This is a genomic window from Nonomuraea sp. NPDC050022 (genome assembly GCF_044460705.1).
Lineage (GTDB): Bacteria > Actinomycetota > Actinomycetes > Streptosporangiales > Streptosporangiaceae > Nonomuraea.
Genome location: NZ_JBITKE010000009.1, coordinates 56574 through 283916, shown reverse-complemented (window position 1 = coordinate 283916; position 227343 = coordinate 56574). Strand labels below are relative to the sequence as shown.

Annotated in this window: 208 protein-coding genes, 2 tRNA genes, 5 pseudogenes and 1 riboswitch (2 of these 216 running past the window's edge); of the genes and pseudogenes, 85 read left to right on the top strand and 130 right to left on the bottom strand. The window is 69.6% G+C overall.

Going from position 1 to position 227343, the window contains the following annotated elements:
• The 3 genes from ACIBO2_RS36515 to ACIBO2_RS36505 all read right to left on the bottom strand — a co-directional run.
• Positions 1 to 2197, bottom strand: partial view of an AAA family ATPase gene (locus ACIBO2_RS36515; protein ID WP_358544968.1) — the 5' portion only. 146 nt of this gene lie to the left of the window's left edge; the window shows 2197 of its 2343 coding nt (coding positions 1-2197); it begins with the start codon at positions 2195 to 2197; its stop codon lies off the left edge, out of view.
• Between the two features lie 64 nt (positions 2198 to 2261).
• Entirely contained in the window at positions 2262 to 3158 is an 897-nt protein-coding gene (locus ACIBO2_RS36510; RefSeq protein WP_358544967.1) for a haloalkane dehalogenase, read from the bottom strand.
• Positions 3159 to 3173: 15 nt separating this feature from the next.
• Positions 3174 to 4895, bottom strand: coding sequence for a hypothetical protein (locus ACIBO2_RS36505; protein ID WP_397302910.1), 1722 nt, complete (start codon positions 4893 to 4895; stop codon positions 3174 to 3176).
• Between the two features lie 186 nt (positions 4896 to 5081).
• Between ACIBO2_RS36505 and ACIBO2_RS36500 the strand changes: the two genes are divergently transcribed.
• Both ACIBO2_RS36500 and ACIBO2_RS36495 read left to right on the top strand, forming a co-directional pair.
• On the top strand, positions 5082 to 6611 hold the full coding sequence (locus tag ACIBO2_RS36500; protein WP_397302908.1) for an MFS transporter: 1530 nt from the start codon (positions 5082 to 5084) through the stop codon (positions 6609 to 6611).
• A 35-nt stretch (positions 6612 to 6646) separates the two neighbouring features.
• Entirely contained in the window at positions 6647 to 7396 is a 750-nt protein-coding gene (locus ACIBO2_RS36495) for a DoxX family protein (protein WP_397302906.1), read from the top strand.
• A 25-nt stretch (positions 7397 to 7421) separates the two neighbouring features.
• On the opposite strand, the gene sthA is transcribed toward ACIBO2_RS36495, so the two are convergent.
• Genes sthA through ACIBO2_RS36480 form a run of 3 tightly spaced genes read right to left on the bottom strand, consistent with a single transcriptional unit; the run spans position 7422 to position 10259 of the window.
• Positions 7422 to 8834: a Si-specific NAD(P)(+) transhydrogenase gene (sthA, locus tag ACIBO2_RS36490; protein ID WP_358544960.1), complete on the bottom strand. Its 1413-nt coding sequence runs from the start codon at positions 8832 to 8834 to the stop codon at positions 7422 to 7424.
• Positions 8835 to 8852: 18 nt separating this feature from the next.
• On the bottom strand, positions 8853 to 9101 hold the full coding sequence (locus tag ACIBO2_RS36485; RefSeq protein WP_358544959.1) for a hypothetical protein: 249 nt from the start codon (positions 9099 to 9101) through the stop codon (positions 8853 to 8855).
• Between the two features lie 27 nt (positions 9102 to 9128).
• Positions 9129 to 10259, bottom strand: coding sequence for a hypothetical protein (locus ACIBO2_RS36480; RefSeq protein ID WP_358544957.1), 1131 nt, complete (start codon positions 10257 to 10259; stop codon positions 9129 to 9131).
• A gap of 81 nt (positions 10260 to 10340) precedes the next feature.
• Here ACIBO2_RS36480 and ACIBO2_RS36475 point away from each other — a divergent pair, with 81 nt between their 5' ends.
• From ACIBO2_RS36475 to ACIBO2_RS36465, 3 genes are all read left to right on the top strand, one after another.
• On the top strand, positions 10341 to 10826 hold the full coding sequence (locus ACIBO2_RS36475) for a hypothetical protein (protein WP_358544955.1): 486 nt from the start codon (positions 10341 to 10343) through the stop codon (positions 10824 to 10826).
• A 251-nt stretch (positions 10827 to 11077) separates the two neighbouring features.
• Entirely contained in the window at positions 11078 to 11521 is a 444-nt protein-coding gene (locus ACIBO2_RS36470) for a carboxymuconolactone decarboxylase family protein (protein WP_397302902.1), read from the top strand.
• 347 nt (positions 11522 to 11868) lie between these two features.
• Entirely contained in the window at positions 11869 to 12045 is a 177-nt protein-coding gene (locus ACIBO2_RS36465) for a hypothetical protein (protein WP_358544953.1), read from the top strand.
• 10 nt (positions 12046 to 12055) lie between these two features.
• Here the strand turns inward: ACIBO2_RS36465 and ACIBO2_RS36460 are convergent, their stop codons facing one another.
• On the bottom strand, positions 12056 to 12676 hold the full coding sequence (locus ACIBO2_RS36460) for a pyridoxamine 5'-phosphate oxidase family protein (protein WP_358544951.1): 621 nt from the start codon (positions 12674 to 12676) through the stop codon (positions 12056 to 12058).
• Between the two features lie 32 nt (positions 12677 to 12708).
• A complete protein-coding gene (locus ACIBO2_RS36455; protein WP_358544949.1) occupies positions 12709 to 13227 on the bottom strand; it encodes a helix-turn-helix domain-containing protein in 519 nt (172 codons plus the stop codon).
• 45 nt (positions 13228 to 13272) lie between these two features.
• Here ACIBO2_RS36455 and ACIBO2_RS36450 point away from each other — a divergent pair, with 45 nt between their 5' ends.
• Positions 13273 to 14625: an MFS transporter gene (locus ACIBO2_RS36450; RefSeq protein WP_358544947.1), complete on the top strand. Its 1353-nt coding sequence runs from the start codon at positions 13273 to 13275 to the stop codon at positions 14623 to 14625.
• A 53-nt stretch (positions 14626 to 14678) separates the two neighbouring features.
• On the opposite strand, the gene ACIBO2_RS36445 is transcribed toward ACIBO2_RS36450, so the two are convergent.
• Together ACIBO2_RS36445 and ACIBO2_RS36440 are read right to left on the bottom strand one after the other, a co-directional pair.
• Positions 14679 to 15776, bottom strand: coding sequence for a PrsW family intramembrane metalloprotease (locus ACIBO2_RS36445; protein ID WP_358544945.1), 1098 nt, complete (start codon positions 15774 to 15776; stop codon positions 14679 to 14681).
• Between the two features lie 80 nt (positions 15777 to 15856).
• Entirely contained in the window at positions 15857 to 17056 is a 1200-nt protein-coding gene (locus ACIBO2_RS36440) for an amidohydrolase (protein WP_397302897.1), read from the bottom strand.
• A 105-nt stretch (positions 17057 to 17161) separates the two neighbouring features.
• Here ACIBO2_RS36440 and ACIBO2_RS36435 point away from each other — a divergent pair, with 105 nt between their 5' ends.
• Complete coding sequence (locus ACIBO2_RS36435; RefSeq protein WP_358544942.1) at positions 17162 to 17653, top strand: TIGR03618 family F420-dependent PPOX class oxidoreductase; 492 nt, start codon at positions 17162 to 17164, stop codon at positions 17651 to 17653.
• Here the strand turns inward: ACIBO2_RS36435 and ACIBO2_RS36430 are convergent.
• The gene (locus ACIBO2_RS36430; RefSeq protein WP_397302893.1) at positions 17595 to 19007 is read right to left on the bottom strand and encodes an MFS transporter; all 1413 of its coding nucleotides are present in this window, start codon (positions 19005 to 19007) and stop codon (positions 17595 to 17597) included. The genes ACIBO2_RS36435 and ACIBO2_RS36430 overlap by 59 nt on opposite strands.
• 306 nt (positions 19008 to 19313) lie before the next feature.
• Between ACIBO2_RS36430 and ACIBO2_RS36425 the strand changes: the two genes are divergently transcribed.
• Positions 19314 to 20165, top strand: coding sequence for a maleylpyruvate isomerase family mycothiol-dependent enzyme (locus ACIBO2_RS36425; RefSeq protein ID WP_358544938.1), 852 nt, complete (start codon positions 19314 to 19316; stop codon positions 20163 to 20165).
• Positions 20166 to 20194: 29 nt separating this feature from the next.
• Here the strand turns inward: ACIBO2_RS36425 and ACIBO2_RS36420 are convergent, their stop codons facing one another.
• Positions 20195 to 20686 (bottom strand): MarR family winged helix-turn-helix transcriptional regulator, encoded by a 492-nt coding sequence (locus ACIBO2_RS36420; protein ID WP_397302890.1) that lies wholly within the window; start codon positions 20684 to 20686, stop codon positions 20195 to 20197.
• Positions 20687 to 20758: 72 nt separating this feature from the next.
• Here ACIBO2_RS36420 and ACIBO2_RS36415 point away from each other — a divergent pair, with 72 nt between their 5' ends.
• Together ACIBO2_RS36415 and ACIBO2_RS36410 are read left to right on the top strand one after the other, a co-directional pair.
• The gene (locus ACIBO2_RS36415) at positions 20759 to 21694 is read left to right on the top strand and encodes an EamA family transporter (protein ID WP_397303249.1); all 936 of its coding nucleotides are present in this window, start codon (positions 20759 to 20761) and stop codon (positions 21692 to 21694) included.
• 49 nt (positions 21695 to 21743) lie between these two features.
• Complete coding sequence (locus ACIBO2_RS36410) at positions 21744 to 22385, top strand: NAD(P)H-binding protein (protein WP_358544933.1); 642 nt, start codon at positions 21744 to 21746, stop codon at positions 22383 to 22385.
• 110 nt (positions 22386 to 22495) lie between these two features.
• On the opposite strand, the gene ACIBO2_RS36405 is transcribed toward ACIBO2_RS36410, so the two are convergent.
• Entirely contained in the window at positions 22496 to 23323 is an 828-nt protein-coding gene (locus ACIBO2_RS36405) for a helix-turn-helix domain-containing protein (protein ID WP_397302888.1), read from the bottom strand.
• Between the two features lie 58 nt (positions 23324 to 23381).
• A riboswitch (cyclic di-AMP (ydaO/yuaA leader) is annotated at positions 23382 to 23518 on the top strand.
• A gap of 3 nt (positions 23519 to 23521) precedes the next feature.
• Here ACIBO2_RS36405 and ACIBO2_RS36400 point away from each other — a divergent pair.
• Positions 23522 to 24139, top strand: coding sequence for a C40 family peptidase (locus tag ACIBO2_RS36400; protein WP_358544931.1), 618 nt, complete (start codon positions 23522 to 23524; stop codon positions 24137 to 24139).
• Positions 24140 to 24164: 25 nt separating this feature from the next.
• Here ACIBO2_RS36400 and ACIBO2_RS36395 read toward each other — a convergent pair whose 3' ends face one another.
• Positions 24165 to 24860 (bottom strand): GNAT family N-acetyltransferase, encoded by a 696-nt coding sequence (locus tag ACIBO2_RS36395; protein ID WP_397302884.1) that lies wholly within the window; start codon positions 24858 to 24860, stop codon positions 24165 to 24167.
• Positions 24861 to 25062: 202 nt separating this feature from the next.
• On the opposite strand from ACIBO2_RS36395, the gene ACIBO2_RS36390 reads away from it, so the two are divergent.
• Positions 25063 to 25425: a nuclear transport factor 2 family protein gene (locus tag ACIBO2_RS36390; protein ID WP_358544927.1), complete on the top strand. Its 363-nt coding sequence runs from the start codon at positions 25063 to 25065 to the stop codon at positions 25423 to 25425.
• 47 nt (positions 25426 to 25472) lie between these two features.
• Here ACIBO2_RS36390 and ACIBO2_RS36385 read toward each other — a convergent pair whose 3' ends face one another.
• Entirely contained in the window at positions 25473 to 25724 is a 252-nt protein-coding gene (locus ACIBO2_RS36385) for a LuxR C-terminal-related transcriptional regulator (RefSeq protein WP_358544926.1), read from the bottom strand.
• Positions 25725 to 25836: 112 nt separating this feature from the next.
• Complete coding sequence (locus ACIBO2_RS36380) at positions 25837 to 27684, bottom strand: BTAD domain-containing putative transcriptional regulator (RefSeq protein ID WP_397302881.1); 1848 nt, start codon at positions 27682 to 27684, stop codon at positions 25837 to 25839.
• A gap of 188 nt (positions 27685 to 27872) precedes the next feature.
• On the opposite strand from ACIBO2_RS36380, the gene ACIBO2_RS36375 reads away from it, so the two are divergent.
• The 7 genes from ACIBO2_RS36375 to ACIBO2_RS36345 all read left to right on the top strand — a co-directional run bounded on the left by ACIBO2_RS36375 (position 27873) and on the right by ACIBO2_RS36345 (position 35412).
• A complete protein-coding gene (locus ACIBO2_RS36375) occupies positions 27873 to 28814 on the top strand; it encodes an ABC transporter ATP-binding protein (protein WP_358544924.1) in 942 nt (313 codons plus the stop codon).
• Positions 28815 to 28899: 85 nt separating this feature from the next.
• Positions 28900 to 29712: an ABC transporter permease gene (locus ACIBO2_RS36370; RefSeq protein WP_357648416.1), complete on the top strand. Its 813-nt coding sequence runs from the start codon at positions 28900 to 28902 to the stop codon at positions 29710 to 29712.
• Positions 29713 to 29733: 21 nt separating this feature from the next.
• A complete protein-coding gene (locus tag ACIBO2_RS36365) occupies positions 29734 to 30891 on the top strand; it encodes a YcaO-like family protein (RefSeq protein ID WP_358544923.1) in 1158 nt (385 codons plus the stop codon).
• Between the two features lie 28 nt (positions 30892 to 30919).
• Positions 30920 to 32254: a TfuA-like protein gene (locus ACIBO2_RS36360; protein WP_397302876.1), complete on the top strand. Its 1335-nt coding sequence runs from the start codon at positions 30920 to 30922 to the stop codon at positions 32252 to 32254.
• Positions 32251 to 33465 (top strand): cytochrome P450, encoded by a 1215-nt coding sequence (locus ACIBO2_RS36355; protein WP_397302874.1) that lies wholly within the window; start codon positions 32251 to 32253, stop codon positions 33463 to 33465. Before ACIBO2_RS36360 ends, ACIBO2_RS36355 begins: the two co-directional genes overlap by 4 nt.
• Positions 33462 to 34478 carry a methyltransferase gene (locus tag ACIBO2_RS36350; RefSeq protein ID WP_397302872.1) on the top strand — a complete coding sequence of 339 codons (1017 nt, stop codon included), beginning with the start codon at positions 33462 to 33464 and terminating at the stop codon, positions 34476 to 34478. Before ACIBO2_RS36355 ends, ACIBO2_RS36350 begins: the two co-directional genes overlap by 4 nt.
• 214 nt (positions 34479 to 34692) lie before the next feature.
• Complete coding sequence (locus ACIBO2_RS36345) at positions 34693 to 35412, top strand: response regulator transcription factor (RefSeq protein ID WP_358544919.1); 720 nt, start codon at positions 34693 to 34695, stop codon at positions 35410 to 35412.
• Here ACIBO2_RS36345 and ACIBO2_RS36340 read toward each other — a convergent pair.
• The 4 genes from ACIBO2_RS36340 to ACIBO2_RS36325 all read right to left on the bottom strand — a co-directional run bounded on the left by ACIBO2_RS36340 (position 35372) and on the right by ACIBO2_RS36325 (position 38937).
• The gene (locus ACIBO2_RS36340; protein ID WP_397302869.1) at positions 35372 to 36838 is read right to left on the bottom strand and encodes an NAD(P)/FAD-dependent oxidoreductase; all 1467 of its coding nucleotides are present in this window, start codon (positions 36836 to 36838) and stop codon (positions 35372 to 35374) included. The two genes, ACIBO2_RS36345 and ACIBO2_RS36340, sit on opposite strands and share 41 nt — an antisense overlap.
• Positions 36835 to 37113: a PqqD family protein gene (locus ACIBO2_RS36335; RefSeq protein ID WP_225288903.1), complete on the bottom strand. Its 279-nt coding sequence runs from the start codon at positions 37111 to 37113 to the stop codon at positions 36835 to 36837. Before ACIBO2_RS36335 ends, ACIBO2_RS36340 begins: the two co-directional genes overlap by 4 nt.
• A gap of 12 nt (positions 37114 to 37125) precedes the next feature.
• Complete coding sequence (stsB, locus tag ACIBO2_RS36330) at positions 37126 to 38568, bottom strand: StsB family radical SAM/SPASM domain sactipeptide maturase (RefSeq protein WP_358544916.1); 1443 nt, start codon at positions 38566 to 38568, stop codon at positions 37126 to 37128.
• Positions 38569 to 38655: 87 nt separating this feature from the next.
• Complete coding sequence (locus tag ACIBO2_RS36325; protein WP_358544915.1) at positions 38656 to 38937, bottom strand: StsA-related sactipeptide RiPP; 282 nt, start codon at positions 38935 to 38937, stop codon at positions 38656 to 38658.
• Positions 38938 to 39118: 181 nt separating this feature from the next.
• On the opposite strand from ACIBO2_RS36325, the gene ACIBO2_RS36320 reads away from it, so the two are divergent.
• The 6 genes from ACIBO2_RS36320 to ACIBO2_RS36295 all read left to right on the top strand — a co-directional run bounded on the left by ACIBO2_RS36320 (position 39119) and on the right by ACIBO2_RS36295 (position 47365).
• Positions 39119 to 39319 (top strand): aroma-sacti cluster domain-containing protein, encoded by a 201-nt coding sequence (locus tag ACIBO2_RS36320; protein ID WP_225288900.1) that lies wholly within the window; start codon positions 39119 to 39121, stop codon positions 39317 to 39319.
• Positions 39316 to 42336, top strand: a complete 3021-nt coding sequence (locus ACIBO2_RS36315) for an AAA family ATPase (protein WP_358544914.1) — start codon at positions 39316 to 39318, stop codon at positions 42334 to 42336. Before ACIBO2_RS36320 ends, ACIBO2_RS36315 begins: the two co-directional genes overlap by 4 nt.
• Positions 42333 to 43205 (top strand): S8 family serine peptidase, encoded by an 873-nt coding sequence (locus ACIBO2_RS36310; RefSeq protein ID WP_358544913.1) that lies wholly within the window; start codon positions 42333 to 42335, stop codon positions 43203 to 43205. Before ACIBO2_RS36315 ends, ACIBO2_RS36310 begins: the two co-directional genes overlap by 4 nt.
• On the top strand, positions 43195 to 43815 hold the full coding sequence (locus tag ACIBO2_RS36305; protein WP_397302863.1) for a GAF domain-containing protein: 621 nt from the start codon (positions 43195 to 43197) through the stop codon (positions 43813 to 43815). The genes ACIBO2_RS36310 and ACIBO2_RS36305 overlap by 11 nt, the downstream gene beginning before the upstream one ends.
• Before the next feature lie 267 nt (positions 43816 to 44082).
• A complete protein-coding gene (locus ACIBO2_RS36300; protein WP_397302860.1) occupies positions 44083 to 46761 on the top strand; it encodes a LuxR C-terminal-related transcriptional regulator in 2679 nt (892 codons plus the stop codon).
• Between the two features lie 136 nt (positions 46762 to 46897).
• The gene (locus ACIBO2_RS36295) at positions 46898 to 47365 is read left to right on the top strand and encodes a GNAT family N-acetyltransferase (protein WP_358544908.1); all 468 of its coding nucleotides are present in this window, start codon (positions 46898 to 46900) and stop codon (positions 47363 to 47365) included.
• Positions 47366 to 47666: 301 nt separating this feature from the next.
• Here the strand turns inward: ACIBO2_RS36295 and ACIBO2_RS36290 are convergent, their stop codons facing one another.
• The 3 genes from ACIBO2_RS36290 to ACIBO2_RS36280 all read right to left on the bottom strand — a co-directional run bounded on the left by ACIBO2_RS36290 (position 47667) and on the right by ACIBO2_RS36280 (position 51820).
• Positions 47667 to 50504, bottom strand: coding sequence for a vitamin B12-dependent ribonucleotide reductase (locus ACIBO2_RS36290; RefSeq protein ID WP_358544906.1), 2838 nt, complete (start codon positions 50502 to 50504; stop codon positions 47667 to 47669).
• Positions 50501 to 50956 carry a transcriptional regulator NrdR gene (gene nrdR / locus ACIBO2_RS36285; protein ID WP_214636146.1) on the bottom strand — a complete coding sequence of 152 codons (456 nt, stop codon included), beginning with the start codon at positions 50954 to 50956 and terminating at the stop codon, positions 50501 to 50503. Before nrdR ends, ACIBO2_RS36290 begins: the two co-directional genes overlap by 4 nt.
• A gap of 594 nt (positions 50957 to 51550) precedes the next feature.
• A complete protein-coding gene (locus tag ACIBO2_RS36280; protein ID WP_358544904.1) occupies positions 51551 to 51820 on the bottom strand; it encodes a LysM peptidoglycan-binding domain-containing protein in 270 nt (89 codons plus the stop codon).
• A gap of 1642 nt (positions 51821 to 53462) precedes the next feature.
• Here ACIBO2_RS36280 and ACIBO2_RS36275 point away from each other — a divergent pair.
• From ACIBO2_RS36275 to ACIBO2_RS36265, 3 genes are all read left to right on the top strand, one after another.
• On the top strand, positions 53463 to 53717 hold the full coding sequence (locus ACIBO2_RS36275; RefSeq protein WP_358544902.1) for a hypothetical protein: 255 nt from the start codon (positions 53463 to 53465) through the stop codon (positions 53715 to 53717).
• A gap of 28 nt (positions 53718 to 53745) precedes the next feature.
• On the top strand, positions 53746 to 54456 hold the full coding sequence (gene lexA / locus ACIBO2_RS36270; protein WP_357940151.1) for a transcriptional repressor LexA: 711 nt from the start codon (positions 53746 to 53748) through the stop codon (positions 54454 to 54456).
• 822 nt (positions 54457 to 55278) lie between these two features.
• The gene (locus ACIBO2_RS36265) at positions 55279 to 56388 is read left to right on the top strand and encodes a MalY/PatB family protein (RefSeq protein ID WP_397302854.1); all 1110 of its coding nucleotides are present in this window, start codon (positions 55279 to 55281) and stop codon (positions 56386 to 56388) included.
• Between the two features lie 124 nt (positions 56389 to 56512).
• Here ACIBO2_RS36265 and ACIBO2_RS36260 read toward each other — a convergent pair whose 3' ends face one another.
• Both ACIBO2_RS36260 and ACIBO2_RS36255 read right to left on the bottom strand, forming a co-directional pair.
• Positions 56513 to 57586, bottom strand: a complete 1074-nt coding sequence (locus ACIBO2_RS36260; protein ID WP_397302852.1) for a hypothetical protein — start codon at positions 57584 to 57586, stop codon at positions 56513 to 56515.
• A 234-nt stretch (positions 57587 to 57820) separates the two neighbouring features.
• On the bottom strand, positions 57821 to 61003 hold the full coding sequence (locus ACIBO2_RS36255; protein ID WP_358544899.1) for a PDZ domain-containing protein: 3183 nt from the start codon (positions 61001 to 61003) through the stop codon (positions 57821 to 57823).
• Between the two features lie 128 nt (positions 61004 to 61131).
• Between ACIBO2_RS36255 and ACIBO2_RS36250 the strand changes: the two genes are divergently transcribed.
• Both ACIBO2_RS36250 and ACIBO2_RS36245 read left to right on the top strand, forming a co-directional pair.
• A complete protein-coding gene (locus tag ACIBO2_RS36250; RefSeq protein WP_358544898.1) occupies positions 61132 to 61551 on the top strand; it encodes a hypothetical protein in 420 nt (139 codons plus the stop codon).
• Between the two features lie 50 nt (positions 61552 to 61601).
• Complete coding sequence (locus tag ACIBO2_RS36245; RefSeq protein WP_358544897.1) at positions 61602 to 62567, top strand: TIGR03557 family F420-dependent LLM class oxidoreductase; 966 nt, start codon at positions 61602 to 61604, stop codon at positions 62565 to 62567.
• Positions 62568 to 62616: 49 nt separating this feature from the next.
• Here the strand turns inward: ACIBO2_RS36245 and leuS are convergent, their stop codons facing one another.
• Positions 62617 to 65097, bottom strand: a complete 2481-nt coding sequence (gene leuS / locus ACIBO2_RS36240) for a leucine--tRNA ligase (RefSeq protein ID WP_397302847.1) — start codon at positions 65095 to 65097, stop codon at positions 62617 to 62619.
• Between the two features lie 404 nt (positions 65098 to 65501).
• On the opposite strand from leuS, the gene ACIBO2_RS36235 reads away from it, so the two are divergent.
• Positions 65502 to 67442 (top strand): hypothetical protein, encoded by a 1941-nt coding sequence (locus ACIBO2_RS36235; RefSeq protein ID WP_397302844.1) that lies wholly within the window; start codon positions 65502 to 65504, stop codon positions 67440 to 67442.
• A gap of 45 nt (positions 67443 to 67487) precedes the next feature.
• Here ACIBO2_RS36235 and ACIBO2_RS36230 read toward each other — a convergent pair whose 3' ends face one another.
• A complete protein-coding gene (locus tag ACIBO2_RS36230; RefSeq protein ID WP_358544892.1) occupies positions 67488 to 68729 on the bottom strand; it encodes a cytochrome P450 in 1242 nt (413 codons plus the stop codon).
• A 245-nt stretch (positions 68730 to 68974) separates the two neighbouring features.
• Here ACIBO2_RS36230 and ACIBO2_RS36225 point away from each other — a divergent pair, with 245 nt between their 5' ends.
• Positions 68975 to 70123 carry a TRM11 family SAM-dependent methyltransferase gene (locus tag ACIBO2_RS36225; protein WP_397302841.1) on the top strand — a complete coding sequence of 383 codons (1149 nt, stop codon included), beginning with the start codon at positions 68975 to 68977 and terminating at the stop codon, positions 70121 to 70123.
• On the opposite strand, the gene ACIBO2_RS36220 is transcribed toward ACIBO2_RS36225, so the two are convergent.
• Both ACIBO2_RS36220 and ACIBO2_RS36215 read right to left on the bottom strand, forming a co-directional pair.
• On the bottom strand, positions 70098 to 70931 hold the full coding sequence (locus tag ACIBO2_RS36220) for an alpha/beta hydrolase (protein WP_358544890.1): 834 nt from the start codon (positions 70929 to 70931) through the stop codon (positions 70098 to 70100). The genes ACIBO2_RS36225 and ACIBO2_RS36220 overlap by 26 nt on opposite strands.
• 114 nt (positions 70932 to 71045) lie before the next feature.
• On the bottom strand, positions 71046 to 71732 hold the full coding sequence (locus tag ACIBO2_RS36215; protein WP_397302837.1) for a TetR/AcrR family transcriptional regulator: 687 nt from the start codon (positions 71730 to 71732) through the stop codon (positions 71046 to 71048).
• Positions 71733 to 71767: 35 nt separating this feature from the next.
• On the opposite strand from ACIBO2_RS36215, the gene ACIBO2_RS36210 reads away from it, so the two are divergent.
• The gene (locus ACIBO2_RS36210) at positions 71768 to 73183 is read left to right on the top strand and encodes an FAD-dependent monooxygenase (protein ID WP_358544888.1); all 1416 of its coding nucleotides are present in this window, start codon (positions 71768 to 71770) and stop codon (positions 73181 to 73183) included.
• Here the strand turns inward: ACIBO2_RS36210 and ACIBO2_RS36205 are convergent.
• Positions 73158 to 74411, bottom strand: a complete 1254-nt coding sequence (locus ACIBO2_RS36205) for a cytochrome P450 (protein WP_358544886.1) — start codon at positions 74409 to 74411, stop codon at positions 73158 to 73160. The genes ACIBO2_RS36210 and ACIBO2_RS36205 overlap by 26 nt on opposite strands.
• Before the next feature lie 33 nt (positions 74412 to 74444).
• A complete protein-coding gene (locus ACIBO2_RS36200) occupies positions 74445 to 75989 on the bottom strand; it encodes a GMC family oxidoreductase N-terminal domain-containing protein (protein WP_358544885.1) in 1545 nt (514 codons plus the stop codon).
• A 225-nt stretch (positions 75990 to 76214) separates the two neighbouring features.
• Here ACIBO2_RS36200 and ACIBO2_RS36195 point away from each other — a divergent pair, with 225 nt between their 5' ends.
• Positions 76215 to 77750, top strand: coding sequence for a long-chain fatty acid--CoA ligase (locus tag ACIBO2_RS36195; RefSeq protein ID WP_358545306.1), 1536 nt, complete (start codon positions 76215 to 76217; stop codon positions 77748 to 77750).
• 71 nt (positions 77751 to 77821) lie between these two features.
• Here ACIBO2_RS36195 and ACIBO2_RS36190 read toward each other — a convergent pair whose 3' ends face one another.
• Both ACIBO2_RS36190 and ACIBO2_RS36185 read right to left on the bottom strand, forming a co-directional pair.
• The gene (locus tag ACIBO2_RS36190) at positions 77822 to 80509 is read right to left on the bottom strand and encodes an FtsX-like permease family protein (protein WP_397302832.1); all 2688 of its coding nucleotides are present in this window, start codon (positions 80507 to 80509) and stop codon (positions 77822 to 77824) included.
• Between the two features lie 4 nt (positions 80510 to 80513).
• Positions 80514 to 81254 (bottom strand): ABC transporter ATP-binding protein, encoded by a 741-nt coding sequence (locus tag ACIBO2_RS36185; RefSeq protein WP_358557232.1) that lies wholly within the window; start codon positions 81252 to 81254, stop codon positions 80514 to 80516.
• A 92-nt stretch (positions 81255 to 81346) separates the two neighbouring features.
• Here ACIBO2_RS36185 and ACIBO2_RS36180 point away from each other — a divergent pair, with 92 nt between their 5' ends.
• Positions 81347 to 81991, top strand: coding sequence for a response regulator (locus tag ACIBO2_RS36180; protein ID WP_397302829.1), 645 nt, complete (start codon positions 81347 to 81349; stop codon positions 81989 to 81991).
• Between the two features lie 19 nt (positions 81992 to 82010).
• Here ACIBO2_RS36180 and ACIBO2_RS36175 read toward each other — a convergent pair whose 3' ends face one another.
• Positions 82011 to 83717, bottom strand: coding sequence for a sensor histidine kinase (locus ACIBO2_RS36175; RefSeq protein WP_358557226.1), 1707 nt, complete (start codon positions 83715 to 83717; stop codon positions 82011 to 82013).
• 84 nt (positions 83718 to 83801) lie between these two features.
• Positions 83802 to 84893, bottom strand: coding sequence for a glycerophosphodiester phosphodiesterase (locus ACIBO2_RS36170; protein WP_397302826.1), 1092 nt, complete (start codon positions 84891 to 84893; stop codon positions 83802 to 83804).
• 117 nt (positions 84894 to 85010) lie between these two features.
• Here ACIBO2_RS36170 and ACIBO2_RS36165 point away from each other — a divergent pair, with 117 nt between their 5' ends.
• Positions 85011 to 85655, top strand: a complete 645-nt coding sequence (locus ACIBO2_RS36165; protein WP_358557221.1) for an HAD family hydrolase — start codon at positions 85011 to 85013, stop codon at positions 85653 to 85655.
• 51 nt (positions 85656 to 85706) lie between these two features.
• Positions 85707 to 87410: a hypothetical protein gene (locus tag ACIBO2_RS36160; RefSeq protein ID WP_397302822.1), complete on the top strand. Its 1704-nt coding sequence runs from the start codon at positions 85707 to 85709 to the stop codon at positions 87408 to 87410.
• A 399-nt stretch (positions 87411 to 87809) separates the two neighbouring features.
• On the opposite strand, the gene ACIBO2_RS36155 is transcribed toward ACIBO2_RS36160, so the two are convergent.
• The gene (locus tag ACIBO2_RS36155) at positions 87810 to 88001 is read right to left on the bottom strand and encodes a hypothetical protein (RefSeq protein ID WP_358557215.1); all 192 of its coding nucleotides are present in this window, start codon (positions 87999 to 88001) and stop codon (positions 87810 to 87812) included.
• Positions 88002 to 88083: 82 nt separating this feature from the next.
• Here ACIBO2_RS36155 and ACIBO2_RS36150 point away from each other — a divergent pair, with 82 nt between their 5' ends.
• Positions 88084 to 88386 (top strand): GntR family transcriptional regulator, encoded by a 303-nt coding sequence (locus ACIBO2_RS36150; RefSeq protein WP_358557213.1) that lies wholly within the window; start codon positions 88084 to 88086, stop codon positions 88384 to 88386.
• A gap of 91 nt (positions 88387 to 88477) precedes the next feature.
• Here ACIBO2_RS36150 and ACIBO2_RS36145 read toward each other — a convergent pair whose 3' ends face one another.
• The 7 genes and pseudogenes from ACIBO2_RS36145 to ACIBO2_RS36115 form a co-directional block, all read right to left on the bottom strand.
• Entirely contained in the window at positions 88478 to 88819 is a 342-nt protein-coding gene (locus ACIBO2_RS36145) for a hypothetical protein (protein ID WP_358557211.1), read from the bottom strand.
• Between the two features lie 333 nt (positions 88820 to 89152).
• Positions 89153 to 89797, bottom strand: a complete 645-nt coding sequence (locus tag ACIBO2_RS36140) for a hypothetical protein (RefSeq protein WP_358557209.1) — start codon at positions 89795 to 89797, stop codon at positions 89153 to 89155.
• Between the two features lie 251 nt (positions 89798 to 90048).
• Positions 90049 to 91122: pseudogene (locus ACIBO2_RS36135) on the bottom strand (glycoside hydrolase family 1 protein); the annotation flags it as partial.
• Positions 91123 to 91192: 70 nt separating this feature from the next.
• Positions 91193 to 94618: a DNRLRE domain-containing protein gene (locus ACIBO2_RS36130; RefSeq protein ID WP_397302817.1), complete on the bottom strand. Its 3426-nt coding sequence runs from the start codon at positions 94616 to 94618 to the stop codon at positions 91193 to 91195.
• 46 nt (positions 94619 to 94664) lie between these two features.
• Complete coding sequence (locus ACIBO2_RS36125; RefSeq protein ID WP_397302814.1) at positions 94665 to 96308, bottom strand: extracellular solute-binding protein; 1644 nt, start codon at positions 96306 to 96308, stop codon at positions 94665 to 94667.
• Positions 96309 to 96388: 80 nt separating this feature from the next.
• Positions 96389 to 97273 carry a carbohydrate ABC transporter permease gene (locus tag ACIBO2_RS36120; protein WP_358557203.1) on the bottom strand — a complete coding sequence of 295 codons (885 nt, stop codon included), beginning with the start codon at positions 97271 to 97273 and terminating at the stop codon, positions 96389 to 96391.
• The gene (locus ACIBO2_RS36115) at positions 97270 to 98127 is read right to left on the bottom strand and encodes an ABC transporter permease (protein WP_397302811.1); all 858 of its coding nucleotides are present in this window, start codon (positions 98125 to 98127) and stop codon (positions 97270 to 97272) included. The genes ACIBO2_RS36120 and ACIBO2_RS36115 overlap by 4 nt, the downstream gene beginning before the upstream one ends.
• 267 nt (positions 98128 to 98394) lie before the next feature.
• Between ACIBO2_RS36115 and ACIBO2_RS36110 the strand changes: the two genes are divergently transcribed.
• Together ACIBO2_RS36110 and ACIBO2_RS36105 are read left to right on the top strand one after the other, a co-directional pair.
• Positions 98395 to 99474 (top strand): LacI family DNA-binding transcriptional regulator, encoded by a 1080-nt coding sequence (locus ACIBO2_RS36110; protein WP_397302808.1) that lies wholly within the window; start codon positions 98395 to 98397, stop codon positions 99472 to 99474.
• 89 nt (positions 99475 to 99563) lie between these two features.
• On the top strand, positions 99564 to 100547 hold the full coding sequence (locus ACIBO2_RS36105) for a hydroxyacid dehydrogenase (RefSeq protein WP_358557197.1): 984 nt from the start codon (positions 99564 to 99566) through the stop codon (positions 100545 to 100547).
• Between the two features lie 179 nt (positions 100548 to 100726).
• On the opposite strand, the gene ACIBO2_RS36100 is transcribed toward ACIBO2_RS36105, so the two are convergent.
• Positions 100727 to 100900, bottom strand: coding sequence for a hypothetical protein (locus ACIBO2_RS36100; protein ID WP_397302805.1), 174 nt, complete (start codon positions 100898 to 100900; stop codon positions 100727 to 100729).
• A gap of 43 nt (positions 100901 to 100943) precedes the next feature.
• Between ACIBO2_RS36100 and ACIBO2_RS36095 the strand changes: the two genes are divergently transcribed.
• Positions 100944 to 102854 (top strand): S8 family serine peptidase, encoded by a 1911-nt coding sequence (locus tag ACIBO2_RS36095; RefSeq protein WP_397302802.1) that lies wholly within the window; start codon positions 100944 to 100946, stop codon positions 102852 to 102854.
• 53 nt (positions 102855 to 102907) lie between these two features.
• Here ACIBO2_RS36095 and ACIBO2_RS36090 read toward each other — a convergent pair whose 3' ends face one another.
• From ACIBO2_RS36090 to ACIBO2_RS36075, 4 genes are all read right to left on the bottom strand, one after another.
• Positions 102908 to 104167 carry a cyclopropane-fatty-acyl-phospholipid synthase family protein gene (locus tag ACIBO2_RS36090; RefSeq protein ID WP_358557190.1) on the bottom strand — a complete coding sequence of 420 codons (1260 nt, stop codon included), beginning with the start codon at positions 104165 to 104167 and terminating at the stop codon, positions 102908 to 102910.
• Positions 104168 to 104171: 4 nt separating this feature from the next.
• Positions 104172 to 105521 (bottom strand): FAD-binding oxidoreductase, encoded by a 1350-nt coding sequence (locus tag ACIBO2_RS36085; RefSeq protein WP_358557238.1) that lies wholly within the window; start codon positions 105519 to 105521, stop codon positions 104172 to 104174.
• Positions 105522 to 105651: 130 nt separating this feature from the next.
• A complete protein-coding gene (locus tag ACIBO2_RS36080) occupies positions 105652 to 106635 on the bottom strand; it encodes an NAD(P)-dependent oxidoreductase (protein WP_397302797.1) in 984 nt (327 codons plus the stop codon).
• Positions 106636 to 106734: 99 nt separating this feature from the next.
• Positions 106735 to 108270, bottom strand: coding sequence for a serine/threonine-protein kinase (locus ACIBO2_RS36075; protein WP_397302795.1), 1536 nt, complete (start codon positions 108268 to 108270; stop codon positions 106735 to 106737).
• A gap of 140 nt (positions 108271 to 108410) precedes the next feature.
• Here ACIBO2_RS36075 and ACIBO2_RS36070 point away from each other — a divergent pair, with 140 nt between their 5' ends.
• Positions 108411 to 109532, top strand: a complete 1122-nt coding sequence (locus ACIBO2_RS36070; protein ID WP_397302792.1) for a CaiB/BaiF CoA transferase family protein — start codon at positions 108411 to 108413, stop codon at positions 109530 to 109532.
• 1 nt (position 109533) lies between these two features.
• A complete protein-coding gene (locus ACIBO2_RS36065) occupies positions 109534 to 110691 on the top strand; it encodes a cytochrome P450 (RefSeq protein ID WP_397302789.1) in 1158 nt (385 codons plus the stop codon).
• On the opposite strand, the gene ACIBO2_RS36060 is transcribed toward ACIBO2_RS36065, so the two are convergent.
• The 7 genes from ACIBO2_RS36060 to ACIBO2_RS36030 all read right to left on the bottom strand — a co-directional run bounded on the left by ACIBO2_RS36060 (position 110654) and on the right by ACIBO2_RS36030 (position 116803).
• Positions 110654 to 111454: a hypothetical protein gene (locus tag ACIBO2_RS36060; RefSeq protein WP_397302786.1), complete on the bottom strand. Its 801-nt coding sequence runs from the start codon at positions 111452 to 111454 to the stop codon at positions 110654 to 110656. The two genes, ACIBO2_RS36065 and ACIBO2_RS36060, sit on opposite strands and share 38 nt — an antisense overlap.
• Positions 111451 to 112638 (bottom strand): glycosyltransferase family 4 protein, encoded by a 1188-nt coding sequence (locus ACIBO2_RS36055; protein ID WP_397302784.1) that lies wholly within the window; start codon positions 112636 to 112638, stop codon positions 111451 to 111453. The genes ACIBO2_RS36060 and ACIBO2_RS36055 overlap by 4 nt, the downstream gene beginning before the upstream one ends.
• Positions 112638 to 112982, bottom strand: coding sequence for a hypothetical protein (locus ACIBO2_RS36050; RefSeq protein WP_358557169.1), 345 nt, complete (start codon positions 112980 to 112982; stop codon positions 112638 to 112640). Before ACIBO2_RS36050 ends, ACIBO2_RS36055 begins: the two co-directional genes overlap by 1 nt.
• Positions 112979 to 113689, bottom strand: coding sequence for a hypothetical protein (locus ACIBO2_RS36045; protein WP_397302780.1), 711 nt, complete (start codon positions 113687 to 113689; stop codon positions 112979 to 112981). Before ACIBO2_RS36045 ends, ACIBO2_RS36050 begins: the two co-directional genes overlap by 4 nt.
• 11 nt (positions 113690 to 113700) lie before the next feature.
• Positions 113701 to 114861 (bottom strand): glycosyltransferase, encoded by a 1161-nt coding sequence (locus tag ACIBO2_RS36040; RefSeq protein WP_397302777.1) that lies wholly within the window; start codon positions 114859 to 114861, stop codon positions 113701 to 113703.
• 109 nt (positions 114862 to 114970) lie between these two features.
• Entirely contained in the window at positions 114971 to 116218 is a 1248-nt protein-coding gene (locus tag ACIBO2_RS36035; RefSeq protein ID WP_358557160.1) for an FAD-dependent monooxygenase, read from the bottom strand.
• 129 nt (positions 116219 to 116347) lie between these two features.
• A complete protein-coding gene (locus ACIBO2_RS36030) occupies positions 116348 to 116803 on the bottom strand; it encodes a GyrI-like domain-containing protein (protein ID WP_358557157.1) in 456 nt (151 codons plus the stop codon).
• 95 nt (positions 116804 to 116898) lie between these two features.
• Here ACIBO2_RS36030 and ACIBO2_RS36025 point away from each other — a divergent pair, with 95 nt between their 5' ends.
• Positions 116899 to 118338, top strand: a complete 1440-nt coding sequence (locus ACIBO2_RS36025; RefSeq protein WP_358557155.1) for a GuaB1 family IMP dehydrogenase-related protein — start codon at positions 116899 to 116901, stop codon at positions 118336 to 118338.
• Positions 118339 to 118408: 70 nt separating this feature from the next.
• Here ACIBO2_RS36025 and ACIBO2_RS36020 read toward each other — a convergent pair whose 3' ends face one another.
• Positions 118409 to 119164, bottom strand: coding sequence for an SDR family oxidoreductase (locus tag ACIBO2_RS36020; RefSeq protein WP_358181470.1), 756 nt, complete (start codon positions 119162 to 119164; stop codon positions 118409 to 118411).
• A 77-nt stretch (positions 119165 to 119241) separates the two neighbouring features.
• On the opposite strand from ACIBO2_RS36020, the gene ACIBO2_RS36015 reads away from it, so the two are divergent.
• From ACIBO2_RS36015 to ACIBO2_RS35995, 5 genes are all read left to right on the top strand, one after another.
• The gene (locus ACIBO2_RS36015; RefSeq protein ID WP_358441976.1) at positions 119242 to 119616 is read left to right on the top strand and encodes an FKBP-type peptidyl-prolyl cis-trans isomerase; all 375 of its coding nucleotides are present in this window, start codon (positions 119242 to 119244) and stop codon (positions 119614 to 119616) included.
• A gap of 111 nt (positions 119617 to 119727) precedes the next feature.
• Entirely contained in the window at positions 119728 to 121254 is a 1527-nt protein-coding gene (locus tag ACIBO2_RS36010; protein WP_397302770.1) for an ATP-dependent DNA ligase, read from the top strand.
• 303 nt (positions 121255 to 121557) lie between these two features.
• Positions 121558 to 122259 (top strand): septal ring lytic transglycosylase RlpA family protein, encoded by a 702-nt coding sequence (locus tag ACIBO2_RS36005; RefSeq protein ID WP_397302767.1) that lies wholly within the window; start codon positions 121558 to 121560, stop codon positions 122257 to 122259.
• Between the two features lie 158 nt (positions 122260 to 122417).
• The gene (locus tag ACIBO2_RS36000; protein WP_397302764.1) at positions 122418 to 123698 is read left to right on the top strand and encodes an MFS transporter; all 1281 of its coding nucleotides are present in this window, start codon (positions 122418 to 122420) and stop codon (positions 123696 to 123698) included.
• 194 nt (positions 123699 to 123892) lie between these two features.
• Entirely contained in the window at positions 123893 to 124330 is a 438-nt protein-coding gene (locus ACIBO2_RS35995) for a cupin domain-containing protein (RefSeq protein WP_358557143.1), read from the top strand.
• Positions 124331 to 124395: 65 nt separating this feature from the next.
• Here the strand turns inward: ACIBO2_RS35995 and ACIBO2_RS35990 are convergent, their stop codons facing one another.
• The 6 genes from ACIBO2_RS35990 to ACIBO2_RS35965 all read right to left on the bottom strand — a co-directional run bounded on the left by ACIBO2_RS35990 (position 124396) and on the right by ACIBO2_RS35965 (position 129629).
• Complete coding sequence (locus tag ACIBO2_RS35990) at positions 124396 to 124881, bottom strand: Ohr family peroxiredoxin (RefSeq protein WP_358557140.1); 486 nt, start codon at positions 124879 to 124881, stop codon at positions 124396 to 124398.
• 50 nt (positions 124882 to 124931) lie between these two features.
• On the bottom strand, positions 124932 to 125678 hold the full coding sequence (locus ACIBO2_RS35985; RefSeq protein ID WP_358557137.1) for a hypothetical protein: 747 nt from the start codon (positions 125676 to 125678) through the stop codon (positions 124932 to 124934).
• Positions 125679 to 125781: 103 nt separating this feature from the next.
• Positions 125782 to 126687 carry an RNA polymerase sigma-70 factor gene (locus tag ACIBO2_RS35980; RefSeq protein ID WP_358557134.1) on the bottom strand — a complete coding sequence of 302 codons (906 nt, stop codon included), beginning with the start codon at positions 126685 to 126687 and terminating at the stop codon, positions 125782 to 125784.
• A gap of 30 nt (positions 126688 to 126717) precedes the next feature.
• Positions 126718 to 126948 (bottom strand): hypothetical protein, encoded by a 231-nt coding sequence (locus tag ACIBO2_RS35975; RefSeq protein WP_397302761.1) that lies wholly within the window; start codon positions 126946 to 126948, stop codon positions 126718 to 126720.
• A gap of 32 nt (positions 126949 to 126980) precedes the next feature.
• Positions 126981 to 127733 (bottom strand): SDR family oxidoreductase, encoded by a 753-nt coding sequence (locus ACIBO2_RS35970; protein ID WP_358557128.1) that lies wholly within the window; start codon positions 127731 to 127733, stop codon positions 126981 to 126983.
• A 165-nt stretch (positions 127734 to 127898) separates the two neighbouring features.
• The gene (locus ACIBO2_RS35965; protein ID WP_397302759.1) at positions 127899 to 129629 is read right to left on the bottom strand and encodes an L-aspartate oxidase; all 1731 of its coding nucleotides are present in this window, start codon (positions 129627 to 129629) and stop codon (positions 127899 to 127901) included.
• Between the two features lie 185 nt (positions 129630 to 129814).
• On the opposite strand from ACIBO2_RS35965, the gene ACIBO2_RS35960 reads away from it, so the two are divergent.
• Complete coding sequence (locus ACIBO2_RS35960) at positions 129815 to 130612, top strand: sigma-70 family RNA polymerase sigma factor (RefSeq protein WP_397302756.1); 798 nt, start codon at positions 129815 to 129817, stop codon at positions 130610 to 130612.
• On the opposite strand, the pseudogene ACIBO2_RS35955 reads toward ACIBO2_RS35960, so the two are convergent.
• The 4 genes and pseudogenes from ACIBO2_RS35955 to ACIBO2_RS35940 form a co-directional block, all read right to left on the bottom strand.
• Positions 130604 to 131662 (bottom strand): annotated as a pseudogene (locus tag ACIBO2_RS35955) (low temperature requirement protein A); the annotation flags it as partial. The gene ACIBO2_RS35960 and the pseudogene ACIBO2_RS35955 sit on opposite strands and share 9 nt — an antisense overlap.
• 195 nt (positions 131663 to 131857) lie before the next feature.
• Positions 131858 to 132532 (bottom strand): nitroreductase, encoded by a 675-nt coding sequence (locus ACIBO2_RS35950; RefSeq protein WP_358557120.1) that lies wholly within the window; start codon positions 132530 to 132532, stop codon positions 131858 to 131860.
• A gap of 271 nt (positions 132533 to 132803) precedes the next feature.
• On the bottom strand, positions 132804 to 133370 hold the full coding sequence (locus ACIBO2_RS35945) for an NADPH-dependent FMN reductase (RefSeq protein WP_358557117.1): 567 nt from the start codon (positions 133368 to 133370) through the stop codon (positions 132804 to 132806).
• 116 nt (positions 133371 to 133486) lie between these two features.
• Positions 133487 to 134152: a nitroreductase gene (locus ACIBO2_RS35940; RefSeq protein WP_358557114.1), complete on the bottom strand. Its 666-nt coding sequence runs from the start codon at positions 134150 to 134152 to the stop codon at positions 133487 to 133489.
• A 142-nt stretch (positions 134153 to 134294) separates the two neighbouring features.
• Between ACIBO2_RS35940 and ACIBO2_RS35935 the strand changes: the two genes are divergently transcribed.
• Positions 134295 to 134456 (top strand): hypothetical protein, encoded by a 162-nt coding sequence (locus tag ACIBO2_RS35935; protein WP_397302751.1) that lies wholly within the window; start codon positions 134295 to 134297, stop codon positions 134454 to 134456.
• 147 nt (positions 134457 to 134603) lie between these two features.
• Here the strand turns inward: ACIBO2_RS35935 and ACIBO2_RS35930 are convergent, their stop codons facing one another.
• The 3 genes from ACIBO2_RS35930 to ACIBO2_RS35920 all read right to left on the bottom strand — a co-directional run bounded on the left by ACIBO2_RS35930 (position 134604) and on the right by ACIBO2_RS35920 (position 136273).
• Positions 134604 to 135089: a MarR family winged helix-turn-helix transcriptional regulator gene (locus tag ACIBO2_RS35930; RefSeq protein WP_358557108.1), complete on the bottom strand. Its 486-nt coding sequence runs from the start codon at positions 135087 to 135089 to the stop codon at positions 134604 to 134606.
• Between the two features lie 76 nt (positions 135090 to 135165).
• Positions 135166 to 135498 carry a putative quinol monooxygenase gene (locus tag ACIBO2_RS35925; RefSeq protein ID WP_225288839.1) on the bottom strand — a complete coding sequence of 111 codons (333 nt, stop codon included), beginning with the start codon at positions 135496 to 135498 and terminating at the stop codon, positions 135166 to 135168.
• 190 nt (positions 135499 to 135688) lie between these two features.
• Positions 135689 to 136273, bottom strand: a complete 585-nt coding sequence (locus ACIBO2_RS35920) for a DUF1707 and DUF4870 domain-containing protein (RefSeq protein ID WP_358555297.1) — start codon at positions 136271 to 136273, stop codon at positions 135689 to 135691.
• Positions 136274 to 136414: 141 nt separating this feature from the next.
• Here ACIBO2_RS35920 and ACIBO2_RS35915 point away from each other — a divergent pair, with 141 nt between their 5' ends.
• The gene (locus ACIBO2_RS35915; RefSeq protein WP_357940043.1) at positions 136415 to 136756 is read left to right on the top strand and encodes a hypothetical protein; all 342 of its coding nucleotides are present in this window, start codon (positions 136415 to 136417) and stop codon (positions 136754 to 136756) included.
• 19 nt (positions 136757 to 136775) lie between these two features.
• On the opposite strand, the gene ACIBO2_RS35910 is transcribed toward ACIBO2_RS35915, so the two are convergent.
• The 12 genes from ACIBO2_RS35910 to ACIBO2_RS35855 form a co-directional block, all read right to left on the bottom strand.
• Entirely contained in the window at positions 136776 to 137906 is a 1131-nt protein-coding gene (locus ACIBO2_RS35910; protein WP_397302747.1) for a Gfo/Idh/MocA family protein, read from the bottom strand.
• Positions 137903 to 138682 (bottom strand): ThuA domain-containing protein, encoded by a 780-nt coding sequence (locus ACIBO2_RS35905; protein WP_358555286.1) that lies wholly within the window; start codon positions 138680 to 138682, stop codon positions 137903 to 137905. The genes ACIBO2_RS35910 and ACIBO2_RS35905 overlap by 4 nt, the downstream gene beginning before the upstream one ends.
• A gap of 24 nt (positions 138683 to 138706) precedes the next feature.
• Positions 138707 to 139531, bottom strand: a complete 825-nt coding sequence (locus tag ACIBO2_RS35900) for a carbohydrate ABC transporter permease (RefSeq protein WP_358555283.1) — start codon at positions 139529 to 139531, stop codon at positions 138707 to 138709.
• A gap of 7 nt (positions 139532 to 139538) precedes the next feature.
• A complete protein-coding gene (locus ACIBO2_RS35895) occupies positions 139539 to 140504 on the bottom strand; it encodes a sugar ABC transporter permease (RefSeq protein WP_358555280.1) in 966 nt (321 codons plus the stop codon).
• Positions 140505 to 140523: 19 nt separating this feature from the next.
• Positions 140524 to 141774: an extracellular solute-binding protein gene (locus tag ACIBO2_RS35890; RefSeq protein ID WP_397302744.1), complete on the bottom strand. Its 1251-nt coding sequence runs from the start codon at positions 141772 to 141774 to the stop codon at positions 140524 to 140526.
• Between the two features lie 132 nt (positions 141775 to 141906).
• Positions 141907 to 143106 carry a LacI family DNA-binding transcriptional regulator gene (locus ACIBO2_RS35885; protein ID WP_397302741.1) on the bottom strand — a complete coding sequence of 400 codons (1200 nt, stop codon included), beginning with the start codon at positions 143104 to 143106 and terminating at the stop codon, positions 141907 to 141909.
• A 148-nt stretch (positions 143107 to 143254) separates the two neighbouring features.
• Positions 143255 to 144325 (bottom strand): DUF4192 domain-containing protein, encoded by a 1071-nt coding sequence (locus ACIBO2_RS35880; RefSeq protein WP_397302738.1) that lies wholly within the window; start codon positions 144323 to 144325, stop codon positions 143255 to 143257.
• Between the two features lie 69 nt (positions 144326 to 144394).
• Positions 144395 to 145135: an EI24 domain-containing protein gene (locus tag ACIBO2_RS35875; protein WP_397302735.1), complete on the bottom strand. Its 741-nt coding sequence runs from the start codon at positions 145133 to 145135 to the stop codon at positions 144395 to 144397.
• A 10-nt stretch (positions 145136 to 145145) separates the two neighbouring features.
• A complete protein-coding gene (locus ACIBO2_RS35870; protein WP_358555258.1) occupies positions 145146 to 145727 on the bottom strand; it encodes a nucleoside triphosphate pyrophosphatase in 582 nt (193 codons plus the stop codon).
• Between the two features lie 16 nt (positions 145728 to 145743).
• Positions 145744 to 146286, bottom strand: coding sequence for a DUF937 domain-containing protein (locus ACIBO2_RS35865; protein ID WP_358555256.1), 543 nt, complete (start codon positions 146284 to 146286; stop codon positions 145744 to 145746).
• Between the two features lie 29 nt (positions 146287 to 146315).
• A complete protein-coding gene (ftsH, locus tag ACIBO2_RS35860; RefSeq protein ID WP_358555253.1) occupies positions 146316 to 148277 on the bottom strand; it encodes an ATP-dependent zinc metalloprotease FtsH in 1962 nt (653 codons plus the stop codon).
• Positions 148278 to 148311: 34 nt separating this feature from the next.
• Positions 148312 to 149103 (bottom strand): hypothetical protein, encoded by a 792-nt coding sequence (locus tag ACIBO2_RS35855; protein WP_358555250.1) that lies wholly within the window; start codon positions 149101 to 149103, stop codon positions 148312 to 148314.
• 171 nt (positions 149104 to 149274) lie between these two features.
• On the opposite strand from ACIBO2_RS35855, the gene ACIBO2_RS35850 reads away from it, so the two are divergent.
• Entirely contained in the window at positions 149275 to 150243 is a 969-nt protein-coding gene (locus ACIBO2_RS35850; RefSeq protein WP_397302731.1) for a DUF3616 domain-containing protein, read from the top strand.
• 51 nt (positions 150244 to 150294) lie between these two features.
• Here ACIBO2_RS35850 and ACIBO2_RS35845 read toward each other — a convergent pair whose 3' ends face one another.
• On the bottom strand, positions 150295 to 150954 hold the full coding sequence (locus ACIBO2_RS35845; protein WP_358555244.1) for a peptidyl-tRNA hydrolase: 660 nt from the start codon (positions 150952 to 150954) through the stop codon (positions 150295 to 150297).
• On the bottom strand, positions 150951 to 152213 hold the full coding sequence (locus ACIBO2_RS35840; protein WP_358555241.1) for an MFS transporter: 1263 nt from the start codon (positions 152211 to 152213) through the stop codon (positions 150951 to 150953). The genes ACIBO2_RS35845 and ACIBO2_RS35840 overlap by 4 nt, the downstream gene beginning before the upstream one ends.
• Positions 152214 to 152284: 71 nt before the next feature.
• Between ACIBO2_RS35840 and ACIBO2_RS35835 the strand changes: the two genes are divergently transcribed.
• Positions 152285 to 153232, top strand: coding sequence for a DJ-1/PfpI family protein (locus ACIBO2_RS35835; RefSeq protein ID WP_358555238.1), 948 nt, complete (start codon positions 152285 to 152287; stop codon positions 153230 to 153232).
• A gap of 495 nt (positions 153233 to 153727) precedes the next feature.
• On the opposite strand, the gene ACIBO2_RS35830 is transcribed toward ACIBO2_RS35835, so the two are convergent.
• The 4 genes from ACIBO2_RS35830 to ACIBO2_RS35815 form a co-directional block, all read right to left on the bottom strand.
• A complete protein-coding gene (locus tag ACIBO2_RS35830; protein WP_358555235.1) occupies positions 153728 to 154492 on the bottom strand; it encodes a class II aldolase/adducin family protein in 765 nt (254 codons plus the stop codon).
• Positions 154493 to 154519: 27 nt separating this feature from the next.
• Positions 154520 to 156004 carry an FAD-dependent monooxygenase gene (locus ACIBO2_RS35825; protein ID WP_397302726.1) on the bottom strand — a complete coding sequence of 495 codons (1485 nt, stop codon included), beginning with the start codon at positions 156002 to 156004 and terminating at the stop codon, positions 154520 to 154522.
• Positions 156001 to 156672, bottom strand: a complete 672-nt coding sequence (locus ACIBO2_RS35820) for a TetR family transcriptional regulator (RefSeq protein WP_358555229.1) — start codon at positions 156670 to 156672, stop codon at positions 156001 to 156003. The genes ACIBO2_RS35825 and ACIBO2_RS35820 overlap by 4 nt, the downstream gene beginning before the upstream one ends.
• 534 nt (positions 156673 to 157206) lie before the next feature.
• On the bottom strand, positions 157207 to 159216 hold the full coding sequence (locus tag ACIBO2_RS35815; protein ID WP_397302724.1) for a zinc ribbon domain-containing protein: 2010 nt from the start codon (positions 159214 to 159216) through the stop codon (positions 157207 to 157209).
• A gap of 150 nt (positions 159217 to 159366) precedes the next feature.
• On the opposite strand from ACIBO2_RS35815, the gene ACIBO2_RS35810 reads away from it, so the two are divergent.
• A complete protein-coding gene (locus tag ACIBO2_RS35810) occupies positions 159367 to 159645 on the top strand; it encodes a hypothetical protein (protein ID WP_397302722.1) in 279 nt (92 codons plus the stop codon).
• 14 nt (positions 159646 to 159659) lie between these two features.
• Here ACIBO2_RS35810 and ACIBO2_RS35805 read toward each other — a convergent pair whose 3' ends face one another.
• The 5 genes from ACIBO2_RS35805 to ACIBO2_RS35785 form a co-directional block, all read right to left on the bottom strand.
• Positions 159660 to 160136: a group II truncated hemoglobin gene (locus ACIBO2_RS35805; RefSeq protein ID WP_358555220.1), complete on the bottom strand. Its 477-nt coding sequence runs from the start codon at positions 160134 to 160136 to the stop codon at positions 159660 to 159662.
• A gap of 35 nt (positions 160137 to 160171) precedes the next feature.
• Positions 160172 to 160696, bottom strand: a complete 525-nt coding sequence (locus ACIBO2_RS35800) for a flavin reductase (protein WP_358555217.1) — start codon at positions 160694 to 160696, stop codon at positions 160172 to 160174.
• A 131-nt stretch (positions 160697 to 160827) separates the two neighbouring features.
• Entirely contained in the window at positions 160828 to 161604 is a 777-nt protein-coding gene (locus ACIBO2_RS35795) for an SDR family NAD(P)-dependent oxidoreductase (protein ID WP_358555214.1), read from the bottom strand.
• Positions 161605 to 161665: 61 nt separating this feature from the next.
• Complete coding sequence (locus ACIBO2_RS35790; protein WP_358555211.1) at positions 161666 to 162052, bottom strand: hypothetical protein; 387 nt, start codon at positions 162050 to 162052, stop codon at positions 161666 to 161668.
• A gap of 9 nt (positions 162053 to 162061) precedes the next feature.
• Positions 162062 to 163141 (bottom strand): acyl-CoA dehydrogenase family protein, encoded by a 1080-nt coding sequence (locus tag ACIBO2_RS35785; protein WP_358555208.1) that lies wholly within the window; start codon positions 163139 to 163141, stop codon positions 162062 to 162064.
• Positions 163142 to 163489: 348 nt separating this feature from the next.
• Here ACIBO2_RS35785 and ACIBO2_RS35780 point away from each other — a divergent pair, with 348 nt between their 5' ends.
• Together ACIBO2_RS35780 and ACIBO2_RS35775 are read left to right on the top strand one after the other, a co-directional pair.
• Positions 163490 to 164689, top strand: coding sequence for an FAD-dependent oxidoreductase (locus tag ACIBO2_RS35780; RefSeq protein WP_358555205.1), 1200 nt, complete (start codon positions 163490 to 163492; stop codon positions 164687 to 164689).
• Positions 164690 to 164707: 18 nt separating this feature from the next.
• Positions 164708 to 165664 carry a sigma-70 family RNA polymerase sigma factor gene (locus tag ACIBO2_RS35775; protein ID WP_358555202.1) on the top strand — a complete coding sequence of 319 codons (957 nt, stop codon included), beginning with the start codon at positions 164708 to 164710 and terminating at the stop codon, positions 165662 to 165664.
• 69 nt (positions 165665 to 165733) lie between these two features.
• Here ACIBO2_RS35775 and ACIBO2_RS35770 read toward each other — a convergent pair whose 3' ends face one another.
• From ACIBO2_RS35770 to ACIBO2_RS35755, 4 genes are all read right to left on the bottom strand, one after another.
• Positions 165734 to 165931 (bottom strand): (4Fe-4S)-binding protein, encoded by a 198-nt coding sequence (locus ACIBO2_RS35770; RefSeq protein WP_358555199.1) that lies wholly within the window; start codon positions 165929 to 165931, stop codon positions 165734 to 165736.
• Positions 165932 to 165939: 8 nt separating this feature from the next.
• Entirely contained in the window at positions 165940 to 167163 is a 1224-nt protein-coding gene (locus ACIBO2_RS35765; RefSeq protein WP_358555196.1) for a cytochrome P450, read from the bottom strand.
• Between the two features lie 255 nt (positions 167164 to 167418).
• The gene (locus ACIBO2_RS35760) at positions 167419 to 168915 is read right to left on the bottom strand and encodes an ATP-binding protein (RefSeq protein ID WP_358555193.1); all 1497 of its coding nucleotides are present in this window, start codon (positions 168913 to 168915) and stop codon (positions 167419 to 167421) included.
• A 56-nt stretch (positions 168916 to 168971) separates the two neighbouring features.
• Positions 168972 to 169610 carry a response regulator gene (locus ACIBO2_RS35755; protein ID WP_358555190.1) on the bottom strand — a complete coding sequence of 213 codons (639 nt, stop codon included), beginning with the start codon at positions 169608 to 169610 and terminating at the stop codon, positions 168972 to 168974.
• A gap of 196 nt (positions 169611 to 169806) precedes the next feature.
• Here ACIBO2_RS35755 and ACIBO2_RS35750 point away from each other — a divergent pair, with 196 nt between their 5' ends.
• The 8 genes and pseudogenes from ACIBO2_RS35750 to ACIBO2_RS35715 all read left to right on the top strand — a co-directional run bounded on the left by ACIBO2_RS35750 (position 169807) and on the right by ACIBO2_RS35715 (position 175560).
• On the top strand, positions 169807 to 170397 hold the full coding sequence (locus ACIBO2_RS35750; RefSeq protein WP_397302714.1) for an alpha/beta hydrolase: 591 nt from the start codon (positions 169807 to 169809) through the stop codon (positions 170395 to 170397).
• 244 nt (positions 170398 to 170641) lie between these two features.
• Complete coding sequence (locus ACIBO2_RS35745) at positions 170642 to 170818, top strand: hypothetical protein (RefSeq protein WP_397302711.1); 177 nt, start codon at positions 170642 to 170644, stop codon at positions 170816 to 170818.
• A gap of 286 nt (positions 170819 to 171104) precedes the next feature.
• A complete protein-coding gene (locus ACIBO2_RS35740) occupies positions 171105 to 172082 on the top strand; it encodes an ankyrin repeat domain-containing protein (protein ID WP_397302709.1) in 978 nt (325 codons plus the stop codon).
• A gap of 2 nt (positions 172083 to 172084) precedes the next feature.
• Positions 172085 to 173176, top strand: a complete 1092-nt coding sequence (locus tag ACIBO2_RS35735; protein WP_397302706.1) for a DUF6461 domain-containing protein — start codon at positions 172085 to 172087, stop codon at positions 173174 to 173176.
• Positions 173177 to 173357: 181 nt separating this feature from the next.
• Positions 173358 to 173675: pseudogene (locus ACIBO2_RS35730) on the top strand (helix-turn-helix domain-containing protein); the annotation flags it as partial.
• Between the two features lie 133 nt (positions 173676 to 173808).
• A pseudogene (locus ACIBO2_RS35725) lies at positions 173809 to 174021 on the top strand (transposase); the annotation flags it as partial.
• A 16-nt stretch (positions 174022 to 174037) separates the two neighbouring features.
• Positions 174038 to 174559, top strand: a complete 522-nt coding sequence (locus ACIBO2_RS35720; protein WP_397302703.1) for a hypothetical protein — start codon at positions 174038 to 174040, stop codon at positions 174557 to 174559.
• Between the two features lie 527 nt (positions 174560 to 175086).
• Positions 175087 to 175560, top strand: coding sequence for a hypothetical protein (locus tag ACIBO2_RS35715; protein ID WP_397302701.1), 474 nt, complete (start codon positions 175087 to 175089; stop codon positions 175558 to 175560).
• A gap of 664 nt (positions 175561 to 176224) precedes the next feature.
• Here the strand turns inward: ACIBO2_RS35715 and ACIBO2_RS35710 are convergent.
• From ACIBO2_RS35710 to ACIBO2_RS35675, 8 genes are all read right to left on the bottom strand, one after another.
• Complete coding sequence (locus tag ACIBO2_RS35710) at positions 176225 to 176872, bottom strand: 2'-5' RNA ligase family protein (RefSeq protein WP_397302698.1); 648 nt, start codon at positions 176870 to 176872, stop codon at positions 176225 to 176227.
• Positions 176873 to 176881: 9 nt separating this feature from the next.
• Positions 176882 to 177079, bottom strand: coding sequence for a hypothetical protein (locus ACIBO2_RS35705; RefSeq protein WP_358555169.1), 198 nt, complete (start codon positions 177077 to 177079; stop codon positions 176882 to 176884).
• Positions 177080 to 177688: 609 nt separating this feature from the next.
• Positions 177689 to 177761, bottom strand: a tRNA-Ala gene (locus ACIBO2_RS35700).
• Positions 177762 to 177867: 106 nt separating this feature from the next.
• Positions 177868 to 179382 (bottom strand): von Willebrand factor type A domain-containing protein, encoded by a 1515-nt coding sequence (locus ACIBO2_RS35695; protein ID WP_358555166.1) that lies wholly within the window; start codon positions 179380 to 179382, stop codon positions 177868 to 177870.
• 94 nt (positions 179383 to 179476) lie between these two features.
• Entirely contained in the window at positions 179477 to 180010 is a 534-nt protein-coding gene (locus ACIBO2_RS35690; RefSeq protein WP_397302695.1) for an isoprenylcysteine carboxyl methyltransferase family protein, read from the bottom strand.
• A 5-nt stretch (positions 180011 to 180015) separates the two neighbouring features.
• Complete coding sequence (locus tag ACIBO2_RS35685) at positions 180016 to 181008, bottom strand: type III polyketide synthase (RefSeq protein WP_397302692.1); 993 nt, start codon at positions 181006 to 181008, stop codon at positions 180016 to 180018.
• 168 nt (positions 181009 to 181176) lie between these two features.
• The gene (locus ACIBO2_RS35680; RefSeq protein ID WP_397302690.1) at positions 181177 to 182223 is read right to left on the bottom strand and encodes a methyltransferase; all 1047 of its coding nucleotides are present in this window, start codon (positions 182221 to 182223) and stop codon (positions 181177 to 181179) included.
• Between the two features lie 22 nt (positions 182224 to 182245).
• Positions 182246 to 182944 (bottom strand): helix-turn-helix domain-containing protein, encoded by a 699-nt coding sequence (locus tag ACIBO2_RS35675; RefSeq protein ID WP_358555155.1) that lies wholly within the window; start codon positions 182942 to 182944, stop codon positions 182246 to 182248.
• Between the two features lie 54 nt (positions 182945 to 182998).
• Between ACIBO2_RS35675 and ACIBO2_RS35670 the strand changes: the two genes are divergently transcribed.
• Positions 182999 to 183409 (top strand): hemerythrin domain-containing protein, encoded by a 411-nt coding sequence (locus ACIBO2_RS35670; protein WP_358555152.1) that lies wholly within the window; start codon positions 182999 to 183001, stop codon positions 183407 to 183409.
• Between the two features lie 15 nt (positions 183410 to 183424).
• On the opposite strand, the gene ACIBO2_RS35665 is transcribed toward ACIBO2_RS35670, so the two are convergent.
• The gene (locus ACIBO2_RS35665; RefSeq protein ID WP_397302686.1) at positions 183425 to 184312 is read right to left on the bottom strand and encodes a carboxyl transferase domain-containing protein; all 888 of its coding nucleotides are present in this window, start codon (positions 184310 to 184312) and stop codon (positions 183425 to 183427) included.
• A gap of 59 nt (positions 184313 to 184371) precedes the next feature.
• Here ACIBO2_RS35665 and ACIBO2_RS35660 point away from each other — a divergent pair, with 59 nt between their 5' ends.
• A complete protein-coding gene (locus ACIBO2_RS35660; protein WP_358555146.1) occupies positions 184372 to 185400 on the top strand; it encodes a hypothetical protein in 1029 nt (342 codons plus the stop codon).
• On the opposite strand, the gene ACIBO2_RS35655 is transcribed toward ACIBO2_RS35660, so the two are convergent.
• Complete coding sequence (locus tag ACIBO2_RS35655; RefSeq protein ID WP_358555143.1) at positions 185388 to 185780, bottom strand: DUF3224 domain-containing protein; 393 nt, start codon at positions 185778 to 185780, stop codon at positions 185388 to 185390. The genes ACIBO2_RS35660 and ACIBO2_RS35655 overlap by 13 nt on opposite strands.
• A gap of 36 nt (positions 185781 to 185816) precedes the next feature.
• Complete coding sequence (locus ACIBO2_RS35650; protein ID WP_358555140.1) at positions 185817 to 186980, bottom strand: FAD-binding protein; 1164 nt, start codon at positions 186978 to 186980, stop codon at positions 185817 to 185819.
• A gap of 151 nt (positions 186981 to 187131) precedes the next feature.
• Between ACIBO2_RS35650 and ACIBO2_RS35645 the strand changes: the two genes are divergently transcribed.
• Positions 187132 to 187485 (top strand): PLD nuclease N-terminal domain-containing protein, encoded by a 354-nt coding sequence (locus ACIBO2_RS35645; RefSeq protein ID WP_358555137.1) that lies wholly within the window; start codon positions 187132 to 187134, stop codon positions 187483 to 187485.
• Here ACIBO2_RS35645 and araA read toward each other — a convergent pair.
• From araA to ACIBO2_RS35600, 9 genes are all read right to left on the bottom strand, one after another.
• On the bottom strand, positions 187482 to 188936 hold the full coding sequence (gene araA / locus ACIBO2_RS35640) for an L-arabinose isomerase (RefSeq protein WP_358555134.1): 1455 nt from the start codon (positions 188934 to 188936) through the stop codon (positions 187482 to 187484). The genes ACIBO2_RS35645 and araA overlap by 4 nt on opposite strands.
• Positions 188933 to 189595, bottom strand: coding sequence for an L-ribulose-5-phosphate 4-epimerase (locus ACIBO2_RS35635; protein ID WP_397302681.1), 663 nt, complete (start codon positions 189593 to 189595; stop codon positions 188933 to 188935). The genes araA and ACIBO2_RS35635 overlap by 4 nt, the downstream gene beginning before the upstream one ends.
• Entirely contained in the window at positions 189592 to 191241 is a 1650-nt protein-coding gene (araB, locus tag ACIBO2_RS35630; RefSeq protein WP_397302678.1) for a ribulokinase, read from the bottom strand. The genes ACIBO2_RS35635 and araB overlap by 4 nt, the downstream gene beginning before the upstream one ends.
• 42 nt (positions 191242 to 191283) lie before the next feature.
• Positions 191284 to 192267, bottom strand: coding sequence for a galactofuranose ABC transporter, permease protein YjfF (gene yjfF / locus ACIBO2_RS35625; RefSeq protein ID WP_363994780.1), 984 nt, complete (start codon positions 192265 to 192267; stop codon positions 191284 to 191286).
• Positions 192264 to 193277 carry an ABC transporter permease gene (locus ACIBO2_RS35620; protein WP_358555123.1) on the bottom strand — a complete coding sequence of 338 codons (1014 nt, stop codon included), beginning with the start codon at positions 193275 to 193277 and terminating at the stop codon, positions 192264 to 192266. Before ACIBO2_RS35620 ends, yjfF begins: the two co-directional genes overlap by 4 nt.
• Positions 193274 to 194845, bottom strand: a complete 1572-nt coding sequence (locus ACIBO2_RS35615) for a sugar ABC transporter ATP-binding protein (RefSeq protein WP_397302674.1) — start codon at positions 194843 to 194845, stop codon at positions 193274 to 193276. Before ACIBO2_RS35615 ends, ACIBO2_RS35620 begins: the two co-directional genes overlap by 4 nt.
• A 53-nt stretch (positions 194846 to 194898) precedes the next feature.
• On the bottom strand, positions 194899 to 195870 hold the full coding sequence (locus ACIBO2_RS35610) for an ABC transporter substrate-binding protein (protein ID WP_358555117.1): 972 nt from the start codon (positions 195868 to 195870) through the stop codon (positions 194899 to 194901).
• Between the two features lie 70 nt (positions 195871 to 195940).
• A complete protein-coding gene (locus tag ACIBO2_RS35605) occupies positions 195941 to 196924 on the bottom strand; it encodes a LacI family DNA-binding transcriptional regulator (protein WP_358555292.1) in 984 nt (327 codons plus the stop codon).
• Positions 196925 to 197150: 226 nt separating this feature from the next.
• Complete coding sequence (locus ACIBO2_RS35600; protein WP_358555114.1) at positions 197151 to 198158, bottom strand: LacI family DNA-binding transcriptional regulator; 1008 nt, start codon at positions 198156 to 198158, stop codon at positions 197151 to 197153.
• Between the two features lie 125 nt (positions 198159 to 198283).
• On the opposite strand from ACIBO2_RS35600, the gene ACIBO2_RS35595 reads away from it, so the two are divergent.
• From ACIBO2_RS35595 to ACIBO2_RS35565, 7 genes are all read left to right on the top strand, one after another.
• Positions 198284 to 199558 (top strand): sugar ABC transporter substrate-binding protein, encoded by a 1275-nt coding sequence (locus tag ACIBO2_RS35595; protein ID WP_358555112.1) that lies wholly within the window; start codon positions 198284 to 198286, stop codon positions 199556 to 199558.
• Positions 199559 to 199662: 104 nt separating this feature from the next.
• Positions 199663 to 200532: a sugar ABC transporter permease gene (locus tag ACIBO2_RS35590; protein ID WP_358555109.1), complete on the top strand. Its 870-nt coding sequence runs from the start codon at positions 199663 to 199665 to the stop codon at positions 200530 to 200532.
• Entirely contained in the window at positions 200529 to 201293 is a 765-nt protein-coding gene (locus ACIBO2_RS35585; RefSeq protein WP_357648178.1) for a carbohydrate ABC transporter permease, read from the top strand. The genes ACIBO2_RS35590 and ACIBO2_RS35585 overlap by 4 nt, the downstream gene beginning before the upstream one ends.
• Positions 201286 to 203319, top strand: coding sequence for a glycoside hydrolase family 127 protein (locus ACIBO2_RS35580; protein ID WP_397302668.1), 2034 nt, complete (start codon positions 201286 to 201288; stop codon positions 203317 to 203319). The genes ACIBO2_RS35585 and ACIBO2_RS35580 overlap by 8 nt, the downstream gene beginning before the upstream one ends.
• Before the next feature lie 20 nt (positions 203320 to 203339).
• Positions 203340 to 207341 carry an Ig-like domain-containing protein gene (locus tag ACIBO2_RS35575; RefSeq protein WP_397302665.1) on the top strand — a complete coding sequence of 1334 codons (4002 nt, stop codon included), beginning with the start codon at positions 203340 to 203342 and terminating at the stop codon, positions 207339 to 207341.
• A 60-nt stretch (positions 207342 to 207401) separates the two neighbouring features.
• Positions 207402 to 207602, top strand: coding sequence for a DUF4236 domain-containing protein (locus tag ACIBO2_RS35570; protein ID WP_357939902.1), 201 nt, complete (start codon positions 207402 to 207404; stop codon positions 207600 to 207602).
• A gap of 166 nt (positions 207603 to 207768) precedes the next feature.
• The gene (locus ACIBO2_RS35565; RefSeq protein ID WP_358555100.1) at positions 207769 to 209151 is read left to right on the top strand and encodes an amidase; all 1383 of its coding nucleotides are present in this window, start codon (positions 207769 to 207771) and stop codon (positions 209149 to 209151) included.
• Positions 209152 to 209177: 26 nt separating this feature from the next.
• Here ACIBO2_RS35565 and ACIBO2_RS35560 read toward each other — a convergent pair whose 3' ends face one another.
• Complete coding sequence (locus tag ACIBO2_RS35560) at positions 209178 to 209897, bottom strand: phytanoyl-CoA dioxygenase family protein (RefSeq protein ID WP_358555097.1); 720 nt, start codon at positions 209895 to 209897, stop codon at positions 209178 to 209180.
• A 94-nt stretch (positions 209898 to 209991) separates the two neighbouring features.
• On the opposite strand from ACIBO2_RS35560, the gene ACIBO2_RS35555 reads away from it, so the two are divergent.
• Positions 209992 to 210522: a type II toxin-antitoxin system Phd/YefM family antitoxin gene (locus tag ACIBO2_RS35555; RefSeq protein ID WP_358555094.1), complete on the top strand. Its 531-nt coding sequence runs from the start codon at positions 209992 to 209994 to the stop codon at positions 210520 to 210522.
• Here ACIBO2_RS35555 and ACIBO2_RS35550 read toward each other — a convergent pair whose 3' ends face one another.
• Positions 210523 to 211383 (bottom strand): intradiol ring-cleavage dioxygenase, encoded by an 861-nt coding sequence (locus ACIBO2_RS35550; RefSeq protein ID WP_358555091.1) that lies wholly within the window; start codon positions 211381 to 211383, stop codon positions 210523 to 210525. It abuts the gene before it with no gap.
• A 183-nt stretch (positions 211384 to 211566) separates the two neighbouring features.
• Here ACIBO2_RS35550 and ACIBO2_RS35545 point away from each other — a divergent pair, with 183 nt between their 5' ends.
• Positions 211567 to 212373, top strand: a complete 807-nt coding sequence (locus tag ACIBO2_RS35545) for an SAM-dependent methyltransferase (RefSeq protein ID WP_358555088.1) — start codon at positions 211567 to 211569, stop codon at positions 212371 to 212373.
• Between the two features lie 4 nt (positions 212374 to 212377).
• On the opposite strand, the gene ACIBO2_RS35540 is transcribed toward ACIBO2_RS35545, so the two are convergent.
• Positions 212378 to 212992 (bottom strand): hypothetical protein, encoded by a 615-nt coding sequence (locus ACIBO2_RS35540; RefSeq protein ID WP_397302659.1) that lies wholly within the window; start codon positions 212990 to 212992, stop codon positions 212378 to 212380.
• On the bottom strand, positions 212989 to 213801 hold the full coding sequence (locus ACIBO2_RS35535; RefSeq protein ID WP_358555082.1) for a hypothetical protein: 813 nt from the start codon (positions 213799 to 213801) through the stop codon (positions 212989 to 212991). The genes ACIBO2_RS35540 and ACIBO2_RS35535 overlap by 4 nt, the downstream gene beginning before the upstream one ends.
• Before the next feature lie 452 nt (positions 213802 to 214253).
• On the opposite strand from ACIBO2_RS35535, the gene ACIBO2_RS35530 reads away from it, so the two are divergent.
• The 3 genes and pseudogenes from ACIBO2_RS35530 to ACIBO2_RS35520 form a co-directional block, all read left to right on the top strand.
• Positions 214254 to 215081: a trypsin-like serine protease gene (locus ACIBO2_RS35530; RefSeq protein ID WP_358555079.1), complete on the top strand. Its 828-nt coding sequence runs from the start codon at positions 214254 to 214256 to the stop codon at positions 215079 to 215081.
• Positions 215082 to 215212: 131 nt separating this feature from the next.
• Positions 215213 to 215788 (top strand): dihydrofolate reductase family protein, encoded by a 576-nt coding sequence (locus tag ACIBO2_RS35525; RefSeq protein ID WP_358555076.1) that lies wholly within the window; start codon positions 215213 to 215215, stop codon positions 215786 to 215788.
• 157 nt (positions 215789 to 215945) lie between these two features.
• Positions 215946 to 216086: pseudogene (locus ACIBO2_RS35520) on the top strand (ISL3 family transposase); the annotation flags it as partial.
• 823 nt (positions 216087 to 216909) lie between these two features.
• Here the strand turns inward: ACIBO2_RS35520 and ACIBO2_RS35515 are convergent.
• Positions 216910 to 216982 (bottom strand) — tRNA-Ala (locus ACIBO2_RS35515).
• Between the two features lie 76 nt (positions 216983 to 217058).
• Here ACIBO2_RS35515 and sigJ point away from each other — a divergent pair.
• Positions 217059 to 217952: an RNA polymerase sigma factor SigJ gene (sigJ, locus tag ACIBO2_RS35510; RefSeq protein WP_358555073.1), complete on the top strand. Its 894-nt coding sequence runs from the start codon at positions 217059 to 217061 to the stop codon at positions 217950 to 217952.
• A 7-nt stretch (positions 217953 to 217959) separates the two neighbouring features.
• Here the strand turns inward: sigJ and ACIBO2_RS35505 are convergent, their stop codons facing one another.
• Entirely contained in the window at positions 217960 to 218490 is a 531-nt protein-coding gene (locus tag ACIBO2_RS35505) for a Clp protease N-terminal domain-containing protein (RefSeq protein WP_358555070.1), read from the bottom strand.
• A gap of 4 nt (positions 218491 to 218494) precedes the next feature.
• The gene (locus ACIBO2_RS35500; protein WP_357648152.1) at positions 218495 to 218710 is read right to left on the bottom strand and encodes a helix-turn-helix domain-containing protein; all 216 of its coding nucleotides are present in this window, start codon (positions 218708 to 218710) and stop codon (positions 218495 to 218497) included.
• An 81-nt stretch (positions 218711 to 218791) separates the two neighbouring features.
• Here ACIBO2_RS35500 and ACIBO2_RS35495 point away from each other — a divergent pair, with 81 nt between their 5' ends.
• The gene (locus ACIBO2_RS35495; protein WP_358555067.1) at positions 218792 to 219529 is read left to right on the top strand and encodes a dienelactone hydrolase family protein; all 738 of its coding nucleotides are present in this window, start codon (positions 218792 to 218794) and stop codon (positions 219527 to 219529) included.
• Positions 219530 to 219532: 3 nt separating this feature from the next.
• Here ACIBO2_RS35495 and ACIBO2_RS35490 read toward each other — a convergent pair whose 3' ends face one another.
• The 6 genes from ACIBO2_RS35490 to ACIBO2_RS35465 all read right to left on the bottom strand — a co-directional run bounded on the left by ACIBO2_RS35490 (position 219533) and on the right by ACIBO2_RS35465 (position 223878).
• The gene (locus ACIBO2_RS35490; protein ID WP_358555064.1) at positions 219533 to 220354 is read right to left on the bottom strand and encodes a metal-dependent hydrolase; all 822 of its coding nucleotides are present in this window, start codon (positions 220352 to 220354) and stop codon (positions 219533 to 219535) included.
• Complete coding sequence (locus ACIBO2_RS35485) at positions 220351 to 221598, bottom strand: CynX/NimT family MFS transporter (protein WP_397302652.1); 1248 nt, start codon at positions 221596 to 221598, stop codon at positions 220351 to 220353. The genes ACIBO2_RS35490 and ACIBO2_RS35485 overlap by 4 nt, the downstream gene beginning before the upstream one ends.
• Positions 221599 to 221722: 124 nt before the next feature.
• Complete coding sequence (locus ACIBO2_RS35480; RefSeq protein ID WP_358555058.1) at positions 221723 to 222409, bottom strand: SRPBCC family protein; 687 nt, start codon at positions 222407 to 222409, stop codon at positions 221723 to 221725.
• Between the two features lie 29 nt (positions 222410 to 222438).
• Positions 222439 to 222819, bottom strand: coding sequence for a hypothetical protein (locus ACIBO2_RS35475; RefSeq protein WP_357939863.1), 381 nt, complete (start codon positions 222817 to 222819; stop codon positions 222439 to 222441).
• A complete protein-coding gene (locus ACIBO2_RS35470) occupies positions 222816 to 223178 on the bottom strand; it encodes a hypothetical protein (protein WP_358555055.1) in 363 nt (120 codons plus the stop codon). The genes ACIBO2_RS35475 and ACIBO2_RS35470 overlap by 4 nt, the downstream gene beginning before the upstream one ends.
• Before the next feature lie 10 nt (positions 223179 to 223188).
• On the bottom strand, positions 223189 to 223878 hold the full coding sequence (locus tag ACIBO2_RS35465) for a TetR/AcrR family transcriptional regulator (protein ID WP_358555052.1): 690 nt from the start codon (positions 223876 to 223878) through the stop codon (positions 223189 to 223191).
• A 54-nt stretch (positions 223879 to 223932) separates the two neighbouring features.
• Between ACIBO2_RS35465 and ACIBO2_RS35460 the strand changes: the two genes are divergently transcribed.
• Both ACIBO2_RS35460 and ACIBO2_RS35455 read left to right on the top strand, forming a co-directional pair.
• Positions 223933 to 225288, top strand: a complete 1356-nt coding sequence (locus tag ACIBO2_RS35460) for a DHA2 family efflux MFS transporter permease subunit (RefSeq protein ID WP_397302648.1) — start codon at positions 223933 to 223935, stop codon at positions 225286 to 225288.
• A complete protein-coding gene (locus ACIBO2_RS35455; protein ID WP_358555047.1) occupies positions 225258 to 225752 on the top strand; it encodes a DUF523 domain-containing protein in 495 nt (164 codons plus the stop codon). Before ACIBO2_RS35460 ends, ACIBO2_RS35455 begins: the two co-directional genes overlap by 31 nt.
• 33 nt (positions 225753 to 225785) lie before the next feature.
• On the opposite strand, the gene ACIBO2_RS35450 is transcribed toward ACIBO2_RS35455, so the two are convergent.
• Positions 225786 to 227051, bottom strand: a complete 1266-nt coding sequence (locus tag ACIBO2_RS35450) for an RNA-guided endonuclease InsQ/TnpB family protein (protein WP_397302644.1) — start codon at positions 227049 to 227051, stop codon at positions 225786 to 225788.
• Positions 227052 to 227074: 23 nt separating this feature from the next.
• Here ACIBO2_RS35450 and tnpA point away from each other — a divergent pair, with 23 nt between their 5' ends.
• On the top strand, positions 227075 to 227343 hold the 5' portion of the coding sequence (tnpA, locus tag ACIBO2_RS35445; protein ID WP_397302641.1) for an IS200/IS605 family transposase. The gene runs 148 nt beyond the window's last position; the window shows 269 of its 417 coding nt (coding positions 1-269); its start codon is at positions 227075 to 227077; the stop codon falls past the right edge of the window.

Below are 227343 nucleotides of genomic sequence, written 5' to 3'. Positions count from 1 at the left end.
TGGCGAAGCGCCCGTTGCCGAGCCCGTCGATCAGCCGCTCGTCGCAGACCCAGGCGAAGACCTCGTCGAGGTCGCGCAGTGCCGCCTCGTCGAAGCGGTCGCCCGATTTGTCGGCCAGCAGCACGGCGATCTCGGACAGCTCCCGCGCGGAGTAGCTGGGGAAGGCGACCCGCTGGTTGAACCGGCTGGCCAGGCCGGGGTTGGTGGCCAGGAAGGTGTCCATCTCGCGCTGGTAGCCGGCCAGCACGATGACGAGCCGGTCGCGGTCGTCCTCGGCGCGCTTGAGCAGCGTCTGCACGGCCTCGGCGCCGAACGCGTCGCCGCCGGAGTAGCCGGGGTTGACCAGGCTGTAGGCCTCGTCGACGAACAGTACGCCGCCCAGCGCCCGGTCGACCAGCTCGTTGGTCTTGATCGCGGTGGCGCCGAGATGCTGGCCGACCAGGTCGGCCCGCTGCGCCTCGACCACGTCGGGCCTGGCCAGCAGGCCGAGCGCGGCGAAGATGCGGCCGATGACCCTGGCCACCGTGGTCTTGCCGGTGCCCGGCGGGCCCGCGAACACGAAGTGGCGCGTCTGCGGCGGCGTGGGCAGCCCGCGCTCCTGCCGCATCCGGGCGACCTGGAGCTGGGCGGCGATGGCGTGCACCTGCCGCTTGACCGGCTCGAGCCCGGCCATCCGGTCGAGGTCGGCCAGCGCCTCCTCGATGGTGGGGGTGTCCTCGTAGCCGCGGAAGCGGGCGGTCAGCTCGTCGAACGCCTTGGTCACGTCGGCGGTCGTGGTGGTGACGAGGTCCTCGGTGGTCGGTGTCCCGCCCGCGCCCACGACGCGTACGTCACGGGCCGTCGCGGCGGCCTCGACGAGGCTGCGGACGAACCTGGCGTTGCCCAGCTCGTCGACCAGCCCGCGCCGCTGGACGTCCTCGAACAGGCCGAGCAGCGCGGCGCGCGCGTCGGGCGCCATCGTGTCGCCCCGGTGCCGCTGGAGCACCTCGGTGATCTCCGCCAGCTCACCGGGCGAGTAGCTCGGAAAGCGCACCCGGGTGGCGAACCTGCTGGCCAGCCCGGGGTTGCTGGACAGGAACGAGGTCATCTCCTGCTCGTAGCCGGCCAGGATGATGATCAGCCGGTCGCGGTCGTCCTCGGCCCGCTTGAGCAGCGTCTGCACGGCCTCGGCGCCGAACCTGTCGGGCTGGCCGTCGGAGGAGTTGATCAGTCCGTACGCCTCGTCGATGAACAGCACGCCGCCCAGCGCCCGGTCGACCAGCTCGTTGGTCTTGATCGCGGTCGCGCCCAGGAACTCCCCCACCAGGTCGGCCCGCTGGGCCTCGACCACGAAGGGCGTCTCGAGCAGGCCGAACGCGTAGAAGATCTTCGCCACCGTGCGGGCCACGCTGGTCTTGCCCGTGCCGGGCGGGCCGAGGAAGACCAGGTGCCTGGTCGGTCGGCCGGCCTTGTAGCCGGCCTCGGCCCGCAGCCGGGACGCCTCGATGGAGGCGGCGATCGAGCGGACCTGCTCCTTGACCGGAGCGAGCCCGATCATGCCTTCCAGCTCGGCCAGCGCCTCCTCGACCGAGATGTCGGGCAGCCCGCCGGCCTTCTCGGGCGGCGCCTCCGGCCGGCCGTCGCGGGCCCTGACCCGGACCTGCTCCTCGGCGCTCAGCGCGTTCCTGGCCCGGCGGGCGGCGATGAAGCGCTGGATGAGGACGGCGGTGGCCGCGCCGTAGGCGACCCAGACCGCGGCGGCGTCGGAGACGAAGGAAATGGCCGCGGCGAGCGCCCCGGCGGGGACGAGCGCCATCAGCACGCTCAGCCACGGCGTCACCCAGCGGATCAGGTGCGCGGCGGCGGCGACGGGCACGGCCAGCATCATCAGCAGCGTGGGGGCCAGTGAGGGCGGCGGGAGGAGCGCGTAGAACACCGGCAGCAGCGCGCACCAGCCGATGAGCACCAGCACGGTCGCGGCGGCCCGCGGGAAGCGCAGCGTCAGCGCGAGGAACGCGAGCACCAGCAGGGTGATGAGAAAGGTCTTGAACAGGTCCCAGCCGAGCGCGGCGGCCACGCCGACGGTGGCGATGAGCACGACCACGTGCATCACCCGGCGCATGGCCGGGGGAAGATGGAAATAGCGCAGCCGCACCTGTTCAAACAGATCCCGCGCCGCGGTCCGCCCTGCGGTCTGGGCCCTGCCGGACTCACGCATCACGCCTCCCCGGTCCGCCCCTGGTTATACCGCACCAGACCGACGATTGGGCGGACCTGACACGCTAGGTGCCGGTGACGAACCGTGCGATGTGGCGGCCGAGTTCGCCGCCCGCGTCCTCCTGGAGGAAGTGGCCGGCGCCCTTGATCACCGGATGAGCGCGTCCCGCGGCGCCCGCCATCGACTTCTTGAGGATCGGTCCCATACCTCCAGTTATCGGGTCTCCGTCGGAGAAGGCCACCAAAAACGGGCGATCGAGCGTGGTGAGGACCTGCCAGGCGGCGCGGTTGGCGGGCGCGGCGGGGTCGTCGGGGGTGATCGGGACGAGTCCCGGCATGGCCTTCGCGGCGGCTTTGTACGACTCGTCGGGGAAGGGGGCGTCGTAGGCGGCGCGCACGGCCGCGGGGAGTTCGCTCTTGCAGCCCGACTGGACGAATCTGGCGATGTCCAGCATGGGAGCGTTCATCACCGCGTCTTTGAAGCGATGCCACAACTCGGGCATGGGAATGTCACCCGTCGGCAAGCCCGTGTTGGCCGCGACGATCCTGGCGACGTGCTCCGGATGCTCACCGGCGATCCGCAACCCGATCAGGCCGCCCCAGTCCTGCCCGACCATGGTGACGCCGCTCAGCCCGAGCGCGTCGAACAGCAGCGCGCGGGTCCACTCGACGTGCCTGGCGTAGGTGTGGTCGGCCCGTTCGGCCGGCTTGTCGGAGCGGCCGAAGCCCACCAGATCGACGGCGATGGCCCGCAGCCCGGCCGCCGCCAGCTCGCGCATGACGTGCCGGTAGAGGAAGGACCAGGTCGGCTCGCCGTGCAGCAGCACCACCGGCGGCCCGTCGGCGCGGCCCGTCTCGACGTAGGCCATGCGCAGGCCGTCGGCCACCTCGGCGTAGCGCGGCTCGTAGGGGAAGTCGGGCAGGTCGGCGAAACGCTCTTCGGGGGTACGGAGAGTCCGCATAGAACGATATTCTAGCTAGCGCCGCTGGTGCCGCCCGGGGAACTCCCCCATGAGCACCTGTTTGGGAGTGACCCGCAGCAGGTCCGAATCGGCCACGGCGATGCCGCGCACCTCCACCCAATACCTGCGCTGCAGCGGATCGGCGGCGAACACCGCCACCCGTGGATCCGCCTCGACGGCCGCCCGCGCCTGCGTCTCGGCGACCAGCCTGAGCTCTCCCGACGGGGTGACGGTCGCCGCCGTGCCGACGACGCGCGGGCCGAGGGAGTCGCCGAAGGACAGCACGACGCTCCTGGCGTACGCGAACGCCTGGCGTACCTCCGGAGTGAGCGCGACGGACGGGGCGTCGCCGGTGGGCAGGTCGCACATGATCAGTGAGGCTCGCCATGGCCCCGGCCCGCCGCGCCACCAGGCGCGCGCGGCGCGCAGCGCGAACAGCGCCACCGCCGCGCAGAGCGCGCCGAGCCCGGCCCGCCAGGCCCAGACCAGCCCCAGCAGGCCGCCCGCCGCGCAGGCCACGGACGTCAGCACGACCAGCCCGGTCGCGACCGGCAGCCATCTGTCCTCGCGATGGCGAACCCGCCGGTAGGAGACCAGCAGCGGGTAGGGCACCGCCACCGCGAGCACGGCGGCCCGCGGCTCCACGGCCAGCGCCCCGCACACCAGGGGCACCAGCACCGACCATGTCCTGCCGAGCATGATCCACAGCGTGACCCCCGTGTTCCGCCTGGCCGTGCGCTCGGCGGGCACCCGGGCGAACTGGGCCAGGGCCCGCATCGGGCTGCCGCGCCAGAGCTCGGCCAGCGCGCGCATGCCCTCCGTCACCGGCCAGCCGAGCACCACCACGCCCGCCAGAGCGGCCCAGACCGGGTCGAACGCCGTCGGCAGGTCCGGCAGCGCGCCCATCGTCAGCCAGCCCGCGAACGCGGCCACCGACGCGACGGCCGAGGCCAGGGCGGCGCCCAGCCAGGGGTCACGGCCGAGCATGGCGGGGACGTAGGACCACACCCCTACTCTGCGCACCTGCCTGAGCGTGATCGGGACGAGCAGGACCAGCACCAGGAGGCCGCCGAGCCGGCCCTCGCGGCCCCGGTCGAAGCCCAGGGCGGCCACGACGATGGCGATCGTCGCGAGCGCGACCAGCAGGCGGGATTGGCGTGACCAGACCTCCAGCGCCCGCATGGCCCGGCCGCTCTCGCGCGGGTCGATCGGCCAGGCGGGGTCGCGGTGCGCGGGGAGGCGGTCCCAGCGCAGCAGCGTCAGTCCGAGGTTGACGCGGGCCTGCGGATGCGCGGGATCCCGGTCGAGCGCGGTCAGATAGGCGCGCCGGGCGGGCGCGTGCTCGGCGCGGAGCAGCGCCTGGTCGCCGCGGAGCACGTGAGGGGCGGCCTCCTCGGGGGCGTACGCGCGGGCCAGCGCCGCCTGCTCGACGGACTCGTCCCAGTGGCCGGGGACGCGGCGCAGCGCGGTGCCCAGCCGCAGCCGGGCCGGCCAGGATCCCAGAGCGAGGCGCACCGCGTGCTCGGCGGGCGCGACCGCGTCGGCGTCGCGGCCCTGACGTTCCAGCGCGAGGCTGATCAGGCGGTAGGCCCACTCGTTGGCCGGATCCATGTCGGCGGCCGTGCGAGCGGCCTCCAGCGCGGCCTCGGGGCGGCCCGCCTGGAGTCTGGTGACCGCCTCTTCACACCATTCGCGGGGGGATCTGTCGGTCCTGTCGGCACTTTCGGCGGTCCCCACGGACCCCATGATCGGCTGACCGGACAGAGATGGATAGGCCGGGACATATGGCTGTGTCTCTCTAGAGAGGTGCCGCAGGCCGTGGATCGGCCGATACCGCTGTCCCCAGTGGATGGCATGGCCTAAGCTGCCACGCAAGTTCATGTGGGCCTTGCGTGAGATCGGATCGGCCTGCAAGGAGGCCCCATGACCGTCACTCAGGCCGCCCCGGTCCTCCGGCGCGCGGTTCAGCGACATCAGGACAACCGCTGGTCCATCCTGGTGCTGCTCTGCCTGAGTCTGCTCCTGATCACCGTGGACGCGACCGTCCTGCACATCGCCGTGCCCACCCTCACCGCGGCGCTGGAGCCGACGGCGGTGCAGCTGCTCTGGATCATCGACATCTACTCGCTGGTCGTGGCGCCGCTGCTGCTCCTGTTCGGCACGCTCGGCGACCGCTACGGGCGAAAGCGGCTGGTGCTGGCGGGTTACGTGCTGTTCGGCGTGGCCTCGGCCGTCGCCGCCTTCTCTCCCACTCCGCTGGTCCTCATCCTGGCCAGGGCGCTGCTCGGGGTGGGCGGCGCGATGATCATGCCGGCCACGCTGTCACTGATCCGCCAGGTCTTCCCCGACCGGCGTGAGCGGGCCATCGCGCTGGGCGTCTGGAGCGCGGTGGCCGCGGCGGGAGCCGCCGTGGGGCCGCTGATCGGCGGGGTGCTCGTCGGCATCTGGTGGGGCGCGGTCTTCCTGATCAACGTGCCCATCCTGCTCGTGCTGCTGCCCGCCGCCGCCCGGCTGCTGCCGGAGTCGCGGCACCGTGGCGGGCAGCCGTGGGACCGTCTCAGCGCCGCGCTGTCCGTGTTCGGCATCCTGGCGGTGGCCTTCGGGCTGAAGGAGGCGGGAGCGGGCAGCCTGATCCCGTTCGGGGCCTCCGTCCTGGTCTTCCTCACCGGAGTGGGGCTGCTCGTCTGGTTCGTCCGGCGGCAGCTGCGGCTGGCCTCGCCGCTGCTGGAGGTCGGGCTGTTCCGGCGCCGTGAGTTCGGCACCGGCGTCGCCGGGGTGCTGCTGGGCGTGTTCGCGCTGGTGGGGCTGCAGCTGATGCTGGCGCAATACCTGCAGCTCGTGCTCGGCGACAGCCCGCTGCTGGCGGCCGTACGGATGCTGCCGCTGGTGATCTCGGCGATCTGCGGCGGGCTGGCCGCGGCGCACCTGCTGCCCCGGATCGGCCTGCGCGCCACCATGAGCGGCGGGCTCGGCCTCGTCGCGCTCGCCCTCACCCCCACGCTCACCTGGGGCGTCGAGGCGCATCCCGTGATGCTCTCGGTCTGCTTCGTGGGCGTCGGGTTCGGCGTGCAGGTGGCGCTGCTCGCCGCCTCTGACACGATCATGTCCTCGGCCCCCGAGGCCCAGGCGGGCGGGGCGGCGGCCATCGAGGAGACCGCCTACGAGCTCGGCGCCGGGCTCGGGGTCGCCGTGCTCGGCACGATCACCACGATCGCCTACGCGCCCGCGTTGCCCGCCGTTCCCGGAGTGTCCGGCGGTGGCATGGACGAGGCCAGGCAGTCTCTCGCCAGCGCCGCGCACGTCGCCGACAAGGTCGGCGGCGGCCCCGGCGGTGCGCTGCTCGACGCCGCCCGGTGGGCCTTCGTCAATGCCCTGCACACGACCGTCGTCGTGAGCGTCGTCCTGCTCAGCCTGACCGCCGTCGCCGTGGCCACGCTGCTGCGCCGTGATTGAGGTGTGTGATGTCCCGCTTAGGGCAGACAACAACCGTGAGACAGTCCCTCCATGATCTCGCTTCCCTGGTCGCCCGCATCGGCGTGGGCGGCATCTGCTTCGCCAACGGCTGGACCAAGCTCGAAGACGGCCTGAACGCCACGGGGGCGAAATTCCTCGCGCAGGGCGCCCCCGCGCCGCGCGCCTGGGCCACGGTCACCATGCTCACCGAGCTGATCGGCGGGGCACTGCTCATCGCCGGACTGATCGTGTCGGTGATGGGGCTGATCCTCTTCGCCGAGTCCCTGGCCGTCTTCCTGATCGCGCCGCCGCTCAACCCGATCACCACGAACGAACTGATCCTGCTGGGCGTGGCCGCGCTGCTGCTGGCCGTGGTGGGGGCCGGGCGGGTCTCCGTGGACCACCTGGTGGTGATCCGGCGCAGGGAATCGGCGGCGGCGAACGAGTTCGCCGCCGAGACGGAGGCCGACGAGGTCATCGCGGCGCTGCGCGACCCCGACGCGCCCGGCTTCCGCCCGCCCGCCCGGCCCAAGTCCTCAGGGTCCTCGAGCTCTGGTGGCCCGTCGAGCGGCAAGTCGTCAGGAACGCGGTCGTCGTCGGGTTCGCGCTCCGAGAGCGAGCCGGAGAGCTCCGCGCTGGAGGACACGGCACCACACGCCCGGCCGCGCCGGCCGTCGAGCGAGCCCGGGGACGAGCCCACCTCCTCGCCCGCGTCGGGCGACACGCTCGTGGCCGGGCGCAAGAAGCCCCCGGCCCGCAACCGCCGCACGACCACCGACGAGTGATCCCCGCCGGGAGCCGGTCACCGCGTCACAGCTCGGCCGTCAGCCGGGCGATCACCCGCATCTTGTTCATCGCGTCCAGGGCGGCGACCTTGTAGGACTCGGCGAGCGTCGGATAGTTGAACACGGCGTTGACCAGGTAGTCGACCGTGCCGCCGCAGCCCATGACGGTCTGCCCGATGTGGACGAGTTCGGTGGCGCCCGTGCCGAACACGTGGACGCCCAGCAGCCGCCGGTCCTCGGAGGAGACCAGCAGCTTGAGCATCCCGTAGGAGTCGCCGATGATCTGCCCGCGAGCCAGCTCCCGGTAGCGCGAGATGCCCACCTCGAAGGGGATCTTGTCCCGGGTCAGGTCGTCCTCGGACTTCCCGACGAAGCTGATCTCCGGGATGGTGTAGATGCCGATCGGCGGCAGCTCGTTCGTCTCCTCGACCGGCTCGCCGCAGGCGTGCTGCGCGGCCAGCCGACCCTGCTCCATCGAGGTGGCGGCCAGCGCGGGGAAGCCGATGACGTCGCCGACGGCGTAGATGTGCGAGACGGGCGTGGCGTAGTTCTCGTCCACCTTGATCCGGCCCCGGTCGTCGGCGGCCAGCCCGGCCGCCTCCAGGCACAGCTCCTCGGTCTTTCCCTGACGGCCGGCCGAGTACATGACGCAGTCGGCGGGGATCTTCTTCCCGCTCTCCAGTACGGTCAGCGCCCCACGGGGCCGCCGCTCGACCGCGGCGACGTTCTCCCCGAACCTGAAGGTGACGGCCAGGTCCCGCAGGTGGTACTTCAGCGCCTCCACGATCTCCAGATCGCAGAACTCCAGCATCCGGTCGCGCCGCTCGACCACGGTCACCTTGGTGCCCAGCGCCGCGAACATCGAGGCGTACTCGATGCCGATCACCCCCGCCCCGACGACGACCAGAGTCTCGGGCACCCGGTCGAGGTGCAGGATCGCGTCGGAGTCGATGACCGTCTTGTCGTCGAACTCCACACTGGACGGACGGGCCGGCGAGGTGCCCGTGGCGATCACGATCTTGTCGGCCGTGACCTTCTTCTCCTCCACGTCACCAGTGATCCCGATGGTGTGCGGGTCGAGGAACCGGCCGGTTCCCTGCAGCATCGTCACGTGGTTGCGGCCGAGCTGGCTGCGGATCACCTGGATCTCGCGGCCGATCACATGCTGGGTGCGCATGCCGAGGTCGGCGACCGTGATCTCTTCCTTCACCCGGTAGCTCGCCCCGTACAGCTCCCGCTGGTTGAGGCCCGTGAGATAGAGGACCGCCTCGCGCAGGGTCTTGGAGGGGATGGTCCCGGTGTTGATGCACACGCCACCGAGCATGTGCATCTTCTCTACGACCGCGACCCGCTTGCCGAGCTTCGCCGCGGCGATCGCTGCCTTCTGCCCGCCGGGGCCGGTCCCGAGTACGAGGACATCAAAATCAAAAGGGGCCACACATCAAGTGTCCACCTATCAGGACATCGCCGCCATGACACGATCGACGATTCCCTGACTGCCCTCCTGGCGGGCGCAGTGGGCACAGCAGTACCAGTGCTCACCCGACTGAACTCCGTGCCCGATCACCCGGGTGCCGCAGTGCTCGCAGATGGGCGCCATGGACTGGATGGCGCATTGGAAGGAGTCGAACGTGTGCACCGCCCCCTGGGCATGCACCTCGAAGGACATGTCGTAATCGTTGCCACACGCTTCGCAGACAGCCATGGCCGGGGGATACCCGCTTCCCCCTCCTCATTGCCTCAACGGACGGCAATTTTCCGTCCGTACACCGAAGTAGCCGATCACCAGGGGCACCGCCAGCAGTCCCAGCGCGGCGAGCGCGCCCGGCAGGCCGACCCGGGCCGTCAGGGCGGCCACGAGCAGCGGGCTGATGACGAACCCGGTGTAGGAGATCGCGGAGACCATGGACACCAGCGCCCCGCTCGCGTCGTCGGCCGCCGCGCGGCTGAGCACGGCGGGCACCAGCGGCCCGAGCGCGAGCCCGGTCAGCGCGAACCCCGCCATCGAGGCCGGGACCGAGCCGCCGAGCCCCGCCAGCGCCATGCCCGCGACGCCGCCCACCCCGCTCACCAGGTAGAACGTCCGTAGCGTGAGCCGGGGCAGCGCGTGCGCGATGATCCGGCCCAGTGTGAGCGCCGCCATGTAGACGGCCGGGGCCGCGCTCGCCACCAGTGCCGAGGCTCCCCGGTGGTCTTCGAGCAGCAGCACCGACCACTGTTCGACCGAGTTCTCGATGATCAGCACGCACGCGGCCAGCGCGCCGAGCACGATGGCGACCCTCCACCGCCGCCTGCCACCCGCTCCCCCGACGGCGGGCAGTCCCCGGCCCATGCGCAGGGCGCTCAGGGACAGCGACGAGGCGAGTACGAGGACCGCCGCCGTCACCAGCACCGCGCCGGTGCCCATGCCCAGCGACCTGGCCAGCCCGGTGGCGGGAGCGGCGACGATCACGGCGACCGGGAAGGCGGCGTGCACCGCCTGGAACAGCCGGCGCCCGCCCTCCCGCTCGGCCCGGCCGGTGGCCATGTTCAGGGCGATGTCGAGCGCCCCGCTGGCCATGCCGACCAGGAGCAGCGTCAGCCCGAGCGCCACCGGCGAGCCGACGGGCGCGATGGCCGCCACGCTCAGCGCGAAGGCCACGGTGACCGCGATCAGCGCCGTACGCTCCCTGCCGCCGGCCAGCCGCCCGGCCACCGCCATGGCCGGAATGGCCCCCACCGGCACCGCGCTCAGTGCCAGCCCGAGGTCGGCCGTGGACGCGCCGAGTTGCTCCTTGATCGCCGGTAGCAGCGCTGACCAGGAGCCCCAGAACCCGCCCCAGGCCGCGCTGACCGCGATGAGCGGTATGCCGCGTTCCTTCACCAACCCCCCTCGCCGTGCATTACGGTTGTGTGCCAGTAAAGATCGTCAATGTCCTAAATATCCTCTATCGAAGGGTTCATCGTGCTCACGCGAACGGTCATCGCGGCCACTCTGGCCGCCGCCGGGATCGCCGCTACCCCCGCAGCCGCCACTGCCGCCCCCACCGCTCCGGTCAGCGCCGCCGCCTCCGCGAGCGCCGCCCCATACTCGCCGGAGCGAGTGTGCGGCTCTGGTTTCCGCCGGGTCAAGGACGGTCACCGCGCGATGAGGACGCGCGAGGGCGCGGTGTTCGGACACGTGTACCTCATGTATAACAAGCGCTCCGGGAAGAACTGCGTGGCCGCCATCAAGACGGCCTACCTCAACACCAAGACCACCACGGGCGCCAGCATCGAGGTGCGGGGCGGCGGCCGGTCCGAGGACGTGCAGAAGTACCGCTTCTACGCCGAGACCGGTCACGTCGACGGCAGCTGGAAGTGCGTGAAGTACTGGGGCTGGACCCGCGACCCCAGCGGCCGCGTCGAGGCGCGCGGCGGCCGCAACTCCTGGGGCAACTGCGCCGGGTGATCCTCACCGGCCCGTCCGCGCCGGCCGCGCGGACGGGCCCGTCTGCGGGCGTCCCGGCCCCCGGTGAACACCTCGGGCGCCATCTAGCCCGCTGCCCGGTGAACACCTCGGGCGCCATGTAGCCGGGCGTCCCTGCCACCTCCCCGGTCTTGGTCAGCGACATGTCGTGCGTACGGGCGATGCCGAAGTTGTCACACATCGGCCCCCTGTCGCGTCTTCCTCATGTCACGACTAACCCGATGGAGGTCCCCATGTCTCAGCGGCTCGATGTCATGAAGCTCGCTCCCGAGGCCTACCAGGCGTTCTTCGCCGTGGAGAAGTATCTGCACGCGTGCGGGCTGCCGGTCGGCACGATTGAGCTGGTCAAGCTGCGGGCCAGCCAGATCAACGGCTGCGGCTACTGTGCCGACATGCACAGCCGTGCCATGAAGAAGGCCGGTGAGAGCGACGAGCGGCTCTGGTCCGTGGCCACCTGGCGCGAGGCGACGGTCTACACCCCGGCGGAGAGGGCCGCGCTCGCACTGACCGAGGAGGCGACCAGGCTGGCCGACCGGGCCGCCGTCCCTGACGAGGTGTGGCAGGAGGCAGCCGAACACTACGACGAGCAGCAGCTCGCCTCGCTGGTCGTGGCGATCGCGATGATCAACGCCTGGAACCGGATCGGCGTCACGGCCCGGCTCACGCCCGGCGCCTGAGTAATTCTGCCGGGGGGAGGCGGCTCCCCCCGGTAGAAATGCATGGAACGACCGGACGCCCCCGGTTAAGTTGTGGCACATGGCGGCTGCAACTCGCCGCCAAGCCACCGTCAAGCGGTGGCGCGCACAGTGCACGTAGAGGCTGTCGAAGGCGAGCGCGAGAGGGGGCGGATCATGAGACGCGTGCGGATCGTCAAGTCGGCGAAGCGGCGACAGGACCGGAACGCGGGCCTGGACCTGCGGTCCCCATCGGGCCGCCGACTCCCTTACTGAATCGCTACTTACACCTATCTTACCGAGGCAGCTGTAGATAACATAGGTAACAAGAACGTCACGGGGGGCTCACGATGAAGAGACTAGTGGTGGTGCCGCCACACGTCGCCCGGCACAAGATCCGCGACATCCGGTCGGGAGAGCACCGCAGGCCCGTCGTGCGCGAGCACGACCCCAAGGTCGTCGATCTCCAAGCCTACAGTGGCCGCAACGTCATCCGGCTCCCCGACGGCCCCACCCCCGCCGCCTGATCCCCGAGGGTCAGCCGTAGAGCTTCTTGGCGTAGGTCTCGCCGTAGTAGCTCTCCAGTTGCTCGAGTGTCTCCTCGACCTTCTGCACGTCCTTGACCAGGGTCGCGTGCGAGGGCAGCGCGTCGGACTCCCAGCTGTCGGGCTTCCACAGCGCCGAGCGCAGGAACGCCTTGGCGCAGTGGAAGAAGATCTGCTCGATCTCGACCACGAGCGCCAGGTGCGGGCGGTGACCCTTGACGATCATTTCGTCGAAGAACGGCGCCTCGCTGATCAGCCGGGCGCGGCCGTTGATCCGCAGTGTCTCGTTGCGCCCAGGGATCAGGTAAATCAACCCCACGTGCGGATTTTTCAGGACATTGCGGAAGCCGTCCGCCCGGCGGTTGCCCGGCCGGTCGGGGATGGCGATCGTGGTGTCGTCGATGACATACGTGAACCCGGCCGGGTCGCCCTTGGGCGAAACGTCACAGGTGCCGTCGGTGTCGGAGGTGGCGATCAGGCAGAACGGCGAGCTCTCCAGCCACTGCCTGTCTCGCTCGTGCAGCTTCGGCCGGTCCTTGGTGGCCGCGCGCGGCATCACCTCGCCCAGTAGTTCGCGCAGTTCCGCTTCTGACTCGATCTCCACCCAGCTCATGCCATCTCCCTTCGGGGGTTTCGCCAATTCTCTCAGGGAATCGGGTGGAGCATCCGATGCGGGGTACGCAAGGCGACGCTGACCGGATCGTTCCTGATGCCCTTCAGACCCGGGCCGGGGCGTACCTCCACTTCCTCGATCGACACCTGCACGTCGCAGGCGGCGCAGCGGGCGGCGCCGTCGATGCGAGAGCCGCAGGTCAGGTGGTGGAAGACGCGGCGCGGTTCGGTCCCGGACAGGTGGCGCTCGCCCCATTCGCCCAGGGCCAGGATTGGCGGCCAGAGCTCGTGGCCGACGGGAGTCAGGACGTACTCATCGCGCGGCGGCGAGTCCTGGTAGCGGCGCTTGTCGAGGACGCCCGCCTCGACAAGCGTGGCCAGCCGCTGCGAGAGCACCGCGCGGGGGATGTCCAGGTGGGCGAGGAAGTCGCCGAAGCGCCGTACGCCGTACATCGCGTCGCGCACCACCAGCAGCGTCCAGCGCTCGCCGATCACCTCCAGCGCCCTGGCCAGCGAGCAGTCCTGAGCGTCGTAGTTCTTACCCAGCGCCATGAGACTCCCTCGGTTCGTTCATTGAACTATGGTAGCTTGCCCGGCATGAGTTCAATCACTGAACCAACACCGGTGATCGCACCCGGCCGGCGAACGCTCGCCGTGGCCTCGTCGGCGCCCCTGCTCGTGCTGACGAACTTCACGGTGCCGACGGTCACGCTGCCCTTGACCGCGCACGAGCTCGGCGCGGGCCCTACCGGACCGGTGTGGATCCTGGGCTCGATCTCGCTCGGCCTGTCGGCACTGCTGCTGGTCTCCGGTGGGCTGGCCGACGACTACGGCCGCAAGCGGGTGCTGGTGGCGGGCACGGCCGTGCTCGCGGGCGCCAGTGTGGTGGCCGCGCTTAGCACGGCGGTGGTGGTGTTCGTGGCGGCCCGGCTGGTGCAGGGCGGCGCGAGCGCGGCGATGCTGGCGGCGAGCCTCGGCATCGTGGGCCACGCCTTCCCCTCGGGGACGGAGCGGGTGCGGGCCACCGGCCGCTACGGCGCGATGATCGGGCTGGGCACCATGGTGGGGCCGCTTTTGTCCGGGGTGCTGGCCGAGGCGATCGGCTGGCGGGCGGCGTACTGGCTGATGGCGGCGTGCGCGCTGGCCCTGGCCGTGGTGTCGGCGCGCACGCTGGAGGAGTCGCGCTCCCCCACGCCCCGGCGGTTCGACGTGCCCGGTGTGGTGCTGCTCAGCCTGGGCGTCGCCGCGCTGCTCACGGGCGTGACCGAGGGCCGTCTCGGCTGGTCGCGGCCGGTGGTGCTGGTGGCGTTCGCGGTGGCGGCCCTGCTGGTGACGGCCTTCGTGCTGGCCGAGCGGCGGCGGGCGGAGCCGCTGATCGATCTGGAGCTGTTCCGGCGGCCGGTGTTCCTGGTGGCGACGGGTGGGGCGCTGGTGGTCGGCGCGGCGGTGGTCGGGCTGCTCACCTACCTGCCGACCGTGCTGCAGACGGCGCACGGCATGACGCCGCTGGGGACCGCGCTGCTGTTCGTCCTGTGGTCCGGGCTGTCGTTCGTGGCCTCGCTGCTGTCGCGATACCTGCGGCTGCCCACGGCCGCGCGGCTGGCGCTCGGGCTGGCGCTGACGGCGCTGGGCTTCGCCGGGCTGCTGGGCCTGGGCGGGGAGTTCGTACCCGCGCTCGTGGTCGGCGGGCTGGCGGTGAGCGGGGTCGGGGCCGGGGTGATCAACTCCTCGATCACCCATCTGGCGATCGAGAGCGTGCCCTCGCATCGGGTCGGCATGGGGTCGGGCGCCAACAACACCGCCCGGTACGTGGGCAGCTCACTGGGGGCGGCCGGGGTGGCGGGGGTCATCGGCGGGCTCGGGGCGCAGCAGGGGGTGGTGGTCGCGGTGGCGGCGTGCATCGCGCTGACGGCGGCCACGGCCGTGGCCGCACTCGTCACCCGCCACTGAGCCACGCCTCTGAGCCACGCCTCTGAGCCATGCCTCCAACTGGAGGACAGTGGCTACCAGCGCCGGGCCCGGCTCAAGGCGTCGAGCAGCACGTCGCGCTCGGCGGCGAACCCTGCCGGGTCCACGCCTTCGCGTTCGGCGCGCAGATGCAGCATGGTCAGCTCGGTCGCCGCCTGCTGGTAGTCGCCCATCGCCTGACCGAGCCCCGCGCCCTTGGCCCACTTGCGCGCCGACCGGCGGGCGGACAGCGTGCTCAGCATCTTGATGTCCGGCGGGGTGATGAGCCCGGTGGGCTGGTACGCGGGCAGGTAGGTGCCTATCTTGGCCACCAGCTGCCTGCGCTCGCGTACGGTCACCAGGACGAGCCCGATGAGCGCTCCCATGATCACCAGGTAGGCCGCGCCCAGCCAGCCGAGCGACTGGAGCGTGGCGGTGCCGTTCCAGAGCCCGTGCAGGAGGACCGCGCCGAGGTAGCCGAGCGGGATGGCCGCGAACCGCGCGGGGCCGCGGCGGGTGAGCGCGTACGCGACGCCGAGCCCGGTCATCGCGGTGTAGACGGGATGACCGAGCGGGTCGATCAGCCCCCTGATCACGAACAGCTGTACGGTCCCGCCCGCACCGTCCTCGGTGAAGGCGTTCACGTAGTAGCCCACGTTCTCGACGGTCGCGAAGCCCAGGCCGGCCATCGAGCCGTAGACGATGCCGTCGGTGAGCCCGTCGATCTCCCGCCTTCTGACCAGGAGCAGCAGCAGCGCCGAGCCCTTGAGCGCCTCCTCGATCACCGGGGCCAGGTAGACCGTCCCCAGCACGTCGACGGTCTGCTCGCCGTAGCCGGCCCTGGCGAACATGGCCTGGCCGGCGAGGGTCAGCACGATGCCCAGCACGATCGCCACGCCCGCGCCCCACGCGAACGCGAAGCCCAGGTGCAGCCCCGGCTCGGGCTCCAGCCGGTCGAGCGAGAGCACCGCCGCGAGCAGGAGCGGCAGGGGCGCCAGCGCCAGCAGCATCGCCAGGCCGAACCCGATCGGGCCGCCGTCCAGCAGGATGCCGACCAGCACGATCACCGCCAGGACGCTCGAGATCACCAGGCAGATCAACAGCGCCTTGCTGGGCCGCTGCGGGAGCGAGGAAGGTCGGGTCCGCAGTGTCATCGCCATACCTCTTTTCGGACGGGCTCCCACTATGTATCGGGCCCGTCGACAGACGCTTGACGATTACTTGCCGACCTTGATCACCTCGCGGCTTCCCGGTAGTAGGGATCGGCGACCCCGTCCGCGTACGAGTACACCTCGCGGCCGTCGACGAAGACCCGCAGCGCCCGGCTCATGATGTCCAGCGGGTCGCCGGACCAGATCACCACGTCGCCGTCGAGCCCCGGACGCAGGGCGCCCACCCGGTCGTCGAGGCCCATGATGCAGGCCGGGTTGACGGTGATGGACCGCAGCGCCACGTCCCGGTCCAGCCCCTCCTTGACCGCCAGCGTCGCCTGGTGGACCAGGAAGTGGATCGGCACCACCGGATGGTCGGTGGTGATCGCCAGCTCGACCCCGGCGCGCGCGAGGATGCCCGGATTGCGCAGCGAGCGGTGCCGGAGCTCAACCTTGGAACGGCTGGTGAAGAGCGGTCCGATGATGACCGGAACGCCGCGCTCGGCCAGCACGTCGGCGATCAGGTGCCCCTCCGTACCGTGGTTGATCACCACCCGGTAGCCGAACTCGTCCGCCAGCCGCAGCGCGGTCGCGATGTCATCGGCCCGATGCGTGTGCTGGCACCAGGGCAGCTCGCCGTCGAGGACCCGTACGAGGATCTCCTGCGTGGCGTCGCGCTCGAACGGCTTGCCCTCGTCGTCGGCCGCGGCCCGCCTGGCCCGGTAGTCCTGCGCCTTCATGAACGCGTCGCGGATCACCGCCGCCACGCCCTGGCGGGTGGCGGGCAGCCGGTTCTGGTCGCCGTAGACGCGCTTGGGGTTCTCGCCGAGGGCGCTCTTCACGCTCACCGGCTCCCGGACCAGCATCTCATCGACGGTACGGCCCCAGCACTTGACCGCCACCGTCTGGCCGCCGATGGGGTTGGCTGATCCCGGCTTGATCACCGCGGTAGTGACGCCGCCGGAGAGCGCGTCGGCGAAGCCCAGGTCGGCCGGGTTGATGGCGTCGAGGGCGCGCAGGCGGGCGCCGTTGGGGTCGGTCTTCTCGTTGGTGTCCTGGCCGGCCCAGCCCTCGGCCTCCTCGTGCACGCCCAGGTGGCCGTGCGCCTCGACGAAGCCCGGCAGCACCCAGCCACCGGCCGCGTCGACGACAGGGGTCCCCGGTGGTATCTCGACCTCGCGGCCGACCGCGGCTATCTTCCCGTCCTGGATCAGCACGGTGCCGCCCTCGATCGGGTCGCCATCGACTGGCACGACATATCCGCTGGTGATCGCGAGATTCATAACAGCAACCTACATTGGCCGATATTTCGACATATAGCAGACAGGGCGCTTCGCTCCTTGACCAGGGCTTGGGTAGGGTTTCGACAACAGGAAAAGGAGAATGAATTGGCCGAGGATCAGGCCGCCTACGAGCCCGGCCCCAGCAGCCTGCCGGACGAGGACCTGTCCCACCTGCTCAGCCAGCAGCGCTTCGGCGCGCTGGCCACGCTGGACGCCAACGGCCGCCCGCACCTGTCGACCGTCGTGTACGACTGGGACTCCGACCAGCGGGTGGTGCGCGTCGCGACGGTCGACGGCCGGCTCAAAGTACGCCAGCTGCACAAGGACCCGCGCGCCGCCCTGTACGTGGCCAGCGACGACTTCTGGTCCTACGCCGTGGCCGAGGGCCTGGCCGAGCTGTCGCCGGTGAGCGTCGAGCCCGGCGACGAGGTGGGCCGGGAACTACTGGCCATGCGGTCGGGACGTCCGGCGGGCCTCGAAGACCCGGTCGGCGCGGCCGCGTTCCTGGGTCAGGCGGTCGCGGACCGGCGGCTGGTGATCAGGCTCCGGGTGTCCCGGCTGTACGGAACGTCGCTGCCGGCGCCGCCCGCCGAATAGCCCGGCGCCTGTTGTAGGCCACCACCGCGACCACGGCGAGGATGAGCGCCAGATCAATGGCGGCCGACCAGCGCATGGCACCGGTGTGGTCGCCGCCGGCCGAGGCCGCGAAGAAGACCGCCCCGATCACCGCGACCCCGCCCGAGCCGCCGAACTGCTGGGCCGTACTGAGGAAGCCCGAGCCGATGCCCGCCTGGTGCGGCGCGACCTCCACCAGCGCCGCCCCGATGAGCTGCGGGATCACCAGGCCGTTGCCGAGTCCCACGAGCACCAGCGCGGCCATGATCCACGGCAGCCCGGCCCCCGCCATGCCCAGCAGCAGCGCCAGGCCCGACGCGGTCACGAGTCCGCCGATCATGACGACGATCAGGCCGTACCTCCCGACCAGGCGGGTCCCCAGCAGCGAGGTGATCGTGAACAGCACGCCCATCGGCGCGAACGCCAGCCCGGCCTGGAACGCGGTGAGCCGCAGCCAGCCCTGGAGCAGCAGCGTCAGTGTGAACATGAACGAGGCGAAGTAGGCCATGAACGCGGTGATCGCGCCGACGCCCGCCAGGTAGGAGTGCACCTTGAGCAGCGCCAGGTCCAGCACCGGCTGACCGCCGCGCCTGCCCAGCACGTACTGCCAGCGCAGCGTCAGGCCCAGGAGGGGCAGGCTCGCGCCGATGCAGATCCACGTCCAGGCGGCCCAGCCCGCGCCGTTGCCGAGGCCGAGCGGCACCAGGACCAGCGCCAGGCCGACGGCCAGTCCGGCCGCGCCGAGCAGGTCCAGCCGCGCGCGCCCGGCCGGCTCGACCCTGGGCAGCAGCCAGGCGGCCAGCGGCACCACGACCAGGCCGACGGGCAGGTTGATCAGGAAGATGACCCGCCAGCCGAGCCCGAACAGGTCGGCCGACAGCAGCAGCCCGCCCAGCACCTGGCCGGCGATCGAGCCGAGACCGCCGGCCGCGCCGTACCAGCCCACGGCGCGGCGGCGCTCGTGCGGCGGGAAGACCGCGGAGATCATGGCGAGCACCTGCGGCACCATCGCCGCACCGGCCAGCCCCTGCAGCAGGCGGGCGGCGACGAGCTGGGCCGGATTCAGCGCGATCCCGCACAGCAGCGACGCGATCGTGAACGCGACCACGCCGCCGATGAACATCCGCCGGTAGCCGTACCGGTCACCGAGCCGCCCGCCGGTGATCATGCCCGCCGCGTAGGTGAAGGCGTAGCCGCCCACGATCAGCTCCAGGGCGGCGGGGCTCGCGTGCAGCTCGCGTTCGAAGGACGGCGCGGCGACGTTGACCACGAAGAAGTCGAACTGGGCCATGAACCAGGCGGACAGAAGCACGGCCAGCGTCCCGCCGAATCTCATTCCAACCACGCTAGTGGGGTGGCCCCCATGGGTTTCCCGGGGGTTCGTCCCACGACCGTCTCGATCCTTGTGACGGTTTGTTGTGGCTGGGGTCCTTAGGAGGGATAGCTCCTCCGGAGGAGAAGAGGAACCGACCCGTGGTGGCTGGGGTCTTTTGGGAGGGATATCTCTTTCGGGGGAGAAGGGAACCGGCCCGTGGTGGCTGGAGTCTCTCGGGCGGGATACCCCGTCCGGACGGATGTCCGTGGGCGCCGCGTCAGGGCCTTGCCGCTGGTGGGGATCGGGTGGGGCGGGCAGAGTGAAGGCATGGATCATCTTTCCCACTTCGGCCGTGAGATCCGCGCGTTCGAGGCGGCGTGCCGGGACGCTGACTCCGGTCTGGTGCCTTCCTGTCCGGGCTGGGGCGTGCCCGATCTTGTCATGCATCTGGGCGGCGTGCACCGCTACCTGGTGTGGGTCATCGGCGACCGTCTCACCGAGCAGCCGGACCCCGCGGACCTGTCCTTCCTCGGTCTGCCGGCCGATCCGGTGGGCTGGCCGGATCCGGCGGGGGCACCGGCGACCGGGCCGCTGGCGGCCGGGCTGCTCGACTGGTTCGCGGAGGGCGCCGTCAAGCTGGAGGCCGCGTTCGCCACGACGGATCCGGACGTGCCGGTGTGGACGTGGTCGGGTGAGCAGAGCGTCGGGTTCTGGTTGCGGATGCAGACGATCGAGGCGGCCATCCACCGCTGGGACGCCGAAATGGTGGCGGGGATCGCCGGGCCGATGGACGCGGAGCTGGCGGCCGACGCGGTGGGGCAGACGTTCGAGGTGATGGCCCCGGCCCGGCGGGCCTGGACGGCGGCGCCGCCCGGAGCGGGAGAGACGTACGGCTTCCGGCAGAGCGACGGGCCGGGGCGGTGGACGGTCCGCTTCGACGGGGCGGACGTGAGCCTCGTGGACGAGACCGACATGAGCCTCACAGAAGGGCCCGACGTGAGCCTCATAGAAGGCGCCGACGTGAGTCTTGTGGAATCGGGCGGCTGCGACGTGGAGGTGGTCGGGACCGCGTCGGACCTCATGCTGTTCCTGTGGCACCGCATCCCGTACGAGCGGCTCGATGTGCACGGTGACCGGGCCGTGCTCGACCGATACTTCACCCTCGTCCCGCCCGTCTGAGCGATCCTCCGGCAGGTGGCGTACGCCGTTCAGTCCAAGGTGTCGCCCAGTGATTCCAGGAGCTCCTTGAGCTCGCCGGCCAGGGCGGCGCGCCGGGGCTCGGAGAGCGCGGCGAGCAGCCGGCGCTCGGTCTCGACGTGATCGGGCAGCGCCCGATCGATCAGCTCCCGTCCCTCCTCGGTGAGGGCGACATACACGACTCGGCCGTCCTTCTCGCTGGGCGTACGGGAAACCAGGCCCCGGGACTGGAGACGGTCGAGGCGCTGGGTGATCGCCCCCGAGGTGACCATGGCCGACTTCATGAGCTCGGCCGGGGTCAACGACCGTCCATTGCGCCGCAGCGTGGCGAGCACGTCGAACGACGCCGAGTCGAGTCCGTGAGCGCTGAACGTACGGGTCAGCTCCGCGCCGATCAGCCGCGACAACCGTGACAGCCGCCCGATGATCGCCATCGGCGACACATCCAGGTCAGGCCGCTGCTCGGCCCACTGCTCCAGCACCCGGTCAACATGATCAGTCACAATCTCACCCTATCGGATGTCTTAGCGGTGAGATACATTGTCTTAGTGCTAAGAAATCGACTTGCCCTGATCATGGTGACCGCGCTGGCCCCGGCCATCTGGGGGACCACCTACCTCGTCACCACCGAACTGCTACCGCCCGGCCGCCCGCTCCTGGCCGCGGTCGTCCGGGCCCTGCCCGCCGGGCTGCTCCTCCTCCTGCTCACCCGGCGCCTGCCGCAAGGGGTGTGGTGGTGGCGCGCGTTCGCGCTCGGCGCGCTCAACATCGGGCTGTTCTTCGCGCTGCTGTTCATCGGCGCGTACCGGCTGCCCGGCGGCGTGGCCGCGACCATCGGCGCGGTGCAGCCCCTCCTGGTCGCCGGTCTGTCCTCCGGTCTGCTCGGCGAGCGCCTGTCCGCGCGTACGGCGATCGCCGCCGTGGCGGGTGTGGCCGGTGTCAGCCTCCTCGTGCTGCGGGCCGACGCCCGGTTGGACGCCGTCGGCATCGCCGCGGCGGCCGGGGGCGCGATCGTCATGGCCACCGGAGTCGTCCTCAGCAAGCGGTGGACCTCACCGGCGCCCCTGCTCGCGACCACCGGCTGGCAGTTGGTGGCCGGCGGCCTGCTGCTGCTCCCGGTGGCCCTCCTCGTCGAGGGGCCGCCGCCCGCCACTCTGACCCCGGCGAACCTGACCGGGTACGCCTACCTCGCCGTCATCGGCTCGGCCGTCGCCTACTCCCTGTGGTTCCGCGGGATCCGCGCCCTCTCCCCCACCCACGTCACCTTCCTCGGCCTGCTCAGCCCGTTGGTCGCCACCGCCCTGGGCTGGCTCGCCCTCGGCCAGTCGCTCACCGTGGCCCAGATCGTGGGCGGGCTCGTCGTCGTGGCGGCCCTCATCGCGGCCCAGACCAGCCGCCCTCGTCGCGGCCCAGACCCCCGCAACGACCCAGCCCCTCGTAACAGCCCAGAGCAGAAGCCGCCAGGTCAGGCGGACGCGCCCGCTCGTGATCGTCTGATCCCCGCACCCTGACCGTCCGATCCCCACCCCCTCATCTCCCGCTGCTTCTCAAGGAGAAATCATGCGCATCACCGTGTTCGGAGCGGCGGGCGGCGTCGGCGCTCGTGTGGTCGCCGAGGCGCTGTCCCGTGGCCACGAGGTCACCGCCGTCGTACGCGACCCGGCCCGCTTCCCGTCACTGCACCCCGGCGCCCATCCCCAGGTCGGCGACGCCGCCCATGTCGAGGACGTGACCAGGCTCGGCACCGGTCAGGACCTCGTGATCAGCGCGACCCGCCCGCCCACCGGCCGCGAGCACGATCTCGTCACGGCCGCCAAGGCGCTGCTGACGGGGCTCGCGGGGACCGGCGTCCGGCTGCTGCTCGTCGGCGGGGCGGCCGGGCTGACCGTTCCCGGGTCCGGCGGGCGTACCGTGCTCGACGACCCGCGCTTCATGTCCGACGCCTACCGAGACATCGCGCTGGCCTGCAACGATCAGCTCGAAGTCTGCCGCGCGGAGACCGGCGTGGACTGGGCCTACCTGAGTCCGGCCGCGGTGCTGGCGCCGGGCGAACGTACCGGCGTCTACCGGCTGGGCGCCGACGAGCTGCTCATGGATGCCGAGGGGAACTCGGCGATCTCCATGGAGGACCTCGCGGTCGTGCTGCTGGACGAGGCGGAACGGCCCAGGCACCACCGGGTCAGGTTCACCGCCGCGTACTGACGCCACCCGGCGGCAAACGGCTCTTCATGAGCCGCAGTCCGGTCAAGACGCACCACGTGTACGCGAAACTGGGTGTCGCGAACCGTACCGAACTGGCCAAATCAGCAGCATCAGCGGTTCCCGACCAGCCGTGTGGTCTCGTCATCGGCGGGGAAGTACGCCTCGACGGCGACCCCTTCGAGCGTGATGTCGAACGCCGCGCCGAACGTCGTGATCGTACTGAAGAAGCAGAGCTCGTCCCCCCGATGCGTGATCCGTACGGGCAGCGCGATGTCGGCGGGGTCGGGCAACGGCGCCTCGCCATCGTCTCCATAGGTCAGCAGCTCCTCGTAGAGCGCGCTCAGCCCCGGGTCCCCCGCACGGGCGACCTGCCTGGCAAGCCGGGGCAGCAGGAACCCGCGGACCTGCGCCAGGTTCCGCACGCGCGGCGCGAACCCGTCCGGATGCAGGCCGAGCCGCATCATGTTCACCGGCGACTCCAGGAGGGCCGGGTCCACGTCGTCGAGGAAGACGTTCATGGCGTCGTTGGCCAGCAGCAGGTTCCACCGGTGGTCCAGGGCCATCGCCGGATACGGCTCGTGCCCGCGCAGGATCCGCTGGAGCGCCTCGTGCGCCTTGCCCAGGTCGGGGTCGTCAAGCGGGCGCTCGGGGTAGATGGGCGCGTACCCGGCCGCGAGCAGCATCCGGTTGCGCGCGCGCAGCGGCACATCGAGTTGCTCGGCCAGCCGCAGCACCATGGACCGGCTGGGGATCGTCCGCCCGGTCTCGACGAAGCTGACGTGGCGCGCGGACACCTCGGCCTGGAGGGCCAGGTCGAGCTGCGTGAGGCCGCGCCGGCGCCGCCAGTCCCGCAGCAGCTCCCCTATCGGCTGATCCATGTGCATAGTGGCCGGTTCTACCTGGTCTGCCGGGGTGGTGTCGATTACCTGCCATGTCATGCCCCGTCCCGTTGACGCCCGATTTTAGACAGTTTACAAGTCTTTGACCGTTTTGTTAGTGTTCGTCCCGCCTAATCCACTCACCTGCGTGGAGCCGGGGACCCAAGTTCCCTCTGGGGCGAATCGGCATTGCCGTAGGGCCACTTCCAGGCCCGAGCCCGTCAGCTAACCCGGTAGGCCGTATGGAAGGACACAGCAGTGGCTCCCCTCGCCATCTGCCTGGCGACCGCCGTCGCCGGGCTCACTCTGGCCGCTCCAGCTCACGCCGACCCCACCACCCCTACCGGCCCCACCACCACTGTCGGCCCCACCACCTCTACCGGCACCGAGAGCAAGCCCGTCCAGCAGACGAGCCAGACCACTCCGGCCTGGAAGGTCGCCCTCAAGTTCGCCATGAAGAAGCGCGGTATCCCGTACGTCTGGGGCGGGACCAGCGACAGCGGCTACGACTGCTCCGGGCTCATGCTCAAGGCGTACAAACACGCCGGGATCGAGCTGCCGCGCACCACGACGGAACAGTACGCCGCGTTCTCCAAGAAGATCTCCTGGGCCCACCTCAAGCCAGGTGACCTGGTCTTCTTCCACGGACTCGGGCACGTGGGGATGATCTCGAAGCCCGGATACATGGTGCACGCGCCGCACACCGGAGACGTGGTCAAGGAGGAGAAGCTCTCCGACTGGCGCAGGGACTCCTTCGCGGGCGCCGTACGGCCGGACCCCAAGGGCGTACGGCTCTCCATCGAGCAACGCAAGACCACCATGCTCACCGCCGGCCTGCGGCCAACGGCGGAGTCCCTGCAGATCAAGGTCCGGTAGCGCCCCGGCTCAGTGACGGAAGCCGTCACGGCGTGCGGAACCCCCGGAAGGTCACGGGCTTGCGGGTCTCGAAGCCGAGCCGCTCGTAGAGGGCGATCGCGCCGGTGTTCGCCTCGGCTACGTGGATGAAGGGCCGTTCGTCACGAGCCACGATCCGCGCGACGAGCGCACTGACCAGGCGGGCGGCATGGCCTCGCCCGCGTGCCTCGGGGGCGGTGCAGACGGCGCTGATCTCGGTCCACCCCGGTGGCCGGAGTCGCTCACCCGCCATCGCCACCAGGGTGCCGTTGTCGCGGACGCCGAGATAGGTGCCGAGTTCGCGGGTACGCGGCCAGAACGGCCCCGGCTTGGCCCGCGCGACGAGGTCGAGCATCTCGGGCACACTGTCCCTGCCGAGTTCGACCACCTCGGTGCCGGTCTCGGCAGGGCGGCGGCCGCCGCCGGACCAGGTCATCTGGCGGCCTTCGAGGACGAAGACCGGCTCCCAGCCCGGTGGTGGCACCGATGCGCGGCTGAACATGTCGGCGAGCTCGCCTCGGCCGAGCAGCCGGGCGAGGTCGGCCCACTCCTGCGGATCCGGGTCGGCGGACACCGCGGAGAAAGTCGCGACATCCGGCTGGTAAGTGGCCGCGCTGCCGAGCCGACGGGCATGGTGCGCGTGGTGACCGCGCAGAGATGCGCCCACCGGGTCATCGAGTGCGGTGGCGTCCCGGTTCGCCATGGTGCCGTGCCTCTCATGTCGTACGGGGCTGACGCTTGCCCAGCTGGACAGCGATCAGGTCCAGCCGGTCATCCTACGGGCACAAGGCTCATCACTGACCATTTGGGCATCGGAGCTGGGGTAAGGCGATGAGCCTACGCGGGTTGCGCCATTACATCCCAGGTAATCGACACCACCCGGCGGCCGCTGTCAGCGTTCTCCCATGACGAGCAGCAAAGAACTGATCATGGCCGGCTTCGCGGAGTTCGCCGCGGGCAACATCGAGGTGCTCCAGACGCTCCTGAGCGAGGACTTCATCGAGCACAGCCCGGGCAACCCGTCGGGCAGGCGCGCCTTCATCGACTTCATCAGGGACTCCCCGCTGGCCAGCTCCCGGCTGGAGCTCAAGCGGGTCGTCGCGGAAGGCGATCTCGTGGTGATGCACTATCACCTGATCCCTCGGGAAGGGGGGCGCGGGCTGGCGGTCGCGGACTTCTGGCGGATCGAAGACGGCCTGATCGCCGAGCACTGGGACGTGGTTCAGCCGGTCCCCGAACCGCAGGAAGTGCCACACGGCATGTTCTGACACGACTCCCCCGGCCCGGTGAGCCATCACACGGGCAGCCGGGTTCCTCAAGGAAGCGGCTCGGCGGCGCCCGGTGGCCAGATGCCGACGTCCAGGAGCTTGTGGGCATAGGAGTACGCCACGAGCTGGCTCCGGTTGCTGCAGGCGAATCGGTCGAGGAGCTTGCTGATCCGCTCCGCCACCGTATATCTGCTGAGTTGCAGCTCGCGGGCGATTCTTGTCGTCGTGTATCCCCTGGCCAGCAGGACGATCAGCCGCGTGTCGCGATCGTTGATCAGATCGTCGAAAACAAGATCCATAGCAAGTCCCGATTCGGATCGCCTTGGCCAGAGGCGCCTCTGGTGAAAGCACCTCTGTGTGCAAGCTAGAAGCGTCTGCTTAATCAGCGGTATGGCCGGACCATGCGAGCGGTTAAGGATCGGCCCTGGCCAGCTGCCCTTGGAAAATCTCCTCGTAGAGGTTCCTGAGTACGGGGCTGGGGTCGATGCCGAGTTCGGCCACGAGATGCCGGCGTACGGTCTCGAACTGCGAGAGCGCCTCCGGCGCACGGCCGCAACCGGCGAGCGCGGTCATCCTGGCCGCCACGAGCCGCTCGCGCGCGGGAAAGAAAGGCACCAGGTCGTCGAGCCTGTTCAGCGCCTCGACGTGATCGCCCCGCTCGATCTCGAGTTCCGCCCAGTCCTCATTTACCGTGAGGTACAAGTCGGTGAATCTGCCGACCGCCTCATCGACCAAGGCGACACCCGAGAACTCCGCGAGCGGCTGACCGCCCCACAGGCGCAGGGCGTCATCGAGCACGGTCAACGCGGCATCGGCGTCGCCCCTGCGCCGCATGTCGCGGCCGGCGCCGGCCAGCCGCCGGAACCTGAGGAGGTCGAGTTCGTCCGGCCCGGCGTCCAGCCGGTATCCCCAGCCTTGGTAGGAGATCCGATCCCCGAAGCTCCTGCGCAACACGGAGACGTAGACCTGCAGGTTCTTGCGTGCCGTGGGGGGTGGTCGTTCTCCCCACAATGAGTCGATCAGCTGGTCCGTCGGAACCACCTGGTTCGGGCGGGAGAGCAGGATGGCGGCCAGCAGCCGCGCCTTCCTGGCGCTGACGTGCACGATCGCGCCGTCCACCCGCACCTCGAGCGCGCCGAGCACGCGGGCGTCCAAGCGCGCGGTCACGACTTTGGCCCGCTTGATCCGGTCGGTGCCCAGCGCCAGGAATCCGGCCAGATCGATCGTCGCCGAACCCGCCCTGGCCACCTGACGGTGGAGCGTACGCACTGTGGACAGCGTGGCGATGGAGACGTCGTCGACACCGGCCTTCGCCTCGAACCACCGCCAATCGCCGTCGCGATTGACTTCGAGGAAGACCGGTCCCTGCCTGGTCAGCAGGAAGTCGAAGGCGCCGTAGCGCAGGCCCCAGATCCCGGCGAGCCGGTGCACCGCCTCCACCACGGGCTCCGGCGCCGCCGCTGGAGAGACCGTGACCGACGCCTCGTCGCGCCAGATCGCCTCCGGCGACGGTTTGCCGACGCGGAAGGCCCGGATCTCGCCATCCACGAAGTAGACGCGCAGCTCCGCCCAGTGGTCGACGTACTCCTGGACGATCATGGGCGCGTCCCGCGCGGGCAGCTTCCTGGCCGCGACGCCGGTCACGATCTCCGGGAAGACCCCGTGCAGGGTGCCTGGTTCGGTCTCGACGAAATGCTGGTCGAGGGCCTTGACGATGACCCGGTCGCTGGCCAGCGCCGCGCTCGCCGCCCCCAGGTCGGTCGTGGCGATCGTTCGCGGGGTACGGACCCCTGCCTCCGCCGCGTCGTCCAGCTGAACCAGCCGCCCCAGATCACTGCCACCGGGCAGCCGGGCGGCTGACAGCGACGACAGCTGGTCGATGAGGGCGGCCCACGAGTCGGCCCGGAACAGGGACGGCGCCGAGCCGTTCTCCCCCCGCACGGCCCGCGGCGAGAAGTGCCGTACCCAGGTGACGGTGGGGATGATGCGGCGCCCGTTCACCGTCAGCGAGCCGTCGTCGAGCCGGGTGAGGATCCGCAGGTCGCCGATCGACCCGGCGTCGATCCGCACGCTCGGCACGCCGAGTGTGCGCAGCCCGCGCTGGAGCACGGCGAACTCGTTGATCCCCGCACGGTCCACGAGGACCACGCACGGCAGGGCGGTCGCCGGGTTGGTCTCCTCCGGGACCTGCCAGGTCACGCCGGGACTGCCGGCCGGCATGCGCAGGGTGTACGGAACGCGCGAGTGAACCGGGTCCATGTGCCGATGATGATCACACGCGGCGTGATCACACAACGTGCCCTCTGTCGTTCGGCATAACGTCCCGGATAGCCCACGTTTGTGGGGTTGTGTCACCCGCTGATCGCCGGTCCATACTCGACCTGCAACACATCTCCAGCAGCCGACAACCTGCACATTTGGTGAAGCGGGAAGTGAAGGGTGGTGCCGTGTCGAGCGATGTGGTGACGGCCGCGGGGCTGACCAAACGCTATCGGCGCAGCGAGAGACCGGCAGTGGACGATGTCTCGTTCGAGATCGCGCGGGGAGAGACGATCGGGCTCCTAGGGCCCAACGGCGCCGGGAAGACGACCCTGATCAAAATGATCTGCGGGGTCACCACCCCTACCTCCGGCCAGGTCCGCGTCTTCGACGCCGATCCGGTGCGCCAGCCGGTCGCCGCCAAGAGCGGCATCGGGGCGATGCACCAATCAGGCCCGTTCGACATGATGCTGCCGGCGCTGGACAATCTGCGGATCGCCGCCCGATTCCGCGGCCTGAAGTGGCGTGCCGTGCGGCCCTGGGCGCTGGAACTGGCGGAGTTCCTCAGCTTGACGGAGGCCCTGCCGCGCTTCTGCTTCCAGTTGTCGGGCGGCCAGCGGCAGCGGTTACAGCTGGTACGGGCGTTGCTCACCATTCCGCGGCTGCTGATCCTCGACGAGCCGTCCGCGGGACTGGACGTGGTGGGGCGGCGGCACATCGAGCGTTTCGTGACCTGGCTGCGCGAGGAGCACGGCGTGACGGTGCTGTGGACCAGTCACCACATCGACGAGCTGGAACGCAACAGCCAGCGGGTGATGGTCATCAACCACGGACGGGTGCTGCGCTTCGCCAAACCGCGCGAACTCGTCGAGGAGTTCGGCACCACCCACCTGCTGGTGACCCTCGATGATCCCGCGGCAGGCCTGGTGGTGGCGGCCTGGGCGGAGCTGGCCGGGCTCAAGGCCACGACCGAGGAGTCGGACGTACGCATCCACGGTGCGCGAGCGCGGGAGGTGCTGCCGGAACTGTCGCGGCACTGCCTGGACCACGGAGTCGCGATCTCCGGCGTCTCGACCGTCACGGACTCGCTGGAGCAGGTCTTCCTCCGGATGACGGACGTTGAGGACTGACGTTGAGGACGGACGTTGAGGACGGACGTTGAGGACGGACGTTGAGGACTGACACCGAGGACTGATCCCGACAAAAGGGGAAAACGTGGCCGCCAAGCTGGCATTCGACAACACTCCTCCGACCGGGACCCCGAAGGCGGCCGACCTGTCCGCGGTGCTCTACCGCGAGTACGCGCTGCTCGCCCGCAACCGGGTGTATCTCATCCTCGGCCTGGCCCCGATGCTGATCTACCTGCTGCTCGTGAACACCTCGCTGGGCAACCTCCTCAGAGTCGTCCACTACAAGGGCGTCGACGTACCGTTCACGATCTTCCTGCTGCCCATGACGCTGGCGATGTCGGTCGTCAGCGCGGCGGGGACGTCCGGCATGGCGGTGTTCCAGGAGGAGATGAGCGGCGCGGCGACGCAGCTGTGGTCCTACCCGTTGCGCCGGTCGCGGTTCCTGCTCGGCAAGGTGATCGCGGGAGTGTCGCTGGTGCTGGGACAGGCGCTGCTGGCCCTCGGCGTGGCGGTGCTCATCTTCGCGTTGCCGTTCGACCTGCAAGCCTGGGTCGGCCTGCTGTCGACGCTCACGCTGGCCGCCCTGGCCTTCAACGGGCTGTATCTGGCGACGGCCATCTTGATCACCGACTACCAGGTCTTCATGCTGCTGTCGAACGTGTCGATCCCCGTTCTCGTGTTCAGCGCCCCGTCGCTCTACCCGATCGACAGCATGCCCACCGTGCTGCAGTGGGTGGCGATGATCAACCCGCTGACGTACGCGATCGACGGCATGCGCAACGCCGCGTTCTTCGGTTTCGCCGACGCGTGGCAGGACCTCCTGGTGCTGGCCGTACTGGCGGCCATCAGCTACACCGTGGGCGGCCGCGCGCTGATCAAGCGCGCCCGCAACATCTGATCTCGTCAAGGGCAGGGGACGATGCGGACAGACAACTCCTCTCTCTCGTGGCTTCTGTCGCGGTCCGACCGGTCCAAGGTCCGGCTGCCGGGCACGGACAGAGCGCACGACCCGACGGCCACGCTGGAGATGGCCGGCCGGGCGGCCCGGATGGTCGGGATCACCAGGGTCGCGGACATCACCAGGCTGGACACCATCGGAATCCCGACTTTTCAGGCGATCAGACCGACTTCCCGGACGCTCGCCGTGTCTCAGGGGAAAGGGATCACGCCCGAGCTGGCGAAACTGTCCGCGATGATGGAGGCCGTCGAGCTCTGGCATGCCGAACAGCCCATGACGCCGGTGACGACCGCGCCTCCGCGAGACGTCAGCGGGCAACTGGGCTATGACGTCCGTGACCTCCCGCTCTCCCCGCCGACCGTGCTGCATGACGGGCTGCCGCTGGACTGGGTCGCCGGCCGGTCGCTGGTCGACGGCTCGGAGCGGCTGGTTCCCAGGGAATCGGTGGGATTCTCCCTCCTGCGCAAGACCGGCTGGAACCCGCCGGTGTTCTTCGAGTCGACCAATGGCCTGGCGAGCGGGAACACGCTGGTCGAGGCCGTTCTGCACGCGCTGTACGAGGTGATCGAGCGGGACGCCGTGACCACGGCGATGACCGGCGGCGACAAGGGCGTCCTCGTCGATCCGGAGACGCTGGGGTCGCCGGTCGTCGACGAGCTGTGCGGGATGCTCACGCGGGCCCGGGTCGGTCTCGAGGTCAGGTCCCTGCCGTCGCCCACCGGGTTACCGTGCTTCCTCGCCCGGATCTCCTGCGACGACTATCCACCCGCGTTCATGGGATTCGGCTGCCACCTCGGCTCGGAGATAGCGCTCACCCGGGCCGTCACCGAGGCCGCGCAGGCCAGGCTCGGCTACATCTCGGGTGCGAGAGACGACCTCCATCCGGGCGTCCACGACGGCGCGCGGCACCGGGCCGCGCCCGCGGCGGACACCGGCGAGGCGATCCCGAAGCTGACGGCCCACCAGAGCCTGGTCGATGACCTGGCGGACGTGGTCGGGCGGGCCGCGGCCGCGTTCTCCGCCGCCCCGCTCGTCATCGATCTGACGAGGGACGAGATCGGCGTCCCGGTGGTCAGAGTGGTGGCGCCGGGCAGCCGCGTCACCCCGGAGGTGTTCTAGTGAGCCGCCAGAAGACAGAGGTGTTCTTGTGAGCCGCCAGAAGACGGTCGTCTACGCCGGGCCGACGATCTCGCACGACGAGGTCCGCGCCGTGCTTCCCGAGGCACAGGCGCGGCCGCCGGTGGCCCGGGGCGATCTCCTCAGGCAGGAGTGGAGCCGGGAGGACACCGCCGTCATCATCGACGGGTATTACCGGGAACGGCTGTCCGTGGGCCACAAGGAGATCCTCTGGCTGCTCAACGAAGGCGTGAACGTCATCGGGGCGGCCAGCATGGGGGCGCTGCGGGCGGCGGAGCTGAGCCCGTACGGCATGCGGGGCGTCGGGTCGGTCTTCCGCATGTACGCGAGCGGCGAGGTCGACGGGGATGACGAGGTGGCGGTCCTGCACGGGCCCGTGGAGCGGGGATATCCCGCTGACACGGTGGCGATGGTCAACATCCGCTACGGCTGCCAGGAGGGTGCCAAGAGCGGCCTGGTTCCGGCGGCGACCGCCGAGCGAATCGTCGAAGCGGCGAGGTCGAGGCCCTTCGTACAGCGGACCTGGCGCGAGCTGGGAGAGGCCCTGGGCCCGGACGCCGGTGACGCGCTGAGCACGCTGGAGCGGAAGATCGGCACGGGTGAGTGGGACCTGAAGCGACTGGACGCGATGGCGGCCCTGGAAGCCGTCGGCGGACACCAGGCCGAAGCGCCCAGCGCGTGGACGGCCGAACCCAGTACGTGGGCGGCCGAGGCGGCTCTGACGGGGATCACCCACTATGAGGCGCTGGCCTGGCGGTCGATGCGCGAGTACGCGCCGGGCAGGTGGATGTCCGATCTCGATGTCCTGGACGCGGCGCGGCTGTTCGGCCAGGACTACCCGAAGCTGCACGAGGAGACCCTGACCGGCCTCTTGGCGGACTTCGCCGCCGCGCGGGGCCTGGGGCTGGAGGCGTACACGCGCGCCAGACTCGGCGTCGATGACCGCGCCGACCTGCCGCACGTCCTCGCGCCCTGGCTGGCCGAGACGGAGCGGGCCGCCCTGCCCGTCGCCGAGCAACTCCGGTTGGTCATGGTGCGGGTGTGGCCGGTCTGGCAGTCGGAGGATTGGCGGCCGATCATCCTGGAGCGGATCCGGGAATCGAGCCGCTGGCCCGAGTGGTCCGACATCGTGGCCCGTGCCGACGAGATCGCGGAACAGAGCCTCGGCCGCGTGGTCATCCCGGCGCCGGCGATCTGCGGACGGATCTTCTCCCGTCACTGGAACGGCCCGGGAACGACCGCGGAGGTCGAGCTGGCGCGGCGCGGGTTCCTCAGCATGGCGGATCTGGGACAGACCGCCGCCAGGTTCTTCGCCCTGGACGTGCACAAGGCCAAGGGGCGATGAGCGCGACCGGGCTTGAGCAGGCGTTCGACCCGAGCGCCTCGCGGCACCGCCGGGACCCGCACCCGCTCTTCCACCGCATGCGCGAGCGGGCGCCGGTCTACCGCCACGCCCCGGCCAACGGTCGCGTGTCCTGGTATCTGACCCGCTACGCCGACGTGCAGCGCGCGCTGCACCACCCGGACATAGGACGCGAGCTCGACCGGCTGCCCGGCGAGCTGGCCGCCTCTCACCGCCGGTGGGAGAACGACCCGCTGGCGATGGTGCGGCGGAACATGTTCAACCTCGACCCGCCCGACCACACCCGGCTGCGGCGGCTGATGGCGCCCGCGTTCGGTCCCCGGACGGTGGCGGCGCTGGAGCGGCGCATCGATCAGGTCGTCGGCGAGCTGGTCGACGACCTGGCGGCCGCCGGCGACGGAGCCGACCTGATCGAGCTCCTGGCCCTGCCGCTGCCGATCCTGATCGTCGCGGACCTGGTCGGCTTCCCGATCGGCGACCGGGGCCGGCTGCGCGGGTGGAGCGACGACATGCTGCGCAGCCGGGACGCGGTGCTGGTGCGCCGCACCGGAGTCGCGTTCGTCGCCTACGTCAACGAGCAGCTCGACGAGCGCCGGGCCCATCCGGGCGCGGACCTGCTGTCCCAGCTCGTCCGGTCAACGGAGATCACGCACGCCGAGCTGGTGTCCAGCGTGTTCCAGTTACTGCTGGCCGGGGACGAGACGACGGTCAATCTCATCGGCAACGGAGTCCTGGAACTTCTACGCCATCCTGACCAGCTCGAACGCCTCCGCGCCCAGCCGCAGCTGATCGACTCCGCGGTGGAGGAGGTGCTGCGGTTCAACGGCCCGGTCGGGCACTCCCGGCCGCTGTTCGCGCTGGCCGACGTGGACATCGGGCCGACGGTGATCCCCCAGGGTGACATCGTCGTGCCAGTACTGCTGGCCGCCAACCGCGACCCGGCGGTGTTCGACCGGCCGGACGTCTTCGACATCGGCCGCACCCCGAATCGGCACCTGGGCTTCGGCCACGGAATCCACTTCTGCCTCGGTGCCGCGCTGGCCCGGCTGCAGGCCCGGGCCGCCATCGGCGCGCTGGTGCGCCGCTTCCCCGGCCTGGCCCTGGCCGTCGATCCGGCCGAGCTGGAATGGACGCCGGACCTGTTCCTGCATGGTGTACGCCACCTGCCGCTGCTGTTGGAGAAGAGCCCATGATCAAGGGGTACGCGGAGCTGTCCCGTATGGCGTTCGGCTACGCCGGCTCGCAGATCCTGTACGCGGCCGTCCGCCTGGGCATTCCAGAGGCCCTTGCCGCCGGCGCGCTGCCGGCCGAGAAACTGGCGCACGCCATCGGGGCCGACCCACGAGCGCTGGAGCGGCTGTCGCGAGCCCTGGTGGTCCTGGGCGTGGTCGACGAGGTGGCGCCGGGACACCTCGCGCTGGCCGAGCTGGGTCAGCCGCTGCGCGCCGACCACCCATGGTCGATGCGCTCCAGCGTGCTGCTGCTCGGCGACCCCGCGACCTGGCAGGCATGGGGGGCGTTGACCCACAGCGTACGAACGGGTGCGGCCGCCTTCGACCACGTGCACGACCAGCCGCTCTTCGACTACCTCGCCGGCCATCCGGGCCTGTCGGAGATCTTCAACACGGCCATGCGCGAGGGCACCGAGCGCGTCGCGTCAGAGGTCGCCCAGGCGTACGACTTCACCGGTGTCCGCACCGTGGTCGACATCGGGGGCGGAAACGGCGCGCTGCTCGCCGCGGTGCTGGCGGCCACGCCCGGCGCTCAGGGCATCCTGTACGACACCGCCGACGGCGGGGCGTCCGCCACTGAAACGTTCAGGCGAGCGGGACTGTCGGATCGGTGCACCAGGCAAGTGGGCGATTTCTTCGAGTCCGTGCCCGAAGGCGATCTCATGCTGCTGAAAGGCGTCCTGCACGACTGGGACGACCAGCGCTGCACCGCGCTGCTGCGTAACTGCCGCGCTTCGATCGCGACGGGCGGGCGCCTGCTGGTGCTGGAACCGGTGCTGCCGGCCAGACTCGGCACCCCGGAGGCGGCCGGCGTCGTCATGAGCGACATCGCCATGCTCGTCTACACCGGCGGCTGGGAACGCGACCGGGCCGAGTTCCACGCCCTGCTCGCGGCCGGCGGGTTCGACCTGGCCGACGTCACAGCGCCGCTGCGGGGTTCGGCGATCCGGATCCTCGTCGCGGATCCGTCCTGAGGGCCGATCCTCCGGTTGTCCGCCTCGACGTCCCGATGTCCCGGCACATGGCCCGATTGCCCGGTTGCCGTCCCGACAACGCGGACTACAGACAGTCATGAGTACTTCTCACATGCGGTCGGCCGACGTGAGTAACCCCGCTGCTCTGGCTGTCCGGGAAGCGGACGCGCATAGTGTGCCGGTCGAGCAAACGGGCTCAAACTCGGGTGGTCAGGTGGCGCAACCGATTGACGCGAGCCCTGCCGGCGAGGCCATGCCCATTCTGCGGGTCGTCGTGGGCGAGCCGGACCGGGTGGTGCGCGCCAGGCTCAGGAGCGTGCTCCACATGGGCAACGGCATCTATGTGGTGGGCGAGGCCGGTGCCGCCGACCGGCTGGGCGATCTGGTCGTCAGGCATCGGCCGAGGGTGGCGGTGGTGAACGCGGCGCTGCGGCAGGCGGACGGCGTGGAGTTCGCCCGGATCGTCGCGGCGCAGGCGAGGAACGGGATGCGGGTGGTGGTGGTCTCCGAAGCGCTGGACGAGGAGTTGCTCGGACGCGCGCTACGCGGGGGCGCGGGCGGTTTCGTGCACCGGGCGTCGCTGGTCGAGGAGATCGTGCCCGCGATCCGGCTGGTCGCCGCCGGGCACACGTTCATCTCCAGCTCGATGATCACGCGCCTCCGTGATCGCATCGCCGCGGTGACCACCGGGGTCGATCATCGGCTCGCGGAGCTCACCCGCCGCGAGGCCGAGGTGCTGGCGCTCGTCGCGGCCGGCCTGTCGAACGCCGGTATCGCCGACAAGCTCGGCATCGGCACCGGAACAGTCCGTTCGCACCTGGCGCGCATCCTCACCAAGCTGTCGGCGGCGAACCGGGCGCACGCGGTCGGCATCGCCTACGAATCCGGCTTCATCACCGCAGGCTCGGCTCACGGCCGCCGCGCACGCGGTTGAGCGCGTCCCACCACGCGTGCAGCGCGGGGTACTGCATGACGGCTTCCCGCGTGGTGAGAAGGGGATCCGGTTCTCCCGTCAGCGCCCGTGCCACTGCCGATCCGTCTTTCTCGGCCCGTACGGGCATCAAGGTCTGAGTGCGGAAGAAATCGGCGGCCAGCTCCGGGCTGCTCAGCAGGGCCCGCGTCCTGCGGGCGAGAATCTCGCGCTCGAACGCGGTCGCTTCCCGCCGCCCGGCCGGCCCCGCGCCCTCCGCGACCGCCACTCGCCCGGCCAGCCCCGCGTCCTGCGCGAGCGCCATCCGCCATGACGATTCCGCCTCCGCCATCATGGCCGCCTGCAGTTCGGCGGAGGCGGCCGGATCGAACCCGCGCCGCGTCAGCTCCCTGTCCAGCCGGAGCGTGCTCAGCGCGGCGACCGACATCCCGTGCGAGTGAACGGGATTCACCGCGACGACCGCGTCACCGATCGCGACGAAGCCGGCGGGCAGGCGCGCTCGTTCGAAGTACCTTCGCCGGTTCGAGGTGTCACGGTACGGCCGGATGCCGCCGAGCGGTGTGGCCGCCGCCATGAGGTCCGCCACGATCGGATCGCGCAGCGAGCGCGCGAAGTCCGCGAAGCCCCGCTCGTCCGCGGGCGGCTCGCCGCCCCGGGTGCCGGTCAGGGTGACGATCCACCGGCCGTCCTCGATCGGGAACAGCGTCGCCCCCTGGCCCGGCCGCCCCGCCACCGGACGCGGGTGCAGCATGATGGCCGGCATCTCGCCGGTGAGTTCGGCGGGCGCCTGATAGACCCTGGTGGAGTAGGCCAGCCCGGTTGAGACGGTCGTCTCCTCGATCTCCGCCCCGCCGAGCTCGGCCAGCCACCGTGGCGCCTTCGATCTGCGCCCGGTCGCGTCGACGACGAGATCCGCCTCGATCGTCTCCGGCGCGGCGCCCTCACGGCTGACCGAGACCCCGGTGACCCGGCGCGCGTCGCCCACCAGGCCGAGCGCCCGCGTGCCCGTCCAGGTCGAGACTGCGGCCAGCGCCCGCGTCCCCGTCCAGGTCGAGACGGCGCCCAGCGCCCGCTTCCGTACCACCTGGTCCAGGAGGCCCCGGCTGCAGGAGATGAGGTACGCCCCGGTGTCCAGCCGCCGGAACCACCCCACCGCGGCGAGGATCAGCGCGTCGCCGGGCAGGCGGCGGTGATGCGCGCCGCGCGCGAAGAGCTCTTCGAGAGTCCCCGGAAGCAGCTCCTGCAGCGCCCGTGCGCCACCGGCCACGAGGACGTGGCTGTGCTGTGACTGGGGTAGTCCCCGCCGGGCACGGGGAACGGACGGATAGTGATCGTTCTCGATCACGATCACGTCGTCCGCGTGCCTGGCGAGCACGGCGCCGGCCAGCGATCCCGCGAAGCCGCCGCCGAGGACGACCGCTCTGGTCATGCAGGGTGCTCTTCGATCAGACCCCGTTCGATCATGCTGCCGAGGAACTCCTGTACGTCCTTCAGCACGCGGACGCTCATCGCGAGGTTGTCGCCGGCGAACTCATGGGACAGCTTCGCGACGATCGGCTCCCGCTCCCCGTCGCTCGCGACGAGCTCCCATATCCGGGAACCGGTCTCGTTCAGGGTGTGGAAGTCCCCGGTTTCGGCGTGATAGAGCGAGATGCCCCCCGCGGTCTCCTGCCAAATCACCGAGTCACTGATCTGGAGTGACACACTCCACCTCCTCTATACCGGCGTTATGGGAAGCAGCTCGCGGACCTTGACGGCCTCGGCTGAGGGGCGAACATAGGTCTTCCAGTCGTCGAAGACCGGATGGACGTCGTCGTTGACGAGCAGGCGGGGCGTCTGCATTTCCGGATCCTCGGCGAGTTCTGCGGGGTCGACGCCGGATTCCAGCCAGAGCTGCGTGACGATGCCGTGCCGCAGGATCCTGCACTGATGACGGCTGTTGCGCCGCAGGTCTCCCGACTCCGCCATGTGAGAGGCGCGGCAGCCTCCGCCGCAGGAGGACTTGATGTAGCACTTCGCGCAGTCGGCGTGGTAGTCGCCGCCGAACACGGAGCTCGTCCGCATGTCGTACAGGACCGGGCTGCCGAAGATCTCCGCCAGGGATTGCCGTCTCACGTTGCCCGCGAAGTGTGAGCGTCCCGTGACGAGCTTGCACGGGTAGACGTCGCCCAGCGAGTTGATGTAGATCTCGTTGCCGCCCATCCCGCAGTTGGCCTTCACCGAGCACAGCTTCAGCGTCTTCGGCCCGTCCGGGAGCAGCTTGCCGGCGACGGGTGAGGTCCAGGTGAGCTGCTGGATCCGCAGATGGTCGTCCCAGCCGAAGTCGTACTCGTCGCTCTCTCCCCGGCCCAGGTTGTTGTGGTACATCAGCCGGATGCTGTTCACCTCGATCCCCTCCATGAACGAGGCGAAGCCTTCGAGCTCCTCGACGTTCTCCGAGGTGACGATATGGTTGATCAACGGCACGACGCCCGCGTCGTTGAGCAGCTTCAGGGCCTTGTGGGTCTTGGCGAAGGAGCCGGCGCCCCGCGTGCGGTCGTGCGTCTCGGCCGTGCCGCCGTCGACGCTCACCGTGACGCTGCCGAACAGCTCGGCGAACCGCTCCGCCATCGCGGGAGTCCTGATCATGGTGGCGTTGGTGATGATGTTCGACGTCAGGCCGCTCCGGTTGGCATGCTCCACGATCTGGAACAGGTCTTTCCTGAGCATGGGCTCGCCGCCGGTGAAGACCACGGTGGAGGCGCCGAAGTCGGCGATCTGGGAGACCAGGCTGAGCGACTCCTCGGTGTTGAGCTCACCCGGCAGGCACTTCTCCGAGGACGCGTAGCAGTAGGGGCAGCGAAGGTTGCAGCCGTCGGTGATGGCGTAGTACGCCATGCGGAGCGGCGGCTCCTTCAGCTTGATCCGCGGATGGTTGCCGTTGTAGTAGACGATCCAGCTCAGAATGAGTTTGGCGAGGACCCGATCGGTCTCGTCGGTCTCTTCGAGCCGCGCGTTGGGCCGGGTCAAGGCTCGCAGGACGCCGAACTCACGCGAATCGAGGACACACCGACCGCCGGAATGCGGATTGACGACCAGATGATTACCGGCGTGCATGAAGTAGGTAAGGTCTTCTGGTACGTAGAACAACGCGTGGTTCCGGGCCAGCTTCCCAGACATCCAGTTCCCTTCACGCTCTCAGCGGCAGGCGCGGCCCCGGCCTTGTCCGGCGACAGGTGACCGGGGCCGCACCCGTGAGCCGTCGGACTAGGGGTTCGGCTTGGTCGGGGTGGACCCGGACCCGGACCCGGACCAGGCTCCGCACAGGCACGACGCTTCGGGGGACTCGTTGTGCACCTCGACCTCGGGCGTTGCCCACTGGCCGCCCGCCATGACCACGGGCAGTGCGGCGGGAAGCTTGTCCTTCAGCGAGATGAGCAGGTCGGTTTCCTCTTTGGTCAAGGTGGCGAACGCCGCCTCGACTTCCGCGGCGATCGGGTCGTGCAGGACGCCGGCTTCGCGCAGGGCTTCCTTCGGATCGAAGGCCATGCCTTCACCTCTCCGTCTTAAGGGGGACGCGTTGCAGGTCGAGTATCGGCTGGCGATGCGGAGGCGACACAACCCCACAAATGTGGGCTAAACGCCTTTCACCAGGCAGAGCGAAGAGCACACGAATGTGGGTGTCCTGATCTCTTGCGAACCCTGATGAGCCGTTTCAGGCTTGTGGTTCATGAACGCAACCGGATCGGGCGGGTTCGACGCGCTGGCCACGCTGCGGGCGGGCGGGCACCCCATCGACCTGCTCGATGAGCGGCAGCGAACCGTGTTCGCCTCGCTCACGGAGACCGAGGTCGCCGTACTGAACTCGATCAAGAAGCGTCTGGACGACCACACCGGCGAGGTGGAAGGACAGGAGCTCAAGCTCGTATGAGTGACAGGGATCCGCGACCCACCCGCCGTAACGTCGTGGTCCTGTTCATCGACATCGTGGGGTCGACGGAGCTCGCCGAGCGTCTCGACCCCGAACTGCTCCTGCGCATCCTCGACCGCTACTACGCGGCGTGCCGGACGGAGATCTTCGAGCACGGCGGCGCCGTGGAGAAGTACATCGGCGACGCGATCATGGCGGTGTTCGGCGTCCCGCTCAGCCGCGAGGACGACGCGCTGCGGGCCGTCCTCGCGGCGGACGCGGCGATGACGGCCGTGCACCGGCTCAGCGCCGAGATAGCCCCCACCCATGGAGTCCGGCTGGACGCCCATTGCGGCATCGCCTTCGGCGAGGTGATGGTCGCCGACGGGTCCGGCTCAAACGTGCGGGTGATCGGTGACACGGTCAACACCGCGAGCCGGCTGCAGTCCGCGGCGGGCGACGGCGAGATCCTCCTGGGCGACGACGTGGCCCGCCTGGTCAGGCAGCACGCGCTGCTGGACGGCGTTCCCCCGCTCACGCTCAAGGGCAAGAGAGATCCGGTACGGGCGTGGCGGCTCGTCACCGTGGAGCCCGATCGCGGCGCGCCGGAGGCGGACACGGTCCCGTTGATCGGCCGGACCGAGGAGTTGCAGCAGCTGACGCGCTTCCATGACCGCGTCGTACGCGGGCGGCAGTGCTGCATGGCCACCCTGCTCGGCGTTCCGGGCATCGGCAAGTCCCGGCTCGTCAGGGAGTTTCTGACGAACCTGCCCGAGGACGTGACCGTGCTCGCCGGCCGGTGCCCGTCCTACGGCATCGGCGCCACGTACCGGCCCATCACGGAGATGCTGGAAGCCCTCAACGGCGACTGGCCCGCCATCGCCGAGGCCGTGGGAACGGAAGGCGAGCGGGCGTTGCGCGGGCTGGCGTGCCGTGGTGACGCGGAGTACCAGGACGACACTCCCGGGGTCGCGGAGATCGCGCAGGCCGTACGGTCGCTGTTCGAGGTGCTCGCCCAGCGCCGGCCGCTGGTGGTGGTGCTGGACAACCTGCAGTGGGCCGAGCCGACCCTCCTCGACCTGATCGAGGACTGCTCGGCGTGGCTCGCCGACGTGCCCGTGCTCCTCGTCTGCGTCGCCCGGCCCGAGCTCTACGAGGCCCGCCCCTCCTGGGGAGGGGGCATGACCTGCGCCATGTCGCTGGAGCTCGGTCCGATGAGCCCGCCGCACATGGCCCGGCTCGTCGCCGAGCTCCGCGCCGGGCGGGCGGACGTCGTCGCCCACGACGACGACGGCACCTACCAGCGGGTGATCCACGGTTCGGACGGCAACCCGCTCTTCGCCGAGCTGATGCTGGAGACCCTCGCCGAGGGCGCCGCCTCCCTCCCGCCCACCATCCAGGCGCTGCTCGGGGCCCGGCTGGATCGGCTGGACGCGGCCGAGCGCCAGGTGCTCGAACGGGCCGCGACCATCGGGCACTCCTTCTCGGTGGAGCAGCTGGAGGTCCTCTTCGACGGCGAACCCGCCATGACGGCCGCTCCGCTGAGCCGGTTGCGGCGCGAGCGCCTCATCCGGCGTGGCGCGCTGCCGGGAGCGTACGAGTTCGCGCAGACCCTCACCCGGGAGACCGTGTACGCGCTGACGAGCAAGGAGGTGCGGGCGGACTGGCACCGAAGGCTGGCCGACTGGTTCGGCGACCGGGCCGGCGACGCCTCGGAGCAGGCTCCCTTCCTCGGACCGGCGTCCGGCGACGTCAGCCGGCACCTGCTGGCGGCCTGCCGCCTCACCCGCCAGGTACGCCCCGGCGATCCGCTCCTGCCCGAGCTGACCGGCCGGGCCGCGGACCAGCTCATCAGGGACGGCGGTCAGGCGTTGCACCGCAGAGACCTGCCCGCGGCGATCGCGCTGCTGGAGCAGGGCCGGGAGATGCTGCCCCCGGGCAGGGACGAGCACCGGTCGCTGGCCGTCCGCATCAGCGACGCGGAGCTGGCACGGGGAGAGGCCGCCGCGGCGGCCGCGGCCCTGGACCGTGCGGAGGAGTTGCTGCCGGAAGACCCGCGAACCCAGCTCACCTGCGTGATCCAGCGGGAGGTCCTCGCCCTGCGCTCGGGCGCCCGCGCGCCGCAGCTCGAACCCCTTCGCGTACGGCTGGCGCTCGACCCCCGGGACGACCTGAGCTGGTGCCGCTTCCACCAGCTCCAAGCCCTGGTCCACATCCAGGAAGGCCGGTTCGGCGCCGCCGACCGCTCCCTGCGTGACGGGCTCGCGCCGGCCCGGCCGATGGGCGACCGTTACGAGGAGGACCGGCTCCTCGGCGGGCTGTGCGAGCTGGTGCAATGGTCTCCCACCCCGGTGCCCGAAGGGCTCGCGCTCTGCGCCGACCTGCTGGACCGGTTCGCCGGTGATCGCGCCCTGCTGGTGCCGGTGCTCGTCACCAGGGGCCGCCTGCTCGCGCTCTCCGGCGACCTCGGCGGCGCCCGTGAGTCGCTCGACACGGCCGGCCACTACGCGGAGGAGCTGCACCTCGGCCTCTCGGCGATCGCCGTCGTCCAGGTGCGGGGGCTGGTGGAATCCCTGGACGGCAACCACGAGGACGCGAGGGAGCTGTTCAGACGGGCCGCCGCCGCCCTCCGTACGGCAGGCCATGGGGGGCCCGCCGTCACCTTGGAGATCTACGCGGCGCGGGAGACCCTCCGGCAGGGAGACGTCCGGCAGGCGGCCGCGGAACTGGCGCGCGGCGGCGCGGAGCCGCCGCAGCTGCGCGGCGAGCTCACGGCCCTCGCGATGAGAGGCGCGATCGCCTCGTTCGACGGCGAGCACGCGGACGCGATGAGCGCCGCGGACCGTGCGACCGCGCTGCTCGAATCGACCGACGACCCTTGTCTGAGAGGGGACGTCCTGGTCGAGATCGCCCGGATCCGGCGGGCCGCCGGACACGACCCGGCCGAGGCCGCCCGGCGCGCGCTCGACGCGTACCTGAGCAAGGGCGCGAACCTGCCCGCGCGGCGCGTCCGCGACTGGATGAAGGGACTGCGATGAGCACGCCGCCCTGGCGCCGGAACCAGCGCGCGCACTTCCCCGGTGTGCCCGCGTGGGGGCTGGCCACCACGCGGCAGCCCCCGGAGCCCTTCCAGGTCAGCCCGCTGGCCGGGGTGACCAGGGAGTGGGCATGGGGTGGGGCCGACGGCACGGGAGTACGCGTGTGCGTCGTGGACACGGGCGTGGCGGGCGACCATCCCAAGATCGGCGGCCTGGATCGGTCGGTCGAGGTCGTCAGCGGGGACGAGGGCAGGCTGACCGTCGCCGAGTGCGCTCCCGTCGACCCGGCCGGGCACGGCACGGCCTGCGCCGGAGTGATCAGGTCGGTCGCCCCCGGAGCGGCGATCACCTCCGTACGCGCGCTCACCGACGGGAAGTCCGGCACCGGTGACGCCCTGGTGACCGGGCTGCGCTGGGCCATCGACCAGGGTTACGACCTGGTCAACCTCAGCCTGTCCAGCACGAGGTCGGGCCTGCGCGAATCCCTGCACGAGCTCGCCGACCGCGCGTACTTCCGGCGTTGCCTCCTGGTCGCCGCCGCGCACAACATGCCGGTGCTCAGCTACCCGTGGACGTTCTCCTCGGTCGTCTCGGTGGCCAGCCACGACGAGGCGGACCCGATGACGTACTACTACAACCCGGCGCCGCCCGCGGAGTTCCTCGCGCGAGGGGTCAGGGTGCCGGTCGCCTGGCCCGGCGGCCGGGAGATCCGCAGCACCGGCAACAGCTTCGCGGCGCCGCACATCACCGGCATCTGCGCGCTCATCCTGGGCAAGCATCCGTGGCTGACGCCGTTCCAGCTCAAGACGGTCCTCTACCTGGCCGCGGACAACACCATGACGCAGAACGGAGAGCCCCATGTCCGCTGACTTCCCTGACTCTCCCGATTCGCTGGACGGCACCGAGCGCAGGCTGCTGCAGTCGATCGTCGAGGTGGCCCGCCACATGTTCGGCGCCGCCGCCGCCTCCATCTTCCTCGTGGACCCCGACGCCGGTGACCTGGTCTTCGAAGCCGTCTCCGGCGAAGGCGAGAAAGAGCTGGTCGGGAGCCACTTTCCGGCGGGAACCGGGATCGCCGGCTGGGTCGCGGCGAGCGGGCAGCCGATGGTCGCGGACGACGTGTCGGCAGTGACGCAGTTCGCCCAAGACGCCGCGGAATCCACCGGTTACGTCCCGCGGACCATCATGGCGGCACCGCTCATCCGGTTCGAGGAATGCGTGGGGGTTCTGGAGGTGCTGGATCGCACGGCCTCCCGCAGCGATCTGGACGACATGGAGCTCCTGGGCATGTTCGCCACGCAGGCCGCCTGCGCCCTGGAACTCCTGCTCCGCGTGCGGCGGAGTGATGGCCGGGAGCCTCTCGCCGACCCGAACGCGCTGCTGCGGCGGATCGGCGAGAGGCTGCGGGGCAGGGACCGGTCGTCGGACGCGGCAGCCGTACGCCTGCTCGCCATCGCCGACGACCTCCTCGCACCGTAACGAACAGCCCGTCCACACCACCCCTTTGAGGCCATTTGTGCTTGTGCGGCCTCAAGTGGGTGGCCGTTGGCGCGTCCGGACACCGTCACGCGCGGTCACCATCCCGCCACGTCTGTTTGAAGGATGCCAAAGGGGAGCACGCTTCACGTGGAGAAGATCAAGGACCTGCCTGAGTTTCGGGCTGGGGACGCGGCATGAGAGTCGCCGCTGGGGGCATCTCCGGTCAGGGCACGACGTCGCAGTGTGACGACATCCGGAAGGGACGACATGGCAGACAGCCGTCCGCACGACGGACGCCCCGGGAACCTTTGGCCACTCGTCGGGCGCGCCGCGACGCTGCGCACGGTCCTGTCAGCGGCGACGCAGGCGGACGTCGGCGGCGTGGTGATCGTGGGACCGCCCGGTGTGGGCCGGACGCGCCTGGCCAAGGAGGCGGTCGCGCGGCTCACGGCGGCCGGTCACCCGACGGCCTGGGCGACGGGGACCCGTGCCGCCGGGGCGATCCCCTTGGGGTCATTGCTGCATCTCGCGCTCCCGCACGACGCCGCGGAGCCCGTCACCGCGCACATCTTCGGCCAGATCGTGGAACGTTTCACCGTTCCCACCGGGAAACGGCCGGTATTCGTCGTGGACGACACCCATCTGCTCGACGACGTCTCGGCCGCGCTGGTGTACCAGCTCGCCGTGCACACAAGGACCTTCGTGCTGCTCACCGTACGACAGGGGCACACGGCGCCCGACGTGATGACGGCGTTATGGAAGGAAGGGGTCGCCCGCCGCGTCGAGCTGCGGCCGCTGAGCGACAACGAGGTGGACACCCTGCTTGAGCGCGGCCTGGGCGGTCCGCTGGACGCCGTCACGCGGCACACGTTCCGCCGGCTGTCCGCCGGCAATCCGCTCGTGCTGCGCGAGCTCGCGCGGTCCGCGCTGGAGGGATCCGCGCTGCTGCGCCGCGACGGCCTCTGGCATCTGAGTGGCGAGCTGCGGATCACCGGCCGGCTCGGTGATCTGATCGAGGCGCAGATGCAGGTCGACGATCCGGCCGTGCTGGCCGTACTCGAGGTGCTCGCCTGTAAGGAGCCGCTCGGCCAGCCCGTGCTCGAAGAGCTCACCGGGCACTCCGCCGTAGTACGGGCCGAACGGCAGGGGCTGGTGGTGGTCGAACCCTCCGGCGCGCGGCACCAGGCGCGGCTCACGATACCCGCGTACGGGGAGGTCATCCGCGCACGCATGCCACGCGCCCGAGCGAACGAGATCTGGGCGCGGCTGGCCGAGTCCCTTGCCGCCTCGCCACGCCGCCGCGCGGACGACGCGTTCGAGCTGGTCATGTGGCGGCGCACCGCGGGCCTCGACTCCTCCGGCCAGGAGTTGCTGGCCGCCGCCGAACGCGCCGCCGAACGGTTGGAGCTCGAGGTCGCCGAGCGGCTGGCCACCGCGTCCGGTGCCGCTGACGGCGGGGTGGACGCGAACCTGACCCTGGCCGAGGTGCTGGCGTTGCAGGGCCGCTTCTCCGACGCGGCCGACGTACTCCCTGATCCGGGGGAATGCGACAACGAAGAACGCGCCGACCGGCGCGCGATAGTCAGGGAGAAGATCGAATACTGGCAGCACGAAGCAGCGCCGGCCCAGGGGAATCCGACCGGCGAGCGAGCGGCGGAGGCGGTGCGGGCCTGGACGATGCTGATCGAGGGACAGGTCGCGGGATCTCTCGCCATCGGTACGGCGCTGCTCACCCGGCCGGGACCCCGGCTGCCGGCGGAGGCGACGGCACGGGCGGCCACGGCGGTCGTGCTCGCCGCGGGTCTCATGGGAGACATCCGCCTCGTCGAACGAGCGAGCGCCACCGGTCTGGAGATCGCCTCGCCGTGGACAGAGGCTCAGGTCGGCGCCGCCAGATGCGTCGCCCTGACGCTCGCGGGCGCTCTCACCACCGCGGCCAAGGCCGTGGACATCGCCTATCGAGAAGCCGTCGAGACGCGGCAGGCCGCACCATTGGTCGGCCTGTGGGCGATCGTACGTGGCTTCGTGGCGAAGGCTCAGGGACGCGTGAAGCCGGCCCAGCAGGCACTGCGCGAGGCGGTCGTATTACTCGGTGAGCACGACCCGCTGCGATTACCGGCTTTCTACCTGGCCGAGCTGGCCGGCGCGTACGCGATGGCGGGAGACACCGTCCAGGCGGACGCGTGGCTCTGCCGAATGGATGCCAGCCCCCCGCCACGGGGTGCGCTCTTCGACGCCTGGATGGAGCGCGACCGCGCCTGGGTCGCCGCCGCCGCGCTCGATCTCTCCAGCGCCGCCGGCCACGCCCTCGGGGCCGCGAAGACCGCGGGCAAGGCCGGAGTGCCGATGATCGAGGCCCTGGCGTTGTTCGACGCCGCGCGATTCGGCGCCGCGAAGGAGGTGTACGACAGGCTGCACCAACTCGCCAGGAACACCGCCGCACCCGCGACGGCGGCCTTCGCCACGATGGCCACCGCACTCGCCACGGACGACGCTCACCTGCTCGCGGAGACGGCCGAGCGGCTACATCGCCTCGGCCATCTGCTGCCCGCCGCGGAGGCGGCCGCGACAGCCCACCGGCTGCATGCCGGGGCGCGTCGGCGTACGGCGGCCAAGGCCGCGCTCGTGTTCGCCCGTGAACTGCTCACCGAGTGCGACGGCGCCCGCACACCGCTGACGGACCTGGCAGGGACCCTCGATGTGTCGTTGACTCCTCGAGAGCTGCAGGTGGCGAAGCTGACCGCGGCGGGATTGCCCGGCCGCGCCGTCGCCGACCGCCTCGGCCTCTCGCTCCGAACGGTCAACAACCATCTGGGCCGGGTGTACGCCAAGCTCGGGGTGTCCGGGCGCGACGCACTCGCGCAGGTGCTGGGCCAGCCTGATGCGCTCGGCCAGCCGGTTGGCGAGGAACCCCACGCTCAAGAGCCCCTCCAGGGCGATGCCTGATTTTGCTGTTGAGTAGCCGGCAGCCTTTACCGGTCAGTTTGGATAGCACTCGGGAAAGGCGTTATGGAAGCGGTGGGCGACGCCTTCCGGCAGCACAGCTTCTCTCTTGGGAGCGGCCAGGATCTAGGGTGCCTGCATGAAGATCCGCGCAGCCGCAGCAGAGGACGCCAGAATCCTGGCCCTGCTGAACCCTCACGTTCATGCAGCCCACGCCGCCCGCCGCCCCGACGTCTACCGCGTCGACCCACCCGAACAGGAACTGACCGACTACTTCGCCACTCTCCTGGTCAAAGACTCTACGCGTGCGTTCATCGCCGAGATTGATCGTCCAGTCGGATATGCCGTGGCTGCCATCGTGCGTCGCGAGGAAAACCCGTTCCTCCGCGCCGAATCCTTCATCCTCCTCAATCAGCTGGCGGTGGATCCACAAGCCGCGAGACGCGGGGTTGCGAGTCAGCTGATCGAAGCCGTGCGGGACGCGGGCAGGCTGGAGGGCTGCCGGCGGCTGCTGACCGACGTACTGGACTTCAACGAGGGCGCCAAGGCCTTCTATGCGGCGGCCGGATTCGCCGAGCTGAAACACGTGCTGGAGCAGCCGCTTTGATGTTTTCGTAGCGCACTTTGCCCGTGGGCACGCCGCTCACGGTAGCTCTTGCCGTGCTTGCGCTTCCCCTCATACCGTGGAGACCGAACCTGAGGTGAGGTTGGGTCGTGGGAGTGACCAGGCGCCGGTTTGACCCGGAGTTCCGAGCCGGTGCGGTGCGCATCGTCAAGGAGACCGGCAAGCCGCCAGCACCTTGCCCAAACTCGTCGAGGGGGATCTGGAACCAAGTCCAGATCCCCCTCGTGACCAGGGTCTTAGCTGGTCAGGCCGAGTGTCGCGTCAACCGCGACTTCGCCTGTCTCTAGCTGCAGCCACTGGTGGAGCCGCAGCCCTCGCAGACGTAGCAGCTGCCCGCCGGCCGCATCTTGGTGCCGCAGGTCATGCAGAGCGGGGCGTCCGCGGTGATGCGCTGGTGGTTCTCCAGCGTGAACTCCTGCACCGGCTCAGGCGCCGCCTCCTGCTCCGCTTCCTGCTTGGCCTCGATCGGTGCCGACTGGGCGAGCGCCTCACGGTCGACCGCCTCCTGAAGCGCGGCCGGGTCCTCACCGCGCTGCTGCGCGGCGCGCTCGGCCGCCGAGAAGATGCCCAGCGCCGCCCGCTCGTCGTAGGGCAGGTGGTCGAGGGCCAGGCGGCGGAAGATGTAGTCCATCACCGAGGTGGCCATCCGGATGTCGGGGTCATCCGTCATCCCGGCGGGCTCGAAGCGCATGTTGACGAACTTGCTCATGTACGTCTCGAGCGGCACGCCGTACTGGAGCCCTATCGAGATCGCCACCGAGAAGGCGTCCATGACGCCCGCCAGCGTCGAGCCCTGCTTGGACATCTTCAGGAAGACCTCGCCGAGCCCGTCGTCGGGGTAGGACGAGGCGGTCATGTAGCCCTTGGCGCCGCCGACCGTGAAGCGGGTGGTCATGCTCGGCCGCTGGTTGGGCATCCGGCGCCTGGTGGGCCGGTTGACCTCGATGACCCGGACCTCGGGCTCGGCGACCTCGGCCGCCTTGTCGGCCTTCTCGGCCTCCTTCTTGCTGCCGCCGGCCGACAGCGGCTGGCCGACCTTGCAGTTGTCGCGGTAGACCGCCAGCGCCTTGAGGCCGAGCCGCCAGCCCTCCAGGTAGACCTGCTCGATGTCGTCGATCGTGGCCGACTCCGGCAGGTTGACCGTCTTGGAGATCGCGCCGGACAGGAACGGCTGCGCGGCGGCCATCATGCGGACGTGACCCATCGGGGCGATGGCCCGCTCGCCCATCGCGCAGTCGAACACCTCGTAGTGCTCCCTGCGCAGGCCGGGGGCGTCGACGACGTGGCCGTGCTCGGCGATGTACTCGACGATGGCCTCAATCTGCTCCTGCTGGTAGTTGAGCTGCCTGAGCGCGCGCGGAATCGTCTGGTTGACGATCTGCATGGAGCCGCCGCCGACGAGCTTCTTGAACTTGACCAGCGCCAGGTCGGGCTCGATGCCGGTGGTGTCGCAGTCCATCATCAGGCCGATGGTGCCCGTGGGCGCGAGCAGGCTGGCCTGCGCGTTGCGGTAGCCGTTCTTCTCGCCGACCCTGAGGCACTCCGACCACTGACGGGACGCCTCGGAGTGGATCTTGGCGTCCATCGAGCCGACCGTGCGCAGGTCGTCGTTGGCGGCGGCGTGCTTGCGCATGATCCGCTTGTGCGGCTCGGCGTTGCGGGCATAGCCGTCGTACGGGCCGACGACCCCGGCCAGCTCGGCGCTGCGCCGGTAGGACACACCGGTCATCAGCGACGTGATCGCCCCGGCGACCGCGCGGCCGCCGTCGGAGTCGTACGCGTGGCCGGTGGCCATGAGCAGTGCGCCCAGGTTCGCGTAGCCGATGCCGAGCTGGCGGTAGGCGCGAGTGGTCTCCCCGATCTTCTCGGTCGGGAAGTCGGCGAACGTGATCGACACGTCCATGGCCGTGATGATCAGCTCGGTCAGCTTGACGAAGTTCGCGACGTCGAAGGTGTCGTCGTCCTTCAGGAACTTCAGCAGGTTGATGCTGGCCAGGTTGCAGGAGGAGTTGTCGAGGTGGACGTACTCGCTGCAGGGGTTGCTGGCGGTGATGCGCCCGGTCTCCGGGGTGGTGTGCCAGTCGTTGATCGTGTCGTCGTACTGGACGCCGGGGTCAGCGCACTCCCAGGCGGCCTTGGCCATCTTGCGGAACAGCTCGCGCGCGTCGACCTTCTCGATCACCTCGCCGGTCAGACGGCCGCGCAGAGCGAAGTCGTCACCCTTCTCGACCGCGTGCATGAACTCCTCGGAGACGCGCACCGAGTTGTTGGCGTTCTGGTATTGGACCGAGACGATGTCCTTGCCGCCCAGGTCCATGTCGAACCCGGCGTCGCGCAGCGCGCGGACCTTGTCCTCCTCGCGGGCCTTGGTCTCGACGAACTCCACGATGTCGGGGTGGTCGACGTCGAGCACGACCATCTTGGCCGCCCGGCGGGTGGCGCCGCCGGACTTGATGGTGCCCGCGCTCGCGTCGGCGCCGCGCATGAACGAGACCGGCCCGCTGGCCGTGCCGCCGCTGGACAGGAGCTCCTTCGAGGAACGGATGCGGGACAGGTTGACCCCCGAGCCCGAGCCGCCCTTGAAGATCACGCCCTCTTCCTTGTACCAGTCGAGGATCGACTCCATCGTGTCGTCCACGGCCAAGATGAAGCAGGCGCTCACTTGCTGCGGGCTCGCGGTGCCCACGTTGAACCACACCGGCGAGTTGAACGCGAACACCTGGTGCGTCAGCGCGTGCTTCAACTCGTGGTCGAAGATCTCGGCATCCTCGTCGGTGGCGAAGTAGCCGTGCTCCACCGCGGTCTTGGTGTAGACGCCGACGACCCGGTCGACCAACTGCTTCAGGCTCCACTCGCGCTGCGGGGTGCCCACGGCGCCGCGGAAGTATTTGGTCGTGACGATGTTGGCCGCGTTGACCGACCAGAACTCAGGAAACTCGACGCCCCGCTGCTCGAAATTGATCGAGCCGTCGCGCCAATTGGTCATGACGACGTCGCGGCGCTCCCACTTGATGTCGTCATATGGGTGCACACCGGGCTTGGTGAAGATGCGCTTCATCTTGAGCCCTTTACGCGGACGCTTACCTCCGCGCGCGACTGAACCGCTGGCCGTCTCCGTCATGACTCCCCCTTCTCCGCCTTCAACTGTTCGATCTCGGCCTCGAAGTCCGCCAGGCTCTCGAAACCGCGATATACCGATGCGAATCGCAAGTAGGCCACCTCGTCCAACTCCCGCAACGGGCCCAGGATCGCCAGCCCCACCTCGTTGGAGGGGAGCTCGGCGGCACCCTTGGCCCGGATGGCCTCCTCGACGCGCTGGCCCAATTGAGCCAGCGAATCCTCGCTCACCGGCCTGCCCTGGCAGGCCCGTCGCACGCCCGCGACGACCTTGTCACGCGAAAACGGCTCCGTTACTCCGCTGCGCTTGCTCACCATCAGCAGTACGGTCTCCTGCGTGGTGAACCGGCGCCCGCATTCCGGACAGGTACGGCGGCGCCGAATGGCCGCGCCGTCCTCTGTCGAGCGACTGTCGATGACCCTCGTGTCGGGATGACGACAGAACGGACAGTGCACGTTTGCTCGCCCTCCTCGACCGTGTGGTCACCACAGGCGTAAAGCGCTCTTCTGCGTACGCTCGCGCACGCCCCACGGCTTGCCATGGTGCGGTCAGAGAAACACAATTTGTGGTGAACTACATCGGTGTAACTACTAGATGTTGTGGTCCAACCGTAGAAGCGAGCGACCATGAACGCAAGTTGGACGGGGGCTTGCCGCCGAAGTCGCTGATCAGCGCAGCCACCTTGGTCTGGCTCGGGCGTGTCGTCGTCAACACGGGCCGACGGGGGTGTGTTCCTCGCCTCGCTGGTCACGTTGGTTGGCCGGTCTCACGTGGGTGAACACGGCTCACAGGCATCTCGTACGGCACATCCGTACGCGCTCGTCCCCGCGCTTTGGGTTGGGGACGGACCGTATCGCTTACCGGTTGAGAATCACACGGCTACGGCACTGACACCGGGCGGCACAGCACAGCACAGCACAGCACAGCACCGCACGGCGCGGCGCGGCGCGGCGCAGCGCGGCACGGCGCAGCGCGGCACGGCGCAGCGCGGCACGGCGCAGCGCGGCACGGCACGGCCGCCGCACGGCGCCAATTAGGGCTGTTCGGGGTTACGGCAGGGCGTGGGCGCTCGGGACGTACAGGTGGTTGCCGGGGCGGATGAGCGCGCTGGGCAGGCCGTTCAACCGCTTGATCTCGGTCACGACCGCTCCGGGGTCGCCCTCGTCGGGAGCCATCGCGTCGGCGATCGTCCAGAGCGTGTCCCCCTCGTGGACGGTCACCCATGGCAGACCCGCGTGACTCGGTACGGCGGGCGCCGCGGACGCCTGACTGACCGCGCGGGTGCCGAGCCAGAAGCCGCCCAGGGACAGCAGAGCCATGGCCATCACCAGTACGGCCCGCCCCCGTCGCGTGAGCCGTACGGGAGGATTACGCCGCCCGCGTCGAGTGACGCCGGCCTGCCTCCTGGACAGACGGGTCCGATCAGCGGGCAGGCCGCCCCTACGCCGGGGACGGCGTGTGTACGAGCCCGTCACCTCATGGGCCCGGCCACCGGAACGACCGGCCGCTTCCCGAGCCCGGCCCTCGACACGCCCACCCACACCCCGAGACCGCACACCGTACCGACCACCCACCCGGCGCGCCCGCCCCTCCGAGGGGATCACAGCCTCCCCAGGCCGAAGCTCGGACCGGCCACCCGATTCCTGAGACCGGCCTTCGGACCGGCCACCCGCGCCACGGCGCCGGCTTTCGGACCGGCGCCCTGCCTCCCGGGACCGGCCCTCGGACTGGCCAACCGATTCCTGAGACCGGCCCTCGGACTGGCCAACCGATTCCTGAGACCGGCCCTCGATCCGGCGACCCACCCGACGCGACCGCCCCTCCGACCGGATCACAGCTTCCCGAGGCCGAAGCTCCGGCCGGCCCCCGGGCCGACTCTCTGCCTCACGGAACCGAGCGCCCGCGTCGCGGAGAGAGCCCTCCGCGCGGCCGTCGCCTGCCCGAAGCGACGAGTCCCCGGACTCCACCAATCGCCCGACTTCCGCCGAGCCTGCGGGCTCCACTGGGCGCCCGGCCGCGCCCGTGGGTCGCACACCTCCATCAGACGGCGGTGTGTCGTCGGCGTCAGGGCGTGGCGCGGGCACCAGCCACAGGAGCGGTCTCCCCTGTGCCGCAGCCCGACGGCTGAGAGGCCCCCTGCCAGCCGATCCGCCCCCGGCACGTACGCTGCCTCCCCCCGGACGGCCACCGCTGCCGTATTCGGGACGCCCTCCGCCCCCGCGCGCAGGCCGCGTACCGCCTTCCCTGCCGAAACGGCCTCCGTCTCCACCCTCGCGAATGCTCCCGCCCCCAGCCCGCAGACGACCCGCGCTCCCAGTTCCGGAGCGAGCCCCGCCCGCTATCCCAAGACGGCCTTCTGGCCCCGGGGCAGCGGACCCCGGACCTGCCAACCCCGGACCCCCGGATCCCGAACCGGCCGATCCCGCATCAACGGACGGCGAACCAGCAGACCCCGAACCACCGGACGCCAGCCCAACAGAAGCCGAACCGGCGGAACCCCGACCGGCGGAACCCCGACCGCCAGCTCCCGGACCGGCGGAGCCCGAACCGACGAGCCCCGAACCGACGAGCCCCGGACCAACAGACCCCGGACCGCCAGACCCCGAGCCGCCAGACCCCGGACCAACAGACGTCAGTCCAACAGGCCCCAGGCCGACCGACGCCGAACCGCCAGACCTCGGACCGGCCGATCCCGAATCGCTAGGCCCCGAATCGCCGGACGCCGAACCAGCGGATCCCGAACCAGCGGACACCGGTACAACCGACACGGCCGCCGGTCCAACCGACCCCGAACCGACGGACGCCGGAGCCCGGTTGTCGGAGTTGTCACGGGTATGCGGGCGTTCGCGATCTGACCGATTGGCGGAATCGCCACCCCGAGAACCGTCACCCCGGTCGTCACCCGTGTTATCGCCCCCTGCCACCGGTCGCCGGGTGGCGTCCGCCAGGAGGGTGAGTCGCTTGACGTCGTCGCTGGTCGCATCTGTGATGGTGGTCGCTCGCATGTGTGACCTCCCAGCCGTCCCGGCCCGAAAAAAAGACCCAATAAAGATCGGCAAATCGAACACGGTGTCGATCGAACTCCCGTACGATGTTGTACACCACGCTGCCAACAATTTCGAGGAAGACTCGAACAATTGTTTGAAGATGATCTTCAACAGCGATACGGTCGCTGTGTGCGACACGAAGACCACGGACCGGGAGATTCGCCGGTGAGGCGGGCCACCGGGCGAGGAGGCAGATCATGAGCGATCGGGATGACACCAACGGGGTCAGTGACCTCGCGGTGCGTCGGCGTGACTCCCTGGGACTGACGCCCAGGCAACGCAAGATCCTCGAGGTGATTCGCGACTCGGTCCAACAGCGGGGCTACCCGCCGTCCATGCGCGAGATCGGCGAGGCCGTGCAGCTGACCAGCACGTCCAGCGTGTCGCACCAGCTGACGGCGTTGCAACGCAAGGGCTACCTGAGACGCGACCCTCATCGGCCGCGCGCTCTCGAGGTGCGTCTTCCCGGCGAGCCCGTGCTCTGGGTCGATCCCGACGCCGCCAACGAGTCCGACTCCCCGGTGAGCAGGCCCACGGCCGCCTATGTGCCGCTGGTCGGCCGGATCGCCGCCGGTGGGCCGATCCTCGCCGAGGAGAGCGTCGAAGACGTCTTCGCCCTGCCCAAGCAACTGGTCGGCGAAGGCACCCTCTTCCTCCTGCAGGTCGCCGGTGATTCGATGATCGACGCCGCCATCGCCGACGGCGACTGGGTCGTCGTCCGCCAGCAGCCGGTCGCGGAGAGCGGTGACATCGTGGCGGCCATGATCGAGGGCGAGGCTACGGTGAAGACGTTCAAGCGCAAGGACGGCCACGTCTGGCTGGTGCCACACAACGCCAACTACGACCCGATCCCCGGCGACGAGGCCAGCGTCCTGGGCAAGGTCGTAGCGGTCCTCCGCCGCCTCTGACTCCACACAGGTTTCCGGGCGCATGACAGGGTCATGCGCCCGGAAAACCGTACGTGTGTCTTACGAGTGGCCACGACCATACGGGTGGCTGATGGGTGGCCATGGATCGTATCGGGTGGCTACTGGGCATCTCCTGTACGGGCGTAGGTACGGACCGTACAGACGGCTAGCGGGTATCGACCGTGCGGGTGTCCAATGGGCATCAGTCGCGCGGATGGCTGACGGGTACGGCAGGAAGGCACCGCTCCTGTGATCCACGAGTGGTTGGTGTGGTTTCGCCACCAGCCACCTTGTGGGCCTGCCACATCGACGGGCCTTCGAGCATTTCGGCGCGAACGGACCGACCGAAGGCGAGACCGTCTGACCGGCCAGATGTGCCGACGATGAGACGGACTGATCAGTGAGACGGGTCGCCCGTGAGACCGGGCCGCCCGGCGAGATGGGCCGACTCCGAGATCAGGCTGGGCGTAAGACCGGGTTGACCGGTGAAGGGCCGACGATGAGACGGACTGATCAGTGAGACGGGCCGCCCGTGAGACTGGGCCGCCCGGCGAGATGGGCAGGTCGGCGCGAGATTGGGCCCGGTGAGACGGGCCGACGGTGCAATGAGCTGGCCATGAGACGGGCCAGCCGCCGTGAGACGGGCCGACCAAGCCAACCGTGAAACCGGGCCAACCGGACAAATGGGCTGGCCGTAGGGCCGGGCCGACCGTGAGACGAGATGGCTGTGAGACAGGTCGCCTGTAAGGCAGGGGTGGCCGTAAGACCGGGCTGATCGTGAGACGGGGTGGCCAGGATCAAGGTGGTTTTTAGAATGGCCGCGTGACCGACATAAAGCGGGCAGAAGACCTCAAGGCAACACACGACGGATTCAAGTGGGCCAAAGCCGCTCCTGGCGTCATCCCCGCCTGGATCGCCGACATGGACCTCCCCACCGCCCCAGAAGTCGTCAACGCCCTCCAACGGCGGGCCCACGGTGACCTCGGCTACCCCACCTGGCTGGACAGTCCCCGCTGCGGCCCCCTGGCTGAGGCGTTCGTTGAGCGGATGGCCGGTCGGTACGACTGGGAGCCGGAGCTTGAGTATGTGCGGAGTTATTCCGACATCAACCAAGCGCTTCAAGTGCTCCTCCACGTATGGACCCGCCCAGGCGACGGCGTGGCCGTGCATACCCCCGCCTACCCCCCGTTCCTCGGCACGCTGGAGACCATGGATCGGCCGCCGCATCCCCTCCAGCTGATCGCCGACGGGGACTCGTGGCGGTTTGAGGTGCCTGATCTGTCCCGGTGCAAGGTGTTGCTGCTGGTCAACCCGCACAATCCCACAGGCCGGGTCTTCACCCGCGAGGAGCTGACCGAGCTGGCGGAGCACGTCGAGCGTCATGACCTGCTCGTCATCTCCGACGAGATCCACGCCGACCTCGCGTACGCCCCCAACCAGCACATCCCGTTCGCCACCATCCTGCCCGAACGGACCGTCACGCTCACCTCTGCCACCAAGGCGTTCAATCTCGGCGGCATCCGGTGCTCGGTGGCCCACATCGGATCGCCGGAGCTGCGTAAGGCTCTGGACGCGCAGCCGCCCTTCGTGTTCGGCTCGGCCAATCTGTTCGGGGTGGAGGCGACGGTGGCGGCCTGGCGGCACGGCGACGGCTGGCTTGAGAAGACCCGTGCCCTGTTGGACAGGAATCGCCGAATGGTCGCCGATCGCCTGCCTGAGGGGGTCGGCTACCGCATCCCGGAGGCCACCTACCTGGCCTGGCTCGACTACGGCCGCCCAGGCGTACAGGAAACGCTCGAACGTGACGCGAAGGTCATGCTGAGCGATGGCGCCACGTTCGGGCCCGGCGGCGCGCACTGCGTACGGTTGAACTTCGCCACCACCGAGCCGATCTTGGCTGAGATCCTGGACCGCATCACACAGACCGGATGACCATCATCATCAACCGGCCTGTGGCCGCACCCCGCCGTGCGGCAGTCCAGGAGGACCCGCATGACCATGGACGTCAATGACCGCAGGCCCCAATGACTCAGGGGCGCATGACCGCAAGGGAAGGTCAGAAGCGAGGGAAGTCCGTCTCCTCGACCCCCGCCGGCCCGGCGCCCACCGAGTCCTTCTTCAAGGACTCTCCCGCCAGGTACTCCAGCCGCGCGGTGATAGCCCCCTGAATCAGTACAAGGGCGAGCGACAACCGCCACCCCACCTTGATGGACGCCAGCCGGGCGGCCGGGTTGACGGCCGCGACCAGGCGCAGCCCCGCGATCACCCCAAGCTCGCCCATGGTCGTCCAGAACGCGTACGAGTGCAGCCGGTTCAGCTGCTTCACCGCGTCCTGCAACCCGACGGCCCGGCCCGCGGCGTAGTCGGCGAGCTGGACACCCGCGGTGACGAAGTCTCGTAGCTTCTGGTCGGCCACGTCCTTGGCGCCGCCGTGCCACGCTGCCGCCAGTGCCTCCAGCTTCATCGGGTCCCCGGCCCCGAAGGTCTCGCCCAGGGAGTCGGCGGCGTGGCGCCAGGCCGCGATGGCCTCGTCGACCTTGTCGTCGTTCCAGGTCACGGTGGCCAGCCAGAGCATGAGCCCGGTCGCGGCCGTGATCGACATCGTGGCGGCGACCTTGAGCATGGACAGCGTGCGCTGGCTCAGGTTCGCCATCTTCGCCGCCTCGGCCGACAGGTTCGCGACCCCGGCGGCCGAGCCGCGCTGGAGGTAGGAGGAGGCCTCCGCCAGCCGGATGAGAGTCACGCCGGTGGTGCCGAGCGACGTGAGGCCATATCCCAGGCCGTTCCGGACTTCCGACTCCGGCGAAGGCGCCTCCCCGCGTACGAGAGGCTGCCGATCGCGGCCGACGGCGAGGACCGCGCGCATGACGTCGTTGGAGGCCCGCACGTACCCGTCGGCGGTGAGCTTCAGGTTGCGCGAGATGCCCTCGGCCGACTCCACGCCGCGCCGCGCCCGGCTGTTGAACTCGTCGCAGGCCTGGTTGTGGCGTTCTCTCGCCGCGCCACCGGCGATGCCGAACGTCCCCAGGGGGAGCCCTGGGACGGCGAGCTTTTCCAGGGCCTTCCGGACGTCCCGGGCATTCAGTCCGGTTTCCCGGATACCGCTCTGACGATAGGCGAGAGGCTCCACCGCCCTACCTCTGAAGGAGGGAGTCAGCGGCCACGCGCTTGAGCGACAGCCCAAGGGCGTCACTCTGGCGATACGCAAGGGGCTTCATGAGATCAAGCCTGCCTACGGGATCCGCTCCGATCGTCATCGGAGCGGACCCCGTGATGATTCCGTTATGTAGCGAGGTTACGTCGCGAGGTTATGTCGCGAGAGGCGGCAGGTCCGCGACGAGCAGGTCCGCGACGGAAGGGTCCGTTAGGTCGCGAGAGGCGGCAGGTCCGGAGGTGTGGCCGCCGGGTGCTCGGCCAGGGCGGCGAGCGCGAGTTCGACCGCCTTCTCCAGCTGCGGATCGCGCCCCGCCACCCGGTCCTGCGGCGTGATGACCACCTCGATGTCGGGGTCGACACCGTAGTTCTCCACGCCCCAGCCCGGCCCGGCCAGCCAGAACGAGTAGCGGGGCTGGGTCACCACCGTCCCGTCCACCAGCGAGTAGCGCGAGTCGATGCCGATCACCCCGCCCCACGTCCGGGTGCCCACCAGCGGACCGATCTTCCGGTTCTTGATGCCCGCGCTCACGATGTCGCCGTCCGAGCCCGCGAACTCGTCGGTGACGGCCACGATCGGGCCGCGCGGCGAGTCCTCGGGGTAGCGCATCGGCTCGTAGCCGCGGGCGTGGTTCCAGCCGGTGACCCGGCGCGACAGCTTCTCCAGCACGAGCTCGGAGGTGTGCCCGCCGCCGTTCTCGCGTACGTCCACGACCAGCCCCTCGCGGGCCATCTCCGTACGCAGGTCGCGATGGAACTGCGCCCACCCCGAGGCCACCATGTCGGGCACGTGCAGGTAGCCGAGCCGCCCGTCCGACGCCTGCCGGACGTAGGCCCGGCGGCCCTCCACCCAGTCGTGGTAGCGCAGCTGCGTCTCGTCCGAGATCGGGGTGACCACCACCCGGCGCGTCTCGCCGCCCGACGCCGGTCGTACGGTCAGCTCAATGGGCTGGCCGGCCGTGCCGGACAGGGAGGCGAGCGGGCCGCGTACGGGATCGACGGGCCGTCCGCCCACCGCCACGATCGCGTCGCCCGCGCGCACGGCGACGCCCGGCGCGAGCAGCGGCGAGCGCGCGTCGTGGTCGGACGACTCGCCGGGCAGGATCCGTTCGACGCGCCAGACGCCTTCCGCGTCGCGGACGATGTCGGCGCCGAGCAGACCCTGGCGCCGCCGCGAGTCGTAGCCCCCGCCGACGGGCCGGGCGTAGGCGTGCGAGGTGCCCAGCTCGCCCTGTACCTCCCAGAGCAGGTCGATGAGCTCGGAGTAGGCGCCGATCCGGTCGATCAGCGGCGCGTAGCGGTCGAGGGCGCCCTGCCAGTCGACGCCGTTCATGTCCGCGCGCCAGAAGTGGTCGCGCATCAACCGGCCGGCCTCGGCAAAGCCCTGCCGCCACTCGGCGACCGGGTCGATCTGGACCGTGATCCGGTCGAGGTCGATGGTGACCACCTCATCGCCCTCACCGCTGGTGCGGGTCTGCAAGCCGTTCTTGCCGTTGAGGACGAGCCTGCTGCCGTCGCCGCTCACCTCGAAGGCGCGCGTCTCCCTGCCGAGCTCGGCCTTGGCGCGCTTCTTGAGGTCGTAGCGTTCGAGGACGGTCTCGCCGGTCGGCTCGGTGCCGTCGCCGAGCAACCCGGCCGTCGGGTGGCGCAGCCAGAGCAGGGCGTCCTTGGCGGTGCGCAGGTTGCGGTAGTGCGCGGCGGGCACGGGCACCGGCACCACGCGCGAGGCCAGCCCCTCGAGATCCACCTCGGTACGCGGCGGCTCGGCGTCCTTCTTCTCCGAGCTCTTCTTCTCATCCGAAGCAGAGGACGAGGACGAGGCGGGCTTGTCGTCCTCGCCGTTGAACCCGCGCCCCTGCAGGCTCGGGTCGAACGGCGAGGGCGTCGTCGCCTGCAACGGCACCAGGTACGGCCGGCAGCCCGCCGGGAACGACAGGTCGAACACGTGCGCGTCGTAGATCGGGTCGAAGGTCCGTACCGACAGGAACGCCAGATGCTTTCCGTCCCTGGTGAAGACCGGGTCGAAGTCGACGAACCGCAGCGGCGTCACGTCGATGACGGAGGTCCCGTCGAGGCGGCCCATCCTGATCTGCGACAGCCGCTCGTCGTGCGGGTGCACCCACGCCAGCCAGGACGAGTCGGGCGAGAACGTCAGCCCGCTGATGTCCCCCTGCGTCGTGCGATCCAGCTCCCGGACATTTCCGGATTCGAGGTCGATGACCAGCAGCCGCCCGTCGTGCGTGGCCACGGCCACGTGCTTGCCGTTGGGGGCGGCGGCCAGCTGGAGCACCCGGCCGAGCTCGCCTGCGGCCAGCGTACGGATCTCGCCGCCGGGCGTACCGATCTCCAGGCCGTCCTCACCGCTGGCGTCCGAGACCCAGACCGCCCGGCCGTCGGCGTCGAGCGCCCGCGGCAGCCGTACCCGGACGCCCGGCTCCACCCGCAACGCGCCCGCGGGCCCGTCTCGGTGGGTCACCCAGTGGGCGGTGCCGCGGATCTCGACCGCGCTCGCCCGCCCGGTCTCGTCCGGCGAGAACCCGCCGACGCGGGCCGGCGCCGGTCGCCGCGCGCGGGCCGGGCGCGGCCCGCCGAGCTTGACCTCCAGCTTGTACGGCTCCGCCTCCAGGCTCTCCAGCAGCCACAGGTCGCCGGCGTGGCTGTAGACCACCCGCTGCCCGTCGGTCGAGGCGTGGCGGGCGTAGAACTCGTCGTGCCCGGTGTGCTTGCGCAGGTCGGAGCCGTCGGGCAGGGCCGAGTACACATTGCCGGTGCCGTCGATGTCGGCCAGGAACGCGATGCGATCACCCGCCCACATGACCGACCAGTACTGCGCGTGGCTGTCGGCGAACAGCCGGGCGAACTCGCCGTTCCCCTCGGCGTCGACCCAGAGCTTGCCGGCCGTACCTCCCCGGTAGCGCTTCCAGTGTGACGGCTCGCGGTAGACCGGCGACACGGTCGCCACCCGGTCGCCGCTGACGGCGGCCTCGCTCACCCACCCGTACGGCAGGCGCACCGCCGGGCCGCCGTCCAGCGGCACCGCGTACGCCCACGTCCTGGCCCGCGAGCCCTCTCCCGTCGCGCTGACCGCGAGCACATCCCCGCCGGCGGTCCACCCGCGCGCGCCGGTCGTCGCGCTGCCCCAGTGGGTCAGCCGCTCGCCCTCGGCTCCGTCGAGCTCGGCGGCGAACACTTCGGGCGGTCCCTCCCGATGGCCGGTCCACGCGATGCGGGCGCCGTCGGGCGAGAACCTGGGGTACGACACGGGTGTACGGTCGGCGGTGAACCGCCAGGCCCGTCCGCCCGCCACGGGAGCCAGCCAGACATCGTCGTCGGCGACGAAGGTGACCAGGTCACCGTGCAGGTGTGGAAATCTCAGGTATGCGCCAGTTGTCACAGCTGCACACTAGTGCGCGTCCGGCCGCGAAGTCCGCCCTTGAAGTCTTGGTCAAGGCCGCCGCCGAGCAGAGTGTGACAGATGGTGATGGGGCAGAAGCCGTACGTGACGTCATTTCTGGAGGAAACGTGAGGATTCTCGCCCGCCCCCACCAGTGGCCGCCCCGCATCGCGGCGGGCGCGTACATCCTGGACTCCGGGCTGACCCTGGCTCAGGCCGACCGCGAGGCCGCCACCGGCGTGCACGGCATGGCGGCCACGGCTTTCCCGTTCCTTCGCCGGCAGGATCCCGAGACGTTCGTGCGGCTGCTGGCGAAGTCGCAGATCGCGGTCGGATCGGCGCTGTTGCTCCCGGTGGTGCCGTCGCTGCTCGCGGGGGCGGCGCTCACCGCGTTCGCCGGCGGGCTGCTCGCCTTCTACGTCAAGACCCCCGGGCTGCGCCAAGACGGCACCCTGCGCCCCTCTCAAGAGGGCGTCTCGGTCGCCAAGGACGTCTGGCTGATGGGCATCGGGCTGGGCCTGGTGGTGGAGGAACTGACCCAACGTTGATCTCCGGCGCTTGGTAACTAACGTGTGCAAGCCCGGGTAGTCGGCACACCATGGCAGAAATCGGCTACACCTTGATGTGCGAGCAGACTCCGGCCCGGCAGCTGGTGGACGACGCGGCCACCGCCGAACGGACCGGATTCGACTACGCGGTCATCTCCGACCACTACTTCCCATGGCTTGAGGAGCAGGGTCACGCGCCCTATGCCTGGTCGGTCCTGGGCGCGGCGGCGAACGCCACCGAACACCTGCCCCTCATGACGTACGTGACGTGCCCGCTGATGCGTTATCACCCGGCCGTCGTCGCGCAGAAGGCGGCCACGATGGGGGTGCTCAGCCAGGGCCGGTTCACGCTGGGGCTGGGCTCAGGCGAGAACCTGAACGAGCATGTCATCGGCGAAGGCTGGCCACCGGTCAACACCCGGCACCGGATGCTGCGCGAGGCCGTCCAGATCATCAAGAAGCTGTTCTCCGGCGAGTACGTCACCTACCAGGGCGAGTTCTACGACGTGGACTCGGCCAAGCTCTATGACCTGCCCGAGCGCCGGATCCCGATCGGGGTCGCCGCCTCCGGTGGGCAGTCGGCGGACCTGGCCGCCGAGTTCGGCGACCTGCTGATCGTCAACGAGCCGATGCCGGAGGTGGTGGATCAGTTCAACGCGCTCGGCGGGTCGGGCAAGCCGGTGTACGGCCAGCTGGCCATCTCCTACGACACCGACGCCGAGGCGGCCAAGGAGCGGGCCCACGAGCTGTGGCGCTGGTCGTCGGCCGGGTGGAAGGTGATGGCCGAGCTGCCGGGGCCGGTCAACTTCGGCGCCTACGCCGACTACGTACGGCCCGAGGACGTCGCCGGCAGCGTGCCGTGCGGCGACGATGTGGAGGCGGTGGTCGAGGCGGTCCGGAAGTACACCGACGCCGGGTTCACGCACGTCGCGCTCGTACAGATCGGGCACGACCAGCAGCAGCCCTTCTTCGGCTGGGCCGAGAAGGAGCTGCTGCCCGCGCTGCGCCGCCTCTGACTCGCGGCGCCGTCTCTGAGTCCGACGGGAGTCCGGCGGGTCACTCCCGTCAGGGGACGATGTTGACCAGCTTCGGCGCCCGCACAATCACCTTGCGCGGCTCGCCCGTCAGGTAGGAGCGGACCTTCTCCGAGCCCAGGGCCAGCGCCCTCAGGTCGGCCTCCGAGATGTCGGGCGACACCTCCAGGCGCTCGCGCACCTTGCCGGCCACCTGGACGACGCAGGTCACCGACTCCTGCACCAGCAGCGCCGGGTCGGCGGTGGGCCAGCCGGCCCGGCCGACGCCGCCCTCGTGGCCCAGGCGCTCCCAGCCCTCCTCGGCGGTGTAGGGCGCCACCAGCGACAACATGATCGCCAGCGTCTCGGCCGCCTCGCGGACCGCGGGGTCGGCGGCGCCGGGACCGGAGTCGATGGCCTTGCGGGCCGCCGAGGTCAGCTCCATCATGCGCGCGATCGCGACGTTGAAGCGCTGGGACTCCACCAGCCGGGTGACCTCGTCGATGGCGTGGTGCGTGGCCTTGCGCAGCTCGACGTCGCCGCCCTCGAACGACACGCCGGGCTCGGCCGCCACCTCGTCCATCACGCGGAAGGCACGGGCCAGGAACTTCTGCGACGCGGCCGGCGACATGTCGGCCCAGTCGATGTCCTCCTCGGGCGGCCCGGCGAACACCATGGTCAGGCGGACCGCGTCGACTCCGAAGTCGTCGATCTGCTTGCCCAGGTCCACGCCGTTGCCCAGGGACTTGGACATGGCCTTGCCGCCGTTGATCACCTGGCCCTGGTTGAGCATGCGCAGGAACGGCTCGGTGAAGTCCAGCATGCCCATGTCGTGCAGGACCTTGGTGAAGAAGCGCGAGTAGAGCAGGTGCAGCACCGCGTGCTCGATGCCGCCGACGTACTGGTCGATCGGGCCCCACTTGCGGACCGCCTCGACGTCGAACGGGCCGTCGGTGTAGCCGGGCGAGGTGTAGCGCAGGAAGTACCAGGAGGAGTCGACGAAGGTGTCCATGGTGTCGGTGTCACGCTGGGCGGGACCGCCGCACTTGGGGCACTCGACGTTGACCCAGTCGGCGGCACTGGCCAGCGGGGACACGCCCTTCGGCGCCAGGGCCTCGCCGCGCAGGTCGGGCAGCGTGATCGGCAGCTGGTCGTCGGGGACGGGCACCTCGCCGCAGTCGACGCAGTGGATGATCGGGATCGGCGTGCCCCAGTAGCGCTGGCGGGACAGCAGCCAGTCGCGCAGCCGGAAGTTGATCGCGCCCGTGCCCTTGCCCTGGGTCTCCAGCACTTCGATGATCTTGGAGATGGCCTCGGTCTTGGACAGCCCGTCCAGCGGGCCGGAGTTGACCAGCTTGCCCTCGCCCGGCGTGGCCTCGCCGGTCTCGCCGGGGTCGGCCAGGCCGGTGTGCACGACGACCTTCACCGGCAGCCCGAACTTCACCGCGAAGTCCAGGTCACGCTGGTCGTGGGCGGGCACGGCCATGATGGCGCCGTGGCCGTAGTCGGACAGCACGTAGTCGGCCGCCCAGACCTGGATGCGCTCGCCGTTGACCGGGTTGATCGCGTAGCGGCCCAGGAAGACGCCGGTCTTGTCCTTGTCGGTGGACAGCCGCTCGATGTCGCTCAGCTTGGCCGACTCGGCCCGGTATGCCTCGAAGGCCGCGCGCTGCTCGTCCGTGACGATCTCGTCGGCCAGCGGCGCGTCCACGGCCACCACGAAGAACGTCGCGCCGAACAGCGTGTCGGGCCGCGTGGTGTAGACGTGGACCGGCTCCTCGCGGCCCTCGATCTCGAACAGCACGTCGGCGCCCTCGGACCGGCCGATCCAGTTGCGCTGCATGGTCAGCAGCCGCTCCGGCCAGCCGTCCAGCTGCTGCATGTCGTCCAGCAGCCGCTGCGCGTAGTCAGTGATCTTGAAGTACCACTGCGTCAGCTCGCGGCGGATCACGTCGCTGCCGCAGCGCTCGCACTTGCCCGCCACGACCTGCTCGTTGGCCAGCACGGTCTGGTCCTGGGGGCACCAGTTGACCAGGCCGCCCTTGCGGTAGGCCAGGCCGCGCTCGAAGAAGCGGATGAACAGCCACTGGTTCCAGCGGTAGTAGTCGGGGTCGCTGGTGTGCAGGCGGCGCGACCAGTCGAAGGAGATGCCGTAGCGCTTGAACGAATTGGCCTGCGTCTCGATGTTGGCGTAGGTCCACTCAGCGGGGTGTGCGTTCCGCTTGATGGCGGCGTTCTCGGCCGGCAGGCCGAAGGAGTCCCAGCCGATCGGGTGGAGGACGTTGTAGCCCTTCTGGAACCAGTAGCGCGCGACCACGTCGGCGATCGCGAACACCTCGGCATGGCCCATGTGGAGGTCACCGGAAGGATAGGGGAACATGTCCAGCATGTAGCGCCGCTCACGCGTGTCGGCGGCGTCATCGCTGGCCCGGAACGGGTCCTGCTCCTCCCATCGCTGCTGCCACTTGGCCTGCAGCGCCTGCGGGTTGTACTCACTCACGGCGGTTGTCCTTTTGGATTGACTCGGACCCATAAGAAAACCCCTCGTGCGCATGACGAGGGGCAGCCGCGACGGCGAGCTGATCAGAGCCGTCGCGGCCCGCTAAGAAGCAGGGTCGCGGAACGCATAGGTCAAGCCTAGCGCACGTCTTCGGCTGAATGCGGGTCGTCGAGCCGGGTCAGTGGGCACAATGGACTCTTCAGGTCTGGTGAGATCTGATGGTGATGTATCCGTTGTGACCTCTAATGTCCCATTAGAATACTCTCGTCGCCGTGGTGTACCCAGTAGAGCCAGAACGTCCAGATGGTGGCCTGCCCATGCAGGACCCACCGACGGATCCGCACGGCTTCGCGCGTTTTACTGCGGAACCCCTGGTCTCGCGTGAGATCATGCCGGATGCGTTAAATCCGGACATAACCTCGGGAGGTACGGCAGCAATGGCAACGGAGAATTCCGGAGCACCCCATCTGCCACCGTCCTGGCCCGAGGCGCCTAAGCCGGAGGTGCCGACATCCTGGCCCGAGGCGCCCCGGCAGGACGCGGCATGGCCTGACTCCTCACGGGGCGGTGCCGCCCAGTCGTCATGGCCGGACTCGTCGCAGTCCTCGCCGTCGTGGCCCGACCCATCGCAATCCTCACCCTCGTGGCCGGACCCGGCGCAATCTTCGCCGTCCTGGCCCGACCCCTCACAGTCCTCGCCTTCGTGGCCGGACCCCGCGCAGTCCTCGCCGTCATGGCCGGATCCGTCGCAGTCCTCGCCTTCGTGGCCCGATCCGTCGCGGCAGGGCTCCGCGCCCTCGCAGGGGTCGCAGCAGTCCTGGCCGGACTCCGGGCCCGCCTGGTCGGACGCCCCGCCATCCTCGGACGCGTGGTCGAACCTCGGCCAGCCTGACGGCCGACAGCAGTCGCGTCCGGGTGACCCGGCCTCCTATGGCCAGGGCTCTCCGGACAATCAGGCCACGGCGTACCACCAGTTCCCGAATCCGCTCGGCGAGCGGGCGTACCCGCCCGCGGACGACCGAGGCGCGCCGCGGTCCGGCTCCCCGCTGGACGGCCCTCGTTCCGGCTCCCCGCTGGACGGTCCGCAGGGCGGCTCCCCGCTGGACGGCCCTCGTTCCGGCTCCCCGCTGGACGGTCCGCAGGGCGGCTCCCCGCTGGACGGTCTGCAGGGCGGCTCTCCGCTGGACGGCCCGCGAAACGTCACTCCGCTGGACAGCCGGCGCCGTGGCACTCCCCTCGACGAGCGTGCGGTGCCGCGCTCCGCGCCCTCCCCCGACGACCGCCTGGTCGCGTACGGTCAGGCGCCGGTCGGCCAAGCACCGCCCGGCCAGCCGCCGATCGGCCACGGGCCAGGTGGCCACGGTCCAGGTGGGCAAGGACCGGGTGGGCAAGGACCGGGTGGGCAAGGACCAGGTCGCCACGGGCCAGGTGGCCAGCCGCCGGGCGGGCAGCCGCCGACCGGAGAGGACCAGCAGGGCGAGCAGGGCAGGCCGGGCTCTAACCTGAGCCGTGACCCGTCCGACCCGGATCACCGGTTCGTAACGGCCGGTCAGATCAGCGGCTCCCGCACCCCGCCGCCCGAGCGCCAGCAGGAGCTCTGGAACACCGTCTTCGGCGACGACTACCAGGCGATGGGCGAACCGGAGTCGCTGGACAACCCCGGCAAACCCCTCTGGATCTACGCCCTGGCGGGCTCGGTGGCCATCGCCCTGGTCGGCGCCGTCCTGTGGGCGTTCCTGGCCGGACCGCTGGCCAGCAACACGCCATCCGCCACCAACACCGCGGCCGCCAAGCCGAGCACGTCGGCCAGCGCCGCCCCCACCAAGGCGGCGAGTTCGATCCCCCGTCTGCCGCGGTGGTCCGGCAAGGCCGCCCCCGTGACGGGCGTAGTCGCCAACCCCTCCGCCGGCATCACGATCCCGCGCCTCGGCGGCACCTGGCAGCAGGACCAGCGCGCCACCGTCAAGACCACGTACGGCTTCGACACCCGCCAGTACGTGATCACGGGCACCAACAGCTCCGCCCAGATCCTCACCGGCCCGCTCCCGGCCAAGCTGGCGTCCGCGTTCACCAGCGAGGACGACCTGGAGCCGGTGATCAAGCAGGTGGTGCTGAACGCCCGCAAGCGCTTCTTCCCCGAGGGCAACACGGTCAAGAAGATCGCCCAGCAGCCGATCAAGGTCGGGCAGTCCTCGGGCCGGGTCATCGCCTACGCCCTGACCTCGGGCACCGAGAAGGCCACGATCGTCACGGCCGCCATCAACACCGGCAAGGACGTACCGGCGATCGTCTACATGTCGATCCCGTCGACCAGCAAGCAGCTTCTGCCGGACGTCAACACGGTCATCAAGCAGATCAAGGTCACCCCCACCTCCTGACCCTGTCCCCCGGCCCCCGGCGTCCCGGGGGCCGGGCAGGCGGTTCTAGAAGGTGCACTCCAGGTGCTTGATGCCGTTGATGAAGCTGGAGTGCAGGCGGTCCGGCTTGCCCGCCTGGATGCCGGGCACCCGGCGGAGCAGTTCCCGGTACATCACCGTGATCTCCCGCCGGGCCAGGTGCGCCCCCAGGCAGAAGTGCGGCCCCGGCCCGCCGAACCCCACGTGCGGGTTGGGTGAGCGGGTGATGTCGAACCGCTCCGGCTCCTCGAAGACGGCCTCGTCGCGGTTGGCCGCCCAGTAGTACAGGACCGCCTTGTCGCCCTTCCGGTACAGGTGGCCGTTCATCTCGTAGTCCCTGGTCACCTTGCGGCGCATGAAGTTCACCGGTGAGGCCAGCCGGACGATCTCCTCCACGGCCCCCGCCGCCCGGCCCTGGACGTCCTCCAGCCACAGCGCCCGCTGGTCGGGGTTGTTGGTGAGCAGGCGCAGGCCGTACGAGATGGCATTACGGGTGGTCTCGTTGCCCGCCACCACCAGCAGGATGAAGAACGACCCGAGCTCCTGCGACGTCAGCCGCTCGCCGTCGATGTTGGCGTTGACGAGGGAGGACGTCAGGTCGTTCGTCGGCTGGTCGATGCGGTAGGCGGCCAGGTCCTGGACGAGCTGCTGCAGCTCCATCCCGGCGTTGAGCAGGAGCGGGACCACCTGGGTGACGTCGTCGCCGGTGTATTCGGGGTCGAAGCCGCCCAGGATGACGTTCGAGCGCTCGAAGACGAACTGGTAGTCGCGCTCGGGGATGCCCATCATGTCGCAGATGATCTTCAAGGGCAGGCGGGCGGCGACCTCGGTGACGAAGTCGCAGCCGGAGCCCTTGACCAGAAGATCGTCCACGATCTTGGCGGCCGCGATGTCCACGTCCGCCTCGAACTGCTTGATCATTTTAGGGGTGAAGGCCCGGGAGACGATCCGGCGCAGGCGCGCGTGCCGGGGGTCGTCCATGTTGATCATCGAGCCGAAGTACTCGGCGAACTCGGCGGGCATGTCGAGGATGTTCGTGGCCCCGCCGTCGCCCGAGGAGAAGACCTCGGGAGTGCGGCTGGCCTCCAGGATGTCGGCATGCTTGACCAGCGCGTAGTAGCCGGGCCCCTGCGGGGCGAAGTCGACCAGGGGCTCGGCGAAGAAGGCCGGCGTATCCCGCTCCCGCAGCCGGTCGAAGGCGGCTCTCCGCTCCGCCATCGGCTTGGCCCAGAAGTCACGGTCCGACAGGTCGAAGTCAAGCACGTCCATGAAACACCATCATTCGGATAGCGGCCTATTCACGTCAACGCGATCGAAGTACACCGTACGTCTCCGTGGCCGGGTGCGCGCGGAAAATCGGTGGCCTCCGGAGGCGGATGATCTATAGCGTGGGCGCATGAAGTTCTTCTTCTTCCTGCGCTAGCGACCCGCCGGCGGGCCGTGGATGACCCACCGCCGGTGATGCGGGACGGCCGACCGCCGTCCCGGGTCGCGACGTGGGAGAAGAAGGACACGTGCATACGCTTGCCGTGGCCAGGGCGGTGCGTGGCATCGAGCCCCTGGTGGCCGCGGAGATCCGACGTGCCGGGCTTGGGGTGGTGCGCGGGGTGCGCCACCGTGAGGTGTGGTTCGAGACGGCCGATCCCGGGCCGGAGCTGCTGGGGTTGCGGACGGCCGACGATGTGCTGCTGGTGGCGGCCGTCGTGGAGGGGATCGGGCGCGGCAGGGAAGCGCTGGGGCGCCTGTCGCGGGCGGCTCGCGAGCTCGACGCCGAAAGCCTGACGAAACTCGCCCACCAGATCACCGGCCAAGCCACCGACCGCCCGCACGAGTTGCGGGACGGTGGGACGCGGGACGCTCTACCGTACGGCGTGCTGGAGGGCGGCCCACCGTACGGCGGGCGAGGCGGTGGAGTTGAGGTGTCGGCGTCGTTCGTCGGGCGGCGGAACTACAGCCGGTTCGACATCGAGGACGCCGTCGGTGCCGAGCTCGCCCGGCCGCTGGGCCTGCCGTACCACTCGCGCCGCGACGGCCGGGTGCCGCCCGAGGGCTCGACGGCGTGGCGGGTCACGGTGGAGGACGGGCAGGCGGTCATCGCCCTGCGGGTGCCCGCCAGGCCGCTGCACCGCAGGCCGTACAAGATGGAGTCGATCCCGGGCACGCTGCACCCGCCGGTGGCCGCCGCCATGGCCGGGCTGGCGCGGCTCGACCGCGCCGGCACGGTGCTCGACCCCTGTTGTGGCGCCGGCACCACGCTCATCGAGGCCCGCGCGCTCGCGCCGCACGCGCGCCTGATCGGCTTCGACCACGACCCACGCGCCGTCCACGTCGCCGCCGCCAACGCCACCCGCGCCGCGGCCGACTCCATCGCCTGGGGGGTGGCCGACGCGGGGCGGATTCCCCTGCCGGACGGCAGCGTGGACCGGGTTCTGGTGAATCCACCCTGGGACCGTCAGGTCGCCCCGAGCGGACGCCTCCGCCGCGACCCCGGCCGCCTGTGGCGCGAGATCCACCGCGTCCTGGCCGTGGGTGGCACCGTGGTGGCGCTCGTTCCGGAGGCGTGGCGGCCGCCCGGATTCGGGGTGGACAGGGTGATTCATCTCACCCTGTCAGGCCGCCATCCGGTCGTGGCGGTCCTCAGGAGGTCAGCCAGTCGAGGATGAGCCGGTTGACCTCCGCCGGCTTTTCGAGGTGGAGGAAGTGACCCGCGCCGGTCACCTGCTCGGTCCGCGACCCGGCCGGCAGGTGGCTCAGCGCGTCCTTGACCAGGTCGGCCGAGAGGCAGCCGTCCTGGGTCCCGTGCAGGTAGAGGATCGGCCCGGTGGTGGCGGGCTCCGGTGCCGGGTAGCGGCCGGTGGGCGGGGTGGTGCCGAGCATCGCCCGGTAGTAGCCGATGGCCGCCGCCAGGTTCGCCGGTGCGCCGATGCTCTGCCGGACGAACTCCAGGTCCTGCTCGGCGTCGTAGCCGGGCGACCAGTCGCGCCAGATGCCCTCAAGGAAGCCGGGTGCGGCGGCGGCCGTCTCGGCCAGGGCGGTCTGGAAGAGGAAGACGTAGAACGAGCGCTTGAGCTGCTCGTAGTCCAGGAACCCGGTCGCCAGGGCGGCCGCCGGCGGCACGGCCATGGCCACGGATCTGCGGAAGCGGTCGGCGGTCGCGTAGACGGGGAACGCGCCCCAGTCGTGACCGATGAGCACCGCGGCGGAGTCGCCGCCGAGCTCCTCGTGCAGCGCCCGTACGTCGGCGACGAGCGCGCCGGCCTCGTAGGCGCCGTCGGCGGGGATCTCGGTCGGCGCGTAGCCGCGCAGGAACGGCGCGACCGCGCGGTAGCCACGCTCGGCCAGCGCCGGGAGCAGGTGACGCCAGGTGTGGGCCGTGTCAGGGAAGCCGTGCAGGCACAGGGCCAGCGGCCCCTCCCCTACGGCCAGATACGCGAACTCCACCCCGTTGGCGTGGACGGTTCTGATCTCCATGACTGCGAAACCTAGCAGTCGGCTCTCCGCTGGAGTAGCACTCCGGAATCAGCCGCCCTCCTCGACCCCCACAGCGGGCAGCCCAGCCCGAACTCGAACCGATCCGGGTCGTGATCACTTCGCCGTCCGCTGAGCGGCCGCGATCCCGGTGAGGATGCGGCGCAAGCCGTAGGAGAACTGTTCGGCCGGGCTCAGGTCAGCGGATTCGGTCATACGCGAGACCCGGGGAAACGCACCGCTCTCGATGACCTTGCGCATGTAGGGGGCGACGTCGGCGCGCCACTCGTCCTCGGTCTGTCCGGTGCGCCGCTGGGTCTCCTTTTCGGCGAGCTCGCGCATGACCGCGCCGCGCACGTAGTCCCTGATCAGCCCGACGGCCGAACCCGCGTCGGCGATGTCGGAGGTCAGCGGGGCGGCCGCGGTGAGGGCGTGCTCCAGGCCGCGCAGCCAGTTGGGGCCGAGCGATGGCCGGGTCGCCAGCAGCGGGGCGAGCCAGGGGTGCCGCAGCCACAGCTCGCGCTCGTGGTGGGCGTACGCCTCAAGGTCGGCGCGCCAGTCTCCCGTCAGCGGCACGTGCTGGTTCTGCACCGCGTCGGCCATGAGGTCGAGCAGGTCGTCGCGGCTGTCGACGTAGCGGTAGAGCGAGGTCGTACCGGTCGACAGCTCGGCGGCGACGCGGCGCATCGACAGCGCGTCGAGCCCTTCAGCGTCGGCGATGGCGACGGACGCGTCCACGATGCGCTCCACGCTCAGGGCCTGCCTTTTCGGCTGGTATGGCTCGCGCTCCCAGATAAGCGGCATGGACAGGAGTCTACAGTTGTGGGTACGGTGTTCCCATGAATGGGCACACTGTTTCCACAGATGTTTTGATCGCCGGCGGCGGATCCGTCGGGCTGATGCTCGCGGTGCTGTTGCGCCACCACGGCGTCAAGCCCCTCGTCGTCGAGGAGAAGCCAGAGCTGTCGCACCACCCCAGGGCCAACGGCATCGGGCTGCGGTCGGTGGAGATCCTGCGCGAGGTCGGCCTCGAAGAAGCGGTCAACGAGGCCGCGGTCGACCTGCGGGCGGGGAAGATCAGGGGGCACACGCTCGCCGAGGCCGACTTCACCGAAGGCGAGGCGTGGAAGGCGAGAGGCGAGGCCGAGTTCACCTACACGCCGGCCCGGATCCGCGGCATCTGCGCACAGAACCGGTTCGACCGCGTGCTGATCACCAAGGCGGGCGACGTGGAGTTCGGCGTGGCGCTCGAGTCGTTCGAGCAGGACTCCGACGGCGTCACGGCGACCCTGTCCGACGGGCGTGTCGTGCGGGCGCGCTACCTGGTGGCGGCCGACGGTGTGCGCAGCCGGGTTCGGCAGATCCTCGGCGTCGGCCTCACCGGTCCCGGTGCGATCGGCGAGGAGACGACGAGCGTCCTGTTCCGCGCTGATCTGCGCCCGAGCACGCCGTTCGCCATGTGCGACATCGAGCATCCGGACGCGACCGGGCTGCTGGTGACCGTCGACGGCGAACGCGAGTGGGTCTTCCTCACCCGCATCGACACGGAACCGACTCCGGAGCTCATCCGCACCGCGCTCGGCGACCCGTCGATCGAGGTGGAGATCCGCAGCGTGCTGACGTTCCGGGGGCGCGGCCAGGTGGCCGATCGCCTCCGCGTCGGGCGGGTCTTCCTGGTGGGCGACGCGGCGCACGCCATCCCTCCGCTGGGCGCGTTCGGGCTGAACACCGGCATCGCCGACGCGCACAATCTGGCGTGGAAGCTCGCGCACACGCTGCGCGGTGAGGCCGGGCCCGAACTGCTGGAGACCTATCACGCGGAGCGCCATCCGGTGGCCCTCATGACGATGCGACAGGCGCTCCTGCGGTTCAACGATCCGTCCCTGCACTGGGGGCAGGACATGGCGGAGGCGCGCAAGGCGGCGGGGGCGATCAACGCGCCGGTGGTGCACATGGGCTACCGGTACGGCGGCGCGGAGCTCCCCTCCACCGAGGACGTCGCCCTCGACCTCGACGGGTCGCCGGGATCCCGCCTGCCGCACATGTGGGTGGCCGACGGGGTGTCCACGCTGGATCTCATCGGATCGCGGTGGTGCGTGCTCACGGCCGATCCCGGCCTGGCGGCCGACGTTCCGGTGCACGTCGTGGACGGCTGGCCGTACGGGACACTCCTCGTACGGCCTGACGGGTTCGTGGCCTGGCGCGGCGAGGAGGGCCTGGCCGAGGCCCTCAGAAGGTGTACTTCAGGTGCTTGATCCCGTTGATGAAGTTGGACAGCAGGAAGTCGGGCTCCCCCTCTGACCTGATGCCCGGCAGACGGGTGAACAGCTCGCGGAACATCACGGTCATCTCCCTGCGCGCCAGGTGGGCGCCCAGGCAGAAGTGCGGGCCGGGACCGCCGAAGCCGACGTGCGGGTTCGGATCGCGGGTGATGTCGAACGTGTCGGGGTCCTTGAACACCGTCTCGTCACGGTTGGCCGAGTTGTAGAAGAGCAGGACCTTGTCCCCCTTCTTGTAGCGCATGCCGTTCATCTCATGGTCGCGCGTGAGCGTGCGGCGGAACTGGATCACCGGCGTGGCGTAGCGCACGATCTCGTCGCACGCCTTGGTGACGCGGCCGTCGAAATCGTCCAGGAGCAACCGCCGCTGCTCGGGGTGGTCGGTGAAGAGCTTGAGCCCGTACGCGATCGCGTTGCGGGTGGTCTCGCTGCCGGCCACCACGAGCAGGATGAAGAACGAGCCCAGTTCCTGGGAGGTGAGCCGTTCCTCGCCGTTGACCAGCAGGCTGACCAGGTCGCCCGTGGGATTCTTGCGCCGCTCGTCGCCCAGGCGGGCGGCGAGCCGGTTCAGGGAGAAGCCGGCGTGCAGCAGCTTGGCCAGGCCGCGGGCCACGTTGACGCGGCTGAACTCGGGGTCGATGCCGGTGTACTCGGGGTCGGCGTTGCCGAGGATCACGTTGGTCCGCCGAAGCACCATGTCATGAAATGTCGCCGGAATGCCCATCATGTCGCAGATGACGCGGACCGGGAGCCGGGCAGCGATCTGCGCCACGAAGTCGCCCGGCCCCTCCTCGATCGCCCGGTCCACGATCTCGGCGGCGGCCGTGGCCAGGTCCTCTTCCATCTTGGACAGGATGCGCGGCGTGAACGCCCTGGACACGATCCGGCGCAGCCGGGCGTGCCGCGGGTCGTCCATGTTGATCATCGACCCGAAGTACACGGCCAGCCAGCGCGGCATGTCGGGCACGCTGTTGGAACACGGCTCACTGCTGAAGACGGCCGCGTTCCTGCTGGCCTCGGTCACGTCCGCGTGGCGCACCAGGGCGTAGTAGCCGGGACCGCCCTTGATGAACGGCACGGCCTGCTCCGTCAGGAACACCGGCTCGTCCAGCTGGCGCAACCGGCGGAAGACGGCCATGCGCTCGGCCTGGGGCAGCCCCCAGAACACCAGTTGCGAGATGTCCAGGTCACTGGAGAGCGTCATGAACACCAAGCCTTCTGCAAGTAGTCACTTACGTCAAGGGCGCTTGGTGATGAGCTCGGCTCCCTTCTCGCCGATCATGATGGCTGGGGCGTGCGTGTGTCCACGGTTGAGGGTCGGCATGATCGACACGTCCACGACCCTGAGCCCGTCGAGACCGCGTACCTTGAGCTCCGGGTCGACGACCGACTCGGCGTCGGTGCCCATGCGGCAGGTGCCGACCGGGTGGTAGAGGGTCTCGCCGCGCTCGCGTACCCACTGGGTGAGCTCGGCGTCGCTCTCCGGCCCCTGGTAGGGGGCCATCGGGCCGCCCGCGTACTCCTTCATCGCGGTGGTGGCGAAGACCTGCTTGGCCGTCTTCAGCCCGGCGACCAGCCGCTTGACGTCGGCCTCCCGGGTCAGGTAGCCGGGGTCGATCACCACCTCGCGGCCGCTCAGCCCGACCCGGCCGCGGCTCTCCGGCTGCAGCAGCACCACGCCGACGGTCAGCCCGTGGCCGGTCGGCGGCGTGAGGCCGTGGTCGATGAACGGGCCGGGCGCGAAGATCAGCTCGATGTCGGGGGCGGGCTCCTCCGGCGAGGTCCTGATGAACGCCACCGCCTCACCCACGTTCGTGGTGAGCATGCCGGAGCGCAGCACGATGTAGCGCAGGAGGTTGCCGATCGACTCCGCCTTGGTCAGCGTGACCGGCTGCTTGGACTGCACGTACACACCGGTCGACAGATGATCCTGCAGATTCTTGCCGACCTCGGGCAGGTCCCGCACGACCGTGATGTTCTCGTCGCGCAGTTCGTCGGCCGCGCCGACCCCCGAGCGCATGAGCAGGTATGGGGAGCCGATCGCCCCCGCCGACAGGATGACCTCCCGCCTGGCCCTGACCTGCGCGCCGCCGTCGTGCTCGACGCCGACGGCCCGCGTGCCCTCGAACAGCACCCGGTCCACGGTCGCACCGGTGATCACCGTCAGGTTGGGTCGTTTCAGCACCGGGCGCAGGTACGCGTCGGCGGAGCTCCACCTCCTGCCCCGGTTCTGGGTGACGGGCGTGGCGCTGTAGCCCTCGTTGGAGCGGCCGTTGAGCTCGGCCAGCCGCTGTAATCCGAGCTCGTCGCAGGCTTTGAGGAAGGCCGCGGTGGTGACGTTGGGACTGCGCAGCTCGGAGATGAACAGCGGGCCGGACGAGCCGTAGACGCCGCCGTTGTTGCTGCCGACGCGGTGCTCGGCCTTGATGAAGTACGGCAGCACGTCGTCGTAGGTCCAGCCCGGGATCCCCCACTGGTCGTAGTCGCGCTCGCAGCCGCGTACCCACATCTGCGCGTTGAGTGAGGACGAGCCGCCGAGCACCCTGCCCCTGGGCCAGTAGAGCTCGCGGCCGGACATCTCGCCCTGCTTGGCGGTGGTGTAGTTCCAGTCGTAGTCGGTCTTGAACAGCTTGGCGAAGCCCGCGGGCATGCGGATCTCCAGCTTGTCGTCCTTGCCGCCCGCCTCGATCAGGGCCACGGACACCCCGGGATCGGCCGACAGCCTGTTGGCCAGCACACATCCCGCCGACCCGGCCCCGACGATCACGTAGTCGTACTCCATGGCCCCTCCCAGGCGTAAGTAATCTGGTACTTGCTTACTCCCAGGCGATGTACCGCGTCCATACGCGTCTGTAACCGCCCTTTGAGGTGAGCCTAGGGTGCGGTGTTTGCCCCTACGGTGGGCCGCGTTCAGCGGACCACCGCAGGGTGCGGTGTTTGCCCCTACCGGTCGGTATGTCTTGCTGCCATGATGGCGCGCAAGCCGTACACAGGGAGGAAGGCGCTCATGCTCAACCTGTCGATCGTCCTGGAGGACAGTGCCAGGGCCACGCCGGACGGCACGGCCATCGTCTTCGGGGACATGCGCCTGCCGTACTCAATGATCGACACTGTGGCCGCTCAGGTGGCCAACCTGCTGGTCTCGCGCGGCATCGGCAAGGGTGACAAGGTCGCGCTGGCCTGCCCCAACCTGCCGTACTTCCCGTTCGTCTACTACGGCATCCTCAAGGCCGGGGCGACGGTGGTGCCGCTCAACGTGCTGCTGCAGTCGCGGGAGATCGCCTACCACCTTGACGACAGCGACGCCAAGGCGCTGTTCTGCTTCGAGGGCACGCCCGAGCTGCCGCTGGGCGAGCGCGGCAAGGCCGGCTTCGAGGCGTCCGAGGGGTGCGAGCACTTCTTCGTGCTGCCCGCCACGCCGCTGGCGACCGAGTCCGTGTACGGCGAGTCGATCTGGGCGGCGCTCGACGGCATGTCCGGCGTGTTCGAGACCGTGCAGACGGCGGCCGAGGACACGGCGGTGATCCTCTACACCTCCGGCACCACGGGCCAGCCCAAGGGCGCCGAGCTCAGCCACCAGAACATGCTGATGAACGCCATCGTCTGCGACCGGATGTTCCCCAGCGCCGAGGGCGGCGACGTGATGATGGCGGTGCTGCCGCTGTTCCACTCGTTCGGGCAGACGGTCGTGATGAACCAGGGGTTCCTGCGGCGGGCCGCGATCGTGCTGATGCCGCGCTTCGAACCGGGCGACGCGCTGGCGCTCATGGCCAAGGAGGGCGTCACGTTCTTCGCCGGCGTGCCGACCATGTACTGGGCGATGCTGTCGAAGGTCCACGCGGACGGCGTCGCGCCGCCCGCGAGCCTGAAGACCGCCGTGGCGGGCGGCTCCGCCTCTCCGCTCGAGGTGCTGAAGGACTTCGAGAAAACGTTCGGCGTCGCCATCCTCGAGGGGTACGGCCTGTCGGAGACCTCGCCGGTGGCCAGCTTCAACCAGCCGGACCACCCCGCCAAGCCGGGCACGGTCGGCACCCCGATCTGGGGCGTGGAGATGAAGCTCATCGACAGCGACTGGAAGACGGTCGAGGGCGAGGGGCCGGGCGAGATCGCGATCCGCGGCCACAACATCATGAAGGGCTACTACGGCCGTCCGGAGGCCACGGACGAGGTGATGCGCGACGGCTGGTTCCGCAGCGGCGACATCGCCACCCGCGACACCGACGGCTACTACTCGATCGTCGACCGGTCCAAGGACATGATCATCCGCGGCGGGTTCAACGTCTACCCGCGCGAGCTCGAAGAGGTCCTGATGACCCACGAGGCCGTCTCGCTGGCCGCCGTCGTGGGCGTATCGCACGAGTCGCTCGGTGAGGAGATCAAGGCGTACATCATCCGTACGCCCGGCTCGACCGCGACCGAGGACGAGCTGATCGCCTGGGCCAAGGAGAACATGGCGGCCTACAAGTACCCGCGCGTCGTGGAGTTCCGTGACGCGCTGCCGATGACCGCCACGGGCAAGATCCTCAAGCGCGAGCTCCGGTAGCCGCCTCGGAGCCCGACCGGCCGTGACGGCGTAACGCCGTCACGGCCGGGTGCCGCGTGTACGCCGCGCCGTCACTCGCGGGCGCCGCCCAGGGCGTCCATCGGGCGGGAGAGCAGCGCCATTCCCGCCGCCAGCAGGCCGCTCGCCAGCCCCATGACGGCGACACCCGCCAGCACCAGCGGGTAGAGCGGCATCGGCAACCCGGTCAGCATCATGCTGCCCGACAGCGCCCCGTTGGCCCCGGCCAGGGCGACGCAGGCGATCACTGTCCCCACGACCACCCCGATCGCCAGCACGATCCCCGTCTCCCAGCCGATCATGCGGACGATCTGCCTGCGGCTCGCCCCGACCGCCCGCAGCAGCGCGAACTCCCTGGTCCTGGCCGCGGTGCCCATGACCAGCGTGTTCACCAGCGACACCGCCGTGAACGACACCAGCACGGCGAGCACCAGGTAGGTCCCGGTGATGTTCCGCTCGATCGACGTCTCGGCCGCCCCGCCGTACTCCTCCCGGTCCAGCGCCCGTACGGCGGGCTGCTCCCGCTCGAAGGCGGCCAGCGCCCGGTCCAGCTCGTCGGCGTGCCCTGGACGGGCGCGGACCAGGACGGCGCTGTCGAGCCCGGTACGTGCCCCGGCCTGTGCCCCGGCCTGTGCCCCGGCCTGTGCCCCGGCCCGTGCTTCGGTGCGTGCTTCGGTGCGTGCTTCGGTGCGTGCTTCGGTGCGTGGGAAGACGACGTCGGCGAAGCCGAGCCCCCGGTCGAAGACGGCGCCCACGCGCAGGTCGACGGGGCTGCCGTCGGCCAGCCACCCGTGGAAGCGGGATCCGACGTGCCAGTCGTGCTCACCGGCGTGGGTACGGCTGACCGCGACGGTCCCCGCCTCCTTGACGGCGGCGAACGAGCCTTCCAGGACACGCAGGTCGAGCACCTTGCCGATGGTGGCGGGGTCCACCAGCTGCGCGGGCACCACGTCGGGCGTGCCGAGGACGTACGACACGAACGAGGTCGCGCGCACGGCGGAGACCGTCTCGGCGCCGGGCAACCGCCGGGCCGCGTCGGCGACGCCGGGAGGCAGCCCCGGGCCGTTGCGTGGCACCAGGACGCGGTCCGCGACGACCCGTTCCCGGCCCTGGGCCGCCGAGGTGTCGTTCAGCACGGCGGTCACCAGCAGCGCGTACCCGGCCATGGCCACGCTGATCATGATCGCCGCCGCGGCCGACGACACCCGGCGGACGGCGGCCGCGGAGTTGGCGTGCGCCAGCCAGCCGGTCGTCCGCGTGACGGCCCCGACGACCGCGCCGGCCGGTCGCTCCAGCACCCGCGTCAGGACCGGGGACAGCAGCCCGGCCGCGCCGATGAACAGGATGACCACCAGAGCCAGGAAGGCGACGCCGACCTCACCGCCGAGATGCTGGCTGAGCGCCAGGACAGCCGCCCCGCCGGCCAGCATGACCAGCGCGAACAGCAGGCGCGGCACGCTCATCACCCGCCGCGGCCCGGCGGCCTCCTGGAGCGCCTCGGCCGGGCGGACCCGGGCCGCCTGGCGTACCGCGGTGAGAGCCGACAGCAGCGTCAACAGCAGCCCGGCGCCGCCGCCGGCGACCAGCGGCAGCGGGCCCGTCACCACGACGAACTCCGGCGGCGCGAGACCCTGCCCGACCAGCACGGCGCGGAGCAGATGCGCCAGCGGGACGCCCAGCGCGTAGCCCGGCAGGGCGGCCACCAGCGCCACCACGACCGCCTCCCCGGCGATCATGCGCCTGATCTGTCCCGGCGTGGTGCCGATGGCCCGCAGCAGCGCGATCTCGCGGCGGCGTTGCAGGATCGACAGGCCGAAGGTGCCGCCGATGACGAAGACGGCGAGGAAACCGCCGATCCCGGCCATGGGCCCGAACAGCTGCGTCGAGTACTCCAGCTTCTCCGCCGTCTCCGGCGTCCCCGCCCGAGCCCGCTCGTCCCCGGTCAGCACCCGCAGACGGGGATCCCGGAGGGTCTGACGCAGACGGTCCGCCAGCTCGGCGCCCGAGGTCCCGGGGCGGGCAAGCACTCCGGCAAAGTCCGCCGCACCGTCCGCGCCCTTCGCGCGGTCCGCGCCGTCCGCGCCGGTCGCGCCGGTCGCGCCGGACAGCCGGGCGGCGGCCCGCTCGGTGAAGAAGAGCGATGACTGCGTCGGCAGCCCGGCACGGCCCGTGGCCAGCCGCGCGACGCCGCTGACCCGGAAGCGCTGGGTGCCTGCCACGGTGACGACCCGTACCTCATCCCCTGGGCGGACAGAGGCGCGCCGCGCCAGGTCGGCGTCGAGCACGACCTCGTCGTCCGCCTCCGGCCCTCGCCCGGCGGCCAGCACGAACGGGGTGAGCCGCGCGACCGGCCAGCCGTGCCCCCACGACGGCCCGTCCCCCGGCCCGGCCAGGGAAGCGCCGTGCCGGTCCACCGCCTGCGCGTAGAACGGCGTGTCGGCGACCACGGCCGCGACGCCGGGCACGACGCGCAGCTCCGCCAGCCGCGCCGCCGAAAGACGAGGCGGTTGTTCCAGCGGTATGGCCTCCTCGTCGTCGCCCGAGCCGACGTGCAGGTCCGTATCGGCGCGCACGACGGCGGCCGTAGCCCCGAACCGGTCCACCTCGGGCGTCGCGCTCAGCCCCGACTGGATCATCATGAAACAGGCCGAGATCAACGCCACCGCGACCAGCACGGAGGCGACGGACCCGGCGAACCCGATCTTGCGGGTACGGATGGTGCTCAACGTGAGGCGCAGCATGCCGTCACCCGCCCAGACGCGTCAGCCGCGAGGCGACCTGGTCGGCGGTGGGCCGGTCCATGCTGTCGACGATCGAGCCGTCAGCCAGGAAGAGCACCTGGTCGGCGTACGAGGCGGCGACGGGGTCGTGGGTCACCATCACCAGGGTCTGGCCGAGCGCGTCGACCACTTCCCTGAGCAGCGTGAGGATCTCCCGGCCCGTGGCGATGTCCAGCGCGCCCGTCGGCTCGTCCCCGAAGAGCACGGCCGGCCGGGTGATCAGCGCGCGGGCGATGGCCACCCGCTGCTGCTGGCCGCCCGACATCTCCGTCGGCCGGTGACCGATCCGATGGCTCAGCCCGGTGCGCTTGACCAGGTCGGCCAGCCACTCCTCATCGGCGCGTCGACCCGCCAGGCGCAGCGGCAGCGTGATGTTCTGCCGCGCCGTCAGCGCGGGGATGAGGTTGAAGGACTGGAACACGAAGCCGATCCGGTCCCGGCGCAGCCTGGTCAGCTGAGACTCGTTCATCGTGGCCAGGTCGGTCTCGCCCAGCAGCACGCGGCCGGAGGTCGGCCGGTCGAGGCCCGCCGCGCACTGCAGCAGGGTGCTCTTGCCCGATCCCGACGGTCCCATGATCGCGTTGAACGAGCCGGCCCTCAGACCGACGGAAACGCCGCGCAGCGCGGCCACGGCGCTCTTGCCCCGGCCGAATCGCCGGGTCACCTCTATCAGCCTGATGGCCGCCGTGGAGTCGAAGTCTTTCACGCTGAAAGGCTGGCAACACCGGGCCGGGCTGCCCACCGGGCAGTCCCCCAATCCGCTCAGGGTTAACCCGGAAAGCTAGGCTATCCCTCACTATGCGCGTCGTGCTGGCTGAGGACAGCGTGTTGTTCAGGCGAGGGCTGGCCAGGCTGCTCGGAGACTGCGGTGTCACGGTCTGCGCGGAGGTCGGCGACGCCGCGAGCCTGCTGACCTCGGTCCGGGCGGACCCGCCCGACGTGGTCATCGTGGACGTACGGATGCCGCCCGGGTTCAACGCCGAAGGGCTGGAGGCGGCGCACCTCATCCGCAGGGAGCATCCGGGGGTCGGCGTCCTGGTGCTGTCGAACCACATCGAGACGCGGCACGTGGTCGGCCTGCTGGGCGAGGACGCCCGGGGAGTGGGCTACCTGCTCAAGGACCGGGTCGCCGACGTCACTGAGCTGACCGACGCGCTCAAGCGGGTACGCGACGGGGCCACGGTGATCGATCCGGACGTCGTCCAGCGGCTCGTCGGCAGGCGACGCGGCGACGGCCCGGTCGCGCGGCTCAGCGGCCGGGAGCGGGAGGTGCTCGGGCTGATGGCCGAAGGCCGTTCCAACCAGGCGATCAGCCGCTGCCTGCACCTGAGCCCCAAGACGGTGGAGACGCACGTGCACAACATCTTCGTCCGGCTGGGCCTGACCGCGACTGAGGACGACCACCGCCGCGTCCTGGCCGTCCTGACCTATCTGCGCTCCTGACACCTAACGCTCCTGACACTTAACGCTCCTGACCGGCGAGCGGGATCTCGGCCATCACGCGGGTGCCCTGGCCCGGTGGGCTGTGCACCTGCAGCAAGCCGTCGAGCGCGGCCACCCGGTCGGCGAGGCCGCGCAGGCCCGTACCCGTCTCTGCCCGCGCGCCGCCCGTCCCGTCGTCCGTCACCTCCAGCAGCAGGACGCCGTCACGCACGGCGGCCCTGATCGACGCCTTGGACGCGTCCGCGTGCTTGGCCACGTTGGCGAGCGCTTCGGCGGCGACGAAGTAGGCGGCCTGTTCGGCGTCGGGCGGCAGCCGTCCCTCCGGCGCCTCCTCCACCACGGCGGGGACTGGCGACCGCTCCGCGAGCGAGTGCAGCGCGGCGGCCAGCCCCGACTGGCTCAGGATGGCCGGATGGATGCCGCCCGCCAGCTCACGCAGCTCGGCCAGCGCCGCCCGTACCCCCGTCACCGCCTCGTCGAGCAGCTCCGCCACCTCAGCGTCGGCGTTGCGCAGCCGGACGTGCCCGAGCAGCACTGCGAGGCCCGCGAGCCGCTGCTGGGCTCCGTCGTGCAGGTTGCGTTCGATGCGGCTGCGTTCGGCGTCGCCGGCGGCCACGATGCGAGCCCTGGACGCCCGCACCTCCGCGAGCTGGGCGGCCAGCTCGGCCCGCATGCGCTCGTTCTCCACGATCAGCCGGGTGATGGCCGCCACCGACCGTACCGGCTCCGGGTCGAGGTCCAGCGCCGGGTCGTAGAGGAGCACGGCAGCCGGTTCCCCACCGACCTCCAGGTACGCGGCGGACCGCGTTCCCGGGACGGTCAGCGGATCGCCCGCCGTGCCGACGTACCCATCACCTGTCCAGTAGCCGAGGCGTAGCGTCGGGTCGCGCAGCACGCTCGCTAGCGTCTTCTCCAGCGCGCCGGGCGACAGGTCGAGCCCGGTCGCCAGCCGCGCCACGGCCGCCTGGTCGAGCCGGGCGCGCATGAGTCCCGCGAGCACCCCCAGCGGCCAGGTCGCCAGCGCGAGCAGTTGCACCCCGTGCAGGACCGCCTGGAGAGTGGAGTTGGTGGCGTCCGGCCAGATGTAGACGGCCTGCCGGGTCCAGGTGGTGAGCAGCATCAGCCCGCCCGCCAGCGCGACCGGAGCAAACGTGTGGCGGCGCGGCGCGGGCAGCCGGACCAGCCAGCGCCAGCCGAGCATCGCCGTCATCCCCAGCCCGAAGAGCCACAGGAAGACGGCCACGGCCGCGATCAGCGGCCGCGAGACGCCCTCGCCGCCGGGCAGCAGCGGCAGGCAGGTGCAACTGCCGTCGCCGAATCGGCCGAACCGCAGCCAGACCGCCAGCGCCTGCGCCATGCCGAGGTACAGGACCAGGACCATGGCCCGCTGCCTGCGCCCGACGGCCCTGCCCTCGGGCATGACCAGCACGACGTGCGCGAGCAGTGTCAGGGCCAGCCACCCGATCACGTTCCCGGTCAGCAGGGCCCAGCGTTCCTGAAGATAGTTCACGCCCGAGAGCAGCAGGCAGAGCCCCACCCCGGCCATCAGCCCACCCGTACCCCCCACGGGCCGCCTCGCCCTGACGACGAGGCCCGAGACGACGAACGACCAGCCGCCCGCGAGACCCACGGCGAGCAGGGGTAACTGGGCGAGGGGCGGCGTCGCGGCGTGGCTGAGCCCCCAGACGAGGTCACCCGCCGTCGCCACGAGGGCGACGGCGAGCACGGCGATCCTGAAGATCCGCCCACTCTAACGAGCGGGTCCACCGACCGACGTCACGGCCCGCCAACGTCGATCAGCCGTTCCGGGCTAAGTTGTCCGCTGCGCCACCACGGCCCGGCCCATGGCCGGGTCGTCGCAGAACGCGCCGTCCACGCCCAGGTCGAGCAGCCTGTTCAGCCAGCCCATCACGTCGCCGGTGGCGCGCGGGAAGGCGGGGCTGGCCGGGTTGCCCAGCCGATAGTCAAGAGGGAGCTGGGAGTTCTCGTTGCGGACGGTCCAGACATGCACGTCCAGCCGCCTGCGGTGGGCGTCCTGGACGAGCGTGGTGGGCTCCGTCAACTTGCCGTCCGCTCCCACGGACACGACGCGGCGGGTGTCCACACCGATCCCGTTCGCGTACGAGGCCACCTCGCGCAGCCCTTCCGGCTTCACCATGTCGTCATAAGTACGCTGATCACCGGCGGCGACCCAGTCGTACGGCGCCCCACCGAACGTGATCAGCTGGATCAGCGGCAGCCTGGTCTTCTTGCGCAGCTCTCGCAGGTTCGCGGTCTCGAACGACTGGATGTACACCTTGCGCATATGGTTGCTGTTGAGCGTCTCCAGCAGCGGCTCCTCCAGCGACAGGCCGATGGAGTCGAAGTACGTCGGATGCTTGGTCTCAGGGTAGACGCCCACGCCGTGACGCTGCGCGAGCCGCACGACCTCCTCGAACGTCGGGATCTCCGCCACGCCGTCGAAGGCCGTGTTGTCGGGCCGCAGGTCGGGCACGCGTTCCTTGGCCCGTAGCGTCTTCAGCTCGGCCAGCGTGAAGTCCTCGGTGAACCACCCGGTGATCGGCCGCCCGTCGACCGTCTTGGTGGCGCGCCGGTCGGCGAACTCCGGGTGCGCGGCCACGTCGGTGGTGCCGGTGATGTCGTTCTCGTGCCTGGCCACCAGGATGTGGTCCTTGGTGGAGACCAGGTCGGGCTCGATGTAGTCGGCGCCCATCGCGATGGCCGCCTCGTACGACAGCAGCGTGTGCTCGGGTCGGTGGGCGCTGGCGCCCCGGTGCCCGATGACGACGGGGGCCTGGGCGCGGCGCTCGGCCGTGGCGGTGTGAGGCTGGAGCAGCACGACCGCGACCGTACCACCGGTCAGAACGGCCAGAGCGCTCGCGAATAATCTGCGCGTCAGCATGCCGCGTACGTTAGAGCGGCAAAGTGGCCGGTGAGTGACGACCGGGCGCACAACCGTTGATCACCTGTTGCGCGGAAGGCCGCCGCCCGTCATCGAACACCTGTATGGTCCTGAGGCGTGCTGGCACTCTTCGACCTCGACAACACCCTGATCGACCGCCTCGACGCCTTCAAGCGCTGGGCCGCCGAGTTCGCCGCCGACAGGGGACTGGGCGCGCAGGATGTGGCGTGGATGATCGAGCTGGACGCCGACGGTTCCATCCCGATGAGCACGTTCTTCACCCACATCCGCGAGCGGTTCGGGCTCGCCGAGTCGGCCGAGTCGCTGTGGCAGGGCTACCGTGACCGCCTGCCGCACCTCGTCACCTGCCGCCCCGCCGTACTCGAGTCCCTCGATCGCCTGCGCATGTCCGGCTGGCGGGTCGGCATCGTGACCAACGGCATGGCCGACAACCAGTCCGGCAAGATCCACCACAGCGGCTTGGTGGACCGGGTGGACGGCTGGGCCATCTCCGACGCCGAGGGCTTCAGCAAGCCGGACCGCGAGCTGTTCGAGATCGCCGCCCGCCGGTGCGACACCACGCTCGCGGACGGGGACTGGATGATCGGGGACGACGTGGAGAAGGACGTGGCGGGCGGGCGCGGCGCGGGCCTGCACACGATCTGGATCGACCGCGGCCTGTCCCCGGGCTTATCCCCGGGGGCGGACCACGAGGTGACCGACGTACTGGAAGCGATCGCCCTGCTCGATGTCGACTATTAGGGGATCTTCACGCCGGGACCCCGTTCCCCACGAACAACGGGAGCGATAGGTATGCGGCGATGGGTTCTCCGGCTGAGCGCGGCGCTCCTGATTCTGCTCGCCGCAGCCGCCGTCACGCCACCGCTCACCGGACTCAGCCGGCCGAGCGAGGAGGAGATGCGAGTCCGGGTCGCCATGGGCGAAACTCCCGCCGTCGCCGCCGGCCACCGCACCGGCATCGCCGCCCTCCTGCCCTTCGACGACAACGTGCTGCTGCTGATCGGCGCCGCCTTCGCCGCGGCCGCGATACTGCTGCTCCTGGTCGGCCACCGCCAGGGGATCGGCCCGCGCGGAGTCCTCCCGGTGCGGTGGCGGATGTCGCTGACGCTGTGGAGCGTCGCGCTCGCGCTGGTGAGCATCCCGTACGCGAGCTTGCTGTTCTCTTCGACCACGACCGAGTACGACATCATCGTGGGCGGTTGTTCTGGCTTCGACCTGTACCTGTCGGCCGACTTCCTGCTGTCCCCCTTGCGCCTCGTGCCACAACCCGCGGTGATGGCGGTGGGCTTCGGAGTGTGGGCGCTGCTGGTGCGCAAGGGCTACCGGCGGTGGGGCCGCGCGGTAGGCTGGGCCACAGCGCTCCCCTTGGGGTCGTTGGGGGCGCTGGCCTTCGTTATGGCCGGATTCGACGCGGTCGCCGGTGACGGATGCGCGCGAACCTGGGCTCAGATGTACGAGCCCGGCATGTTGGCCTGGCAGCTCTACGAGGTCGTCACCGCCGTTCTGATCATCGTGGCGGTACGCGTACGCCGCGTTCGACGGCCGTACCGGAGTCCGGACGTCCGCGTCGCCGCCACGCTCGCCGTCGTCCTCCTGCTGATCACCGTGCCGCGCATGGACGCACCGACCGGGAAGATCACAGCGGCGAACTCCTCGGCCTGCGAACCGTGGCAAACCGCCCGCTACGTCCCGGTGCGGCCGTCCGCCGGGCAGCGCGAGCTCGCCTTCATCTGCCTTGTCAGGCAGGACGGTGAGCTGCCTGGGCAGTTCGCCGGTGGGCCCGATGATCGAGTGGTCGCGATCGGCCGGCGGTTGTGCGAGGCGGTCCTGCGCGACGGCGCACCGAATCGGCGGGCCGAGGAGGGGCCGCTGGGGACGTTCCTGCGGAATTATGAGACCGTCAAGGCTCTCGCGTACTTGTGCCCGGAAGTCGAGCAGCGCCAGGACCAGCAGGCCGAGCAGCAACATGACGCCGATGTGGCCTTCAAGGAGAAGGCCCGTGCGCGTTGCGCCAAGATGCCGGGACACCGGCCGTCGATCCGCGCGTCCCGGACCGACCGAGCCACGCTGTGGGTGGATGCCGGCAGCCTCAGCGCGTACGAGGACGACCCGGGCGACGACTTCCCCGCACTCGACAATGCCTTCATCAACGGGCTGGTGGGAACCGCGCTCGGACAGCTCACCATCCTCACGGCAGACGAGGCCATGCACGTGTGCGTCACCGGGGAGGCCTATCGCAAGCGGCCCCCCGTCGAGCTGAAGGGCTGGGAGAAGGTGGTGGAGGTGGGATACCACAGCGGCAACGGCGACCTCACCTTCACCGGGGACAACGGGGACGGCCTGGAGAACCTGGCGGTCAACGGCCCGGGGCACTACCGGGTCCGGGTGCACATGCGCGGCGCGAAGGCCGCGCTGAAGAGGGAGGGGGATGCCCGGCAGGAGTTCCTCATCATGGTCTATCCGGGGAAGTCCGAGCGGACCGCGCTGCTGAAGTGAGCTGGTTCGGCGCCATTACCCCAACACTTCGAGACGCCCATGTCCGACGACCAACGAACGGCGCGGTCAGAGCGATTGGTCACTCGAAGATGATCGACGACCACACAGCAGCCGCGACCCTTTCACCACCGCGCGCGGCTCGGTCACGACCACACGGCCACCCTTTCGTGCAGTCCGCCGGATCACGTACTGACCACCTTCGACACACAGCTCGTATTCAACGTTTCCGCGTACGACAAACGCCTTCACCCGGCTTCGTGTCCCACGTGAGTCGTACGGGACCCACTCAAGATCGACGCGCATGTGACGCTCCGCACCGGGGGCAGGGGAACGTACAGGAGAACATCGCGCCACACGCATGGCATACGTGGATGAAGAGCATCACCATGATCTCGGAGATCACGGAATCACTCGTCGGGGATCAGCGCCAATGCGAACGGCGGACGCGAGTAGCACGAGACGTCGCGAGGTATCCGCTTCGATCAGCCGGCCGCTCGGACGATGACGGCCGCGCAAAATCTTGCCGGCCTGCCACACGTCAAAGTCGGGGATTTCGGGAAGCAACGTGGGATTGTCCTCCTCCAGAGCCATGGGCCGAAGCATAGACGTATGTAGACCTCTCCGGATGTACCTAGGTGTTTTAGGATGTCAAGTCACCTTTATGGTTGACGACGTGGCACGCGATGACGACGACACGCGAACCGATGATCTCGGCGCGAAGCTCCCGAAGACCGACCCGAACGGTCCGGACCTGGTCTACATGATCATTGCCGACCACATCGCCGGGCAGATCCAACAGGGAGAGCGCCCTATTGGATCTCGATTGCCGTCGGAACTCGACCTCTCGAACGCATGGGGAGTCGCCCGGATGACCGTCCGGCGTGCGATTCAGAACCTCACCGAACGGGGCATGGTCCGCGCCGTTCACGGCAAGGGGACATTCGTGACCGAGCCCCCTGCCGCAGCGGCCGAATGAGTGCCGCCTATGTTTGATTCAGTGAAAGCGCTCGAAATGGCGACTGCGGCCGAACTCTCCCGCGCCAGACGAGGCGTGCAGCGGTAAAGGTCTAATCATTGGGAGAGGTCACGTGCCAGATGTTGCCGGCGCAGACCCGGCCGTTGTAGTGGTACCGCTTGCCGCTGCTGGAGGTGGCGGCGAGCCGGTCTACGTGCGGGGGCGTGGTGCCGCAGTAGTCCGCTGGCAATGAGTTGCCCCTCGAACGGCCAGGCGGCAACGTGGCGTAGACGCGCTCGTTCCACGTCACCACCACTTTCTCCTTGGTTTCGTTGACGACGCTGAACTTCGCGTCCGGCCCAATCTGGCAGGCGGCCGCGACAAGCACGGCTACCAGCATCAGCCCAGCGACCGCCCGGCCGCGCCTCTGCGCGGGAGCAGCTGACGATCTCACTAGTGGCCTCCTTCGTGAAGTCCGGCAGACAGGATTGTCCTTTGCCGGCCGGACCTCGCCATGAGCGAATCAAGGCGCCTTGGGGCTGAAGAACGCGGCGACCAGTACATCGACGAAACGCGGGTATTGCTTGTCAGGGAAGTAATACCCACGCGTCCAGCAACTGACCTTCGCTGCGGTGGTGCCGACAGCGTAGGCGAAGGAGATCTTCCCACTGTCGGACAGGACATACGGCTGGACCCTTGCGCCACGGACCGTACCGGCCAATAAAGGTCGACCACATACGCGAGATCGCCTTCATCTGCGTCGTAAGGCATCGTGTGCGCACGCGCGTCACTCGTTCTGGGCATCCCGAAGCTTCGGCACCGCCAGCCTCGCCGCCCGCTTGCTCAGAGCGGGCTCGAACGCCCCGAAGAACCCGTCGCTCACCAGCAGCGTGACGGCGTTCTTGACTCTGATGAGCACGACATCCGCCACCTGAAGCTCGGCGTTCCTCGTCGCCATCGTCTCCTTGTACCTGATCCCGTACACCCAGTTCCCGACCGTACCGACCGAGAGCTTGGTGATGGCCGACTTGGCGCGCTTGGTCTTCGTCTTGGTGCCGACGCAGTCCCGGACCATGACCTTGCCCACTGCCTGCCAGGCGGCCATCTTGGCCGAGGTGCCGCTGATGGCGAACTGCTTGACGCCCGACGGCAGGCCCTCCTTGTCGATGTAGACGGCCGCCGGGCTTCTGAGGAGGGGCTTCAGCGCCCTCATCGCCTGTACGCACTTTTTCGTGTGGGCCGAATCGGCGTCCAACGCCTCGCGGATGTGCTTCGGGTTGGGGGCGTACGCGTCGCCCAGGTCCTCGGGTGTGATGAGGGCCTCACTCAGCTGGGCCGAGGTCAGGGGCTTGTCGGGGGCGACGGCCAGCGCGGGAGTGGCGGAGGCCAGAAGGAGAACGGCGGCAGTGCCGCCTAAGATCACGGAGCGCATGGCAACGCATCCTAGTGAGGTGATCACCGGGGTTCTCCGGGTGTTTCGTCACACGACCGTCTCGATCTATGTAACGGTCCGTGGTGGCTGGGGACCCTCGGGAGATATTCCCTGAGGAGGAGCGGAAGAAGACGGTCCGTTGTGGCTGAGGTCCCTCCGGAGATACCCCCTCCGGGAACGCGGAAGAAGACGGTCCGTTGTGGCTGAGGTCTTTCAGAATGGACACCCCCTCCCGGGGAGCGCCGTAACCTTCACACTCCTGAACTGAGGAGCAGCAGTGCGTTGCGGCGGATCACACCGGCGTACCAATGGCCACTGTCCTTGATCGTGCGCCGCTGGGTGGCGTAGTCGACGTGGAGGAGGCCGAAGCGACGGGAGTATCCCCAACCCCATTCGAAGTTGTCCATGAGGGACCACGCGAAGTAGCCCTGTAGCGGCACTCCGGCGCGGATCGCTTCCAGGCACGCGTGCAGGTGCTGCGCGAAGTAGTCGATCCGGTCCTGGTCGTGTACGCCGCCATCGGCGTCGACCGTGTCGGCGTAGGCCGCGCCGTTCTCGGTGATGTAGAGCGGAATCGGTCCGTAGTCGTCGGTGACGCGGCGCAGCAGTGTGGTAAGTCCGGCCGGGTCGATCTCCCAGCCCATTTCGGTGACCGGGAAGCCGCGGCGGATGAAGCTGACGTCCTCCCAGCCCGGCCAGGCCGGGCCGGCGCTGGGCTGACCGTCGACGGACGCGGCGACCACGAGGGGGTTGTAGTAGTTGAGGCCGAGGAAGTCGATCGGCGCGGCGATGGTCGCCAGGTCGCCGGGGTGGATGAACGACAAGTCGGTCAGGTGCGCGATGTCGGTGGCGACGTCGGCCGGGTATTCGGCACGCAGCAGCGGATCGAGGAAGATCCGGTTGCCGATGCCGTCGACGCGGCGCAGCGCCTCAGTGTCGGCCGGGCTGTCCGAGTACGCGATCAACGACTGCGCGTTGAGCGTGGTGCCGATGACGGCGGCTGGGTCGGCGGCCCGGATCGCCCGGGTGGCCAGACCGTGACCGAGCAGCATGTGATGGCATGCGGCCAGCGCGGCGGCGTCGTCGCTGCGGCCGGGCGCGTGCCGGCTGTGGGCATAGCCGAGGAAGGCGGCGCACCACGGTTCGTTGAGCGTGATCCAGTGGCGGACGCGGTCGCCCAACGCTTCGTGGACGAGTGCGGCGTACTCGGCGAAGCGGGCGGCGGTGTCCCGGGCGGGCCACCCTCCGGCGTCTTCGCGTTCTTGCGGCAGGTCCCAGTGGTAGAGCGTGACCCACGGCTCGATCCCCCGCTCCAGCAGTTCGTCGGTGAGCCGGCGAAGCCCTGGGGGAAGGTGGCTGTGGACACGGGGGGCCTCTCGGGTGAGGAGGTCGTCATCAGGACGGCTTCAGTTCGAGGTAGGGGTGGTTGTCGGTCGCTTCCTTGCTGGAGAAGGAGGTGAACGGCCCGTACGCCGTGGCGGTGGACGCGATCGCGAGGCTGACGTCCCGCCCGGCGGCGAGCTGGGCCTGGACGAACGCGGTCACGTCGACGGTGTGCCAGGACGCGGTGGCGTCGAGCGTGAACGTGCCGAGACCGGCGCCCAGCGGCGGCCGGGTGTTCCAGGTCAGCGTGGCTTCGCTCCAGGTCGCGTCCGTGACCGCGTGGAGCGCGTCGGTCGCGCCAGCGGTGTCGGCGGTCGAGCCGTAGACGTGCAGGGTGGCCGAGGCGACCGTGCTGTGCACCGCGGTCAGCGGGAAGGTCAGGTACGAGACCCGGTCGAATCCGCTGCCGAGGCTGGGATTGTTGCGTACTTCGAGGACGGAGTTCGTGCCATAGGTGGTGTCGGCGTAGGTGCCGTCGCGGACGAACCCGTCGGCTACGGGTTCAATGTGCGCCGGGTCGAGCACCGACACCGGCACCCGGACGACCTTCAGTATGGGTGGGCGAATGACCAGCGCGCCGATTTTCGCACTGCCGCCACCGGCGGCGGTGACCAGGCCGGAGCCGTCCACCGTGGCCACGGCCGGATGGCTGCTGGTCCAGGTGATGGTCGCCGTGGACAGGTCGGCCGGGCCGCCGTCGGTCTGCTCGCCGGTCAGCTTCAGCCGCAGGGTGTCGCCGATCGACAGGGTCGGCGGGTCGGCCGGGGACGCGGTCACGGTACCGAGAACGACCGTCCGGGGTGCCGCGTCTGCCTGGGCGTCGGCCCCCTTGGCGTAGATCCGCACCTCAGTGACGCTGTTGTAGCTGCTGACGGAGTTCCCATGGCCGATCAGCCGAACGTAGCGGGCCGACCGCGCCGTGAAGGAGAAGACTTCGGCGTCGTCGGACTTGCCGGCGGAGACGGCTCCCGTGAGCGCCGCGTTCCAGGTGGTGCCGTTGGTGGAGGTGCGGACGTCGAAGGTGGACGTTCGCGCGTACCCGTTGAGGAACGCGACGGCGACGGCGCCGACGGTGCGCTTGGCGCCGAGGTCGAGCGTGAGTGTCTGCCCGTCGCCCGCCGCGGACCAGCGGCTGCCCATGTTGCCGTCGACGGCGTTGGCCGCGGGGCTGCCGTCGTCCGCGCTGGCGGTGACCGACGCGACGGGCAGTGCGGTGGCCGTCTTTCCCGCCTTCCGGAAGTGCACCTGGTAGGTGGGGCCGTAGACCTTCCGGTGGTCGGCGTCGAGCTGGAAGGTCGTCATGGTGGCCGGCCCCGGGATCGCGGTCGCCTGAGTGACGGTGGCGTAGGTGCCGCGCGCCGTCAGGGGGACGACCTTGGGCGGGGTGGTGGTGTTCGCGGGCAGGGTGATGTCGTAGCGGTAGCGCCGCGGATCGAATCCGGCCAGGCGGTCGGCGCCGATCATGATGTCGGTCAGGGCCATCGGGCCGGTCGCGCCCGGCGTCCAGGAGGCCAGCGGGGTTACCGCCGGGGTGTCGGTGGGCGGCTGCTGCCCCGCGGCGAGCGGAACGATCCGCATCGCCACCGTGGTGGTCCCGGCCGCGGTCAGCTGGATCGCGAGGGTTCGCGAGCCGGGCTGGCGGCTCTGGCCGGTGGGGTCGGGGCTGTCCGGCAAGGGCCGGGAGTCTCCGATGAGCAGTTGCCCATCGGAGGTGAGCAGTTGGACCCAGAGCCGCTGTCCGCCGCGGTAGAGGGTGGCCGACCGTCCGTCGGCGGCCACCACGACGTCGGCGCGGGTGTGCAGGAACGACCAGTAGTCGATCGGTTCGCTCGTCCGCACCTCGTCCTGGAGCAGCACCTGCCGCCGGTCGTCGAACAGTTGCAGACCGCGCTGGGCGCGTTGCACCCGGCCGCCGTAGAGGCCGGTGAGGTCGGTGATCTCGTACCACTTCTGGGGCGTCGAGCTGACGGTGGTGATCGGCGCGCCGGAGGTCAGCGCGGTGGACGGGGTGGGTCCGGTGCCGAGCCGCATCGTGTTCTGGCCTTCGGGACGGGCTGTGTAGTAGTCCCATCGGCCGCCGGTGTCCTTGTTCCAGTCGAAGTATCCCGGGAGGCTGTAGCTGTCGAGGCCGAGGTCGTCGAACCAGCGCACGCCCCCGGCGTCGAGGACGAAGTCTCCGGCGTCGAGGTTCTCGTGGGCGGCGATCTGGTCGTACCCGGCGCGCATGCCCTTGGTGGCGACAGAGACCGCGTAGGGGTCGTCCCAGGCGCTGCGGGCGGTGGCGATCTCGGTGCCGTCGAAGAAGGCGTCGGTCGCCGCCGGATGGCCGGTGCCGCCGGCGTTCGCCGGGTCGTACCAGAGGATGTCCAGCGGGCTGGCCGAGCGGTCGGCGAGCCGCGCCTCCCAGGCCGTGTAGTACGGCTTGCCGTAGCGGGTGGCCAGCCACATCATGAACGACGGCTGCCAGGTCGGGGTGACCGCGCCGAGCAGGTCGGTTCCGCCGTCGCCGTAGTTGAAGGTCAGGCCGGTCGCGCCGGTCACGTGGATGCCGTAGTCACCGGTGGTGGCCAGGCCGGGCAGGTCGGACAGGCCGAAGTCGGTGCCGGTCGCGGTCTTCATGGCGGCGAGGTAGGCGACGAGGTATTCGGTGGCGTACTGCCAGTACTGCGGGCTCTCGCCGCTGGCACCGTCCGGGCCGTAGCCGCTGATCCCATTCTGGATCGACGTGATACTGGCCTTGAGCACCTGGTCGACGACGCCGCGCTCGTCGGCGGTCAGGTCCGGGTCGTCGCCGATGGCCAGTGCCCCGAGCGCGACCGCGTTGCAGATGAGGTTCCAGTTGTGGTTCTGGGTGTAGAAGCTGGTGGCGTACCCGTAGCGGACGAGGGCCGGCCGCAGGGCCTTGGTGACGAGGGCGGAGCGGATCGTGGCCTTGTCGCTGGCCGACAGATAGTCGTAGAGCCAGTCGTAGCCGATCGCGACGCTGTTGGACAGCTCTCCGACGTCCAGGAACTGGCCCCGGTCCCAGGCCGGGACGGAGGAGAGGGCGACGAGTTCGCGCGCCGCGCGTTCGGCATATCGGGCGTCGCCGGTGATCCGGTAGACGAGGGCTAAGGCGTAGACGCGGCGTTTCGCCTCGTCGATGACGGCGGTCGACAGGGCGGTCGGCAGCGAGGTGGCGAGTACGCCGTCCGCGCCGGCCTTGACCTGGGCATACCAAGCCTGGAGCCGGGTGTCGGCGCCGATGCGCTGGGCGGCGGCGGAGAAGGTCTGCGCGGTCGCCAGGAGCCGGGGATGCTGCGGGGTCAGCAGCGCGACGACGCTGGCCGGAGGCTGGACGGGATCGGCGTGCGCGGGTGTGCCCACCGCCACCAGGGTCGTAAAGGTGAAGATGAGAGCGGCGGCGCTCGCACGGAGCCGGGCGGCGGTTGTGCTCAAGGACGGCATGGCACAGCCCTTTCTCTTCGATGGAGTCGCCCCCGGGTCAGTGGTTGGCCGCGTACTGCTCGGCGAGTTCCTTGGCGATCGCGTCGCCACCCTGGGACTTCCACTGCGAGACGACCCCGGTCCAGTCCGACACCGGGCGCTTGCCGGCGATGATCGCGTTGGTGGCGTCGGTGATCTGCTGGTTGAGCTTCGTACCCTTCGCGGCCTGGGTCGGCGAGACCAGGCCGTAAGACGGGTCGGCGACGCCGATGGGGACGATCTCCTGCTGGGCCTGGTAGCTGCGGCGGGTGGCGTCGGGGTTGCCCGGCAGGTAGAGCACGTACGGAGCGGACGCGATGTACTGCAGGGGCAGGTTCGTCTTGTTCTCGCCCCCGGTGGTGGCCAGCGCGGTGGGCAACGGGTCGCCGTCGGGACCGGTGGTGAAATGTGCCCCGGCGACACCGTAGTTGATCAGCTCGTACTCCTTGCTGCCGAACGGCGCGGCCAGGAAGTTCAGCACTCGCAGCAGCATCTTGACGCGCTCCGGCGACGCCTTCTTCAGGGCGGTGAAGCCGCCGCGGCCGCTGTTGGAGAACACCCCGTTGCCCAGCCACGGAGTCGGGTTGTCGCCGTACGGGCGGACGAAGTCGACCGTGAACGCGTCGCCGACCCCGGAGACCATTCCCGGGTAGCCGCCGATGCCGCCGCCCAGGGTCAGCGTCGTGCCGTTCATGAAGAACGTGTTCGCCTGGGTCGCCTGGGTGCTCAGCAGGTCCGGATAGAAGTAGCCCTTGGCGTACCAGTCGCGCAGCCGCTGCAGCGCCTCTTGGTAGACCGGGTTCTCGTAACGGCTGGTGAAGGCGCCGCCGCCGGCGAGCACCCAGTTGCTGGGGACACCGGCCGCGCCGAGGTGGATGTTCTCGCTGAAGTTGTTGCCGCCCAACGGGAACTGCTTGCTGGTGGCGAGCTCGGCCAAGCCCTCGGCGAACTGGGCCGTGGACACGCCGAGCCCCATCTTGATGCCGGCCGCCTCGAGCTTCTCCTTGTTACCGAACATCACGCCGGCGAGCCGGGGCCGGGGCACCGGGATGCCGTACAGGCGGCCGCCGATCCGGCCGACGTTCTGCCAGGCGAGCGTCGGCAGGTTGGCCAGGTTCGGGTACTCCTTGATCGCGTCACCGGAGATGTACTCGGTCAGATCGGCACACTTGGCCTGGGTGAACTGCAGTGCGTTGGACATCGCCAGGTCGATGGTGGCGATGATGTCGGGCAGGTCTCCGCCGGCCATCATGGTGGCGTACTTGGCGTTGAGGTCGGCCGCCGGGACGAGGGTGAGGCGCAGGTCCACCCCTAGCGCCTCGTTGGTCGCGGTCCACAGCTTGTTGCTCGCGGCCGGGGACGGCGCCGTGCCGTAGGTGATGACCATGCAGGTGACGACCGAGCCGTCGCCCGGCTTGCCGTCGACGGTCTGGGCAAGCTTCTGGGGATAGGTCAGGAAGGCGTCTTGGACGCCTTGGGCGGTGCCGGGCAGGTCCGGCTTCACCAGGTTGATCGGGGTGTAGGCGGGGAACGGGGCGAGACCCTTGCCCGCGTTGCCCACCGATGTGGCCGAGCCGTCGCCGCAGGCGGCGAGGCCGGGTATGGCGGAGGCGAGCGCGACGCCGCCGGTCAGTCTGAGCAGCGATCTCCGGGAGATGTCCATGGCAAGCGCTTTCCCTTCCGGGTGGGGTATGCGGTCCGCGGGGCGCGGAAGGTGTGCATGGGGTGGGCCGTCCGGTCAGGTCAGCCCTTGATCGCGCCGATGAGCACGCCTTTGGTGAAGAAGCGCTGCACGAGCGGATAGACCGCGAGAATCGGCAGCACCGCGACCACGACGGTGGCCATGGTCGTGGTCTGGGGGGCGACGCTGGCCCCGGCTCCGGCCGCGATCGAGGTATCGGGGTTGGCCCCGAGCATGACGATCTGCCGCAGCATCGGCTGCAGCGGCCAGGTGGACTGGTCGTCGAGGTAGAGCATGGCGTTGAAGAAGCTGTTCCAGTAGCCGACCGCGTAGTAGAAGCCGACCACCGCGATGATCGCTTTGGACAGCGGAAGTACGACGTGCCACAGCACGCGGCCGTCGCCGGCGCCGTCGATGCGGGCGCTCTCCGACAGTTCAGTCGGCAGTCCCTGGAAGTAGCCCCGCATGATGACCAGGTTGAAGGTGCTGATCAGCACGGGGGCGATCAGGGCCGCGTAGTGGTTGCGCAGGTCCAGGTTGCTGACGACCAGAAAGCTAGGGATGATCGCCGGCGGGAACAGGAAGGTGAGCAGGACACCCAGCATGATCGGCTTGCCGCCGAAGACGTTCGGCCGAGCCAGCGCGTACGCCATCAGCACGGTGGCGGTGAGGCTCACCGCGGTGCCCACGAGCGTGACCACGGTGGAGACGAGCACCGCGTGCGAGATCACTCCGGAACCGAACAGTCGCCGGTAGGCGTCCAGCGTCACCCGCTCGGGCCAGATCGACCAGCCGCCGTTGCGGATCACCTGCATGTCGGGCGACAAGCTGGTGGCGACGACCACCCAGAACGGGATGATCACCAACGCCACCGTGAGCATCACCGCGACGGCCTTCGCCGCCTTGGTGCTCGGCCGAGGCGGCTCCATCCAGACCGGACGTGTCATCGGTAGACTCCTTGCTCGCCCAGCCGGTGCGCGACCTTGTTGGCCACGACGATCAGGACCAGGCCGACGAGGCCCTTGAAGATGCCGGCCAGGGCGGCTGGTCCCCAGCTGCCGTTGACCACCCCGTGGTAGTAGGTGTAGGTGTCCAGGACCTCCGCGACCCCGGGCGAGAACCCGTCGCGCTGCAGCAGGACCTGGTCGAAGCCGACGCTCAGGATGTCGCCCAGCCGCAGGATCAGCAGCAGGACGAGGACCGGTCGCAGGGACGGCAGGGTCACGTGCCACAGCCGCCGGCCCCACCCCGCGCCGTCGATCGCGGATGCCTCGTAGAGCTGATCGTCCACGTTGTGCAGGGCGGCCAGCACAATGATCGTGCCCCAGCCGCAGTCCTTCCAGATCAGCTCGGCGATCATCAAGGGCTTGAACAACGACGGCTCGCTGAAGACGCTCACCAGGTGGTAGCCGTTGTCGGCGAACAGCCCGTTGAGGACGCCCGCCGCACCGAGCAGTTGCTGGAACAGCGCGACGACGATCACCCACGAGATGAAATGGGGCAGGTAGACGATGCTTTGGACCGCCTTGCGCACCCACCCTCGGGTCAGGCTGTGCAGCAGCAGCGCCAGGGCCACCGGCACCGGGAAGTAGAAGATCAGCTGCAGCGTGGCGAGGCTGATGGTGTTGAGCGCCGCCTGCCAGAAGTCGGGGTCGGCGAACAGGGTCCGGAAGTTGTCCAGGCCGACCCAGGGGCTGTTCATGATGCCCGCGAACGGCAGGTAGTCCTGGAAGACGATGACGTTGCCCAGCAGAGCGACGTAGTGGAACACCACGAAGTACAGCACTCCCGGCGCCATCATGAGCAGCAACAGACGGCTGCGACGTAACCGCTGCCGCCGGCCGCCGCGCCGACGCGCCGACGCGCGGACTCGGCCGCGCCGGTGGGCGGATCGTCCGTCCGCCGGTCAGCGAGGGTGACGGCCACGTTACCTCCTGGAACGCTACGTAATGTCGCTTGGTTATCGGCACGTTAAAAGGGTTTCACTCTCGCGTCAAGACCCCAACCTTCACAAACGGGCCGGTAGATCCAATCCGCTGGCCAGCTGCGCCAGCACAGGCTAGGCTTCTTGTTAAACCCTTTTAACAAGGCAGCGGAGGTAGGGAGCGGCATGGAGAACGGGCGGGCGAGCATCCGCGACGTGGCGGCCCGAGCGGGCGTCTCGGTGTCCACCGTGTCACGCATCCTCAACGGCAGTTATCCGCCGGCGCCGGAGACCCGCGACAAGGTCATGCGCGCGGTCCGCGACCTCGACTACGTCGCCAATCCGCACGCCCGCGCACTGACCCGCCCGGAGACCGGCACGATCGCCATCGTGGTCCGGATGCTCGACGACGGCTTCCTCATGAGCCTGGTCCAGAGCATCGCCAACACCCTCGCCGACGCCGGGCGGCTGTGCCTGATCGGCACCACCGGCGGCGACCCCGATCGCGAGCTGCAGGTGTTACGGCAGATGAGCGCCCAGCACGCGCAGGCCATCATCCTCATCGGCGCCGTCTCCGAAACCCCCGAATACGTGCGCCACACCAACGCCTTCGCCACCTCCCTCGCGCAGACCGGCTCACGTCTGGTGCTGTGCGCCCGGCCCCCACTTGACCCGGACGCACCCGCCGGCGTGGTCGAGTACGACAACGAGGGCGGTGCGTACGCCGCGACCAGTCACCTGCTGTCGCGCGGCCACCGCCGCATCCTGCTCCTGAGCGGCCAGCAGGACCACAGCACCACTGTGCGGCGGCGGGACGGATACCGCCGTGCCCTGGCCGACCTCGGCGGCGATCTCGACCCCCGGCTGGAGGCGGGTCCCGCGTGGAGCCGCGAGACCGGCTACTCCCGCATGCGCGACATCTTGCGGGCCGGGCCGCCGGACTTCACCGCCGTGTTCGCCCACACCGACCACGTCGCGAGCGGCGTCCTGCAAGCCCTGCGAGAGGCCGGGCTGCGCACGCCCGAGGACATCTCGGTCGTGGGGTTCGACGACGCCGCCTTCGCCGCCGATCTCGGGCTGACCACGGTGCACATTCCCGCCCGGGAGCTGGGCCGGCTCGCCGCGACGATGGCGATGGAGCCGGACACCGTCGACCAGCGGGTCGTGCTCGGCACCCACGTCGTCGTGCGGGACAGCGTCGCGGTCGCCGCCGCCACCGAATAGTCGCGCACGCGGCAACCACCGAATGGTCGCGCGCGCAGCTACCACCGAAGAGGAGCATGATGACCCGCCGGCCCGTGACAGCACTGGTCATGTCCGAACCCACCATCCGCCAGCTTTTCGACGCCCCACGATTCGAGCGGCTGCACGCACTGGCCCAGCTCGACCGCCCCGAAGCGCTGACCGAGTTCGGATCACCGGCAAGCCGCGTCCGGCTCCGCGAGATCGAAGTCATGATCACCGGCTGGGGGTGTCCGCTCCTGACCGGCGAGGTCCTCGATGCCGCTCCCCGGCTGCGCGCCGTGCTGCACGCGGCCGGCACCGTGAAGACGCATCTGACCGACGCCTCCTGCTGGGAACGCGGAATCCTCGTCACCTCCGCGGCCAACGCCAACGCGGTGCCCGTCGCGGAGTACACCCTCGCCGCGATCCTGCACAGCGGCAAACGCCTGAGCGCCTTCGCCGAGGCATACCGGCGGCGGGGCACCGACTCCGCGTGGCGGGAACGTGTGACCGCCGGGTCGAACTACGGTCGCGTCGTCGGCATCGTCGGCCTGTCACACATCGGCCGGCGGGTGGCACGCCTGCTGCGGGCCTTCGACTTCACCGTGCTCGCGAGCGACCCCTACGCCGGCGAGGCGGACGCCGAGGAGCTTGGCACGACCCTCGTTCCGCTGCCCGACCTGCTGCGCCGCAGCGACATCGTGACCCTGCACGCGCCGTCACTGCCTGAGACCCGCGACCTGCTGAACGCCGACCGCCTCGCCCTGCTGCCCGACCACGCCACGGTCATCAATACCGCCCGAGGTAGCTTGATCGACACCGACGCGCTCACCGCCGAATGCGTGAGCGGGCGACTCAGCGCGATCCTCGACGTCACCAACCCCGAACCGCTGCCGGTCGACTCACCGCTGTTCGGGCTGCCCAATGTGCAGCTCACGCCGCACATCGCCGGAGCCATGGGCACGGAGGTCCATCGCCTCGCCGAGGCCGCCCTCGACGAACTCGAGCGGTACGCGAAGGGGTTGCCCCCGGCGTACCCGATCCATATGCGAGACCTCGCCCGAATCGCCTAGACATTCACCCGCCACCTAAAGACGACGGTCCCCTATCTTCGATTTAATGCCCGATGAGCGCTGCTTTTCGCGCGATTCATGGCGCGCATGTGCATTGTCTAACAAGGCGCCATATGTTCGCCATAATTCCGCCATACGAGGGCATCTACCTGGGCAGATGTGAGCTATCAGCGCATTGATCAGCTATTTGCACATCTGCCCCGGACCAGGCCCTTGTTGAGCAGGTTTCCGTCATTTACTGTCCAGGTGATCAATTCTCTCACCTTGGAGTGGCGGATGAAAAAGTGGGTTTTATCCTGCATCATCATGGCGTTAGCGGCCACGACAGGCGTGAGCGTGCCGGCCCATGCCACGTCGGCGAATCTGACTGACCAGCCCCCGACGATAGAGCCTGGGTTGAGTGCGCGGCTGGCCGCCGGTGCCAAGGTCAGGGTGAATGTGGTCACCAAGAGCCGGACGGATCTGCCGGAGGCGTCGAGTGCCGGTCAGGTGCTGCAGACGATGTCCCGGTTCCCCATGGTCACCCTGCGCGTCGACGCGGCGGCGGTGGACCGGCTGGCCAAACTGCCGAACGTGGTGAGCGTGTCGGAGGACAAGCCCGTACCACCGGTGCTCGCCGAGAGCATCCCGCTGATCGGCGCGGACAAGACGCGGGCGACCGGGTTGACCGGCGCGGGCAGCGTGGTGGCCGTGCTGGACACCGGCGTCGCCGTCAAGCACCCCTTCCTGGGCGGACGGGTGATCGAACAGGCCTGCTTCTCCCCCATCGACGCCGACTACGGCGCCACCAGCCTGTGCCCGAACGGCGCCGCCACGCAGACGGGAGCCGGCTCGGCCGACTCCGAGAGCGGGCCGTGCGCCGATGCGGCCCTCGACTGTGATCACGGCACGCACGTGGCCGGGATCGCGATCGGCGACGGCACGAACGTGGCCGGTGCCCCGCCGGCCGGGGTCGCCCCGGGGGCCAAACTCGTCGCCATCCAGGTGTTCAGCAAGTTCACCACCGACGACTTCTGCGGGGCGGGCGCCGCGCCGTGCGTGCTGAGCTTCACCAGCGCCCAGGTGGCGGGGCTGGAGAAGGTCCTGCAGCTGAAGGAGGCCGGTACGGCTCTGGTGGCCGCCAACCTGAGCCTGGGCGGCGGCCTGTACACCTCCGCGTGTGACACCGACCCGCGCAAGCCGGCCATCGACGCGCTCCTGGCGGCCGGGGTCGCCACGGTGGTCGCGGCCGGGAACGACGGCTACGGCGACGCGGTCAGCGCGCCCGCCTGTGTGCCCTCGGCCATCACGGTCGGCAGCACCACCGACACGGACGAGGTGTCCGCCTTCAGCAACCGCGGTCCGCTGCTGGACCTGTTCGCGCCCGGCACGTCGATCGTCTCCTCGGTGCCCGGCAACACCTTTGGGTCATTGAGCGGAACGTCGATGGCCGCTCCGCACGTGGCCGGCGCGCTGGCCGTGCTCCGCCAGGCCTTCCCGCAGGCGAGCATCGGGCAGCTGGAAGCGGCGATGGAGAGCACGGGCAAGGCCATCGCCTATACCAGCGCCACCACGCCCCGCCTCCGGCTGGACAGCGCGGCCCTCCCGCCGACCCAGCCCACCGACGGCGCCCTCTGGCCGATGTACTTCGCCAACTTCAACGACTACGCCATCCCCGACCCGGGCAGCGTGGACTCGCCGATCGTCGTGAGCGACCTCCTCGGCAAGACCCCGTCCCAGGTGCACGTCTACGTCTCCATCCAGCACCCCTGGGTGGGTGATCTGAAGCTCTCCCTGATCAGCCCGGACGGAAAGGCATATGTGCTGAGGTCGCCGTCCTCGGACGGCAGCGATTTCATCGACGAGACGTACGACGTGGACATCAGCGCCGTGACGAAGCAGAACGGGACCTGGAAGCTGCGTGCCGCGGACGGCTGGTCACCCCATGCCGGCATCATCGATGCCTGGTCGATGGACTTCCCCTACTTCGAGAACTGGACCGAATACGCCATCCCCGACAAGGGCAGCCTCGTCAAATCCCCCATCACGGTCACGGGCTGGCTCCCCGGTAACGCGCCCCAGAAGATGACGGTCTCCGTGGACATCAGTCATCCCTGGAGAGGCGACCTGAAGATCGATCTGATCGGCCCGACCGGCATCGTTTATCCGCTTCGCGCGGCGAACTCCAAAGACGACGCCGACCAGATCGAGGAGACCTATCAGGTGGATGGGAGATCCTCACCGGCCAACGGGACATGGACGTTACGCGTCGAAGACGTCACAACCGGCGACACCGGCTACATCAACGGGTGGATGCTGAGGTTCTGAACCGTCGAAACCAGGTGTGAGGGGCCGGTGAGCCCCTCACACCTCTACAAGCCTTAAGGCCAGTCGATCGACGGACGCAGCGGGACGCCGGAGTGTCCCTCCGAGTCGAGCTTGACCCCCAGCACCTGGTGCAGCTGCACCTTGTTGCGTTCGAAGCCCACGATGCAGCCGGCCATGTACAGGGCCCAGACCCGGGCGGTCCCCATGCCCACCTCCTGCACCGCGTCGGCCCAGTTGGCGTCGAGGTTGGCGCACCAGTGCCGGAGGGTCTCGGCGTAGTGCTCACGGAGGTTTTCCTCGTGGCGGATCTCGAACCCGAGGTCCTCCATCTGCCTGACCAGGTAGCCGACCGACTCCAGCTCGCCGTCGGGGAAGACGTAGCGGTTGATGAAGCCGCCCTTGTTGAACGTCTTCTCGGTGCCGGTCGGCCGGGTGATGCAGTGGTTGAGCAGGCGGCCGCCCGCCTTGAGCTTGCTGTAGAGGAAGGCGAAGTAGGACGGCAGGTTGCGCTTGCCGATGTGCTCCGTGAGACCGATGGAGCTGACCGCGTCGAAGTCTGACTCCACGACGTCGCGGTAGTCCATGAAGCGGACCTCGGCCAGGTCCTCCAGCCCGGCCTCGACGATGGCCTTCTGCGCCCACTCGGCCTGCTGCTTGCTGAGGGTGACGCCCAGGGCCTTGACGCCGTAGTGCTTGGCGGCGTGCATGACCATGCCGCCCCAGCCGCAGCCGACGTCGAGCAGCCGCATGCCGGGCTTGAGGCCGAGCTTGCGGGCCACCAGGTCGAACTTGGCGTATTGCGCCTCCTCCAGCGTCGACTCCTTGGTGGGGAAGACGGCGCAGGTGTAGGCCATGGACGGGCCCAGAACCCACTCGTAGAAGCGGTTGGAGACGTCGTAGTGGTGGTGGATCGCCTCGGCGTCACGCTGCTTGGCGTGCCGGGAGCCGAGCTTGGCCAGCGTGCTCTGGCGGATCTCCTGCGGCGGCGCCGGGACGCGCATCATCAGCGGCTTCAGGCCCAGCGATCGGACGGCCGCCACCTTCTCGGCGGTCGTCAGGTCGTTGGTGGTGATGTTCCACATGCGGTCGAGCAGTGTGTACATGTCGCCATGGACGTCGATGTGGCCGGAGATGTAGGCCCTGGCAAGGCCGAGCTCTCCGGGTGCCTGCGCGAGGTAGGCGACCGCTATCGGGGACTTCACCTCCAGGGCGAGGTCCGCGCCGTCCGGCCCCGCCTTGCTGCCGTCGTAGGCCATGAACGCGATGTTGGCCTGCGGACCAACGATCTTCTCAAAGATGGATGCGAGAGCCATCTGCTCACCTTCCCCGTACACACTTGTCGTACAGGTCAAGCATTCGGCCGTTCGGGTCGTATTCCTGCTTGACCGGCCAGTAAGCATCGCCGTTGTACAGCTGCCAGAACTGCTCACGGGCGTAGAAAGAAGTCGAGTAAAGCGACTTGTGCCCGTCGAGCTCGTGCACAGAGTTCTCGATGAGACGGTTGTAATAACCGTCGAACTGCCCCCGTGGCAGTGGCACCATTCCCCAGAAGCCGAAGTTCACGTACAGCTTTCCGGGCTCCAGGGGGTAGAGCGGCCAGCGGGAGGAAGCCCGCAGCGGGCACATCCACACCGGCGTCATGCCGACCTTGTCGTGGAAGAACTCCAGGAACTCCGCGCCCCGCTCGACCGGGGTCTCGACGTCCTGGATGACCGATTCCTGAACGGGCTGGTCGCGCCATCTGTCGACGCGCGCGACCACCCCGTATTTCCGGTCGAGCGCGACCAGCCGCCGGTAGACGTCGGAGCGCATCCAGCGGCGCGGCATCAGCGAGCGGACCATCGGCTGCTGCACACCGAAGGCACGCGAGCACCAGAACCAGTCGGTGTCCCAGCGCCACAGGTAGTCGCGGATGCTCAGCCAGTCGCGGTTGCGCTGCCTGATGGACTGGTAATAGATCCGCATGCCGGTGTAGTCGGAGGTGTAGGGCGCACGCTCGGCGAAGCGGCCGACCGTGAGATACATCTCCCCCGGCTCGAAGAAGACACCGTCAATGAAGTCGACGGGCTCCCCGTCATGCTCCATGCTGTCGCAGATCTCCTGCATGGCCAGCATGCACTTGTCGGCGTCGGTGAACTTGACGTGCGTCAGCTTGACGTAGGGCTGGACCTTCCTGAGCTTGATCCTGATGCGCAGGGCGTAGCCGAGCGTGCCGTAGGAGTTGGGGAAGGCCCGGAACAGGTCGCGGTGCTCGTTGTCGTCGCGGGCGACGACGATGCGGCCGTCGCCGGTCAGGATCTCGAGCTCCTCGACCGACTCGTGCGGCAGCCCGTCTCTGAAGCTGGTCGACTCGATCCCGAGCCCCGTCACCGCGCCGCCCAGCGTGATCGTCTTGAGCTGGGGCACCACATAGGGCATGAGCCCGTGCGGCAGCGTGGCGTCGACCAGGTGCTCGTAGGTCGTCATGCCCTGGACCTCGGCCGTCATCGTCACCGGGTCGACACTGATGACCTCGTCGAGCTCCCTGGCGGAGAGCTTGGCGGTCTTGCCCGAGTCGCGGAATCTGAAGAGGTTGGACGTGGCCTTGGACAGCCGGGGCGAAGCGTCCCCCGGGATCTCCGCGTACGACTGCCTGATGTGCTCTACTGCCCGTCGGTGTGTCGACATCGTTGTCGTCACGGAAGCACCCCCTTGAGCCGGTAGAGATCGTCCTGAAGAAGGTATCTCCCTGGACTGACATCGACCAGACCGGGGTCGTTAAAGACACGAAAACTGTTTATCGTGCCCGGTCGAATCCCTACGCGGTGGGCGAACTCGGAAATTTCCGGCGGATGATCGGCGATACACCGTTGATCACGTTGGCCACCTCGTGGCCGTCCAGCGCGGCCGTGAGGTTGGCCATCGTGGCCGTGAGCAGGCGTCCGGTGGACTCCGGCGTCACTCCGGCGACGTGCGGCGACAGCAGCACGCCGTGGATCTCGCGCAGCGGGTCGTCATCGGGCAGGGGCTCGGTGTCGAACACGTCGAGCGCGGCGCCACCGAGGTGCCCATCGGTGAGCGCGCCGGCCAGCGCCGCCTGGTCGACGACCCCGCCCCTGGCCGCGTTGACCAGTAACGCCCCCTGCTTCAGCCGCCTGGGGTCGATCAGGCCACGAGTCTCGTCGGACAGCGCGATCACCACGACGACCACGTCGGAGGTGGACAGCAGCGGTGCCAGCTCCTGGTAGCCCGGCTCCGCGCGAGGCGTGCGGGTCCAGTAGGACACCTGGCAGCCGAACGCCCGGAACAGCCGGGCGCAGGCCGCGCCGATCGGACCGTAGCCGACGATGCCCACCTGCCGGCCGTGCAGCTCGCGGGGCCGCAGGTCCTGCTGCGGCCAGTGGCCCGCGCGGACGGCGGCGTCGGCCTCGGCGAGCTTGCGCGACAGCGACAGGGCGGCGGCCAGGCACCACTCGGACACCGCGACGGCGCTGACGCCCGCCGTGTTGGCCAGCGGCACGCCCGCGGCGGCCAGCGCGGTCAGATCGTGGCCGTCGACGCCGACCGAGGGCTGCTGGACGAAGGCCAGCCGGGGCGCGGCGGCCACCGCCTCGGCGTCGAGCGCCAGCAGCGCCGTCCAGTCGCCGAGCACGATCTCCGCCTCGGCCAGCGAGGCGAGGAGCGCGGCGCGGTCGCGGGCCGGCGGCACCCGCACGGCCACCCGGTCGCCGAGCGGCGCGAGCAACTGCCGCAGCACCTCCTCGGGGAGCGGCGCCAGCGCGAGCAGATTCCAAGGCGTCACGCCACACCACCGGCACTCTGATTCCGGGGCGTCATGCCATCACCGGCACCCGGATTCCCGGGCGTCATGCCATCACCGGCACGACCGTGGAGGGGTAACTCATGCCGCTACCGTAAAGCTGGCGATCACCTGCCGCATCAACCCCTGGTCTTGTCTCCACCGCGCCTCGGTGGCCGTCCACGACAAAACGTAGGCGGTGTCCCCGATCGCCACCGCCCGCTGCACCTCGTGATACTTCACGCCCTGCGTGCTCCACGGCGCGTCGCCGGTCGGACCCGCCGTGTAGGTGAACTCCCATTCCACGGCCTTGGTCCCCTGGTGGGTGACGGACCTGCGGCGCAGGGTCCGAACGTCCTGGTCGTTCTGCCCGGCGGTCTCCTGCGAGTCGCGGATGATCTGGTTCGGGTCGGGGTTGACGTAGATGGCCTGGACGCCGAAGTGCCCGCTCCGGTCCCGGCGCGTCCACTCGGTGTAGGCCTCCTTGCGGGCGCCCCGCCAGCCGATGGGCCGCATGATGGACCAGCCGTCGGGGGACTTCCAGGCCCGTACCGTCGCCACCACCCTGGTCGGGGTGGGCGTCGGGGTGGGGGTGGGCGTCGCGCTGGTCTCGGTGCTGGGCGGCGGCGTGCTCGGCGGCGCGCTGGCCACGGCGCTCTGCGTGACGCGCGGCGCGCCTTCCGCCGACCCGCTGAACTTGAAGAAGGCGAACCCGCCTCCCCCGACCACCAGCACCGCCGCCGCTGCCGCCGCGAGGAGGGTACGGCCGCCGCGCGGCGGCTTCGGCTCCACCACGACCCGGTCATCGTTCGGCTGCTTGGCCGCGACGATGGCGGCCAGCAGCGCGTCGGCCTGCTCGGCGTTGACCCGTTCGTGCGGCTCCTTGCGCAGCAGCCCTTGCAGGATCGGGTGCATGATCGGCGGGATCCGGCGGTAGTCCGGCTCGTCGCTCAGCAGCGCGTTCAGCGTGGCCATGGGATCGCCGCGCTCGAACGGCGACCGGCCGACCAGCGTGGCGTAGAGCGTGGCACCGAGCGACCACAGGTCGGAGGCGGGCCCGGACTCGGCCGCGCGCACCCGTTCGGGAGCCAGGAAGCTCGGCGAGCCGGTCACCATCCCGGTCTGGGTCAGCGAGGCGTCTCCCTCGGCGGTGGCGATGCCGAAGTCGGTGAGCACGGCCCGGCCGTCGTCGGTGAGCAGGATGTTGCTCGGCTTGACGTCACGGTGCAGGATCCCGACCTCGTGCGCGGCCCGCAACGCCGACAGCACCTGCCGGCCCACGTCGGCCGCCTGCCGTACCGGAAGGGCGCCGGAGGTGGCGACGACCTCCTCCACAGAGGGGTAGCGCACCAGCTCCATGATGATCCACGGCCGGCCGTCCTCCTCGACCACGTCGTAGATCGCGACGACGGACGGGTGGTTCAGCCGTGCCGCCATACGCGCCTCGCGGGCGGTACGGAGCAACTGCCGTTCCTGGTCGGCCCGGGGCAGTCCCGCGGGCAGGAGCACTTCCTTAACGGCGATCTGCCGGTTGAGCAGTGTGTCGCGGCCTTCCCAGACCACGCCCATACCGCCGCGCCCCAGTTCGCGCAGTAACTGGTAGCGCTTGGCCACCAGCTGGTTGCTATCCGAAACCATGTCCAACCCTTGTAGACCCACCCGAACAGTGGGCAAGTTTCCCATACCTCGCGTATGTCTGCCCGGAGGTCGGGAAGGCGTCTTGCCAGAGGTCACCGAATGTTGTTCTACTGAGGCCAGCCGAGTCGTAGGAGATGCCGATGTCTGAAGGCCGACAGGGCCCGCTCGCCGGGATCCGGGTGCTGGAGCTCGCGGGGCTCGCGCCGGGCCCGTTCGCCGGGATGATGCTCGCCGACCACGGCGCCGACGTGCTGCGCGTCGATCGCGTGGCCGCCGTCTCCGACGCGCCGCGCACGGACGTCATGGACCGCGGCAAGCACACCATCGGCCTGGACCTGAAGTCGCCCGAGGGCGTCGCCACGCTCAAGGAGCTGGCGAGGAACGCCGACGTCGTCATCGAGGTCTTCCGGCCCGGAGTGGCGGAACGGCTCGGCATCGGCCCCGCCGACCTCCACGCGGTGAACGAGCGGCTGATCTACGGCCGGATGACCGGCTGGGGACAGGACGGGCCGCTCGCCACCACCGCGGGCCACGACATCGACTACATCGCGATCTCCGGCATCCTGTCGATGCTCGGCCGCGCGGAGGACAAGCCGACGCCGCCGATCAACATCCTGGGCGACTTCGCCGGCGGCGGTCTCATGCTCGCGTACGGCGTGCTGCTCGCCCTGTTCGAGCGGGAGCGCACCGGCAAGGGCCGGGTGATCGACGCGGCCATGGTGGACGGCGCCGCGATCCTGTTCGCGATGTTCTACCACGGCGTGCAGAGCGGCTTCTGGGGCCCGCGCGGCACGAACCTGCTGGACACCGGCGCGCCCCACTACGACACCTATGAGACGGCCGACGGGGAGTTCATGGCGGTCGGCTCGCTGGAGCCGCAGTTCTGGGACGCGATGGTGACCCGGATGGGGCTGACGGACCTGCCGGACCGCGGCGACAAGAAGCAGTGGCCGGCGCTCAAGGCCCGCCTGGCCGAGGAATTCAGGTCGCGGACGCGGGCGGAGTGGGAGGCGGTGTTCGAGGGCTCCGACGCGTGCGTGTCGCCGGTCCTGTCCATGAAGGAGGCCGTCCGGCATCCGCACAACGTGGCCAGGGGCGCCTTCGCCGACGTCGGCGGGCTCAGCCAGCCGGTCCCCGCGCCGCGCCTGCTCGGCGTACCGGACCAGGACCTCTCGCCCGCCACCCGGCTCGCCGACCTGTCCGCCTGGGGCCTGAGCGCCGAGGCCGCGGAGAAGCTGCGCTCCCAGGGGGTGCTGGCCTGACATGGACCCCGATCTGCTCGACGGCGCCCTGTACGCGGGCGACCCGGCACCCGTCTACGCCTGGCTGCGCGAGTACTCCCCCGTCCACCACGACGCCGCCAACGGGCTGTGGGGCATCTCCCGCCACGCCGACATCACGGCCATCGAGCGCGATCCAGGGCTGTGGACCAGCACCGGCGGCTACCGCCCCCAGTTGCCCTCCGATCCGTCGATGATCGGCATGGACGACCCGGAGCACGCCGAGCACCGCCGCCTCGTCTACCGCCGCTTCACGCCGCGCTATGTCCACGAGCGCTACGCCGCCCGCGTCCGCGAGGTCGTCGTCGAGCTGATCGACCAGGCTCTAGAGGCCGGCACCGTCGACGCGGTGCCCGCCCTGGCCGCGCCGCTGCCCGCCCGCATGATCGGCTGGCTGCTCGGCTTCCCCGACGCGGACTGGCCGCGGCTCAAGCACTGGTCGGAGACCACGATCGTGGCGGGCGGCGGCCTGCGCTACGTCACGCACGAGGCCGCCGTCGCCGCGGGCGAGTTCGGCGAGGCCGTACTGGCCCTGGCCGCCGAGCGCCGGGCGTGCCCGGCCGACGACCTGGTGACCCTGTGGTCCGGCCGGGCCGCCTACGACGACGACCACCTGGCGAACGAGGCGCTGCTGCTGCTCGACGGCGGCGCGGAGACCACCCGTACGGTCATCGCGACCGCGATCGACGCGCTGATCCGGCACCCGGACCAGTGGCGGCTGCTGCGCGAGGACCGCGGCCTGATCGAGAACGCCGTGGAGGAGTTCATCCGCTGGACCACCCCGATCCTGAACATGTGCCGCTCGGCCACCCGCGACACCGAGCTCCACGGACAGCGCATCAGCCGAGGGCAGCAGGTCCTGCTCATGTACGGCTCGGCGAACCGGGACGAGTCGGTGTTCGACCGGCCGGAGGTGTTCGACGTGACGCGCAAGCCGGGCGGGCACATCGCGTTCGGCCTGGGGACCCACTTCTGCCTGGGCGCGTCCCTGGCCCGGCTGGAGTTACAGATCTTCTTCGAGGAGTGGATCGACCGGGTGGGCTCGGCCGCCTGGGCCGACGACACGGGCCCGCGCATCCTGCCCAACGCGTTCGTGCGCGGCGTCACGTCCTTTCCCGTCGCGCTCTCGCCGCGCGGGTGAACTGGTCGTCGAAGCGGCGGGGGAAGGGCACCATCCGATGCTTGTGCCGGTACGGCGCGGCCTGCCGTACCACGTTGAACCCGGCGGCGGAGACGATGCGGCCGGCCGAGGCGAACAGCGGCCAGGCCGGGCGGACGGCGAGGTGGGCCACCCCGGCGGGCAGGCCGGGCGGCGCGGCGGGCGAGACGAGCACGAGGCGCGGGCTGAGACCTTCGAGGACGGCGCTCTCGCGGGCGTACGCCACCAGCTCCAGGATCTCGCCCGGCGGTCCGGAATGCACGATCAGCCAGTCCCCCGAAGCCGTCATCCGGTCTTCCGGAGTCGTCATCCGGTCCCTCGGAGCCGTCAGCCGGTCCCCCGGCGCCGTGGCGGACGGGGCCGGTGGATCGGCCAGTGCCAGCGGGACCACCTCGTCCGACACCGACTCCAGGTAGGCCAGGTGGGGATCGCTCACCGGCTCGGCCAGCCACGTCCGGTGGAAGCGCGGCGGCCGGGCCGGGATCAGCGGCCGGTAGGCGTCCCAGCGCAGCAGCCTGGCCAGATGCACCACGCGCGGCCCCCGCGGCACCGCCGCCTCGATCTCGCCGTCGAGCCCGGCGGGAAAGGCGTCCACCACGATCTCGTCGGCCCGCGCGAGCACGGCCGGGTCGCGCGGCCACTCGGTGCGGATCGTGGCCGCGGCGCCCGGATGGACCGTATGCAGGTAGGCCCGGACCCTGGTGAGGTGACCGAGCCCGCCGCCTCTGGCGTAGCAGACGATCATGTGCGGTTCGGCGGGGCGGACAATCCGGCGCCGTCGGGCGGAGCAGGCAATCCGCTGCGCTTCGGCGGAGCAGACGATTCGGTGCCGTCGGGCGGAGCGGCCGATCGGGCGCTCTCGCGGAAGACCCGCAGGTAGCCCTCCGTCTCGGCGGTCACCGTGAAGTCCCTGCGTACCCGCTCGGCCGCCGCCGTGCCGAGCTTGGCCAGCTGCTCGTCCGTCGCCCGCGCGGCCCGGTCGACCGCCGCCCGGAACTCGTGCGGATCCCCCGCGGCGAAGCGGAAGCCGATCTCGTCGTCGACCAGGTCGGCCAGCCCGCCCGCGTCGGAGGCGAGCAGTGGGACGCCGAGGGCCGCGGCCTCCAGGGCCACGTTCGGCAGCCCGTCGTAGAACGAGGGCAGCGCGACCAGGTCGCAGGCGGCGTAGAGCGCGGGCAGCTCGTACCGGTCGAGGAAGGGCAGCCGCGTGTGCCCGGCGGGCACGACCAGGTCCGCCTCCAACTCCCCGACGAGCAGCAGGTGGAACAGGTCCGCGTGCCCGGAGGCGGCCAGCGCGTCGAGCAGGAAGCCGACGCCCTTCTTGTTCTTGAGCTGCCCGATGAGCCCGATCGTGCGCCGCCCGGCGGCGGCCCGCCTGGCCAGGCCCGCCGCGCGTTCGGAGGGCAGGATCTGCCAGCCGGCGGTGTCGATGCCGTTGGCCACCCACCGCACCTGGGCCTCCGGAACCAGCGCGGACACCAGCGGCGCGTGCCCGGAGGCCACTACGCACACCGTGGCCGAGGCCCGTAACGCGTCGAGCAGGGCGCCCCTGCGGCGCAGCGAGAAGACACCGGTGTCGAAGTCGTTGCCGCGCAGCAGCGTCACCAGCGGAGCGCCGAGCCACGCGGCCAGGATCGGGGCGCCGAGCATGGCGTACGTGCCGCCGAACGCCACCACGTGCGTGTACGACTCGCCGCGCAGCACGGTCCACAACCGGCGCAGCGCGTGCTCGGGATTGTCCTCCAGCGGCACGGTGAGCAGCCGCCCGCCCCGCTCGCCGCCGGTCTGCCAGGGCCGATCCCGCCTGGTCAGGTGCGCGACGTCGATCTCCACGCCCGCCTCACGCAGGCCCCTGACGATCCTGTCGCAGGACTCGGCCATGCCGCCCCTGCTCGGCGGGTAGTGCTCGGTGAGCCACAGCAGCCGCATCAGCTGTCCACGAAATCGCGCTCGTCACCGTCGCCGAAGTCACCGAAGTCGCCCTGGTCCTCGGGGTCGAAGGCGCCTCTGTCGTAGTCGTCGAACGTGCCGTACCAGCCGGGGTCCTGGTAGGTGGAGGAGGTGCTCTGGTAGTGGTCGCGGCGGAAGCCGCTGGTCCAGAACGGGTCGTAGGCCGAGCCGTAGCCCTGGGCGGTCGCGCACTCGGGGCAGACGCCACCGGGACCGATGTGCCGGTCGCAGATCGGCCTGCCGCACCCGGCGCAGGCGGCGACCGGCGCGCGACCGCAGCGGCCGAGCACGAAGAATCCGGTGCTCACCATGCACGGGATCACGCGACCCGCCTCCTTTGCGTCCACCTGAACGGTTCGGTGGCGACCGTCATGATCGCCCCGAGCTGGTCGCGCTCGGCGGGCAGCGGCACCTTGGCGGCGGCCCTGATCACGGTCTTCACGCCCGGACGGACCTTCACCCGGATCCACCACGGAGGCGGGCTGCCCGGCCGCGCCGGCACCTGACCCTTGGCCAGCGAGCGGCTGGTCCTAATGTGCTGTACGGCCTTCGTCTTCGTCTTGGTCTTGTGCTTGCCCCGCGGATTGACCTTGACGACGCGGCGGCGCCTGACCAGGTCGGTGACGGCGAGCGTGAGCACGCTGCCGTCGCGTAACTCCGAGCGGACGCTGAGCCACGGATCGCGCACCCACCACTCCTCGGCCCGGCGCACCGGTCGTACGACCGGCAGGGACCGGTGCGGGCTCTCCTTGCCGGGGACGCCGTGGCCGCGCAGATCGGCGGTGATGCCGACCATGCCGCCGCCGACGTCTTCACAGAGCACCCTGATCAGCGGCACGAGCAGGCTCTCCGTACGCGCGGGCAGCCGCCACTTGCGCCGGCGGACGAGCCCGCGATGCCGGGAGAGGCTGGCCAGCAGCGCCGCCCACTCCGCCTTGGGCAGCGTGGCCGAGAGCGTGTGCTCCCAGATGAGGGTCTGGTGCAGCGGGTGGAACCCGGCGATCGCCGCCCGTGTCTTCCGCCAGAACATGGCTCGAAACACTACACACGGCGATAAACCTCGGCGAGCCTCGCCCGGGAATCCGCCCAGCTGGGCACCCTACTCCTGGCCCGCTCCGCCATCACCCGCGCCTGTTCGGGGTACTCCAGGAGGATCCGGATCGCGCGGGCCAGCTCGGCGGGCCGATCGGGCGCGACCAGCCGCCCGTCCTCCCCCAGGATCTCTCGTACGGCCGGCAGGTCCGAGGCCACCACCGGCGTGCCGGCCGCCATCGACTCCAGGATCTTGAGCGGGGCGCAGCCCTGGTCGAGGTTGCGCGGGCAGGCGGTGAGCGGGGCGGCGGACACGGCCGCGCCGGCCAGCCAGCCGGCCACCTCGTCGTGGGGCAGCGTGAACCGCCACACGATCCGCTCGGCCACCCCCAGGCGGTCGGCGAGGCGCTGGAGGGGTTTGGCGCGGCGTTCCGGGACGGAGGAGCAGACGACCAGGCGCAGCTCGGTCAGGTCGGCCAACCTGGCGAAGGCACGCATCAGCACGTCCACGCCCTGCCAGCGCTGGAGGGCGCCTACGTAGATCAGGTAGTGCTCGGGCGCGCCAGGTGGGCGTGCGCCCGACGCCGCCGACGCGGCTCCGGCGGACGGCGCGCTCGGCGCTGGGGTGACGGGGTTGGCGGCGTTCGGCACGAGGAACACCTTTTCCGGATTTATCCCCATTTTGCGGATGGCGTCGCCGATAACGCTCGATGGCACGACAATCGCGTCCGCCTGTTCCAGGCAGTGCGCCTCCAGCCGCCGCAACTTGGCCACCGTGGCGGGGGCCGCCTGTGGCCAGGTGTGCGGCAGCTCGATGGACGGCAGCCCGTTCACCTCGTACACCACCTTGTGCCGGTGGCCGAGCACCGGCAGCGCGCTCCAAGGATCACGCACGTGGACCAGTTCCAGCGTCTCCAGGTGCGGCGCGAGGTGGCGGGCGACCCAGTGCGAGTACGCCTCGGCGCGGTCGATCAGGTTGGGGATCTGCTCGTCGAACCTGGCGATCTGGACATCGCCCTCGCGCTGGTAGCGCGGCAGCCCGCCCCCGCCCAGCACCCCCAGCAGCCCGCCGCCGAACCGGTCGAACAGCTCGGCGGCCATCTGCCCGATGTGCACCGCCGACCCCTTACTCGAAGGGAACCGGTCAAAGGCGAAATAGGCGGCACGCACGGCGCGCAGTCTATTCGCGCCGTTTCTACTGCCGCGCCGTTTCTACTGCCGCGCAGCTTCTCCTGACGCGCGGTTCGCCAGGCGCACGGCTTCGCCAAGCGCACGGCTTCTACTGCCGCACGCCCTCGTACGCCGAGTAGTCCTTCAACGCGATCGAGTCGTGCAGCCGCATGCCCTTGCTGCCCAGTTTGGTAGCGGCCTTGGTCACCGCGACCGGCAGGTGGCCGATCAGCCGCGCGGCCTGGGTGAGCGTCCACAGGTCGAACCGGTTGCCGGGCACGATCCGCTTGGCCGCCCCGACCGCGAACGTGCGGCTTCGCCGTACGTACTCACCGATCTCGGCCTCGTAGGCCGGGAAGGCGCGCTCGTGGTCGCCGCGTGCGGCGGCCAGCTCGCCCGCGAGGATGTACGCCCCGACGACGGCCAGGCTCGTGCTGCCGCCCACGGCCGGTCCCGGGCAGTAGCCCGCGTCGCCGACCAGCGTCACGCGGCCACGCGACCAGGTGTCGAGGCGCAGCTGGGTGATCGAGTCGAAGTAGAAGGCCGGGGTGCGGTCGAGCTCGGCCAGCAGCCGGGGAACCTGCCAGCCCATGCCCGCGAACCGCTCGCGCAGCAGCTCCTTCTGCCGGGCGACGTCGCGGTGGTGATACTGGAGCTGCTCCGGCGTCCTGAACAGGAACACCGCCCGCGCGTCGGACATGTGCGCCGCGCCGTACATCCCGGCCATCCGCCCGATGCCGGACAGCCCCTCCATGCGGCCGTCGAGGTCGAGGTAGTTGGGCACCGAGAAGACGGCCAGGTACGCGCCGATCCAGGTGGAGAAGCCCGACTCGGGGCCGAAGACCAGGCCGCGCACGTTCGAGTGCAGCCCGTCGGCGCCGACGACCAGGTCGAACCGCCTGGCCGCCCCGCGCTCGAAGGTCACCGTGCCGTCCTCGGCGATGGCGGTGATGGAGTCGTCGAAGACGTACTCGACGTCGGCGCGGGTGGCGTCGTAGAAGATCTCGCTGAGGTCGTCGCGCATGATCTCGACGTGGCGGTCCGACACGGCCGTGAAGACGCGCCGGAGGTCCAGCTCCACGGCCCCCTCCTGGCCTTCGCGATACTGGCCTTCGCGATACTGGCCTTCGCTATACATGGTGAGCCAGTTCGTGCCGGTCTTCTTGGCGGTGATCGGGTCGATCAGGCCCATCTTCTCGACGATGTCCATCGCGGGCCTGAACAGGTCGATCGCGTGGCCGCCCGTCTTGCGGAGCGACGGGGCGCGCTCCACGACGGTGACGTCGAAGCCGTATCTGTTGAGCCAGTACGCCAGCGCCGGTCCGGCGACACTCGCGCCGGAGATCAGGATCTGCATGACAAAACCCCCTTACCTAACGGATGGTAAGCGACCCGAAATAACATCCGCAAGGGGTTACTTAACGATAGGTAAGGAGGGCGGTCCATGAGGCCGCGACCCGAGCCCGACCGGGCTCGGGTTCAGCGATCAGTAGACGGCGATGTAGAGGTCCGCGCCACCGGGGTGGTGCACCTCGAGGTCCGTCCTGAACGCCCGCGCGGGCGTGCCGCCCGACTCGGTGTGCTTCCACACCTGCTGCCAGGCGTCGACGATCGCCTGCGGCATCTGGCCGCGCGCCTCGACCCGCAGGGCCGGGCCCGCGGGCACGCGTACGGCGACCATGCCCTCGGGCAACCTGGGGACCGTCCGCACGCCGATGCCGACGATCTGCGTGTAGGCGCCGTGATGGTCGCCCTCGTAGTCGGTCAGCACCGCGTAAAGGTTCTCGTCGACGCGTCCCGGAATGTGCGCGAACGCCCCGGGGGCGCCCGCCCGCTGCCACAGCGCGGGCAGCTTCGCCCTGGCGGGGTCGATCTCGTCGGCGTTCGAGGTGCGTACGGCGATACCGACGACTGTCAGCTCGTTTCTCTCAGTGACCTCCACAGGCCCTCCATCCCCCTAAGCATCTCGGGCGATCCTATGGCCATAACAAACGGGAAAAGCCCTCATAAGTCACCCACCGCATAGGATGGACGAACGTGAAGTTCCTTAACGGCCTCGAGCCGCAATACGACCTGACGTACAGCGACGTGTTCATGGTCCCGTCGCGTTCCTCGGTCGGTTCCCGGCTCGCGGTCGATCTTTCGACGAACGACGGCACGGGCACCACCATTCCGATCGTCGTGGCGAACATGACCGCGGTCGCCGGCCGGCGCATGGCCGAGACGATCGCCCGCCGGGGCGGCATCACCGTGATCCCCCAGGACATTCCCATCGATGTCGTGATGGAAGTCGTCGACTGGGTCAAGAAGCGCGACCTGGTCCACGACACTCCGCTCACGCTGACGCCGCACGACACGGTCGGCGAGGCCATGCAGCTGCTGCCCAAGCGCGCCCACGGCGCGGTCATCGTCGTCGACTGGGACAACCGGCCGACCGGCGTGGTGACCGAGGCCGACTGCCAGGGCGTCGACATGTACACGCAGCTGTCGCAGGTGATGTCGAGCGAGCTGCTGACGCTGCCGGCCGGGCTTGAGCCGCGCGCGGCGTTCGACCGGCTGCACGGGGGCCGCCACCGGCTGGCGCCCATCGTGGACGCCGAGGGCCGTCTGGTCGGCATCCTGACCCGCACGGGCGCCCTGCGCGCCACGCTCTACCAGCCCGCGCTCGACCCCGCCGGCCGGCTGCGCATCGCGGCCGCCGTCGGCGTGAACGGCGACGTCGCGGCCAAGGCCAAGGAACTGCTCGATGCCGGGATCGACTGCCTGGTGGTCGACACCGCGCACGGGCATCAGGAGAAGATGGTCTCCGCCCTGCGCGCGGTCCGGGCCCTGGACCCGGGGGTGCCTGTGGCGGCGGGCAACGTGGTGACCGCCGAGGGCGTGCGCGACCTGGTGGACGCGGGCGCGGACATCCTCAAGGTGGGGGTCGGCCCCGGCGCCATGTGCACGACGCGGATGATGACCGGGGTGGGGCGGCCGCAGTTCTCGGCCGTGCTCGAATGCTCGGCGGAGGCGCGGCGACTCGGACGGCACGTGTGGGCCGACGGCGGTGTCCGGCACCCGCGTGACGTGGCGCTCGCCCTGGCCGCGGGCGCGGCCAACGTGATGATCGGCTCGTGGTTCGCCGGGACGTACGAGTCTCCCGGCGACGCGCGCACCGACGCCGACGGGCGCAGGTACAAGGAGAACTTCGGCATGGCGTCCGCGCGGGCCGTGCGGCTGCGCACGGCGGAGGACAGCCCGTTCGATCGGGCCAGGAAGGCGCTGTTCGAGGAGGGGATCTCGACCTCGCGCATGTACCTGGATCCGCGGCGGCCGAGCGTGGAGGACCAGATCGACGCGATCGTGGCCGGGCTGCGGTCCTCGTGCACGTACGCGGGGGCGGCGAACCTGGAGGAGCTGCACGAGCGCGCGGTGGTCGGCATCCAGAGTGCCTCCGGCTACACCGAGGGCATGCCACTGCACCAGAGCTGGTAGCGCGGCTCAGGCTCCGGCCGGCTCAGGTGCGGTGCCGACCGCCTACCGCTGGCTCCGCACCAGAGCCGGTTCAGGTTCGGCGCCAGCCGCCTGCCGCGTGGATCCCGCCGTCGACGTGCAGCGTCGTGCCGGTCACGAACCTGGCCAGCTCACTGGCCAGGAACACCGCCGCGCCCGCCGCGTCGGCCGGCTCCCCGAGGTGCCCGAGCGGCGGCAGGCGTACCGGCTCGAAGGGTCCGTCCGCCATCCGCTCCCGCACCTGTGTCTCGCCCTCGGTGGGCAGCCCGTCGGGCGCGATGGCGTTCACCCTGATGCCCAGGGGTGCGAACTCCAGCGCGAGCGACTTCGTCAGGCTCTCCAGCCCCGCCTTCATCGCCGCGTAGACCGCGAACCCCGGCGCTGCCTGGTGCGCCTCGCTGGAGGTCACGTTGATGATCGACGCCCCGGCGCCCATCATCGGCAGCATCCGGCGGATCATGCCGGTGACCTGCGTGAAGTTCTCCTCGATCAGGGTCCGCTCGCCGCGGGCCGTGGTGTCGGCGAACGCGGCGTGGAAGGTCCCGCCCGCGTTGTTCACCAGGATGTCCACGCGCCCCCACCGCTCGTGCACGGCCTGCGCGAACACCTCCACGGCCACCGGATCCCGTACGTCCAGGGTCATCGCGAGCTCGCTGCTCTGCTGCGGCTTGTCGCGGTCGCAGATCGCGACATGAGCCCCGAATGCCGCGAACGTCTCCGCGATCGCCCGCCCGATCCCCCGCGTCGCCCCGGTGATCACGGCGACGCGCCCGGTGAGCAGGATCGCATCGGCGGAAAGGGCGGCCATGAACGATGACCATATCCCGACCGCATAGAGTCGTCGGGTCCATTGCTGATCGCCAATACTCGTAACAGGAGCAATTCGTGGCACTCGAGAAGCCGGAAATCGACTTCCCGGAGGGCAACCCGCCCGCCGACCTGGAGATCGTCGACATCGTCGAGGGGAACGGCCCCGAGGCCAAGCCCGGCCAGAACGTCAGCGTCCACTACGTGGGCGTCGCGTTCTCGACCGGCGAGGAGTTCGACGCGTCGTGGAACCGCGGCGAGGCGTTCGAGTTCCCGCTCGGCGGCGGGCGTGTCATCGCCGGCTGGGACCAGGGCGTGGCCGGGATGAAGGTGGGCGGTCGCCGCAAGCTGGTGATCCCCGCGCACCTCGGCTACGGCAACCGCGGCGCCGGCGCCCGTATCAAGCCGGGAGAGACGCTCATCTTCGTCGTCGACCTCCTGGGCGTCAGCTAACACCCTGGGGCGGGTCGCACACCCGCCCCACCCCTCAGGGGGCCCATCGCCGGGCAAAATGCTGGTCTTGGCGCGGCGGATTTGTCGGCGAAGTACGGCAACATAGGGCATGTGCTGTTGATCGACGTGGTACGGGTTTCGGAGGCTGTGACGCGCACGTCCGCCCGGCTCGGCAAGGTCGGCCATCTGGCCGAACTGCTCGGCAGGGTCGGTGCCGACGAGGCGGAGATCGCCATCTCCTACCTGTCGGGTGAGCTCCCACAGCGTCAAGTGGGCGTGGGCTGGCGGACCCTTCAGGATCCGCCTCCCGCCAAGCTCGCCGCCACCGCCACCCTGACCCACGTCGACGCCCTGCTGTCGAAGATCAAGTCCGTCTCCGGCCAGGGCTCGCAGGCGGCCCGCAAGGCGCTGGTCACCGAGCTGTTCGCCGGGCTGACCAGCCAGGAGCAGGCGTTCATGCTCCGGCTGCTCGGCGGCGAGCTGCGCCAGGGCGCCCTCGACGGCGTGATGATCGAGGCGATCGCCAAAGCGTCGGGCGCGCCGTCCGCCGACGTGCGACGGGCGCTCACGCTGCGCGGCTGGCTGCCCGCCGTGGGCGCGGCGGCCTTGACCGGTGGCGTGGCGGCGTTGCACGCCTTCAAGCTGGAGGTGGGCCGGGCGGTCTCGCCCATGCTCGCCGGCAGCGCCCCGAACGTCGCCGCCGCGCTGGAGAAGGCGGGCACCCCGGCCGCGCTGGAGTGGAAGCTCGACGGCGTACGCGTGCAGGCGCACCGCTCCGGTGATCAGGTGCGCGTGTTCACCCGCACACTCGACGACATCACCGCGCAGGTGCCCGAACTCGTGGAGGCTGTGCTCGGCCTGGCCTGCGACGATCTCGTGCTCGACGGCGAGGTGATCGCGCTGCGGCCCGACGGGCGGCCGCACCCGTTCCAGGTGACGGCCAGCAGGGTGACCACCAAGACCGGCGTCCCGCGGCTGCGGGAGGACACCCCGCTGAGCGTGTTCTTCTTCGACGCGCTGCGGGTGGACGGGGCCGACCTGCTCGACCTGCCCTACGCCCAGCGCCAGGAGGTCCTCGGCCGGACCGTCACACCCGCTCTGCTCACGCCACGGCTCGTCACGGGCGAGGTGCCGGAGGCGGAGAAGTACTTCATCGACGTGATCAAGGCCGGCCACGAGGGCCTGGTCGTCAAGTCGCTGGCCTCCCCCTACGCGGCCGGCCGCCGGGGCGCCGGGTGGATCAAGGTCAAGCCGCGGCACACGCTCGACCTGGTCGTCCTCGCGGCCGAATGGGGTCACGGCCGCCGCGAAGGCAAGCTGTCCAACCTCCACCTCGGCGCCCGCGACCCGGAGAGCGGCGGGTTCGTGATGCTGGGCAAGACGTTCAAGGGGCTGACCGACGAGCTGCTCGCCTGGCAGACCGAACGCTTCCTGGAGCTGGCCGAGGGGCCCACCGACGAGTGGACCGTCAGTCTGCGGCCCGAGCTGGTCGTGGAGATCGCCTTCGACGGGGTGCAGCGGTCGCCGCGCTATCCCGGGGGGATGGCACTGCGGTTCGCGCGGGTGCTGAGGTACCGGCCCGACAAGCGGGCCGCGGACGCCGACACGGTGGAGACTGTCCGCTCGCTCATGCTCTGACCCTTTTGGTACGGCTCTGCTCCTGTTGGGATGCCCTCACCTACCCCCAAGGTGACAGAGTCGGCGTTTTCCGGCTGCCCCAAGATCCCCGGCGTACGCTCAGCGTTCTGGTCGACTCGTGACCAAAGTGAGATATTTCACTGAATGTCCCATTAAGTTGTCTTTACTCGCTGTTTGTCGCATATGTTCGACCACGTTCGCGGGGCACCCGCCCCGAGCGAGGGATCGGCCGACGCGCGCCCCCATATCCGCCCCGACCTGGCCTTTCCCTGTCCTGTCCCCTAGCTAGGACTGTGGTTTACCTTGGGCCAGCACTCCTACAACCCGAGCCGTCCGAACCCGGAGAGCCAGAAGAAGGCTCCAGGCAAGCGCCGTTGGGTCACCGTCGCGGCCGGTGCGGCCGTCGTCGCCGCCGCCTCGACCACCGCCTGGGCGGCCGTCGCCAACGACGACGCCCCCAAGCCCACCGCCGCGCTGGACGTGTCGCCGTCCCCCACCTACCCCAGGGCCGACACCCCTTCCCCCGCCCCCAAGACCCCCGAGCCGAACAAGCCCAGCACCAAGTCGGCCGCCCCCAAGCCGTCATCCAGCCCCAAGGCCACCTCTCTCCCGAAGGCCGAAGCCGCCCAGCCGCCGACCAAGCCGGCCGACAAGCCGAAGACCGAGCCGGTACGCAAGGTGAAGACCGAGGTCCACAAGCTGAAGACCCGGGTCCTCAGCTCTGGCACCTGCGGCGCGTCCTACTACGACGAAGGGCAGATGACCGCCAGCGGCGAACGCTTCGACCCGTCGGCCATGACCGCCGCCCACAAGACGCTCCCGCTCGGCAGCAAGGTCCGCGTCACCAACCCGGCGAACGGCGACTCGGTCACGGTCCGCATCAACGACCGCGGTCCGTACGTGGGCGGACGCTGCCTCGACCTCTCGGCGGCCGCCTTCTCCGCCATCGGCGACACAGGGTCCGGGGTCATGAGGGTCAAGTACGAGGTCCTCGCCCGCTCCTGACGCCGAGCCCCGCGGTGCGTTAACCTCCACCCATGCCACACCTGTGTGACTGATCAGCAGCCGCCCGGCGCTTGACCCGCCGGGCATCCCGCGAAGCGATCCCCTCTTCGCCCGTCCGGCCTTTCCGGTCGGACGGCTCGGCTGCTTGGAGTCACCAGGTGTCATCCGTTCCTCCCCGCCTGCCCGGAAACTCGCTGCTCGCGCTGCTGCGCGGCAACCCCGACTTCCGCCGCCTCTTCCTCGCCTCCGCCCTCAGCCTGACCGGCGACTGGTTCACCTTCGTCGCCCTGAACGCCTTCGTCTACCACCGCACCGGCTCGGCCGGGCTGACGGCCCTGCTGTTCGCCGTCGAGTCGCTGCCCGGCATCCTGCTGATGCCGCTCATCGGCTCGCTGACCGACCGCCTGAACCGCCGCCGCCTGCGCATCGCCTGCGACCTGGCCGCCATCGTCCCCCTCGCGGGCCTGCTCGCCGCCTTCCACCTGGAGTCGGTCCCCATGGCGCTGGTCTCGCTGGCGGTGCTGTCGGTGTCGGCCGCGGTGTCGAGCCCGATCCCCGAGGTCGTACTCCCCAACCTCGTCGCCCCCGACCGGCTGCCCACCGCGCAGGCCGCGCTCGGCAGCCTCTACTCCTCCGGCCTGCTGCTCGGCGCCGGGCTGGGCGGCCTGGCCACGGCCGCCTGGGGCAGCACGGCCACGCTGCTGGTCGACGCCGCCTCCTTCGCCGCGTCCGCCGTCCTGATCGCCCGCATCCGCCGGCCCTTCTCCACGGCGACGGAGGCTCGCCGGACGCGCGTACGTACCGACACCGCCGAACTGTGGCGCTTCATCCGCGCCACTCCCACCGTGGCGGCCCTGCTCCTGCTGACGGCGGGCCTGCGGCTGTGCTACGGCGTGGTCGGCCTCCTGCCCGTCTACGCGCTCGAACGGTTCGGCACCACCGACGCCGGAGTCGGCGTCCTCTACATGGCGCAGGGGGTGGGCGCGGTGCTCGGACCGTTCGTGGGGCGGTGGCTGATCGGGAAGTGGCGACCGCTTGGGAAGAGGCGGCTGATCGGGACGCCATCGCGGCGGCGGTTGATCGTGTCGGGTGGCGCACTGGCGGTGTTCGGGCTCGGCTACCTCGGCCTGGCCCAGGCCGGCGGGCTGTGGTCGGGCGTACCCGCCGCCATGGCCGGCCATCTCGGGGTGGGCGCGTGCGCCATCCTGGCCATCAACGGGCTGCAACTGGCCAGCCCCGACCACATCCGCGGCCGCGTGATGGTCACCGCCTTCGGGCTGTCGTCGGGGCTGCAGGGGGTGTCGTCGCTGGCGGTGGCCCCGCTGACCGTCGCATTGGGCATGGCCGGGGCCACGCGCGCGCTCGGCGTACTCGCCGTCGGCTTCGCCCTGGTCTGGCTCTTGTACGCGCTCCGACTGCCTGAACCAGAGGCTCACTGATCGGCGACAGGGCGGATGGTGGGCGTAAGGACATGCGTCCGCAAAGCATCGGCCCTATGCGCTCAAACCCAGCCTGACCAGCGCGTACGCGGGTAAACAGGCATTGGCCGCAAGGCCACGCTCCGCAGCGGGACGCGCCAGAGGCGGCGTCGCGAGGCACAAGTTCCGGACAGACATACGGAGGTGTAGTACCTGTGTCCAACGACTCGATGGACAGGACCGCCGAGCAGGGGAGCTCTGCGGCGTTCGGACCCAAGATGCTGGCGGACATCAAGCCGCCCTTCGTTCCCGACGGCGCTACGGCGATGACCGTCTTCGTCGACTGGCCTCCTGGCCACCCCGGTGCCGCTCCGCACCGCCACTCGGGGCCCGCTTTCGGCTACGTGATCGAGGGCGCGGTCCTGTTCGAGCTCGAGGGCGAGCCGGAGCGCGTGATCAAGGCCGGAGAGACGTTCTGGGAGCCGGGCGGCGACGTGATCCACTACCAGGACGGCAACGCCTTGCCGGACGCGCCGACCAAGTTCGTCGTGTTCATGCTGTGTGAGCCGGGTCAGCCGATGCTCACCTACGTCGAAGAAGAGGAGCTGGCGCAGCGGGCCCACCTGCGCGCCCCGCGTCCCGCCGGCGGCTGATCCACCTGTTTTGATCAGGCGCGCACGTGGGTGCGTACGGACGGCAATGCTGTGGCGCCATGGGCTCAGGGGGCGAGGTTGATGGTGCCTGGGATGCCCTGGCGGGTCATCTTGGCGTACGGGGACAGCGCGCTCGCCTGGGCGAGCAGCGGGGTGGCCGTGTCACGTTCGACTCCGGGCCAGGTCACGACCAGGTCGGCGCGCAGCTCGTAGCCGCCGTCGGCGGGGTCGCGGCCGAACGCGACGGTCACCTCCACGGTGATCGATCCGGGGTCGAGGAGGTGCCGGCGGGCCAGCAGGCTGAGGGCGCCGTGGAAGCAGGCGGCGTACCCGGCGGCGAAGAGCTGCTCAGGGTTCGGGCCGGTGGCGTCGCCGCCCAGCTCCTCGGGCATCCGCACCTCCAGGTCGAGCACGCCGTCGGCGGAGCGGGCCCGGCCGGTGGCCCGGCCGTGGGCGGAGCTGCCGCCGCTCACCACGACGCGCGTGAGGTAGAGCGGTTTGAACGCGGAGCCGCGGTAGTCGTGCTCCGTGGAGAATGTCGGTTCGTTCACCGGTACGCCTTTCAGCGCCACACGGGGCGCCTGCGGTCGGGGGAGGCTGGTCATGGGCGGTGCCAGCGCTGCAACTTGTCGGGGTTCAGCACGATCCACACTGCGGTGACCTCGGCTCCGGCGACGCTCACGTTGGCCACCGCCACGGCTCGGCCCGCCTGGCGCAGGACCAGGCCGGTCCGGCCGTTCACGGACTCGACGGCCACCTCGGTGCCGGGCTGGCCGGTCAGCAAGATCGTGACGAACCGGGCTACCGCGTCCGCGCCGTAGGTGGGGCGTACGGCGGCGCGCAGTTTGCCGCCACCGTCGCTCACGACCATCGCGTCGGCGGCCAGGACCGCCCGCAGGGCCGCCGGGTCCCCCGTGTCGCAGGCCGCGGCGAACCGGCGCGCGACACGATCGTGTCTGGCGAGCATCGCTCGGTCCGGCCTGGGCGGCTGGAGTACCGGACCGGTGCCGGGCTCGGGCCAGCGTGCCAGACCGGCAGCGGGCACGGGCCGGTGAACCGGACGGGCGGTGGTGAACGCTCCGGGTCGCGGTGTGCCGCCGGGGGCGTGGCTCGGGGCGGCAGTGCCGAGCAATTCCAGGCAGAGACCTCCGGCGACCCGCGTCAGCCAGGCGCGCGGCACCGCGATGGCGGCGCGTTCTTCGTCGTCGAGGGCGTACCAGCGGCGATAGGTGTCTTGGACGATCCGGTCGGCCGTCATTTCCGAGCCGAACATCCACAAGGCGATCTCGAGGAGGTGCCGTCGTTCGTCGAGCATCTCCGCCAGCGTCCCGGCGCTCACTTCGGTCATGTCCTGCCGCCCTGTTCTTCCGGTGTCGGCAGTTAAGACCAGGCAGCCGGTCTTGTTGTGACACCACGAGAGGCGAACGTACTGGGCGGCGGCGGACGGTCTGTCAGATCAGCTGGTATGACCGTTCGAAGGCGCCGAGTTTGGCCGGGTTGACGATCCACATGACGTGGTGGATGCCCTGCGGCGAGGCCTCGATGGTGAGCAGGACGACGTCGGTGTGGTTGCGAGGGACGAGCACGCCGGCGCGCCCGTTCGCTTCGACCCACGTCATCTCGGCGCCCGGCCAGAAGCGTGGCGCGTACGCGGCCAGGAACTTCGCCACGCGGTCGCCGCCCAGCAGCGGGAATCGCGCCGCCCCTCTGATGCCGCCGCCGTCGGAGGAGCTGACGACGTCCGCGGCGAAGAGGCCTTCGAGAGCGGCGACGTTCCCCGTCTGGGCGGCGTCGAGGAAAACGGCCAGCAGACGCCGATGCTCCATCTTGTCGATGGGCTCGCGCCGGGCGGCGGTCAGACGTTTACGGGCGCGGCTCACGAGCTGACGGGCGTTGACCGGAGTGAGCTGAAGGATCTCCGCGATCTGTGTGTACGGGTAGACGAAGGCCTCGCGCAGCACATAGGCGGCCCGCTCGGTAGGGGCGAGCCTTTCGAGCAGCAGCAGGAAGGCGAGTTCGAGAGCTTCGCCCCGTTCGGCGCCCAATGTGGGGTCGAGGCTGGTGTCGACGGGTTCGGGGAGCCAGGGCCCTATATAGGTTTCGCGTCGCGAATGAGCGGAGCGAGCGACGTTGATGGCCAGGCGGGTGGTGATCAACGCCAGGAAGGCCGAGGGGTTCTCGATGGTCGCGCGGTCGGTGTTCTGCCAGCGCAGCCAGACTTCCTGAAGGATGTCCTCGGCTTCCACCGCGCTGCCGAGCATCCGATAGGCGATGCCGAACAGGCGCGGGCGCAGCTCGACGAAGTCGGATGCGGCCTGATCGAGCGCGCTCACCCGTTCCAGGGATTCCGCAGGCATACCTACCCCCGTTTCCGCGGCATCGGCGGCTCACGCACCCTGATCGCCGCGCCGGGAGTCGTCCTCCAGCGCCTCGACCGCGTCGAGCAGACCCCGCAGGCCGATCTCCTCGCGCTCGGCGTCCGTCGGATCGAAGAGCCATTCGGTGACCGGCAGCTCGGCAGCCTCCTCCGGACGGCTCGTCTCGGCCAGGATCACCTCTTCCTCGACCTCGACCTGGAGTTCGTACAGGAAGCCGTCGTCGCCGCTCGGAGCGCTCATGATTCCTCCATTCCGGAAGTGAAGACGGGTGGCTACTGGGCGGCGCTCTGCGCGAGCCAGTCGCGGTAGCGGATCTTGCCCAGGGTCGCGCCCTCACCCGGCACCAGCGTCCGCTCGCCCGGCACACTGCCGTAGTAGCGCGCCTGCGGGTCGGCGACCACCGTACGCGGGTCGCCCCAGGCGGCCAGGGCGTCGCGGAAGAACTCGTCCATCCGTGACTGCTCGGGCCCGGCCACCTCGGCCCGGCCGTTCAGCGGCTGCCCCACCGCGACCCGGCCGACCGCCTGCGCGACCTCTTCACCCGCGATGGGCTGGAACCGCACGGGCGCGATCCGTACCTGGTCGCCGTCCGTGGACTGGTCCGCGATACTCCGGATGAACTGGAAGAACTGGGTCGCGTGCACGAGCGAGAACGGGATCCCCGACTTCTCGATCAGCTGCTCCTGAGCGATCTTCGCCGCGAAGTAGTCGTTCTCCGGCATCCGCTCCGTCCCGACCACCGACAGCGCGACATGATGCCCGACCCCGGCCGCCGCCTCGGCGGCGAGCAGGTTGCGGGTGGAGGTCTCGAAGAACTCCATCACCGCGGCGGCCTCGAACGACGGCGAGTTCGACACATCGATCACCACCTGCGCGCCCGCCAGCACCTCCGCCAGCCCTTCACCGGTGAGCGTGTTGACGCCGGTGCTCGGCGCCGCCGCCACCGCCTCGTGACCGTGCTCACCCAGCTTCGCCACCACGTTCGATCCGATGAGGCCAGTACCGCCGACCACGACGACCTTCATGGCACAGCCCTTTCCGTCCGCCGGGGCACCCATGTGCCAACCGGTCCGCCAGCTAAGACAGGGCAGCCTCCGGCCTTGTGACAGCTCCGGCGAAATTTCTTTCTCTGCGCCGCCTGGAGGCGGCCAAGGGCGAGCGGGGCCGCGGGTGACGCCGTCCGTACGTCACTACTCCACGAGCTTTCCGACGCTGGAGACCTCGCGCATGAGCGCGGCGATCTCGGCGGGAATCGGCGGGATGGCCTCCCGCTCCACCGATCCGGGACCGGACCACACCAGGTTGACCTGCAGCGAGGGGTCGAGCTCTGGGTAGTCGGAGCGGTTGTGGCAGCCGCGGGTCTCGCGACGCTCAAGCGCGGTCTCGACCGTCGCGCGGGCGGCGAGCGCGGCGGACTTCAGGTCGAAGGCGTGGGCCAGGTCCTGGAAGCCGGCGATGTCCGGATGTACGCCGACGTCGGCGATGCGCGCCTCCACCGCGGCGAGTTCGGCGAGGCCCTTCCGCAAGCCGCCCTCGTCGCGCACCACGCCGGCATGCTCCGTCATGATGTCGCGGAGGGCTCGCTGCAGCGCGCGTACGTTCTCGGGGCCGTCAGCGGCGAGGAGTTCGTCCACCTCCGCCCGTGCCGCGTCGAGCGCCTCGGCCGAGCGGCGCTGGGCGTCGAGGCCCGCTGAATACTCGGCCGCCTCCTGTCCGACGATGCGGCCGAAGACGAGGAGCTCGATGAGGGAGTTGCCGCCGAGGCGGTTGGCGCCGTGCAGGCCGCTGGCCGCCTCCCCGATCGCGTACAGGCCGTCGACTCCCGTTCCGTGGTCTTCGGGTCGTACCCAGACCCCGCCCATCGAGTAGTGCGCGGTCGGCGCGATCTCGATCGGCTGCTTGGTGATGTCGAGCATCTGCAGCTCCAGAAGCGTCTGATAGACGCGCGGCAACCGCGTCATGATCGTCTCGCGTGGCAGATGCGACACATCCAGCCAAACGCCGCCGTTCGGGGTCCCGCGGCCTTCCTTGATCTCTGTGTACGCGGCCAGGGCGACGCGGTCGCGCGTGGACAACTCCATCCGCTCCGGGTCGTACTTGGACATGAACCGCTCACCGAGCTGGTTGCGCAGGATTCCGCCCTCGCCCCGGGCCGCTTCGGAGACGAGGGTGCCGGCCGCGTTCTCGGGGGCGATGAGACCGGATGGGTGGAACTGCACCAGCTCGGGGTCGCGGATGCGGCAGCCGGCCAGGACGGCGAGGCGGAAGGAGTCGCCGGTGTTCTCGTCCCTCCGGGAGGAGGTGCGCCGCCAGATCCGGGTGTGGCCGCCGGCGGCCAGGATCACCGCGTCGGCATGGATGACGTAACGGCTGCCATCGGTGAGGTCGAACCCGTACGCGCCGAAGACCGCGTTGTCGCGGACGAGAAGGCGGGTGATGTACACCGTGTCGAGGATGGGGACGTCGAGCTGCGCCGCACGGTTGATCAAGGTGCGCTGGATCTCGAGTCCGGTGTAGTCGCCGGCGTAGGCGGTGCGCCGGTAGGTGTGGGCGCCGAAGAAGCGCTGCGAGATTCGCCCGTCCTGCTCGCGGGCGAACGGCATGCCGTAATGCTGGAGGTCCTCGATGCCGCGTGCCGCCCCCTCGGTGACGATTTTCACCGTCTCCGGGTTGGCCAGGAGATAGCTCTCTTTGAGGGTGTCCGCCGCGTGCTGCTGCCAGGTGTCCTCGGGGTCCATCGTGGCCAGCGCCGCGTTGATGCCGCCCGCCGCGAGCGAGGTGTGCGCGTCCGCCTTCGGCCGTTTGCCCACCGCGAGGACGCCGACCCCGCGCTCGGCGAGTTCGATGGCGGCCCGCAGGCCGGCCCCTCCTGTCCCGATGACCAGGACGGACGTGGCGATCCGCTTCTCCGGCACGTGCATGGTGCTCCTTTGGCCGCATGGATGAAAGCCGTTACGGGAGCAAGACCGGGTAGCGGCGTGATTTGTGACATCCATCGAGGTGCTTCCTCGTCACTGGCCTGTCCCCGGAGATAGGCGGCAGGTAATATGCCAGAAATATCCCAAAACGCTCATTAGCTGACAAAAGGGATGCCGGAGCGGGGGCGATGGCAGTGGCTGATCCTGGAGATCTCGAACAGGCGGCGGCGGTGTTCGTCAGTGTGCGGCCGCGCCTGTTCGGGATCGCGTACCGGATGCTGGGCGCGACCGAAGCCGAGGACCTGGTGCAGGACGTCTGGCTGCGCTGGCAGGCCTACGATCGCGCCACGGTGGGCAGCCCGGGCGGGTTCCTGGCGACGGTGACGATGCGGCTGGCGATCAACGCCGCCCAGTCCGTACGCATGCGCCGCGAGACCTGCGCCGGCCCATGGCTGCCCGAACCCGTCGACACCAGCGCGGACCCGTACCTCGGCGCCGAGCGCGGTGAGGTCCTGGAGTCCGCGGTGCTGCTGCTCCTGGAGCGGCTCACGCCCACCGAACGGGCGGCCTACGTGCTGCGCGAGGCCTTCGACTACCCCTACCGGCAGATCGCCGACATCGTCCGGCTCACCGAGCCGGCCGTACGCCAACTGGTCAGCAGGGCCCGCAAACACCTGCTCGTCGAACGCCGCACCCCCGTGGCCAGGGCCGAACAACGCGGACTGCTGACCGCCTTCCTCACCGCCGCCCGCTCCGGCGACCTGACCGCGCTGGAAGCGCTCCTCACCGCGGCCTGGTCGAGCACGAACGGGGGGTCTGCTTCACGAGTCGCCAGAGCTGGAAGGCAGCGGGCCCTGGCGACGCGCTCCGGCGCGGGCCCCGACGGCCGCGGCCATGATCGTGACGGCGACCAGCAGCACGCACCCGGCCGCGATGGCCGCGACCACAGCGGCCACGCCGATCCTCGGTGTCGCGAGCGGCAGTGACAAGATGAGGGCGACACAACCCAGGACCGCCGCGGGATGGATGACGGGCTCGGTGGTGACAAGCGCGTGGACCGCCCACAACGCGGCGAGATACACAGCGGCGGGGATGGCGACCGCGTAGCCGAGGGCCGGCGGCGACGCCGCGACGCCGCGCCCGCTCTGCTCGACCGCCACTTCGAGCCCGGCGCCGAGTGCCGCCAGGGCCGCGAAGATACCGTAATGGCCGTACCCCCACAGGTACGACCGATGACGGCGGTCACTGAGCCCGTCCCCGGCTTCCACGAGGAAGTAGAGCCACCAAAGAGCGAACAGCAGAACGAGGCCGCACCCGGCGATGACGACCAAGGGCGCCCTGACCTCGCCCGTCGCCAGCGCCCCTTCGACTCCCCGGCTCGCGGCCAGGACGCTCTCACCGAGCAGGATGATCGTGAACAGGCCGTAGCGCTCAGCGATGTGGTGCGGGTGCCAGTTGGTGGCTCTGGCCCGTTCCGCCCATAGGGGCACCGAGAGTTCCACGACATCCAGGAGAACGAAGGACAGCAGCCCGAAGAACCAGGGGAAGGCTCCCGTCTCCGCGATCAGGAAGCGAAGCGCCCAGCCCAGTGTCACGAGACTGATGGCGGCGGCGTAGCGCAGCGCGGTGCGGCGGCGCGCCCGGTCCTCGAGACCGGCCCGCAGCCATTGGCCGACGAGCCCGATCCTCATGATGACGTAGCCGAGGGTGACGATCCCGTAGTCGGAGTGACCGGCCGCGGCGGGCACACCGGCGGCGAGGGTCAGCACGCCGGCCATCTGCACCATGGTCAGCAGCCGGTAGGCGACATCGTCGGTGTCGTAGGACGAGGCGAACCAGGTGAAGTTCATCCACGCCCACCAGATCGCGAAGAACACCTGGAGGAACGGGGCCAACCCGGCGAGACCGTGACCGGCGGCGATGCCGTGCGCGAGCTGAGCGGTGACACTGGCGACCGCGATCACGAAGGTGAGGTCGAACAGCAGCTCAAGCTGGCTCGAAGTGCGGTGCGGCTCGTCGATGGGACGAGCGCTCATCCGGACTCGGACTCGGATGATGCTGCCGGGTGGTGGCAAGGTCTCGCTCCTGTTAGCCGCACGACGTCCTGGTACGTCGGAAAAGACAGGGCAGCGGTCCGATCTGTGACAACCGGCTCTGAACTATCCGGGAATCCACTCCTTGCGATGACGTTAGGACGGAGACACCCCGTCACGCCGAATGCGATCGCCGTACTACCCGTCGACGAACGTGACCGTCTCGTCCAGCGGCGCCCGGCCTGTACGGATGTAATCCACCGTGACGTCCTCGAACCCGATCGACATGCCGCAGAAGAGAATGAGCCCCTCCGGAGGCGACACGACCTCAGCGACGGTCTTGCGGAACACCGACCACGCCATCTGCGGACAACTGTTCAACCCCTCGGCACGCAACAGCAGCATGACGGTCTGCAAGAACATGCCGAGATCGGCCCACTGAGGCCGGCCCATGTCACGGTCGATGTAGCAGAACAACGCGGCCGGCGCACCGAACGCCTGCCAGTTGCCGGCGGCGGCCCTCTGCCGCGCCTCCCAATCCCCCCGTGGAATACCGAGCGCGCCGTACCGCTCCTCCCCAAAAGCCGAGCGGCGCTCATAGTACGGAGACTTCAGCGCGGGCGGATACATCTCGTACTCCCGCTCATCCCAAGCATCACCCGCCGCCACCCGCTCACCCGCACGCTTCTTCAGCTCGGCCAACGGCCCACCCGTCACCACGTAGGCCCGCCACGGCTGCAGATTCGACCCGGACGGCGCCCAAGCCGCCGCCGACAGCACCCGCTCCAGCACCTCCCGAGGAACAGGCCGATCGGTGAACCCCCGCACCGCCCGCCTACTCGTGACCGCCTCATAGACATCCAAGATCGCCATCTCCGTTCCCGCCCAACGTGTCTACACAATTGACAGTAGAGGAGCGAAAAATGTGACAACTAGCGGTCAGGCATAACGCCCCGCGACGGTGATCGTTTCCAGGCTCGATCCCCCAGGGGATCCGCCGCGCGGTCGGCCGCTGTGGGCCGGGCCGCTCGACGGGGGTGCTCAGCGGCAAGCGCAGGATGAAGCTCGCTCCGCCGATCGCGGCCTGGTGGACGTGCGGGGTGCCGGGGCGGGCGGTGGCGATGTCCCTAACTGTCAGCGTGGTCTACAGGTCCGCGATGTCGTGGTGGTGGCGTCGGATGTGCGCCGCGAAGGCCCGCATGTATCCGGTCAGAAATTCGGCGGTGGCCGGCACCTGGATGTCGCCCTTGTCGTCGATCAGTTCCTTGCTGAAGTGGATGTAGGCCTCGGGCTGCCCCAGCACCGGGGAGTTGGTGAAGGACAGGATGGTCTTGAGGTGCTGCTGTGCGACCGCGGTGGAGATCGGGCCGGGTGAGGTTCCGATGATCGCGGACGGTTTGCCGTTCAGCACGTTGGATCCATAGGGCCTGGTCGCCCAGTCGATGGCGTTCTTCAGCGCGCCGGGGATGGACCGGTTGTACTCGGGGGTGACGAACAGGAGGGCGTCGCAGGCCTTGATCGCGTCCTTGAACTCCAGGGCCACGGCGGGGTAGTTCGGGTCGTGGTCGTGGCTGTACAGGGGCAACTCGCCGATGGGGATCTCCGTGAGGCGGAGTTCCGGCGGCGCGAGACGGCTCAAGGCCACAGCGAGCTTCCTGTTGATCGACTTCTGGGACAGGCTCCCGACGATGTAGCCCACGGTGTAGGTCATTGCGTTTCCTCTCGATCTATTAACGTGCCGCCGTCGACATCGACGGTCTGGCCGGTGATGAAGTCGGCCCTGGAAGAGGCGATGAAGAACGGCGTTCGTGATCCTGCTTCGGCGGACTAACCGTCGACGAACATGACCGTCTCGTCGAGCGGCGCCCGGCCTGTACGGATGTAATCGACCGTGACGTCCTCGAACCCGATCGACATGCCGCAGAAGAGAATGAGCCCCTCCGGGGGCGACACGACCTCAGCGACGGTCTTGCGATACATCGACCACGCCATCTGCGGGCAACTGCTCAGGCCCTCGGCACGCAACAGCAGCATGACCGTCTGCAAGAACATGCCGAGATCGGCCCACTGAGGCCGGCCCAGGTCACGGTCGATGTAGCAGAACAGGGCCGCGGGAGCACCGAAACACTGCCAGTTGTCGGCAGCGGTCCTCTGCCGCGCCTCCCAGTCATCCCGCGAAATACCAAGAGCGCCGTAACGCTCCGCCCCGAAGGCGGATCGGCGCTCATAGTAGGGAGACTTCAGCGCGGGCGGATACGTCTCGTACTCGCGCTCATCCCAGGGATCACCCGTGGCCACCCGCTCACCCGCACGCTTCTTCAGCTCGGCCAACGGCCCACCCGTCACCACGTAGGCCCGCCACGGCTGAAGATTCGACGCGGAGGGGGCCCAAGCCGCCGCCGACAGCACCCGCTCCAGCACCTCCCGAGGAACAGGCCGATCGGTGAACCCCCGCACCGCCCGTCGACTCGTGACCGCCTCATAGACGTCCAAGATCCCCACCTCCCATCTTTGTTACGTTCGCGACGGTATCATTCAATACTATTCGATGACAAACGCGTCCGACACAGGTCAAAGCTGGGGTCGCATCCGGGAAACCGCGCCTGCACAAGCCGCGGCCACCCACAACAACGTCGTGGACAGACCCTGGTTCGGTCGGCCGTTGTGGGAGATGGAGCCGACCGACGCCTATGCCTACTTCGGGAAGGCGGTGCGCGGCACCGCGAAGGGCACACGGCTGTCACGGACCCAGGCGCTCAAGTCGTTCGTCTTGCCCCTGGAGCCACTTGCTTCCTGAAGCCTTGTCCCTGAAGCCTTGTCCCTGAAGTCTTGCCCCTGAAGTCTTGCCCCTGGAGCCGCGGCACGAGATCGAGATCCGCCAAATGGCGGACCGCGCGATCAGGTCACCCAAGCGGGATTTGTCATGACTTGTCGCACGGCGCGCTTACGCCTCGCCGCCCGCGGGATAGGCGAACCGGGTCAGCAGCTCCCTCAGCTGCTCGGACTCGTCAGACCCCAGGTCGGCGACCAGATGCTCAGCCAGCGGCTCCGCCGCCACGTGGGCCGCGTCGAAAAGCTCGACGCCCTGAGGAGTGATCTCCACGGCCCGCACCCGCCGGTCCCCCGGAACGCTCTTGCGTACGGCCAGCCCCTTACGCTCCAGGTCGTCCACGACCCGCATGATCCCCGCCTTGTCCGTCCCCGTCGCCGCCGCCAGGTCCCGCTGCACCGTGGGTCCGCGGTCGACCAGCACGATCAGCACGGCGAAGTGCCGCAACTCGATGCCGAGCGGCCGGAGCGCCTCTGACATGACCGTGGCCGCGCGCCAGTGCGCCTGACGCAGCAGCAATCCCAGAGCGAAAGGCGAGGCATCCCCGGGGCGGTCGGTCGCACGCGAGGCGGTGGCCCTACGGGGAACATCGGCGCTCATGAGGCTATGTTATCGGCCATCTTTTCATTCGATACCGTAACAAATGAAATTAATCACCTGCCGACGGTGTGGGCGCTCAGTCCCGTCCGGGTACGGCCATCTCACCGAGTAGAGACCAGTCGTCCTGAGGAACGGTCGCGTTCACGATGCGCGGCGTCTCGGCGAGGTACGGCGGCAGGGTCCGCTGCGCCTGCTTGAAATGCTCGGACTGGACGTGCGCCGCCCCGGCCTCGTCATCGCGAAACGCCTCGACCAGCACATACTCGGTCGGATCCGCCACACTGCGCGACCAGTCGAACCACAGGCAGCCAGGCTCGTCGCGGGTCGCCTGGGTGAAGTCGCCGACGATCTCAGTGAACCGGTCGGCGTGCTCAGGCAGGACGCGGAACTTCGCGGTAATGAAGATCATGGAGGCCATTTCCTTAGGTGAGCTGCGTACAGGTCGAGATTAGCGTCAGCGCCTCGCCGAATCGACGTACCCACCAGTGGTCTCCGGCAGGCACATGCGCGAAGGCTCGTACAGTCGGCTGGCGTCAACGCACGCATTGACGCCAGCCGGCGGCACGAGCCTCAAGCGACGACCCGCTCAGGAGCCTGACCTACTTCACCAGACGAACCGTCATCGGATAGCGGAACGGGTTCTCCGAGAGCGCCGAAATGCCACCGGCAATGGACAGCACGACCGCCGCCACCCAAATGAAGGGAAGAAGCACGACCCCGATGATGGTGAACGGCAGCAGGAACGTCGCCCCCACCACCGTGAGCTGGAAGTTCAGGGCCTCCAACGCGTGCCGCCGAATGTAGGGCGAGGTCTTGCCGCCCGTCAGCAGCAGGATCAACGGCCCGATGACCGGGAACCCCACCAGCGTCAGCAGATGAGCCGCCGAAGCCCCGAGCCGTTCGTTGCTCTCCGGCGCCGCCTCGGGCCGAACCGGCGCGGACATGGGGCGAATCCTGGGGATGGCACTCGTGCCGTACAGCTCCGCCATGATGGGCATCAGATCACCGTGCGTACGCGCGGTCATCGCGCGCTCCAGCCGGTCGTCGAACTCGAGCTTGTCGAAACGCCCCTCCGCGTAAGCCGCCTGAACGTGCTCGACCACGTGCTCACGGTCCTGGTTGGTGACGCGCAGGTGAGCCGGCGGCACCTGTCCCGGGCCCCGGTGTGTGGGTACCCCAGCCATAACAGCCATGCCTCTCCTTAGATTCGTGCGGTCTCCCTCCATACTGACCACCGCACGTCATCATGGCCATCGGGAGAATCCCCGATGTGTCCCCTAGATCACCCCGACGCGCGTGACCGTTTGGCGGTATAAAAAGGACTCATGAGATGGCGAGACCGCTACGGCATTCGGCGGCTGCGCGGTTCCAAAATCGCGAAGTTCGACCGGGAAGCCACTGACGCCGATATCGAGGCTCTCATCGCCTTCGCCAAATCGCGGCGAGGCGTCGAGTTCTTCGTCGAACCCGAAACCTTCGCGACCGACACCACGGCCGTCGCCGTGGCCGACGACGGCGAGTGGACCCGCCGCCGGGTCGGCTCCCCCGCCGTGATCCACAAGGTCGCCCGCGACCTGGCTCTGCCGGTGTACGACGTTCAGATCATGGGCTACCCACCCCGGATGCGCGCGTACAACGAACGGCGACGTCGCGAGGAGAACCAGTAGCCGTCACAGCCCCCCGTCCTCACGTCTCCACCCGCTCGGCGCCGGCCAGCACCTCACGCACCGAGGACCATCCGGCGAGAGCGTCCCGTACGTCCGTCCGGGTCTCCTCCCGCAGCGCCTGCGCGTGGGCCCGTTCGAGCACGTCGTCCAGGCGCTCGATCCGGCCGCTCGTCGCCGACCGCACCGCCGCCTCCACCATCGCCAGGCTCATCACGTTCTCGTGCACCTCGCCGGACGGCGGCTCCCCGGTCCGGAGCGCCCGCGTGAACACCTGCAAGGCGCCGGCGATCCCGGAGTACGGCGGGCCGGCCGGTTCACCGGCGGCCACCTCGGCGTCGAGGACCGGGTCGTGGTCGCCGTCCCAGAGCGCGGTGCCCTTCTCACCGCTGACCCGCCAGCTCCCGTTCCACGAGGTGATGTCGCCGGGACTGCACCAGCTGCCGTTGTAGACGTACCGGGTCCCGCCGTCCATCTCGAACACCACGGTCGCGTTGGCGTCCCCCGCGAACCAGCTCCATGGCGGGTTGTACGACTGGCAGTACGCCGTCACCGGCTCGGCCCGGAGCAGGAAACGCGCCGAGTCGAAAGCGTGGATCGCCATGTCGATGAGCAGCGGGTACGCCATCAGATCGCGAAACCCGCCGAACCGCTCAGACCGGAAGAACGCCGTGCTCACCGTCCCGATCGCGCCGAGCCGCGCGGTCATCCCCCGCAGCGCGGCGAGCTGCGGGTTCCAGCGGCGGGACTGGCTGACCATGAACAGTTCGCCGGTGACCTCGGCCGCGGCGGCCATGGACAGCGCCCGGCTCACGTTCTCCGCGACCGGTTTCTCACCGAGCACCGGCAGACCGGCGAACAACGCCTCGGTGGTCACCGGGTGGTGCGCCTCGGGAATGGTCACGTTGATCAGCGCCTGGGCGCCGGTCTGCCGGGCGAGGGCGACGGCGTCGGCGCCGACCGGGAGGTCCGGCAGGCCGGCCGAGTCGGCGACCTCCCGGGCCAGCGCCACGTTCAGGTCGGCGATGCCGGTGAGCAGCACCTCGGGCGAGTCGGTGACCGTGGACAGCCAGGCCCGGCCCATGCCGCCGGCGCCGACGATGACCACGCGGAGCGGGTCCGCCGGGCTGGAGGGGATCGTCCGGAAGCTCACTGCAGCGGTCCCGTGTAGCCCTGGCCCTGGAAGAACTCCTCGGTCGCGTACCGCAGGAGCACGGGATGGCTCCGTTCCGGCCGGTCGGTGCGGGCCCAGGCGACGCCGTTCGCGATGACCCGGCGCACGTCCTTGTGATGGTAGGTGGGGTACGCCTGGTCCCCCGGCCGGAAGTAGAAGATCTTGCCGTGGCCGCGGCGGAAGGTGCAGCCGCTGCGGAAGACCTCCCCGCCGCTGAACGAGCTGACGAACACGAGCTCGTCCGGTGCCGGGATGTCGAAGAACTCCCCGTACATCTCATCCTCTTCGATGATCAGCGGGTGCGGCACGCCCTTGGCGATGGGGTGCGTGGGGTCGACCGTCCAGATGAGCTCACGGTCGTGCTCGTCGCGCCAGCGCAGGGTACAGCTCGTACCCATGAGCTTGGTGAAGATCTTCGACCAGTGCCCGGAGTGCAGCACGACGAGCCCCATCCCGGACAGCACATGCCGGTGGACGCGCTCGACGACCTCGTCGGCCACCTCGTCGTGCGCCGCGTGACCCCACCAGGTGAGCACGTCGGTGTCGGCCAGCACCTCCTCGGTCAGCCCGTGCTCCGGCTCGTCCAGGGTGGCGGTACGGATGACGCAGCCGTCGGCGAGGTTCTCCTGGATGCCCTCCGCGATCGTCGTGTGCATGCCCTTCGGATAGATCTTCGCCACGTGCTCCTCGATCTGCTCGTGACGGTTCTCGCCCCACACCGTCACACGCAGCGGGCCGGCAGTTCCGTTTGTCATGTCGAACCTTTTCTGCTGGGGGATTTACTTGACCGCGCCCGCCGTCGTGCCCGCGGCGACGTAGCGCTGGGCGACGACGAGCAGGACGATGGCCGGGATGGAGGCGAGCACGGCGGTGGCCATGACCGAGCTCCAGTCGTTCACGTATGTCCCGATGTAGGTGTAGAGCCCGAGCGTCACCGGGCGCACGTCCTCGGTCGTGGTGAGGGTGAGGGCGAACAGGAAGTCCGCCCAGGAGAAGAGGAAGGTGAACAGGGCCGCGGTGATGAGCGCGTTGCGGCTCATCGGCAGCACGATGGAGACGAACGTCCGGACGTGACCAGCCCCGTCGACCCGGCCGGCCTCCAGGACCGCCCGCGGGATGTTGATCATGAACGCGCGGACGATCAGGATCGCGAACGGGATGCCCGCGGTCGAGTCGGCGAGGATCAGGCCCGGGATCGAGTTGAGCAGTCCCAGGTCGTTGTAGGCGGTGTAGAGCGCGTTCGCGATGACGATCCCCGGGATCATCTGCGAGATCAGGATCCCGAAGAGGAACGCGCCCACGAAGCGGATCTTGAACTGCGCCAGGGCGTAGGCCGCCGGCATCGCGATCAGCAGGCTGAACACGACCGAGCCGAGGGCGACGACCAGGCTCGTGACCAGGTTGCGGCCCTGCTGACCGAGCGCGGTGGCGTAGCCGTCGAAGCTGAAGTCGAGCGGCAGCCACGGGGTGCCGACCGCCGAGCCGCCCGGCTGCAGCGAGACGTTGACCATCCAATAGATCGGGAACAGCAGAACGGCGAGGATGACGATCCCGGCGGCGGTGCTGCCCCAGCCGGCCCGGGTGCGCCTTGTGGTGATGGTCATGACGGCCTCACTCGTCCGCGGCACGCCGGTTGGCGCGCAGGTAGAAGATGGCGAACACCAGGGAGATCGCGATCAGGATGTTGCCGAGCGCGGCACCCTGCCCGAAGTCGAACTGCTGGAACGACAGGTGGTACGACTGCGTCGCGATGGTCTGGCTGGCGTTGGCCGGCCCGCCGCCGGTCAGCGCCAGGATCACGTCCAGCACCTTGATCGTGTAGACCACGCCGAGCACCAGCACGACGCTCACCACCGGGCGCAGCAACGGCCAGGTCACATACCGGAACCGCTGCCAGCCGCCCGCCCCGTCCAGCGCGGCCGCCTCGTACAGGTCCTCCGGGATGTCCTGGAGCCCGCCGTAGAGAATGGTCAGGTTGAACGGGATGCCGATCCAGATGTTCACCAGCATCACCGCCACCAGGGCCAGCGAGGTGCTGGTCAGCCAGCCGGGGTGGTCGCTCGCCACCCCAATGGCGTCCAGGAACCGGTTGAGCGCGCCGTTGTCCTTGTCGAGGATCCACCGCCAGACCGCGCCGGAGGCGATCAGCGGGATCAGCCACGGCAGCAGGATCAACGACCGGAGCACACCGTTGAGCGGGAAGCGGCGCCGGAAGAACATCGCCAGCGCCAGACCGATGACGAACTGCGCGGCGATCGAGCCGGCGGTGAACAGGACGGTGTTCAGCATGGCCTTGCCGAACACCGGGGAGGACACCACCGCGGCGTAGTTGGCGAACCCGACCCACGGCGCCTCGCCGGTGTAGAAGGTGCTCGTCGAGTACTCCTGGAAGGCCATCAAGAAGTTCTTGACGATCGGGTAGCCGAAGAACGCCACCATGTAGATCACGGCCGGGGCCAGGAACAGCACCTGCGCGGCACGATTCTGGAAGTGGAGCGAGTGCCAGAAGGGGGGCCGGGCATCGATTCCGTCGTCCGCCACGATGGCCGGCGGTGGTGGATCTGTCTGACGCACCATGGTGGACGGTTGTGGGTGCTCAACCATTCTGAGCCGTTTCCAGGGCCTTGGCCGGTGCGGCCTGGCCGGTCAACGCGGACTGGAACGCGGTGTAGATCTTCGTGGCCGCCTTCGGCCAGTCCGCGCCGAGTTCACCGGTGCGGGCCCGCGCGGTCGGGATCTGGTCCACGAAACCGGCCATGTTCGGGTTGCTGGAGCTGAACTTCTCCAGCAGCGCCTTCTTGGTGGGGATGGTCTGGGTGTCCTTGGCGAGGCTGAGCTGGTTGTCGTCGGAGTTGAGACAGGCGACGACCTTGGCGGCCTTGGCCTGCTTGTCCTTGTTCCCGGTCTGCGGCACGGCCCACGTCTCACCGCCGAGCGGCGCGACGATCGGTTTGCCGGCGACCGGTGCCGGGATCGGCGCCACCGCGTAGTTGACGCTCTTGCCCTCGGCCAACGCGGGGAACTGCCAGGGCCCGTTGATCGCCATCGCGGCCTTGCCCGCCCGGAACTGGTCGTTGACGTCCGCCTGGGTCCAGTTGAGAGCGGACTTCGACACCGAGCCGTCGTTCATCAGGTCGACCCACAACTGCACGGCCTGCGCGGTCTCCGGCGTCGCGATGTTCTTCTCGTCGCCGCCGTTGGACCACATGAACGGCAGGAACTGCCAGGTGCCCTCATAGTTCGCCGGTGCCGAGAACGCCAGCCCGTACGTGCCGCCGGAGGTCAGCTTCTTGGCCGCCGTCTTCAGCTCCGCCCAGGTCGTCGGCGGCTTCACGCCCGCCTTGTCGAGCAGGTCCTTGTTGTAGAACAGCCCGATGGTGTTGGTGATCGGCTGCAGGCCATAGAGCTTGTCCTTGTACGTAGAGGCGCTGACCACGCCCTCCACGTACCCGTCGGCCTTGAGCCCGAGGTCGTTCAGCGGAGTGAGGGCGCCGGTCTGGGCGATCTGCTGCAGATCGGGGTTGTCCAGCATCAGGACGTCCGGAAGGGTCCGCGAGGACGCCTGCTGGAGCACCTTCTGGATCAGAGTCGCGCCGGGCACCGCCTCGCGCTGGATGGTGACACCTGCCTGCTTGCCGCAGGCGTCGATGGCCTTCTGCCAGACCGTCTTGCTCGGCTCGTTGTTGTAGTAGTCGAGCACCCGCAGGGTCGAGGAGTCGCCGCCGCTGTTCGAGCCACCGCCGTTCGAGCCGCCGCCGCAGGCGGTGAGGGCGAGAGGCAGGGTGAGCATCGAGGCGAGCGCGGCCTGGGCGCGGCGGGAGCGGGGGGAACGGGGGGAGCGGATCATGTCGTGTCCTTTCGGATACGGAGGGTTCCGGGGTGAATCAAGCAGTCGATACGCATCGACTGCGGCGGTACGAGCGTCCGTCGATACGCATCGACGATGCTTATCGGGGCCCCTGACCGAGGCCGTCGGTGATCAGTTGGAGGGAGTAGACATCACGGTCGTCCGACGGGTGAGTCGTGGCGCGACCAGGTCGATTGCGGGACGTTCCACCCCGGAACTCGGATCGAGTAACCAGAACAGCGTCTCCATCGCGCGCCGGGAGACGTCGCGCGGTTCCACGGAGATATTCGTGTATGGCGGATCGGACTGTTCGGCCCAACGGTCGGAACTGAGTCCGATGAGGGAGATGTCACGGCCCGGCACGACGTCCTTCTTCCGCAGCGCGTTCAGCAGCGGCATGATCGCGTCGCTGTGCGGCACCACCACTCCAAGACGCCCGCCAGTCCGCCGGGCGTCGTCGCTGTGCGGCACCACTGCTCCGAGACGCCCGCCGGTCCGCCGGGTGAGGAGCTGATCGGCCGCGGCGGCCTCCTGCCCATGGTCGACCGGTTCGATCACCGTCAACGGAAGGCCGCGCACCCGCGCCTGCCGCCGCACCGATCGCAGAAAGCGGCCGACGTAGTTCAGGCCACGCTCCATCGCCGCAGCCGGGTAGCCCACAATGACGATCTCGTCGTGGCCGGTGTCGGCCAGCTCCTCGACGGCCATCCGGGCCGCCGCCTCGAAATCGAGGTCGACGCAGTGCAGCCCGGCCGGGTCGGCCGGCACACCGATGAGCACCACCGGAACGGACAGCGCGGCGGCCACCGGGACCCGCTCGTCCTGCTCCTCGATGTCCATCATGATGATCGCGTCGCACAGGGCCCGTCCGGCGAGGCGCCGCAGACCCGCGGAGCCCTCGTCCGCGGTCACGAGCAGAACCTCGTGATCGTGGGCGCGGGCCGAGCTGGCGATGGTCTCGATGAACGGCAGCAACCCGAAGGCATCGCCCCCGGCCCCGAAGCGCACCACCAGACCGACCACCCGGGTGCGGCGCTCCGCGAGAGCCCGGGCGCCGGAGTGCGGCTCGTAGGTGAGCTGTGCCATCGCGTCAAGGACCCGCTGCCGCGTGCGCTCGGAGATGGGTCGCTTGCCGGTCATCACATAGGACACGGTGCTCTGCGAAACACCGGCGATACGCGCGACGTCCTTGCTGGTGAACGCCGCCATGACACCTCCCTGGGGAAATCGTCGATGCGTATCAATGGCAAGTGCCGACAGGCTACGACGGCGATCGTCCGAGCCGCAAGACATCTCCCTGCAACATTTCGCGCGATCCGAGCGTGTCGTCATGGTGAGCGGGGAATCGTGGCGACGGGACGGCATATGGCCCGAATCGACGAAGTGCCGGTCGCGCCGCGGGCATCGCTGCTGTGGGCGGGGGTGGGTTGGGTCAGGCGGCTGCTGGTCCGGGCGGTTGGACGTGCGGCTGGGGGTTGGGTCAGGCGGCTGTTTCCTGGTCTTCGTCCAGGAGGTTGATCAGCGGGAGCAGCCAGCCCGCGTGGACGGGACCCATCGCGGTGTCCAGTTCGGACGGGGTGGGGAGGCGGTCGAGCAGGGTGGTCGGGGACAGGAGCTGTTGCAGGGCGTGCATGAGCAGGTTGGCCATCGAGTAGCTCGGGTCGGTGGTCAGGGCGCGTTCGAGGGCGATGGTGGCCAGGACGCTGTCGCCCGTGCGCCAGGAGGCCATGGCCAGCAGGGACGCGGCCGGTGGGGTGAAGCGTGGCTCCAGGCGGCGGGTGAGGTCTTTCCAGAGGGCGGCGTGGGTGTCGCCGGCGAGGGTCCAGGCTTCGTCGCGGACTCTGATCACCGCCAGGTCGAGGCCCAGTCTGGCCGCTTCGGCGTCGTCCAGGCGGCCACCGGCGGCGTGGGTGGCCAGGGCGGCGCGGACTCTTACCAGGCCCCGGGTGACGAACTGCTGGGCGAACGCGTTCACGTCCGTCGCCTCCATCAGCCGGGCTCGGAACTCGGCGACGACCTCCGCCGTGGCGCGGCGCATCGACACCCGGACGGGGCCGGTGAGCGGGGCGATGGTGCGTTCCAGGCTCTGGCGGTCGGGCAGGGCCACCAGGCCGTGCACGGTGGCCTCGGCGGCGATCTGGCTGGTCGAGGTGTCGTACGGAGTGCCTTCGGGAGGGCAGCACTGGGGCACGTCGCACACGTACGACCAGTAGCGGCCGCCCTCGGCTCTCAGGGCCTCGTCCACGCCGACACCTACCCGGGCGGCCAGTCGACGGGCCTCGTCCACGGCGGGGGTGACCCGGTCTCCAGTGCCGTAGCCGATCAGGATGATGTGGGTGATGGCCTCACGATGGAACAGCGCCGACAAAGGCTCCAGCGTGCCCGGCGGAAACGGTAGTGGCCAGCGGGTCGCCAGCTTGGCCTGGCCCCGGGCGAGACCGAGCACGATGAGGCTGTCGACCGGGTGGAACCCCACGAGGTAGGGCACCGCTGCGAGGACGTCGGTGGGGCTGGTCAGGGTCAGGCAGGGCTCGGAGGCGTTGGTCGTCATGAGGCATGAGGGTGCCTGGACGGAGGGGGTCCCGGATGCGCCGAACCGCGTTCTGGGGATAACGGAACGTCAGGGGGTGGGAGTTGGGGCCAGGCGGTCGCGGACGAACAGGGCCGCCCCCGCCACCCCCGCCGGCATCGCCACGACCGCCACAAAAGGCACCAAGAACAGCAAGAACACCACCACCCCGAACCCCAAGGCCCCCGCCTTGTTCCCCCGCAGCAGCGCGAACCGCCCCTTACGCCCCATCCCCCGCCGTTCCAGCGCCAGCGTGGTCAGCTCCACCGTCAGGAAGAACCCGGACACCATGGCCCCCAGCACCGGCACCACCGTCTGCCCGACCACCGGCACGAATCCCAGGAAGAACAGCGGCACGGTGAAAAGCAGCACATAGCCCAGCGTCACCAGACTGTCCCGCAGAGACCGAGGCAAGGTACGCCACCACGGCTGCTCCTCCGCCCCCGGCAGCGGATCCACCGTGGCGGACAGTTTCTCGTAGAACGGCTCCCCGATCGCCAGCGTGAGCGCCGTGAAGGTCAGCACCGCCAGCGCCAGCCCGCCGAGGACCAGCGCGATCCCGATCAGCGTACGGAAGAGGTCCCGCCACCCCCACATGTCGGCGAACGGCGTAAGAAATTCCGCCATATCCGACGCGTTCGTGCCGAGGAAGATCAACGCCACCACGTACACGACAAAGGCCAGCAGCGCCGGGATCAACCCGAACAGCCACCACCGGCCATTCTTGGCGACCCAGCCCACACCCTGAAGGAAGAAGCCGACGCCCGCCAAGAAGTCGCGTACTGATCGCATGCCCGGCACGCTAGCGCCAGAACGACGTCACCGCGTAGCCCAGTTCGCCGAAAAGGTCGCGGATCAGCGGCAGCGAGATGCCGAGCACGTTGCCGTGGTCGCCCTCGATGCCCTCGACGAACCAGCCGCCCCGCCCCTCGATGCTGAACGCCCCGGCCAGGCCCAGCGGCTCGCCGGTGTCGGCGTAGGCGGCTATCTCCTCGTCGGACGGCATGCCGAAGCGGATCACGGTGCTGGCCACCTCGGCCACCTGCCGGCCGGCGGGGACGTCGATGACGCAGTGGCCGGTCACCAGGCGTCCGGTCCGGCCGCGCATCATCCGCCACCGCTCGACGACCTCCTCGGCCGTGGCCGGCTTGCCGTACGGCCTGCCGTCGAGCTCCAGGATCGAGTCGCAGCCGATGACCAGGCCCTCGTCGAGCCCGCTCGCGACCGCCGACGCCTTGGCCTTGGCGAGCTCAAGGGCGAGCGCGGCGGGCGAGTAGGCGGTGTATGGCTCCTCGTCGACGCCGCTGACGATCACCTTGGGGTCGAGTCCGGCGCTGCGGAGCAGGGCCAGCCGGGCAGGGGACGCTGAAGCCAGGATGATCACCGCACCAGCTTACCGTTCAGCGGTCGAAGTTCGGCTGGCCGGGTAGGTCCATGGAGTCCCCGTCGAAGATCGCGCCGAGCAGCTCGGCCAGCTCGGCGGGGAGGGTGGCGCTCTCCTGGTTCAGGACGTCGGCGACGGCCCCGGCCTCCATCCGCCCGCGAGTCGCCCGCCCGGCCAGCAGCGACATGATCATGGGCGCGATCAGCGGCAGCAACCTCATGATCGTGCGGCCGTCGACCCCCACCAGCCGTGACAACCCGTCGGCCGCCTGCTCGGTGCCCTGCCCGCCGAGTACGTGCCCCAGGATGCTCTGCCCGTCACGCGACAGCGACGCCACGTCGCCGTTGAACGGGTCGGCGTCCACATGGTCGTCGAGGGCGGCGCGCAGCGCCTCCGCACCTTCAGGGTGCGCGGCGTTGCGCGCCAGGCCGCCGATGATGGTGCCGGACACCGTCGTGAGCACGATACGGGCCGTTGCGGTGTCCGTGCCGAGCAGCCCGGCGACCTCCTCCAGCCCGGCATCGCCGAGCTCTGCGAGAAGCTCGTCGTTGAGTGTCACATCGGAGACCTGCCCGGCGCGGCCTCAATTTACGTTACGGGCTTGCCCAAGTCCCCGGAAAGCCCGGCGGCGGCGTAGGCGCTCGCCTCGTCCAGCGTCTCGTGCTCCAGCAGGGCGGCGACGATGGCGTCGAGCTTGTCGCGGTTCTCGCCGAGGACGCGCAGCGCGCGCTCGTAGCACTCGTCCACGATCCGCCGCGCCTCCTCGTCGACGGTGGCGAGCATGGCGGGCGAGGCCTGCGGCGGCTGGCCGTCGCTGGGCAGGATGGTCAGCGGCCCGACCTTCTCCGACATGCCCCAGCGCCCGACCATGCCACGGGCGATCATGGTGACCTGCTCCAGGTCGTTCTCGGCGCCGGTGGTGATCACGCCGAACACCACCTGCTCGGCCGCCATCCCGCCGAGCGCGCCGGTGATGCGCCCGCGGAGATACTGCTCGTCGTAGGCGTAACGATCGGTGTCGGGCGTGGACAGCGTGACGCCCAGCGCCCGCCCGCGCGGGATGATCGAGATCTTCCTGACCGGGTCGGCGCCCGGCTGCAGCATGCCGAGCAGCGCGTGACCGGCCTCGTGGAAGGCGGTCCTGGTGCGCTCCTCCTCCGGCATCACGATGCTGCGCGCCGCGCCGAGCTGCAGCTTCTCCAGCGCGTCGGCGAAGTCGGCGATGCCGACCTTCTCCTTGCCGCGCTTGGCGGCCAGGAGCGCGCCCTCGTTGACGAGGTTCGCCAGGTCGGCGCCGGTCATGCCGGGCGTGGTCTTGGCGATCTGGTCGAGGCTGACCTCGCCGTCGAGCGGTACGCTCCTGCTGTGTACGGCCAGGATCGCGGTACGGCCGGCGGCGTCGGGCAACCCCACCTGCACCGTGCGGTCGAACCGGCCCGGCCGCAGCAGAGCCGGGTCGAGGATCTCCGGCCGGTTCGTGGCCCCGATGACGATGACGCCCTCGACGCCGGAGAAGCCGTCCATCTCGGTGAGGATCTGGTTGAGCGTCTGCTCGCGCTCATCGTGCCCGCCGATGCCGCCGGCGCCGCCCCTGGCCCGGCCGATGGCGTCGATCTCGTCGATGAACACGATCGAGGGAGCGACCTTGCGCGCCTCCTCGAACAGGTCGCGTACCCGTGACGCGCCCACGCCGACGATCATCTCGATGAACTCCGACGCGCTGGCGGAGAAGAACGGCACGTTCGCCTCACCGGCCACGGCGCGGGCCAGCAGGGTCTTGCCGGTGCCGGGAGGACCGGCGAGCAGCACGCCCTTGGGCAGCTTGGCGCCGAGCCTGCGGTATTTGTCGGGGTCCTTCAGGTAGTCGACGACCTCGACGAGTTCGTTCTCGACCTCGTCGATGCCCGCCACGTCCGCGAACGTGGCCCGCATCTGACCCGCTTCGACCGGCTTGGCCGCCTTGGACCGGCCGAGGCCGCTCAGCCCGCCGCCGCCCATCATGCTGGCGCCGCGGCGCATGACCCAGATCCAGAGTCCGGCCAGCAGCAGAACGGGGAGCAGGGAGAGCAGCAGGTTGACGAAGAAGCCGCGCCCGCCGTTGATCGGGTCGGCCTTGATGTTGACCCCGGAGCTCTCCAACTGCTGGTAGAGCTGGTCGTTGTTGGCGAAGGCGGGGATCTCCGTCTTGAACTTCGTGTACGACTTGTTGCCGCTGTCGGGATCCTTGGCCGCGGCCCGCAGATCGCCCTCGACCGACAGGCCCGTGGCGTAGATGTCCTTGACGTTCTTCGAGGTCACCTGCTTGGTGAACTCGGTGTAGGACACCGTCTCGACGGAGCCGGAGTCGAAGAAGGACGAGACCAGGAAGAACGCCGCGTACACGACGAGCAGCGTGACGACGAAGCGCCACCAGTTGATCTTCGGGCGACCACCGCCGGACGAGCCGGGCAGCCCTTCCGCGCGCCAGGGCGGCTTGGGCTTGTCTCTGTCAGGCGCCTGCGGCTGTCCTGAGCGTTTGTCAGGCGCCTTCGGCTGACCTGGGCGTTCCACGGCGTCACTCCCCCATATCGCCGTACATGATCTTCTAGCCTAGAACACGCACCCCGGAAACCACGCGCGTGATGTCACGCCACCTGGTCCGCTGCGACTCCGGCACTGTCACGAACGCCAGCCCCGGCTTGGCCATTCCCCCGTCGAGCACGACCACGGCCGCCCGCGAGACGTGCTTGCCGTACCTGACCTGGTAGGCGAGCAGCCAGCCGCGCTTGATCGGCTGGGAGACCAGCCAGCGGATCCGGGCGCCCTTAGGGTGGTGGTTGAGCGTCCAGCGGGCGGCGAGCAGCGCGGTGTCACGCGCCGACTTCTGCTCCTCGATCGGGAGCGGGCAGGTGACGAGCATGCCCCGCTGGTTCGAGCCGCGCTTGAGCGGGAGCACCTGCTTGCTGGTGAACGGCGCCGCGCGATGCGCCTTCCACGGCTTGCCGAGCCTGGGCACGATCAGGCCGGTCCGCCGGTCCTTGATCACTCCCTTGCCGGGCTTGGTCATCTTCAGCCGCGCGACCTTCTTCGGCAGCTTGGGGACCCGGGGGTCGGCGTACAGGGCCTCCATGGCGGTGTATCCGGGCGCGATGGTCGAGCCGGGAGTCGGTGTGGCGCGGGGAGCGGCCGCCTCGGCGGAGTCCACCGGCGAGGGAGACACCGACGGCTCCGACGAGGCTGTGGCGGGGGGCGGCGCGGACGAGGTCGGCACGGTCGATGGCGCGGCAACCGGCCGTGCGGCGACCTCGTCCGGCCGCGACGGGAGCAGCATGACCAGCGTGACAGTGACGACCGCCACCGCGGTCACGACTGCGAGCCCCCGGTATACATCCCGCATCCGCAGATCGCCGATGCGGGATCGCCTGGGTGAAGAAACAGGGGTTCCCGGCCTGGCAGCAGTTCTCACACGGGAACCTTCGGTCCCATCATCCCCATCGAGCACGATCGGGAGCGTACGACAAATCCCGCCATTCCGCTTATGAAGCGGCCGAAGTGTCATCATGGCTTCGTGGAACAGGTGGAGCTCCGATTCGACCCGGCCTCGCAAGCCTCCCAAACGCACACGAATCTCTCCGCGTTACGGCACGACGGCAGCGGTCTGTGGCTGGCCGGGGACGAGACCGCCACCATCGAGCATCTGGCCTGGACCGGCGTGAACTACGCGGGTCAGCGCACCTTCCGGCTGGCCGACTACGTAGGGCTGCCCGCGGGACCCGAGGACGAGGCGGACATCGAGGGCCTGGCCAGGGCTGACGGCCACCTGTGGGCCGTCGGCTCGCACAGTCTCAAGCGCCGCCGGATCAAGTCGGCCAAGGACCCGGCCAAGGCCGTCAAACGGCTGGCGACCGTGGTCCGTGAGGAGAACCGCTTCATCTTGGTACGCCTGCCGCTCAACCCAGCCACCAACGCCCCGCTGCCGGGCGCGATCCTCTCGGGCCGGGACAACATCGCCGCCCATCTGGAGGACGACCCGCACCTCGCGCCGTTCCTCGCGCTGCCCGGCAAGGACAACGGCCTCGACATCGAGGGCATCGCGGTGCTGGACGAGCGGGTCTACCTGGGGCTCCGTGGCCCGGTGCTGCGCGGCTGGGCGGTGGTCCTGGAGATCAGGCCCGTCGAGAGCCAGCCGGGCCGGCTGCGGCTGCGCGAGCCGTACCGCAAGCACTTCCTGGACCTGGGCGGGCTGGGCGTGCGGGACCTGTGCCCGTACGGCCGCGACGTGCTACTGCTGGCCGGACCGAGCATGAGCCTCGACGGGCCGGTGCGCGTGCTGCGCTGGCGGGTCCACAGGGCGGGCGAGGTGGTCGCGGCGGACGAGCTGGAGACGGTCGCCGAGCTGCCGTACGGCATCGGCTGCGACCACCCCGAAGGGCTGGCCGTGCTGGCGGACGGCAGGCTGATGATCGTCTACGACAGCCCGTCGCCCGCCCGGATCACCCCGGCGGGCGGCGTCCTGGCCGACGTGATCGAAATCTAGCGCCCGTCGCGACCGTCCGTCACAACCGCCCTGATCGAGAGGTGGCGCCCGTCACGACTGGGCGACCCGCCCATACAGCCACGGCGCGTCGGCGACGAATGTGCACGACCCCGGCTCGATCTCGGTGAACCCGGCGTCCCGCACCACGGGCAGCCCCGCGGCCACCTTCGCCTGGAAGTCGCCCGCCGCCGCGGTGCGCACCGTCACGGTAAGCCCGGCCGCCCGCCACGCGGCGCGTTCGGCCTCGTCGCTGGCCCACCAGGCGAGCTGGGCGGCGTGCCCGGCCTGGGCCATGGCCTTGCCCGCCGACATGGCGAGCCCGGGGTTGGCCCACAGGATCGGCGGCTCGGCGGGCGCGAGGTCGCCGGTGTCGGTCAGCTCGGTGCCCGACACCTGCAACCGGGCGAGGTCTCTGGGCCAGTCGTCGAGCGGCACGGGCGGGTGCACGCGCACCTCGGCCGTACGGTGCTCGATGGTACGGCCGGGCAGCGCCAGCGCCCGGCGCCACTCGGCGCCCCTGGCCCGGCGCACGACCTTGCGGATCTTGCCGGTGGACTGCCAGGCGTGCAGCTCCGCACCCCACTCCCCGGGGTCGTCGAGCAGGCTCAGCACGGCCGTCGCGGCCGCCTCCAAAGCGTCGGTACGCTCCGGCGGCGTCGCTCTCTCGATCCTGACCACCAGCGGCAGGACCATCAATTCTGCGTCACTCATCGCCCTTTAGCATGCCCGATGGCCAGGGACATGCCGGCGGCCAGGAGGCAGAGGGCGCCGGAGACGTACCAGGCCAGGTCGTAAGCGCCCAGGTGGTCGCGGGTGAGCCCGGCGCCCACGGCGGCGAACGCGGCGCCGACCTGGTGCGAGCCGAACACCCAGCCGAACACGACCGCGCCGTCCGCCCCGTAGATCCGGCGGCACAGCGCCACGGTCGGCGGCACGGTCGCCACCCAGTCCAGCCCGTAGAACACGATGAAGATCAGCATGCTGGGCTGGGTCGTGGCCGCGAACAGCCCCGGCAGCACCATCAGCGACAGCCCGCGCAGCCCGTAGTAGACGCCGAGCAGGATCTTCGGATCCACCTTGTCGCTGAGCCAGCCGGAGGCGACCGTACCCGCGATGTCGAAGATCCCGATCACCGCGAGCAGCCCCGCCGCGACCGGCTCGGCCATGCCGTGGTCGTGCGCGGCGGGGATGAAGTGGGTGCCGACCAGGCCGTTCGTGCTGGCGCCGCAGATGGCGAAGCCGCCCGCCAGGAACCAGAACGCCCGGGTCCGCGCCGCCGACCTGAGCACCGTGAGCGCCCGCACGGCCGCGTTCTGGTGGACGGGCAGGGTACGGACCGTGCCGGGCTCCGCCCCCAGCGCCGTGGTGCCCACGTCCTCCGGATGGTCGCGCATCAGCCACCACACGAACGGCACCACCGCCAGCGCGGCCCCCGCCACGGTCAGCGAGGCCACCCGCCACCCCGGCCCCTCGGCCAGCTGGGCGAGCACCGGCAGGAAGATCAACTGGCCGGTGGCGCCGGCCGCGGTGAGCAGGCCGGTGACGACACCACGGTGCTTGACGAACCACCGGTCGGTCACCGTCGCCACGAACACCAGCGCCATGGACCCCGTACCCAGCCCGACGAACACGCCCCAGAACAGCAGCAACTGCCAGCTCGCCGTCATCAGCACCGTGAGCCCGCTGCCGATGGCCACCAGCAGCAGCGCGAGCGACACCACCCGCCGCATCCCGAACCGGTCCATCAGGGCGGCCGCGAACGGCGCGGTCAGGCCGTAGAGCACCAGGTTGACCGACACCGCGAGCGAGATCGTGCCCTTGGTCCAGCCGAACTCCGCCTGGAGCGGCGTGATCAGCACGCCGGGAGTGGCACGGAACCCGGCCGCGCCGAGAATGGCCACGAACGCGACGGCCGCGACGAACCAGGCCCGATGCAGCCGCCTGGTCCGGGGGGTGGTGCTTATGGTCATCCGCTAATCCTGATTTATCCGCACCTATGGCCGCGAGTGGCCGGATAGCCAATATGTGAAAGAATTCGGCCATGGCCCATCGCGTCGCGGTCCTCGTTCTCGACCACTTCGCCCCTCTCGACCTGGGCGTTCCCGGCCAGGTCTTCTGGTCGGCGGAGTCGGCGACCGGCGAGAAGCTCTACGAGGTCGTCACCTGCTCCCCCGGCCGCCGGCCTGTGCGCTGCTCGGCCGGATACAGCGTGCTGCCCGACCACGACCTGGACGTCCTGGACACAGCCGACACGGTCCTGGTCCCCGGCATCCACGCGGGCCGGGCGATGAAGGACGGCACGATCCAGCCCTACCTGCGCGACGCCCTGCACGGCCACAAGCGGATCATGTCGATCTGTACGGGGGCGTTCGTCCTGGCCGCCGCGGGCCTGCTGGACGGCCGCCCCGCCACCACGCACTGGCGCGAGGCCGCCCACTTCGCCCAGCTGTTCCCCAAGGTCGACCTGGATCCCTCGGTGCTGTTCATCGACGACGGCGATGTACTCACCTCGGCGGGCGTGGCGGCCGGACTGGACCTCTGCCTCCACGTGATCAGACGCGACTACGGCACCGAGGTGGCCAACCGGGCGGCCCGCCGCTGCGTCATGCCTCCCTGGCGCGACGGCGGCCAGGCCCAGTACATCGACCGCCCCTTCCCCGACCCGACGGGCACCAGCACCGCCCCGACCCGCACGTGGATGCTCTCCCACCTGGACAAGCCACTCGACCTGGACGCCCTGGCCGGACACGCGAAAATGAGCGTCCGCACCTTCACCAGACGCTTCCGCGAGGAGACCGGCCTGAGCCCATCACGCTGGCTGACCAAACAACGAGTCGACCACGCCAGACACCTCTTGGAGACAACGGACGCGGGAGTGGAGGAAGTAGCCCGCCGAGCGGGCTTCACCACCACGGTCTCCCTCCGCCAACACCTCCACGCCGCAGTCGGCGTCGCCCCACTGACCTACCGCCACACTTTCCGCCGCTAGGACGGCGTCCGTCCTGGGGCCCCTCCTTGGGCCCTAGCCACCACGGACCGCCTTCTTCCACTCCCCCGGAGGGGCCTCCCTCTCGAGGAGCCCAGCCACCACGGACGTCTTCTTCCGCGCCCTCGGAGGGGTCACCACAGACCGCTTTTCTCTCTCCGGAAGGGGTCTCCCTCCCAAGGACCCCAGCCACCGCGGCCCGCGTTCTTTCCTCCCCCGGAGGGGGGTCTCCCCCCAAGGACCTCAGCCACCACGGACCGTCATAGGGACCGAGACGGCTGCCCGCTACGGAAGCCACGGTCAACAAGACGCACGTATCGGCGCCCGACCCCGTGCGGGTTCAGCGGGCGTTTTCCTGGAGGCCCTCAGCCACGTGCGGTGGGTGGCGGTGGGTGTGGCTTGCCGTAACGGATGGAAGGGGTTTGTCCGGCCCGCAACAAAGCGGGTGCGGCTTGCCGTAACGGATGGACGGGTTTGTCCGGACCGTAACAAAGCGGATTACTCGAATAGGTCTGGTTGCTCGCGGGTGATCTGGTCGTGGAGGGGCTGGTAGTTGATCCAGCCGACCAGGTCGTTGCCGATCTGCTGGTGAGTCAGGGCCGCGTTGTCCGGCGAGATGGGCACCACCTGCCCGGCCGCCTGCGCGACGAGCTGCACCTGCGCCGAGCGTTCCATCGTGATGAACCACCACGCCGCCGCGTCCACGGTGTCGCCCACCGTCAGCAGCCCGTGGTTGCGCAGCACGACGGCCTTGTTGCCGCCCAGCGCGGCGGCGATGCGCTTGCCCTCCTCCAGGTCCGTCACCACGCCCGTGTAGTCGTCGAAGAGCGAGACGTCCTCATAGAAGGCGCAGGCGTCCTGCGTGATCGGCTCGATGACCCGCCCGAGTGCCGACAGCGCGCGCCCGTAGACCGAGTGGCTGTGCGCGGCCGCCACCACGCCGGGCCGCGCCTGATGCACCTGCGAGTGGATGGCGAAGGCCGCCTCGTTGACGGGGTAGCGGCCCTCGACCACCTTGCCCTCGTGGTTGACGAGGATCAGATCGCTCACGCGCACGTGCTTGAACGACATGCCGAACGGGTTGACCCAGAAGTGGTCGGTCAGCTCGGGGTCGCGGGCGGTGATGTGTCCCGCGACGCCCTCCTCGAAGCCCAGCTTGCCGAAGACGCGCAGCGCGGCGGCGAGCCGCTCCTTGCGATGGCGCCGTTCCTCCTCGACCGTCTCGAACGTCGGCGGCAGGCGAAAGATCAGGTTCTCCGGCATGAGCCCTCCTCAGAGTCCGGGATCAGGTTAACCGAACCAGGTTCTGACAGCCTCGTCCAGCGAGTCGTCCGGGGTGCCCGCCCAGGCCACGTACCCGTCCGGGCGGATCAGCAGCGCGTCGGCGGGCGGCGCCGCGCACGTGGCCGTGACCACGTCGATCCGGCCGTCCCACACGTCCTTCCGAACGCCTCCCGCCAGGTCGAGCAGCAGCGGCCGCCCCTCCCGCATGAGCGTGGCGAGGGGCACCGGCTCCAGCTCCAGGTCGGGTACGAAGTGGCCGGTCAGCGGATGCGCCGGGGCGCCCATGGGATAGGTGACATCCGCGCCAGACATGAGCGCAGATATCCGGCCACGTGCGCTCTTGTCGTGGAGCAACTCGCCGAACACCTCGCGCAGCGCCGTCACCTCCGGCCCCGGCGACATGAGCGCGAGCTGGGCCTTGCTGTGCATGGTGACCCGCTCGGCGGCCAGCCGTCGCTCCCGGTCGTAGCTGTCGAGCAGACCGGGCGGCGCCGCGCCGCGCACCGTGGCCGCCAGCTTCCAGCCGAGGTTGGCCGCGTCCTGGAGACCCAGGTTCAGCCCCGGCGCCCCGACCGCGGAGTGCACGTGGGCGGCGTCCCCGGCCAGCAGCACCCTGCCCGCCCGGAAGCGGTCAGCCATCCGGGTGTTGCGCCCGCTGAGGCGGCGCAGCAGGTGCGGCCCCGGACCGGGCGGGGTGGCCAGCACGATGTCAACGCCCAGCACTCTGGACAGGCTCTCGCGCAGCTCGCCGAGCGTCATCTCGACGTCCTCGCCGGGATCGTCGCTGTCCCACTCGACGCAGCTGATCGTCAGAACCTCGGGACTCATGGGCAGCAGGGCGTACGCGCCGCGCTCGGTGCGGTGCCAGGCGTAGAGGGCGGTCGTGCCCACGCCGGGCAGCTCCAGCTCGGCCCGGTCCATCCGGATCGTCGCCTCAGGTAGGACGACGTGGGCGGCCCGCGAGATGACGGAGAAGGCGTTCACACCGGGAAAGCCGATGCCGGCCTGCTTCCTGACCGTGCTGTGGGCGCCGTCGCAGCCGACCAGGTAGCGGGTGCGCAGCTGCTCGCCGCCGTCTAGTTCGAGCGTCACGCCGGCCTCGTCCTGGGTGAACGAGGTCAGCTCCCGCCCCCGCCTGATCTCCACGCCCAGCTCGCGGGCCCGATCCTCGAACAGCTCCTCCAGGCGGGCCTGCTTGATGCCCATGGCGTAAAGCGTGTTGCCCTCGATCTCGGCCAGGTCGAGCGGCAGCGCGCCGAACAGGAACATCGGGATCGGTCGCGGCGGCTCGGCGACATCCAGGAAGCGCCGGTAGAGGCCACGCTGGTCGAGCAGCCTGACGACCTGCCCGACGATGCCGTTGGCCTTGGGCGCCTGGCTCCGCTCCGGCAGGCGCTCCAGCACGATCGGCCGCACTCCGGCCAGGGCCAGCTCACTGGCCAGCATCAGCCCGTTGGGGCCACCACCGGCGATGACGACGTCCGCGGTCATTGGGGCTCTCCTTGCGCGGTTGGGTCGGGCACTCGGATGGCAAGCGGGTCAGACAGGCCGGTGGCGAGCGGGTCGGGCAGGCCGGTGGCGAGTTGGCGCATCGCCTCTTCGATCAGGGGAAGGAGCGGCACCGCGGGCTCGACGAGCAGCCAGTGGCGGACGGCGGTCTGCGTGGCCGTGATCACCGCGGTGGCGACCAGCTGCGGGTAGAGGTCGCGTTCGTGGTCGGTGCCGGTGCGCTCGGCGACGGCCGCGGCCAGCTCGGCGTCGGCGGAGAAGAGCACCCGCAGCGACTCCCCCTCCATGGCGGGCGCGCTGGTCAGCAGCCGCAGGGCGGCCCGCATCTCAGGGCTGGGCGCCTGCATGGTCCGCTCCGCGTTCTCCCACGGCGCCAGCATGGCCCGCCTCACCGCCTCCCACAGCGGCTCGCCCGGCGGCCTGTCGCGCAGCACCCGCGCCGAGTGCCTGGTCCGGTCGACGTGGCGGGCGGCGAGCGCCTCCCATTTGCTGGAGAAGTAGTTGCTGAACGTCCGCGGCGACACCCCCGCCGCCTCGGCGATGTCCTCGACCCGCACGTTGTCCAGGCCGCGCTCCATGGCGAGCTGGAGCGCGGCGGCCATCAGGGCGTCGCGGGTCGCCTGCTTCTTTCGTTCGCGTAGCCCGGTCATGCCCCCAGAGTACAGAACTTTGCTGGCTCAGCAAATTTTCTGACTCCGCAACTTTCCGACACCCCTCCAGCGCGGCCGGGGAGCGCCACAAGCCCCTGAGCCAAAGGCGTCATCTTCCGCCACAAAGGATTCGGGAAAGGGCCTTCCCGAACACCAACGTGAATAAATCTCACCGCCACCGTCCATGTCACACTCGGCACTCTCGGCATTCCCAAGGACATAACCACCCACCCACCTCGTCCTTTGGCAAACGCGAAGAGAACACGCAATACTCTTGCGATCTTCAGCTAGGATCAGGTGGCGGTTCATTAAACCGCCCCGAGTTACGCTTTATAAGCACATGGGCGAACTATGCACACATTGCCTTGATGTCCATTTTGTTCGCATGTGCAGGCGATCCACAGAAGAATGAGACAGGCGCGCTAACCAGCTCGGCCGCTTCGGAGTTGGCGCCTGGGGGCCCGAACAGCCAGTCAGTACCACTACGAAGATCGAAAGGCAGCGTCTTGAATTCTCTGTGGTTCCCTGAAGGAGTCAGGTAACTCGGGCGGGCGTGGCCTGGCCCGGGCTGTTCCCGTGCTCGATGTGTATGAGCACGGGGGTGGCTTTGGCGTGGTGGAAGCCGGTCCGATGGTGAGAATTCCTGACATGCCCTGTCCGGTACGGCTGGTGCCGTCCCGGCTTGGGTGCATGGCCCGCCGGACGCTGTCCACCGCCGGTGGGCGGTGGGGCGGGCACCGTGCGCCGGTCGGGCACACGGCTGGACGTCATCGAGTTGTTTCGTGAGTTGGCCGGGGTACGGGTGGGCCGTTTCGGGGTGGGGCGCCTCTTGGCTCTGTCGCGTGCTGCCGGGCGGGGGTGCAGATCGGTTCGGGTACGGCGGGCGCGGCGGGCCGCCCGGGTGAGCCTGCGCGTTCGGCGGGCGCGGGCGACATTCCTCTCCACGACGGCGTGGAGGGTGCGCACCCCGGTGGAACGGTGGGTGCGGGTGGCGTGCTGGCCGAGCAGGCCGCGGGAGACGATCCGCTCGGCCGCTGCCCAGTCCCGGTCACAGGACAGGCCGCAGGCCGGGCAGTAAGCCCACCTCCAGCCCTTGTCAGCGAGCCGGTCGGGGGCCGGGCAATGCCGGAGCACCGACGTGCCGTCCCCGCACCGGGGGCAGTACCGGGAAGTGCCACGCGCCGCGACCGTGACCACCGCGATGGCGTACTTGGCCGCCAGATGCCGGATCGCCTCGACGATCTGCCCGCGTACCTGCCCCGACAGTCGCGTGTTCGCGCTGCCTCGGCGTCCGCGTGCTTCCAGGGTGGCCAGGTCTTCCAGGTAGATGACCGTCGTCCCGGCGGCCACGGCCTGGTCGACTGCCCAGCGGGCGGCTGACCAGGCCAGCGCCTTGTTCAGGTTGCGGATGCGCGCGCACAGCCGCTCATGTTCGACACCGATGACCTGGCAGGCCGCGCTCAACGCGGCGTAGCGGGGATCGGCGCCAGTCATGCCGGCCAGGAGTCGTTGCTGGTGCTTTATCTTGGCGGCCAGGTGCTCACGCTCGGCCCGCAGCCGGTGCAGCTTGGCCGACACACCGCTCGCATCGTAGAGCAGCGGCCGCCCATCGCCGATCACCCGGCTGCCGGAGATCACCCGCCCATCGGCCACAAGACGGCCCACCACACCGGTCAGCAGCCCGTTGACGCCCCAGTCGAAGCCGCACCCGATCACATGACCGGTAGCGGGTACGAAGCCGATCGGGATCTGGAACGGCAGATCGACGCGCACCCGACCCTTGGTCACCCGCAAGGTGGGGGCGCACAACCTCGCCTCCGGCGGCACGGTCGGCGGCAAGACGACAGACAGCACATGCCAGGCCCAGTCCCTGGCGGACGCGGGCGATTCGACCAGGGGAAGCCGCACCCGCAGCCGGGCGCCGTCATCGCCGGCGCGCTCCAGGGTGAGCAGTTGCCGGTCGGCCGCCGCCAGAACCACCTGCGCCGCAACGTTCGGCGGCTCCTCCAGTTCGGTCAGATCGGCCGGGAACACCTCATGCGCGTCGCGATACGCGCGAACCTGCCGGGTCCGGTTGCGGATGTCGGCCGCCGTCACCCCGTCCGGCAGCAGCGCACCCAACGCCTCCCATTCGGCATCGGTGCGCGCACCCGGGTTGTGCGGCCAGGTGGCCACGATCGCCGCCACCAGACGGCGCCGGTGCAGCGCCAGCCGCAACAGGCGGGCGGCCTGCTCCTGCGCGCACCGCAACACCCGATCACAGACGTACACGCCCGGCTCCGGACCCACACCCCAGCCCAGCCGCCGAACAGCCATCCAGCCCTTCGACGGCAACACCCGCCCGTCCAGCCCCACCCCGGACCCTAAAGCGTCCAGATCAGCCCTATTCCACCGGGCCACCACCAGACGGGCGGTCACATCGCGTGCCAGAGCGGTCAGCCAGGCCACCCGCCGCACCAGCAGCGCCTGCGCGACGACCTCACCGGTCGCCTCCACCACCGCCGTGTAAGCGGTGCAGGAGGCTGTCGCGGTGAGCCTACTCACCCACCGCCCCCATCATCGGGTCATGGGTGACCAGACGGCATCGACGCGTGGACCGCACGGCCTGAAGCCCAACCTGCACCCTGCCCACCCCCTGCCACCACAATGTGTGACCGCAACGCTACCAAGAGTTGGCGTCTTTGGATAGAACACGTGAGCGATACACGCCCGCCGAATAAGAGCAACGAGAAGATCATGGAGCTGACGCTCTCAGAGACGGCTCTGCTGGTCCGCTACCGAGCGGACGAGACGGCGAACGACACGGCCCGGATCAAGGAGATCTGCAACGAGAAGAAGCGGACCTGGGCGCAGTTCGCCCTCATCCCCGGCCTGGCTGTCGGCACCCTCGCGGCCATCGTCGGCGCGGCCATCGCCAGCCGCTTCCCCTGCTGGCGAGGGCCCTGGGCGGGAAGTACCGAGAGCTCCGATTGACGTGGCGGTGGAAACTAACTCGGCTCGGGCCATCCCCACTGCGGCACCTCTCGGAGCGGGTGGAGTTGGTCGTCGGTTTCGGCATGGGAGTTCTGCATCGCCACCTTCGACCCGAACTCCACATGCGACCGCAGAGCCTCCCGGAAAGGCGCGTCTTCCGGGAGTCCGGCCTGATCGGCGGCCGCCATGTACAGCTCGACGAACCGCTGCCGCTGTGCCTCACTGATCCCCAGCCCACGGTGCGCGTCGATCAGCCTGGAAAATCCACCCATTTCCCTGGAGAATGTGTCGGGGCCGCCGAAGGTCTCGGCCGTGAAAGCCGTCAGATGTGTCACGTGATGCGGAAGTCCTTCGCCGAACAATGGCTGGAGCAGCGGGTCGGACAAGACGCTTCCATAGAAGATGTCGATGAACCTGTGGAGCCCTTCTTGGCCGCCTGCGTGCTCAAAGAGAGTTTCCATGATTACATCATTACACGACCAGTCGCCCAAGCGCTAGGTAGCCTTCGAGGCCGCGGCGCGATCCCTCAGCAGGCCATCGGCGAGACGGAGTCCAGGCGGTGGAAGCTCCGGTTGAAGTAGACGAGACTCGGGCCGCCCCTCCGGGTACGGACCTGCTCGATCTCCACGAACAGCACGCTGTGCGACCCCATCGGCTTGCAGTCCTTCACCACGCCGATGACGGCCACTAACGCGTCCTTGAGCACCGGCACGCGCTGGCCGCGATCCCAGACGTTCCAGGTGAAGCGTTCGGCCATGGAGACCTCCGTCGCTCCGGCGAAGTGCAGCGCCAAGTCCTGCTGGTCACCGCCCAGAACGTTGACGCAGACCCGGCCGTTGGCCCAGAACACGTCGTGCATGGCGCTGCTGCGGTTGAGGCAGACCAGGATGGTCGGCGGGTCGTCGGTCACCGAGCAGACCGCGCTGACCGTGATGCCGCAGCGGCCGTTCGGACCGTCGGTCGTCATGATGTTGACGGCCGCGGGCAGATGCGCCATCGCCTCCCGGAAGTCGGCCTGCGAGGGGGTCTGATCGGGTTCTCTGACGGTCACGGCTTTGCTCCTCTCCGCCTTCGTCTTCCGTCTTCCGTCTTCCGTCTTCCGTCTTCCGTCTTCGGGTGAGTCCACGCATGTGGTGGGTCAGCGCATGTACAGGCCCGCTGTCGGCACCCCATTCGGGTGAGTCAGCGCATGTACAGGCCGCCGTTGGCGTCCCAGCACGCGCCGGTGACCGTGTCCGCCCGCTCGGAGGCCAGCAGCGCCACCATGTCGGCGATGAACTCGGGGCGGCCGAGCCGCCCGACCGGGATCGTCGCCTCGATCCGCGCGAGCTTGTCCGGGGCGACGCTCTCGCGAACCACGGGCAGGTCGAGGATGCCCGGCGAGACGGCGTTCACCGTCACGCCGCGCGGGGCCAGCTCGCGGGCGAACACTTTGGTGAGCGTGGCCACGCCGCCCTTGGCCGCCGCGTAGTGCGCGCCCGTCGCGGTGCCGCCGTTCTGCCCGGCGAGCGAGGCGATGTTGACGATGCGTCCATGGCCACGCTCGGCGAAGTAGGCGCCGAGGACCTGGCAGCCGAAAAATGTCCCGTCGAGGTTGGCGGCGACCACCGAGGAGAAGCCGTCGGGCTCGATGTCCATGAGCGGCTCGACCTTGGAGAATCCGGCATTGTTGACCAGGACGTGGATCGCACCCCAGCGCTCGACGAGAGTGTCACGCGCCCGTACGAAGGCGTTCTTGTCGCGCACGTCCAGGCCGAGCCCGATCGCCGACCGCCCGTCCGGGCCGAGTTCGATCGCCGCCCCTCCGTCCGAGGCGAGCGAGGCCGCGATCTCGGCCGCCGCAAGCTGATCGAGGTCGGTCACCGCCACGCGGTATCCGTCGCCGTGCAGACGGGCCGCGATGCACGCGCCCAAGCCGCGCGCCGCTCCCGTCACCAGCGCCACACGAGGAGAGCTCACAACAACCGTCCCGATGTCGTCACACTGTCCTGGCCACCGCCGAAGCGGCCGATCGTCCCGGTCATCGCGCATCACCCTCAACAGCGTCGGCGGGGACGGGCAGGGGGCGGCCGATACGCGCCTCGATCTTCATGTACCGCCAGAGGCCGTGCTCGCCGACCTGCACGGTACGGAACAGGTTGCAGGCCGCGACCACCGTCGCCTGCGCGGGCACGTCGGCCAGAACGTAGGAGGTCCAGGGCCAGGACGCGGACGGACCGACCATGTGGCGATCGTCATCGAAGGTGCCGAGAACGGTCACGCCAGGCAGCTCCGACAATTGCCTCAGCATGCTGACGAAGCCATCCCAGACCGGGCCGGCCTGTCCGGTCGGCAGGTCGAAGAAGTTCTGGTTGACGCCGATGCAGAAGAGCACCCGCAGCCTTTCCGGGGTGGTGGGCTGGGCCATGAGGATTCCTTAGAGATAGCCGGGAAAGGGCGGTACACCCATGAGGACCGCACCGGCGCCGTCGTACATGCCTTCCTGGAGGAAGGCGTGCTGCGGGACCACCGAGGCGTCGCGCAGGTAGCGCTGCATCGGGCTGCCGTCGGCGATGGCCGGGATGCCGCTCAGTTGATAGGCCGTACGCACGACCTCGAAGGAGGTCTTGGCGAGGTGGGCGGAGGCCAGGCGTAGCAGGCTGGCCTGGTTCGCGGTCGCCGGGTCGCCGGCCAGAACAGTTTCGTACACCTCGTGGGTGATCTCGTAGAGGAAGGCGCGCGCGGATCGCAGGTCGGCCTCCGCCCTGCCGACCGAGATGCGGTAGGTGGCGCGATCAGCCGGCTTCGGCGCGCCTGTGTAGCCGCCGCGGCCGCCGTTGCGGATGACGTGGTCGAGGGCGGCGCGGGCGACGCCGAGGCCGACGACCGCGAGCACCTGGGAGGCGTACGGGACGGTCGGGTAGCGGTACAACGGCTCGTCCACGGTCGATTGGCCCCCGCGCACGAACGTCCACTCAGGGGGGACGACGACGCCGTCGACCTTGAGGTCGTGGCTGCCGGTGCCGCGCAATCCGATGACGTCCCAGTTGTCGACGATCTCCACCTGTCCGGGGCGCAGCAGGGCCGTCAGGGGACGGCCGGCCTGCTGCTCGCCCGCGATGATGCCCACGCCGAGGATGTCGGCGCCCATGCAGCCGCTGGCGAACTTCCAGCGGCCCGAGACCTGATACCCGCCCTCGACGATGGCGGCGGGCTGCACCGGGAACAGGCCGCCCGCGAAGACGACGTCCGGCCCGTCTGCGTACAGCTCGGCCTGCGTCTCCAGCGGCAGCGCGGCCAGGTAGACCAGCGCGGACCCGAAGCTGGCGACCCACCCCGCCGAGCCGTCGATCATCGAGATCCGCTCGATACGGGCCAGGAAGTCGGCCGGGGGCAGCGCGTCACCACCGAAGCGCCTGGGGGTGCTCGCCCGGTAGATTCCCGCGCGCTTGAACTCGGCGATGATGTCGCCAGGAACATGGCGTTTCTCGTCGAATTCCGCTCGCCGTTCGGCCACTTTAACCAGGACCTCGTCAAAGGCGATTTCTTTCGCCGAATGTGGACCGGCAGAGGCCGGGGAATCCAACGTCCGCGCCATGGTAATTTCTCCTCGCATTGTCGGCCGGCAGGTCTTCCGCAGTGATCTCACGCTATGCGCGCCGAGATCGGCCGACAATTGGGAATTGGTTGGACGCCCTAGGGGATTTCCTTAGTCCACGCGCGGGGCGTTCCATCCCGCGCCGCAGGGGAGGCTGCCGCCGGGCGGCACCTCGATCAACATATGACCCACATCACACTCAGGTCCTGTCAGGAACCGGGGCGCTGTCTCGCTCAAGAGGCACAAGCGAACCGACAGGAGCAACACATGAAGCACCGCATCGTCGTCCTCGGCGCCGGCTATGCCGGGGCCTACGCGGCCGGGAACCTGGCCCGCCGGCTGTCCCCTGCGGACACCGAGGTCACCGTGGTCAACGCTGAGCCGGACTTCGTCCAGCGGCTTCGGCTGCACCAGTTCGCGGCCGGGCACGAGATCGAGACCCGGAAGCTCACCGACGTCTTCGCGGGCACGGGGGTACGGCTGCGCCTGGCCCGTGTCACCGCCATCGACCCCGAGCGCCAGGTCGTCGCCGTGGCCGACGCCGACGGCGGCGGCGAGCTCGGCTACGACACGCTCGTCTACGCGCTCGGTAGCCGCGTCGCCGACAGCGGCGTCCCCGGCGTGGCCGAGCACGCCTTCAATGTCGCCGGCCGGCCCTCGGCGCTGCGCCTGCGCGAGCGCCTGGACACCCTGGGCAGGCGGGGCGAAGGCGGGAGTGTGCTGGTCGTCGGCGACGGGCTGACCGGTATCGAGACCGCCACCGAGATCGCCGAAGCCCGGCCCGGCCTGTCGGTAGCGCTGATCGCCCGCGCCGAGCTGGGCGCCCGGCTCTCCGCCGGAGCCCGCGACCACCTGCTCCAGGTCTGCGACCGGCTGGGCGTCACCGTCCTGGAGCACACCAGCGTAGAAGCCGTCGAAGCGACGCGGGTGGTGTGCGCCGACGGCACCGCCCTGGCATCCGACGCGACCGTGTGGACGGCCGGGTTCGCGGTCAACCCCATCGCCGCCGCCGGCGGGCTGGAGGTCACCGAGAACGGGCAGATCATCGTTGATCGCACCATGCGGTCGGTCTCGCACCCGAACGTCTACGCCGCCGGCGACAGCGCCTACGCCATCGGCGACAACGGCCGGCCGCTGCCGATGTCCTGCGCTTCGGCCGGATACACCGGCCGACAGGCCACGGACGCGATCGTGGGACGCCTGTCCGGCCGCAAGATTGCGCTCACCAAGCTGGTCTACCCGGGCAACCACATCAGCCTCGGGCGGCGGGACGCGATCCTGCAGACGGTTGACGACGAAGCGCGAGCAAAGCCGAAGTATGTGGGCGGCCGGAAGGCCGCGCGGGTCAAGGCGGGCATCCTCAAGATCTCGCTGTGGGGCATCTCGCACCCGACCTTCGGCCTGCCCAAGCGCAAGCTCCGCCTGGCCACCACGCCGGATGCGTCCGCCGAGAAGGCGTTCGCGTAGCCGCCTAGGGTGGTCCGCGTGGACAGCAGCGCCACTGATCGCTTCGACACCAGCCGGTTCGAGGCCAGCCGGAACCGGCTGGCCTCGCTGGCGTACCGGCTGCTGGGCTCCGCCGCCGACGCCGAAGACGCCGTGCAGGACGCGTTCCTGCACTGGCAGGCCGCCGACCGGCAGCGGATCAAGGTGCCGGAAGCGTGGCTGACCAAGGTCGTCACCAACCTGTGCCTCGATCGGCTCCGCTCGGCACAAACCCGCCGCGAACGCGCCGTCGGCGCCTGGCTGCCCGAACCGCTCTTCGACGGCGACCCGATGCTCGGCCCGGCCGACACTTTCGAGCAGCGCGAATCGGTCTCCCTGGCCGTACTGACTCTCATGGAGCGCCTGTCACCCTTCGAGCGGGCCGTCTACCTCCTGCGTGAAGTGTTCTCCTACAGCCACGCCGAGATCGCCGAGATCCTCGACATCACCGAGTCCGCAAGCCAGCAGCACCTCCACCGGGCCCGGCGCCGTATCACCGCCGCGCGCCGCCGTGGCGGCATCGAAGTCGACCAGGTATCCACCCGCAGGATCGTCGAGGAATTCCTCGCCGCCGCCTCCTCGGGCCGCACCGAACGGCTGGTGGCGCTGCTCACCGACGACGCGATCGCGATCTCCGACGGCGCCGGCCTGACCGCGAGGCTGCTGCGGTACGACACTCCGCAGCGCATCGCCGCCGTCGCACGGGCCGGCTTCAAACCCACACCCGCGAAACGCCGATTCGCCGGCGGCACGCCGGCCATCCACTACGCGCTCGTCAACGGCGCCCCCGCCATCCTCGTCGTGGTCGGCGACCAGGTCGTCGGCACCGTGACGTTCGACATCACCAACGGCAAGATCGCAACCGTGCGCGGCATCGCCGCCCCCACCCGCCTCGCCCGCCTCACCGAAGCCTGGCGGCGGCACGAACCGGACACGCCGCTCATCACCCAGTGGTGACCCGACGCCGACCGCTGCCAGGCGCAGCGCCCTCTGCCGGCATGGACGCGTAGTCCACCCGGATTGTGCTTACTCCTGCAGGATGGACAGGGCTCGGGACGGGCACAGGATGACGGCTTCGCGCGCCTGTACCGCGGTTTTGTCGTCGGGGTGGTCGGTCAGCAGGGCCACGATGCCATCGTCGTCTTGGTCGAATACGGCCGGCTCGGCCAGGACGCACTGGCCGGAGCCGACGCAGCGGCCGGTGTCCGCTTTGATCCGCATCATTGTCATCCTCACCAGGTGACCGGGAGCTCGTGAACGCCGTAGATGACGGCGTCCCTCTTGAACGGCAGGTCCTCGACCCCTGCGGCGAACCGCAGGGTGGGGATGCGGCGGAACAGCGTGTCGAAGACGATCTGCAGTTCCATCCGGGCCAGGTTCTGGCCAAGGCACTGGTGCGGGCCGAACCCGAAGGCGACGTGGTGGCGAGCCCCGCGCTCGACGTCCAGTTCGGCCGGATTCTCGAACACCGCCGGATCCCAGTTGGCCGACAGGCCCGAGACGATGACGCCCTCGCCGGCCTTGATGCTCACCCCGCCGATCTCCACGTCTTCGGTGGCCAGCCGGGAGGTGACCCCGTCGGCGATGGTGAAGTAGCGCAGCAGTTCCTCCACGGCCATGGGCGTCTTGTCCGGGTCGTTCGTGATCAGAGCCAGTTGCTCCGGGTGGGTGAGCAGCCCGACCACGCCGAGCGAGATCATGTTCGCCGTGGTCTCGTGTCCGGCGGTCAGCAGCAGGAAGGCCAGGCTCACCAGGCCCGCATGGTCGGCCGTGCCCTCCTGGCGTTGCCGGGCGATCTGCCGGCCGAACAGATCGTCGCCGGGCTCGGACTCCTTGCGGGTGACCAGGTCGTCGATGTAGGCGCGCAGTTCGGCGAAGGCTCGCCGGCGGTCTTCCACCGAGCCCCGGCGCACCAACGCGGTGGTGCGGCTTTGGAAGAAGTCGTGGTCGGCATAGGGGACGCCGAGCAGTTCGCAGATCACCAGCGAGGGCACCGGCAGGGACAGCGCCTGCACCAGGTCGACCGGGTGCTGGTCGGCGGCGAGCATGTCGTCGATGAAGTGGTCGACGATGTCCTGGATCCGCAGGCGTAGCGCGGCCAGGCGCTTCACGGTGAACTCGCCGATCACCGAGCGGCGGGCCGCGGAGTGTTCCGCGCCGTCCATGCCGAGCATCAACGGCGGCTGGCTGCGCAACTGCTGCAGGGTCGCCGCGTCGAGGGTGAAGAGCGGCCAGCCGTCCTTGCGCTTGTCGGAGGAGAAGCGGGGGTCGGCGAGGATGGCACGGGCCTCCTCATGCTTGGACACCCACCACGCCTCGCCGCCGCTGGTCATGCGGATCTTGCTGACCGGCGCCTGCTCGCGCAGTTGCTCGTAGGCGGCGGGCGGGGCGAACGGGCAGCCACGCTCGACCGGCAACTCCAGGCCGGCGAGTTCGCCGGCAACGCTGTTCGTCATGAGAGACCTCCCACAGGCTGTGATTTGTTCTGCGCTCCTCGGCCATGTCCAGCTCGAGGAGCCAGAGGCGGACATGCGCCTCCTTGCGGCGCTTACTGTGCTCCAGGCACAAGACGCCGGCCCTCACCGCTGTGTGACACCCATTGGTCGGTGGCGTAGGTCACATGGCCGCGGGGCTTCCGCTCGACGTGACCGACAAGGCCGCCGCCTTCGAGAGCGTGAAGCGAGCCAGGGAGCACTTCGGCCGGCTGGACGTCAGCGGTGCAGCGGCGGCACTTCGTCGAGCAGGGGCAACCGAAGGGCGAACACCGCGCCCTGGGGTGTGTTCTCAACCGCGTGGACGGTGCCGCCGTGACGTGTGACGATGCGGCGGCTGAGGGCGAGGCCGATGCCGTTGCCGTTGCGCTTCGAGGTGAACGCGCCGTCGAAGATCCGGCCATGCGGGAAGGCCGTCAACCCCTGTCCCCGGTCGCGCACCTCGATCTCGCCGAACGCGTCGTCGCGGCGGGTCGCGATCGTCACGACGCGCCGCTCCGCGGGCCAGCGGGCCATTTCGTCGATCGCGTTGAAGGCGAGGTTCATCACGACCTGCCCGATGAGGACTTTCTCGCAGCGCACGACAAGAGGTTCCACCGTCGCCTCCCATTCCAGTGCGACCGCGTTCTGCTGGGCCCGCACGTCGATGAGATGAGCGCAGTCGGCGACGATCTCGTTCAGGTCGGCGAGTTGTTCCGATTGTTCGAGGCCGACGACGTACCGGCGCAGGCTGGCCATAATCTGCGCCGCCCGGTCGATCTGCGCGGTCGCGTTGTCCAGCCCCCAGTCCAGCGACGCGGGGTCCACACCGTCGCCGGCGAGTCGGCCGCGCACGCCCGCCACGAAGTTGTGCGCGGCGGCGATCGGCTGGCTGACCTCGTGGGCGATGGCCATCGCCATGTCGCCCATGGCGTTGAAGCGGGCGAGGTGGTTGAGATGTTGCGCGTCCCGGCGGTGCTCCTCCTCCGCGCGTACCTGGTCGGTGATGTCGTGGAAGAGCAGAAGGCACCCTCGCAGGTCGCCCTCGATGTCGATGTACTGGCATCGGACCGAGAGCCAGCGTTCCTCGCCGGTCGTCGCGCGCAACCGGTAACGGCCGTCTCTCGGCGCCCCGCCCCGCGGTGTCGTGGCCAGCACCTCGCGCAGCCTCGTGGCCGACTCGCGGTCGCAGAACCGGGTGAAATCGTCCCCGGCGAGCCGCCCGGCGTCGACCCGCAGCAGGGAACCCGCCGATTCGCTGGCGAACAGCACCCGCGCGTCGGCGTCGAGCACCACGATGCCTTCGTCCAGATTGCGGAGGAACGTCTGCAGCCGCCCCTCCGTGCGCGACAGATCCATCCGCGTGGCCTTCTCCTCCGCGATGTCGCGGAACTGCACCATCACCACAGGGCCGGACGCGAGGTCCACGCGGATGGCGACGGCCTCGGTGAGAATGTCCTCGCCCGCCTTGGACCGATAGCTCCACTCGATGGTGGCGGTGCCGTGGTCGGCGGCCCGCTGCAACCACGCGACGCCGATCTCGCGGGCGTACTGGCGGGCGTTGGAGCTCATGTCGGGCGCCTTCAAGGGCTTCAGCTCGTCGAGGGTGAAGCCGAGGACGTCGCAGGCGGCCGGGTTGGCCCAGATGATCTCCTTGGTCGCCGCGTCATGTACGAGGACGCAGTAGCGCAGCGCCTGAAAGAGCCGGCCCAGATCGGCCAGCGTAAGGTCGGCCATGCGGCTTCCTCCGGGCTCAGATCGCATTTCTCCGGCTCAGCTCGTATTTCTCCGGCTCAGCTCGCGGACAGGCGCAGGCCGTATCGCAGCACGTCCGCGACCAGGGCGCCCAGGGTCTCCGCCGCGGTCTTCTCGCGAATGTGCGCCCGATGCACATCCACCGTCTTCACGCTGATGCCCAGGCGCCCGGCGATGCTCTTGCTGGGCACCCCCTCCACGACCAGCCGCAGAATCTCCAGCTCGCGCGGGGTGAGCACGGCGAGCCGAGCCTCCAGCGCGCGCTGCCCGGCGCGCTCGGCGTGCAGCTCCCGCGCCTTGTGCAGGGCGTTCTGTACCACCTCCAGCATGTGCTGGGGGTCGTACGGCTTCTCCAGAAAGTCAACGGCACCCTGCTGCATGGCCCGTACGGACATACGGACATCACCGTGGGCCGACACGAACACAATCGGCAGCAACGAACCCATCCGATTGAGGATCTCCTGCACCTGGAAACCACCCGTATGTGGCATGCGAACGTCCAGGACGAGGCAGGCGGGCCGTTCCGGATCAATCGCCGACAGGAAGGACGCGGCCTCGGTGAAGCACTCGGCGTTGATGTGCACCGACCCCAGCAACCAGGCCAGCGAGGAGCACAACTGCTCGTCGTCGTCGAGGATGTAGACCACTTCGCCGGGCTCGTTCCGTCGCGTGCTCACACTCACGTCATCGGCTCCCACATCGCCGGGGGCGGTCCACTACTCGCCAGCCACCAGCAGCGTAATGGGACATATGTCGTGGACCACCGGACCGTCCCGCTCAGTGGAACGCGGCAGCATCAGGAGGATGTCGTACGGCGACAACTGAGGCCCGGGGCACGTCGAGCGTGGGGTCGCGCTCGAAGAGCCTCGCACCATGCTTCCCCTGGATGGGACCATGGCCTTCTCCGCTACCGCCAGGAGCGCCATGCCGGTCCAAAGTACGTCCGTCGCCCTTCGCACCCTCGACGGCCTGCGTCTCGCCGCAACGCTGGTAACGCCAGGCGAATCAGCCGAGTCCGCGGTCGTCCTGGTCCACGGAGGCGGAGTGACCCGCGAGGAGGGCGGGTTCTTCACCCGGTTGGCGGCCGGACTGGGAGAGGCGGGCCTGGCCTCGTTGCGCTTCGACCTGCGCGGACATGGGGAAAGTGAGGGCCGCCAGGAGGAGCTGACTCTCGCGACGATTCTCAACGACATCCGGGTGGCGCTTGCTCACGCACGCGAGGTGACCGGAGCGACCCGGCTCAGCCTGCTCGGTGCGAGCTTCGGCGGCGGAATCTGCGGCTACTACGCACCCCATCAGGTCTCCTGCGACCAATTGATACCACCAGTGACGCCCCACGCCTTCCGAGGGCTGCCCGCGCAGCGCACCTGCGAGATAGTTACTGCTGGGGTTGACGAGTCCGACCGGGCACGCGCTGCCGTGCCTGTTCAATGGGAAAGCGCAGGTCGCTGTCGTTGGAGATGACCACCGCCACGTCTATGCAACCGGTGAAGACATCTAGGAGAAGGTGCGAGGCGACGTTGACGTCGGAGCCCTTCTCCTCACGGTAGGCGTAGGAGACCATGAAGCTCGCATCCGGGACCGGCGTGCCGGAGGAGCCACAAACCTGGATTGGCCACGCCGAGCGGGCGAGCACGGGTCTACCCTTCCGATCCCGTACGGCCAGCGGTGCATGCTTAACCCGGGAGACGTAGTAGCCGAACTCAATGTGGTCGACACTGCGGCCGACTCGCAGGGCATTGAGGTAGACGCTTTGATCGCGCTGGCCATCCGGATTATCAGCGCCATCTATGCGGGCGGTGCAGCACACGAGCCGCTCGACGTTTGCGCCCTGCCAATCAGTGTGCCGGCCAACGAGATCGGTTGCCAGGGCTCGGAGATCTAGCCAGCGCCAGCCCGGCGTGCCCCGCCCACACAGGCCCCGCGCTCCGTAGTAGAGGTTTTAGCCGTCCACGTAGATTCCGACCCGCATGCGTGCGACCGTATCTCGAAACACCCACTCTCCGTGACCAAATCATGACACGACGTCAACGTACATTCTGAGCTCTCTCGCTGGCTTTTGGCGCCGCCCTCTCGGAATGCCTCCCGCGGCGGCAACCGGTCCGAATCTGTCGGTCTTGTACGCCAAGATTGGCGCGCCTGCATCGAGTACGCCGCACACAAGGAGCCTCATGGTCGTCAATGACGGTTCCGGATGGCCCGGCATCGGTCGGGAAGATCGGACGGAGCGTGGACCGGTCCCCTCTGGGATTGAGACGGGCGCGACCCCGGACTCAGAGGAGTACTTCCTGTTACACGATGCGGCCGAGCACGGCTCGCCCGAGGCGGTCGCGGAACTGGCCCGGCGTGTGGGCGACGTCGACGCCCTTGACGACGCCGATGAGGAGTATCCCGGCTGTACCGCTCTCTGGACAGCTGTCTTCGCCAATCGGCCCGACAACGCGCGCGTCCTGGTCGCCGCGGGAGCGGACCCGTGGCGGCCGATGATGAACGACTGGTCCCCCGGACGGCTCAGCCTGGCCAGTCCCACTCCTGATCTGTTCACCATTCCGCCGGGGGAAACCGGTCTGTCCCCGGCCGAGGCCGCAGCCGTGACGGAAGCCAGACGTTCGATAGCCGCATTGGGAGATCTCTACTACTTCGGGCTGGGCATGGTCTGCGTGGCCGGCATCACCGCAGCGGAGGCCGCACGTCGCCTGGAGGCCGTACCAGCCGACGACGAGGACGCCGAAGCAATCATGGAGGACCCCCGGTCCGACTATGACGACAGCCTGACCGTCGTCGGTGCGACGGACGTGCCTGGTGGATGCATCGTCAGCCAACCGTGGGGATACACCCCGTCCACCCCAGGAATTGCCGAGCGCCTGTCAGCAGGCACCGTCTGCTACGGGATGTACAACAATCCCAAGGGCGGCAATCATGGAACATTCACCCGCGACGGCGTCATCGAGGAAGGGGACACCCACCCCGGTGGGGGCGGCGTGTACCCGGACGACTCCACCGAGGAGATCCTCGCCACTTACCTCTACCACCACCATGCCGTGGCCTACTGCTGTGCCCGCACGGGTCTGCGGCCGACCGACGCCCGAGCGATCATCGGCCCGCCTGACATGTGGCTGAGGCTGCCCGAGCGGGACTGGTGGCATTGACTGTGGATCCCGTCGATATGCGCTACGCCGCACTGGTCGAGGCCGGATTCCCAGCGGAGGGGTTCTGCCTCACCTGGTGCGAGAACCGTGACATGGAGGAGGTTGCCCGCCGGTTCGGAGCGCATACGGGGGCCGGCCTGTGGGCCGGGCCCGAGGAGCTCGAGGAACTGGAGGAGGAGTACCGCGACGACGACCTGCTCCAACTGACTCCGGCAGGCGAATGGACGCTCACCTTCGAATCACCCGGTTTCCAGGGAGACAGGACGGAGGTACTGGAGGCGCTGTCGGCCAGCGGACGCGCCTTGAACGTCATCTGGCGTGGGGAGCGAGACAACCGCGTCACCTATGCCGTCGACGGTGACATCATCACGTCCTTCCGATTGATGGACCTCTCACAGCGATCGGGCGTCGTCCCGTCAGGGCTGGATGATCTGCTGGAGCACGTGGGGCTGAATGACGGGCTGCCGGCGTCGCCGCGCAAGGCGCGCATCCTGGCGCTGGCCGAGGCGATCAGCGGGCACCCTCTCACGCCCGAGTGGGTGTGGGCGCCCCGGTTCGCCGTCGTGATCAAAGAACCGATCCCGGACGCGCTCGTCCCCCACGCCTACCTGCATCCGCGGGAAACGTTCCTGGACGAGCCGGAGTTCGCGCGGATCCTGGCTGATCCGTCGCCCGCGATGGCTCCCGTCGTTACCAGACTGGTCGTCTCCACCGTCGCCGCCGCGATCGGCCTGCAGGACCACCCGTTGGTGCGGGAAACCGTACGGATGCTGGATCGAGACGAGGACTTCCACGGTGAGCGGCAATCGCTGCAGGCACGGCTGAACCTGGCCAGCGAGGAGGTCAGGAAGTCCTGGTTGCGGCAGCGCGGGTCCACGCCGGAAGCGGCGGAGGCGGCCGAACGGTTGGAACGGGTGGGCCACTCCCTCTACGCCCTCAGCAAGGCGCTGACAGCGTCTCCCGTGAACGCGGCGTACGCCGTCGCGGACGAGGCGTTCCGCGTGCCACGGCTGTCCAGGACGGAGGTCATGCGGCTGCTCGTACTGCGTAACGTCGCTGGCCGCATCCTCTCAGAGGGACCACGCCACTCCTGACCAGGGCAGCATCGCCGCGCGAGGTAACGACGCATTATTGGGGAGGATCCGACCACAAGCCCTGGGTAGCCGTGAAGAGTTCTGGAGGTGTTCGCCTACTCCGACTTCATGAAAGCTGTACGGCCCAGCTCCATGACTTCTCTTCTAGTGGCTGTCGCAACACCCCAGATGAGGGGATGCGATGGACTTCGAGATCCGGGAGGACCGGGAACGCACTCGGGGCCGCAGGGCTCTTTCCCGTGAGCGGGCGGCATACTTGCGGCTCGTGCAGCAGGGCTTGAGCAACAAGGAGGCATGCCGAATCGTCGGCTTCAACCCCCGGTCCGGACGGCGATGGCGCAACGGACGCAATCCGACCGGCAAGCACGTGGGGACGCGACCGAGCACATCGGCGGCGCCCCCAGACGTGCGTGGCCGCTACCTGAACGAGACCGAGCGGATCCACATCGCCGACCGGGTGCGAGAAAGGGCGTCAATTCGGGAGATCGCGCGCGAGCTCGGCCGCGCGCCCTCCACCATCAGCCAGGAGATCCGCCGCAACCGCCACCGCGGCAACGGTCAGTACCGACCGCACGCGGCCCAGGCCCGAGCCGATGCGCGCCGGCCGCGCCCCAAGCCCAGCAAGATCGGGCTTCTGCGACCCGGCCAGCCCATGACAGCGCGGCTCCAACGAAAACGCCAACGGCCTGCTACGCCAGTACTTCCCCAAGGGCACCGACCTGTCCGTCAACACCCGCGACCGGCTCGACGCCGTTGCCGCCGAGCTGAACTCCTGACCTCGCAAGACGCTCGACTGGGACACCCCGGCGGAACGCCTTGCAGAGCTCCTGGCGACCTGCGCCTGACCTAGAGGGTGTCTCTGTGAGCAGTCGATCGGCCTCTCCGAAGGCCGACGGCGTCGTGTCATGGAAACTTGTCGGCATGGATAGCTTCGCGGACCGACTCGACGGCGCATGGCGGTGGCGGTCCGCCGCCATGGAAAAATCGCAGGAGTGGCGCTGGGTTCGCAGCGCCTTGGAACAGCAGGTGATGGAGGACATCAAGGCCGCCACCAACGCCCTGCATGGTGGACGGATGGCCCCATTCACCGAGGACTCGTGGCATGTGCGTATCGGGCGGATCGCCAATTGGGCCGGCGTCCTCCGGTTGGCTGCCCGGGCAGGTGGATGGGAACTTCAACCTGTCGTCGGGCACAGCCCGACGCACTCCGCGGGCATGGCCGAACTGCTGTCCGGTATCTATGCGGTCGGCGAGCAGGGCGAGACGTGGATGAAGGAGTTCCTAGCCGGCGGGCTACCACCGGCAAATGCTGTGGCCAAGGCCGAAGGCTTCCTGACCGGGCCGGGGTCCATCGAAGATCTTGAGCTGTTCTTCTACGACTGAACCCCACCCTGCCTTCGTCAGCGTCGCGTCCAGATGAAGGGTTTCCGTATTCCCCGCAACTCGGGGAATACGGAAAACCAGTCGGCTCGCTATGCTGGCCGTCGCCAGTAATAGATCAACGTGTTGCGACGACCCCTCGAACGCGCCTGATTTGGAACCGGGCCCTTCGTCCTGGCGGAGATGAGAGGACTCCTGACCCCTTCGATGGGAAGCCACTTAGCAATGATCGCCAACTGCGGGGATAGAGCCCGTGACCTGAACCGGGAGTCTCCAAAAGTCCGTGAACGTCCGAAGGCGTGCGCCGCGATCTCACTCAGTGTGTCCCTCAGGAATCCGACTCAACTCTCAGGCATACGGCACGATGACGGCCTTGTCGCGCTCGCTACCGCCGCTGCGCCTCAGCGTGGTGAAATGCGATCTCAAATAAACTACGCCTGTCGTCACCCCCAATCCACTAGCTCAACTGTGACGGCCTCGATAATCTGGCGCAAATCATCCATGACGCGGAAAACAGCGGAGACTATGTAATGTTGTTCAACCGCAGGCGAGCAAACTCAATAGCCAGACATTTACTTGCAGCCATACTGGCCACAACCACGCTATCCGCCTGCACAGCATTGCTCCCCGAGACCTCAGAGGTTGATCCTGCAGCCGTAAACAATGCTCGCAAGATTGGCACAGTAGTGCTACACGCCAAGTCGGAATATACCTGGGAGAACAGTACGCAGATCGACGAGATCCTGCTCATGGACGTCGGGGCATCAGACTCCAAGGAGGCAGCGACAGAAGCACGCGCGCGCCTGATCCGGCAAGGATGGACCGAGCTCGGCGCTGACCTCGTAGAATCGCGAAAATGGAAACACATAATCGTGTCGTTCGATTCCTTGGATGGACTAGAAGCATATGGCACTCGCTTGCAGGCCGAGATAGAGGATGCCGTCCAGGAAGCTTCAATGGAAGCCGGAAAACTTGTGATTGTTGACCTGGCTCCGATGGAGTAGAACTAGTCCGACGATTATTCAAGCCATCAGGCTGGCGGAGTCTCCGCCGCCAGCATTTGCCCTTGATCACCTCGTCCGCCGTCGACTCACCACGTAGCGGCAGCGAGCCGGGGAAAGAGTGTCGAGCTCGGCTTCGCGTGTCATTCGCCGGTCACCGTTTCTCGATCATGCGTTGCCCTGCGGTCAGAGCCGGGCTTGATACGGAGGAGCCGGTCTGCTGGGCTTGCCTGAGTCGATGGTGTGCGAGGTGATCAGCCCCCAGCCGCCCATCAACGTCTAGGGCCGTGTGGCGATCACCTCGGTGCCGGAGCGCTCCCGCCGGAGGCGCTTTTACAAGGTCCAGTGGGGACTATTCAGGGCCCCGAGCGTGGGCCACGGGCGTACGGTTACCCCCAGGTCGCCTCTTCCTCCCACTGGTTCGGCTACGCCTCGGGCACCCTTGTGCACCTTTTGAGGGGGCAAGCGGACGATAACACGTCGTGCGAGGCTGGCTCTGGCCCTGTTGAGCCTCGGGCTGCAGTGCGTCCGTTGTGGCGGCGGGGTGGCCGGGCGGGACCAGCCCGGAGAGGCCGCACGCCCGCCCGGACCACCCGCCGGGCGGCGGCTTGAACCCGTGTAGAAGGTTGCATCCACTCAAGATCAGACGGCCATTGAGCGTTCGTCTCTATCCAGCCCCGAGAGGCACCTTCGTGCGGGTGGTCCAGCGATAGAGCCACTCGGGATCAAGAACCCGGTTCTGCACGATCAGCGCGACCTGCTCGACGTTCACACTGACCGGCTCGGCTTCGACCGCGCTCAGGGCGTCGATGTACGGCCTGGCCGGCCCTGCTGTGTTGATGTAGGTCAGGCTGACGTGCGGGTGAAAGCCCTTGGCTTGCTCAGCTGCCGTGGGCGCATTCCCCAGCACCTCGGCGATGCCGCTCCTGATCTCGCCCCACATCCCATGCAGCGGCCCTGCGGGGGTCGGAGTCAGCACAACTCCCTCGTCCAGCAAGGTCGGCCGGTGGAAGACCAGCTCAACGGGAGCCAGCCCGCCCAGACGGACCCCTACGGCCTCGGTGATCTGGTCAAGCTGCTCCTCGGGCACCTCGTCAACGAACCCGACCGCTTGCACGGTGAGATGTAGCCATCGCGCGGGTACTGGGTTGTGCTCCTCGATCCTTGCGAGGGCCGCCTGGTAGCGCTCGGCGAGCTGACGCAGTTGTGGCGCGTGCTCGAAGGTCAGGTGCCAGGTGTAGACCAGGCGCCCCGGTCGCCACCCTTCCCGAGGCCACCAGTGCGAGCGCACCTCGTCGGTGTCATGCATGCTCATTGAACCGCCTCAGATCTGTGAGGGAACGTCGGGAGCTTGCTCGTCCTGCTCGATGTTGTACTCGTCGATGATCGTGACGCGGTCGGCGGCCAGATGGGTTCCGACACCACCAGGATGGTCTTGTCCACGGCACCCGTGCATGACCTGGCTGCCCTGCGGCAGGCCGAGCGTGGCGGCCTTCTCGAGGTGACGCTGCGGGCGATCCACTGGTCTCGGGCGGGGTGGTGTTCCCTTTTCCGCGAGATCACTATCAGACCGCCTGGAGAAGGTGCGTCTGCTCCATGATCTACCTGCCGCTCTATCCGAGCGGATCGATGGCGCGGTTGGCTGGTTGCAGTCTGCCGGATGAAGCACAACAGAATCCCCGTGATCGTCTACGGCAGTCCGGCTGTCCTAACTCGGTTGGACGAACCGCACTCACCTCAACAGCTAACCACCGTTACCCCTTCGGCGGATGCCGGAAATGATCGATGTCCGGCCGACAAGATCTTCAGGTGGCCCGATAAGTCAACGGGAAACGTGTGGGCGAAGCCCACGCCCAAATCAAGCGCCCGGAGCGAAGCGGAGGCCCTTCAGGGGTCGCGGCTACGGCGCGACTGGAAACAACGCCTGAGCCCTCAGGCGCGAAGCGCTCCCAAAGGCGAAGCCCTTTGTAGCCAGGGTGGGCGGCAACTCGCCAACCACCGAATCGGGTAACGGGCGGGCCCAGAAAAGAGCGTCCGGAGCGAAGCGAAGGCCCTTTAGGGGTCGCGGCTACGGCGCGAACGCCTGAAGCCCTTGAGCGCGAAGCGCCCCGATGAAGTCCTTTGGGGAGAGTGGAGCTATGGGGATTCGAACCCCAGACCTCCTCCATGCCATGGAGGCGCGCTACCAACTGCGCCATAGCCCCTTGAACCGTCCCCAAGTGTATCCGACTCCCAGCCTCAGGCAGCCGCCCCAAGCAGCTGGGCCGCCTCCCGAAGAAGCGGCCCAGCCGGAAAATGCCTGGTCAACGGCTACCCCACCGAGCGGGCCTTGTCGATGAGTCCTGCCAGCTCAGTCACCATCGGGTCCTCCGCCGCCTCCGCCAGGCGCTTGGCCTGCTCCCCCAGTGTCGGCAGGGTCAGCCCGAACGCCTCCCGGTCCCGCATGTACACCGCGAAAGCCGCCGCCACCACGTCCACCTGCAGCCGCACCGGCGCCTTCTCCCATACCGACTCCGTCAGCGCCCCCACGTCCACCGACTTGCTCGTCTCGGCGGGGTTCCTGGTGTCGGGGTTCTGCCAGCGTACGGTCGCCTGGGCCAGTTGTCCCGTCGCGCCTGACTTGAGGCGTACCGCGTAGAGAGCCGTGACCGAGTGGCCTGGGCCGATCTCGCCGCCGTCCCGGTTGTCGTCGCGGAACTCCTCGGTGGACAGCGCGCGGTTCTCGTACCCGATGAGCTGGTAGCCCTCCACCACCGAGGGGTTGAAGACCACCTGCGCCTTGGCGTCGCGCGCCCGCAGCTCGATCGTGGCCGGGAGCTGCGAGGCGAAGACCTTGTCCGCGTCCTCCTGCGTGCTGACGTAGACGGCGGCGCCGTCGCCGTTGTCCGCCAGCTGTTCCATCAGCTGGTCGCCGTAGTCGCGGCCGACGCCGACGGTCAGCAGGGTGACCTGCCGGCCCGCGTACTCCTTGACCCGGTCCAGGATGGAACGCCACTCGGTGCTGCCCTGGTTGGCCAGGCCGTCGGAGAGCAGGATGACCCGGTTGGTGGCCGCGGGGCGGAATGCCTTGGCCGCCTGCTCATAGCCGGTGACCAGCCCGGCCTCCAGGTTGGTGCTGCCGGCCACGGCCAGCTGGTCGACCGCCGCGTGCAGCTCGGTACGAGCGGCCAGCGGCGTCATCGAGGCCAGTACCGTGGCCTCGTCGCTGAAGGAGACGATCGACACCTGGTCGCCCGGCGCGAGCTGGTCGATCAGCGTGTGCAGGGACTGCTTCACCAGGTCGAGGCGGCCGGGCTCGGCCATCGACCCCGACACGTCGATCACGAAGGTGAGGTTGGCGGGGCGCCGCGCCGCCGCGTCGGAGGCGCGCGTCTGCAGGCCGACGCGCAGGACGGCCTGGTTGCGTGAGGGCATCATGGCGCCGTCGACGTGCACGGTGAACCCGTCGTCCCGCGGCTGCGCGTAGTCCTGCCGGAACGCGTTGACGAACTCCTCCGGCCGGATCTGTCCCGGTTCGGGCCAGCGTCCTTCCTGGAGGGTACGGCGGGCATAGGTGTACGAAGCCGTGTCCACGTCCAAGGCGAACGTCGAGATCTGCTCCGCCGACGTGTCCTTCTGCTGCTCGGGTGCGGACGCGCTCGCCCGAGCCTCGGGCTTGGCATCCGCGGGAAGTTCGGGCCTGGACGAAGCCGACGGCGCGGCCCTGGACGAAGCGGGCGCCCGAAGGCCGGAGTCTCCCTTGTTCCCCCCGGGACCGCCGCCGCAAGCGGCCAGTGCCAGGAGTCCAGCAATTCCGACGCTGATCGCCAAAGGACGAAATTTCATCGCAACCACCTCCGGCCGTATGACGGCTCCCGGAAATGGCCTGGCCGGGCCGGTGACGCAAGCGAGCGCAAACCGCGATCAACACGTGATCCGGTCAGCCGACCAGCGCCGCCTCCTCCACCCGGATGCGAATCGTCAGCAACACCCCGTTCACCAGCGTGAACGCCAGCGCGGTGAGCCAGGCGGTGTGGACGAGCGGCAGGGCCGCCCCCTCCGTGACCACGGCCACGTAGTTCGGATGACGCAGCCACCTGTACGGCCCGGCGCCGACCAGCGGCATCCCTGGCACCACGACGACGCGGGTGTTCCACTGCCTGCCCAGGGTGGCGATGCACGACCAGCGCAGCCCCTGGGCCAGCAGGACGATCGCGAGCATCGGCCAGCCGAGCGCCGGGATGAAGGGCCGGTCGAGCAGCCACACCTCGGCCGGGCAGGCCAGCAGGAGTCCGGTATGGGCCAGGACGATCCAGGGATAGTGCCGCCGGCCGTACTCGATGCCGCCCTTCGACCTGGCCCAGGCCAGGTTGCGGCGGGCCACGGCCAGCTCGGCCAGCCGCTCGACGACGACCAGCCCGATCAGCAGCGTGTACGGACTCACCAGCCCGATCAGGCTCGTGTAAGGAGTCAAAGAGGTCACCAGTGCAGCAGGAGCAGCTCGGCCGAGAAGCCGGGCCCGAGAGCGAGCAGCACGGCCGGCTGGCCCGGACGGCCGCGCGTCTCCTGCAGGACGTGCAGTACCGAGACCGACGACATGTTCCCGTGCTCGCGCAGTGACCGCCACGTGACCTCCAGAGCCGCCGGATCCAGGCCCAGCCGCTCCACGATCTTGTCGATCACCTTCGGTCCGCCGGGGTGGCAGATCCAGGTGCCGACCTGTTCGGGGGTGAGTCCGTTATCGGCGAGGAAGCCCTTGATGTCGCCCGCGAGCACCTTCTCCACGAAGGTGGTGAGTTCGGCGTCCAGCACGAGGTGAAAGCCCCGCTCGCTCACCTGCCAGCCCATGAGGTGCTCCGTGCCCGAGTACAGCCTGCTGCGCGTGGCCACCACCTCCGGCCCCTGGCCGCGTCCCACCGCGACCACGGCCGCCGCGCCGTCGCCGAACAGGCCGCTGGCGACCAGGTTCGCGATGGAGGTGTCGTCGCGCTGAGTGGTCAGCGAGCACATCTCGACGCAGACCAGCGCCGCCACCTGTTCGGGCCAGCCGCGCAGGTAGTCGTTCAGGCGCGACAGGCCCGAGGCTCCCGCCGCGCAGCCCAGCCCGAACACCGGCACCCGCTTGACGTCCGGCCGCAGCCCCACGCGCTGGATCAGCCGCGCGTCCAGGGACGGCGTGGCGAGGCCGGTGGTCGAGCAGAACACCAGGTGATCCACCCGCCGCGGCGATACGCCCGCCTTGTCCAGCGCACCACGGAGTGCCCGTTCGCTCAGGTCGAGCGCGATCTCAAGGTAGATGTCGTTGGCGCGGCCGAACGAGTCCAGCTTGGCGTAGTCGTCCAGGGGGAGGGCCAGGTTCCGGCTCTGGACGCCGGTGGCTGCGTGGAAGCGTTCGAGCTGGTCGAGGTCGGCTTCGGTCAGCCGGGAGAATGCCTCGGTGATCTCCGCCTGCGCGTAGCGGTAATCGGGCAAAACAGTCTGTACCCCCGAAATATGCATGTATCTCTTCTGCCGCGGAGAGGGGTCGGCTAACCTGCGGCCGCACGCATGCCCGTACGCGCCGGGCTTCTGAGCCGTTCGAGCCGGAGTACGCCGGCCGAAAGCCACGGACTTCAGCAAGCCAGCCAGAAGCCACAGCCCTCAGCAGGCGAGCCGCCACAGAGACGTCACCTCGGCGGCCCGCGCCGCCCTCAGCGGGTCGGTGTCGTCGGACGCGCGCCGGTGACGCGGCCGAGCGTCGAGCCGCCCCATGACCCGCACGCCCGCGCCGTCGAACGCCGCCATCAGGTCGGCACGGGGCCGCAGGCCAAGATGCTCGGCCAGGTCCGACAGCACCAGCCACCCTTCGCCGCCCGGCTCCAGATGCTCGGCCAGGCCGTCGAGGAAGCCCTGGAGCATGCCCCCACCGGGGTCGTACACCGCCCGGTCGAGCGGCGACGATGGCTCGGCGGGCAGCCAGGGCGGGTTGCACACGACGAGCGACGCGCGCCCCGGCGGGAACAGGTCGGCCGCCACCACCTCGACCCGATCGGCCAGCCCCAGCCGGGCCATGTTGTCGCGGGCGCAGACCACCGCGCGCCGGTCGAGATCGGTGGCCACGACCCGCTCGACGCCCCGCCTGGCCAGCACCGCGGCCAGAACTCCGGTGCCCGTGCCGAGGTCGAAGGCCAGCCGCTTGCCGGGCAGCGGCGCCTGGGCCACCAGATCAATGTATTCACCACGGATCGGGGAGAACACCCCGTAATGCGGATGGATCCGGGCACCCAGCGCCGGGACCTCGACGCCCTTCTTGCGCCATTCGTGCGCGCCGATCAGCCCGAGCAGCTCGCGCAACGACCCCACGTACGGACCCTCCGCCGGCCCGTAGACCTCCTCGCACGCCTGCCGTACGTCGGGAGCGCGGGTGAGCGGAATGACGTGGCCTTCGTCGTACGGGATGAGCAGCAGGCCGAGCGTCCGCGCCCGCCGGCCCTGGGCCTGGCGGTAGCGGTCGAACGTGGCGCCGGGCTCGGCCGGCTCGCACCGGCGGCCCATCGCCTGGAGCAACTGCCGGGCGTTCTGGAAGTCGCCGCGCCACAGCAGGGCGGTGCCCTCGCGAGCCAGGCGGTAGGCGGTGTCGGCCTTCATCCGGTCGTCGGCGATCACCACCCGAGCCGGTGGCGGCGCCTCCAGTGCGGACCGCCACACTGCCGAACACTCTTCGCCCGCCTCAGTCCATGTGATCATCAGGCTCAGACCGTTTCACGGACGACCGTCCCGTGGCCAACCCTTTTAGCAGCAGCCCGGCCACGAGAGCGCGCAGCCCCTCGCCGTAGGTGTCGCGCGCGGTGAGCTCCTCCCACCGCCCGCCCACCGCCGCGAGGCGCGGCAACGCCTCGGCGTCGAGCGCGGCGAACACCTGCCGCCGGTACGTCGGCCCGCCCTCCTCCCGCCTGCGCAGCGCCGCCGCCCGCGCGGTGATCTCCCCCGCCGTGTAGTGCCAGATGATCCGGTACGCGGCCACGGCCCGCTCCAGCGACAGCCCGGCGCGTACGGCCGCATCGATGATCATCTCCGGATACCACAAGGCGTTGACCGAGAGCAGGTCGTCCGCCCTGAGGACGTCCACGATCCACGGGACGCCCACCAGCGCGTCGTGCATGGCGATGGCCGCCGCGGCCATCCGCTCGTCCGGCTCGTCCGGGAGCTCGGGCCGGGGCATCCCCGCCGCGTAGTCGTCGAGCAGCAGCAGGAGGAGTTCCTCCTTGTCGTGCACGTGGTGGTAGAGGGCCATGGGCGTGGTGCCGACCTCACGGGCCAGCCTGCGCATCGTCAGGCTCTCCGTCCCTTCGGCCTCGATGAGCCGGTGGGCGGCGGACACGATGTCCGCCCGGGAGATCTTGGGCGGCCGTCCAGTACGTGCGGGCATCCTGTCATGCTACTTTCTCTACGCGTATAAAAACTCTCCAGGAGGTGGTGTGACATGAGCGAAGAACGACTCATCGCCATGGGTGACGAGCTGGTGAAGCTACACGACGGCTTCCGGCGAGAGCTCGCGGCGCTGCGGCGGGCACCCGGCTCGCGGCCCGAGCTGCGGGAGCACTGCCTGACGTTCTGCGACGCGCTGCACGCCCATCACACCGGCGAGGACGGCGTCCTGTTCCCGCACCTGGCGGGCGCGCATCCCGAGCTGGTGGAGGTGCTGGCCCGGCTGCGCGCCGAGCACGAGGTGGTGGCGCGGCTGCTCGCGCGGATCCGCGAGCTCCCCGACGAGGGCGACGTCGGTGCCGAGCTCGATCAGCTGTCCCGCGAACTCGAGGCGCACCTCGACTACGAGGAGGAGCAGTTGGTACCGCTGCTCAACGCGATGACCGACTTCCCCGAAGGGCTCTGACCGACGCCGGGCCGGTTACGGGCGGGTCGTGTGCCGGGGGCCAGGGTCGAGGACGGCGTAGGCGTCGTGGACCCACTCCGTGAGCACCGGCCGCGTCCGCGCCGGATCGATGATGTCCTCGACCAGGAACGCCTCCGCCGTCCTGAACGGTGACCTGACCGCCTCCAGCCGCTCGGCGATCTCCGCCTTCAGCGTCTCCGCCTCCGGGCCCGCCTCGGCGAGCAGCCGTTTGAAGGCCACCTCCAGCCCACCCTCGATCGGCAGCGAGCCCCAGTCACCCGACGGCCAGGCGACCCGCAGGCCGTACCTGTCGTGGGACCGGTGCGCGGCGCCCGCGACGCCGAAGACGCGGCGGACCAGCACGGACGCCCACGGGATGGTCGACTGGTAGACGGCGGCCAGCGCGCGGGCGCCGTGCCTGATGGTGCCGGCCCGCTCGGCGGCGCTGCCGATCACGAAGCCGGGCTGGTCCACGAGGTGGACGACCGGCAGGTGGAACGTCTCGGCCAGGTCCACGAACCTGGCCGTCTTGTCCGCGCCCTGCGCCGTCATGCCGCCGCCGTAGACGCGCGGGTCGTCGCCCGCCACGACCACCCGCCGCCCGGCGACCACGGCCCTGCCGATGATCACGTTCGACGGGGTGACGCTCTCCAGCCCGTCCTCCCCGTACACGGCCTGGCCGGTGAGCGCGCCGACCTCGCGCCAGCTGTCGGTGAGGGCGGCGAGACGTTCGCGGATCGTCAGCCGCCCGGTCGCGTGCTGGCGGGCGACCCGCTCCTCGCCTCCCATGCGCTCGGCCAGCCGCTCGCGGCGTTCCAGTTCGGCGAGTTCGGGGTCCCACACGGCGTTCGTCCCTTCACCGGCTGATCGGTAACGATCCTTGAACCATAGGACGATTGTCATAGCGAGGTCAGGATGGATGGCACCTCCCGTCGCGCCCGGTTGTCGGGAGCATCGGTGACATGCGACGAATCCTGCCGGCCTTCGGGCTCGCGCTCCTGTCTCCGCTCGTGGCCGAGTTCCTGCTCGGCGACTTCCCGCTCACCTCGCTGCACTTCCTGGTCCTGCTCGCCCCCACGTACGGCGGCGCCGCGCTGCTGATCCGCGAGGTGGCGCGCAGGGCGGGGATCGGCTGGCCGGGCATCGTGCTCATGTCCCTCGCCTACGGCGTGTTCGAGGAGGGGATCATGACGATGTCGCTGTTCAACCCCGACTACGCCGGTCAGCGGCTGCTCGATCCCGGGTTCGTGCCGGCCTTGGGGATCGGGGTGCCGTGGACGCTGTTCGTGCTGGCGCTGCACACCGTGTGGAGCATGAGCGTGCCCATCGCGCTGACCGAGGAGCTGACCGGCGCGCGGCGCACCACGCCGTGGCTCGGCAAGATCGGGCTGACCGTCACCGCTGTACTGGCCGTGCTGGGCGCGGCCCTGACGACGGTGTTCAGCTACATGAACGGGCACTTCCTGGCCTCCGTGCCGCAGCTGGTGTCGATCGTGGTGATCGTGGTGGCCCTCGTCGCGCTGGCCTTCCGCCTACCGCGCCGCGTCAGCGCCGACCAACTGCCCCACCGGGCCGACGCCGACCAGCCGCCCCGCCAGACCGGCACCGACCGGGCGGCCGAGGCGCCCGCGCCCTGGCTGGTCCTCGTGGTGACGCTGGTGGCGGGCATGCTGTTCGAGGCGCCGAACGTCCTGCTCGGCGACCAGGTCGGCCTGGGGATCGCGCTGCTGGCCGGGGTCGAGGTGGGGATGACCGCTCTGGCCCTGTTCTGGTCGGCCCGGCGCGGATGGGACGGCAGGCACCGGATGGCGCTGGCCGGCGGCGCCCTGCTGACCTACGTGTGGCACGCCTTCTTCTCCGGCCCGGTCGTTCCGGCGACGCCCCTGATCAACCTGGTCAGCCACCTCGTGTTCGGCCTCGGTGCGCTGGTCCTGCTCGCGTTCGCCGCCCGCCGCGTCGCCGCAAATGCCGACGTTCCTCAGAGCCGGTAGTCGAAGACGTACGAGTGCGAGCCGTCAGGAGCGATGAGGATGTCCATCTCCCCTCTGAGGCCGCTCAGCCCGCCGGTGCCGGAGTCCGGGACGACCGAGACGCGCAGTGACTGCTCGCCCCGGTCGCCCACCGCGAAGTGCTGCAGGACGAAGCTGCCCGACCGGCCTGCCAACGTGCCCACGACCCGCTCCATCGCCACGTACGCACGGGAGTCCGCCACCGGCGTCAACGCCATGATCATGCTGACCGTACTGGTGCCGGTCAGGTCGCCGTGGAAGGTCTTGCCCAGCGTGACGTGGGCGAGCGACACGCCGTCACCCTCCTCGTACGGAGGCTGGGGTGTCCAGTCGGCGGTGTCGAAGGTTCCCTTGGCTGTCATGCTTCCCATGGTGCGGGTCATACCTGTCAGATCCGGTCAGGTACCCAGCAGCGTCCCAACGAAGTCGTTGCGGAACTTCCCCGCCGGGTCGTAGCGCCCCACCAGGTCCCGGAAGCGCTCCGGGCACGACGGCCAGCGGGTGAACAGTTTGCCCCAGTGCGGCCGGGGATCGAACGGCGCCAGCCGCTCCTCCACCAGCTCGATCACCGGAAGCACCGCCTCGGTGTCCTTGACCCAGGTGAAGTGCACACCCACGGTGTCGCGGCCGAGATACGGGCTGAGCCACAGGTCGTCGGCGGCGATCGTACGCACCTCGGAGATCTGCAGCACCGGCCTGAGGCGGTCGCCGATGGCCCGCAGCTCGCGCAGCGCTTCGGCCGCGCGCCCCCTGGGCAGCAGGAACTCCGACTGCAGCTCGTCGCCCGCGCTGCTCGGCGGCGAGTCGGCCCGGAAGTGCGGCAGCCGCTCGTGCCACGCCCCCGGCACGCCGAGCTGCTCGGTGCAGCTGCCGGCCGGCATGCCCGGCACCGGGTGGCGGGGCCCGTCGGCCGCGCGGGTGCCGTGCCACTCGCCCGGGGGCAGTTCGGTGCGGCGCTTGAGCCACACAGTGGTCGCCAGCCAGTTGGTGAACAGGCTGACGCTGTAGCCGGCCGACATGACGGCCTCGAAGTCGAAGTCGTCGGGCAGGCCCTCTTGGACGTACTGGCGCAGCTCGAAGGCGGGCACGAGGTCGAGCGTGACCGAGGTGACGACGCCGAGCGCGCCGAGCGCCACGACCGCGCCGGGGAAGTCGGCCTCGCCCCGCGCGAGGGTGATCAGGGAGCCGTCGGCGGTGACGAGGTCCAGCGCCGAAACGGCCGCCGACAGGCTCTGGTTGCCGCCGCCGGAGCCGTGCGTGCCGGTCGCGACCGAACCCGCCACCGAGATGTGCGGCAGCGAGGCCAGGTTGCCGAGCGCGAACCCGCTCGCGTGCAGCACGGGCGCGAGCTCCGCGTACGTCACCCGCCCGCCGACCCGCACGCGCGCCGCGGCGCTGTCGATCTCGATCTCGTACGGCAGGCGGTCCAGAGCGACCAGGTCACCCGTCGAGTCGGCGACGTCGTTGAAGGAGTGGCCACTGCCTAACGCCCGAATGGAGGTGGTGCCGGCGACGAGGCTCTGGAGCTCGTCGAGGGAGGAGGGATGATGCACGTTTTTCATCTGAAAGGCGATGTTTCCCGCCCAATTCTTCAACGTCACTGCCCTACAGTTCCATAGCTCTTGTCAGCGCCGCGAGGGGGCGCTAGTTTCGGGTGCCGCCGACGAAAGCGCCGACGACAAAGGCGCTCTGGGCGCCGCCGAGGAGAATTCCGTGCTCTACCTGTCCGAGGCCCTCGGTCTGGCCACGCTCGTGCTCTGGCTGTACTGCCTCTTCGACGCGATCACCACGCCGGAAGAGGCGTGCCGCAACCTGCCGAAGATCCTCTGGGTGCTCATCGTCCTGCTGTTCCCGCTGGTCGGCTCCATCATCTGGCTGGTGGCCGGGCGGCCGCAGACACTCCCGGCTGCGCGGCCGACCGGATACCCCGAGTACGACCGGCCGGGGCGCGCGACCGCGAGCAACCCCGACGACGATGAGGAGTTCCTGCGCCGCCTCCGCGAGCGGGCAGAGGAACAACGCAGGAACGCCCCGAAGCCACCTGACGACACCCCCAAGGGCGACTAGAAGCCCTGCGCCAGCCGGTAGTACGCCTGGTTCCAGCGCAGCTCCTTGGCGAACCCCCGAGCCGTCGTGTCCGCGTCGATGACCAGCAGTTCGACCCCGAGCATGTCGGCCAGGTCGGTCAGCTCCTCGGTGCCCACGGCCGTCGAGAGCACGGTGTGGTGCGGCGCGCCCGCGGTCAGCCACGCCTCGGCGGAGGTACGCAGGTTCGGCCGGGGCCGCCAGACCGCGCGCGCCACCGGCAGGTTGGGCAGCGGGTGCGGCGGCGCGACGATGTCGATCTCGTTGGCCACCAGCCGGAACCGGTCCCCCATGTCGGCGAGCCCGATGACCACGCCGGGACCCGGCTCGGCGTCGAACACCAGCCGCACCGGGTCCTCCCGGCCGCCGATGCCCAGCGGGTGGATCTCGCACGACGGGGTGCCCGTGGCGATCGACGGGCAGACCTCCAGCATGTGCGCGCCGAGGATGAGCTCCTCGCCCGGCGTCATGTTGTAGGTGTAGTCCTCCATGAACGAGGTGCCACCCGGCGCCATGGCCTTGAGCGTGCGCAGCAGCACCGAGGTCTTCCAGTCGCCCTCGCCGCCGAAGCCGTACCCGTCGGCCATCAGCCGCTGCACGGCCAGGCCGGGGAGCTGGCGCAGCCCGCCGAGGTCCTCGAAGTTCGTGGTGAACGCGCGGAAGCCGCCCGCCTCCAGGAAGCCGCGCAGGCCCAGCTCGATTCTGGCGGCGTAGCGCAGCGACTCGTTCCGCTCGCCCAGCAGCTCCGGCGCCACCCGGTAGAGCTCGGCGTACTCCTTGACCAGCGCCGTCACGTCCGCCTCGGAGGCGGCGTCCACGGCCTCGACCAGCTCGTTGACGCCGTAGGTGTTGACCGAGACGCCGAAGCGGAGCTGCGCCTCGACCTTGTCGCCCTCGGTGACGGCGACGTCGCGCATGTTGTCGCCGAACCTGGCGAGCTTGAGCGTACGCACCTCCGCCAGGCCAGCCGCCGCCCGCGACCAGGCGAGCACCCGGTCGGCCACGAACGGGTCGCTGACGTGCCCGGCCACGGTCTTGCGCGGCACGCCCAGCCGGGTCTGGATGTGGCCGAACTCGCGGTCGCCGTGCGCGGCCTGGTTGAGGTTCATGAAGTCCATGTCGATGGAGCTCCACGGCAGCTCAACGTTGGCCTGCGTGTGCAGGTGCAGCAGCGGCTTGCGCAGCGTGTCCAGCCCGGCGATCCACATCTTGGCCGGGGAGAAGGTGTGCATCCAGGCGATCACGCCGGCGCACGAGTCGTCCGCGTTGGCCTCCAGCATCACCCGCCTGATCGCGGCCGCGTCGGTGAGCACGGGCTTCCACTCGACGGGCACCGGGAGCGCCGCGGCGATCCGCTGCGACTGCTCGGCGACCTGGCGCAGCGTGTCCTCGCCGTACAGCCCCTGGCTGCCGGTCAGAAACCAGATGTTCAACGCGGGCTCCTCTGTTGTCCGTAGACGTTCTGATAGCGGTCGTACAGGCGGTCGATGTCGTCCTGGGCGATGGCCAGCGGCTCGCCGAGCTGCTTGGCCACGTGCACGGTACGGGCGACGTCCTCGCACATCACGGCGGCCTTGACCGCGGCTTTGGGGCTCGGGCCGATGCTGAAGACGCCGTGGTTCTGCATCAGCACGGCCCGCGAGCGGTGCCCCTTGAGCGTCTTCACGATGCCCTGGCCGATGGAGTCGTCGCCGATCAGCGCGAACGGCCCGACCGGGATCTCGCCGCCGAACTCGTCGGCCATGGCGGTCAGCACGCAGGGGATGGCCTCGCCGCGCGCCGCCCAGGCGGAGGCGTACGTGGAGTGGGTGTGCACCACCCCGTTCACCTCGGGCATGTTGCGGTAGACGTAGGCGTGCGCGGCGGTGTCGCTGCTCGGCGCGTGCTCGCCAGCCACCAGGTTGCCGTCGAGGTCGCAGACGACCATGTTCTCCGGCGTCAGCTCGTCGTAGGTGACGCCGGACGGCTTGATGACGAACAGGTCCTCACCGGGAACCCGGCCGGAGACGTTCCCTGCGGTCCAGACGACGAGGTTGTTGCGCACCAGCTCGGCGTGCAGGTCACAGACCGTCTTCCGCATGGCCTCGGTCATGAGCGGGCCTCGTTCCTGATCGCGCGTAGCGTGTGCAGCATTCGTCCATCCCCGAAGTAGTCGTGCAGTGTGCGGTATTCGGTGTAGAGCCGGTCGTAGGCGTCGGCCCGGTCCGCGTCGGGCACGTAGGCGTTCTCCTGCCGCGCGCCCATCACGGCCGCGGCCTGCTGGATGTCGTCGTACGCGCCCGCCGCGACGGCCGCGTGGATCGCCGAGCCGAGCGCGGGTCCCTGCTCGGAGTCGATGATCGACAGCGGGCGGCGCAGCACGTCGGCGTAGACCTGCATGAGGAAGCGGTTCTTCAGCAGGCCGCCGGCCACCACGAACTCCGCCACCGGCACGCCCGACGCCTCGAACGTCTCGACGATCACCCGGGCGCCGAACGCGGTCGCCTCGATGAGCGCGCGGTAGACGTCCTCCGGCTTGGTGGCCAGGGTCTGGCCGACGACCACGCCGGACAGGTCGTGGTCGACCAGCACCGAGCGGTTGCCGTTGTGCCAGTCGAGCGCGACCAGGCCGTGCTGCCCGACCCGCTGACCGGCGGCCAGCTCGGTCAGGTAGTCGTGCACCGACTGTCCCCGGTCGGCCGCGAGCCGCGCGTACGAGGCGGGCACGGCGTTGTCGACGAACCAGGCGAAGATGTCACCCACGCCCGACTGTCCCGCCTCGTATCCCCACAGCCCCGGCACGATCCCGTCGCGGACCACCCCGCACATGCCGGGCACCTCGGCCAGCTGGTCGGAGGGCATCACGTGGCAGGTGGAGGTGCCCATGATGGCGACCATCTGGCCGGGCCGGACCGCGTCGGCCGCGGCGGAGGTGACGTGCGCGTCGACGTTGCCGACGGCGATGGCGATGCCCTCGGGCAGCTTGGTCCACTCGGCGGCCTGCGCGGTCAGCCGACCGGCGAGCCCGCCCAGCGGAGACAGCTCATGTCCCAACTTGCCGGCAAACCCGGAGAAGCCGGGGTTGAGGGCGGCGAGGAAGTCCTCGGACGGATAGCCCCCATCCTGATATATCCCTTTGTATCCGGCGGTGCAGACGTTGCGGGTCTCGACCCCGGTGAGCTGCCAGATGATCCAGTCGGCCGCCTCGATCCACCGCTCGGCCCGCCCATAGGTCTCCGGGTCCTCTTCGAGCACCTGCAGGCCCTTGGCGAACTCCCACTCCGAGGAGATCTTGCCGCCATAGCGCGGCAGCCAGCTCTCCCCGCGCCGCGCGGCCAGCTCGTTGATCCGGTCGGCGTGCGCCTGCGCCGCGTGGTGCTTCCACAACTTGGGCCAGGCGTGCGGCCGCTCGGGCGTCTGGAAGCAGAGCGGCGTGCCGTCGCCGGTGGTCGGCAGCACCGTGCACGCCGTGAAGTCGGTGCCGAGCCCGACGACCTGCGCCGGGTCGATCCCGGCCGCGGCCACGGCCTCGGGCACGGCGGTACGCAGCACGTCCAGCCAGTCCTGCGGGGACTGCAGCGCCCAGTCGGGTCCCAGCCGGACCTCGGAGCCGGGCAGCCGGTCCTCGATGACGCGGTGGGCGTACTCGTGCACGGCGGTGCCGACCTCGGCGCCGTCGCCGACCCGCACCACCACGGCGCGGCCGGACAGCGTGCCGAAGTCGACGCCGATCACGTATGTGTTGTTGTTAGCGTTCACACAATCTCCCTTGATCCGGTACGGCGGAGGCCGTGCCGGAGGTCAGGTCCGGCGCGCCGAGAATAGACGCTGGAGCAGGATGAAGACGAAGAGCAGAAGTCCGATGAATATCTTGGTCCACCACGAGCTGAGCGTGCCCTCGAAGCTGATGACCGTCTGGATCAGGCCCAGCACGAGCACGCCCAGCACCGTGCCGAGCAGGAACCCGGAGCCGCCGGTCAGCAGCGTGCCGCCGATGACGACGGCCGCGATCGCGTCGAGCTCCATGCCGACGGCGTGCAGCCCGTACCCCGAGAGCATGTAGAACGACAGCAGCACCCCGCCGAGCGCCGAGCAGAACCCGCTGACCGTGTAGACCGTGATCTTCGTCCGGGCCACGGGCAGGCCCATCAGCAGCGCGGACTGCTCGCTGCCCCCGGTGGCGTAGACGGCGCGGCCCAGGCGCGTGTAATGCAGCACGTACGCCGCCACGAGCACCACCACCGCGGCGATGATCACGCTCGGCGAGATCCACAGACCGGCGAACAGGTCGATCCTGGTCTGCGCGAACGCCGTGAACGTCGGGTCCTCGATGGGGATCGAGTCGGTGCCGATCGTGTAGCACAGCCCTCTGGCCAGGAACATCCCGGCCAGCGTGACGATGAACGGCTGGATGTCGAAGGCGTGGATGATGTACCCCATCACCAGCCCCAGCGCGGCGCCGATGACCAGCACCAGCGGGATCACCAGGTACGGCGGCCACCCGGGCCCCTTCATCAGGCTCGCCGAGATCATCGTGGACAGCGCGACCACCGAGCCGACCGACAGGTCGATCCCCCCGGTCAGGATCACGAACGTCATGCCGACGGCCACGACCAGCAGGAAGGCGTTGTCGATGAAGACGTTGAGTATCACCTGCCCGCTGGCGAACCCCTCGTAGCGGATGCCGCCCGCGACGAACATCGCCACGAACAGGCCGGCGGTCACCAGGACGGGCACGTACTTGGCCGGGATCGTCCTGAGGCCGTTGAGCGTCACGGTCGTCATGCCGTCACCTGAACCTTCTCCTCGGCCGCCGGGCTGGGCGGCACGGCTCGGCGGCGACGGCCGAACACCTTCTCGCGGAACGACTTCGACTGGATGAGGCAGACCGCGGTCACCACGAGCGCCTTGAACAGCAGCGTGGTCTCCGGCGGCACCCCGATGGAGTAGATGGTCGTGGTCAGCGTCTGGATGATCAGCGCGCCGAGCACGGTGCCGCCGAGCGAGAAGCGCCCGCCCGACAGCGAGGTGCCGCCGATGACCACGGCCAGGATGGCGTCGAGCTCGACCCACAGGCCGGCGTTGTTGCCGTCGGCGCTGGAGACGTTCGAGCTGATCATCAGCCCGGCGACGCCGGCGCAGAGCGCGGCGAAGGCGTAGACCATGATGATGATGCCGCGCGCGCGGATCCCGGCGAGCCTGCTGGCCTCGGCGTTCCCGCCGACCGACTCGATCAGCATGCCCAGGGCCAGTCTGCGGGTGAGGAAGACGGTGATCGCCAGGACCACCACGACCAGCAGGATGCCGAAGGGCACGGTCAGCCAGTAGCCGCCGCCGATGACCTTGTACGAGGGGCTGTTGACGGTGATGATCTGCCCGCCGGTGATCAGCTGGGCCAGGCCGCGCCCGGCCACCATGAGGATCAGCGTGGCGATGATCGGCTGAATGCCGACGACCGCGACGAGCAGGCCGTTCCACGCCCCGAGCAGCACCGACAGGCCGAGCGCCAGCGCCACGGCGGTGAACACGCCGGCGTCGTCGCTGATCTGCAGGCAGGCCAGCGCCCCCGCGATCGCCACCACCGAGCCGACCGACAGGTCGATGCCGCCGGTCGCGATGACCAGCGTCATCCCGAGGGAGACCAGGATGAGCGGGGCGCCGAACCGCAGGATGTCGATCAGGCTGCCGTAGAGGTGGCCGTCGCGCATCTGGATCGAGAAGAAGTTCGCGGTGAAGAACAGGTTGACGAGGAGCAGCAGGGCCAGGATGACGACCGGCCAGAGCAGGCGTCTCATTCCGCTCGCCCCCCGCCCGTGCCGCCACTTGCGATGGTCTCCATGAGCACGTCCGTGGTGAGGTCGTCGTCGTTGGGCAGCTCGGCGACCAGCCTGCGGTCGCGCAGGACGCCGACCTTGTGGCTGAGCCGCAGCACCTCCTCCAGCTCGGCGGAGATGAACAGCACCGCCATGCCGCCGTCGGACAGCTGGGCGACCAGGCGCTGGATCTCGGCCTTCGCGCCGATGTCGATGCCGCGGGTGGGCTCGTCGAGGATGAGCAGCCTGGGCTCCAGGATCAGCCACCTGGCCAGCAGGACCTTCTGCTGGTTGCCGCCACTGAGGTCGCGTACGAGGTGCTCCGGGTTGGCCGGGCTGATCTTCAGCGCGGCGATGTACTTGCCGACCAGCTCGTCCTGCTGCTCACGCGGGACCGGTCTGGTCCAGCCCCTGGTGGCCTGCAGGGCCAGGATGATGTTCTCCCTGACCGTGAGGTCGGGGATCAGCCCGTCCGACTTGCGGTTCTCCGAGCAGAACGCGATCCGGTGGTTCATCGCGACGCGCGGCGCGCGCAACGAGACCGGCGTGCCGTCGATGCTCACCTCGCCGGCGCTCGCGTGGTCGGCGCCGAACAGCAGCCGCGCGACCTCCGTACGGCCCGAGCCCAGCAGCCCGGCCAGCCCCACGACCTCGCCCTCGTGGACGGTCAGCGTGAACGGCTCGATGGCCCCGGCCCTGCCCAGCCCGCGCGCCTCCAGCAGCGGCCGGTCGAACACCTTGGCCTCACCGTGCAGCTTCTCCAGGGCGGCGAGCTCCTGGCCGATCATCTTGGCGACCAGCTCGACCTGGCTGAGCTCCGCGGTGAGGTATTCGCCCACCAGCCGCCCGTTGCGCAGGATCGTCATCCGGTCGGAGATCTCGTAGACCTGGTCGAGGAAGTGGGAGACGAACAGGATCGCGATGCCCTCCTCCTTGAGGGTGCGCATCACGCGGAAGAGCTGCTCGACCTCGCTCGCGTCGAGGCTGGAGGTCGGCTCGTCGAGGATCAGCACCCGGGCCTCGATGTCGATGGCGCGCGCGATGGCCACCATCTGCTGGATGGCCGGCGAGTAGGTCGACAGGGGCGCCGAGACGTCGAGATCGAGCTCCAGCCGGGCCAGCAGCTCCGCGGCCCTGGCCCGCATCCGCGGCCAGTCGATCCGGCCCCAGCGCCGGGGCTCGCGGCCGACGAAGATGTTCTCGGCGACCGAGAGGTTCGCGCAGAGGTTGACCTCCTGGTAGACCGTGCTGATGCCGGCCCCTTGAGCCTCCAGCGGGCTGCCGAACGCGACGGGCTCGCCGAGCAGCTCGATGGTGCCGGCGTCGATGGAGTGGACGCCGGTCAGCACCTTGATCAGGGTGGACTTGCCCGCGCCGTTCTCGCCCATGAGCGCGTGCACCTCGCCCGGCAGCAGTCGCAGGTCCACGCCGTCGAGAGCCTTCACGCCGGGGAACTGTTTGCCGATTCCGCTCATCAGCAGGATCGGCGCGGGTACGGCCATCGGCGTCCCTCTCCTCCTCGTGCTCTTGATCGTGTAGCTGTTGATCACGTAGCTCTTGATGACGTAAGTGGGCCGGCCGCGAGGGCCGGCCCGGTCGGCGGTCAGTACTGGCGGTTGGGCAGAGCGGCCTTGGCCTGCTCCTGGTTGAACGCCGTCTCCTGCGTGATCACGCGGGTCGGCACGGTCTCGTTCTTGACGACCTTCTTGGCCAGGTCCATCAGCTGCGGGCCAAGCAGCGGGGAGCACTCGACGATGTAGTTGATCTTTCCGTCGGAGAGCGCCTGCATGCCGTCCTTGACGGCGTCGACCGTGATGATCTTGATGTCCTTGCCGGGCACCTTGCCCGCGCCCTCGATGGCCTCGATCGCACCCAGCCCCATGTCGTCATTGTGCGCGTAAAGCACGTCGATGTCCGGAGTGGACTTCAGGAAGGCCTCCATGACTTCCTTGCCCTTGGCCCGGGTGAAGTCGCCGGTCTGCGAGGCGACGATCTGGAACTTGGGCTCGGCCTTGATGATCTCCTGGAAGCCCGCCTTGCGGTCGTTGGCCGGAGCCGAGCCCGTGGTGCCCTGCAGCTCCACGATCTTGACCGGGTCGCTGGTGCTCTTGTACTCGTCCACCAGCCACTTGCCGGCCTTGCGGCCCTCCTCGACGAAGTCCGAGCCGAGGAAGGTCTTGTAGAGCGAGGTGTCCTTGGAGTCCACGGCCCGGTCGGTGAGGATCACCGGGATCTTCGCGTCCTTGGCCTCCTTGAGCACGGTGTCCCAGCCCGACTCCACCACCGGCGAGAAGGCGATGACGTCCACCTTCTGCTGGATGTAGGAGCGGATCGCCTTGATCTGGTTCTCCTGCTTCTGCTGGGCGTCCGAGAACTTCAGGGTGATCCCGGCTGACTTGGCCGAGTCCTGCACCGACTTGGTGTTCGCGGTGCGCCAGCCGCTCTCCGCGCCGACCTGCGAGAAGCCCATGGTGATCGCGCCACCGCCGCCACCGCTACCGCCGCTCGCGCCGCATCCGGCCACCGCCATGGCGGTGAACCCGGCGAGCATCAATACCGAGATCCTCTTCAACACGTGGGGTCCCTTCTGATGTGAGCGCTAACACCACAGCAAGGGTGCGTGCGCGTTTCCTTCTGTGTACGGCCTACCGCCGGGCCGTACTGGCCCGGGAGACGAGCGAGGGCGGGACCACGAGGCGTTCGCACTCGTGGGAGCCTTGGCCCTCGATCTGCCGAAGGAGCACCTCGATGCTGTGCCTGCCCACCGCGCCGAAGTCCTGCCTGATGGTGGTGAGCGGCGGCGAGAAGAACTCCGATTCGGGGATGTCGTCGAAACCGACGACGCTCACCTGGTCGGGCACTCTCACCCCCTGCTCGGTGAACGCCCGCAGCACGCCCAGCGCCATCTGATCGTTGGCGACGAACACCGCTGTGACGTCCTTCATGCTCGCCAGGCTGCGCCCCGCCTCATATCCCGAGCGCGGGCTCCAGTCTCCGGCGAGCGGCTCAGGGGCCGAACGGCCCGCCTGCTCCAGCGCGGCCCGCCACCCGGCCACGCGTCCCTCGGCCTCCAGCCAGTCGGAGGGGCCGCGGATGTGCCAGACCGTCTCGTGTCCCAGGGAGAGCAGGTGCTCGGTGGCCATCCTGCCGCCGCGCACCTGGTCGACGCAGACGACCGACACGTCACCGGCCTCGCCGCCCTCGACGGCGACCGTGGGCACCCCGAACGGGAGCTCGCCCAGCGCCTGGGCGGCCGACCGTTGCGGCGCGACCACGACGATGCCGTCGACGCCCTGGTCGGCCAGGTAGTCGAGGGCGTCACTGACGCCGATCTTGTCGATGGACTTGAGACTCACGATGCTGACGAAGTAGCCGGCCCCCCGGGCCGCCTGCTCGATGCCATAGACCGTGCTGGCCGGGCCGTACAGCGTGGTGTCGAAGCTGACGACGCCGAGCGTCCTGGAGTGCTTGGTGACCAGAGCGCGGGCGACGAGGTTGCGGCGGTAGCCGAGCTTATCGATCGCCTCCATCACCCGCGCGCGGGTCTCGCTGCGCACGTTGGGATGCTCGTTGAGCACGCGTGAGACCGTCTGGTGCGATACCCCGGCCTCTTTGGCCACATCGGCCATGACCGGCGGTCGACGCCCTTGGGTCGCTCCCACTGCCGTGCTCCCTTCCTGGCTTGGCATGACTGTGAACGTTAACAACAGGTCTCGTCAAGAGGTCGCCCGATTACGGTCGCGTCACACGAGCTCTGCCTTGAGCGCTCCTCATCTTTGGCGCCCAGCCTGGAGAGGAAGTTCACTCAGAATGTTAACGCTAACATATCAGGAGGGCCAGGCCCTCCGCGCGCGGTTACGCCGACGACGCCGTGGAGTCGCGGATCACCAACTGGCAGGGCATGCGATGGACGCCCGGCGTGGCCCGCCCGTCGATGGCCGCGAACAGGTGCTGGGCGGCCGTCCTGCCGAGGAGTTCGAGGTTCATGTCCACGGTCGTCAGGGCCGGGCGCGTCTCGGTCGACAGCACCTCCCAGTTGTCGTAGCCGATCACCGCGATGTCGTCGGGCACTCGCCGCCCCCGCTCGCGGATCGCCTCCACGAACCCGGCCGCGACCTGGTCGCTGCCGCAGAACACCGCGTCGATCTCCGGCTGGGCCATCAGCAGCATCTCCGCCGCGTGCCGCCCCCACCGCTGCGACCACGCGCCCCAGAGCGTCTCGCCCGCCTGCTCCAGCCCCGCCTCGGACAGCGCCAGCTGCACACCCGCCACACGGTCGCGGGCCGCCTTGTAGTGATCGGGCCCGGTGACGTGCGCGATCCGGCGCCGGCCCAGCGCGATCAGATGGTTGACGGCCATCACCGCGCCGCCCACGTCGTCCGGCACGAACGACACGTCCTCCGGATCGTCCGACGGCCCGTAGGCGTAGACCACCGGCACTCCGAGGTCGCGGCTGACGGACGGCCGCAGGTTGGTGCTCTCGCCCACCACGATCAGCCCGTCGACGCGGCGCGACAGCAGCGCGCGCAGGTGGTGCTGCTCCCTGATGGCGTCGCCGCGGGCGTCGCAGAGCAGCACCGCCATCTCCCCCGCGCCGAACGCGTCCTCCGCCCCGAGCAGCACCGGGATGCCGAACCGGCCCGCGCTGTCGGAGGTGAGCAGCCCGACAGTCCGCGTCTGCCCGGACAGCAGCCCCCTGGCCAGGGCGTTCGGCTGGAAGGAGAGCTCCTCCGCCGCGGCGAGCACGCGCTGACGGGTCGAGGCCCGCACGTCCTGCCGCCCGTTGAGCGCCTTGGAGGCCGTGGCGATCGACACCCCTGCCAGGGAGGCCACGTCGTTGATGGTCGCGCGCCTACCCGCCATATTTTCGAAACCCTTTTCAGTAACCCGGTATCTAGGACAAACCATAATACCCATTGACAGGCCCCAATGTTTCTTCTACGTTTCCGAAAACCTTTCAGTTCACGGGGGTCCCGAAGGAGACAACCATGAGACGACGGCTGGCTGGGATCGCCTTCCTCGGTTTGTTAGCGCTCACATCCGCCGCTTGCGGTAGCGGTGGCAGCGGTGGGAGCGAGAAGCAGCCCCAAGCGGCAGGCCCGGTCACGATCACCATGTGGACCCGCGCGGCGACGCAGGCCCAGAGCGAACGGCTGGTGAAGGCCTACAACAGCAGTCACAAGAACCAAGTGAAACTGACCGTCATCCCGACGGACAACTACCAGCCGCGCATCGCGGCCGCGGCCGGCGCGAAGCAGCTGCCGGACGTGTTCGCGGCCGACGTGATCTTCGTCCCGAACTACACCTCGCAGGGCCTGTTCATGGACATCACCGACCGGGTCAACGCCCTGCCGTACAAGGCCGGTCTCGCGCCCTCCCACATGAAGCTGGGCACGCTGGACGGCAAGCTCTACACCCTGCCGCACACGCTGGACCTGTCGGTCTGGTTCTGGAACAAGGACCTCTACGCCAAGGCCGGGCTCGACCCGGAGAAGGGGCCCAAGACGCTGAAGGAGTTCGCCCAGCAGGCCACCACGATCCAGCAGAAGCTGGGCAAGGACGGCAAGGTGCACGGTACGTTCTTCGGCGGCAACTGCGGCGGCTGTTACGTCTTCACCTTCTGGCCCTCGGTCTGGGCGGCCGGCGCCCAGGTCATGAACGCCGAGGGCACCACCTCGCTCAACGACCAGCCCGCGATGACCGAGGTGTTCAAGACCTACCGCGACCTGTACGAGAAGAAGGTCACCGGCCCGACGGCAAAGGAGGAGCAGGGCCCGACCTGGACCGGCTTCTTCCCCAAGGGCGAGATCGGCGTCATGCCCATGCCGTCGACCACGCTCGGCACCATGCCCGCCGGCATGAAGATCGGCGTCACTCCCATCGCCGGTCCCGACGGCGGCGAGTCGACGTTCGTGGGCGGCGACTCGATCGGCATCTCCTCGACGTCCAAGAACGCCGACGCGGCCTGGGACTTCCTGTCCTGGACCGTCTCCGATGACGCGCAGGTCGAGGTCATGGCCAAGAACAAGGACGTGCTCGCGCGTACGGACCTGGCCAACAACAAGTACTCGGCTGAGGACCCACGCGTGGTGCTGATCAACTCGCTGGTGGCCAAGGGGCAGACGCCTTACGCGTTGCGCTTCGGCCAGACGTTCAACGACCCGCAGGGACCCTGGCTGCGGCTGGCCCGCGAGGCGGTGTTCGGCGACGCCGCGAAGGTCCCCCAATTGAACGCCGAGATAACGAAGTCCCTGCAGCAATGATCGCAACTGTGTTCACGGCCTCACTCCGTTCGGCGAGTCGGTCGCTCAAAAAGCTCCCGACTTCGTCGGGAGCGCGACCTCCGGGGCGGCGGGCGGCCCACACGGTGCCGTCCGCCCGATGGCGAAGGAGACAGGTCCAGGGCTGGCTGTACGCCGCGCCGACCGCCGTCATCGTGGGCGTCCTGTTCCTCGCACCGCTGGTGCTGGTCGTCTGGATGTCGCTGAACCGCTGGCCGTTGCTGGGCCAGGCGGTCTTCAACGCGCCCGACAACTACACCAAGATCCCCAAGAACCCGCTGTTCTTCGACGCGGTGCTCTTCACGCTGAAGTACACCGCCATCACCACCGTCCTGCTGTCGGCCGTCGCGCTCGGCCTGGCCCTGCTCGTGCAGGAGCGCCGGCCAGGGGTGGCCTTCTTCCGTACCGCGTTCTTCCTGCCGGGAGCCGTCGGCTTCGCCGCCGCCGCGCTGCTGTTCTACGGCATGCTGAACAACGACTTCGGCCCGATCGACCCGCTGCTCCAGACGCTGGGGATCACGCACGAGCCGGTGAAGTGGATCGGCACGCCCAACATGGCGTTGTTCTCCACGATCGCGCTCGTGCTGTGGCGCTTCGCCGGGTTCAACATGCTCATCCTGCTGACCGGCCTGCAGTCGATCCCCGTCGAGGTGTACGAGGCGGCCAGGAGCGACGGCGCCAACCGCTGGCAGATCTTCACCAAGATCACGATGCCGCTGCTGCGCCCGACGCTGGCGCTGATGCTGATCCTCAGCATCACCGGCTCGCTGCTGGCCTTCGACCAGTTCTTCATCTTCACCAACGGCGGCCCGGACAACAGCACGGTCTCCATGGTCATGGTCGTCTACCGCGACGCGTTCTTCCGCTTCGACCTCGGCGGGGCGGCGGCGCTGTCCGTCGTGCTGCTGGTCGCCCTGGTCGGGTTCAACACTCTGCTGATGCGGAGGCTCAAGTGAGGTATTACCCCACTGTCACGGCGCTGGCCATCCTGTTCCTGTTCCCGCTGCTGTGGAGCGGCTGGGCGTCGCTGGAGGAGCCGTCCAACTACCTGAAGATGGCCCAGTTCGGCGAGGGCGTCGGCACCTACGCCACCAACAGCGTGCTGGTGTCGTCGATGACCGTCGCCGGCACGCTGATCGTCTCCGCGCTGGGCGGCTACGCCTTCGCCCGGTTCGACTTCCCGGGGAAGAACCTGCTGTTCCTGGCCACGCTGGCGATCCTCATGGTGCCGTACGCGACGATCCTCATCCCGCTCTACGTGCTGCTCGGCTACCTCGGCCTGCAGAACTCGCTGCTGGGGCTGTCGCTGGTGTTCGTGATGTTCCAGCTGCCGTTCGCGCTGTTCATGATGCGCAACGCCTTCGAGGCGATCCCGCGCGAGCTGGAGGAGGCGGCGCTGGTCGACGGCTGCGGCACCTTCCGGGCCTTCTCCCGGATCCTGCTGCACGCCGTACGGCCCGCGCTCGTCACCGTCGGCCTGTTCGCCTTCCTCGCCTCATGGAACGACTTCTTCGCACCGCTCATCCTGCTCAACGACGGCGCGTCGTTCACCCTGCCGGTGGCCGTGGTCAGCATGACGCAGGGCACGTTCGGCGCCATCGACTACGGCATGCTCCAGGCCGGCGTCATGGTCATGGCACTCCCCTGTCTCATTCTGTTCGTCATTCTGCAGCGCCACTATGTGCGCGGATTCATGTCGGGAGCTCTGCGTGGCTAATCCTGTCCTGCCCTCATCGGGCGTGCTGTCCCCCCTCGGCCTGGACGCCGTACGTCCGGCGCCCGGCTTCTGGGGCGACCGCATCACCCTCAACCGGGACGTCACCATCGCCCACTGCCAGGAATGGATGGAGCGCGAAGGCTGGATCGGCAACTTCCGTGGCCGTCTGCCCCGCAAGGGCAGGGAGTTCAGCGACTCAGAGATCTACAAGCTGCTGGAGGGGATGGCGTGGGCCGACCACCCCGCGCTGCCCGAACTGGCCGAGACCGTGGCCAGGGCCCAGGAGGGCGACGGCTACCTCAACACCCGATGGTCCGGCAGCCGCTACACCGACTTCGAGTGGGGCCATGAGCTCTACTGCTACGGCCACCTCATCCAGGCCGGGGTCGCCCGGCTGCGCATGCACGGCGAGGACCGGCTGACCGAGGTGGTCAGGCGGGCGGCGGACCACATCTGCCGCCGCTTCATGGACACCTCGGAGACCTGCGGCCACCCGGAGGTGGAGATGGCGCTGGTCGAGCTGTACCGAGCCACCGGCACCGAGCGCTACCTGGAGATGGCCCGCCGTTTCGTCGAACGCCGCGGCCTGCCCGCGCTGGCCGAGATCCCGTTCGGCCGCGCCTACTTCCAGGACGACGTCCCGGTACGGCGCGCGCAGTCGTTGCGCGGGCATGCCGTACGGGCGCTCTACCTGGCCAGCGGCGTCGTCGACGTCGCCGTGGAGACGGGCGACGAGGAGTTGCTGAAGGCCGTCGAAGCGCAGTGGGAGCGCGCGGTCGCCAGGCGCACCCACCTGACGGGCGGCATGGGCTCGCGGCACACCGACGAGTCCTTCGGCGAGGACTACGAGCTGCCGCCGGACCGCGCCTACTCCGAGACCTGCGCGGGCATCGCCTCGATCATGCTGGCGCACCGGCTGCTGCTGGCCACCGGCGACGCCCGGTACGCCGACGTGGCCGAGCGGACGCTGTACAACGTGCTGGCCACCGCGGTGGCCCTGGACGGCCGGTCGTTCTTCTACGCCAACCCACTGCGTGTGCGGGTGCCGGCCGTGCCGCTGAACGGGGTCAACCACGCCGCCGAGGGCGGGCTGCGCTCACCGTGGTTCGACGTGTCGTGCTGCCCGAACAACATCGCCCGCACGCTCGCCTCACTGCCCGCCTATATGGCGACCAGTGACGCGGGCGGGGTGCAGATCCACCACTTCACGCCCGGCGAGATCACCCACGGACCGCTCGCGTTGCGGGTGGAGACCGGGTATCCGTGGTCGGGCGGGGTGCGGGTGCGGGTGCTGTCGGGTGGCAGCGGGCGGATCTCGCTGCGCGTCCCCGCCTGGGCGAAGGGCGCCACGCTCGCGTACGGGCCGGCCGGTGACACGGAATCGGCCGCCAGTGGATCCGACATTTCGCATATGTCGGGTAGTCGGGAGGTCGAGGCCGGGTACGCCGTCGTCGCGGGTGACTGGCAGCCCGGTGATGAGATCCGGCTCGACCTGCCCATGGCTCCCCGATGGACCTTCCCCGACCGGCGGGTGGACGCGCTGCGCGGGAGTGTCGCGGTGGAGCGCGGGCCGCTCGTCTACTGCGCGGAATCCGTCGCCGACGAGCCGCCACTCGCCGACGTGGCCGCCCGCATCTCATCCGCACCCATCGACCGTCCGGCCGACCCTCTGGCCGATCAACCAGCTGACCACCAGGCCGGCTCTCCGGAAGGGGCGTCCGCAGCCGCCCCCGTACCGAGGGCGGCCGGTTCCGAGGCGGGCGCGCCCGATCCCGTCGCGGGCGCGCCCGCCACTGACCCCGCCGCCGATCTCGCCGCCAGTCCCGCTGCCGGTCCCGCTGTCGATCCCGTTGTGGAGATCGAGGTCGCCGTCGTGCTCGGGGCTCCAGCCACCGATGACTGGCCGTACGGGCCGACTCCCGACGCGCCGGACGGCACGGACACCGTGCTGCGGCTGGTGCCGTACCACCGCTGGGGCAATCGCGGCCCCGCCACCATGCGCGTCTGGCTGCCCGTCGCCGACTGACACCCCCCATGGAGAACTCCGTGCGCAAAACCCTCTCCGGCCTGGCCGCGTTAGCCGTCGCGGGCAGTCTGCTCGCCGCCGGCTCCCCGGCCACGGCCGTCCAGGACGATCTCGGCATGCCGGTGTTCACCGGCGCCGACCCCGTTCCGGCCGAGCCCGTCCGTTACCAGCCGCGCAAGATGATGGAGGAGATCTACAAGAAGGAGAAGGGCGGCGACTCGTACTGGATCGACCGCATGCTGGCCCGCCCCGGCGACGACCCGGCGGGCACGTGGCTGATGTCGCGGGGCCGGGCGCTGTTCATGAAGGAGCACGACCCATCGGTGATCGGCTTCAGCGGCAGCGTGGCGTACTGGGAGAGCATCGACAACCGCGACGCCTACAGCGTCTCGCTCGGCACGGACCTCAAGGAGGACGTGAGCAAGCGGTTGCAGATGCCCAGCCACTGGATCGGCCAGTACGCGGGCGGCGATCTGGCCGTGACCGTCAAGAAGTTCATCACGCACGAGAACGTGGCGGTCACCACGCTCGCGGTCACGAACACGGGCACCGCGAAGCTGACCGTGCCGGTCACGGTGACCTCTCCGTACACGAAGACCGCGGACGGCGATCGTGAGCTGACCGGCGTGGTGGCGGCGAAGAACCGGCTGACCACGATCTTCCCCCGGCTCAGCGGCGACGGCCTGAAGGTCGCGGACGGCGCGCTGAAGGGGACGCTCTCGGTCGAACCGGGCAAGACCGTGCGGACCAAGGTGCAGATGGGCTTCGTCACGGAGGAGCTGGCCGGGTCGCGCGGCGAGTACGACGGCTACAAGGGCCGCTCGCCGGAGAAGGCGCTGCGCCGCCAGCTCCAGGACTACAACGCCTGGTGGGCGGAGAACCTGCCCTACATCGACGTGCCGGACGCCAACATCAAGAAGTTCGTCTACTACCGCTGGTGGTTGATGCGGTTCAACTTCCTCGACGCCGACATCCCGGGCAACGACTTCCAGTTCCCGACGTCGGTGGAGGGGGCGCTCGGTTACAACAACGCGATCGTGCTGACCGTGCCGATGTTCCTGCAGGATCTGAAGTATCTGCGGGATCCGATCTACTCGTACGGCCCGTGGGTGTCGGCCGGCGAGGTATCACGTAACTCGAAATATACGGATAACCCGGGCGATCCGGAGAACTGGTCGAACAGCTACACCCAGTACATCTCGGCTTCCGCGCTGGAGAGCTACCAACTCCACGGCGGCCAGCCCGCGATTCTGCGCAACCTGGCCCGCTACGCGGAGAAGGACGTCTACGGGCAGCTCAACGCCTACGACTCCAACAAGAACGGGGTCATCGAGTACGACTGGGAGGCGATGACCGGCAACGACGCCGACGCGGTGTCGTTCCACTACTACAACCGGGCGAACGAGCGGCTAGAGGGCGCCTATGTCTACGCCAACGCGATGGCGGCGGCGCAGGCGTACACGCTGATCGGCGACACCGCGAAGGCCGCCGAGCTGCAGGGCGTGGCCGACAAGGTGAAGAACGGCATCCTCACCCTGCTCTGGGACGACCAGAACAAGCTGTTCAAGCACCGCGACCTGCAGACGGGCAACCTGATCCCGTGGAAGGAATCGAACAACTACATCCCGTTCGCCACCGGCCTGGTCCCGACGGACGACCCGAAATATCGGGAAGCGCTCCGTCTATGGGCCGACCCCACTGAATATCCGATTTTCCCGGCCTATACGGCTAATCAGAAGGACAAGGCGGAGGCCGCCGCGGCGGGGCACCCGGGGTCGAACAACTTCTCGCAGATCAATTCAACCCGGAACTTCTCGCTGTTCTCCAGGGCGCTGCGCGAATACACCTCGCCGTACATCACGGCCGACCGGTACAAGCAGTTGCTGTACTGGAACGCCTGGTCGCAGTTCGTCGGCGGCGACACCCGTTACCCGGACGCCAACGAGTTCTGGTCGAACTGGAATCCCGCCACCAAGACCATCGACTACCGGTCGTGGATCCACCATACGATCCTCGGTAGTAGCAACTGGACGGTCATCGAGGACGTGATGGGCCTGCGCCCGCGTTCCGACGGCAAGGTCGAGCTGTGGCCGGTCGACATCGGCTGGGACCACTTCACGGTCAACGGCATCAACTACCGCGGCAGCGACCTGAGCATCGTCTGGGACAAGCCCGGCGACGGCAAAACGCACTACGCGGGCGTGCCCGAGGGCTACTCGATCCTCATCGACGGCAAGCGCAAGGTCACGCTGTCCGGGCTCGCGCACGCGGTCTGGGACCCGGCCACGGGCAAGGTCGAGGGTGGCACGGTGGTGCACGCCGAGGCGGCGCGGTCGATGAAGGCTCCGGCCGAGGTGAAGCTGTCGGGTGACCAGGTCGAGGACCTGTTCCAGAAGGCCGGGGTCGATCTCGGTTCCACCCGGCCGAACCTGGTCAAGTCCGCCACGGCCTCGTACGGCGACCCGGCGGGCGCGGTGGACGGGTTCACGATCAACGAGCCGTACTGGGGCAGCAAGGGCTCCGGCAAGGCACAGGACTGGCTGGAGGTGGACCTGGGCTCGGCCCGGCCCGTCGACCGGCTGCGCCTGTACTTCTACAACGACCGCAAGAGCTACAGTGAGCCCGCCCTGTACTCGGTGCAGTACCTTGACGGCTCCACCTGGAAGGACGTGCCCGGCCAGGCCAAGGACCCGGTCTATCCCCGGGCCAACCTCAACGAGGTCCGTTTCAGCTCCCTCACCGCCCAGAAGCTGCGCGTGCTGGTCACCCACCGGCCGGGCTACTCGACGGGCTTGAAGGAGGTGCAGGCGTACGCGACCGGCTCGGCTCCGCCGTCCGTGGGCAACCGGGCTCCGTACGTGCTGGCCGTACAGGACGCGACCTTCAACCGCCCCGGGCAGGCCAGGCTGGACGCGGTCGTCAAGGACGACGGGCTGCCGTCGGGGACGCTCAGCATGACGTGGAGCGTCGTGGACGGACCGGGGCAGGCGTTCTTCACCGACCCGGCGAGCCCGGCCACGGTCGCGTCGTTCACCGAGGCGGGCACGTACCACCTGAGGCTGACCGCCTCCGACGGCGCCAAGTCGGCGTCCGGCACGGTCGCCGTCACGGTGGGCGCGCTGGGCACGCAGGTGAACGTGGCGCCGTACGCGACGCCGACCGCCTCCTACACCTCGCCGTGGGAGAAGGTGACGGCGATCAACGACGGCATCGAACCGCCGCGCTCCAACGACGGCGCCAACCCGCGCTGGGGCACCTGGCCGCAGGAGGGCACGCAGTGGGTGCAGCTCGACTGGCCCTCGCCGGTACGGGTGAACAAGGCGGACCTGTACTTCTTCGACGACGGCGGCGGCGTCCGCGTCCCGGCGTCATGGAAGATCCAGGCGTGGGACGGCGACTCCTTCGAGGACGTGACCGGCGCCGCCTCCTACCCGACCGCGGCCGACGCCTACAACACGGTCTCGTTCGACACGGTGACGACGACGAAGCTGCGCGCCGAACTGGTCTCCGGGCCGGCGTCCGTCGGGGTGCTGGAGTGGAAGGCGTACGCGGTGCCGCCGGACTCGGTGCGGCCCGTGTACGTCCCGACGGTGGCCGGCACGCTGCCCCAGCTCCCGGCCAAGGTGGAGACGCTGTACGCGGACGGCGGCCGGGGTCAGGCCGCGGTGACGTGGCAGCAGGTGACCGCCGACCAGGTCAAGACCGGTGGCACCAGCTTCAAGGTCGCCGGGCTCGCCGAGGGCCTGCGCTCGCCCGTGGAGGCCACGGTGTACGTCAGGACGAGTCCGGCGGTGACCATCACCTCGATCGCCGAGGAGGCGGTGCGGACCCGGGCGGGCACCGCGCCGTCGCTGCCGGCGACCGTGGTGGCCACGTACAACGACGGGTCCAAGGACAGCTCGGTCGCGGTCACCTGGGCGCGGATCGACCCGAGCTCGTACGCCTCCCCCGGCACCTTCTCGGTGACCGGGCAGGTGGCGGGCACCACGGTCCCGGCGAACGCGACGGTGACAGTGGAGTGACCACCACAATAAACCCGATATTTCGCAAATTTTCGGGTAGCTGGGAGCCCTCGCGATCTCATGGAGGGAACCTCGATGGGCTGGAGCTACCGAAAGTCGATCAAGCTCGGGCCGTTCAGGCTCAATCTGTCGCGCGGCGGCGTCGGGCACAGCTGGGGCAACCGGTTGTTCCGTGTCACTCGCACGGCGGACGGCCGCCGCACGATATCCGTCAACCTGCCGGGTGGATTCACCTGGCGCAAGACCACCCGGCATAACTAGCCGGATATTCCGAAGGGCCGGAGGCGATCGCCTCCGGCCCTTTTTCCTGCCGCTCCCACCTGCGCGTTCTCCGGCTGGCTGAAGCGGCCGGGAAAGACAAGACTGCCTCTTTCTGAATTCTCGCCCTAGATTCCTCGGCACCGCTTACCCCCTCAAGGAGGATGTTGTGGCTGAGCTATGGGCATCGACCGCCCAAGACCTGGCGCGGCTGATCGGCACCCGCGAGGTGTCCAGCCGTGAGGTGGTCCAGGCCCATCTGACGCGGATCGCCGAAGTGAATCCGCAGGTCAACGCCATCACGGTGGTGCTGGAGGAGCAGGCCCTCGACGCGGCGGACGCCGCCGACCGGGCCCTGCGCGACGGCACGGCGCCGGGCCCGCTATGCGGCGTCCCCATGACGGTCAAGGAGAACGTCGACGTGGCGGGCTCGGCGACGACACTCGGTATCGTCCCCCTGCGCGACGCTGTAGCCCCGCGCGACGCCCAGCACATCGCCCAGTTGCGCGCGGCGGGCGCGATCCCGATCGGCCGGACGAACATGCCGGAGTTCGGCATCCGCTGGCACACCGACAACGACCTGCGCGGCGCGACCCGCAACCCCTGGTCGGCCGGCCACACGCCGGGCGGCTCCAGCGGCGGCGACGCGGCCGCGGTGGCGACCGGCCTGACCCCGCTCGGCATCGGCAACGACGGCGCGGGCTCGCTGCGCTGGCCCGCGCAGTGCTGCGGCGTCGCCGCACTGAAGCCGTCGCTGGGCCGGATCGCCCAGCGAGGGCAGGCGTCGCCGTTCGCGTTCCAGCTGCTGGGCGTGCACGGGCCGATCGCGCGCCGGGTGGCCGACCTGCGGCTGGCCTTCGACCACATGTGCGGCCACGCCCCCGGCGACCCCTGGTACGCCCCGGTCCCCCTGCGGAGTCCCGCCCCGGCGAGGCCGATCGGCGTGGCGGCGGTCACCGGCCTCGACGCGGACCCGCAGGTCACCGCGGCCGTGCGGCAGGCGGCCAAGCTGCTCGCCGACGCCGGTTACCGGGTGACGGAGAGCCTGCCGCCCGCCCTGGACCGGGCCTCCGAGATCTACACCCAGATCATGTCCTCCTACGGCCGCGTCCATGAGGAGCAGCCACCCGTCGAGACGGTCGCCTCTAAGGGGTTCGTCCAGTTCTGGGCCGCCTACGAGGAGATCTGGACGCGAGCGGGCGGGCGCGCCGCCTTCGACCCGATGATGGAACGCGCCGCCATCGCGCGGGCCTGGGACGACTGGACGGCCTCGGCGCCGCTGGTCCTCGCGCCGATCTGCACGATACCGGCGTTCCCGGTGGGCGCCGACCTCGATCCCGAGTGGCTGGCCGGGTGGCCGGCGGCGCTGCGCATGAGTGTGGTGGCCAACCTGCTGGGGCTGCCCTCGGTCGCGGTCCCGACCGGTTTGGCGGACGGGCTGCCGCAGGCCGTACAGATCATCGGACCGCGCTTCCGCGAGGACCTGTGCCTGGACGCGGCCGCCGCCATCGAGGCCGGAACCCCGCCCCTGACACCGATCGACCCCCGATAACCGGTGGGTCGAGCCAGTGGCAGGTCTCAGCGGAGCGCTCTGGCCAGCGGCGTGCCGGCCGCCGGGTCCAACGGCTCGGTCAGCATGAACGGCATCTGCGCCATGAACCTGGGCCTCTCACCGAAGTGCTCCTGCGCGGCGTGCACGGTCAGCGGATGCACCAGGTAGGCGTCCCCCGGTGAGCCGGTCGCCAGGGCCAGCGGCCGGTCCTTGCTGGCCGCGTCCGCCAGCCCGCCCGCGCTGATGTGGTCGTACACCTGCTGCTCGTCCAGCGCCCCGAAGCTGTCCCGCTGCGACCCCGCCCTGACCCGGGTCGGCGCGTCCGACTCGCCTACCTCCGAGAACAGCATCAGCACCAGGAGCGTAGTCGAGCGGACGGTCACCCCCCAGCTGCCGTCGGGCCGCGACACGTTGGCGTCCAGGTGCCAGCCACGGTCGTCGGCCGGCGGTCGCCGCGGGAACCGGATCGGAATGTTGCCCGCCGCGCCACGCGGCTGCCAGCCACCCTTCCCGCACACCGCGTCCAAGCCCGCCGCCAGCTCGGGCGATCCGACCAACTCGCCGAACGGCCCATACCCGGTCATGTCCGCGGCCCACACCACCGGCTCGCGCCACCCTTCGGGCTCGTCCGGCGACAGGCCGATCTGCTGCCACAGCAGCGCCTGCGCCGCCTCACCCTGCTCGCGCGAACCGATCGTCAACTTCACGAAACCGTCCCGCACGAACGACTCCACCAGTGCCTCCATGCCGACCACGCTATTAATGGCCGCAACCGGTTTTTCGAGCCCGATTTTGTAAGGCGGCTTGCATTTTATCGGTAAGGCGGCTTACATTCTACCGATGTACGACACCCCGACCGTCTATGAAGAGCTCGTCGCCCGGCTCGGCCCCCCGCTCGGCGTCGAGGAGGCACGCGTTCACTGGGGCCGGTTGGTGCGCGCCGCCCAGGACGGCGAGACGACGCTGATCACCCGCGAACGCTGGGAATGGGCCGCCCTGGTCCCGCTGTCCGGGGTGTCCGGGCCGCTGACCGGCCTGCCCACCCTGCCGCTGTCAACGGTCCGCCGCAAGCTCGGCGACCTCGTACGACAGGCCGCCCAGCCGCACGACAGCGGCCCCATACTCCTCACCCGCCACCGCGCCCCCGTGGCCGCCCTGGTCGCCGCCCGCGACCTGGCAGACCGGCGCGAACACCGCCTCGCACCGGAGGACCTGTTGCGCGACGGCAACACCATCCTGTTGACCGAGCTGCCGGGACCGGCCTACTCCGCCGTCGCCCGCGACTCCGACGGCAACCCGATCGCCACCGGACTGGGTGAGAGCGTCAGCGAGGCCCTACGGCGCCTGCGCCCGCCCGAGGCCGGGGCCTGATCACTTGCCGTCCTTGTCGGAGTCGGCGGAGAAGACGATCGCCCCCAGATAGCCGTCGTCCTCCTGGGTGACCTTCAGCAGCATGCTGTCCTTGTAGATGGTGTCGCCGTCGTTGAAGGTGTCCCGGCCGGTGTGCGCCGCGTACGGCGACTGCGTGAAGACCTTGGTGTTGAGCGCCTCGTCGAACATCACCTGGGTGGTCAGCACCCGCGCGTTGCTGAAATGCACCATCGCGTGGATGTGCACCGTCCGTCCCCGGTACCAACCCGGCCAGATGGTGGTGAACTCCACGGTCCCCGCGCTGTTGGTGACCTGGGCCCCGCGCAGGTAGCGCTTGTCGTCCGTCGGGGTCAGGTCGTTCGCGCTGGTCTCACCGGTCGGGGCACCCGTGGGCGGGCCACCGTTCGGCGGGGCACCGGTCGGCGGGGTGCCCCCGGGACGGCCGCCGCCACCGGTCGACTGCGACTCCGCTCCCGAATAGAGCCCGGCCGCGTCGCAGTGCCAGATCTCCACCACCGCGTTCCCCAGCGGCTTGCAGGTCTCGCTGTCCTGGACCTTGACCGCCAGGCGCAGGCGCGTCCCCTTCCGGTCCTCCCGGATGTCGCTGCGGATCTTGTCCGCGTCGAAGTAGTAGGGGCCCTGCGTGGTGGTGGCGGTCAGCGTACAGGTGTTGGCGTCGGCGAACAGGGCGGTGAGATCCTTGGTGGTGGTCGCCGTCGGAGACACGCTCGCCCCTGTCGAGGTGGTCACCGCCGGCGCGTCCTGGCCGCAGGCGGCGAGCAGGCTGCCCAGCCCGAGCGAGCTGACCCCGGTGATCAACCGCCGCCGGCTGACGCGCTGGCCCTCATGATCGTGTCCCATGTGGTCGCCTTCCGAAGAGTTGAACTTCCCTTGCGCCAGCAAAGCTAAGAACCACCCCTTGAGACGCCATTTGCTGCGGATGAACCTTTCATGAGTCTTCGACCGTACAAACCAGGACAAGCCTCCCGGATGGCCCTTGGCTTGCTACTGTCCTCTTAGCCGGGTGGGAGCGAGGAGATGACAATGAATGACACGCCCCGACGGCCAGGGGTATCGGCCAACGCTCCCAGCGTCGCCCGCATGAACGACTACTTCCTGGGCGGCAAGGACAACTTCGCCGCCGACCGCGAGGCCGCCGAGCGGGTCCTGGCGCTGATCCCCGACGCCAAGGCGATGGGCGAGTACGTCCAGGAGTTCCGCGAACGGGTCGTGCGCTACCTGGTCGAGCAGGGGGTCACGCAGTTCGTCCATGTCAGCTCCGGACTGCCTACCAAGCGGAACGTCCACGAGGTGGCCCAGTCGCTCGACCCGGACGCCAACGTCGTGTACGTCGCCGACGACCCGGTCGCGCTCAACCACGCGCGGGCGCTGCTGGCCACCAACGCGCGCACGGGAGTGGTCGAAGGGGACATCCTCCACCCCGACGCCATGCTGGACGATCCCACCCTGAATCAGCTGATCGACTTCGACCGGCCCGTCGGCGTCCTCATCATTGGCGCGCTCCAGTACATCCCCGACGAGGACGGCCCGTTCGAGCATGTGGCCCGGCTGTGCGAGCGGCTGGCGCCCGGGAGCTTCCTCTGCCTCACTCACGCCGTCTTCGACGGCCGCCCGGAGATAGCCGAGCAGATCGCCGACGTCTTCCGGGAGGCGCTCAACCGGCCCAAGGGCGGTCCGCGCAATCGCGACCAGGCGGTGCGCTTCTTCGATGGGCTGGAGCTCGTCGACCCCGGCTTCATCTATGTCCGCCAGTGGCGCTCCAGCACCCCGGTCTCCGACCAGGAGGCCAAGCGGGCCTGGGTCCTGGCCGGAGTCGCCCGCAAACCGTGATCCTCTACCGCTCCGGGACCGAGCCGCGCGCCGACCGCACCCTGATCTGGCCGAGCGCGGCGTGGCTGGCCCGGATGTCGGAGATCAGCACGTACGCGACCAGCAACAGCCCAAGACAGAGGGCGTCGGCCCCCCACCAGGGGATCTCGGCGAGCAGCAGATAGCCGTCACTGTCGCTCAACGACCTGATCACCACGGTCACCGCCGCCACCACCACGGTGACCATCAGCCAGCTGCGCAGTCGGGGCAGATTCCCCTTGTTCCACAGCCGGATCCGCCAGCTCATGAACACGGTGAGCACGCCGAGCAGCGCGCAGAACCCGATCAGCCACCACGGCAGCGCGAAGGCGGTCTGCTCGGCGATCTGCGCCTGCGTGGCGCGCAGCTCGGTCTCGGCCTTCCGCTTGGCCACCATGGCGGCGTCGAGCTGCTTCTGCAGCTGGGCCACGCTCTGGCGCGTCTCCTGACGCGGCGGCGTGGGGACGTCCGTCGGCAGCATCCGCGCCACGACGGTCAGCATGATCGCCACGAAGGACAGCGCCAGGACGATGGACATGAACAGGTCGATGAAGCGCAGGTCGAGCGGCGGCGCGAACGATCTGGAGGCCCGCTTCCTCACTGCTCCCTCACCAGCGTGTACTTCTGCGGCCGGCTCTCGGCGGCGCTCAACCGCTCCACCGCGGTGCGCAGCGCGTCCAGACCCTTGACCAGCTCCTCGGTCCTGCCCCTGGACTGCGACAGCTCCTGGGTGAGCCCCGTCATGGCGGGCGCCACCTGCTTGACGGGCAGGCGCGCGATATAGATGAGGAACACCTCATCGGCGGCCACCACGCTGGCCCGCTCCGCCCGCTCGATCAGCGCCATCCCACCGAAGGCGAGCACACTCAGAAACAGCGCGACCAGGGTGACACCGAACGCCGACGCCAGCTCGGGCAGCACGTGCTGCTTGAGCGCGGTGATCAGCACGCTGGGGTCCCCCTGGTTGTCCAGGGCGTTCGAGAAGGAGCTGACCATGGCGGCCATCGTCAGCGCGGTGCCGATGAACCCGAACACCGGCAGCGCCCAGATGAGCGCGTGGTCGAGGTGATGCTTGTTGGCCATCTCGCTGTCGTCCAGCGCGGACCGGGCGCCCAGCACCGCCTCACAGTCGTTCCCGGCCTCGGCCGCCTCCTTGAACAGCTTGAGCCGCCGCCCCACCAGCGTGTCCTCGCTCGGCTTCACCGCCTGCACGTTCGCCACGGCCCGCGCCGTCGCGGCACTCTCCCGCCGGATATCCGGTACGGCCCTGACGAGCCTGAGAACGGTGGTCAGGAACACCGCGATGATCAGCGTGACCACGACCTCCGCGGCCGGCGGGGCCGTGGTCGCACCCACGGACACCAGCAGCGTTTCCACCGCTCCGGCCACGAACAGCAGCGCGGAAACCATCAAGCCCACCGCAGGCGCGAACGCCGAGTGACGCCAGCCGTACTTTGACACCCTTCAACCCCACTCCGGCCCACAAACTTGTCAAAGGACTACCTAAGCACACGTAAAGCAACCATTGGGTTACGGAGGGCAGATCGGCTCTTCTCAGTTCGATCGCAGCGACCATCCGTCGACCTCCGAGGCGGAGGCCAACTACCCGCGAACCTCTGCATTGGGCGCCCTCTGGTCGACGGCAACAAACGACTCGGTTGGACGTCGGCGGTCGTCTTTCTTGAGCTGAATGGCGAGACACTGGACGGCACCGAGCGGCAAGTCCCAAGTCGTCACCCATCTATGCGCGGCATCGCCGAATCCCGCGTCCCCGCACTCACAAGCGTCACATCAGTCCTGACCCAGGTAAATTTTTTGCGCGGTATTCCATGCGGAGGCTATGTTCCGCCTACACTCCTCAGATGCGTTACGTCCCTTTTGTCCTAGTTTTTGCTGCCACGATCGCTTATTCCGCCACGCCCGCGGCAGCCATCACCAACGGCTCGGACGACGGTGACGCCCATCCGGAAGTAGGGGCCCTCGTCGCCGAGAAGCCGCACTCCGACGGTACCTGGGCGTACTGCACCGGCACCCTCGTCTCGCCGACGGTCTTCCTCACCGCCGCGCACTGCGGGGAGCGGAATCAGAAGACGGCCCAGGTCTCCTTCTCCCATCACTACACGCGCGGCGACCAGCTCTACGCCGGCCGGTACATCCCCGACCCCCGATTCTCGACGGACTCGGATCTGCACGACATGGCAGTCGTCGTCTTCGACAAGCCCGTCACGGGCATCCGCCCGGCCCAGTTGCCGGAGGTGGGCATGCTCGACCGCCTCAAGGCGGACGGCAAGCTGAAGTCCACACATTTCACCCCCGTCGGGTACGGCGCCCTCTCCCCGGCCAAGGGAGGCCACGGCTCCCAGGCCAAGGGAGGGCACGGCGAGCAGTGGCATTACACCGACACTCGCCGCCAAGCGTCCATCTCCTTCGAGAACCTGTCCGCCAAATGGCTGGACCTGTCCCTGACTTCCCATGGGGACGGCAGCACCTGCTTCGGCGACTCAGGCGGCCCGAACTTCCTGGGCGGCCCCGACTCGCATCTCCTCGTGGCCACGTCGATCAGCGGGGCGGACGACGCCTGCAAGGGAACCAACTACGACTACCGCCTGGACAAGCCGTCAGCCCGGCAGTTCCTCGGCAAGTACGTTCCTCTTCCCGAAGCCGCCGGCGCCTCCGCTGACCCCCGGTAGTCCCCCTGGATGAGCCCGGAAAGTTTTTGCAGGAAAATCCGGGAGGTGTGTCGGATCGGGGCGGTGGTGTTCGTAGCAGGGGTGAGGCCGCCACAAGGCGGCCGCGGCCAGCTTCCCGCAAGGAGACACCCATGACTGCCACGTACACCTTCGACATCTTCTCCACGCTCGACGGCTTCGCCAACCACAGCGGCGACTGGGGCGGCTACTGGGGCAAGCAGGGGCCCGAATTGCTCGCCCATCGCGCCGCCGCCTACCGCGACCCGCTGCGCATGGTGCTCGGGGCCAAGACCTACTCCTCGAACGCGCCGTTCCTTGACGCGGGCTTCGACCGCAGCCTGTTCGACGCGTGGATCACGCGCATGTTCGACTCCCCGGTCACGGTGCTCTCCAGCCGGCTGACCGAGCCGCTGGATTGGCCGGGCACGACCATCGAGTCCGGCGACCCTGTCGAGGTGGTCACGCGCCTCAAGGCCGAATCCGATGTGCCGCTGCGTTCCCACGGCAGCCTGACGCTCAACCGGGCACTGCTGAACGCCGGCCTGATCGACGCCATCGAGGTGACGGTCTTCCCCGTGATCTCCGGGACGACCGGCGTGGACCGGATCTTCGACGGTGCGGACGACTTCGACCTCGAACTGCTCGAAGCCCGGACCTTCGACGGCCACACACAGGTGCTGACCTACCGGCCGACCCGACACGGTTGATCGGCGACGGGGCGTCGTTGAGCCAGGCCGGGCACGTTAATCACTCAGGTCCGATTGGCGCCGGTGGCGAAGTGACGTCGCCGCATGGAACCGGCCACGCTGGATGAGTTGATCGAGTTCTGGGCGCTTCTGGATGAGGATCGATCGCTGGTGCTGGTCGCAGGGCGCGACCGCACTGGGGTTCCGCCTGGAACACCTACGCGGCTCCGCCCCGGGCTTCCGCAATCTCACCGGCTACGTCGCCTGGTCACTGCTCGAGACCGACGGATTCAGACCCCAGTCATACCCTCGATCATGAAGAGCCGGTAAACCACGACCACCTGATCCGGGCTGAAGCCCAGCGCCTTGATCACGTCGATGTGCCGGAGCCCCGGACTACCGCGCCGCTGATCACATTGCCATCAGAACCGCGACCACCAGCCCGCGGGGATGCGGACGCGGTGCGCCGGGTACCGGTGCGGGGCGGACGCGAGGGTGGTGTCCCACCCAATGGTGGATCAACGATCTCATTGTGCGTTTCCTACGTGGGCGAACAGGGCTGAGCGGGTGAGAAGCTACACCGCCCTGCGGGAAGTCATCCTAGGACCCGTGAAGCCGCTCTGGCCGGAGAAGGCCCCAACGCGGGGAAACGGCGTCCCGGCGCCCATACGGGCGAACGTAGTCACGCGATCAACAGAGATGACATCCCGCAGAGCGGTGCGGTTTCTCGGCCACTCAGCCCTGACCGTCCTCGCAGAAGCCATACAACGAAATCGTGGATCCACCACTCAGCGGCGGACGCCATCTCGACAAGATGCGGCTTTCCAGATGGTCACAGCAATGAGATCCCGCCGTGGCAAGCAGGCGAAGCGCCTAAATAAGACCGCCCGAGCGAAGCGAAGGCCCTACAGGGGTCGGGACCAGGCCCGACTGAAAGAAAACGCCTGAAGCCCCCAAGCGCGAAGCGCCAAAAGAGGCGAAGCCGATTAGGAACCAAAAAGAAAAACAGCCCGGAGCGAAGCGAAGGCCGATTGGCCCGACGCTGGGGGTCCGGGGGTTATCCCCCGGGGCAAACAACGAGGAGGCCGGGGGGAAGCGAAGCCCCCGTAGGGGGCAAGCGACCATACAACCCCGCCGACGAGTGGAGCTATGGGGATTCGAACCCCAGACCCCCTCCATGCCATGGAGGTGCGCTACCAGCTGCGCTATAGCCCCTTGGTGCGATCTCAGTGTATAGGAATCCTGGTGTGGGTGTGTCACACACGATCCCCCGTGATACGTCTTAAGTCTCATGTCGACCTTCGAAGACCACCGCAGCCTGCTGACCGGCGTCGCGTACCGGATCCTGGGCAGCGTGGCCGATGCCGAGGACGTGGTGCAGGAGGCGTGGCTGCGCTGGTCCGGCGTGGATGAGACGATCGTCGCCGATCCCAAGGCGTACCTGGTCAGGATCACGTCGCGGCTGGCCATCGACCGGCTGCGGTGGGCGAAGTCGCGGCGCGAGTCGTACGTCGGCCCGTGGCTGCCCGAGCCCATCAGCACCGCGCCCGACGTGGCGGAGCACGCGGAGCTGGCCGATTCCGTCGAGTTCGCGCTGCTCGTGGTGCTCGAAACGCTCTCGCCGCTGGAGCGGGCGGTGTTCGTGCTGCGGGAGGCGTTCGATCTGCCGTTCTCGGAGATCGCCGAGGTGATCGGCCGGGCCGAGCCCGCCACGCGGCAGCTGGCCAGGCGCGCCCGCGATCACGTACAGGAGAAGCGGCCCCGCTTCGACGTGGACCGCGGCGAGCGGCGGCGCATCACCGAACGCTTCATCCGCGCCTCCACCAGCGGTGACCTGGACGGGTTGATCGAGTTGCTGTCCACCGACGTGACGTTGGTGAGCGACGGCGGCGGCAAGGCCCGGTCCCCGCTGCGCGCCCTGACCGGCGCCGCGAACGTGACGCGCTTCCTGACGTCTATCGCCACCCCCGACGGCATCGCCAAGTTCATGGCCTCGATCGGCGCGAGCGACTTGGTCACCCTGTCGTACGACCTGGCGAACGTGAACGGCGCACCCGCCATAGTCGCCTCGGCCGCGGGCCGGGTCGTCACCGTCATGTCCCTGCTGGTCACGGACGGCAAGATCGACACGATCTACCTCATCGCGAACCCAGACAAGATCACCCACCTCGACGCCCCGGCCTGACGCAGCGCTACGCAGTCCGGGCCATCGGTATTCCCGCCTCCTCCACCAGCGCCCGCAGATCCACCCCGCCGTCCCGCAGAATCCGCCCCACTCCGTTCGAGCAATCGGCCAACAACCCCCAAAGCAGCCGCTCCCCCGTCACCGCCCCCGGCCGCCACATCGCCACCTCCACCGCCTTCCGCGCGTGCATGGCCAGCGGTACCGCCCCCAACGGCCCGTACAGGGTCACCCGCAGCGGCTTGAGCCGCGACCGCGTCAGTCTCCACCGCGCGGGGTCGGCGGTCCCCTCCCTGGTACGGCGGTGCACGGCGTCGAGGTCGATCCCCAGAGTGGCGAGCAGTTCACGGGTGTCACCGAGATCCACCTGCCCCCGTACGTCCTCAGCCGTTACGGTGAACCGCTCCAGCGAGAAGGGCCGGACCTCGGCCAGGGCGAGCAGCAGGAGGTCAGGGGTGAGCGCCGCACGCCCCGCGTCGAGGGCCAGCGTCCCGGCCCTGATCAGCGTGCGGCGGGCGGGGTTGGTGAATCTGGCGAGCATGTGGCTACCTTCCGACTCGGCGGGCGTGCTTGCGGTGCGCGGACTGCCGCCTGACCCCGAGGGCGTCGGCGATCTGCTCCCAGGACCACCCCTGGTCCCGGGCGTTGGACACGTGCGTGGCCTCAAGCTCCTCCAGCAGGGCTCTCAGGGCGGCCACGGCCGCCAGACCCACGCCGGGATCGCGATCGGTGGCCGCCTCGGCCAGCTCGTTGACCTTCATGGTGTCAGCATGCGCTGACAAGCATCCGCTTGTCAACACATGCTGACACGCCTATCGGCCGAGTGGTAATTTCGCCCCATCATGTGCTACGACGACGATGCGAAACCACCCGCCCTCACCACCCCCATCACCGGCACGAGCGCCTCCGACATAAGGCTGACCTCGGCCGACGGCACCATGTTCGCCGCCTATGAGGCCCGTCCCGACGACGTCCGCGGGCCGGGCGTGGTCATCCTCCCCGACCTACGCGGCCTGCACGACTTCTACCAGCAACTCGCCGTACGGCTGGCGGAGCAGGGTCACCCGGCCATCGCCATCGACTACTACGGCAGGACCGCCACCGACGACGAGCGGGGCGAGGACTTCCCCTTCATGGAGCACGTCTCCAAGCTCGGCAGGGAGACCATCCAGGACGACATCATGGCCGCGGCCGAGCGGCTGGGCAGGCCGGCGGTGGCGCTCGGGTTCTGCGCGGGCGGGCGCAACGCGTTCCTCGCGTCGGCGCCGCGCTTCGGGCTGGCGGGCGTGATCGGCTTCTACGGCGCGCCGGGCATCGTGGGCCCGTACGGTCCCGGGCCGACGCAGCACGCGGCCGAGCTGGGCGCGCCGATCCTGGGCCTGTTCGGGGGCGCCGACGAAAAGATCACCGGTGAGCAGGTGAGCGAGTTCGGCGCGGCGCTGACCGAGGCGGGGGTGGCGCACGAACTGGTCACGTACCCGGGCGCTCCGCACGGCTTCTTCGACGCCACCGCCGCCGAGCACGAGGAGGCCTGCGCCGACGCCTGGCAGCGGGTGCTCGCCTTCCTCAGAGACAAGTAGTCCTCAGAGACAGGTAGTACGCATGATCAGCGCGGCATCCTGAAGATCCAGCTCGACCGTGACAACCCCGAGCTCCGCCGTACCCCGGACATGCGTCCCCCCGCACGGGATCGACGTCTCCCCTTCCGGCAGCGCGCAGTGCCACGTACGGCGGGCCGTCAGCCCGGGTCCCGGCACGTCGAGCCAGACCGCCGCGTCGGCCGCGACCCATGCCTTGAGCCGGTCGTTCACCTCCGAGGCGACCTGCGAGAGGTCCAGCCCCTCGGCGGAGAACCCCTTCTTACGCAGGGACTTGCCGAGCCGGTAGACGTCCTCGCTGCCGAAGGGGGAGATTCGCGACGAGGTGATCGCGCTCTGGTCGAAGTCCGGGTGGCCGAGCCCGTCGGGCGCCGCGGGCTTGCGCCAGTGCCCGGCCAGGGCGGCGTTCAGGGCGAGCGCGGCCAGGTGGCAGGCGGTGTGCCCGGCCGACAGGGCCGCCCGGTGGCCGGGGTCCACCTCCAGCGCGACCTCGGCCCCCACGGGCAGCGGGCTCTCGGTCACGTGGACGACCAGCCAGGCCCAGCCCTCGGTGCCCCGGCGTACCGGGATGTCGGCGCCGAGGAAGATCTCGCCGGTGCCCGACTGGGCCCCCGTGACGCAGTCGGCCACCGGCAGCCCGCCGATCGTGCCCCGGTCGGCGGGCTGGTCCGGCCAGGTGTGATCGAGCGGGTGGAACGGTGTTTCGGCGACGACGAGACCGTGCCGGCCCCCCGCCGGCACGACCTCGACGATTTCCGAGCGGCCACTGACATGACCGTCGGGGAAGGTGACGACTGTCGAGTTCATCCGCCCATTCTGGCAGGGACGAGCTTGCTCACCGGCAGGGACTCGTCCTCGAGATACCGGTTACGTCCCGCGTACAGGCCGGTGAGCAGCTGCACGACCAGCACCGCGAACATCAGCGCGTACGGCAGCGTCCACCCGCCGGTCATCTGGTGCAGCACCCCCACGAGCAGCGGCCCCGCACCCGCGATCAGGTAGCCGGTGCTCTGCCCGAACGCCGACAGCGCGGCGGTGGTCTCCGGCGTGCGCGTACGCAGGGCGAGCATCATCAGCGCCAGCGGGAAGGACCCCATGCCGATCGCCACGAACGTCACCCAGACCGCCGCCGTCGAGATCGGCGCGAGCCACAACCCGGCGAACCCGATGGCGTAGCAGGCGACGAGCCCGACGACGACCGGCCGCTGGTCGCGGAAGCGGGAGGCGAGGACGGGCACCAGGATCGAGACCGGGATGCTCAACGCGGTGAACACGCCGAGCAGGAGCCCGGCCTGGCCGGTGGTGTAGCCGCCGTCGGTGAGGATGGTGGCGAGCCAGCCGAACATGATGTAAGCGATCATGGACTGGGTGCCGAAGTAGATCGCGACCATCCAGGCCAGCTTGCTCCTGACGAGCCGGCGGATGCCCGCGTCCTCCTGGCCGATGCGCCGTTCCGGCTCACTGCGCAGGAGCGCAAGCCACGGAATGACGGCGACGGCGGCCAGGGCCGCCCACACGCCGAGCGCGATGTGCCAGTCACCTGACGCGCGCTCGATCGGTACGGTGGCCGCGGCGGCGAGCATGGTGCCGACGGCCAGCGCCACGGTGTAGACGGTGGTCATGATCCCGGTACGACCCGGGAAGTGACGCTTGATCAGCGTCGGGATGAGCACGTTGCCGACGGCCCCGCCCGACAGCGCGACCGCGCTGCTCAGCAGGAACACCGGCGCGGAGCCGACCAGCGAGCGCACGAGCAGGCCCACGCCGAGCGTGACGAGCGCGAGCAGCAGCAGCCGGTGCTCGCCGACGCGCCTGGCCAGCGTGGGCGTGACCGCGCCGACCGTCGCGAAGGCCAGCACGGGCAGCGTGGTGAGCAGGCCGGTGCCGACGCTCGACATGCCGAGCGCGCCGGCGAGCTGGTCGAGCAGCGGGCCCACGCTGGTGACGGCGGTACGCAGGTTGAGCGCCGCGAGGACGATTCCCAGCACGAGGAGCCAGACAAGGGATCTGCCTTTGGACTCTTGGTCGGTCTCTTGGGCGAGCACGCTCATGCGGGGACGGTCCTCCACTCATCAAGTCATGGGATGAATCGTCATGTTAACAGGCCCGAAACCCGCATTTATTCCTAAACATGGCAAACCCCCCGAGAACACCCGGGGGGTTGCGGTAGAGCCATCACAGGATGGGGCGCGGCTCCTGCGGCGGCTCGTCACGGGGAGGCACCGGGCCGGGCGGCGGGCTCGGCACGGGGCCGGGCGGCGGAAGCGTGGCGCCGCCGGGGAACTCGCCGCCGCCGCCGATGGTGCCGGGCGGCATCGGGCGATCACCACCGCCGGGCGGCGTCGGCCGGTCTCCGGTCACGGGCGGTACCGGCTGGTCGCCCTGGTCGTAGCCGGAGCCGCTCTGGTGCGGCCCGGGCACGTCGCCGCGCCAGCCGCCGGTCTCGCCGCCGCGCGACTCGATGAACGACTTGAAGCGTTCCATGTCGTTCCTGATGCGCAGGCGGACGATCTGCAGCCAGTCGCCGACCGTCTCGACGAAGCCCTCAGGGTCGTACTCCATCTGGAGCGTGACCTTGGTCGTGTTCGGGTCGAGGTGGTGGAAGGTCACCACGCCCGCCTGGTGCGGCCGGTCGGCCGACCGCCAGGCGATCCGCTCGTCCGGGTGCTGCTCGGTGATGTCGGCCTCGAACTCGCGCTTGACTCCCGCGATCTCGGTGACCCAGGCCGTACGTGTGTCGCTGAGCTGCTTGACTGATTCGACACCCTCCATGAACTCGGGGAAGCTCTCGAACTGCGTCCATTGGTTGTATGCCACCCTGACGGGGACCTGGACATCTACGGAGTGCTCGATCGTGCTCATGAGGGGCCCCTGCCCGAGCCCTCGGCCCGTTAACGCCTGCGCAGCAGCCAGTAGAGGCCGACGAACGGCAGGACCAGCGGGATGAACAGGTAACCCTTCCCGTAGACCGACCAGACCGTTGCCTCCGGGAAAGCGGCCGGATCGAGGACGCTGGCCGTGCCGATGAGCAACACGCCCGCCAACTCGACACCCAGTGCCGCCAGCGCGAGGGTGCGCGCGCCACGGGCCAGCGCGACGGTGAGCAGGATGTAGACCAGCGCGGCGAGCGCCGACAACGTGTAGGCCAGCGGCGCCTCGCCGAACTTGGTGAGGATCTGCACCGTGGCCCGCGCGCCCGCGGCGAGCGCGAAGAGCCCGTAGACGGCCACGAGCGCCCGGCCCGGCCCGCTGCCGATCGCCGGTCCGCTCATGGGAGGCCCTGCCAGATCTGTAGCAGCCGGCCCGTCATCACCGCGATCGCGAACCCGGCCACGACCAGGATCGCCGGCCCCCACCGGCTCCGCTCGGCCAGCGCGAGGAAGACGCCCGCCGGCGGGATGACCGCCTGCCCGGCGAGGTAGCCGTAGAGCGTGCCCTTCTCGGCGGGGCCCTGGCCGCCGACCACCGCGGCGATCACGATGCCCGCCTGGACCAGCACCGCCACCTCCAGCACGGTGAACCCGACCAGCAGGATCATGCCCATGGACCGGTTGCGGATCGCGGCGATCAGGCTCGCCAGGGCGAGCAGCAGCGAGCCGACGATCACGATCGTGGCGACGGTGGTGTTCATCGAGAAAAGGCTATCGCTCGGGTAGGTCGCCCTCGATTCCGTCCAGCAGCCAGTTGAGACCCCGCTCGTAGGTGTCGTCGGCGCCCGCCACTCCGCCCTCGATCAGCGGCGCGAGCCGGGGGAACGCGCCGCTCGCGACCAGCTCCCGCATGTAGGGCTCGGCGAGGGCGCTCCGCTCGGCGTCGCTGACCCCCATCCGGCGGGGCGCGGCGCGTTCCAGCGACTCGCGGACGATGAAGCCCAGCGAGTAGTCGTCGATCGCGGCCAGGATCCGCCACTTGGCCGGCTGGTCGACCGCCAGCCCGTCGAGCGCGGCCAGCGACTGCTCGACATGGCGCAGGCCGTTGGGGCCGACGGAGACGCGCTGGGAGACCAGGTCGACCCGCCACGGGTGCCGGAGCACCATCTCCCGCTCGCGCCGGGCGATGGTCAGGATCGCCTCGCGCCAGTCCTCCGGCAGCGGCTCGTCGACCAGCACCTCCGCGGCGATCTCGTCGGCCATCAGGTCGAGCAGGTCTTCCTTGCGCTCGATGTAGGAGTAAAGGGTCATCGTGCGGGCGCCCAGCTCGGTGGCCACGCGCCGGATCGAGACGGCCCCCAGCCCTTCAGCGTCGGCGATCGTGATCGCGGCGGCCACGATCGCCTCCCGGGTCAGCGCGGGGCGTCGCTGCGGCGCGGGCCGCGACCAGACGGAACTCACGAGCCCAGTCTAAGCGGGGCGATACGTCGTACGAGAAGTGTTACGGTGTACGGCATGCGATACAGCGTACGAGATCCCCTCAAGATGACCGGCCTGGTGGTCCTGCTGGGCGTGATCATGACGATTCTCGACACGACGATCATGAATGTGGCGGTCAACGTCCTGGCCCGCGACTTCCACACGACGCTCGCCACCATGCAGTGGGTGATCACCGGCTACCTGCTGGCCCTGTCCATGACCATCCCGATCACCGGCTGGGCTGTCGGCCGGTTCGGCACGAAGGCGGTCTGGCTGACCTCGCTGGTGCTGTTCGCCGGCGGCTCCGCCCTGAGCGCCGCGGCCTGGTCGGTGGGTGCCCTGATCGCCTTCCGCGCGGTCCAGGGGCTGGGCGGCGGCCTGCTCATGCCGGTCGGCCAGGCGATGATCGCCCAGGTCGCGGGCCAGGACCGGATGGGCCGGGCGATGGCCATGATCTCGGTGCCCGCGATGCTGGCCCCGGTGCTCGGGCCCGTGCTCGGCGGCGTGATCGTGCGCGACCTCGACTGGCGCTGGCTGTTCCTGGTGAACCTGCCCGTCTGCGTCATCGCCCTGGTGGCCGCGATCAAGCTGCTGCCCGGTGGGCAGCCGACCGGCGGCAGCCGCCTCGACGTGCTCGGCCTGGCGCTGCTCTCCCCCGGCCTGGCCGCGCTGGTGTTCGGCCTGTCGGAGGTGGGCAACGGCGCCTCGCTCGCCCATCCGGCGCTGTGGGGCGGGCTCGCGCTGGTGGCGGTGTTCGCGGTGCGGGCGGTGCGGACGCCGGGCGGGCTGCTCGACCTGCGGCTGTTCGGCGACCGTACGTTCGCGGCCGCCGTGGTCGCGCTGATCTGCTACTCGGCGGCGCTGTTCGGCGTGACCGTGCTCGTCCCCCTCTACAGCCAGCTCGCCAAGGGCGGCGACGCGCTGGACGCGGGGCTGCTGCTGGCGCCGATGGGCCTGGGCGCCGCCCTGACCATGCCGATCGCCGGCAAGCTCACCGACCGGAGCGGGCCGCGCGGGGTCGGCGCGGCGGGCGTGGTGCTGGCGACGCTCGGCGTGCTGGGGTTCGTGCTGTTCGGCGGGGTGGTCCCGATGTTCGTGCTGGGCCTCGGGCATGGGCTGGTCGCGCCGTCCGTGGCCGCCGCCGCGTTCAAGACGCTCGACCGGGCCGCCATGCCCGCCGCCTCGACGCTGAGCAACATCTCGGTACGGCTGGCGTCGTCGTTCGGCGTGGCGCTGCTGGCCGTACTCCTGCAGCTGTTCACCAGGGCGGGCGTCGCCGAGCCGTTCACCTACGCGTTCGGTTGCGCGATCGCGCTGGCCGCTGTCTCGCTGGTGCCGATCGCGCTCCTAAAATCGTCGGTATGGAGAGAGTCCTCGTCAGCGCCTGCCTGATGGGCCGGCGGGTGCGCTATGACGGCGGCGCCAAGACCAGCGCCGACGCCCGGCTTGCCGCCTGGCGTGAGGAGGGCCGTCTGGTGCCGTTCTGCCCCGAGGTGGAGGGCGGGCTGCCGACCCCCCGCCCGGCCGCCGAGATCGAGGGCGGGGTCAGCGGCGCGGCCGTGCTCTCGGGAGCCGCCCGCGTGCTCACCGCCGACGGGTCCGACGTCACGGCCGAGTTCCTGGCGGGCGCGCAGTCGGCGCTCGCCGTCGCCCGCTCCTTCGGCGTCCGGGTGGCGGTGCTGAAAGAGGGCAGCCCCTCGTGCGGCTCGCTGACCGTCTACGACGGCACGTTCCGGGGCCGCCGGACGCCCGGCCAGGGCGTCACCACGGCGCTGCTGGAGCTCAACGGGATCCGCGTCTTCACCGAGGACCACATCGCCGAGGCCGACGCCTACCTGCGCACTCTCGACACTTGACGCGCTCCCCGGGATGGATCCTGAGGATTCCGCCTATGCCGCATTGGCATTTCGGTGGCTTCCTGCTTCTTCGGCCGTGCCCTGTGCCTGGCGCTTGCGCGCTGGGCGTGGGGTCTTACCTGCCTCCACAGGCGTTTGGGGTCTCCGCTTCCCGCCCATCTCAGGGTCGGGTTTCCGTCCAGCGGCGACCTGCCGCCTCCCGGCGGCCAAGATGTTGATCGCGGCATTCACATCCCGGTCATGGCTCACGCCACAGGCGCACACCCACTCCCGCACGCTCAGCGGCATCACCTGCGCCAGGGTTCCGCACGCCGAGCAGAGCTTGGAGGAAGGATGGAAACGGTCAATCCGGGCGAAGGTGCGACCGTAGAGTTTCGCCTTGTACTCCAGCATGCCCACGAACGCCGACCAGCCCGCATCGTGCACGCTCTTGGCCAGCCGCGTGCGGGCCAGTCCCTTGACCGCCAGATCCTCCACATAGATCGCTTGGTTCTCGCGAACTATCCGCATAGAGGTCTGATGGTGGAACTCCCGGCGCGCATCAGCGACCTTCGCATGCTGCTTGGCGACCTTCATCCGGGCCTTGACCCGGTTCGCCGACCCCTTCTCCTTACGCGACAGCACCTTCTGAAGGCGCTTGAGTTTCTTCTCCGCCCGGCGCAGAAACCGGGGCGAGTCGACCTTCCGGCCATCGGCCAGCACCGCGAAATGCGACAACCCCAGATCGATACCGGTCTCAGCCTCGATGCGAGGCAACGGCCGTTCGGCGACGACGACCACGAACGAGGCGAAGTACCGGCCCGCCGCATCCTTGATCACCGTCACGCTCGACGGATCGGACGGCAGACGGCGGGACCAGCGCACCGCGATGTCGCCGATTTTCGGCAGGGACAGCTTCCCGCCTGCCGTGATCGTGAACCGGGCGTTCCTGGTGAACCGGATCGCCTGCCGGCTGTCCCGTCGAGACCGGAACCGAGGCGGCGCCATCTTCGGCCCCTTGCGCTTGCCGCTCACACTGGCGAAGAAGTTGCGGTAGGCCACGCAGGCGTCGGCCAGGGCCTGCTGGAGCACCACCGCCGACACCTCACCCAGCCATGCCCGATCGGGACGTTGTTTGGCCTGGGTGATGACCTGCTTGGACAGCTCGCCATCGATGATGAACGGCAGCCCTTCGGCGTGGGCGTGGCGGCGCAGCGCAACCGCGTCGTTGTACACCACCCGCGCACACCCGAACGCCCGCGCCAGCGCGATGCACTGGCCGGGGGTGGGGTCCAGGCGGAAGGAGTAACGCAGCTGCACGGCCTTGATTCTACGGTTGGGTTATGGCCGAGCACAGTGATATCCGGGCAGGCAGGCACTGTATTTTCCTGCTCCACGCCCATTTGGTTTTCGTCACGAAATTGCGGCATAAGGTATTCACCGACACCCACCTGACCCGCATGGAAGAGATCATGAGGGACGTATGCGCCGACTTCGAAACCGAACTCCGAGAGTTCAACGGCGGCCACGACCACGTCCACCTCCTGGTGAACTTCCCACCCAAGATCGCCCCGTCGAAGCTGGTCAACAGCCTCAAGGGCGTCTCCTCCCG

What these genes read in the sequence shown, in the direction of transcription:
- ACIBO2_RS36510 (WP_358544967.1), bottom strand. Translation starts at nt 3,158, where the DNA reads ATGCGGACTCTCCGTACCCCCGAAGAGCGTTTCGCCGACCTGCCCGAC.
- ACIBO2_RS36500 (WP_397302908.1), top strand. Translation starts at nt 5,082, where the DNA reads ATGACCGTCACTCAGGCCGCCCCGGTCCTCCGGCGCGCGGTTCAGCGA.
- ACIBO2_RS36485 (WP_358544959.1), bottom strand. Translation starts at nt 9,101, where the DNA reads ATGGCTGTCTGCGAAGCGTGTGGCAACGATTACGACATGTCCTTCGAG.
- ACIBO2_RS36470 (WP_397302902.1), top strand. Translation starts at nt 11,078, where the DNA reads ATGTCTCAGCGGCTCGATGTCATGAAGCTCGCTCCCGAGGCCTACCAG.
- ACIBO2_RS36465 (WP_358544953.1), top strand. Translation starts at nt 11,869, where the DNA reads ATGAAGAGACTAGTGGTGGTGCCGCCACACGTCGCCCGGCACAAGATC.
- ACIBO2_RS36460 (WP_358544951.1), bottom strand. Translation starts at nt 12,676, where the DNA reads ATGAGCTGGGTGGAGATCGAGTCAGAAGCGGAACTGCGCGAACTACTG.
- ACIBO2_RS36455 (WP_358544949.1), bottom strand. Translation starts at nt 13,227, where the DNA reads ATGGCGCTGGGTAAGAACTACGACGCTCAGGACTGCTCGCTGGCCAGG.
- ACIBO2_RS36450 (WP_358544947.1), top strand. Translation starts at nt 13,273, where the DNA reads ATGAGTTCAATCACTGAACCAACACCGGTGATCGCACCCGGCCGGCGA.
- ACIBO2_RS36445 (WP_358544945.1), bottom strand. Translation starts at nt 15,776, where the DNA reads ATGACACTGCGGACCCGACCTTCCTCGCTCCCGCAGCGGCCCAGCAAG.
- ACIBO2_RS36440 (WP_397302897.1), bottom strand. Translation starts at nt 17,056, where the DNA reads ATGAATCTCGCGATCACCAGCGGATATGTCGTGCCAGTCGATGGCGAC.
- ACIBO2_RS36430 (WP_397302893.1), bottom strand. Translation starts at nt 19,007, where the DNA reads ATGAGATTCGGCGGGACGCTGGCCGTGCTTCTGTCCGCCTGGTTCATG.
- ACIBO2_RS36425 (WP_358544938.1), top strand. Translation starts at nt 19,314, where the DNA reads ATGGATCATCTTTCCCACTTCGGCCGTGAGATCCGCGCGTTCGAGGCG.
- ACIBO2_RS36415 (WP_397303249.1), top strand. Translation starts at nt 20,759, where the DNA reads ATGGTGACCGCGCTGGCCCCGGCCATCTGGGGGACCACCTACCTCGTC.
- ACIBO2_RS36410 (WP_358544933.1), top strand. Translation starts at nt 21,744, where the DNA reads ATGCGCATCACCGTGTTCGGAGCGGCGGGCGGCGTCGGCGCTCGTGTG.
- ACIBO2_RS36405 (WP_397302888.1), bottom strand. Translation starts at nt 23,323, where the DNA reads ATGACATGGCAGGTAATCGACACCACCCCGGCAGACCAGGTAGAACCG.
- ACIBO2_RS36395 (WP_397302884.1), bottom strand. Translation starts at nt 24,860, where the DNA reads ATGGCGAACCGGGACGCCACCGCACTCGATGACCCGGTGGGCGCATCT.
- ACIBO2_RS36390 (WP_358544927.1), top strand. Translation starts at nt 25,063, where the DNA reads ATGACGAGCAGCAAAGAACTGATCATGGCCGGCTTCGCGGAGTTCGCC.
- ACIBO2_RS36385 (WP_358544926.1), bottom strand. Translation starts at nt 25,724, where the DNA reads ATGGATCTTGTTTTCGACGATCTGATCAACGATCGCGACACGCGGCTG.
- ACIBO2_RS36380 (WP_397302881.1), bottom strand. Translation starts at nt 27,684, where the DNA reads ATGGACCCGGTTCACTCGCGCGTTCCGTACACCCTGCGCATGCCGGCC.
- ACIBO2_RS36365 (WP_358544923.1), top strand. Translation starts at nt 29,734, where the DNA reads ATGCGGACAGACAACTCCTCTCTCTCGTGGCTTCTGTCGCGGTCCGAC.
- ACIBO2_RS36355 (WP_397302874.1), top strand. Translation starts at nt 32,251, where the DNA reads ATGAGCGCGACCGGGCTTGAGCAGGCGTTCGACCCGAGCGCCTCGCGG.
- ACIBO2_RS36350 (WP_397302872.1), top strand. Translation starts at nt 33,462, where the DNA reads ATGATCAAGGGGTACGCGGAGCTGTCCCGTATGGCGTTCGGCTACGCC.
- ACIBO2_RS36340 (WP_397302869.1), bottom strand. Translation starts at nt 36,838, where the DNA reads ATGACCAGAGCGGTCGTCCTCGGCGGCGGCTTCGCGGGATCGCTGGCC.
- stsB (WP_358544916.1), bottom strand. Translation starts at nt 38,568, where the DNA reads ATGTCTGGGAAGCTGGCCCGGAACCACGCGTTGTTCTACGTACCAGAA.
- ACIBO2_RS36325 (WP_358544915.1), bottom strand. Translation starts at nt 38,937, where the DNA reads ATGGCCTTCGATCCGAAGGAAGCCCTGCGCGAAGCCGGCGTCCTGCAC.
- ACIBO2_RS36320 (WP_225288900.1), top strand. Translation starts at nt 39,119, where the DNA reads ATGAACGCAACCGGATCGGGCGGGTTCGACGCGCTGGCCACGCTGCGG.
- ACIBO2_RS36315 (WP_358544914.1), top strand. Translation starts at nt 39,316, where the DNA reads ATGAGTGACAGGGATCCGCGACCCACCCGCCGTAACGTCGTGGTCCTG.
- ACIBO2_RS36310 (WP_358544913.1), top strand. Translation starts at nt 42,333, where the DNA reads ATGAGCACGCCGCCCTGGCGCCGGAACCAGCGCGCGCACTTCCCCGGT.
- ACIBO2_RS36305 (WP_397302863.1), top strand. Translation starts at nt 43,195, where the DNA reads ATGTCCGCTGACTTCCCTGACTCTCCCGATTCGCTGGACGGCACCGAG.
- ACIBO2_RS36300 (WP_397302860.1), top strand. Translation starts at nt 44,083, where the DNA reads ATGGCAGACAGCCGTCCGCACGACGGACGCCCCGGGAACCTTTGGCCA.
- ACIBO2_RS36295 (WP_358544908.1), top strand. Translation starts at nt 46,898, where the DNA reads ATGAAGATCCGCGCAGCCGCAGCAGAGGACGCCAGAATCCTGGCCCTG.
- ACIBO2_RS36290 (WP_358544906.1), bottom strand. Translation starts at nt 50,504, where the DNA reads ATGACGGAGACGGCCAGCGGTTCAGTCGCGCGCGGAGGTAAGCGTCCG.
- ACIBO2_RS36280 (WP_358544904.1), bottom strand. Translation starts at nt 51,820, where the DNA reads ATGGCTCTGCTGTCCCTGGGCGGCTTCTGGCTCGGCACCCGCGCGGTC.
- lexA (WP_357940151.1), top strand. Translation starts at nt 53,746, where the DNA reads ATGAGCGATCGGGATGACACCAACGGGGTCAGTGACCTCGCGGTGCGT.
- ACIBO2_RS36245 (WP_358544897.1), top strand. Translation starts at nt 61,602, where the DNA reads ATGGCAGAAATCGGCTACACCTTGATGTGCGAGCAGACTCCGGCCCGG.
- leuS (WP_397302847.1), bottom strand. Translation starts at nt 65,097, where the DNA reads ATGGGTCCGAGTCAATCCAAAAGGACAACCGCCGTGAGTGAGTACAAC.
- ACIBO2_RS36235 (WP_397302844.1), top strand. Translation starts at nt 65,502, where the DNA reads ATGGCAACGGAGAATTCCGGAGCACCCCATCTGCCACCGTCCTGGCCC.
- ACIBO2_RS36230 (WP_358544892.1), bottom strand. Translation starts at nt 68,729, where the DNA reads ATGGACGTGCTTGACTTCGACCTGTCGGACCGTGACTTCTGGGCCAAG.
- ACIBO2_RS36220 (WP_358544890.1), bottom strand. Translation starts at nt 70,931, where the DNA reads ATGGAGATCAGAACCGTCCACGCCAACGGGGTGGAGTTCGCGTATCTG.
- ACIBO2_RS36215 (WP_397302837.1), bottom strand. Translation starts at nt 71,732, where the DNA reads ATGCCGCTTATCTGGGAGCGCGAGCCATACCAGCCGAAAAGGCAGGCC.
- ACIBO2_RS36210 (WP_358544888.1), top strand. Translation starts at nt 71,768, where the DNA reads ATGAATGGGCACACTGTTTCCACAGATGTTTTGATCGCCGGCGGCGGA.
- ACIBO2_RS36205 (WP_358544886.1), bottom strand. Translation starts at nt 74,411, where the DNA reads ATGACGCTCTCCAGTGACCTGGACATCTCGCAACTGGTGTTCTGGGGG.
- ACIBO2_RS36200 (WP_358544885.1), bottom strand. Translation starts at nt 75,989, where the DNA reads ATGGAGTACGACTACGTGATCGTCGGGGCCGGGTCGGCGGGATGTGTG.
- ACIBO2_RS36195 (WP_358545306.1), top strand. Translation starts at nt 76,215, where the DNA reads ATGCTCAACCTGTCGATCGTCCTGGAGGACAGTGCCAGGGCCACGCCG.
- ACIBO2_RS36190 (WP_397302832.1), bottom strand. Translation starts at nt 80,509, where the DNA reads ATGCTGCGCCTCACGTTGAGCACCATCCGTACCCGCAAGATCGGGTTC.
- ACIBO2_RS36180 (WP_397302829.1), top strand. Translation starts at nt 81,347, where the DNA reads ATGCGCGTCGTGCTGGCTGAGGACAGCGTGTTGTTCAGGCGAGGGCTG.
- ACIBO2_RS36170 (WP_397302826.1), bottom strand. Translation starts at nt 84,893, where the DNA reads ATGCTGACGCGCAGATTATTCGCGAGCGCTCTGGCCGTTCTGACCGGT.
- ACIBO2_RS36160 (WP_397302822.1), top strand. Translation starts at nt 85,707, where the DNA reads ATGCGGCGATGGGTTCTCCGGCTGAGCGCGGCGCTCCTGATTCTGCTC.
- ACIBO2_RS36155 (WP_358557215.1), bottom strand. Translation starts at nt 88,001, where the DNA reads ATGGCTCTGGAGGAGGACAATCCCACGTTGCTTCCCGAAATCCCCGAC.
- ACIBO2_RS36140 (WP_358557209.1), bottom strand. Translation starts at nt 89,797, where the DNA reads ATGCGCTCCGTGATCTTAGGCGGCACTGCCGCCGTTCTCCTTCTGGCC.
- ACIBO2_RS36125 (WP_397302814.1), bottom strand. Translation starts at nt 96,308, where the DNA reads ATGGACATCTCCCGGAGATCGCTGCTCAGACTGACCGGCGGCGTCGCG.
- ACIBO2_RS36120 (WP_358557203.1), bottom strand. Translation starts at nt 97,273, where the DNA reads ATGACACGTCCGGTCTGGATGGAGCCGCCTCGGCCGAGCACCAAGGCG.
- ACIBO2_RS36115 (WP_397302811.1), bottom strand. Translation starts at nt 98,127, where the DNA reads ATGATGGCGCCGGGAGTGCTGTACTTCGTGGTGTTCCACTACGTCGCT.
- ACIBO2_RS36105 (WP_358557197.1), top strand. Translation starts at nt 99,564, where the DNA reads ATGTCCGAACCCACCATCCGCCAGCTTTTCGACGCCCCACGATTCGAG.
- ACIBO2_RS36090 (WP_358557190.1), bottom strand. Translation starts at nt 104,167, where the DNA reads ATGGCTCTCGCATCCATCTTTGAGAAGATCGTTGGTCCGCAGGCCAAC.
- ACIBO2_RS36085 (WP_358557238.1), bottom strand. Translation starts at nt 105,521, where the DNA reads ATGTCGACACACCGACGGGCAGTAGAGCACATCAGGCAGTCGTACGCG.
- ACIBO2_RS36075 (WP_397302795.1), bottom strand. Translation starts at nt 108,270, where the DNA reads ATGGTTTCGGATAGCAACCAGCTGGTGGCCAAGCGCTACCAGTTACTG.
- ACIBO2_RS36070 (WP_397302792.1), top strand. Translation starts at nt 108,411, where the DNA reads ATGTCTGAAGGCCGACAGGGCCCGCTCGCCGGGATCCGGGTGCTGGAG.
- ACIBO2_RS36065 (WP_397302789.1), top strand. Translation starts at nt 109,534, where the DNA reads ATGGACCCCGATCTGCTCGACGGCGCCCTGTACGCGGGCGACCCGGCA.
- ACIBO2_RS36060 (WP_397302786.1), bottom strand. Translation starts at nt 111,454, where the DNA reads ATGATCGTCTGCTACGCCAGAGGCGGCGGGCTCGGTCACCTCACCAGG.
- ACIBO2_RS36055 (WP_397302784.1), bottom strand. Translation starts at nt 112,638, where the DNA reads ATGCGGCTGCTGTGGCTCACCGAGCACTACCCGCCGAGCAGGGGCGGC.
- ACIBO2_RS36045 (WP_397302780.1), bottom strand. Translation starts at nt 113,689, where the DNA reads ATGTTCTGGCGGAAGACACGGGCGGCGATCGCCGGGTTCCACCCGCTG.
- ACIBO2_RS36035 (WP_358557160.1), bottom strand. Translation starts at nt 116,218, where the DNA reads ATGCAGATCCTGATCTCCGGCGCGAGTGTCGCCGGACCGGCGCTGGCG.
- ACIBO2_RS36020 (WP_358181470.1), bottom strand. Translation starts at nt 119,164, where the DNA reads ATGGCCGCCCTTTCCGCCGATGCGATCCTGCTCACCGGGCGCGTCGCC.
- ACIBO2_RS35985 (WP_358557137.1), bottom strand. Translation starts at nt 125,678, where the DNA reads ATGACCGAAGTGAGCGCCGGGACGCTGGCGGAGATGCTCGACGAACGA.
- ACIBO2_RS35980 (WP_358557134.1), bottom strand. Translation starts at nt 126,687, where the DNA reads ATGCCTGCGGAATCCCTGGAACGGGTGAGCGCGCTCGATCAGGCCGCA.
- ACIBO2_RS35975 (WP_397302761.1), bottom strand. Translation starts at nt 126,948, where the DNA reads ATGAGCGCTCCGAGCGGCGACGACGGCTTCCTGTACGAACTCCAGGTC.
- ACIBO2_RS35970 (WP_358557128.1), bottom strand. Translation starts at nt 127,733, where the DNA reads ATGAAGGTCGTCGTGGTCGGCGGTACTGGCCTCATCGGATCGAACGTG.
- ACIBO2_RS35965 (WP_397302759.1), bottom strand. Translation starts at nt 129,629, where the DNA reads ATGCACGTGCCGGAGAAGCGGATCGCCACGTCCGTCCTGGTCATCGGG.
- ACIBO2_RS35960 (WP_397302756.1), top strand. Translation starts at nt 129,815, where the DNA reads ATGGCAGTGGCTGATCCTGGAGATCTCGAACAGGCGGCGGCGGTGTTC.
- ACIBO2_RS35950 (WP_358557120.1), bottom strand. Translation starts at nt 132,532, where the DNA reads ATGGCGATCTTGGATGTCTATGAGGCGGTCACGAGTAGGCGGGCGGTG.
- ACIBO2_RS35945 (WP_358557117.1), bottom strand. Translation starts at nt 133,370, where the DNA reads ATGACCTACACCGTGGGCTACATCGTCGGGAGCCTGTCCCAGAAGTCG.
- ACIBO2_RS35930 (WP_358557108.1), bottom strand. Translation starts at nt 135,089, where the DNA reads ATGAGCGCCGATGTTCCCCGTAGGGCCACCGCCTCGCGTGCGACCGAC.
- ACIBO2_RS35925 (WP_225288839.1), bottom strand. Translation starts at nt 135,498, where the DNA reads ATGATCTTCATTACCGCGAAGTTCCGCGTCCTGCCTGAGCACGCCGAC.
- ACIBO2_RS35920 (WP_358555297.1), bottom strand. Translation starts at nt 136,273, where the DNA reads ATGGCTGGGGTACCCACACACCGGGGCCCGGGACAGGTGCCGCCGGCT.
- ACIBO2_RS35915 (WP_357940043.1), top strand. Translation starts at nt 136,415, where the DNA reads ATGAGATGGCGAGACCGCTACGGCATTCGGCGGCTGCGCGGTTCCAAA.
- ACIBO2_RS35905 (WP_358555286.1), bottom strand. Translation starts at nt 138,682, where the DNA reads ATGACAAACGGAACTGCCGGCCCGCTGCGTGTGACGGTGTGGGGCGAG.
- ACIBO2_RS35900 (WP_358555283.1), bottom strand. Translation starts at nt 139,531, where the DNA reads ATGACCATCACCACAAGGCGCACCCGGGCCGGCTGGGGCAGCACCGCC.
- ACIBO2_RS35895 (WP_358555280.1), bottom strand. Translation starts at nt 140,504, where the DNA reads ATGGTGCGTCAGACAGATCCACCACCGCCGGCCATCGTGGCGGACGAC.
- ACIBO2_RS35890 (WP_397302744.1), bottom strand. Translation starts at nt 141,774, where the DNA reads ATGATCCGCTCCCCCCGTTCCCCCCGCTCCCGCCGCGCCCAGGCCGCG.
- ACIBO2_RS35885 (WP_397302741.1), bottom strand. Translation starts at nt 143,106, where the DNA reads ATGACGACACGCTCGGATCGCGCGAAATGTTGCAGGGAGATGTCTTGC.
- ACIBO2_RS35880 (WP_397302738.1), bottom strand. Translation starts at nt 144,325, where the DNA reads ATGACGACCAACGCCTCCGAGCCCTGCCTGACCCTGACCAGCCCCACC.
- ACIBO2_RS35875 (WP_397302735.1), bottom strand. Translation starts at nt 145,135, where the DNA reads ATGCGATCAGTACGCGACTTCTTGGCGGGCGTCGGCTTCTTCCTTCAG.
- ACIBO2_RS35855 (WP_358555250.1), bottom strand. Translation starts at nt 149,103, where the DNA reads ATGCGGGATGTATACCGGGGGCTCGCAGTCGTGACCGCGGTGGCGGTC.
- ACIBO2_RS35845 (WP_358555244.1), bottom strand. Translation starts at nt 150,954, where the DNA reads ATGAGTGACGCAGAATTGATGGTCCTGCCGCTGGTGGTCAGGATCGAG.
- ACIBO2_RS35840 (WP_358555241.1), bottom strand. Translation starts at nt 152,213, where the DNA reads ATGACCATAAGCACCACCCCCCGGACCAGGCGGCTGCATCGGGCCTGG.
- ACIBO2_RS35835 (WP_358555238.1), top strand. Translation starts at nt 152,285, where the DNA reads ATGGCCCATCGCGTCGCGGTCCTCGTTCTCGACCACTTCGCCCCTCTC.
- ACIBO2_RS35830 (WP_358555235.1), bottom strand. Translation starts at nt 154,492, where the DNA reads ATGCCGGAGAACCTGATCTTTCGCCTGCCGCCGACGTTCGAGACGGTC.
- ACIBO2_RS35825 (WP_397302726.1), bottom strand. Translation starts at nt 156,004, where the DNA reads ATGACCGCGGACGTCGTCATCGCCGGTGGTGGCCCCAACGGGCTGATG.
- ACIBO2_RS35820 (WP_358555229.1), bottom strand. Translation starts at nt 156,672, where the DNA reads ATGACCGGGCTACGCGAACGAAAGAAGCAGGCGACCCGCGACGCCCTG.
- ACIBO2_RS35790 (WP_358555211.1), bottom strand. Translation starts at nt 162,052, where the DNA reads ATGGCCCAGCCCACCACCCCGGAAAGGCTGCGGGTGCTCTTCTGCATC.
- ACIBO2_RS35780 (WP_358555205.1), top strand. Translation starts at nt 163,490, where the DNA reads ATGAAGCACCGCATCGTCGTCCTCGGCGCCGGCTATGCCGGGGCCTAC.
- ACIBO2_RS35770 (WP_358555199.1), bottom strand. Translation starts at nt 165,931, where the DNA reads ATGATGCGGATCAAAGCGGACACCGGCCGCTGCGTCGGCTCCGGCCAG.
- ACIBO2_RS35765 (WP_358555196.1), bottom strand. Translation starts at nt 167,163, where the DNA reads ATGACGAACAGCGTTGCCGGCGAACTCGCCGGCCTGGAGTTGCCGGTC.
- ACIBO2_RS35760 (WP_358555193.1), bottom strand. Translation starts at nt 168,915, where the DNA reads ATGGCCGACCTTACGCTGGCCGATCTGGGCCGGCTCTTTCAGGCGCTG.
- ACIBO2_RS35750 (WP_397302714.1), top strand. Translation starts at nt 169,807, where the DNA reads ATGCTTCCCCTGGATGGGACCATGGCCTTCTCCGCTACCGCCAGGAGC.
- ACIBO2_RS35740 (WP_397302709.1), top strand. Translation starts at nt 171,105, where the DNA reads ATGGTCGTCAATGACGGTTCCGGATGGCCCGGCATCGGTCGGGAAGAT.
- ACIBO2_RS35715 (WP_397302701.1), top strand. Translation starts at nt 175,087, where the DNA reads ATGTTGTTCAACCGCAGGCGAGCAAACTCAATAGCCAGACATTTACTT.
- ACIBO2_RS35710 (WP_397302698.1), bottom strand. Translation starts at nt 176,872, where the DNA reads ATGAGCATGCATGACACCGACGAGGTGCGCTCGCACTGGTGGCCTCGG.
- ACIBO2_RS35695 (WP_358555166.1), bottom strand. Translation starts at nt 179,382, where the DNA reads ATGAAATTTCGTCCTTTGGCGATCAGCGTCGGAATTGCTGGACTCCTG.
- ACIBO2_RS35675 (WP_358555155.1), bottom strand. Translation starts at nt 182,944, where the DNA reads ATGCCCGCACGTACTGGACGGCCGCCCAAGATCTCCCGGGCGGACATC.
- ACIBO2_RS35670 (WP_358555152.1), top strand. Translation starts at nt 182,999, where the DNA reads ATGAGCGAAGAACGACTCATCGCCATGGGTGACGAGCTGGTGAAGCTA.
- ACIBO2_RS35665 (WP_397302686.1), bottom strand. Translation starts at nt 184,312, where the DNA reads ATGACAATCGTCCTATGGTTCAAGGATCGTTACCGATCAGCCGGTGAA.
- ACIBO2_RS35660 (WP_358555146.1), top strand. Translation starts at nt 184,372, where the DNA reads ATGCGACGAATCCTGCCGGCCTTCGGGCTCGCGCTCCTGTCTCCGCTC.
- ACIBO2_RS35655 (WP_358555143.1), bottom strand. Translation starts at nt 185,780, where the DNA reads ATGACAGCCAAGGGAACCTTCGACACCGCCGACTGGACACCCCAGCCT.
- ACIBO2_RS35650 (WP_358555140.1), bottom strand. Translation starts at nt 186,980, where the DNA reads ATGAAAAACGTGCATCATCCCTCCTCCCTCGACGAGCTCCAGAGCCTC.
- ACIBO2_RS35635 (WP_397302681.1), bottom strand. Translation starts at nt 189,595, where the DNA reads ATGACCGAGGCCATGCGGAAGACGGTCTGTGACCTGCACGCCGAGCTG.
- yjfF (WP_363994780.1), bottom strand. Translation starts at nt 192,267, where the DNA reads ATGACGACCGTGACGCTCAACGGCCTCAGGACGATCCCGGCCAAGTAC.
- ACIBO2_RS35620 (WP_358555123.1), bottom strand. Translation starts at nt 193,277, where the DNA reads ATGAGACGCCTGCTCTGGCCGGTCGTCATCCTGGCCCTGCTGCTCCTC.
- ACIBO2_RS35605 (WP_358555292.1), bottom strand. Translation starts at nt 196,924, where the DNA reads ATGGCCGATGTGGCCAAAGAGGCCGGGGTATCGCACCAGACGGTCTCA.
- ACIBO2_RS35600 (WP_358555114.1), bottom strand. Translation starts at nt 198,158, where the DNA reads ATGGCGGGTAGGCGCGCGACCATCAACGACGTGGCCTCCCTGGCAGGG.
- ACIBO2_RS35595 (WP_358555112.1), top strand. Translation starts at nt 198,284, where the DNA reads ATGAGACGACGGCTGGCTGGGATCGCCTTCCTCGGTTTGTTAGCGCTC.
- ACIBO2_RS35570 (WP_357939902.1), top strand. Translation starts at nt 207,402, where the DNA reads ATGGAGGGAACCTCGATGGGCTGGAGCTACCGAAAGTCGATCAAGCTC.
- ACIBO2_RS35560 (WP_358555097.1), bottom strand. Translation starts at nt 209,897, where the DNA reads ATGGAGGCACTGGTGGAGTCGTTCGTGCGGGACGGTTTCGTGAAGTTG.
- ACIBO2_RS35555 (WP_358555094.1), top strand. Translation starts at nt 209,992, where the DNA reads ATGTACGACACCCCGACCGTCTATGAAGAGCTCGTCGCCCGGCTCGGC.
- ACIBO2_RS35550 (WP_358555091.1), bottom strand. Translation starts at nt 211,383, where the DNA reads ATGGGACACGATCATGAGGGCCAGCGCGTCAGCCGGCGGCGGTTGATC.
- ACIBO2_RS35545 (WP_358555088.1), top strand. Translation starts at nt 211,567, where the DNA reads ATGAATGACACGCCCCGACGGCCAGGGGTATCGGCCAACGCTCCCAGC.
- ACIBO2_RS35535 (WP_358555082.1), bottom strand. Translation starts at nt 213,801, where the DNA reads ATGGTTTCCGCGCTGCTGTTCGTGGCCGGAGCGGTGGAAACGCTGCTG.
- ACIBO2_RS35530 (WP_358555079.1), top strand. Translation starts at nt 214,254, where the DNA reads ATGCGTTACGTCCCTTTTGTCCTAGTTTTTGCTGCCACGATCGCTTAT.
- ACIBO2_RS35525 (WP_358555076.1), top strand. Translation starts at nt 215,213, where the DNA reads ATGACTGCCACGTACACCTTCGACATCTTCTCCACGCTCGACGGCTTC.
- sigJ (WP_358555073.1), top strand. Translation starts at nt 217,059, where the DNA reads ATGTCGACCTTCGAAGACCACCGCAGCCTGCTGACCGGCGTCGCGTAC.
- ACIBO2_RS35505 (WP_358555070.1), bottom strand. Translation starts at nt 218,490, where the DNA reads ATGCTCGCCAGATTCACCAACCCCGCCCGCCGCACGCTGATCAGGGCC.
- ACIBO2_RS35500 (WP_357648152.1), bottom strand. Translation starts at nt 218,710, where the DNA reads ATGAAGGTCAACGAGCTGGCCGAGGCGGCCACCGATCGCGATCCCGGC.
- ACIBO2_RS35495 (WP_358555067.1), top strand. Translation starts at nt 218,792, where the DNA reads ATGTGCTACGACGACGATGCGAAACCACCCGCCCTCACCACCCCCATC.
- ACIBO2_RS35490 (WP_358555064.1), bottom strand. Translation starts at nt 220,354, where the DNA reads ATGAACTCGACAGTCGTCACCTTCCCCGACGGTCATGTCAGTGGCCGC.
- ACIBO2_RS35485 (WP_397302652.1), bottom strand. Translation starts at nt 221,598, where the DNA reads ATGAGCGTGCTCGCCCAAGAGACCGACCAAGAGTCCAAAGGCAGATCC.
- ACIBO2_RS35480 (WP_358555058.1), bottom strand. Translation starts at nt 222,409, where the DNA reads ATGAGCACGATCGAGCACTCCGTAGATGTCCAGGTCCCCGTCAGGGTG.
- ACIBO2_RS35475 (WP_357939863.1), bottom strand. Translation starts at nt 222,819, where the DNA reads ATGAGCGGACCGGCGATCGGCAGCGGGCCGGGCCGGGCGCTCGTGGCC.
- ACIBO2_RS35470 (WP_358555055.1), bottom strand. Translation starts at nt 223,178, where the DNA reads ATGAACACCACCGTCGCCACGATCGTGATCGTCGGCTCGCTGCTGCTC.
- ACIBO2_RS35460 (WP_397302648.1), top strand. Translation starts at nt 223,933, where the DNA reads ATGCGATACAGCGTACGAGATCCCCTCAAGATGACCGGCCTGGTGGTC.
- ACIBO2_RS35455 (WP_358555047.1), top strand. Translation starts at nt 225,258, where the DNA reads ATGGAGAGAGTCCTCGTCAGCGCCTGCCTGATGGGCCGGCGGGTGCGC.